200 protein-coding genes, 3 tRNA genes and 9 pseudogenes (1 of these 212 only partly in view) are annotated in these 224,692 nt (G+C 69.1%); 86 read left to right on the top strand and 126 right to left on the bottom strand.

Translation table 11 applies throughout. The annotated features are described in order from the left end of the window. The 13 genes and pseudogenes from ASF76_RS04075 to ASF76_RS04020 form a co-directional block, all read right to left on the bottom strand. Positions 1–627 (bottom strand): L-arabinose isomerase family protein (locus ASF76_RS04075; protein WP_442922754.1); only part of this gene is annotated, 627 nt, incomplete at its 3' end. 41 nt (positions 628–668) lie between these two features. After that, positions 669–2,267, bottom strand: a complete 1,599-nt coding sequence (locus ASF76_RS04070; protein ID WP_055953468.1) for a xylulokinase — start codon at positions 2,265–2,267, stop codon at positions 669–671. Between the two features lie 5 nt (positions 2,268–2,272). After that, positions 2,273–2,543: pseudogene (locus tag ASF76_RS17420) on the bottom strand (class II aldolase/adducin family protein); the annotation flags it as partial. Position 2,544: 1 nt separating this feature from the next. Continuing rightward, positions 2,545–3,134, bottom strand: a 590-nt coding sequence (locus ASF76_RS17415; RefSeq protein WP_268774192.1) for an L-ribulose-5-phosphate 4-epimerase, incomplete at its 3' end; no start/stop codon positions are given. Then, positions 3,131–4,183 (bottom strand): ABC transporter permease, encoded by a 1,053-nt coding sequence (locus ASF76_RS04060; protein WP_055953204.1) that lies wholly within the window; start codon positions 4,181–4,183, stop codon positions 3,131–3,133. The genes ASF76_RS04060 and ASF76_RS17415, both read right to left, overlap by 4 nt. Beyond that, positions 4,180–5,217 carry an ABC transporter permease gene (locus ASF76_RS04055; RefSeq protein ID WP_055953200.1) on the bottom strand — a complete coding sequence of 346 codons (1,038 nt, stop codon included), beginning with the start codon at positions 5,215–5,217 and terminating at the stop codon, positions 4,180–4,182. The genes ASF76_RS04060 and ASF76_RS04055 overlap by 4 nt, the downstream gene beginning before the upstream one ends. Beyond that, on the bottom strand, positions 5,217–6,788 hold the full coding sequence (locus ASF76_RS04050; protein ID WP_055953197.1) for a sugar ABC transporter ATP-binding protein: 1,572 nt from the start codon (positions 6,786–6,788) through the stop codon (positions 5,217–5,219). Before ASF76_RS04050 ends, ASF76_RS04055 begins: the two co-directional genes overlap by 1 nt. A 111-nt stretch (positions 6,789–6,899) precedes the next feature. Further along, complete coding sequence (locus ASF76_RS04045; RefSeq protein WP_055953194.1) at positions 6,900–7,907, bottom strand: substrate-binding domain-containing protein; 1,008 nt, start codon at positions 7,905–7,907, stop codon at positions 6,900–6,902. A gap of 200 nt (positions 7,908–8,107) precedes the next feature. After that, positions 8,108–9,130: a LacI family DNA-binding transcriptional regulator gene (locus ASF76_RS04040; protein ID WP_055953191.1), complete on the bottom strand. Its 1,023-nt coding sequence runs from the start codon at positions 9,128–9,130 to the stop codon at positions 8,108–8,110. 203 nt (positions 9,131–9,333) lie between these two features. After that, entirely contained in the window at positions 9,334–9,576 is a 243-nt protein-coding gene (locus ASF76_RS04035) for an LPXTG cell wall anchor domain-containing protein (protein WP_055953188.1), read from the bottom strand. After that, on the bottom strand, positions 9,573–10,664 hold the full coding sequence (locus ASF76_RS04030) for a hypothetical protein (RefSeq protein ID WP_156459121.1): 1,092 nt from the start codon (positions 10,662–10,664) through the stop codon (positions 9,573–9,575). The genes ASF76_RS04035 and ASF76_RS04030 overlap by 4 nt, the downstream gene beginning before the upstream one ends. Before the next feature lie 137 nt (positions 10,665–10,801). Continuing rightward, complete coding sequence (locus tag ASF76_RS04025; RefSeq protein WP_055953185.1) at positions 10,802–11,446, bottom strand: hypothetical protein; 645 nt, start codon at positions 11,444–11,446, stop codon at positions 10,802–10,804. A gap of 322 nt (positions 11,447–11,768) precedes the next feature. Further along, on the bottom strand, positions 11,769–14,750 hold the full coding sequence (locus tag ASF76_RS04020; protein ID WP_082484832.1) for an immunoglobulin-like domain-containing protein: 2,982 nt from the start codon (positions 14,748–14,750) through the stop codon (positions 11,769–11,771). Between the two features lie 373 nt (positions 14,751–15,123). Between ASF76_RS04020 and ASF76_RS04015 the strand changes: the two genes are divergently transcribed. Both ASF76_RS04015 and ASF76_RS04010 read left to right on the top strand, forming a co-directional pair. After that, positions 15,124–19,455 (top strand): family 43 glycosylhydrolase, encoded by a 4,332-nt coding sequence (locus tag ASF76_RS04015; RefSeq protein WP_055953182.1) that lies wholly within the window; start codon positions 15,124–15,126, stop codon positions 19,453–19,455. Between the two features lie 237 nt (positions 19,456–19,692). After that, complete coding sequence (locus ASF76_RS04010) at positions 19,693–19,872, top strand: hypothetical protein (protein ID WP_055953180.1); 180 nt, start codon at positions 19,693–19,695, stop codon at positions 19,870–19,872. Positions 19,873–20,030: 158 nt separating this feature from the next. On the opposite strand, the gene ASF76_RS04005 is transcribed toward ASF76_RS04010, so the two are convergent. Then, positions 20,031–20,774 carry a ferritin-like domain-containing protein gene (locus tag ASF76_RS04005; protein WP_055953177.1) on the bottom strand — a complete coding sequence of 248 codons (744 nt, stop codon included), beginning with the start codon at positions 20,772–20,774 and terminating at the stop codon, positions 20,031–20,033. 79 nt (positions 20,775–20,853) lie between these two features. Between ASF76_RS04005 and ASF76_RS04000 the strand changes: the two genes are divergently transcribed. Both ASF76_RS04000 and ASF76_RS03995 read left to right on the top strand, forming a co-directional pair. After that, a complete protein-coding gene (locus ASF76_RS04000) occupies positions 20,854–21,135 on the top strand; it encodes a hypothetical protein (RefSeq protein WP_055953174.1) in 282 nt (93 codons plus the stop codon). Positions 21,136–21,170: 35 nt separating this feature from the next. Then, positions 21,171–21,581: a hypothetical protein gene (locus tag ASF76_RS03995; protein WP_055953171.1), complete on the top strand. Its 411-nt coding sequence runs from the start codon at positions 21,171–21,173 to the stop codon at positions 21,579–21,581. 164 nt (positions 21,582–21,745) lie between these two features. Here ASF76_RS03995 and ASF76_RS03990 read toward each other — a convergent pair whose 3' ends face one another. The 14 genes from ASF76_RS03990 to ASF76_RS03925 all read right to left on the bottom strand — a co-directional run bounded on the left by ASF76_RS03990 (position 21,746) and on the right by ASF76_RS03925 (position 37,684). Beyond that, positions 21,746–22,243, bottom strand: coding sequence for a hypothetical protein (locus ASF76_RS03990; protein ID WP_055953167.1), 498 nt, complete (start codon positions 22,241–22,243; stop codon positions 21,746–21,748). A gap of 140 nt (positions 22,244–22,383) precedes the next feature. Beyond that, positions 22,384–23,556, bottom strand: a complete 1,173-nt coding sequence (gene nagA / locus ASF76_RS03985) for an N-acetylglucosamine-6-phosphate deacetylase (RefSeq protein ID WP_235561227.1) — start codon at positions 23,554–23,556, stop codon at positions 22,384–22,386. After that, complete coding sequence (locus ASF76_RS03980) at positions 23,553–24,179, bottom strand: hypothetical protein (RefSeq protein WP_055953165.1); 627 nt, start codon at positions 24,177–24,179, stop codon at positions 23,553–23,555. Before ASF76_RS03980 ends, nagA begins: the two co-directional genes overlap by 4 nt. 89 nt (positions 24,180–24,268) lie before the next feature. After that, on the bottom strand, positions 24,269–26,566 hold the full coding sequence (locus ASF76_RS03975; protein ID WP_055953162.1) for a beta-N-acetylhexosaminidase: 2,298 nt from the start codon (positions 26,564–26,566) through the stop codon (positions 24,269–24,271). Positions 26,567–26,712: 146 nt separating this feature from the next. After that, positions 26,713–27,468 carry a copper homeostasis protein CutC gene (locus ASF76_RS03970; RefSeq protein ID WP_055953159.1) on the bottom strand — a complete coding sequence of 252 codons (756 nt, stop codon included), beginning with the start codon at positions 27,466–27,468 and terminating at the stop codon, positions 26,713–26,715. Beyond that, positions 27,465–28,247, bottom strand: a complete 783-nt coding sequence (locus ASF76_RS03965; RefSeq protein ID WP_055953156.1) for a glucosamine-6-phosphate deaminase — start codon at positions 28,245–28,247, stop codon at positions 27,465–27,467. The genes ASF76_RS03970 and ASF76_RS03965 overlap by 4 nt, the downstream gene beginning before the upstream one ends. Continuing rightward, complete coding sequence (locus ASF76_RS03960; RefSeq protein ID WP_235561226.1) at positions 28,244–29,227, bottom strand: ROK family protein; 984 nt, start codon at positions 29,225–29,227, stop codon at positions 28,244–28,246. The genes ASF76_RS03965 and ASF76_RS03960 overlap by 4 nt, the downstream gene beginning before the upstream one ends. Before the next feature lie 5 nt (positions 29,228–29,232). Further along, positions 29,233–30,114 carry a carbohydrate ABC transporter permease gene (locus tag ASF76_RS03955; protein WP_235561225.1) on the bottom strand — a complete coding sequence of 294 codons (882 nt, stop codon included), beginning with the start codon at positions 30,112–30,114 and terminating at the stop codon, positions 29,233–29,235. Further along, positions 30,111–31,109 (bottom strand): carbohydrate ABC transporter permease, encoded by a 999-nt coding sequence (locus ASF76_RS03950; protein ID WP_082484830.1) that lies wholly within the window; start codon positions 31,107–31,109, stop codon positions 30,111–30,113. The genes ASF76_RS03955 and ASF76_RS03950 overlap by 4 nt, the downstream gene beginning before the upstream one ends. 48 nt (positions 31,110–31,157) lie before the next feature. Further along, on the bottom strand, positions 31,158–32,405 hold the full coding sequence (locus ASF76_RS03945) for an extracellular solute-binding protein (protein WP_055953153.1): 1,248 nt from the start codon (positions 32,403–32,405) through the stop codon (positions 31,158–31,160). Positions 32,406–32,901: 496 nt separating this feature from the next. Further along, positions 32,902–33,786, bottom strand: coding sequence for an ROK family protein (locus ASF76_RS03940; protein ID WP_235561224.1), 885 nt, complete (start codon positions 33,784–33,786; stop codon positions 32,902–32,904). A gap of 751 nt (positions 33,787–34,537) precedes the next feature. After that, a complete protein-coding gene (locus ASF76_RS03935; protein ID WP_082484829.1) occupies positions 34,538–35,437 on the bottom strand; it encodes a carbohydrate ABC transporter permease in 900 nt (299 codons plus the stop codon). Beyond that, positions 35,434–36,390, bottom strand: a complete 957-nt coding sequence (locus tag ASF76_RS03930; RefSeq protein WP_235561223.1) for a carbohydrate ABC transporter permease — start codon at positions 36,388–36,390, stop codon at positions 35,434–35,436. Before ASF76_RS03930 ends, ASF76_RS03935 begins: the two co-directional genes overlap by 4 nt. Continuing rightward, positions 36,383–37,684 (bottom strand): ABC transporter substrate-binding protein, encoded by a 1,302-nt coding sequence (locus ASF76_RS03925; RefSeq protein WP_055953149.1) that lies wholly within the window; start codon positions 37,682–37,684, stop codon positions 36,383–36,385. Before ASF76_RS03925 ends, ASF76_RS03930 begins: the two co-directional genes overlap by 8 nt. A 186-nt stretch (positions 37,685–37,870) precedes the next feature. Here ASF76_RS03925 and ypfJ point away from each other — a divergent pair, with 186 nt between their 5' ends. Continuing rightward, on the top strand, positions 37,871–38,743 hold the full coding sequence (gene ypfJ, locus ASF76_RS03920; RefSeq protein WP_055953444.1) for a KPN_02809 family neutral zinc metallopeptidase: 873 nt from the start codon (positions 37,871–37,873) through the stop codon (positions 38,741–38,743). A 261-nt stretch (positions 38,744–39,004) separates the two neighbouring features. Here the strand turns inward: ypfJ and ASF76_RS03915 are convergent, their stop codons facing one another. The 5 genes from ASF76_RS03915 to ASF76_RS03895 all read right to left on the bottom strand — a co-directional run bounded on the left by ASF76_RS03915 (position 39,005) and on the right by ASF76_RS03895 (position 43,611). Continuing rightward, positions 39,005–39,583 carry a copper resistance CopC family protein gene (locus ASF76_RS03915; protein ID WP_055953146.1) on the bottom strand — a complete coding sequence of 193 codons (579 nt, stop codon included), beginning with the start codon at positions 39,581–39,583 and terminating at the stop codon, positions 39,005–39,007. Between the two features lie 2 nt (positions 39,584–39,585). Next, the gene (locus ASF76_RS03910) at positions 39,586–40,332 is read right to left on the bottom strand and encodes a YcnI family copper-binding membrane protein (protein ID WP_055953143.1); all 747 of its coding nucleotides are present in this window, start codon (positions 40,330–40,332) and stop codon (positions 39,586–39,588) included. 64 nt (positions 40,333–40,396) lie between these two features. Beyond that, positions 40,397–40,999, bottom strand: coding sequence for a hypothetical protein (locus ASF76_RS03905; protein ID WP_055953140.1), 603 nt, complete (start codon positions 40,997–40,999; stop codon positions 40,397–40,399). A gap of 245 nt (positions 41,000–41,244) precedes the next feature. Beyond that, entirely contained in the window at positions 41,245–42,495 is a 1,251-nt protein-coding gene (locus ASF76_RS03900) for a wax ester/triacylglycerol synthase domain-containing protein (protein ID WP_055953137.1), read from the bottom strand. A gap of 24 nt (positions 42,496–42,519) precedes the next feature. After that, positions 42,520–43,611 (bottom strand): VanZ family protein, encoded by a 1,092-nt coding sequence (locus tag ASF76_RS03895; RefSeq protein ID WP_055953134.1) that lies wholly within the window; start codon positions 43,609–43,611, stop codon positions 42,520–42,522. Positions 43,612–43,659: 48 nt separating this feature from the next. Here ASF76_RS03895 and ASF76_RS03890 point away from each other — a divergent pair, with 48 nt between their 5' ends. Further along, entirely contained in the window at positions 43,660–44,511 is an 852-nt protein-coding gene (locus ASF76_RS03890) for a serine hydrolase domain-containing protein (RefSeq protein ID WP_055953441.1), read from the top strand. Between the two features lie 127 nt (positions 44,512–44,638). Beyond that, positions 44,639–46,732 (top strand): APC family permease, encoded by a 2,094-nt coding sequence (locus ASF76_RS03885; RefSeq protein ID WP_055953132.1) that lies wholly within the window; start codon positions 44,639–44,641, stop codon positions 46,730–46,732. A gap of 221 nt (positions 46,733–46,953) precedes the next feature. On the opposite strand, the gene arfB is transcribed toward ASF76_RS03885, so the two are convergent. Continuing rightward, the gene (arfB, locus tag ASF76_RS03880; protein ID WP_055953130.1) at positions 46,954–47,391 is read right to left on the bottom strand and encodes an alternative ribosome rescue aminoacyl-tRNA hydrolase ArfB; all 438 of its coding nucleotides are present in this window, start codon (positions 47,389–47,391) and stop codon (positions 46,954–46,956) included. Between the two features lie 478 nt (positions 47,392–47,869). Here arfB and ASF76_RS17000 point away from each other — a divergent pair, with 478 nt between their 5' ends. From ASF76_RS17000 to ASF76_RS03850, 8 genes are read left to right on the top strand one after another with little or no spacing between them, the layout of a single operon-like run. Then, positions 47,870–48,034, top strand: a complete 165-nt coding sequence (locus tag ASF76_RS17000; RefSeq protein WP_156459120.1) for a hypothetical protein — start codon at positions 47,870–47,872, stop codon at positions 48,032–48,034. Next, entirely contained in the window at positions 48,031–48,120 is a 90-nt protein-coding gene (gene kdpF, locus ASF76_RS16995; RefSeq protein ID WP_074696280.1) for a K(+)-transporting ATPase subunit F, read from the top strand. Before ASF76_RS17000 ends, kdpF begins: the two co-directional genes overlap by 4 nt. Position 48,121: 1 nt before the next feature. Further along, positions 48,122–49,807 (top strand): potassium-transporting ATPase subunit KdpA, encoded by a 1,686-nt coding sequence (kdpA, locus tag ASF76_RS03875; RefSeq protein ID WP_055953124.1) that lies wholly within the window; start codon positions 48,122–48,124, stop codon positions 49,805–49,807. After that, positions 49,807–51,975, top strand: coding sequence for a potassium-transporting ATPase subunit KdpB (gene kdpB, locus ASF76_RS03870; protein WP_055953121.1), 2,169 nt, complete (start codon positions 49,807–49,809; stop codon positions 51,973–51,975). Before kdpA ends, kdpB begins: the two co-directional genes overlap by 1 nt. Before the next feature lie 12 nt (positions 51,976–51,987). Further along, on the top strand, positions 51,988–52,578 hold the full coding sequence (gene kdpC, locus ASF76_RS03865; RefSeq protein ID WP_055953118.1) for a potassium-transporting ATPase subunit KdpC: 591 nt from the start codon (positions 51,988–51,990) through the stop codon (positions 52,576–52,578). Between the two features lie 18 nt (positions 52,579–52,596). Continuing rightward, positions 52,597–52,830: a hypothetical protein gene (locus tag ASF76_RS03860; RefSeq protein ID WP_055953114.1), complete on the top strand. Its 234-nt coding sequence runs from the start codon at positions 52,597–52,599 to the stop codon at positions 52,828–52,830. Beyond that, positions 52,827–55,463, top strand: coding sequence for an ATP-binding protein (locus tag ASF76_RS03855; protein ID WP_082484826.1), 2,637 nt, complete (start codon positions 52,827–52,829; stop codon positions 55,461–55,463). Before ASF76_RS03860 ends, ASF76_RS03855 begins: the two co-directional genes overlap by 4 nt. After that, positions 55,460–56,131 (top strand): response regulator, encoded by a 672-nt coding sequence (locus ASF76_RS03850; protein WP_055953112.1) that lies wholly within the window; start codon positions 55,460–55,462, stop codon positions 56,129–56,131. Before ASF76_RS03855 ends, ASF76_RS03850 begins: the two co-directional genes overlap by 4 nt. A 223-nt stretch (positions 56,132–56,354) precedes the next feature. Here the strand turns inward: ASF76_RS03850 and ASF76_RS17720 are convergent, their stop codons facing one another. The 4 genes from ASF76_RS17720 to ASF76_RS03835 all read right to left on the bottom strand — a co-directional run bounded on the left by ASF76_RS17720 (position 56,355) and on the right by ASF76_RS03835 (position 59,017). Continuing rightward, positions 56,355–56,633, bottom strand: a complete 279-nt coding sequence (locus tag ASF76_RS17720) for a helix-turn-helix domain-containing protein (protein ID WP_082484825.1) — start codon at positions 56,631–56,633, stop codon at positions 56,355–56,357. A gap of 338 nt (positions 56,634–56,971) precedes the next feature. Beyond that, a complete protein-coding gene (locus tag ASF76_RS03845) occupies positions 56,972–57,232 on the bottom strand; it encodes a hypothetical protein (protein ID WP_156459119.1) in 261 nt (86 codons plus the stop codon). Positions 57,233–57,633: 401 nt separating this feature from the next. Next, positions 57,634–58,110 carry a hypothetical protein gene (locus ASF76_RS03840; protein WP_055953106.1) on the bottom strand — a complete coding sequence of 159 codons (477 nt, stop codon included), beginning with the start codon at positions 58,108–58,110 and terminating at the stop codon, positions 57,634–57,636. A gap of 178 nt (positions 58,111–58,288) precedes the next feature. Further along, entirely contained in the window at positions 58,289–59,017 is a 729-nt protein-coding gene (locus tag ASF76_RS03835) for an Ig-like domain-containing protein (RefSeq protein ID WP_156459118.1), read from the bottom strand. 388 nt (positions 59,018–59,405) lie between these two features. Here ASF76_RS03835 and ASF76_RS03830 point away from each other — a divergent pair, with 388 nt between their 5' ends. From ASF76_RS03830 to fdhA, 4 genes are all read left to right on the top strand, one after another. Continuing rightward, positions 59,406–60,668, top strand: coding sequence for an aminotransferase class V-fold PLP-dependent enzyme (locus ASF76_RS03830; protein ID WP_055953100.1), 1,263 nt, complete (start codon positions 59,406–59,408; stop codon positions 60,666–60,668). Beyond that, the gene (sufU, locus tag ASF76_RS03825; protein WP_055953097.1) at positions 60,665–61,120 is read left to right on the top strand and encodes a Fe-S cluster assembly sulfur transfer protein SufU; all 456 of its coding nucleotides are present in this window, start codon (positions 60,665–60,667) and stop codon (positions 61,118–61,120) included. Before ASF76_RS03830 ends, sufU begins: the two co-directional genes overlap by 4 nt. A gap of 246 nt (positions 61,121–61,366) precedes the next feature. Continuing rightward, on the top strand, positions 61,367–61,765 hold the full coding sequence (locus ASF76_RS03820; RefSeq protein ID WP_442922753.1) for a hypothetical protein: 399 nt from the start codon (positions 61,367–61,369) through the stop codon (positions 61,763–61,765). Between the two features lie 189 nt (positions 61,766–61,954). Further along, positions 61,955–63,172 carry a formaldehyde dehydrogenase, glutathione-independent gene (fdhA, locus tag ASF76_RS03815; RefSeq protein ID WP_055832152.1) on the top strand — a complete coding sequence of 406 codons (1,218 nt, stop codon included), beginning with the start codon at positions 61,955–61,957 and terminating at the stop codon, positions 63,170–63,172. A gap of 154 nt (positions 63,173–63,326) precedes the next feature. Here fdhA and ASF76_RS03810 read toward each other — a convergent pair whose 3' ends face one another. The 3 genes from ASF76_RS03810 to ASF76_RS03800 all read right to left on the bottom strand — a co-directional run bounded on the left by ASF76_RS03810 (position 63,327) and on the right by ASF76_RS03800 (position 65,170). Further along, entirely contained in the window at positions 63,327–64,304 is a 978-nt protein-coding gene (locus ASF76_RS03810; RefSeq protein WP_055953089.1) for an SRPBCC family protein, read from the bottom strand. 18 nt (positions 64,305–64,322) lie between these two features. Next, positions 64,323–64,694, bottom strand: coding sequence for an ArsR/SmtB family transcription factor (locus tag ASF76_RS03805; protein WP_055953086.1), 372 nt, complete (start codon positions 64,692–64,694; stop codon positions 64,323–64,325). A 119-nt stretch (positions 64,695–64,813) separates the two neighbouring features. Next, entirely contained in the window at positions 64,814–65,170 is a 357-nt protein-coding gene (locus ASF76_RS03800; RefSeq protein ID WP_055953083.1) for an ArsR/SmtB family transcription factor, read from the bottom strand. 88 nt (positions 65,171–65,258) lie between these two features. On the opposite strand from ASF76_RS03800, the gene ASF76_RS03795 reads away from it, so the two are divergent. The 6 genes from ASF76_RS03795 to ASF76_RS03775 are packed head-to-tail and all read left to right on the top strand — an operon-like array spanning position 65,259 to position 68,659. Beyond that, positions 65,259–66,581 carry an NAD(P)-binding domain-containing protein gene (locus tag ASF76_RS03795; protein WP_055953081.1) on the top strand — a complete coding sequence of 441 codons (1,323 nt, stop codon included), beginning with the start codon at positions 65,259–65,261 and terminating at the stop codon, positions 66,579–66,581. 14 nt (positions 66,582–66,595) lie between these two features. Continuing rightward, positions 66,596–66,913, top strand: a complete 318-nt coding sequence (locus ASF76_RS17670) for a GNAT family N-acetyltransferase (RefSeq protein ID WP_327037554.1) — start codon at positions 66,596–66,598, stop codon at positions 66,911–66,913. Continuing rightward, positions 66,886–67,086, top strand: a complete 201-nt coding sequence (locus tag ASF76_RS17665; protein ID WP_327037553.1) for a GNAT family N-acetyltransferase — start codon at positions 66,886–66,888, stop codon at positions 67,084–67,086. The genes ASF76_RS17670 and ASF76_RS17665 overlap by 28 nt, the downstream gene beginning before the upstream one ends. 27 nt (positions 67,087–67,113) lie before the next feature. Beyond that, positions 67,114–68,001, top strand: coding sequence for a metalloregulator ArsR/SmtB family transcription factor (locus ASF76_RS03785; RefSeq protein ID WP_082484824.1), 888 nt, complete (start codon positions 67,114–67,116; stop codon positions 67,999–68,001). 50 nt (positions 68,002–68,051) lie between these two features. Then, positions 68,052–68,468 (top strand): arsenate reductase ArsC, encoded by a 417-nt coding sequence (locus ASF76_RS03780; protein ID WP_055953078.1) that lies wholly within the window; start codon positions 68,052–68,054, stop codon positions 68,466–68,468. Further along, complete coding sequence (locus ASF76_RS03775) at positions 68,465–68,659, top strand: hypothetical protein (RefSeq protein ID WP_055953076.1); 195 nt, start codon at positions 68,465–68,467, stop codon at positions 68,657–68,659. The genes ASF76_RS03780 and ASF76_RS03775 overlap by 4 nt, the downstream gene beginning before the upstream one ends. A 145-nt stretch (positions 68,660–68,804) precedes the next feature. Here the strand turns inward: ASF76_RS03775 and ASF76_RS03770 are convergent, their stop codons facing one another. The 4 genes from ASF76_RS03770 to ASF76_RS03755 all read right to left on the bottom strand — a co-directional run bounded on the left by ASF76_RS03770 (position 68,805) and on the right by ASF76_RS03755 (position 73,282). After that, positions 68,805–69,476, bottom strand: a complete 672-nt coding sequence (locus ASF76_RS03770) for a VOC family protein (RefSeq protein WP_055953073.1) — start codon at positions 69,474–69,476, stop codon at positions 68,805–68,807. 178 nt (positions 69,477–69,654) lie between these two features. Next, entirely contained in the window at positions 69,655–70,407 is a 753-nt protein-coding gene (locus tag ASF76_RS03765; protein ID WP_055953071.1) for a DUF429 domain-containing protein, read from the bottom strand. A gap of 83 nt (positions 70,408–70,490) precedes the next feature. Further along, a complete protein-coding gene (locus tag ASF76_RS03760; protein WP_055953067.1) occupies positions 70,491–71,840 on the bottom strand; it encodes an SLC13 family permease in 1,350 nt (449 codons plus the stop codon). Positions 71,841–71,920: 80 nt separating this feature from the next. Next, complete coding sequence (locus ASF76_RS03755; RefSeq protein ID WP_055953064.1) at positions 71,921–73,282, bottom strand: homoserine dehydrogenase; 1,362 nt, start codon at positions 73,280–73,282, stop codon at positions 71,921–71,923. Positions 73,283–73,448: 166 nt separating this feature from the next. Here ASF76_RS03755 and otnK point away from each other — a divergent pair, with 166 nt between their 5' ends. From otnK to ASF76_RS03730, 5 genes are all read left to right on the top strand, one after another. Then, a complete protein-coding gene (gene otnK, locus ASF76_RS03750) occupies positions 73,449–74,669 on the top strand; it encodes a 3-oxo-tetronate kinase (protein WP_055953061.1) in 1,221 nt (406 codons plus the stop codon). Then, complete coding sequence (locus ASF76_RS03745; RefSeq protein ID WP_055953060.1) at positions 74,666–75,316, top strand: class II aldolase/adducin family protein; 651 nt, start codon at positions 74,666–74,668, stop codon at positions 75,314–75,316. The genes otnK and ASF76_RS03745 overlap by 4 nt, the downstream gene beginning before the upstream one ends. Positions 75,317–75,335: 19 nt before the next feature. Continuing rightward, positions 75,336–76,115: a DeoR/GlpR family DNA-binding transcription regulator gene (locus ASF76_RS03740; RefSeq protein WP_055953057.1), complete on the top strand. Its 780-nt coding sequence runs from the start codon at positions 75,336–75,338 to the stop codon at positions 76,113–76,115. A 53-nt stretch (positions 76,116–76,168) separates the two neighbouring features. Beyond that, a complete protein-coding gene (locus ASF76_RS03735) occupies positions 76,169–76,540 on the top strand; it encodes a hypothetical protein (RefSeq protein WP_055953054.1) in 372 nt (123 codons plus the stop codon). Between the two features lie 64 nt (positions 76,541–76,604). Next, positions 76,605–77,492: a helix-turn-helix transcriptional regulator gene (locus tag ASF76_RS03730; protein WP_055953051.1), complete on the top strand. Its 888-nt coding sequence runs from the start codon at positions 76,605–76,607 to the stop codon at positions 77,490–77,492. A 34-nt stretch (positions 77,493–77,526) separates the two neighbouring features. Here the strand turns inward: ASF76_RS03730 and ASF76_RS03725 are convergent, their stop codons facing one another. Together ASF76_RS03725 and ASF76_RS03720 are read right to left on the bottom strand one after the other, a co-directional pair. After that, positions 77,527–78,723, bottom strand: coding sequence for an MFS transporter (locus ASF76_RS03725; RefSeq protein ID WP_055953435.1), 1,197 nt, complete (start codon positions 78,721–78,723; stop codon positions 77,527–77,529). Between the two features lie 120 nt (positions 78,724–78,843). Then, positions 78,844–79,983, bottom strand: coding sequence for a citrate synthase (locus tag ASF76_RS03720; RefSeq protein WP_055953047.1), 1,140 nt, complete (start codon positions 79,981–79,983; stop codon positions 78,844–78,846). A gap of 52 nt (positions 79,984–80,035) precedes the next feature. Here ASF76_RS03720 and ASF76_RS03715 point away from each other — a divergent pair, with 52 nt between their 5' ends. Both ASF76_RS03715 and ASF76_RS03710 read left to right on the top strand, forming a co-directional pair. Beyond that, complete coding sequence (locus ASF76_RS03715; protein ID WP_055953044.1) at positions 80,036–80,476, top strand: helix-turn-helix domain-containing protein; 441 nt, start codon at positions 80,036–80,038, stop codon at positions 80,474–80,476. Next, complete coding sequence (locus ASF76_RS03710) at positions 80,452–81,210, top strand: citrate/2-methylcitrate synthase (protein WP_162240800.1); 759 nt, start codon at positions 80,452–80,454, stop codon at positions 81,208–81,210. Before ASF76_RS03715 ends, ASF76_RS03710 begins: the two co-directional genes overlap by 25 nt. Before the next feature lie 232 nt (positions 81,211–81,442). Here ASF76_RS03710 and ASF76_RS03705 read toward each other — a convergent pair whose 3' ends face one another. Both ASF76_RS03705 and ASF76_RS03700 read right to left on the bottom strand, forming a co-directional pair. Beyond that, entirely contained in the window at positions 81,443–82,273 is an 831-nt protein-coding gene (locus ASF76_RS03705; RefSeq protein WP_082484823.1) for a DUF6457 domain-containing protein, read from the bottom strand. Next, positions 82,267–83,454: a molybdopterin molybdotransferase MoeA gene (locus ASF76_RS03700; protein WP_055953038.1), complete on the bottom strand. Its 1,188-nt coding sequence runs from the start codon at positions 83,452–83,454 to the stop codon at positions 82,267–82,269. The genes ASF76_RS03705 and ASF76_RS03700 overlap by 7 nt, the downstream gene beginning before the upstream one ends. 289 nt (positions 83,455–83,743) lie before the next feature. Between ASF76_RS03700 and ASF76_RS03695 the strand changes: the two genes are divergently transcribed. Then, positions 83,744–84,229 carry a DUF1990 family protein gene (locus ASF76_RS03695; protein ID WP_055953034.1) on the top strand — a complete coding sequence of 162 codons (486 nt, stop codon included), beginning with the start codon at positions 83,744–83,746 and terminating at the stop codon, positions 84,227–84,229. Between the two features lie 223 nt (positions 84,230–84,452). After that, entirely contained in the window at positions 84,453–85,076 is a 624-nt protein-coding gene (locus tag ASF76_RS03690) for a dihydrofolate reductase family protein (protein WP_055953031.1), read from the top strand. A 135-nt stretch (positions 85,077–85,211) separates the two neighbouring features. Here the strand turns inward: ASF76_RS03690 and ASF76_RS03685 are convergent, their stop codons facing one another. The 5 genes from ASF76_RS03685 to ASF76_RS03660 all read right to left on the bottom strand — a co-directional run bounded on the left by ASF76_RS03685 (position 85,212) and on the right by ASF76_RS03660 (position 88,721). After that, complete coding sequence (locus ASF76_RS03685; RefSeq protein WP_055953028.1) at positions 85,212–86,126, bottom strand: Asp23/Gls24 family envelope stress response protein; 915 nt, start codon at positions 86,124–86,126, stop codon at positions 85,212–85,214. A gap of 19 nt (positions 86,127–86,145) precedes the next feature. Further along, positions 86,146–86,733, bottom strand: a complete 588-nt coding sequence (locus ASF76_RS03680) for a hypothetical protein (protein WP_055953025.1) — start codon at positions 86,731–86,733, stop codon at positions 86,146–86,148. Next, complete coding sequence (locus tag ASF76_RS03675) at positions 86,733–87,311, bottom strand: DUF6286 domain-containing protein (RefSeq protein WP_055953022.1); 579 nt, start codon at positions 87,309–87,311, stop codon at positions 86,733–86,735. Before ASF76_RS03675 ends, ASF76_RS03680 begins: the two co-directional genes overlap by 1 nt. A gap of 748 nt (positions 87,312–88,059) precedes the next feature. Next, the gene (locus tag ASF76_RS03665; protein ID WP_055953019.1) at positions 88,060–88,248 is read right to left on the bottom strand and encodes a DUF2273 domain-containing protein; all 189 of its coding nucleotides are present in this window, start codon (positions 88,246–88,248) and stop codon (positions 88,060–88,062) included. Next, a complete protein-coding gene (locus ASF76_RS03660; RefSeq protein WP_055953016.1) occupies positions 88,245–88,721 on the bottom strand; it encodes an Asp23/Gls24 family envelope stress response protein in 477 nt (158 codons plus the stop codon). Before ASF76_RS03660 ends, ASF76_RS03665 begins: the two co-directional genes overlap by 4 nt. 300 nt (positions 88,722–89,021) lie before the next feature. Between ASF76_RS03660 and fdhD the strand changes: the two genes are divergently transcribed. From fdhD to ASF76_RS03645, 3 genes are all read left to right on the top strand, one after another. Continuing rightward, positions 89,022–89,900: a formate dehydrogenase accessory sulfurtransferase FdhD gene (gene fdhD, locus ASF76_RS03655; protein ID WP_055953014.1), complete on the top strand. Its 879-nt coding sequence runs from the start codon at positions 89,022–89,024 to the stop codon at positions 89,898–89,900. A gap of 61 nt (positions 89,901–89,961) precedes the next feature. Continuing rightward, complete coding sequence (locus tag ASF76_RS03650) at positions 89,962–92,283, top strand: FdhF/YdeP family oxidoreductase (RefSeq protein ID WP_055953010.1); 2,322 nt, start codon at positions 89,962–89,964, stop codon at positions 92,281–92,283. A 231-nt stretch (positions 92,284–92,514) separates the two neighbouring features. After that, on the top strand, positions 92,515–93,792 hold the full coding sequence (locus ASF76_RS03645) for an ATP-binding protein (protein ID WP_055953007.1): 1,278 nt from the start codon (positions 92,515–92,517) through the stop codon (positions 93,790–93,792). A 107-nt stretch (positions 93,793–93,899) separates the two neighbouring features. On the opposite strand, the gene ASF76_RS03640 is transcribed toward ASF76_RS03645, so the two are convergent. Together ASF76_RS03640 and ASF76_RS03635 are read right to left on the bottom strand one after the other, a co-directional pair. Next, on the bottom strand, positions 93,900–95,126 hold the full coding sequence (locus ASF76_RS03640) for an FAD-dependent oxidoreductase (protein ID WP_055953005.1): 1,227 nt from the start codon (positions 95,124–95,126) through the stop codon (positions 93,900–93,902). A 176-nt stretch (positions 95,127–95,302) separates the two neighbouring features. Beyond that, positions 95,303–96,304 carry a glycerate kinase family protein gene (locus tag ASF76_RS03635; RefSeq protein WP_055953002.1) on the bottom strand — a complete coding sequence of 334 codons (1,002 nt, stop codon included), beginning with the start codon at positions 96,302–96,304 and terminating at the stop codon, positions 95,303–95,305. Between the two features lie 298 nt (positions 96,305–96,602). On the opposite strand from ASF76_RS03635, the gene purL reads away from it, so the two are divergent. Together purL and ASF76_RS17290 are read left to right on the top strand one after the other, a co-directional pair. Further along, positions 96,603–98,975 (top strand): phosphoribosylformylglycinamidine synthase subunit PurL, encoded by a 2,373-nt coding sequence (purL, locus tag ASF76_RS03630; RefSeq protein ID WP_055952998.1) that lies wholly within the window; start codon positions 96,603–96,605, stop codon positions 98,973–98,975. 99 nt (positions 98,976–99,074) lie between these two features. After that, a complete protein-coding gene (locus ASF76_RS17290) occupies positions 99,075–99,212 on the top strand; it encodes a hypothetical protein (protein ID WP_164481587.1) in 138 nt (45 codons plus the stop codon). 114 nt (positions 99,213–99,326) lie between these two features. Here the strand turns inward: ASF76_RS17290 and ASF76_RS03625 are convergent, their stop codons facing one another. Next, entirely contained in the window at positions 99,327–99,647 is a 321-nt protein-coding gene (locus ASF76_RS03625; RefSeq protein WP_156459117.1) for a YciI family protein, read from the bottom strand. A gap of 180 nt (positions 99,648–99,827) precedes the next feature. On the opposite strand from ASF76_RS03625, the gene ASF76_RS03620 reads away from it, so the two are divergent. Continuing rightward, positions 99,828–100,874, top strand: a complete 1,047-nt coding sequence (locus tag ASF76_RS03620) for a hypothetical protein (protein ID WP_055952991.1) — start codon at positions 99,828–99,830, stop codon at positions 100,872–100,874. Positions 100,875–100,907: 33 nt separating this feature from the next. Further along, positions 100,908–101,642, top strand: a complete 735-nt coding sequence (locus tag ASF76_RS03615; RefSeq protein WP_055952988.1) for a hypothetical protein — start codon at positions 100,908–100,910, stop codon at positions 101,640–101,642. Positions 101,643–101,775: 133 nt separating this feature from the next. Here ASF76_RS03615 and ASF76_RS03610 read toward each other — a convergent pair whose 3' ends face one another. Beyond that, entirely contained in the window at positions 101,776–102,036 is a 261-nt protein-coding gene (locus ASF76_RS03610) for a DUF3253 domain-containing protein (protein WP_055952985.1), read from the bottom strand. Between the two features lie 47 nt (positions 102,037–102,083). Between ASF76_RS03610 and ASF76_RS03605 the strand changes: the two genes are divergently transcribed. Then, on the top strand, positions 102,084–102,854 hold the full coding sequence (locus ASF76_RS03605; RefSeq protein WP_055952983.1) for a YqjF family protein: 771 nt from the start codon (positions 102,084–102,086) through the stop codon (positions 102,852–102,854). Positions 102,855–102,948: 94 nt separating this feature from the next. Here ASF76_RS03605 and ASF76_RS03600 read toward each other — a convergent pair whose 3' ends face one another. The 20 genes and pseudogenes from ASF76_RS03600 to ASF76_RS03520 form a co-directional block, all read right to left on the bottom strand. After that, positions 102,949–103,854: a glycine betaine ABC transporter substrate-binding protein gene (locus ASF76_RS03600; protein ID WP_055952980.1), complete on the bottom strand. Its 906-nt coding sequence runs from the start codon at positions 103,852–103,854 to the stop codon at positions 102,949–102,951. A 156-nt stretch (positions 103,855–104,010) separates the two neighbouring features. Further along, positions 104,011–105,015, bottom strand: a complete 1,005-nt coding sequence (locus ASF76_RS03595) for an ABC transporter permease (protein WP_055952977.1) — start codon at positions 105,013–105,015, stop codon at positions 104,011–104,013. Next, positions 105,015–106,464, bottom strand: a pseudogene (locus ASF76_RS03590) (betaine/proline/choline family ABC transporter ATP-binding protein). Before ASF76_RS03590 ends, ASF76_RS03595 begins: the two are co-directional and overlap by 1 nt. Positions 106,465–106,998: 534 nt before the next feature. After that, a complete protein-coding gene (locus tag ASF76_RS16600) occupies positions 106,999–108,018 on the bottom strand; it encodes a LacI family DNA-binding transcriptional regulator (protein ID WP_082484821.1) in 1,020 nt (339 codons plus the stop codon). A gap of 23 nt (positions 108,019–108,041) precedes the next feature. Beyond that, positions 108,042–108,229: pseudogene (locus tag ASF76_RS17410) on the bottom strand (L-arabinose isomerase); the annotation flags it as partial. A gap of 1 nt (position 108,230) precedes the next feature. Further along, positions 108,231–108,755: pseudogene (locus ASF76_RS03580) on the bottom strand (L-arabinose isomerase family protein); the annotation flags it as partial. Between the two features lie 26 nt (positions 108,756–108,781). Beyond that, positions 108,782–109,297, bottom strand: a pseudogene (locus ASF76_RS03575) (L-arabinose isomerase family protein); the annotation flags it as partial. Next, positions 109,294–109,666, bottom strand: a pseudogene (locus tag ASF76_RS17405) (L-arabinose isomerase family protein); the annotation flags it as partial. The pseudogenes ASF76_RS03575 and ASF76_RS17405, both read right to left, overlap by 4 nt. 1 nt (position 109,667) lies before the next feature. Continuing rightward, positions 109,668–110,017 (bottom strand): annotated as a pseudogene (locus ASF76_RS16985) (L-arabinose isomerase family protein); the annotation flags it as partial. 15 nt (positions 110,018–110,032) lie between these two features. Next, positions 110,033–110,565 (bottom strand): annotated as a pseudogene (locus ASF76_RS03565) (L-arabinose isomerase); the annotation flags it as partial. Positions 110,566–110,585: 20 nt separating this feature from the next. After that, positions 110,586–112,178, bottom strand: coding sequence for a xylulokinase (locus tag ASF76_RS03560; RefSeq protein ID WP_055953432.1), 1,593 nt, complete (start codon positions 112,176–112,178; stop codon positions 110,586–110,588). Beyond that, positions 112,175–112,445, bottom strand: a pseudogene (locus ASF76_RS17400) (class II aldolase/adducin family protein); the annotation flags it as partial. The pseudogene ASF76_RS17400 and the gene ASF76_RS03560, both read right to left, overlap by 4 nt. Before the next feature lies 1 nt (position 112,446). Beyond that, the coding region (locus ASF76_RS17395; protein WP_442922757.1) for an L-ribulose-5-phosphate 4-epimerase at positions 112,447–113,009 on the bottom strand (563 nt) is incomplete at its 3' end. Between the two features lie 195 nt (positions 113,010–113,204). Continuing rightward, on the bottom strand, positions 113,205–114,236 hold the full coding sequence (locus tag ASF76_RS03550) for a LacI family DNA-binding transcriptional regulator (RefSeq protein ID WP_055952968.1): 1,032 nt from the start codon (positions 114,234–114,236) through the stop codon (positions 113,205–113,207). A gap of 26 nt (positions 114,237–114,262) precedes the next feature. Continuing rightward, complete coding sequence (locus ASF76_RS03545) at positions 114,263–115,126, bottom strand: carbohydrate ABC transporter permease (RefSeq protein WP_055953424.1); 864 nt, start codon at positions 115,124–115,126, stop codon at positions 114,263–114,265. A gap of 8 nt (positions 115,127–115,134) precedes the next feature. Next, positions 115,135–116,073, bottom strand: a complete 939-nt coding sequence (locus ASF76_RS03540; RefSeq protein ID WP_235561222.1) for a carbohydrate ABC transporter permease — start codon at positions 116,071–116,073, stop codon at positions 115,135–115,137. Between the two features lie 180 nt (positions 116,074–116,253). Further along, positions 116,254–117,576, bottom strand: a complete 1,323-nt coding sequence (locus ASF76_RS03535; protein WP_055952965.1) for an ABC transporter substrate-binding protein — start codon at positions 117,574–117,576, stop codon at positions 116,254–116,256. Positions 117,577–117,597: 21 nt separating this feature from the next. Continuing rightward, a complete protein-coding gene (locus ASF76_RS03530) occupies positions 117,598–119,763 on the bottom strand; it encodes a glycoside hydrolase family 36 protein (RefSeq protein WP_082484818.1) in 2,166 nt (721 codons plus the stop codon). 740 nt (positions 119,764–120,503) lie between these two features. Continuing rightward, entirely contained in the window at positions 120,504–121,127 is a 624-nt protein-coding gene (locus tag ASF76_RS03525) for a hypothetical protein (RefSeq protein ID WP_156459115.1), read from the bottom strand. A gap of 57 nt (positions 121,128–121,184) precedes the next feature. Further along, positions 121,185–125,186 (bottom strand): LamG-like jellyroll fold domain-containing protein, encoded by a 4,002-nt coding sequence (locus ASF76_RS03520; RefSeq protein WP_055952959.1) that lies wholly within the window; start codon positions 125,184–125,186, stop codon positions 121,185–121,187. 288 nt (positions 125,187–125,474) lie between these two features. On the opposite strand from ASF76_RS03520, the gene ASF76_RS16590 reads away from it, so the two are divergent. Beyond that, positions 125,475–126,212, top strand: a complete 738-nt coding sequence (locus tag ASF76_RS16590) for a PTS sugar transporter subunit IIA (RefSeq protein WP_162240799.1) — start codon at positions 125,475–125,477, stop codon at positions 126,210–126,212. A 423-nt stretch (positions 126,213–126,635) separates the two neighbouring features. Here the strand turns inward: ASF76_RS16590 and ASF76_RS03510 are convergent, their stop codons facing one another. Continuing rightward, on the bottom strand, positions 126,636–126,941 hold the full coding sequence (locus ASF76_RS03510) for a chorismate mutase (protein WP_055952953.1): 306 nt from the start codon (positions 126,939–126,941) through the stop codon (positions 126,636–126,638). Positions 126,942–127,021: 80 nt separating this feature from the next. Here ASF76_RS03510 and ASF76_RS03505 point away from each other — a divergent pair, with 80 nt between their 5' ends. After that, positions 127,022–128,146: an AI-2E family transporter gene (locus ASF76_RS03505; protein ID WP_082484853.1), complete on the top strand. Its 1,125-nt coding sequence runs from the start codon at positions 127,022–127,024 to the stop codon at positions 128,144–128,146. Here the strand turns inward: ASF76_RS03505 and ASF76_RS03500 are convergent. The 6 genes from ASF76_RS03500 to ASF76_RS03475 form a co-directional block, all read right to left on the bottom strand. Then, positions 128,106–129,209: a LacI family DNA-binding transcriptional regulator gene (locus ASF76_RS03500; protein WP_082484815.1), complete on the bottom strand. Its 1,104-nt coding sequence runs from the start codon at positions 129,207–129,209 to the stop codon at positions 128,106–128,108. The two genes, ASF76_RS03505 and ASF76_RS03500, sit on opposite strands and share 41 nt — an antisense overlap. 67 nt (positions 129,210–129,276) lie before the next feature. Then, positions 129,277–131,247, bottom strand: coding sequence for an Ig-like domain-containing protein (locus ASF76_RS03495; RefSeq protein WP_055952947.1), 1,971 nt, complete (start codon positions 131,245–131,247; stop codon positions 129,277–129,279). A gap of 17 nt (positions 131,248–131,264) precedes the next feature. Then, the gene (locus tag ASF76_RS03490) at positions 131,265–133,559 is read right to left on the bottom strand and encodes a beta-L-arabinofuranosidase domain-containing protein (protein WP_055952944.1); all 2,295 of its coding nucleotides are present in this window, start codon (positions 133,557–133,559) and stop codon (positions 131,265–131,267) included. 87 nt (positions 133,560–133,646) lie between these two features. Beyond that, complete coding sequence (locus ASF76_RS03485; protein ID WP_082484814.1) at positions 133,647–136,679, bottom strand: family 43 glycosylhydrolase; 3,033 nt, start codon at positions 136,677–136,679, stop codon at positions 133,647–133,649. A 173-nt stretch (positions 136,680–136,852) separates the two neighbouring features. Next, positions 136,853–142,339 (bottom strand): Ig-like domain-containing protein, encoded by a 5,487-nt coding sequence (locus tag ASF76_RS03480; protein WP_055952941.1) that lies wholly within the window; start codon positions 142,337–142,339, stop codon positions 136,853–136,855. A 136-nt stretch (positions 142,340–142,475) separates the two neighbouring features. Continuing rightward, entirely contained in the window at positions 142,476–143,510 is a 1,035-nt protein-coding gene (locus tag ASF76_RS03475; RefSeq protein WP_235561221.1) for a LacI family DNA-binding transcriptional regulator, read from the bottom strand. A 145-nt stretch (positions 143,511–143,655) separates the two neighbouring features. Between ASF76_RS03475 and ASF76_RS03470 the strand changes: the two genes are divergently transcribed. The 4 genes from ASF76_RS03470 to ASF76_RS03455 are packed head-to-tail and all read left to right on the top strand — an operon-like array spanning position 143,656 to position 148,775. Then, positions 143,656–144,951 (top strand): ABC transporter substrate-binding protein, encoded by a 1,296-nt coding sequence (locus tag ASF76_RS03470; RefSeq protein WP_055952935.1) that lies wholly within the window; start codon positions 143,656–143,658, stop codon positions 144,949–144,951. Positions 144,952–145,004: 53 nt separating this feature from the next. After that, the gene (locus ASF76_RS03465) at positions 145,005–145,910 is read left to right on the top strand and encodes a carbohydrate ABC transporter permease (protein ID WP_055952932.1); all 906 of its coding nucleotides are present in this window, start codon (positions 145,005–145,007) and stop codon (positions 145,908–145,910) included. Between the two features lies 1 nt (position 145,911). Then, on the top strand, positions 145,912–146,820 hold the full coding sequence (locus tag ASF76_RS03460) for a carbohydrate ABC transporter permease (protein WP_082484813.1): 909 nt from the start codon (positions 145,912–145,914) through the stop codon (positions 146,818–146,820). 2 nt (positions 146,821–146,822) lie between these two features. Next, positions 146,823–148,775 carry a glycoside hydrolase family 127 protein gene (locus tag ASF76_RS03455; protein WP_055952928.1) on the top strand — a complete coding sequence of 651 codons (1,953 nt, stop codon included), beginning with the start codon at positions 146,823–146,825 and terminating at the stop codon, positions 148,773–148,775. A gap of 53 nt (positions 148,776–148,828) precedes the next feature. Here the strand turns inward: ASF76_RS03455 and ASF76_RS03450 are convergent, their stop codons facing one another. Then, positions 148,829–150,034, bottom strand: a complete 1,206-nt coding sequence (locus ASF76_RS03450; protein ID WP_055952925.1) for a lactonase family protein — start codon at positions 150,032–150,034, stop codon at positions 148,829–148,831. Further along, positions 150,034–151,320 (bottom strand): adenylosuccinate synthase, encoded by a 1,287-nt coding sequence (locus ASF76_RS03445; RefSeq protein ID WP_055952922.1) that lies wholly within the window; start codon positions 151,318–151,320, stop codon positions 150,034–150,036. The genes ASF76_RS03450 and ASF76_RS03445 overlap by 1 nt, the downstream gene beginning before the upstream one ends. Positions 151,321–151,836: 516 nt before the next feature. Between ASF76_RS03445 and ASF76_RS03440 the strand changes: the two genes are divergently transcribed. From ASF76_RS03440 to ASF76_RS03395, 10 genes are all read left to right on the top strand, one after another. Further along, positions 151,837–152,529, top strand: a complete 693-nt coding sequence (locus ASF76_RS03440) for a Pr6Pr family membrane protein (RefSeq protein WP_055952919.1) — start codon at positions 151,837–151,839, stop codon at positions 152,527–152,529. Between the two features lie 156 nt (positions 152,530–152,685). Next, positions 152,686–153,363, top strand: coding sequence for a peptidylprolyl isomerase (locus ASF76_RS03435; protein WP_235561220.1), 678 nt, complete (start codon positions 152,686–152,688; stop codon positions 153,361–153,363). An 81-nt stretch (positions 153,364–153,444) separates the two neighbouring features. After that, complete coding sequence (gene argG, locus ASF76_RS03430; RefSeq protein WP_055952912.1) at positions 153,445–154,887, top strand: argininosuccinate synthase; 1,443 nt, start codon at positions 153,445–153,447, stop codon at positions 154,885–154,887. Between the two features lie 313 nt (positions 154,888–155,200). Then, on the top strand, positions 155,201–156,637 hold the full coding sequence (locus tag ASF76_RS03425) for a GntP family permease (protein WP_055952909.1): 1,437 nt from the start codon (positions 155,201–155,203) through the stop codon (positions 156,635–156,637). A 122-nt stretch (positions 156,638–156,759) separates the two neighbouring features. After that, the gene (locus ASF76_RS03420) at positions 156,760–157,239 is read left to right on the top strand and encodes a hypothetical protein (protein ID WP_055952906.1); all 480 of its coding nucleotides are present in this window, start codon (positions 156,760–156,762) and stop codon (positions 157,237–157,239) included. After that, positions 157,236–158,081, top strand: a complete 846-nt coding sequence (locus ASF76_RS03415) for a DMT family transporter (protein ID WP_055952903.1) — start codon at positions 157,236–157,238, stop codon at positions 158,079–158,081. The genes ASF76_RS03420 and ASF76_RS03415 overlap by 4 nt, the downstream gene beginning before the upstream one ends. 196 nt (positions 158,082–158,277) lie before the next feature. Further along, complete coding sequence (locus ASF76_RS03410) at positions 158,278–159,237, top strand: hypothetical protein (RefSeq protein ID WP_055952900.1); 960 nt, start codon at positions 158,278–158,280, stop codon at positions 159,235–159,237. 55 nt (positions 159,238–159,292) lie between these two features. After that, entirely contained in the window at positions 159,293–159,898 is a 606-nt protein-coding gene (locus ASF76_RS03405) for a TetR/AcrR family transcriptional regulator (protein ID WP_055953411.1), read from the top strand. After that, positions 159,895–160,554, top strand: a complete 660-nt coding sequence (locus tag ASF76_RS03400; RefSeq protein WP_200936072.1) for a hypothetical protein — start codon at positions 159,895–159,897, stop codon at positions 160,552–160,554. The genes ASF76_RS03405 and ASF76_RS03400 overlap by 4 nt, the downstream gene beginning before the upstream one ends. Next, the gene (locus tag ASF76_RS03395) at positions 160,551–162,488 is read left to right on the top strand and encodes a YhgE/Pip domain-containing protein (RefSeq protein ID WP_055952897.1); all 1,938 of its coding nucleotides are present in this window, start codon (positions 160,551–160,553) and stop codon (positions 162,486–162,488) included. The genes ASF76_RS03400 and ASF76_RS03395 overlap by 4 nt, the downstream gene beginning before the upstream one ends. A gap of 97 nt (positions 162,489–162,585) precedes the next feature. Here ASF76_RS03395 and ASF76_RS16980 read toward each other — a convergent pair whose 3' ends face one another. From ASF76_RS16980 to ASF76_RS03370, 5 genes are all read right to left on the bottom strand, one after another. Further along, positions 162,586–162,798, bottom strand: a complete 213-nt coding sequence (locus tag ASF76_RS16980) for a hypothetical protein (RefSeq protein WP_156459113.1) — start codon at positions 162,796–162,798, stop codon at positions 162,586–162,588. A gap of 256 nt (positions 162,799–163,054) precedes the next feature. Next, positions 163,055–163,345: a hypothetical protein gene (locus ASF76_RS03385; RefSeq protein WP_055952891.1), complete on the bottom strand. Its 291-nt coding sequence runs from the start codon at positions 163,343–163,345 to the stop codon at positions 163,055–163,057. A gap of 1 nt (position 163,346) precedes the next feature. After that, positions 163,347–163,496 carry a hypothetical protein gene (locus ASF76_RS16975; protein WP_156459112.1) on the bottom strand — a complete coding sequence of 50 codons (150 nt, stop codon included), beginning with the start codon at positions 163,494–163,496 and terminating at the stop codon, positions 163,347–163,349. A gap of 239 nt (positions 163,497–163,735) precedes the next feature. Further along, positions 163,736–165,133 (bottom strand): glycosyltransferase, encoded by a 1,398-nt coding sequence (locus tag ASF76_RS03380; protein ID WP_055952888.1) that lies wholly within the window; start codon positions 165,131–165,133, stop codon positions 163,736–163,738. An 875-nt stretch (positions 165,134–166,008) separates the two neighbouring features. Continuing rightward, on the bottom strand, positions 166,009–166,206 hold the full coding sequence (locus ASF76_RS03370) for a hypothetical protein (RefSeq protein ID WP_055952880.1): 198 nt from the start codon (positions 166,204–166,206) through the stop codon (positions 166,009–166,011). Between the two features lie 439 nt (positions 166,207–166,645). On the opposite strand from ASF76_RS03370, the gene ASF76_RS03365 reads away from it, so the two are divergent. Next, complete coding sequence (locus tag ASF76_RS03365) at positions 166,646–167,005, top strand: hypothetical protein (RefSeq protein WP_055952877.1); 360 nt, start codon at positions 166,646–166,648, stop codon at positions 167,003–167,005. Positions 167,006–167,140: 135 nt separating this feature from the next. Here the strand turns inward: ASF76_RS03365 and ASF76_RS03360 are convergent, their stop codons facing one another. After that, positions 167,141–167,521 carry a PLD nuclease N-terminal domain-containing protein gene (locus tag ASF76_RS03360; protein WP_055952875.1) on the bottom strand — a complete coding sequence of 127 codons (381 nt, stop codon included), beginning with the start codon at positions 167,519–167,521 and terminating at the stop codon, positions 167,141–167,143. Between the two features lie 470 nt (positions 167,522–167,991). On the opposite strand from ASF76_RS03360, the gene ASF76_RS03355 reads away from it, so the two are divergent. Together ASF76_RS03355 and ASF76_RS03350 are read left to right on the top strand one after the other, a co-directional pair. After that, on the top strand, positions 167,992–168,414 hold the full coding sequence (locus ASF76_RS03355; protein ID WP_156459111.1) for a hypothetical protein: 423 nt from the start codon (positions 167,992–167,994) through the stop codon (positions 168,412–168,414). 101 nt (positions 168,415–168,515) lie between these two features. Then, positions 168,516–169,256, top strand: a complete 741-nt coding sequence (locus ASF76_RS03350; RefSeq protein ID WP_156459110.1) for a hypothetical protein — start codon at positions 168,516–168,518, stop codon at positions 169,254–169,256. Between the two features lie 355 nt (positions 169,257–169,611). Here ASF76_RS03350 and ASF76_RS03345 read toward each other — a convergent pair whose 3' ends face one another. From ASF76_RS03345 to ASF76_RS03335, 3 genes are all read right to left on the bottom strand, one after another. After that, positions 169,612–169,953, bottom strand: a complete 342-nt coding sequence (locus ASF76_RS03345; RefSeq protein ID WP_156459109.1) for a hypothetical protein — start codon at positions 169,951–169,953, stop codon at positions 169,612–169,614. Positions 169,954–170,159: 206 nt separating this feature from the next. Further along, complete coding sequence (locus tag ASF76_RS03340) at positions 170,160–171,611, bottom strand: sensor histidine kinase (RefSeq protein WP_055952863.1); 1,452 nt, start codon at positions 171,609–171,611, stop codon at positions 170,160–170,162. Further along, entirely contained in the window at positions 171,608–172,342 is a 735-nt protein-coding gene (locus ASF76_RS03335; protein ID WP_055952860.1) for a response regulator transcription factor, read from the bottom strand. Before ASF76_RS03335 ends, ASF76_RS03340 begins: the two co-directional genes overlap by 4 nt. 122 nt (positions 172,343–172,464) lie before the next feature. Between ASF76_RS03335 and ASF76_RS03330 the strand changes: the two genes are divergently transcribed. The 3 genes from ASF76_RS03330 (at position 172,465) to ASF76_RS03320 (ending at position 175,659) form a co-directional block, all read left to right on the top strand. Beyond that, a complete protein-coding gene (locus ASF76_RS03330) occupies positions 172,465–173,931 on the top strand; it encodes an ABC transporter permease (protein WP_055952857.1) in 1,467 nt (488 codons plus the stop codon). A 31-nt stretch (positions 173,932–173,962) separates the two neighbouring features. Further along, entirely contained in the window at positions 173,963–174,670 is a 708-nt protein-coding gene (locus tag ASF76_RS03325) for an ABC transporter ATP-binding protein (RefSeq protein ID WP_055952854.1), read from the top strand. A 446-nt stretch (positions 174,671–175,116) separates the two neighbouring features. Next, positions 175,117–175,659 carry an SRPBCC family protein gene (locus ASF76_RS03320; protein WP_055952851.1) on the top strand — a complete coding sequence of 181 codons (543 nt, stop codon included), beginning with the start codon at positions 175,117–175,119 and terminating at the stop codon, positions 175,657–175,659. A gap of 1 nt (position 175,660) precedes the next feature. Here the strand turns inward: ASF76_RS03320 and mnhG are convergent, their stop codons facing one another. The 7 genes from mnhG to ASF76_RS03285 all read right to left on the bottom strand — a co-directional run bounded on the left by mnhG (position 175,661) and on the right by ASF76_RS03285 (position 183,107). Continuing rightward, a complete protein-coding gene (gene mnhG / locus ASF76_RS03315; protein WP_055952848.1) occupies positions 175,661–176,041 on the bottom strand; it encodes a monovalent cation/H(+) antiporter subunit G in 381 nt (126 codons plus the stop codon). Next, positions 176,038–176,307, bottom strand: a complete 270-nt coding sequence (locus tag ASF76_RS03310; RefSeq protein WP_055952845.1) for a monovalent cation/H+ antiporter complex subunit F — start codon at positions 176,305–176,307, stop codon at positions 176,038–176,040. Before ASF76_RS03310 ends, mnhG begins: the two co-directional genes overlap by 4 nt. Next, positions 176,304–176,912: a Na+/H+ antiporter subunit E gene (locus ASF76_RS03305; RefSeq protein ID WP_055952841.1), complete on the bottom strand. Its 609-nt coding sequence runs from the start codon at positions 176,910–176,912 to the stop codon at positions 176,304–176,306. The genes ASF76_RS03310 and ASF76_RS03305 overlap by 4 nt, the downstream gene beginning before the upstream one ends. Next, the gene (locus ASF76_RS03300; RefSeq protein ID WP_055952838.1) at positions 176,909–178,465 is read right to left on the bottom strand and encodes a Na+/H+ antiporter subunit D; all 1,557 of its coding nucleotides are present in this window, start codon (positions 178,463–178,465) and stop codon (positions 176,909–176,911) included. The genes ASF76_RS03305 and ASF76_RS03300 overlap by 4 nt, the downstream gene beginning before the upstream one ends. Continuing rightward, positions 178,462–179,043 (bottom strand): Na(+)/H(+) antiporter subunit C, encoded by a 582-nt coding sequence (locus ASF76_RS03295; protein ID WP_055952835.1) that lies wholly within the window; start codon positions 179,041–179,043, stop codon positions 178,462–178,464. The genes ASF76_RS03300 and ASF76_RS03295 overlap by 4 nt, the downstream gene beginning before the upstream one ends. Beyond that, positions 179,040–181,967: a Na+/H+ antiporter subunit A gene (locus ASF76_RS03290; protein ID WP_055952832.1), complete on the bottom strand. Its 2,928-nt coding sequence runs from the start codon at positions 181,965–181,967 to the stop codon at positions 179,040–179,042. The genes ASF76_RS03295 and ASF76_RS03290 overlap by 4 nt, the downstream gene beginning before the upstream one ends. Before the next feature lie 96 nt (positions 181,968–182,063). Beyond that, positions 182,064–183,107, bottom strand: coding sequence for a LacI family DNA-binding transcriptional regulator (locus ASF76_RS03285; protein WP_055952829.1), 1,044 nt, complete (start codon positions 183,105–183,107; stop codon positions 182,064–182,066). A 78-nt stretch (positions 183,108–183,185) separates the two neighbouring features. On the opposite strand from ASF76_RS03285, the gene ASF76_RS03280 reads away from it, so the two are divergent. The 7 genes from ASF76_RS03280 (at position 183,186) to ASF76_RS03250 (ending at position 190,841) form a co-directional block, all read left to right on the top strand. Beyond that, positions 183,186–184,436: an MFS transporter gene (locus ASF76_RS03280; RefSeq protein ID WP_055953408.1), complete on the top strand. Its 1,251-nt coding sequence runs from the start codon at positions 183,186–183,188 to the stop codon at positions 184,434–184,436. 9 nt (positions 184,437–184,445) lie between these two features. After that, positions 184,446–185,144, top strand: coding sequence for an endonuclease NucS (gene nucS / locus ASF76_RS03275; RefSeq protein WP_055952826.1), 699 nt, complete (start codon positions 184,446–184,448; stop codon positions 185,142–185,144). A 305-nt stretch (positions 185,145–185,449) separates the two neighbouring features. Then, a complete protein-coding gene (locus ASF76_RS03270; protein WP_156459108.1) occupies positions 185,450–186,271 on the top strand; it encodes a hypothetical protein in 822 nt (273 codons plus the stop codon). A 26-nt stretch (positions 186,272–186,297) separates the two neighbouring features. After that, positions 186,298–186,588, top strand: coding sequence for a hypothetical protein (locus ASF76_RS03265; protein ID WP_156459107.1), 291 nt, complete (start codon positions 186,298–186,300; stop codon positions 186,586–186,588). An 81-nt stretch (positions 186,589–186,669) separates the two neighbouring features. Next, positions 186,670–187,362: an HAD hydrolase-like protein gene (locus ASF76_RS03260; RefSeq protein WP_055952816.1), complete on the top strand. Its 693-nt coding sequence runs from the start codon at positions 186,670–186,672 to the stop codon at positions 187,360–187,362. Next, positions 187,355–188,623, top strand: a complete 1,269-nt coding sequence (locus ASF76_RS03255; RefSeq protein WP_156459106.1) for a hypothetical protein — start codon at positions 187,355–187,357, stop codon at positions 188,621–188,623. The genes ASF76_RS03260 and ASF76_RS03255 overlap by 8 nt, the downstream gene beginning before the upstream one ends. Before the next feature lie 154 nt (positions 188,624–188,777). Then, the gene (locus ASF76_RS03250; RefSeq protein WP_055953405.1) at positions 188,778–190,841 is read left to right on the top strand and encodes a bifunctional lysylphosphatidylglycerol flippase/synthetase MprF; all 2,064 of its coding nucleotides are present in this window, start codon (positions 188,778–188,780) and stop codon (positions 190,839–190,841) included. A 57-nt stretch (positions 190,842–190,898) separates the two neighbouring features. Here ASF76_RS03250 and ASF76_RS03245 read toward each other — a convergent pair whose 3' ends face one another. Then, the gene (locus ASF76_RS03245; RefSeq protein WP_055952808.1) at positions 190,899–191,105 is read right to left on the bottom strand and encodes a cold-shock protein; all 207 of its coding nucleotides are present in this window, start codon (positions 191,103–191,105) and stop codon (positions 190,899–190,901) included. A gap of 318 nt (positions 191,106–191,423) precedes the next feature. On the opposite strand from ASF76_RS03245, the gene ASF76_RS03240 reads away from it, so the two are divergent. Together ASF76_RS03240 and ASF76_RS03235 are read left to right on the top strand one after the other, a co-directional pair. Next, positions 191,424–192,032: a GntR family transcriptional regulator gene (locus ASF76_RS03240; protein ID WP_055952805.1), complete on the top strand. Its 609-nt coding sequence runs from the start codon at positions 191,424–191,426 to the stop codon at positions 192,030–192,032. 48 nt (positions 192,033–192,080) lie between these two features. Beyond that, positions 192,081–192,509: a hypothetical protein gene (locus ASF76_RS03235; protein WP_055952802.1), complete on the top strand. Its 429-nt coding sequence runs from the start codon at positions 192,081–192,083 to the stop codon at positions 192,507–192,509. A 9-nt stretch (positions 192,510–192,518) separates the two neighbouring features. Here the strand turns inward: ASF76_RS03235 and ASF76_RS03230 are convergent, their stop codons facing one another. The 3 genes from ASF76_RS03230 to ASF76_RS03220 form a co-directional block, all read right to left on the bottom strand. Next, a complete protein-coding gene (locus tag ASF76_RS03230) occupies positions 192,519–193,517 on the bottom strand; it encodes an endonuclease/exonuclease/phosphatase family protein (RefSeq protein ID WP_055952799.1) in 999 nt (332 codons plus the stop codon). Positions 193,518–193,533: 16 nt separating this feature from the next. Then, the gene (locus ASF76_RS03225) at positions 193,534–194,409 is read right to left on the bottom strand and encodes a CHAD domain-containing protein (RefSeq protein ID WP_055952796.1); all 876 of its coding nucleotides are present in this window, start codon (positions 194,407–194,409) and stop codon (positions 193,534–193,536) included. Positions 194,410–194,519: 110 nt separating this feature from the next. Further along, complete coding sequence (locus tag ASF76_RS03220; RefSeq protein ID WP_055952793.1) at positions 194,520–194,786, bottom strand: GlsB/YeaQ/YmgE family stress response membrane protein; 267 nt, start codon at positions 194,784–194,786, stop codon at positions 194,520–194,522. Positions 194,787–195,109: 323 nt separating this feature from the next. On the opposite strand from ASF76_RS03220, the gene ASF76_RS03215 reads away from it, so the two are divergent. Together ASF76_RS03215 and ASF76_RS03210 are read left to right on the top strand one after the other, a co-directional pair. Beyond that, positions 195,110–195,472, top strand: a complete 363-nt coding sequence (locus tag ASF76_RS03215) for a histone-like nucleoid-structuring protein Lsr2 (protein ID WP_082484811.1) — start codon at positions 195,110–195,112, stop codon at positions 195,470–195,472. Positions 195,473–195,588: 116 nt separating this feature from the next. After that, a complete protein-coding gene (locus ASF76_RS03210; RefSeq protein WP_156459104.1) occupies positions 195,589–195,765 on the top strand; it encodes a hypothetical protein in 177 nt (58 codons plus the stop codon). A 27-nt stretch (positions 195,766–195,792) separates the two neighbouring features. Here ASF76_RS03210 and ASF76_RS03205 read toward each other — a convergent pair whose 3' ends face one another. The 3 genes from ASF76_RS03205 to ASF76_RS03195 all read right to left on the bottom strand — a co-directional run bounded on the left by ASF76_RS03205 (position 195,793) and on the right by ASF76_RS03195 (position 197,603). Continuing rightward, positions 195,793–196,374 (bottom strand): hypothetical protein, encoded by a 582-nt coding sequence (locus tag ASF76_RS03205; RefSeq protein ID WP_156459103.1) that lies wholly within the window; start codon positions 196,372–196,374, stop codon positions 195,793–195,795. Continuing rightward, entirely contained in the window at positions 196,371–196,883 is a 513-nt protein-coding gene (locus ASF76_RS03200) for a DUF6790 family protein (protein ID WP_055952782.1), read from the bottom strand. Before ASF76_RS03200 ends, ASF76_RS03205 begins: the two co-directional genes overlap by 4 nt. A 144-nt stretch (positions 196,884–197,027) precedes the next feature. Beyond that, positions 197,028–197,603 (bottom strand): DUF6790 family protein, encoded by a 576-nt coding sequence (locus ASF76_RS03195; protein ID WP_055952779.1) that lies wholly within the window; start codon positions 197,601–197,603, stop codon positions 197,028–197,030. Positions 197,604–197,733: 130 nt separating this feature from the next. Here ASF76_RS03195 and ASF76_RS03190 point away from each other — a divergent pair, with 130 nt between their 5' ends. Further along, positions 197,734–200,316: a helix-turn-helix transcriptional regulator gene (locus ASF76_RS03190; RefSeq protein WP_082484810.1), complete on the top strand. Its 2,583-nt coding sequence runs from the start codon at positions 197,734–197,736 to the stop codon at positions 200,314–200,316. A gap of 94 nt (positions 200,317–200,410) precedes the next feature. Here ASF76_RS03190 and ASF76_RS03185 read toward each other — a convergent pair. Then, positions 200,411–200,494: transfer RNA gene (locus ASF76_RS03185), tRNA-Leu, on the bottom strand. A 154-nt stretch (positions 200,495–200,648) separates the two neighbouring features. Here ASF76_RS03185 and ASF76_RS03180 point away from each other — a divergent pair. The 7 genes from ASF76_RS03180 to pknB are packed head-to-tail and all read left to right on the top strand — an operon-like array spanning position 200,649 to position 209,560. Then, positions 200,649–201,386 (top strand): FhaA domain-containing protein, encoded by a 738-nt coding sequence (locus tag ASF76_RS03180; protein ID WP_055952773.1) that lies wholly within the window; start codon positions 200,649–200,651, stop codon positions 201,384–201,386. Further along, on the top strand, positions 201,383–201,922 hold the full coding sequence (locus tag ASF76_RS03175; RefSeq protein WP_055952770.1) for an FHA domain-containing protein FhaB/FipA: 540 nt from the start codon (positions 201,383–201,385) through the stop codon (positions 201,920–201,922). The genes ASF76_RS03180 and ASF76_RS03175 overlap by 4 nt, the downstream gene beginning before the upstream one ends. A 9-nt stretch (positions 201,923–201,931) precedes the next feature. Beyond that, positions 201,932–203,170, top strand: a complete 1,239-nt coding sequence (locus tag ASF76_RS03170; protein WP_055952767.1) for a PP2C family protein-serine/threonine phosphatase — start codon at positions 201,932–201,934, stop codon at positions 203,168–203,170. Next, entirely contained in the window at positions 203,167–204,570 is a 1,404-nt protein-coding gene (locus ASF76_RS03165) for an FtsW/RodA/SpoVE family cell cycle protein (RefSeq protein ID WP_055952765.1), read from the top strand. Before ASF76_RS03170 ends, ASF76_RS03165 begins: the two co-directional genes overlap by 4 nt. A gap of 49 nt (positions 204,571–204,619) precedes the next feature. Then, on the top strand, positions 204,620–206,074 hold the full coding sequence (locus tag ASF76_RS03160; RefSeq protein ID WP_055952762.1) for a peptidoglycan D,D-transpeptidase FtsI family protein: 1,455 nt from the start codon (positions 204,620–204,622) through the stop codon (positions 206,072–206,074). Then, positions 206,071–207,828, top strand: a complete 1,758-nt coding sequence (locus ASF76_RS03155) for a protein kinase domain-containing protein (RefSeq protein WP_055952759.1) — start codon at positions 206,071–206,073, stop codon at positions 207,826–207,828. The genes ASF76_RS03160 and ASF76_RS03155 overlap by 4 nt, the downstream gene beginning before the upstream one ends. Before the next feature lie 31 nt (positions 207,829–207,859). Beyond that, a complete protein-coding gene (gene pknB / locus ASF76_RS03150; RefSeq protein WP_055952756.1) occupies positions 207,860–209,560 on the top strand; it encodes a Stk1 family PASTA domain-containing Ser/Thr kinase in 1,701 nt (566 codons plus the stop codon). Here the strand turns inward: pknB and ASF76_RS03145 are convergent. Genes ASF76_RS03145 through ASF76_RS03140 form a run of 3 tightly spaced genes read right to left on the bottom strand, consistent with a single transcriptional unit; the run spans position 209,532 to position 211,158 of the window. Further along, the gene (locus ASF76_RS03145; protein WP_055952754.1) at positions 209,532–210,188 is read right to left on the bottom strand and encodes an anthranilate synthase component II; all 657 of its coding nucleotides are present in this window, start codon (positions 210,186–210,188) and stop codon (positions 209,532–209,534) included. The two genes, pknB and ASF76_RS03145, sit on opposite strands and share 29 nt — an antisense overlap. After that, the gene (locus ASF76_RS17285) at positions 210,185–210,340 is read right to left on the bottom strand and encodes a hypothetical protein (RefSeq protein ID WP_200936071.1); all 156 of its coding nucleotides are present in this window, start codon (positions 210,338–210,340) and stop codon (positions 210,185–210,187) included. The genes ASF76_RS03145 and ASF76_RS17285 overlap by 4 nt, the downstream gene beginning before the upstream one ends. Beyond that, a complete protein-coding gene (locus ASF76_RS03140; RefSeq protein ID WP_082484809.1) occupies positions 210,340–211,158 on the bottom strand; it encodes a class E sortase in 819 nt (272 codons plus the stop codon). Before ASF76_RS03140 ends, ASF76_RS17285 begins: the two co-directional genes overlap by 1 nt. A gap of 54 nt (positions 211,159–211,212) precedes the next feature. Here ASF76_RS03140 and ASF76_RS03135 point away from each other — a divergent pair, with 54 nt between their 5' ends. Then, entirely contained in the window at positions 211,213–211,452 is a 240-nt protein-coding gene (locus tag ASF76_RS03135; protein WP_055952750.1) for a cell division protein CrgA, read from the top strand. A gap of 54 nt (positions 211,453–211,506) precedes the next feature. On the opposite strand, the gene ASF76_RS03130 is transcribed toward ASF76_RS03135, so the two are convergent. Both ASF76_RS03130 and ASF76_RS03125 read right to left on the bottom strand, forming a co-directional pair. After that, positions 211,507–212,436 (bottom strand): rhomboid family intramembrane serine protease, encoded by a 930-nt coding sequence (locus ASF76_RS03130; RefSeq protein WP_055952747.1) that lies wholly within the window; start codon positions 212,434–212,436, stop codon positions 211,507–211,509. Between the two features lie 18 nt (positions 212,437–212,454). Next, positions 212,455–213,012, bottom strand: coding sequence for a peptidylprolyl isomerase (locus ASF76_RS03125; RefSeq protein ID WP_055952744.1), 558 nt, complete (start codon positions 213,010–213,012; stop codon positions 212,455–212,457). Positions 213,013–213,112: 100 nt separating this feature from the next. Between ASF76_RS03125 and ASF76_RS03120 the strand changes: the two genes are divergently transcribed. Together ASF76_RS03120 and ASF76_RS03115 are read left to right on the top strand one after the other, a co-directional pair. Next, a complete protein-coding gene (locus tag ASF76_RS03120) occupies positions 213,113–213,685 on the top strand; it encodes a hypothetical protein (RefSeq protein WP_055952740.1) in 573 nt (190 codons plus the stop codon). Beyond that, positions 213,682–214,155: an aminoacyl-tRNA deacylase gene (locus tag ASF76_RS03115; RefSeq protein ID WP_055952737.1), complete on the top strand. Its 474-nt coding sequence runs from the start codon at positions 213,682–213,684 to the stop codon at positions 214,153–214,155. The genes ASF76_RS03120 and ASF76_RS03115 overlap by 4 nt, the downstream gene beginning before the upstream one ends. A gap of 6 nt (positions 214,156–214,161) precedes the next feature. Here ASF76_RS03115 and ASF76_RS03110 read toward each other — a convergent pair whose 3' ends face one another. From ASF76_RS03110 to dnaA, 10 genes are all read right to left on the bottom strand, one after another. Next, a complete protein-coding gene (locus ASF76_RS03110) occupies positions 214,162–214,590 on the bottom strand; it encodes an NUDIX hydrolase (protein WP_055952734.1) in 429 nt (142 codons plus the stop codon). Between the two features lie 63 nt (positions 214,591–214,653). Then, a tRNA-Ala gene (locus ASF76_RS03105) sits at positions 214,654–214,726 on the bottom strand. Between the two features lie 13 nt (positions 214,727–214,739). Beyond that, a tRNA-Ile gene (locus ASF76_RS03100) sits at positions 214,740–214,813 on the bottom strand. Between the two features lie 68 nt (positions 214,814–214,881). Then, the gene (locus ASF76_RS03095) at positions 214,882–215,283 is read right to left on the bottom strand and encodes a DUF3566 domain-containing protein (protein ID WP_055952731.1); all 402 of its coding nucleotides are present in this window, start codon (positions 215,281–215,283) and stop codon (positions 214,882–214,884) included. After that, a complete protein-coding gene (gene gyrA / locus ASF76_RS03090; protein WP_055952728.1) occupies positions 215,280–217,910 on the bottom strand; it encodes a DNA gyrase subunit A in 2,631 nt (876 codons plus the stop codon). The genes ASF76_RS03095 and gyrA overlap by 4 nt, the downstream gene beginning before the upstream one ends. Before the next feature lie 62 nt (positions 217,911–217,972). Continuing rightward, on the bottom strand, positions 217,973–220,009 hold the full coding sequence (gene gyrB, locus ASF76_RS03085) for a DNA topoisomerase (ATP-hydrolyzing) subunit B (protein WP_055952725.1): 2,037 nt from the start codon (positions 220,007–220,009) through the stop codon (positions 217,973–217,975). 119 nt (positions 220,010–220,128) lie between these two features. Continuing rightward, positions 220,129–220,617 carry a DUF721 domain-containing protein gene (locus tag ASF76_RS03080; protein ID WP_055952722.1) on the bottom strand — a complete coding sequence of 163 codons (489 nt, stop codon included), beginning with the start codon at positions 220,615–220,617 and terminating at the stop codon, positions 220,129–220,131. Next, positions 220,610–221,764, bottom strand: a complete 1,155-nt coding sequence (gene recF, locus ASF76_RS03075; RefSeq protein ID WP_055952720.1) for a DNA replication/repair protein RecF — start codon at positions 221,762–221,764, stop codon at positions 220,610–220,612. The genes ASF76_RS03080 and recF overlap by 8 nt, the downstream gene beginning before the upstream one ends. A 46-nt stretch (positions 221,765–221,810) precedes the next feature. Then, positions 221,811–222,962: a DNA polymerase III subunit beta gene (gene dnaN / locus ASF76_RS03070; protein ID WP_055952717.1), complete on the bottom strand. Its 1,152-nt coding sequence runs from the start codon at positions 222,960–222,962 to the stop codon at positions 221,811–221,813. A 451-nt stretch (positions 222,963–223,413) separates the two neighbouring features. Next, on the bottom strand, positions 223,414–224,692 hold the 3' portion of the coding sequence (gene dnaA / locus ASF76_RS03065; protein WP_055952715.1) for a chromosomal replication initiator protein DnaA. The gene runs 149 nt beyond the window's last position; the window shows 1,279 of its 1,428 coding nt (coding positions 150–1,428); the start codon falls outside the window, past its right edge; its stop codon occupies positions 223,414–223,416.

Here is a 224,692-nt window from a genome sequence, read left to right as displayed (position 1 = left end):
GACCTGCACGCCGAAGCGCAGCTCGGCCTCGGTCTTGTCACCCTCGGTGACGGCGACGAAGCGCATGTTGTCACCGAAGCGGGCGAGCTTGAGGGTGCGGGCGGCGGTCCAGCCGGCGGCGGCGCGCTCCCAATCTTCGATCTGCTGGCGGACGGCCGGGTTCGACACGTGGCCGACGACCGTCTTGCGCGCGACTCCCAGACGCGTCTGGATGTACCCGAACTCGCGGTCGCCGTGAGCGGCCTGGTTCAGGTTCATGAAGTCGAAGTCGATGTCGTTCCACGGCAACTCGACGTTCGCCTGCGTGTGCAGGTGGAGCAGCGGCTTCTGCAGGGCGTCGAGCCCCGAGATCCACATCTTCGCGGGGCTGAACGTGTGCATCCACGCGATCACGCCGATGACGTCGTCGCGGCCGTTGATCTCCAGCGCCATGCGGCGGATGCTGTCGGAGTCCTTGAGCACGGGCTTCCAGACGACCTTGACGGGCAGGCCGGCGAGTCCCTCGACGACGGCCTGCGACTGCTCGGCGACCTGCTTGAGGGTCTCTTCTCCGTAGAGGTTCTGACTGCCGGTGACGAACCAGACCTCGTAGCCGTCGAGATCGTTCCGGAGAGTGGTGCGGGTCATGCGGGAATTCCTTTTTGTGGTGGGAGTGGCGACGGCCGAGGTCAGGACGTCGCCGCGATCGCGGCGTGCTCGATGGCGAGCCCCGCGCGGTATCGGGTGAGGTAAGCGGCGAACCCGGGGACGTCCTCGGGGTCGGGGTCGATCGAGACGAACCCCGCCTGCGCGAAGACGCGGTCGGTGAGGTAGGCGTCGATCGGGTCGCCCGCGGTGTCTGCGGCGAATGCTGCGAGGACCGCGATCCCCCACGCCCCACCCTCGGACGCGGTTGCCGCAACCGCGACCGGCGCGTCCAGCGCACCGGCGAGGAAGCGCTGCGCGATCCCGGCCGTGCGGAACACACCGCCGTGCGCGTACATGCGGTCGAGCTCCACACCCTCGGCGGCGAGCACGCGCATGCCCAGGGCGAGCGTGCCGAACACGCCGTACAGCTGCGCGCGCATGAAGTTCGCCAGCGTGAGGCGGCTGTCGGGCGTACGGACGAAGAGCGGCCGCCCCTCCGGCAGACCCGCGATGGGTTCTCCCGCCAGGTGGTTGTAGGCGAGCAGGCCGCCGGCGTCGGGCGCACCGTCCAGCGACTCCATGAACAGCGCCTCGAACACCTCGTCGGGGTCGAGGGTGCCGCCGGCAATGGCCGCGAACCGCTCGAACAGCCCCACCCAGGCGGCGAGCTCGCTCGCGCCGTTGTTGCAGTGCACCATGGCGACCAGGTCGCCGGCGGGGGTGGTGACGAGATCCAGCTCGTCGTGCGTGCGGCGAAGCGGCCCTTCGAGCACCACCATGGCGAAGATGCTCGTACCCGCGCTGACGTTACCGGTGCGGGGGGCGACGGAGTTCGTCGCGACCATACCGGTGCCGGCGTCGCCCTCGGGCGGGCAGAACAGCACGCCCGGACGCAGTGCGCCGGTCGGATCCAGGAGCGCCGCACCCTCGGTGGTCAGTTCCCCCGCGGCTTCGCCGGCGACGAGCACGTCGGGCAGCAGCGAGCGGAGGCGGAGGCCCGGGGCCCGCTCCGCCACGAGGCGGTCGAACTTGGCCGCCATGACGGCGTCGTAGTCGCGTGTGGCGACGTCGATGGGAAACATGCCGGAGGCGTCTCCGATGCCGAGCACCCGACGGCCGGTCAGCTTCTCGTGGACGTACCCGGCGAGAGTGGTGAAGGATGCCACGTCGGGGATGTGGTCTTCTTCGTCGAGCACCGCCTGGTAGAGGTGCGCGATCGACCAGCGCAGCGGGATGTTCGTGCCCAGCAGCTCCGACAGCACGCCGGCGGCCCGCTCGGTGGAGGTGTTCCGCCAGGTGCGGAACGGCACGAGCAGCTCCCCCTCGGCGTCGAACGCGAGGTAGCCGTGCATCATCGCCGACACGCCCGCCGCGGCGAGGGTCTCGATCGCGACGCCGTGGAGACGCTGCACGTCGGCAGCCAGCGCAGCGTAGGCGGTCTGCACACCCGTCCAGACGTCGTTCAACGAGTACGTCCAGTTGCCGTCGCGGTAGCGGTTCTCCCAGGCGTGCGAGCCGGTGGCCAGCACGCGGGTGGGCTCGTCGGCATCCACGAGGCAGGCCTTGATGCGGGTCGAACCGAGTTCGATGCCGAGCACGGCGCGGCCGGAGGCGATGACCTCGGCGGGCGAGGTGGTCACGGCGCTCACCGGCGTGCGTCCGTGTTCTGCCCGTACACGTTCTGGTAGCGGTTGTAGAGCGCGTCGATGTGTTCCTGCGGGATGGGGATGAGCGGTCCCGCCTCGCGGGCGATGTGCACGGTGCGCGCGACGTCCTCGAGCATGACGGCCGCCTTCACCGCATCCTTCGCGTTGGAGCCGATCGTGAACGGACCGTGGTTCTGCATGATGACGCCGCGCGAACGGTGACCGCGCAGGGTCTCGACGATGCCCCGGCCGATGGAGTCGTCGCCGATGNCCGATCGTGAACGGACCGTGGTTCTGCATGATGACGCCGCGCGAACGGTGACCGCGCAGGGTCTCGACGATGCCCCGGCCGATGGAGTCGTCGCCGATGATCGCGAACGGGCCGACCGGGATGGGTCCGCCGAACTCGTCGGCCATGGCCGTGATCACGCAGGGAATCTCTTCCCCGCGGGCCGCCCACGCGACGCCGTAGGTGGAGTGCGTGTGCACGACCCCGCCGACCTCGGGCATGTGGCGGTACACGTAGGCGTGGGCTGCCGTGTCGCTCGAGGGGCTGCGCTCACTGCCCGGCGTACCGGGGATCGCGTTGCCGTCGAGGTCGCACAGGATCATGTTCTCGGGCGACAGGTCGTCGTACGAGACGCCCGAGGGCTTGATGACGAACAGATCCGCGCCGGGCACGCGGCCCGAGACGTTTCCGCCGGTCCACACGATCAGGTTGTAGCGCACCAGTTCGGCGTGCAGCCGGGCGACGTCCTCGCGGACACGGTCGATGGATTCCTGGACGCCGGGGGGGAAGTCAGCAGGGGACGCTGCCACGGTGTTCTCCTTGCGGGTGTGCGGGTCGACGACGGTGCTCATTTTCGGCGTCGCGCGGTCAGCACGCGCTGCAGCAGGACGAACGCGAGCAGGATACCGCCGGTGATGATGGTCAGGTATTCGGGGCGGATGCCACCGTCTTTGGTGATGATCATGGCCAGGGCGGCGAGCACCAGCGAACCGACGACCGAACCGAGGACGTAGCCGGCACCGCCGGTCAGGAGCGTTCCGCCGATGACGACGGCGGCGATGGCATCCAGTTCCCATCCGATGCCGGTGACGTTCTGCGCCTTCCCGCCCACCTCGGCTGTGTAGACGACGGCCGCGAGGCCGGCAAGGGCACCGCTGAGCACGTAGATGAGCACGCGGGTGCGGGCGACGGGGAGTCCCATCAGCTGCGCCGAGTTCTCGGCCCCGCCGATGCCGTACACCGTGCGGCCGGTGCGGGTGCGGTGCAGGAGCATGAAGGCGGCTGCGACCACGAGCACGGCGATGAAGAAGCCGGGCGTGAGCACGAGGTCGTTCGTCTTCGGACCGTCGTACAGCTTCCAGTCGGTGGCGAGCACCAGGATCGGGGAGTTGTCCGGTGCCTGCACCGGCACGGTCGAGAGAATGGATGCCAGACCTCGGGCGAGGAACATCATGGCCAGCGTGGCGATGAACGGCTGCACGTTGAAGTACTGGATCAGGACGCCCGAGACGAGACCGAACAGAGCGCCGAACACGATCATCAGGATGACGGCGACCCAGCCGTTGACGCCGTTGTTCATCAGCATGACGCCCGACACCGAGGTGAAGGCGACGACGGCGCCGACCGAGAGGTCGATGCCTCCCGACAGGATGACGATGGTCATGCCGACGGCGAGGATGATCGTGGGCGCGAAGCTGACGAGCAGGCTCGACATGGTGCCGGCGTGGAACACGCGGCCGTATGCGAGCTCGGCGTACACGAGCATCGCGACGAGGAGCACGACGGCGGCCAGCGTCGGGACGGCGGACTGGCTGCGACCCCACATGCGGGAGATCGCCAGGCCCCGCACCGGGACCTCGGTGCCGTGCGAGGGCGACGGGGGTGAGACGGTCGTGCTCATGCGACGACCTCCTTACGGGTACGGCGGCGTCCGGCCTGGAGGACGAAGGTCCTCACCCGCTCGGACTGCAGCAGGACGAGCAGCACGATGACGATGGCCTTGAAGGCCGGGGTCGCCGCGGCGGAGACCCCGAGGAAGAGCACGGTCTTGTTCAGGGTTGCGATCAGCAGAGCCCCGATGGTCGACCCGAGGATGGAGAACTTGCCTCCGGCGAGGGAGGTGCCGCCGATGACGACGGCGAGGATCGCGTCGAGCTCCATCTGGTAGCCGGTGCCCGAGACGTCGACCGTCATGACCTCCGACACCGTGAACAGACCACCGCCGGCGGCGAGGATGCCCGAGAGCACGTAGACGGTGATGAGGATCGGACGAGGACGGATGCCGGCGAGGCGGCTCGCGTCGGGGTTCACACCGATCGACTCGATCATGAGACCCAGTGCGGTGCGGCGCATGATCACGGTGACGATCACGACGATGACGATCGCCGTGACGAAGCTGATCGGCAGTCCGAGCACCTGGCCGTTGGAGATCTGCTGGAACGGCTGGTTCTGCGAGTTGGTGTTCTGCCCGCCCGTGATCACGCGGGCGATACCGCGGGCGGCGAGCATCATCACCAGGGTGCTGATGAACGGCTGGAGCCCCACGACCGAGACGAGCAGGCCGTTGACGAGACCGAGGACCGCGCCGAGCAGCAGCGCGAGGCCGATCGCCATGAACATGGCGCCGAACGAACTCGCCTCGTTGATCGAGCGCAGGAGCTCCATGGCGGCGGCACCACCGACGGCCATGATCGAGCCGACCGAGAGGTCGATGCCCTTCGTGGCGATGACGAAGGTCATGCCGAGGGCGATCATGATGATCGGCGCCGACACCCGCAGGATGTCGAGCAGGTTGCCCGAGAGCTGTCCGGTCGTCGGGTTGATACCGACCGAGAGGTAGGTCGGGTCTTTGATGACGTTCAGCGACAGCAGCAGGACGATGCCGATGATGCCCCAGAACCAGGGGGTGCGCAGAAGCGACTTGAAGACGGTCATCAGCGGGTCTCTCCTTCGGCGAGGGCCTCGGTCTGGGCTTCTGCCTCTTCTTCGGTCTCGGCCGCGATGATCGACACGACGCGCTCGGCGGTGACGTCGGGGCCGTTGACGATCTCGCCGACCTTCTCGTGGTCCTTCATGATCACGATGCGCTCGGACAGGCGAACGACCTCTTCGAGCTCGGACGAGATGAACACGACGCTCATGCCCGCCTCGGCGAGCTCGGCGACGGTTTCCTGGATGTCGGCCTTGGCGCCGACATCGATGCCGCGGGTCGGCTCGTCGAGCAGCAGCAGTTCCGGGTCGGTCGCCAGCCACCGGCCCAGCAGGACCTTCTGCTGATTGCCGCCCGAGAGCAGGCGGATCGGGCGCTCGGGGTCGTTCGGTCGGACGCTGAAACGCTCCATGTAGGTCGAGACGAGCTGGTCGACCTCTTTGGCGGGAATGCGACGCAGCCACCCGCGCTTGGCCTGCAGCGCGAGCATGATGTTCTCGCGGATGCTGAGGTCTCCGATGATGCCGTCGTCGCGACGGTTCTCGGTCGAGTAGGCGATGTGGTTGCCCAGACCCGAGACCGGGGAGTTGACGTTGACCTTCTTGCCCTTGAGGCGCACGGTGCCCGCGTCGGGGCGATCGGCGCCGGCGATGAGGCGAGCGAGTTCGGTGCGACCGGAGCCGAGCAGGCCGGCGAAGCCGACCACCTCCCCCTTGTGGATCTCGATGTCGGTGGGGGCGAGGGCTCCCGCGCGGGCGATGCCCTCGGCGGCGTAGACGGGGGTCTCGTTGCGATCGCGAGCGTCGACCTGGCGATTGGAGCCGAGGGCGCGCAGCGCCTCGATGTCCTTGCCGATCATCTTCGAGATGAGCTGCGTGCGGTCGAGGTCGCGGGTCAGGTACTCGCCCACGAAACCGCCGTTGCGCAGCACCGTGATGCGGTCGCTGATCGCGTAGACCTGATCGAGGAAGTGCGAGACGAAAAGGATGGCCACACCCTGGTCGCGCAGGCGACGCATGACGGTGAAGAGAACCTCGACCTCGGCGGAGTCCAGGCTCGAGGTCGGCTCGTCGAGGATGAGCACCTTCGAGTTGGTGACCATCGCGCGGCTGATGGCGACGAGCTGCTGCAGGGCGATCGAGATCGATGACAGCGGAGCACGGGGGTCGAGGTGGCCGAGACCCATGCCGGTCAGCGCCTCCTTGGCGCGAGCGTGCGTGGCGCGCCAGTTGATGCCGAACGGTCCGCGGATCTCGTGGCCCAGCATGACGTTCTCACCGATGGTGAGGTTGGTGCAGAGGTTGACCTCTTGGTAGACGGTCGAGATGCCGGCCGCCTGCGCCGAGGCGGTGCCGGTCAGGCGCCGCTCCTCGCCGAAGATGAGGATCGATCCGGAGTCGATCTGGTAGACGCCGGTCAGCGCCTTGATGAGCGTGGACTTGCCCGCGCCGTTCTCGCCCATGAGGGTATGGACTTCTCCCGGCAGGAGTCGGAAGTTCACTTCGTCGAGGGCTTTGACGCCGGGGAATGTGATCGATGCGCCGCGGACTTCGACGATCGGTAGGGATTCTGTCATCGCTGACGAACTTCCTCGCTGGTACGGAGCGGGTGGGGAATGCGGAGTGGGGGCAGCCCGGGCGGGCCGCCCCCACTCCATGAGTGGTGCTGTCGAGCGGGTGGACCCGGCTTAGAAGCCGAGGCCCTCGGACAGTGCCGTCTCGGCCGCTTCGGGCGAGTCGAAGGTCGCGCTGTCGACGATGATCGTCTTCTCGACGGTGTCGCCGGCGATGGCCGACTTCACGGCGTCGACGGCGGTGTCGCCGAAGAAGGGGTTGTACTGGGCGACGAAGCTGAGCTGACCGGCGGCCAGTGCCTCGAGCGCACCCTTCGTGCCGTCGATGGTGGCGATCTTGACGTCGGTGCCGGGGGTCAGACCCGCGGCGGAAACAGCCTGAGCGGCGCCGATGCCCATCTCGTCGTTCTGGGCGAAGATGAACTGGATGTCGTTGTTGTTGGCCTTCAGGACGGTCTCGATGACGGACTTACCCTCGTCGGTCTTCCAGTTGGCGGTCTGCGCGCCGACCTTGGTGAAGCCCGATGCGTTGGCGACCTCGGCGTCGAAGCCCTCGTTGCGCTCGTTGACGACCGACAGGCCGGGTACGCCCTCGAGCACGAAGTACTTGGCGCCCGACGGGAAGGCCGAGACGGCCCACGAGCCGACCGACTCCGCGACCTGCTTGTTGTCGGGGGCGATGCGCGTGACGTAGAGGTCGTCGCTCGCGTCGACGCCGCGGTCGAGGAGCACGACCGGGATCTCGGCCTCCTTGGCGAGCTCGAGCGAGGACTCCCAGCCCGAGGCCTCGGTGGCCGTGAGCAGGATGACGTCGACCTCGTCGTTGACGAAGGTCGCGAAAGCGTCGAGCTGCGACTTCTGGTCGCTGGGGCTGGCCGCCGGGGCGTACTTGAGGTCGAAGCCGGCATCCGCGGTGAACGCGTCCTTGATCGCCTGCTCGTTGGCGTTACGCCATCCACCCTCGGGACCGACGGCGACGAAGCCGACCGTGGTGACGTCGCCCGCGGCGTCGCCCTCACCGCTACCTGCATCGGCGCCACCGGCACAGCCGGCGAGGCCAAGGGCGACGACGCCCACACCGATGAATCCGACGACGCCGCGCATGCGCTTCGAAATCGACATTTGTTCTCCTCCTTGAGATCTCTCCAGCATTCGGGTTGGAGAGGGGATGCTGTGCAGCTGTGAGCGGCACTCCTGGTCTTCCTTAGTGTGCGCGCTAACATTCAAGAGCGCAAGACTTTTTCACGAGAAATCCCCGGTTTCAGATCACAACTCGATCACGGCCCGATCGGAGGCCTCGACCGCGTCGATCCCGCGACGAATCAGCCGGGTACGACGGCCGTCGTCGACTCGCGAACGATCAGCTTCGGCCGGATCGTGTCGTGGCTGGGATCGGTGTCGCCCTCGATCGCGGCGATGAGCTGCTGCAGCGCCAGCTCGCCGAGTTCGGCGAAATTCTGGCGGACCGTGGTCAGCGGCGGAAGGAAGTGTCGTGCGTCGGACAGATCGTCGAACCCCACGACGTTCACGTCTTCGGGAACGCGGATGCCGCGACCGTGCAACCCGTGGATGACGCCCAACGCGATCTGGTCGTTCGCCGCGAACACGGCGGTGGTGTCGCCCAGGTCGAAGGACTTCCCGAACTCGAAGCCGAAGTCGCTCGTCCAGTCGCCGATGATGATCGGCCCCTCCGGCAGACCCGCCTCGGAGAGGCATTCGCGCCAGCCCTCCATGCGCTCACGGGCGTCAAACCAGTCCATGGGACCGGCGAGGTGGGCGATGCGCCGATGGCCGAGCCCGATGAGGTGCCGGACGGCCAGTCGCGCACCCTCGCGCTGATCGACGCCGACGGTGTGCCAGGCGGCATCCGCCTCGGCCTTGATGACGATGGTGGGAAGGCCGGTGGTCTGCTGCCGCAGCAGATCGAGCGATGACTCGCGCGGCGCGATGACGCACAACGCGTCGACCCCCTGGGTGACGAGCTCCATCACCCCGGAATCCATCTGCGACGCGTCGTCATCGCCGATCGAGAACGCGCTCACGGCGTACCCCACCTCGCGTGCCGCCTTCTCGAGGGCGCGGAGGGTGCTGTTCGGACCGTTCTGCACGGGCCCGTCGATGAGCACGCCGATCCGGCGGGCTCGCCGGGTGGCGAGGGCCCGGGCGATCGAACTCGGCGTGTAGTTCATCTCCTCGATCGCCTGCAAGACACGCGCGCGCGTCGTCTCGCGGATGTTCGGATGGCCGTTCAAGACCCGCGACACCGTCATGTGCGACACGCCGGCGCGACGCGCGACGTCGTAGATGCTGGGCCGCTGCCACCCGCGACTCGAGGACTGGGGCATTGAGGTCTTCCGATCCGAACATCATGGGCGAGGTGCGCACCGGACGATCCCAACGCACAGGCAGGCCACGGACCACGCCGAAAAAGGCCTGATCACAACATTCCATACTATTCGCCGACCCCGCACGCGTCACGGCCGGACGATAGGCATGCGCCCTCTCCCCTCGCCGCCGGATGACACGCGCGACGACGGGGGCCGCGCTCTCACGCGCGGCGACGGTGACGATGCAGCAGAGCCACACCGACGGCCACGACGACGACGGCCCCGGCGGCCATCAGCCAGGCCGGCTCGAACCCGGTGGCCGCGAGCCATCCGTGGTCGGGCACGCCGGACGGCGACGGCGTGACGCCCGCGGGGGCGGAGGGAAGGACCGTCGGCAGGGGGGTGATGTCGACGTCGACGTAGACGGCTTCGTCTCGCTGCAGCACCGTCGCCGCAAGGGTCATCGGCGTCCCTCTGTGGGCGCGGAGTCCGTGGCCTCGGTGCGGCCGGGGGCGGCTTCCGTCGACGTGGGCGAGACGACGTCGGCCGAGGCGGCGGCCGAGCCGTTCGCCGCGAGACGCCCTTCTTCGCGCGCACGATCGAGGGCGGCCGTGAAGCGGCGGCGGCGCCAGAAGAGGGCCGCGACGATCAGCAGGACGCCGAGCAGGACGAGGAGTTGCGGCACGGGGATCGCCCACAGCGACGCATCCGCCGACTGGGGTGCGACCTCGACGGCACCGCCGCCCAGATCGGTCGCCGTCGGCGCCAGGTCGATGGATCCCGGCACGAAGAACGTGGGCCACACATCGGCGACCGCGACGGTGAACGAGCGGGACTCCCCCGGCAGAAGCTCTTGGCGCGGTGCGCCGTCGGCGGGGAAGACCGCGGATCCGGTGCCGATGGTCGTAGCCCCGGTGACGAGCAGGCTGGCGTTGCCGGTGTTCTCGACCGTGAACGACGTGCTCGCGGAGCCCGGACGGAACGGGTTCCACGACATGTCGTATCCCGACTCGATCCCCGAAACGGCGTACGAGGGAACGATGTCGCCGGTGACGCGCGTCATCACGCGGAAGCCGACGCGGCTCTCGACCCCGACCTCGGAGCCGCTGGCGTCGGTACCGACGGAGGAGACGGACGCGGCGATGCCCGCCGCGTGGTCACCCGGGATGGCTCCCTCCGGCACCGTGGTGGTGAAGGGAACGACGACGGTACCGTTCGGTCCGACCGTGACCGAGTCGGGCAGGTCGATCCACAGACCCGCGTCGACGGACTCCTTATCGGAGGGCAGCATGTTGAACCGCCCGTTGTCGGTGTAGTAGCCGTCCGCCGCGGAGAGGGCGAACGTCACCTCCGTGCGGCTGAGGTTGCGGACGGCGAGGAAGTCCGCCCGCGAAGCCCCGGGGTCGAGTTCCTGCTGGATGACACCGCGATCGTCGGCGCCCGACTCGTCGGCCGGAGTGACCGACCAGGTGATGTCATCGGCGGATGCCGCGGATGCGGCGGGTACGCCGACGATGAACGGCGCGACGACAGCCGCGAGAGCGACTGTCATCCGCATGAGAAAGGGGCGTGTCCTGAACATACCGCTGCGTCACCATCCCAGATGTTCGTCGATCCCGTCGACATCGACCCGTATACGAAACTGCGGGCCGAGTCCTGTTCAGGACTCGGCCCGCTCGCGCTTCGAGCTTACGGGGTGTAAGCGTCCTCGAACAGCGACAGCGTCAGCGTCGACGAGTACGCGCCCGGCGTGACACCGGTGTCGGTCTTCAGCACCAGGGCGGCGTTCGCGGTCCACGAGGACTCTCCGCCCTCCTTGACGGCGGCCGAGTCGAGGGCGGTGTACAGCAGCTCCTGGTCGACGAGGCCGACCGCGTCGTCTCCGGTGTCCTCGGACGTCTGGACCTCTTCACCCTCGGCAACGAGACCGGTGTCGCCCTCGTTGAGGAGGTTGGGGGTCCAGCCGAGGTGGTCGGGGGAGATGGTGGCGCCGCCCGGGCCGGTGAAGGCCGAGGCCTGACCGACCACATACCAGTAGCGCTCCGCCGGGATGTCGGCGACATCGCGGGTGTCGGTGACGGTGACGGTGGGCAGGGCGCCGTCGAACTGGCGCACCTCGGCGTCACCTGACGGGGACTCCGTCAGCGTGGCCGACGTGCCGGCCACCGTGAGGCTCAGGCTGCCGGGACCGTCGACGGGCGCGATCTGCACGTTGACGTCGACGTTCTCGTCTCCGACCTCGGCGGCGAAAGCGGCACCAGCGGTGCCCACGAGCACCAGACCGCCGGCAGCAGCCACGGCGATACGCGCCACGGCACCCTTGGAAAACTTCATTGTGTACTCCATTTCTTCGCCCGACACCGACGTCGAACGACTAGCAAGCTCACCGGACGCTCCGGTCGTTGCGGGAAGGATCCGGGTCATCCCCCGCCCCGCGACATGATGAATGTTAGCGAGAACACCAACCGAAGACAAGTGTTTCGAATGGTGGACGAGGAATCGGGATCACGGGTCGCGCGGCGAGGAGCGCGCGCCTTCGGACCGCGGCACCGCCGCTCACGGGAGCGGCGGTGGCGCGACCCGCGGGGTTCAGCGGGAGGACCCGCGCGCCGGCGGATGACCCGATCGACTCGGGCCACCCACCGGCGACGCAGGGTCAGCCGCAGCTGCCCCGGGGGGTCGGTACGGTGAACGACGTCGCGTCATTCTTCGTACCGCTGGTCACCGCGTCGATCGACAGCGTCCCGGCGTCGACCGATGCCGCGCGCGTCGCGAACGTCGTCGAGGCGGACTTGCCCGCGGCGACGGTGATCTTCTTGCTGCCGAAGGAACCGGCGACCGTGACGTCGGCGGCGACGGAGTCGGCGTTGGTCACCGTCACGACCTGCGTCACCTTGCCGGCGATGCAGCGGTTCGCCGCGGTGGCGGACAGGTCGAGACCCAGCGACAGCGCCTCGGACGACGACGCGGTGACCCGGCCGTCGGCGTACCCGTCGTATCGCGCGGTCACCGAGCGCACCGTGGCCGGCACCTCGACGGAGGCGGAGCGCTGGCTGAGCTTCACCGTCTGCGTCCAGCCTTCGCCCGTGAAGGTCACGGTGCCCGCGACGTCACCCCGGTCGGCGGCGGCGACGACGGCGGTGGCCGTGCGCCCCTCACGCGTGAGGGCGGTGGTCGAAGCGACCGCCTTGACCGACGTCCAATCGCGCATGGCGGTGAGGACCGACTGGTTCACGCTCACGAACGAACCGTGGCGCGGGCTGGCGGGCAGGCCGCCGACCGGGCGGACGTTCCAATCGGCGCGACGCGACAGGCGGTCGCTCTGCGAGCTGCTCGCGATGGCACCGCCCGTGGTGACGAAGGCACGGTATCCGCCCGCACCGAAGTTGTCGACGAGGAAGGCGTATCCGTCGCCCCCGGCATTGTTCGGGTCACCCTCGTTGAGCTTGACGATCTGCGGACCCTCGCCGACCTCGTTCGTCTCGAGACGGGTCATGTAGGTGTCGGTGAGCTGCCACGTCTTCTCGGGATCGGCATTCCAGTCCGAGCGGGTCGTCGGCGCGGTCAGCACCTTCGACCGCTCGAGGAAGATGTCCTTGCCCGCCTCGAGGCCGTCGGCTGCGCCGCCCTCTTCGTTCTTGGAGAAGCGGTAGTAGTAGTCGCCGATCTTCTGCACGGTCGAGTCGATGCGGGCGAAGCCGGTGTTCTGCCACTCGGTGGGCGGGTAGGTGAACGTCTTGAAGTCGCGCGTGAGCACGTAGAACACCCGCGCCTGCAGGTTGTCGGTGTTGGTGTGCGACGCGTCCTTGTACAGACGCGACGAGAAGTGCACGACGTACGACTGCAGCGCGTCGTCCCAGTAGGCCTCGGGGGCCCAGGTCATGCCGGCCTCGGGCTGGTTGACCGTGATGCCCTCGTTGACGCCGTTCGTGCGGGTCCACTGCACGAGGTCGGTCGATTCCCAGACCTCGATCTTGAGCGAGCCGTTCGACTGCGCCGGGCCCCAGCCCGTGCCGCAGCTGATGCACAGGTCGGTGGCGACCATGTAGTACTTGTCGCCGTCCTTCGACCGCAGGATGTACGGGTCGCGCAGACCCTTCGTGTCGGTCGTCGACGTGATGACGGGCTGACCGCCGTTCACGGGCGAGAACGAGAAGAAGTCGTTGCCCGACGTCGCCGCCTGGTAGATCTTCTCGTCGCCGTCGGACTTGAAGTACGCCGCGGCGTATCCGGCATCCGGAGCCCAGCGTCCCTTCTCGGCGACCGTGACCTCGAACGTCTTCTGCGCGGACTGCCCGTTGAGGGTGGCCGTCGCCGTCAGCGTGACCTTCGCGTCTCCCGCGCCGTAGGCGGGACGTGCGACGAGACCGCCGCCGCGGTAGGGGTCGGCGGCACCGACGGCCGGCGCGACGTACGCGGCCGAGGTCGAGGAGACCAGGGCGGGGTTCGACGAGGTCCAGCTGATCGCGGCGCCGTTGACGGCGCCCTTCGTGGCCAGCGGCAGGTTTTCGGTCGTGCGGGATGCCAGGGAGATGGCATCCAGGTCGGTGGAGACGCTGGGAGCGATGACTGTGACGTCGAAGGTCAGGACGCCCAGCGAGCTCGTCGCCGTGAGGGTCACCGCGGTGTTCGCCGTGATCGAGCGCGAGACGACCCCGGTGGTCGACACGACGGCCGGGTTGGACGACGCCCAGGTCAGCGCGACGCCGTTCACGGACGAGGCGAGGTTGAGGTTGCTCGAGACGCTGTCGAGCGAGGTGTTGGAGCGCAGCATGGTCGCCGCGACGTCACCACGCAGGAGCGCGGAGGTGGTCGACGACTTCTGCGACGCCGTGGGCATGCTCGACCCGACCTGCGCGGAGGTGAGCGCCGCGTCCCAGAACTTGACGTCGGTGACGTCGGCGCGCAGCAGCGAGTCGCCCTGGTAGAGCGACCGGCCGAGGTAACCGAGCACGTTGCCCGAGGGGATGATCGAGCTGAGCGAGTTGGCGTGCGTGAGGGTCGAGATGACGCTCCCGTCGCGGTACAGCGTCAAGGTGTTGCCGCTGCCGACCATCGTCAGGGTCGTGAACCCCGGATTGAGTCCGCCGCCGGCGGGCATACGCGTCTCGCCGTTGCTGCTACCGCTCTTGACGCGGATGGCGGCGAGCACCTGGTCGGTGTAGCCGCCCTGCGCCGAACGCGGGCTGAGGAAGATGTGGTTGCCGAGCTGCGTGGTGTTCCACGGCCCGACGCCGTCGCCGATGACCCACCCGAAGTGGTTCGCCGCGGACTGTGCCGCGACCGTGTACTCGACGGTGAAGTCGTTGTCGGTTCCCGTGACCAGGCCCTTGGGAAGCGCGGCGTAGCCGTCGGCTTTGAACCGCAGCACGGCGTCACCGGCGGCGTCGGCGAACGACGCGTCGGTGAAACCGGTGAGCGAGGCGTTGCGACCGTTGCCCGAGACGTCGAGCAGCGACGTGCCGGAGTGCGACATGTCGTAGTGCGCCGTCGGTGCCGGCACGTCGGCGGCGTACGCGGCGGGCGCGACCATGCTCATCGTCGAGGCGACGAGCACGCCGGTGACAGACGCGGTCAGCGCCTTCGACACACGACGCGAACGCACGGCTCGGGGTGGGCGGGTGACCGGTGATCTCATCTTCGAGACCTTTCTCTCGGCGCTGTGCGCGCGGCTTCGACGGTGGGGGCCGAGGCGAAGCGGTGGGGTGGTGCGCCGAGGCGGCGGCGCGTCGGTCGCCCCCGGGAAGGACGACCTCGAGAGCGCTCGCGCGCTCCCGTGAGGCGACGGCGGATGCCGATCGTGCTGCACACGTTAGCGGTACCAGTCGCGCGGGGCAATCATTCGTTGACGTCAACATCCGCGTGCTCCCGTGCGACTGCGACGGGCACCCGCTGCCTCACTGCCCGCGCGGGCAGTGAGGCTACGAGGTCTTGTTTCGGCCCCCTGTGAGCGATAACATTCAGCATCCCTGCACGACGGCAGCCAACGACGGCTGTCCGAAAGGATCGCAATGGAGCACCCCCTGCCCCGCCGCGCGCTCGCGAGCGTCGCGACACTCGCCCTTGCGCTGACCGGCGCCCTCGTCGCCGCGCAGCCCGCTGCCGCCGCCGATGACCGGCTCGTCGCCCATTACCCCCTCACGGACGCGAGCGGCACCACCGCCGTCGATGCGTCCGGCAAGGGTCGAAACGCCACCTACGTCGGAGGCGCGGCCCTGACGGGCGGCGAGGGCGTGCGGCTGGACGGCACCGACGACTACGTCGACCTGCCCGACAACCTGCTGGCCGGCCTCGACTCGATCACCATCAGCACCGACGTCCTGGTGCGCGGCGATCAGGGCACGCCGTACTTCATCTACGGCCTCGGCAACACGGACGGCGGGGGTGTCGGCAACGGCTACCTCTACTCGACCGGCAACTCGTACAAGACGTCGATCGCGACGGGCAACTGGAGCACCGAGCAGACGGTGAACAGCAACGCCAACCTGCAGCGCGACGTGTGGAAGACCCTCACCTACACCCTCGACGACGCCACCGACACGGCGCGCATCTACCTCGACGGCGCGCAGGTCGGCCAGGCCACGGGCGTCACCACCAAGCCGAGCGCCATCGGCGGCGGATCCACCGCGGCGAACTACATCGGCCGCTCGGTCTACAACGCCGACCGCCGCCTCGCCGGCAGCGTGCGCGACTTCCGGGTCTACAACGCCGCCCTGTCGGCATCCGATGTCGCCGCCCTCGTCCCCACCGACGCCACCCGTCTGCAGCGCGACGCCGCGGCCCTTTCGCTCGGCGACCTGAGCGCCGTGACCGCCGACCTGCGTCTGCCCACGACGGGCGTCAACGGCGCCGCCATCAGCTGGGCCTCCAGCAACACCGCCGCGGTGAGCGCGACCGGCAAGGTCACGCGCCCGGCGGCCGGACAGCAGCCCGCCACCGCGACGCTGACGGCGACCCTAACCCGTGGCTCGGCCACCGAGACCCGCACCTTCGCCGTCACCGTGGCGGCGATGCCGGGCAACGCCGAGCTCGCGAAGGCCGACCTCGACAAGATCAGCATTCCTAACGCCACCGACGTGCGCGGCAACATCACCCTCCCGGCCACCGGGTCGGTCAACGGCACGGCCATCACGTGGTCGGCCTCGCCGTCGGGTGTGATCTCGACGTCGGCGACCGGCGGCAAAGCTGCCGGCGTCGTCACGCGCGGCGCGACCGACACGAAGGTGACGCTGACCGCCGCGGCATCCGGAACATCCGTCACCCGTCAGATCGAGGTCACGGTCAGGGCCGCTCCGGCGGGTCTCGACAAGGACTACACAGCCGGATACCTGTGGACCCACTTCGCCACCGAGGGCGGCTACGAGAAGATCTTCATGGGGCACAGCACCGACGGTCTGCACTGGGAGAAGCTGAACGACAACAAGTCGATCCTCGCGAACCTGGGCGGCGACCTCGGCGTGCGCGACCCGCACCTCGTGCGCTCCCCCGAGGGCGACAAGTACTGGATCATCGGCACCGACCTGCACGCCGAAGGCGGCGGAGCCGGCGGTTCGGGCTGGGACCAGCTCAACGCCAGCCAGAACCTCGTCGTGTGGGAGTCCACTGACTTGGTGAACTGGAGCGACCAGCGCATCGTCTTCGCCGGCTTCGACAAGGCCGGCTGCGTGTGGGCGCCCGAGGCGATCTACAACGAGGCGACCGGCGAGTACTACGTGTACTGGGCCGCGCGCGACCAGACCGACAACAACACGCCCGACTGGGCGCTGCGCATGTACCTCACCAAGACGCGTGACTTCACGACGTTCACGAAGCCCGAGATCTGGACGACGCTGAACCCGAAGGGCGACGGTCAGGGCGGTCGGAACATCATCGACTCGACCATCGCGAAGGAGGGCGACACCTACTACCGGTTCTCGACCTCCGACTGGGACACGGTCGTCGACACCGCCCCGTCGCTCGACGGTCCCTGGACGCAGAAGATCGCTCCCGGGCAAGCTGCCGCGGCGGGTCTGCGCGGCCGCATGGAGGGTCTCACCGTCTACCAGCTGCCCGATGGTCGATGGTCGGTCATGGGCGACGAGTTCAACTACTACGCTCACACCGCCGACACACTCGCCGGCAACAAATACACCCAGCTGAGCGCCGGTCCCGGAGCGAACCAATTCTCGTTCGACCAGAGCTTCCGTCACGGGTCCGTCCTGCGCCTCTCGAAGGCGGAAGAGGCGCGTCTGCTCGAGAAGTACGGCGACACCCCGGTCACACCGGAAGAGCCTCAGCAGGGCCCGATCGCGGAGTACACGTTCGAGAACGGCTCCCTCGCCGACTCGGTGGGCGACGCCGACCTCACCGCCTCCGGCACGGCATCCATCGCCACGGATGCCGAGAAGGGCTCGGCTCTGAAGCTGACCGGTGCGGCGAACGGCTTCGCCTCGTTCCCGACCGGGTTCTTCGACGGCCGCGACACGATGACGGTCTCGATGGACATCAAGTCCGAGCGCACGAGCGGGAACTTCTTCACCTTCGCCTTCGGGCAGAGCCAGGACAAGTACTCCTTCCTGCGGGTGCGGGGCGGTGAGGCGCGCACCGCGATCACGAAGGCGACGTGGCAGAACGAGTCCGACGTCACCGGCAGCATCTCGAGCGGCCAGTGGCACAAGTACGACCTCGTCTACGACGGCAAGACGCTGCGCATGTACATCGACGGGGTGAAGGTCGATGAGAACCTCGCCCTGAACGCCTCGGTGAGCGAGCTCGGCTCCAACCTCATGGGCTATCTCGGCAAGTCGCTGTACAGCGCGGACGGGTACTTCCAGGGCTGGTACGACAACGTCCGGGTATACAACCGGGCGCTGTCGAACACGGAGATCCTGCAGAACGCGGGCGTCGAGGACCAGCTGCTCGACGTGTCGCTCACGCAGCCCGAGAAGCTGAAGATGGCTCCGATCACCGACGGCAAGGCGCGCACCGTCATCCTGCCGGTGGTCAAGGGAACCGACGTGTCGAAGCTCGCCCCGACCTTCACCACGGTCCCCGGCTCCACGGTGTCGCCCGCCTCGGGCACGACCGTCGACCTGACCGCTCCGGTCACCTACACCGTGACGACGCCCTCGGGCGCCAAGGCGGAGTGGAAGATCGAGGCGCGCGTGGTCAACAGCCCCGTGCTGCCCGGCCTGTACGCCGACCCGAACATCGCGGTGTTCGGTGACACGTACTACATCTACGCGACGTCCGACGGCTTCCCCGGCTGGGGCGGCAAGGAGTTCTACGTCTGGAAGTCGAAGAACCTGACGGACTGGACGCGGTCGGCGACGCCCTTCCTCACGCTCGACGGGACCAACGGCAACGTGCCGTGGGCCACGGGCAACGCGTGGGCGCCCACCATCATCGAGCGCGACGGGAAGCACTACTTCTACTTCAGCGGCCACAACGCCGCCCTCGACCGCAAGACGATCGGTGTCGCCGTGGCCGACAACCCCGAGGGGCCCTTCACGGCGGAGCCCAACGCGATGATCCTCAACAACGAGGCCGTCACGTCGGGCCAGGCCATCGACCCCGCCGCCTTCCACGACCCGGTGACGGGCAAGTGGTACCTCGGCTGGGGCAACGGCTCCCCCGTTCTGGCAGAGCTGGCCGACGACATGAAGTCGATCAAGCCGGGCACCTACCAGCGGATCAACGGCCTGACCGACTTCCGCGAGGGCGTGTTCTTCAACTACCGGAAGGGCCTGTACCACCTGACCTACGCCATCGATGACACCGGATCGGAGAACTACCGCGTCGGGTACGCCACCGCGACGAGCATGAACGGGCCCTGGACGTACCGCGGCGTGATCCTCGAGAAGGACCTGTCTCTCGGCATCAAGGGGCCGGGCCACAGCTCGATCATCAACGTTCCCGGAACCGACGACTGGTACATCGCGTACCACCGCTTCGCGATGCCGAACGGCAACGGGAACAACCGCGAGACCACCATCGACAAGGTGACGTTCGGCGCCGACGGCCTCATGCAGAAGGTCATCCCGACCCTCGAGAGCGTGAAGCCGCAGACTGTTCCCTCGCCGGGTCCCGAGGTCACGGCCGCCGTGACCAGCCGGTGCGTGGCGGGCAAGGTGGTGCTGGCGGTGTCGGTCACCAACCGTGACGATGCCCCGGTTTCGCTGAACATGACGTCGGACCACGGGTCGAAGACGGTGGCATCCCTCGCCGCGGGCAAGACGACGACGCAGAGCTTCACGGTGCGCGCGTCGTCGCTGGCGGCCGGCACCGTGACGGTCACCGCGACCGACGCGGGTGGCGCAGCGACCGAGGTGAAGGCCGGATACGGCGCGCGCACCTGCGGCTGAGACGTGACGCGCCTCACCGGTGGGTGAGGAGGGTGGGCCCCGGCTTCGGCCGGGGCCCACTTCGCGTGGGGGCTGCGGCTCCCGCCGGGACTCCTTGTCGTTCTCTCAGGAAAACCTCTTGTTACCGAGAACGCGACCACGTTAGCGTGGAACAAGAGGTCACCCTCGCCCACCGACCAGGGTTCCCTGAACCCGCGTAGGGGTCGTCGACGTCGACGGCTCCGAGAAAGATTCCCGATGACTCGTCGTCAGATTCTCTCCGTCCTCGCCAGAGGGCTGCTCGTCACCTCGGCCGTCGCGCCGGTGGGACTGGTCGCCTGGGAGCAGGCCGATTTCGAGAGCAGCGCCGTCTTCCAGATGGACGCCTCCGAGCCCGACACCCTGTTCATCAACGGGCGCGCGTTCATTCTGGAGTGACACCGCCGCGGGCGATCCGGCCCGTCGCGCGATCGTCCTCCCCCTCAGTGGATCGGCATCCCGGTTCCCTCCGGAGGGACGCCGCGATCACCGCCTCGACTGCGGAGCGTTCGTCGACCCGCGCACGATCAGCTCCGGCGGGATCATGTCATCGCGCATCATTCTCGGCTCAACGTCGCTCCAGCCGCTCGACGAAGCGATCGCAGTGCCGCTCCCCAGAAGCTCCTCACCGGCAGACCGCACACCCGAAGAGCGGCGCGATGGTCGATGGCGACCACCGTTGCGGCGCCGACAGCGACGCACCACCACGCGAGGAACACGACCCCTCGAACGGGGGTCGGCATCCGGACGAAACCCGGCCGCAACTGGTCGATCTGAAAAGCGAGGTGGTGCTCCTCATCGAGGGCGATTCGTGTTCCGATGGCACTCATCACTTCATCCGGTCCAGACCGCGCGAGGACGACGAAGTAGGGCATGGCCACCGCCTCGGCGGCCAGAAACAGTGCCAGTTCGGTGCGCAAACCGAGCGAGCGGCGCAACCGGGTGAACACCTCGTCGGACCGGTGGGTGGTCACAGTGTCCGCACCCAGATACTGAAGTCCCCGCTTGAAGAGCGTCGAGTGCCGTTGCTCCTCCGCTGCGAGCATCCGCAGCGCCTCCCGCGGGGCCGCACTCTGCCCTCGGGCCGTGCGCAAGAGATGTAACCCCTCTCCCCCTTCACCCAGTTCGAATCTCTGAAACGACCGGATGACAGCCGTGCGCACGTTCTCCGGAAGGTCCGCCGCAGTGTCCCAGTCGACGCCCGCCTCGATGGCCTCCCCGCGCGCTCGGTTCGCAGCGAAGTGGCCCACCCACCCGTCGAAGACCTGGTCGGGCATGTCCGTCGGCGGGCGAAGCGTCATCGCGCAAGCCTCGCAGTCGGCACTCCCTCGACCCGACGCCGAATCCGCGAACGCGGTCCGCGCCTGAGAGACTGCACCCGTGAGCGGAAAGATCTGGGGATTCATCACCGCAGCTATCGGGTTGACGACCATCGTCTTGCTCGTCATCTACGGCACCGAGTACGGAACGTGGCTCGATGAGATCGGTCCGCTCATCGATCTGGAAGATGCCGCAGCCGCGCCGACCATCGCACTGCCCGCGGCGATCGGACTTCTCGCAATCGGGCAGCTCGTGGGCGGCCTCGCCGTAGGACTGACCGCCTCACACCCAGAGCGGGTCGCTGCCGCACCCGCGCACCCGTCGAAACCCGGCCCCGAATGAGCCACACAGATCACTCGCGCGGCCGGCCGCGAGCAGTGCGCATACTCGTTCTGATCGTCGTGGTCGCTGTCGTCGCGGCTTGCGGACTGTGGGTCGGGCGGCTGCTCTTCGACAGCCAGTGGACGCTGACGTTGCACGAACTCCTCGAGAACACCGGGGCCGAGAACCCTCCGGTGACCGAGCCGCGGGACATCACCGGTACCGCGTGCGGGGAGGCGGTGGAGTGCGTCGAGGCTTACGCCACACAGGAAGCGACGTACTACCGATTCGGCTCGCGAGGGGCGGCCGAGCGATTCGCGGCGACCGTCGAAGACGGATTCCGGTCGAACTACATCGTGATGGACTTCGCGGGCGCCACGGCAGCTTCCGCGTCCGAGCAGCTCTGGGCGATGCAGCATCTCGCCGGCACCTGGCAGGACTACGAGGGCACTTTCCCGGACCGGTGACCGCCGGGCCGGGTGGGCGGCCGGTCGGTTCGCGGTGCCACCTGCAGAGACCGCGGACGTCCATCAGCATGAGCTCTCGCCGTTGGCGTGATGGCCGGCTCCGGGCCGGGACTCGATCTCGAGACGACGAACCCCCGAAGCCCCCGGGCGAGCAATGCCGCGCCTCAACGCTGGGTGATCGGCCAACTCTCCACGTCGAACTGCGCGAACGGCTGCGGGGAGAAGATCGAGTAGGAACCCCAGTCGTCGATCTGGAGCGTCATGACAGCGATCCACCCAACCGCCAGAGCGACCAGCGTGACGATCACGATCGCCATCCGCGCGTTCCCCAGGATGCGAAACGCGTAGTCCTCATCGACAGCGCGTCGCAGGATGAGCGTGAGCGAGCCGATCACGATCGCCGCCAGCAAGAGGAAGACAAGTGGACTCGGGCTCAGCGTCGCCATACCGCAGGAGGGCTCGATATCGGTGGGGGCGCCGTCCGCGGTGAGGAAACCCTGCCCGTTCGAGCTGATGCCGCCCGTGCAGCTCTGATGCGTCCCGCGGAGGAACGTGCCCAACACCCCCGACGCGACGACTCCCCACACGAGAAGCGAACGGATGCCGACGATGATCGCCGCCCCGGGAAGCAGCGGCGTCGAGTTCTCGGCGGTGGCGGTCATGACGTCCTCCTCGGAAGAGAGCGGGGTTTTCACTCTCCCACGGTTCGTGGGTCGCGGCGATCCTGCTGGATGTCAGTTCGGAGCCGCGCCTTGGGTCGTCTCCCATTGAGCCGAGCGGTCCCTTCGCGAATGCCGAGCAGTCACGGGCCTACCACGTGTCCGTCTGCCCGAACCTGCGTCACACGCTGGGCTTCGTCGAGGAGGATGAAGTCGGCGCACCAGCCCGAGGCGAGCCGTCCGAAATCTCCGTCGATGCCAAGGACGCGGGCGGGGGCAGCCGTGAGAGCGTGCACGGCACGAACTTCGTCGATTCCCCCAGCGGTGACGGTGCGGAACGCCGAGTCGAGTGTCAGCGTGGACCCCGCCAAAGTGTCGCTTTCAGGAAGTGTGGCTCGACCCGACGCGACATCGACCGCCAGCGATCCGAGGAGGGAGCTGCCGTCGCCCGCACCGGCCGCTGCCATGGCGTCGGTGATCAGCGCGATACGGCCGGGGGCGCTGTCGAAAGCGAGCCGCACGACGTCGGGGTGAAGGTGGTGCCCGTCCGCGATGATCTCAAGTGTGACGCGCTCGTCAGCGAGCGCCACCGGCAGCGGCCCGGGTTGCCGGTGATGAATCCCGGGGACGGCATTGAAGGCATGGGTGACGAGCGTCGCTCCGTGATCGAAAGCCAGCCGAGCAGTTTCCGCATCCGCATCCGTGTGCCCGACGGCGACGACGACGCCCGCTGCGACGAGACGGTCGATGCTCGCAATGGCGCCGGGAAGCTCTGGGGCGATGGTGATCTGGCACAGGTATCCGCGCGAAGCCTCGAGCAGTCGATCGATGATCGCGGGATCGGGCAGCTGCAATGCCCGCGGATCGTGCGCGCCGCGTCGGTCGGGTGCAAGGAAGGGCCCCTCCAAGTGTGCTCCGAGAACAAGCGGGTCCGCGTCGGCCAAGTCCGCGATCTGCGAGAGGCTGCGCTCAAGTCGCTCCAACGGCGCGGAGACGAGGCTGATCAGCGACCTCGTCGTTCCGTGAGCGCGGTGAGTGGCGAGGCCCACGGCGATGGCGGCGGGACCGTCGTCGAACGAGACGCCCCCGCCGCCATGCACGTGCAGATCGATGAAGCCGGGGACGACGGTGACACCGGTGGCGGCGTACACGTCCGTCCCCGGCCGGAGCTCGTCGCGCCAGCCGTGCCCGGTTCCGGTCCGGACGATTCGATCACCGCGGGTCGCGAGCCAGAAATCTTCGACGATACCGTCGGTGTCGACCTTGCGCGCGCCGTGGATGATCGATTCGGGGGCGGGTCCTGTGGGGTGGCTCACTCGAAAAGCGACAGGGTGAGCACCGACGAGTAGTCGCCGGGGTCGACGTCGGAGGGGACGCGCAGCGTGAGGTCGGCGGTTGCCGTCCAACTGCCCTCGCTTACGACGTCACGCGAGCCACCGGTGCTGACGAAGAGTTCCTGGTCCTGCAGGCCGGTGTTGTTGGGAGCCTCCCCGTCGGCAGTGAGGACGGGGTCGCCTGCGGCGACCAGCCCGGAGTCGCCACCGTCGATCAGCCGTGGTGCCCATCCGAGGTTCTCGGCGCCGATCGCGGGCTGGCCGGAGTCGCCGACGAAGTCAGACGCGGAGCCGAGCACGTACCAGGCAGCGTCCGAGGGCACGTCTTGCGGCGCTCGGGTGTCCGAGACGGTAACGGTCGGCAGCGTACCGGTGAACTGGCGGACGAGTGCCGTCGAACCGTCCTCGGCGAGGGATGCCGAGGTGCCGGCGACGGTCAGAGTGAGCGCACCCGGGGTGGTCAGCGGTTCGATCGTGACCCCGACGTCGACTGGTGAATCACCGAACGAGATCTCCTCGGCGTGAGCGGTTCCGGCGATCGCGAGGAGCACGACGGCTCCGGCCGCAGCAGCGCCTGAGCGGGCGAAGAAGTTGCGGGTGGTCATGGTTTCTCCGTAAGGGGTCGGTCTGCATGTGGCGGTCGAGTAGCGGGGTTGCGGGGAGGCGACGGACGGACCCGCCGCCTCCCCCGGGGTCAGCAGGTGCGGGCGGTGTACGGAGTGGTCGTCGTTGTGGTCGCACCCCCAGCGCCGGTTGCAGTGACAACTACCTGTCCGGCCGGCATCGTCTTCTGGCGGGTGGTGAAGACATGGAAGGCGTTCTTCCCGGCCGCCGTCGTGGCGAACGTTTTCGTCCCGTAGGGCGAGACGATCCGCAAGGCCAAGGCGCCGGAGGTGGTGTTCGCGACCGTGGTGTTAAGAACCGCTTTACCCGCGATGCATCGGCTGGTCACCACGGGGTTGATGGTGATCGTGGAAGCACCGAGCTCGGTGACCGTGCCGCTGGCCACGAGGGGGCCTTCAACGCCGGGCGCGCGACCGATCACGGAACTGATGGACGTGAAGGACCGGAGGGCGAGAGCAGAGCCGTCGTTCCAGCTGCGCTCAGCCATGGCTCGTAGTGGTCCCCGGATGCCGTCTGCGACCTGTGTTTCCGTCTGAGCGGCAGGGGTGTCGCTCCAGATCGCGAACGATGCGCCGAGCAGCTGCGGAGTGTACGGGGCGGTCAGAACTTGGGTTCCACCCTGGTAGGTCGGGAAAACACCGGGCTTCCAGTCGCGGTTCCAGATCTTGGCGGCGGTCGGGTACGTGTATCCCGCGTTCTCGCCGAGCACGTAGTAGAACACCGAGTCGTTGAAGTTGACGACGTTATGGCCGGCGTCGAGAGCGGTGCGCAGAAGTGCCATCTGGGGGCTCCAGTTGGTCCACCATGTGATCTCGATGTCCTTCTCGAGCGTGACGTGGGTGCTGCGGAACATGCCGTCGTTCCACACCCGGGTCGTGAAACCCTTGGAGCGGATGTAGCTGTTCATATCGTTCGCGAACCCGGTGAGCAGGTCGAAGCCGGTGGCCCCGGCGCCGTATCTCGCCGCTGCAGCGTTCTGCAGCACGGGGTAGCGCTCCATGTGCTCGAAGTCGACGAACTCGTCGGCGCCGAGGTTCCAGTGCGTGCTGCCGGCGAAGAGGGCCGCATACTCGTCGATGAGCGTTTTGGCGAAGGCGACGGCCGCGGGGTTGGTGATGTCGAGGGCGCCGCGCACGGCGGTCCCGTTCGCGTCCTTGAGCTGGTACTGCGGGTACTTCGCGAGGACTGCCTGGAGGTGACCGGGCATGTCGAGCGAGGGGACGACGGCAATGTGCTGATCCGCGGCCAGGGAAAGGATCTCGCGGACCTGCGCCTTGGTGAGCGCATTGGGTGAGGCGATGGTGGGGTAGCTGTCGCTGACGATCCCGAAACCTTCGTTCTCGGAGAAGTGCAGTTGCAGGGTGTTCAGCCCGACGTACGACATGTCGCGCAGTTGCTGCTCGATCCAGGTCTTCGAGTACTGCTTTCGGCCGACGTCGATGTGGAGGCTGCGCTCGGGGACCGCCGGGGCGCTGATCACGCTGCCGGTGGGAACGGAAGACGTCGCCTTCAGGTTCTGCACGATCTGGCGGGTTCCGGCGAAAACGCCGGCCGCGCTCTCACCGGTGACCTCGACGGCACTGCCGACCGTGATGGAGTATGCCTCAGCGCTTGTTCGGGAGGGGACGTCGCCGGTGGTGAGGACGATGTCGTTCGCGCGGATCTGCGCACGGGTGCCGACGACGATGGGGAGAGCCGCAGCCGTGGAACCGCTGGTGGCGAGTTCGGAGCTCAAGCGCTTCGCCTCGGCTTCGAGGGCGGTCCGCTGCTCGCTGAGGAGGAGGATCCGTGAGTCCGCCGAGACCTTCCAGGAGCCGCCATCGAGGGTGAGGGATGAGGGTTGGGGAAGGGCTGACCAGATGGGTGCGACGGAAGAGTCTTCGGACGACACCGTCGCGAAGTCGACCTGGCCCGCGGTCCCGGTCGACGCGGGGTTCTTCGTTCCGGTGAGCCGCATCGTGAGGGTATGGGGTCCCGCGGCAAGTGCGCCGGTATCGGCGAGGAGCTGCTGGTGGGCGACCGTGGCTGCGTAACCGTCGAAGGTCGTCTCAGGTCCGCCGTCGACGCTGAAGGCGTAGATCCCGTGAGCGGGGTGCTTCGCTCCGTAGAGCTTCGCTCCCGTTCCGACGAAGCTGAGGGTCACGCTCTGACCGGCAGTGCCGTTCGCGTAGTGCTCGGTGCCATCGAACCAGCGGTCGGTCGGCAGTCCGGAGTCGTTCGCCCAGGAGCCCGAATAGGTGAAGCGGTTCTCGCCGCTGGTCTGTGACTCGTCGACATCGGTGTAGACCGTCGCGGCCGCGGCGGGCGCTGCCGTTGCACCGACGGCGATGAGGGAGGTGACGAGCACGGCGACGAGTGTTCTGAGCACGGGCACCCTCCGTACGCGTCGGGGGTGGGCGGGGGTGAGGGGAGACATCTTTTCCTACTTTCGTGAGGGGGTGACGGGGAGGAAGTCGGTGAGCGGTTCCGAGGTGTCGAGTGGGCGGCGCGCCTCCGCCATCGAGGGCAGTGCTGTCAGCGGGAGTCGAGGGCGTCGGCCATCGCCCGGACGAGGTGCGGGTCGGTGGAGGTCGGGGCTCGGTGTCCGTCGGAGGGTCCAAGCGGCACGGAGAGGCGTTGTGAGGGCGCGGGTGACGCGCGTCCTCGCGCAGAGAAGTGGACCGCGGCAACGCGACAGCGTACAAGCGCGGGTACGTCTTCGACGGTCGCCCCGCCCCCGGCCATGACTTCGACGGATCCCGCAGATCGAGTCATCTGCTCGATGATGCCGTCGCGTAATCCGGCTGCGACGCTGGCGCGGCCGCCCGAGGTCAAGACGCGATCAACCCCCAATCGCCCGAGTTCGGCAGCAGCGCGGACAGGATCCGCGGAGTGGTCGATGGCGCGGTGGAAGGTGATGTACGGCGTGATCGCGCGTGCGCCCTGGTGGGCAGCGGCTACCAGCCGCTGGGTGGCGGTCTCGTCGATGCCACCGTCGGAGCGCAGCGCACCGAGGACGACGCCGTCTGCACCCGCCGCCACGATTGCCGTGATGTCGCGCACCATGACATCCAGCTCGTCCTCGGTATAGAGGAAGTCGCCTGGCCGGCAACGGATCAGGACGTGGGCAGGCACGCCCGCTGCCACGAGGGCCTCGACGGCGCCGATCGACGGGGTGATACCGCCGACGTCGAGCGCGCTGCAGAGCTCGACACGATCGGCGCCGGCTTCGCGTGCCGTGAGAGCTTGGGAGGTCGACTCGACTGCAACCTCCAGTGCGGGCCGGATCATGCCGGGGCCTGGATGCTGTCGAGGGAGCGGTGCTCCCAGGCGAACCTGTAGTAGTCGCGGTATTCGAGCGACGCACCCGCCTCTTCGTCGACGATCACGATCACGTGCGGGTGGAGCTGGATGACCGACCCGGGGCATGAGGAGGAAAGGGGTCCCTCCACCGCTCGCGTCACGGCGTTGCTCTTCGCGCTCCCGAAGGCCAGTAGCACCAGGGTGCGGGCTTGGAGGATCGTTCCCAGGCCCTGGGTGAGGCAGTGTGTCGGCACCTGACCGGCATGGTCGAAGAACCGTGCGTTGTCGCTCCGAGTCTGCTCGGTGAGCGCCTTCACTCTCGTGCGGGAGGCGAGGGAGGAGCCGGGCTCGTTGAAGCCGATGTGGCCGGTTCGGCCGATCCCGAGGATCTGCAGATCGATGCCGCCCGCGCGAGTGATCGCCGCTTCGAAGCGAGCGCCTGCCGTAGCCAGTGGTCCTCCGTCGTCACCGGGCACGCGCAGGAGAGTCGGGTCGACGCCTAGCGGTGCGGCGTATTCGCGTTCGAGGACGGAGCGGTACGACTCGGGGTGACCAGTGCGTAGACCGACGTACTCGTCGAGGGCGAAGGCGGGCGTGGATGCGACGTCAACGCCTTGGTCGCGGAGCTGCGCCCACACACCCAGAGGTGTTGAGCCGGTGGCGACCCCGAGTACGGCGTCCGCGCGTTGGGCGAGGGTTTCCGCGATGAGTCCGGCCGCGAGGGCGGCTCCGGCCTCAGGTGAGGGGACGAGGGCGACTTCGGTCATCGGGGTTCTCCGAGCAGGGCGGCACCGAGGGCGGCGACGGGGAGTCCGGTCGGCGGCAGTACGACGCGTGAAGGAAGGTCGAGCATTTTCAGGAATGATGACCGAGCGCTCCACTCGGTGAGCACACCTCGGACTTCGTCAAGGAGTGAGGGGTGATGCGTGCTGAGCCCGCCGCCGATGATGACGGAATCGACATCGAGGGTGAGCACGAGGGCGCGGACAGCGGAGGCGATCCCCTCGATCCAGGTACGGTGCACGTCGATCGCGGCGCGATCGCCCGCGGCGACGGCCTTGTGCAGTTCGGCCAACGCCTGCCCGGGAGCGGCGGGCCACATGCGGGCGAGCCCGGAGCCCGAGGTGTACAACTCGAGACAACCGCGCTGACCGCAGGCGCAGAGCGGCCCGTCCTGCACGACGGGCATGTGACCGATCTCACCGGCCGTACCTCGGGATCCTCGCCACAGAGTGCCCTGGAGGACGAGGCCGGCAGCGAGTCCTGTACCGAGATTGAGATAGGCGATTGACGCGTTGCGCGCAAGCCCGAGGGCATGGAAGGCCCCGAGACCAGCGGCATTCACGTCGTTCTCGATGCGGACGGGAACTCCGAGGAGCGCGGAGAGCTCAGATCCGAGCGCTAAGTCGTCTATGCCGAGGTTCACGGCATGCCGCACACGACCCGTGCCGCTTTCGATCGCCCCGGGGATGCCGACACCGACAGCCCCGATATCCGCCAGGTCGAGGCCGACGTTCGCAGCCAGTGTCGAAGCGAGAGCCGCCGTGTTCGCGAGCACCTGCCGTGCACCGTATCCGGTCGGCAAGCGATCGAGGGCGATGACGCGTCCGTGCTCGACGAGGACCACCTCGATCTTGGACCCTCCGATGTCGATTCCCATCCGAAGAGCGCGCGCGCGGGCGACTGTGAGGGGATCGCGAGCGGCGCTGCCGCCGTCGTCGAGGCGGCGCGTCACGGCGGAGTGCACGGCACTCACTTGACAGCCCCGGCGGTCAAGCCCCCGACAAGTCGTTTCTCGATCAAGAAGAAGAGCAGGACGACGGGCAGGATGGCGACGATCGAGACGCCGAAGACGTACTGCCAGCTGGTCTCGTATTGGCCGACGAACTTCGTCAGGGCTACGGCGAGAGGCTGATTGCCGGCCGTGGAGAGGATCACGAGGCTCGCCGCGAACTCGTTCCAGCATGCGACGAACGTGTAGACGATCGCGGTGACGATGCCCGGCCAGACGAGCGGCAGGTTGATGCGGAAGAGAACCGTCATGCGGCCTGCCCCGTCGAGTTGAGCGGCCTCATCGATCTCCTTCGGCACACCAGCGAAGAAGCTGTGCATGATCCACACCGCGAACGACAGGTTGAAACCCGCGTTGACGAGGATCATCGCGAGCCACGTGTCGGTCAGCCCGAGCGAGACGAACTGCCGGAACAATCCGGAAGTGAGTACCGCCGGTTGCAGCATCTGCGTGACGATGACGAGCGCGAGAAACACGAGTCGGCCGGGGAAGCGGAAGCGAGCCGTGTAGTACGCCGCGGGCAAAGAGACCAGAAGTACGAGGATCGTCGCGAAAACCGAGATGACGACCGTCGAGATGAGGTTCTGCACCAGGGGCGTCTCGGGGGTGGACCACATCGAGATGTAGTTCTCCCAGTGCCATTCGGTGGGGAGGTACGTCGGCTCGACGGAGCGAATCTGCGCCCGGGTCTTCACCGAACCGAAAAGCATGATCGCATACGGGAGCAAGAACACCAGGAGGACGGTGGCCCCGGCGACCATGCGCAGGGCGACCGCGCCAGCCGAGACGTGATCGCTCGTGTAGCGGCGGGCGCGACGCCGAGCAGAAAGTGCAGCGCTCACGCGTCGACCTCCTTGAGGGGACGAACGACTCGGACGAAGACGGCGACGACCACGATGACGATCGCGAAGGCAATGACACTCAACGCACTAGCCGTATCGATCCGCTGCTGGTTCTGCATGTACTTGAAGATCATCGTCATCACGGTGTCCGCGTCGTACCCGGGTAGCGAATCGGTCATCACTCGCAGGATCGGGAGCGAGTTGAAGACGTTGATGATGTTGATGAGGACGGCGACCGAGAGCGTCGAGCGCAGCTGAGGAAGAACGATGGACACGTATGTCCGCCAGCGCCCCGCGCCATCGATTCTCGCCGCCTCGAGCACATCGGCGGGTACGGTCTGAAGCCCGGCGAGGATCGTGTACGTCGTGAAGGGAAGCGAGACGAAGACAGCGACGGCGATGGCCCAGGCGAACGCTGTCTCGGGGTTTCGGGTCCAGCCATACCCCTCTGGGGTGTCCACCAAGCCGACATCGACGAGCAACTTGTTGATGATCCCGAAGTACGGTTCAAGTCCGTAGTAGATGACGAGGGTGGTCATCACCACGCTCGCCGCCCACGGAACGATGACCGCCATCCTCACCAGTCGTCGACCGGGGAATGCCTTGTTCAGGAGCTGAGCGAGCAGCAGCGACAGGACAACGGTGAGAACGACGACCGAGACGACCCAGACGACAGTGCGTCCCATGATCGGCCAGAACTCGGGGAAGGTGACAACGTCGATGTAGTTCTGCAGTCCGGCGCTGCCTCGATCGACGCCACTCTGGCTGATGTCGCGAGTCGAGTTGTAGAACATCACGACCGCCGGGAATCCGACGACACCGATAACCAGCAACAGCGCAGGGCCGATCCAGGGAAGTGCTCGGAGGATCTCGCCCAGGGCGGCGGAACGGGCGGACGGAATGGCACCGCCCGCTCCGCCGTCAGAGGAGAGGCCCACGGCCGGACCAGGATCGGCCGGATGCGGCCGCCTCGGCGTCTCGGTCTGATTCGTCATGATGGGCTCTCTCAACTCTTCGCTGCAGGGTCAGTGGACGAACGGAGGTCAGCCCGCGTTGGCCTGGGTCTGGATCTCGGTGAGTACGCTCTGCGCGTCGCTGCCGGTGGCGAGCTTGCCGAAGAGCGCCTTGAAGGCCGCGTCGGCCGCCGACCACTTCGGGTTCCCGCTCGGGTAGAACTTCGCGTCGGGCAGCACTGCGAGGAACGGCGCGAGCGCCTCCTCACCGCTCAGCGCCTCAGAGCCGGAAACGGTGGTGGGGAGGAACCCCTCCGCCTTCACCCACGGCACGTAGACGTCCGAGGAGTAGAGGAAGTCGAGGAAGGAGGTGATGGCTTCCTTCTTCGAGCCGTCGTTCTTGAACGCCATCAGGTGGTCGGCCACGCCGAGCGTCAGCGGGGAACCGTCCTCCGTGGGGATCGGGGCGATGGAGTAATCGAGGTCGGGGTTGCCCTCGGCGATCTGGCCGACGGTGGGCGGGAGGCCGATCTGCATGCCGATCTTGCCCTGGATGAAGATGTCCATCAGCGGGCTGCGGTTCGTCGAGCCGGGGTCGGCCTGGGTGGCGCCGGCGTCGATCATCGTCTGGATGAACCTCGCTCCCGCGAGGTTGGCGGGGTCGTCGATCGTGAGCGTCTCCGCGTTGCCGAGTTCTCCACCACCGCCCCACAGCCAGACGGCCGCCTCAGCCTGAGCCTCTTCCGATCCGAGGGGCATGCCGTAGCCGGCAATACCGTCTCCGAGCGCGGACACCTTCGTCGCGGCGTCGAGCAGCTCGGCCCACGTCGTCGGCACCGTTGCGCCCGCCTGGTCGAGGAGCGCGTTGTTGACGAAGAGCGCGCGGGCGGATGCGATCCACGGCAGACCGTAGACGGTGTCGCCCACCTTCGCGTTGGCAAGGAAAGACGTCTGGAAATCGCCATAGGTGTTGCTGGAGACGACCTCCTCGACGGGGTAGAGCAGGTCGTCGTCGGCGAAGGACGCGAAAGGGCCTCCGTTATAGATATCGGGTGCTTGGTTGGCCTGAACCTTTGTCGCGATCACGCTCTCGAGGTTGTCCCACGACTGCACCTCGAGCTCGACGTTGATGCCCGGGTTCGCCTTCTCGAAGCCGTCGATGACGGTCTCCCACAGACCCTGCGTCGAGTCGGAGTAACTCGGGACGAGCAAACTGAGAGTGGTGCCGCTGCCATCTCCCTCGGTTGCGGTGCTGCCGCCGAAGCCGCAGCCGGTCAGCGCGAGAGCAGAAGTGAGGCCGATGGCGGCGAGAGGGAGAAAACGCTTACGGGCGGACATGGAACTCCTTGGACCAGGGTCGGGTGTGGATGCAGGAATGGACGACGACCAGCCCGCGGCCCCGCACTCTCAGCGGAATCCCGAAGGAGTTTGTAAGGACGCCTTACCAATCGTTGGCATGACTCTCCTCTAACGCTCAGGCAAATGCAAGGTGTGCTAACAAATTGTCTATAAGCCGAAACACGCCGAGTCCTCCCCCGAAATCTTCGGGCTCACACGTCTTCGCCCGACGGCGCGTCAAGACCCTCTCGCCTCATGCTCCGCTGATCATGACGGTGCTGCTGTGAAGCGCCGGGTCTCTGCCGCAGCCGAGGAGCGCCCGCCGATCGGCCGGTTCTTCGAGGACCGTGGGCATCGCCCGTGGGGTGGACGCGCGCACGGGCCTCGCCGTCGGCGGCATCGGCTCCACGCGCATCTACGCCTCATCAAGCATCGTGCGACGTGTCACAACTCATGCACCGCAGAAGACACCTCGATCCGGCCCGGTCAGCACGCCCTAGGTGAGTCCTAGTTCCACCTCGAGAACTCGCGCCGCGGCGCCGAGAAGTGTCGCATCCAGACCGAGGGTCGAACGGCGTACAGCGACGTGGCCGTGGAAGGCGTCCGTTGTGCGCGCGTGGATTGTGCGGTTCGTCGCCTCAACCAGTGAATCGCTCACCAGTTCGGGTGGCCCGTTCACAACGATCTCGTCAGGGTCGAGCGCGGCGATCACCGGTGAGAGCACCAGTCCAAGCCGCTCTCCCGCCGAGGAAAGGACGGCTTCGGCGGATCCCGCCCCCGCAGCAGCGATGGCGGCGGTGAGGCGCGGTGCGGCGAGCCAGGTCTCGAGGCAGCCGCGCTTGCCGCAGATGCAGAGCGGACCGTCGTCGGCGCCGGCTATGACGTGCCCGATCTCGCCTGCCGAGGACGCTGATCCGTGCCGGATTCGTCCGTCGAGCAGGATGCCGGCGCCGACGCCGCGGCCGATGCGCACCAACACGATGTCTGCCGCGGACTCGCCGATGGAGCGCTCGGCGAGGGCCGCGAGGTCGGCATCATTGGCGACGTGGCAGGGCACCCCTGTCGCGGCGCGAACACTCGAGCTGAGGTCGACCCCCGTCCAACCCAGGTTCGGCGCGCTGAGGACGAGCCCGCGGTCGTCCACGATGCCGGGCGTCGCCACTCCGATGCCAAGGACCGGCCGGGGAGACGAGTCGACGAGATCCGCCGCGAGCTCGACTACTCGGCGCAACGCCTCTGCTCCATTCGCCCCCTCCGCACTGCGTGTCGCGCGGACGAGGATCTCGCCGTCCAGGCTGAGGAGCGCTCCACGGAACACCACATGGTCGCTCACGTCGATACCGACGATGAGGGAGCTCCGGCGATCGATATCGACCTGCATGGAAGGCTTCCCCGGCCCCGGTCCCGTCCGCAAACCGAGTTCTCGCAACAGACCCTCGCCAAGGAGGTCGCCCACGAGATCAGACATTGTCACCCGGGTGATACCGGTCTCGCGTGCGAGATCGGCGCGGCTGCGCGGGCCCGCGTCGAGAAGTGTCTGCAGGACGAGGGTCCGGTTGTGTCGACGGACGTCCTCTGGCAGCAGCTTCGAGCCGGCCGTCGCGGACCTACCCATGTACACCTCCGAACACATCTTGTTTAGTTAACCAAGGCTACGAATAGCCTCGCACGGTATCGGCGGTCGGAGCGTCGGTGGAGATCTCGACCCGTCGCGCATGCAGCACCGGCGCTGCGTGTCCCGCCTAGCGTGGCCGGAAGAGGGCGGTGACCATCGTGGTCTGCTAGGGTTCGCTCCTGCTCGTCCTCATCGTTCCTCGGCGCGAAGTCGGTTTCCGCCTCGTCGACCGGGGGTGCTTTTCCACGACGCGCGACACGCGGAATGGCACGGAGGCGACTCGGCACGAGTGCCGAGGCCCTCGGTCCCCCCGAACTCCCCCAGCGGGAGACGGACGTCGCGACGCGCCGCTCATCGCGCGTCGGGCGCTCGCGGATTTTACGGCAGACATCGCCCGCCCCGCCCACCGACGCCGCGGTACGCCGCATCAGCTGACGCCTCCCCTCCCCCTGCCTGTTGAGTGTCCAGAACACGCCGCGTCCCGGACGGGGATGCGGCGTGTTCTGGACACTCACCGTCACTTGATGCCGCTGCGCGCGAAGCCCGCCACGAAATACCGCTGGAAGACCAGGAACACGATCGCGATCGGCACCACGTTCAGCAGGGCGTACGCCATGGTCGCGCCGTAGTCGCTGCCGAACTGGCCCTGCAGGTAGAGCAGGCCGATCGGCAGGGTGAACAGCCGGTTCTCGCGTAGGGCGATCAGGGGCCAGGCGAAGTCGTTCCACGACGACAGCAGGCTCATGAACACCAGCACGGCGATGAGCGGCTTCGACAGCGGCAGCACGACGCGCAGGAACGTCTGCACGTGGCCCGCTCCGTCGAGCCGCGCCGCCTCGATCAGTTCGCGCGGGATGCCGAGCATGAACTGCCGCGCGAGGAAGAGCCCGAACGCGGATGCCGAGACGGGAAGGATGACCGCCCAGTACGTGCCGTACAGGCCCGTGGCGGTGACGATGCGGAACAGCGACACCATGATCACCTGCACCGGCAGCACGAGGGTCGCGAGCGCCAGGAAGAAAAGCGCCGTCGATCCGCGGAAGCGCAGCTGCGCGAACGCGTATCCGGCGAGCAGGCTCGTCGTGACCGAGATGAGGGTCACCACGACGGCGATGGCGACGGAGTTGCCGAACCAGGTCGCCACCGGGAACGACGCGAACACGCGCTCGAAGTTCTCGAACGTCACCTCGCGCGGCCACAGGCGCAGCTCCCGGCCGCCCAACAGCTCGGCGCGGGACGAGAAGGCCACCGCGAGCATCCAATACAGCGGCGACACCGCCGCGAGCCCGACAACCGCGACGATGATCGTGCGCAGCGCCGTTCCCCGGCGTCGCGTGCGATCGGCGGCCTTCCGACCGGCAGTCACGGTCGGCGGTGACACGGGAGATGTGGATGCCACCCGCTCGTCGACGCTCATTCGACCACGTCCTTCGTGTTGCTGGCGCGGTACTGCGCGGCGGCGAAGACAAGCGCGAAGAGGAACAGCACCATGCCGATCGCCGCGGCATAGCCCTGGTCACGCGTCACGAAGCCCGTCTCGTAGGCGTATGTCACGAGCACGCTGGTCGCTCCTCCCGGTCCGCCCCCGGTGAGCACGAACACGATGTCGAACACCTGGAACGAGAAGATGACGTTGAGCACGACGAGGAAGAACGATGTCGGGCCCAGCAGCGGCACCGTCACATGGCGGAAGCGCTGCAGACGGCTCGCTCCGTCGAGCGTGGCGGCCTCGTACAGGTCGGGGCCGATGCCCTGCAGCCCCGCGAGGTAGATGAGCATGTTGAAGCCGGTGCGCCACCACACCGTCGCCAGCACGATCGTCGCGAACGCCGGCAGCGGATCCGACTGCCAGGTGACGGGTGAGAGCCCGACGGCCGACAGCAGACGGTTCAGGATGCCGGAGTTCTGATCGAACACGAGCACACCGATGAGAGCGGTGGCGACGCCCGACACCGCCATCGGCAGGATCAGCAGCGAGCGCCAGAGCGGACGCGCCGGCAGCGCCGAGTTCAGGAGCGTCGCGGCCACCAGCCCCAGGAGCATCGAGAGCGGCGTCACCAGCACGGTGAAGAGCACGGTGTTGCCGAGGGCCCGCCAGAACAGCGGGTCCCCCGCGAGCCGCGCGTAGTTGTCGAGCCCGGTGAATGTGCCCGCGCCGAAGCCGTCGGTGCGCTGCAGGCTGACCACGAACGCCCCCACCAGCGGCACGAGCACGAACACCAGCAGCAGCAGATAGTTCGGCGCGATGAATCCGTAGGCCGCGAGCGCCTCTCGACGCGCGCCGGGGCGGCGGGTGCGCATCCGCTCCCCCGACCCCGAACGACCCGACCGCGACACCGTGTCGGGCCGGGCGACCGCGGTGTCAGCCACCGGTGGCCGCGCCGATCCCCGACTGCAGGTTCGTCACCGTGGTCGCGGCATCCTGTGCCCCGGTGAAGGCGAGGTCGAGTTGCTCTTTCAGGACCGGAATGATCGCCGACATCGACGGGCTCGCGACCTGCGCGACGTCCTGCGGCTGCACGAGTGAGGCCTGCCCGGCGAACACCGGGGCGAGATCCGGGCGCACGTCGAACTCGAGGTCGTCATTGAGCAGATCGCCGCGGGTGGGGAGGAGGGATGCCGCGCGGCAGAAGTCGCGCATGGGGTCGGCGTTCGTGACGAACTCCAGGAACGCCGCGGCCAGCTCGGGCTGCTGCGTGTTCGCGGTGGCGACGAGCGCGTTGCCTCCGAAGTCGCTGCCCGCGCGGACGTTGCGCGGAGCATAGGTCGCGGTCCACTCGAAGTCTGCGGTGGTCTCGGCATCCGGGATCTGGAACGCGCCCGACCACACCATCGCCACCGACTGCGAGAACCAGGACTCCGCCGCGTAGCTCGACGAGGAGATCGTGTTGTTGGCCGGTACGTAGTTCTTGGTGAAGAACGAGCTCGAGAACTCCACGGCCTCACGGGCGGCGTCGGAGTCGATCGCCGGAGTCTTCTGGTCGCTTTCGAGGAAGGCGCCGTCGGACTGGAACAGCAGGCTCAGCCAGCGCGTGACACCGTTCCCCTGCCAGTTGTAGGCCCACGGCCAGCGGTCGGCGGGAAGGCCCGCGCGGAGCCGCTCGCCGAGGGCGTCGAGCTCGTCCCACGTCCACGCCTGATCGGCCGAGGTGGGGATCTCCGACGGGTCGATGCCCGCCTGGCGGAACATGTCGAGGTTGACGAGGATCGCCGAGGTGTCGGTGTGGTGCGGCAGTCCGAAGGTACCGTCACCGTTCTGCACGGCCGCCCACGCCTGCGGGGTGAACTGCCCCTGGCGATCGGCCGAGAGCAGGGGCTTCAGGTCGAGCAGCTGCCCGCGCCCGGCGTAGGCGCCGAACGTGTAATACGGCACGCGGAAGATGTCGGGCGGGTTGCCCGCCTGCAGCTGCGCATCGATGTTCGTGAACATCTGCTCGTACGGCACCGCGTTGAGCTCGACGGTCGAACCCTCGTTCGCCGCCTCGAACGCGGCAATGGCGGAGCGGAATCCGGCGAGCTCGGCATCCGTCCCCCACGTGGTGAAGGTGAGAGTGCCCTGGCGTCTCTCGGCAGGGGCGGTCTGGACGAATCCGCAGCTCGCGAGGAGGAAAGGCAGCGCGAGCGCGCCCGATCCGGCGAGGAAGGTACGGCGTGTCAAAGGCATGACGGACTCCGATGGTTGTCGTCGAGAAGCGGACGCCGGGGCTGCGATGCTTCTCGCGGCTGACGGTACCCCCGTCCATTTCTGGGATCAGGGGGTTGCGCCGGCGGCTTCCGCCTGCGCAGACACCGCTTCTGCGCGAAGTCCAGCCCCATTCCGCCCGGTGGACGCGCGCGTAACGTGTCGTCCGTGACGTTCAACGACAATGCGCGCGTCGGCGGCAATTCCGCCAAACGCCGGGGCGGAACTGTGGCGGCGATCGGCGGCGGAACGGTCGGCATCGGCGCGATCGTGGTGCTGCTGTTCTCCGCCCTCACCGGCACCGACTTGACCGGCCTCCTGGGCGGTCAGGAAGCCGCGGGCCCGGAAAGCGGCGGCGAGGAGATAGCCGCCTGCGAGACGGGCCGGGATGCCAACCGCGACGACGCCTGTCGCCTGGCCGCGACCTCGCTCAACATCGACCAGTTCTGGGCGGAGCGCCTCGAGGGCTATCGCGAGCCGCAGCTCGTCATCGTCGACCAGGCGACGGGGAGCTCGTGCGGCACGGCCTCGAACTCGACGGGTCCGTTCTACTGCCCGCCCGATGAGACGGTCTTCGTCGACCCGACGTTCTTCTCCATCCTGCGCGCGCAGTACGACACGACCGCCGGCCCCCTGGCGCAGCTGTACGTACTCGCACACGAGTACGGCCACCACGTGCAGAACCTCACCGGCGTCTTCGAGCAGTATCCGAACAACGGCACCGGTCCGGACAGCAACGGGGTGCGCACCGAACTTCAGGCCGACTGCTACGCGGGGGCGTGGGTCGCCGCCGCGGGCGAACAGGTCGACGAGAACGGCACGCCCTACCTGCAGCCGCCGACGCAACAGCAGATCGTCGATGCCCTCTCGGCGGCATCCGCCGTGGGCGATGACCACATCCAGGCCGAATCGGGCGGTGTCGTCAACCCCGAGAGCTTCACGCACGGCTCCAGCGAGCAGCGCACCCGCTGGTTCGACGTCGGGTACGACAGCGGGGTGAACGCCTGCGACACGTTCTCGGTGCCGGGCCAGAACCTTTAAGGGTCGCGGATTCCGAGTGTCGGGGACACCGTCGCTCGCCGGTCGCACCGAGAGTGCGTGACCGGCGGACGGCGTCGAGGGAACGCGCCCCGTCACCAGGACAGGGGATGCGGCGAGAACAGGTCGACCTGACGTCGGTGGGCCTGTTCTGGTTCTCTCCCCTGTTCTCATGCCGCCACCGCGTCGTCGGCGAACGAACGGATGCCACGACCCGGCGACCTGTCAGAGGCGCGCCGGGCCGCGGCATCCGGGCTCGGACCGTCAGTCCTTCCGCGTGCGGGGGCGCAGGATGACGACGAGCAGCACACCGACCAGTGCGACGACGCCGCCCCCGAGCAGCAGGCCGAGCGTGAGACCCGACATCCCGCCGGTACTCGCCGGTTCAGCCGCCGCCTCGGTCGCTCCTGCTGCGCTCGCGCAGGGAGAGGCCTCGGCGCCCGTCGAGACGCTCTGGCCCGTGTACGCGAACGGGATGACACCCGAGACGGGGTGCCCGTCGGACGAAACCGCCCGCCACTCCACGGAGTAGTCGCCGGGGGCTCCGAGGGCGACGGGCAGCGTGAGGGTCGGTCCCGCCAGCGCCGCGCACTCGCTTTCGTAATGGCGCCCGTCCGGGCCGACGACGATGACGATGTTGCCGCCGTCGGTGCCGAGGAGGTTGGCGCTGAAGTCCAGGCGCACCTCCGACAGGGACGACACCGTGTCACCCTCGGCGGGCGAGGACGATACGAGGGAGTCGTGCGCCGAGGCGGCGGTCGCCCCGCCGAGGGCGGCGGTCATCGCGGCCGCGACCACCGCCGCCCCGGCCAGAACCCGCCGCAGCACGTTCCGGGATGCCACGATCAGCTCCGCTTCGGGCGACGCGCGAAGGCGAGGGCGCCGAGCACGGCCCCGGCGACGGCGACGACGAGGGCGGCGATGCTCAGGCCGAGGGCGACGCCGGACGAGTCGTCGGACGGCACCGAGGTCGCCGTCATCGCGTCGGCCGCCGGGGCTGCCGACGCGGCACCGTGCCCGCTGTGGCTGTGCTCGCCGCTGGGCGGGGTGTCGTTGATGTAGAGCACCGGCGCGGGCTCGAGCGTGTCGTCCGCCGCCACCTCGTCGGGTGTCGCCGCCCAGTCCACGACCTCGCCATCGGAGTAGGTCTGGGTGGCCGGGAGAACGATGCTGCCGGTGTCGGGCACCGGCCCGAGCACGGCGGAGAAGATCTGGAACTGGTCCTGACCGATACCGACGCCGGGATCGGCCTGCCACACGATCTTCAGCGCGGCATCCGAGATGGTGTTGCCCTCGACCTCGACCGGTGCGGGCAGTGCGCCCTTCTCGACGGTGGCCGTCCAGCCGGGAACGGGCTGCACGAGAACGGCGCTCAACGGGGTGTCGGTGGGGAGGGACACCTCGAGTTTGACGGTGGACGCGGTCTCGCTCTCGGTGGGAACCCGGAAGTTGACGGTGGCGTAGCTGCCCGGGGTGGCGGTGTCCGGGTTGACGGTGACATGGGCGGATGCCGCGAGGGGCGCGGCGATCGCGAGGGCCACGCCGGCGGTGAGGCCGACGAGGGCACGACGAAGAGTGGTCTTGCGAGACATGGTGCTGCTTTCTGACGGTGCGCACGCCGAACGGGCGTCTTGCGCGGTTGATGAGGGTGAGGTGTCACGCCGCGCGCGGCGGACCCCGGTGCCTCATCGGCGACAACACCGTCATCGGCGTCGTCAGCAGCAGCGGCGCGGGCGCCGCGGGAACGGCATCCGTCCGCGGGCCGAGTCCGCGCAGGGGGCGCATCATCGACAGGGCCGCGATGACGAAGCGGACGACCGCCTGCACGGCCCGCTCACCGCGACCGAGCGCGAGGATCGTGACCACCGCGGCGAGGGCGTGCGCCGCCCACATCCACGGCGAGTGCGCCGCGTGCACCGCGGGCAGATGGGCGGTGGCGGCGGCGTCGAAGAGCGCGGTCACTCCCCCGTGATGCGCGCCGCCGACGGCTATGCCGTCACCGCGCAGGTCGAGGGTCAGGATGCCGTGGAACAACGCCTGGCTCAGCACCACCGCGGCCGACAGTCGCCACCACGACATCGCGCGTCCGGCCAGCAGCACGCACACGGGTGCGGCGAGGCTCAGCGCGAGCGCGACATTCGACGCCGGCGGCAACTGCGAACCGACCGAGGCGTGCGAGACGGTCGCGACGAAGGTCGCCACGGCGGCAGCGGCGACACCGCGACCCACGCGCTGCGCGCGCCCTGCTCTCGACGACATGCGACTCCCTCGCGACCAGCCTAGGCGCCCGAGAACCTGCGACGCCGGTGGTGCTCCGGCGTCGAGACACGGCAGCCCGGCGTCGACGCCGAGCCGCCCCGCGCACTACGGCGGACGCCACCATCGACACGCCGACACACGGCACCCGGTGCCGGCACCGGCACGGGCACCGGCACCGGCGTGTCGGCTAGAAGCCCCGCCTTGGTGCACCGACCCGCGCACGGGATGCCGGGCACGCCGCGTGGTCACAGGCTCGCGCGCAGCGCCTCCCACGCGTCGTGCGCCGCGTCAGCGAGCAGTTCGACATCGGGCACCGCGTCGGGATCGACGCAGAAGCCGACCCCGAGCCACCGGTCGTTGGAGATCGCCGCGACCCGCAGCGCGTGCCGCGGGCCGGGCTCCGACGACGTGTACACGTGCCCCACCCGGCGTCCCGCGACGGCCACCGGCACCTGCGGGCCGGGCACGTTCGAGATGGCGAGGGCGAACTCGCGTGGATCGTCGGCGAGCCCCCGCGCCAAGGCGCCGACGGGCCCGGCCGCGGCGAGCGCACGGAACAGCTCGTCGAGCGATCGGGCGTCGTGCGCGTGCTTGCGTGCGCGGATCTGCGCGCTCAGCAGGTCGAGTCGACGCAGGTCGTCCGGCTCGTCGAGATGCAGCCCCACATCGACGAAGGAGTCGCGATTGCCGGATGCCGCGGCATCTTCCCCCTTCTCGTGCAGGCTCACCGGAACCTGGGCATTCATGCGGGGCGCGTGACCGCGATGGAGGAGGCGCCGGCGCAGTGCCCCGGCGATCACGGCGAGGAGGACGTCGTTCACGGTGGCGTGGGCCGGGCGCGACGCGCCGACCGCCCGCGCCTCGGCGAGAGGGACGTCGACGAAGGCGAGTGCGCGACGCGCGGTGAGGGGGCGATCGAACGGCGAGCGCGAGCCGGGGTGCCCCAGCTCGCGGGCGAGGGTCATCGGCATCCGTTCCCATTCGCTCCAGCGCGTCGGGCGGGCGTCGGGGTCGCGGAGGCCGACCTCGTGGGCCGGGGCGTCGTGCGGCTCGAAGAGCACCGACTCGAGGAAGCGCACCGCCGTGAGACCGTCGGCGAGCGCGTGATGAAGGCGCACCGCGACCGCCTCGCGTCCGTCAGCGAGGGGGCCGACCAGGTCGACGCTCCACAGGGGCCGGGAGCGGTCGAGGGGCTCCGACATGAGTCGCCCCACGACGGCTCGGAGCTCTGCGGGGTCGGCGGCGGCGTGCCTGCGCACATGATGCTGCACCTCAATCTCGGCCGCCTCGACCCAGGCGGGGCCCTGGCCGTCGTCGACCACGACCTGACGTCCGCGCGGAAAGGCCGGGAGGCGATCGGCGACGCTCGTCCGCACCGCGTCGAGGTCGAGGGCCTCGCCCGGCTCGAGCACCAGCAGCTTCAGGGCGTGCCCGCGCACGACGTCGGACTCGAGCGCCAGGATGCGCGCATCGGCCGGAGACAAAGGCTCTCTCATGCGGTCACCGTAGGGCAGACCTGCTCATCGCGCGACCGTTCCCCGGTCGACCGTCGGGCTCACCACACCGGCCCGGTCGTCGACGAGCCTTCGGCGGCCCAGCCAGCCGGTGAGCCCGCGTCCGTCGCGCCAGACGAACACCAGCGCGACCGTGGCCAGCGCCAGCACGGTCGCCGCGGCCGACCACGGCGCAGGCAGCGCACTGAGCAGCACGAACGCGCCCGCGCCCGTGAGGAACCGCAGCGGGCGAGCCACCCAAGCGGGCAGCACGCCGTCGGTGAAGCGCACGCGCGTGGCGATATCGCCGACCGAGCGGCCCGTCGCCAGCACCACCAGGAGCCAGAGTCCTGTCGAAACGGCCGTACCCGCGAGGGAGGCGACCTCGTCGGTCGAGAAGGTAGCCGTCTCCCCCAGAGCGAGGGTGATCACCGCCTGAACGACGACGGACACCGCGAAGCTGACGAGCCAGACACCCACGACGTCGCACACGATGCCCAGGACGCGACGGCGACGGGTGACCGGGCGGGGCTTCTCGGCATCCGGAGCCCTCCGCGCCCCGCGGTGCTGGGCCGGGACGGCGAACGCGAGAAGCGAGCCCAGCAGAGCCCCCGAGGTGTTCACGATGAGGTCGTCGACGTCGAACACACGGTAGGCGCAGGGGAAGATGCCCCACACGCCGGTGAGCTGGGTGGTCTCGATGATCCCCGAGATCACGAACCCCGACAGCCCCGCGATGAGGATGCCGCGCCCGCCGAGTACGCGCAGGAAGAAGCCCAGGGGCAGGAACAGCAGCACGTTCAGCGCCACCTGCAACACCACGGGATCGGTGAGGTAGCGGCCCGAGACGGCGACGGCGGAGCGGATGTCGTCGACGAACTCGAACGGCCGCAGGTTCACCCCGCGACACCGGTAGTCGTCGGACTCGGGAACCGGCACGAGCGTGTAGGTCCAGATCGCCCAGAAGTACACCGCCGCGCTTGCCCAGAGAGCCGTGCGCCAGAGCGTCAACCCTCCGCGGCGGCGATAGCTGACCGCGACGAAGGGGATGAACGCCAGCACTGCGACGACCGCCCCCGCCACGACGGCGAGCAGGCCGGATCCCAGGATGTTGTCCACCCCGCGAGCTTAGGGAAGGATCCCCGCGCCGAAACGTAGCCTGTGCAGGTGACCCGCGCCGACGACCTCCGCGACGTCCTCGTGAACCACATCGCCGAAGTCGGCTTCGCCGCGCACGGCCTGCACGTCCGTGTCGGCGACGACGTCGCCACCCACCGGTGGGCGCCCGATGTGCGCGAAGAGATCCACTCGGTCGCCAAGGCGGTGGCGGTGCTGGCCGCGGGCATCGCCGTCGATGAGGGGCTCGTGTCGCTCGACGAGCCGGTCGCGCGCCTCCTCCCCGGCACCGCGGCCGACGACGTGACCCTGCGTCACCTGCTGTCGATGTCGAGCGGGATCGACCTGCCGTGGTCGGAGACGATGATGACCGACTGGCCCGACCTGGCCGCCGAGTTCGTCTCGCGCCCCTCCCGCGGCCGTACGTTCCAGTACTCCAACGCCAGCACGTACACGGCCATGCACGCCCTGTCTCAGCGCACCGGCGACATCGAGGGGTACCTGCGCCCGCGCCTGTTCGCCCCTCTCGGCCTCGCCGACGTCTCCTGGCGGAGATGCCCGAACGGGCGCGTGCTCGGCGGTGAGGGCCTCGCCCTCCGCACCGAGGAGATGGCGCGCCTCGGGCTCCTCATCCGCGACCGCGGCATGCTCGACGGCCGGCGCTTGGTCTCGGCCGGAGTGGTGGATGCCATGCACGCGGGGTGGGTCGACACGGGCGGCACCGCCGACGGGTACCGCCGTTACGGCCTCGCGGGATGGGAGGGCCCCGGCAGAGCCTGGCGCCTGCACGGGGCGCACGGTCAACTGATCGTGTTCACGGGCGACGCGGTCGTCACGATCTCGGCGCACGACCACGGCGGCGCCGACGGGATCGCCGCGTTCATCGCCGCTCAGGCCGCCTGAAACCGCCCCCGCACGCCGTCGGCGCCACCCCCGCCCGCCGGCATCCGCCATCAGCAGAGGTCACGGTCCGGCGACCATGACGTGAACGACGAGCGCGTCACATTGCGCAGAACCCCCGGTGGGCGTAATGTCGCGCGCCGTGACTGACGAAAGTCGCGGGGACGTCGAAGAGACTCCGATCGCGAAACGCATCCTGATCGGCGAGCCCCTCACCTCGGAGAAACTCGACGAACAGCTCCTTCCCAAGAAGATGGCTCTGCCCATCTTCGCCTCCGACGCGCTGTCTTCCGTGGCCTACGCGCCACAGGAGCTGCTGATGATCCTGCTCATCGGCGGAACGGCGCTGTTGACCCTCAGCCCGTGGGTCGCGGTGGCCGTCATCGTGCTGCTGACCGTCGTCGTGCTGAGCTATCGGCAGCTCATCAAGGCCTACCCCTCGGGCGGCGGCGACTACGAGGTCGCCAGCAAGAACCTGGGCGAGGTGCCCGGCGTCATCGTGGCCGCGGCCCTGCTCGTCGATTACGTGCTCACGGTGGCCGTGTCGGTGGCATCCGGGGTCGACAACATCATCTCGGCGCTTCCCGAGCTGAACCCGTTCCGCGTCGAGATCGCCGTCGGCTTCGTCATCCTGATCGTGATCGTGAACCTCCGGGGCGTCCGCGAGGCGTCGAGCGTCTTCGCGATCCCGACCTATCTCTTCATCGGCTCGGTCGCGGTGATGATCGTCGTGGGCCTGGCCCGGACGCTCGCCGGCGATGCCCCCGTCGCCTCCAGCCAGCAGTACGACGTGCAGGCCGAATCGCTCACGCAGGCAGCGCTGATCCTTCTCGTGCTGCGGGCGTTCTCCAGCGGATGTTCCGCCCTCACGGGTGTGGAGGCCGTGTCGAACGGCGTCCCCGCGTTCCGCAAGCCCAAGATCCGCAACGCCCAGACGACGCTGAGCCTCATGGGCGGCATCGCGATCCTGCTGTTCGCAGGCCTGACCGCCCTCGCGCTCATCGCCGGTGTGCACTACGCCGAGAACCCCTGCAACCTCATCGGCTTCGACTGCGCGAACAACCCGCAGCCGAGCCTCATGGCCCAGGTCGCGGCCGCCACGTTCGGGTCGGGCAGCGTCCTCTTCTTCGTCATCCAGGCCGCCACCGCGTGCGTCCTGCTGCTGGCCGCCAACACCGCGTTCAACGGCTTCCCGCTGCTGGGCGCCGTGCTCGCTCGCGACGGCTACGCCCCCAAGGCGCTCAACACCCGCGGCGACCGCCTGGTGTACTCGAACGGCATGATCATCCTCGGCATCGTCGCCATCGGCGTGCTGATCGTGTACCAGGCCAACCTCACAACACTGATCCAGCTGTACATCATCGGCGTCTTCGTATCGTTCTCGCTCGGGCAGATCGGCATGGTCCGGCACTGGCGGCGCGCGCTGCGCGAGTTCAAGCTGCTGCCCGCGGAAGCGGCGAAGCAGCAGTCCGCGGCGATCGAGCGGCGCTCCGCGATCTCGGGCCTGTGGATCAACTCCGTCGGCGCCGGCATGACCGTGCTGGTGCTGCTGATCGTCACGGTCACGAAGTTCACCCACGGAGCGTGGCTCGTGTTCATCGCGATCCCGATCCTCGCGGTACTGATGATCGGCGTGAACCGGTACTACCGCGACGTCGAGCACGAGATCCAGATGGATGACACGGTGCACTTCGGCTCGTCGGGCGACGTGGCGATCGTGCTCGTCAACCGTCTGCAGAAGCCCACGTCGAAGGCCATCGACTACGCCCTCGCCGCCAACCATGACAAGACCCTCGCCGTGCACGTCGCGATCACCGAGGAGGAGTCGGCCAAGCTGCAGAAGGACTGGGCAGAGCACGAAGTACCCATCCCCCTCGTGATCATCGACTCGCCCTACCGTGCCTACACCTCGCCCGTGTCGGCGTTCATCAAGAAGTACCGCGAGAAGAACGGCTCGGCGATCGTCACGGTCTACCTGCCGCAGTACATCGTGGGGCACTGGTGGGAGTCGATCCTGCACAACCGCCGCTCGCGCCGCCTCGCGCACCAGCTCATGCTCATCCACGGCGTCTCGATCAACCTGGTGCCGTGGCTGCTCGACTCGTCCGAGCTCATCTACGGTCGCCGTTCACGCCCCCTCCCCGGCCAGCAGCGCGGTGGGCAGCCCGTGGCGAACGCCCCGGCCCCGCGCCCGAAGAAGACGCCACCCGGCTCGGCATCCTGAGTTCCGCCCGACGCCCCCGTCCCTGTGGCGGGGGCGTCGGCGTTCGGGCGGCGAGACGTTCGAGGTGGCGAGGCGTTCGAGGTGGCGCCGGAGTCCGGGCCACGCCGGTGTTCGGGCGGCGCCTCACGGCGCCGTGCGAGCCCGTTGAGTGTCCACAACACGCCGACGGGTTCGGAAACCACCGGCGTGTTGTGGACGTTCAACCGGGAAGGCGGAGGCCGTCAGTCGGTCGGGCGCCGGCGCATGCGCTTGACGTCGGTGCGGCGCTGCTTCGCCTGCAGGCGTCGCTCCTTCGAGCCGCGGGTGGGCCTCGTGGCGCGGCGGGGCGGCGCGGGCGGACGCAGGGCGTCGCCGACGATCGTGGCGAGTCTCTCGCGGGCGGCGTCGCGGTTGCGCAGCTGCGCGCGGTGCTCCGATGCCGCGATCGTCAGCACGCCATCGATGAGGCGGGCGCCGAGCCGGTCGACGAGCCGCTCGCGCTGCGTGCGCGACAGCACCGCCGAGCCCGCGGCATCCCACATCAGTTCGACGCGCGAGTCCGCGGTGTTCACACCCTGCCCGCCCGGGCCCGAGGAGCGCGAGAACCGCCACGACAGCTCGGACTCCGGGATGACCAGGTGCGCGGTGACCCGCACGCCGGGGCCGTCGGAAGGGAGCATGCCTCCATGATGCGCCCGCGCGCGGTCGCGTGCGACGACTCGCGCCGCACGCCGACGCGGCGTGAGCCGTCGGCTCGCGCACGCCTCCTGCATGCCGACCCACCAGGACCGTAAGGGCCACGGCGTGCGCGTTACGCAGGAGTTGTGTGCCGTCGGCCGGCAAGCCCCGTCGGCCCCGCGCCAACCACAGACCCGGCGCCGCTCGCGCACAACTCCTGCGAATCCCGACCACCGGGACCGTAAGGGCCACGGCGAGGGCATCCTGCCGGAGCTGTGCTGCCCCGCCCTGCCGAGGCTCCGTGCCGCACCGCCCCGCCGGAGCTCCGCGGCGTGAGCACTCCGTATGCGTCCGCCAGCGACCCGTAGGGAAACCGTTAGGACGCCCGGATGCCGTGCCCGGGCGGAGTTGTATCGACACACGTGCCGCCCCGCGGCGCCCGCGGTCCTGCCGCGGTTCTGTTCCGATCCTGGAGTCGTCGTGCTCGATGCCGTCTTCCTCGCCGCGACCGTCGCGCTTTTCGCGCTGGTCGCGCTCGTCGCCAAGGGGGTCGAGAAGCTGGGTCCCGAAGCCCGCCCCTCGTCCGCCCGCACCACCGGCCCGTCCGCCCCCGCGGCACGCCGGAACGGGGGCGAGCGCTCATGATCTTCTTCTCGATCCTCGCCGCGGTCCTCGCGGTCGCCGCCGTCGTCTACCTCGTGGTCGCCCTCGTCCGCCCCGAGAAGTTCTGACATGGACGCCGGAACGATCTGGTCCATCATCCTGACCAGCCTCACCCTCATCGTCGCGCTGGGCCTGGCGTACCGCCCCCTCGGCGACTACATCGCCCGCATCTACACCGGCGAGCGCGACCTCGCCGTCGAGCGCGTCACTTACCGCCTGATCGGCGTCGACGCGCGCAGCGCTCAGACCTGGCAGGCGTACCTGCGCTCGGTGCTGCTGTTCTCCTTCGTCGGTGTCGTGTTCGTGTACGCGATCATGCGCCTGCAGGCGGTGCTGCCGTTCTCGCTCGGCCTCGAGGCCCCCGGCGAGGCGCTGTCGTTCAACACCGCCGTCTCGTTCGTCACGAACACCAACTGGCAGTCGTACTCGGGTGAGACCACCCTCGGGTACACGGTGCAGTTCGCCGCCCTCACGGTGCAGAACTTCGTCAGCGCCGCGGTCGGCATCGCCATCGCCATGGCCCTCGTCCGTGGGTTCGCGTACCGCCGCAGCGGCGTGATCGGCAACTTCTGGGTCGACCTCGTGCGCGGCACCTACCGCCTGCTCCTGCCGTTCGCGGTCGTCGCGGCGATCGTGCTGCTGGCGGGTGGCGTCATCCAGAACCTCACGGGGTTCACGGATGCCACGACCCTCGCGGGAGCCGCCCAGTCGATCCCGGGTGGGCCGGTCGCCTCGCAGGAGGCGATCAAGCTCCTCGGCACCAACGGCGGCGGGTTCTTCAACACCAACTCCGCCCACCCGTTCGAGAACCCCACCCCGTGGACGAGCCTCTTGTCGATCTTCCTGATGCTCGTCATCCCGTTCTCACTCCCCCGCGCCTTCGGGCGCATCGTCGGCGACAACCGCCAGGGCTACACGATCCTGGGCGTCATGGCCGCGATCTTCGCGGCATCCACTGCCCTCCTCACCTGGGCGGAGCTCGCCGGCAACGGGACCGCCCCGATGCTCGCGGGCGGGGCGATGGAGGGCAAGGAGGTGCGGTTCGGCATCTTCGGCTCGACGCTGTTCGGCTCGACCAGCACGCTCACCTCCACCGGCGCCGTCAACTCGATGCACGACAGCTACACGGCCCTCGGCGGCATGATGCCGATGATCAACATGATGCTGGGCGAGGTCGCCCCCGGCGGCGTCGGCTCGGGCCTGTACGGCATGCTGATCCTTGCCGTGATCGCGGTGTTCGTCGGCGGCCTGCTCATCGGTCGCACCCCCGAGTACCTCGGCAAGAAGATCGGGCCGCGCGAGATCAAGCTCGCGAGCCTCTACATCCTCGTGACGCCCACGCTCGTGCTCGCGGGCACCGCGATGAGCTTCGGTATCCCGGCCATCCGCGCCGACGTCGAGGGCACCTCGATCTGGAATCCCGGGGTGCACGGTCTGAGCGAAGTGCTCTACGCGTTCACCTCGGCGGCCAACAACAACGGCTCCGCCTTCGCCGGTCTGACGGCCAACACCCCGTGGTTCAACACCGCACTCGGCGTGGCGATGCTGCTCGGCCGGTTCCTGCCGATCGTGTTCGTGCTGGCGCTGGCCGGTGCCCTGGCGGCCCAGGATGCCGTGCCCTCCACCGCCGGAACCCTGCCGACGCACCGCCCGCAGTTCGCGGGCCTGCTCGCCGGTGTCGCCGTGATCGTCACGGCGCTCACCTACTTCCCCGTCCTCACCCTCGGACCCCTCGCTGAAGGACTTACCCGCTGATGTCCACGCTCACGCACGCTCCGGCTCCCGTCGACGAAGCCTCGACCCCTACCCCGCGCCGCGCGTTCAGCGCCGCGCAGATCGTCGCCGCTCTCCCGGGCGCCGCGAAGAAGCTCAACCCCGCCGCCCAGTGGCGCAACCCCGTGATGTTCCTGGTGTGGGTCGGCGCGGCCCTGACCACGCTCATCGCGATCGCCGAACCGTTCCTCGGGGACGCATCGACAGGCTCAGCGTCCCCTGGCGGCTCAGCGTCCGAGACCCTGCCGTTCGGCTTCACCTGGGCCATCGCGGTCTGGCTGTGGCTCACGGTGTTCTTCGCGAACATCGCAGAGGCCGTCGCCGAGGGCCGTGGCAAGGCGCAGGCGGCGACCCTGCGCAAGACCCGCACGACCACCTCGGCCCGCCGCGTCGTCTCGTACTCTCCCGAGGACCCCTCGGCATCCCGTGCCACGACCGAGGATGTGCCCTCGGGCGACCTGCGCGTCGGCGACGTCGTGCTGGTCGAGACGGGCGAGCTCATCCCCGGAGACGGCGACATCGTCAACGGCATCGCCACTGTCGACGAATCGGCCATCACGGGCGAGTCGGCGCCGGTCGTTCGTGAGTCCGGTGGCGACCGCAGCGCCGTCACCGGCGGAACCCGCGTGCTGAGCGACCGTATCGTGGTGAAGGTCACCTCCCAGCCGGGCGAGACCTTCGTCGACCGCATGATCGCGCTCGTCGAGGGCGCCTCGCGCCAGCGGACGCCGAACGAGATCGCGCTGAACATCCTGCTGGCGAGCCTGTCGATCGTGTTCGTGATCGTGGTGCTCGTGCTCAACCCGATCGCCTCGTACGCGGCCTCGCCCGTGTCGATCCCCGTGCTCGTCGCGCTGCTCGTGTGCCTCATCCCCACGACCATCGGCGCGCTGCTGAGCGCCATCGGCATCGCGGGCATGGACCGGCTCGTCCAGAGGAACGTGCTGGCGATGTCGGGCCGCGCGGTCGAGGCCGCGGGGGACGTCACCACCCTGCTGCTCGACAAGACCGGCACCATCACCTACGGCAACCGCCGCGCCTCGGCCTTCGTGCCGATGAAGGGCGTCGGCGCTCCGGAACTGGCCGAGTTCGCCTCACTGTCGTCGCAGGCCGACCCCACGCCCGAGGGCGTCTCGGTGGTCGAGCTCGCGGCATCGCAGGGCATCGTCGCCGAGATGCCCCGCGGCGCGGAATCGGTGCCCTTCACCGCGCAGACCCGCATGAGCGGCCTCGACCTCGTCGACGGCACCCAGGTGCGAAAGGGCGCGAGCTCCGCCGTACTCGCCTGGCTCGAGAGCACGGGAACCCCCGTCGGCGCGGCACTGCGCGCGCAGCTCACGACCGAGACGGATGCCATTGCGCAGTCCGGAGGCACCCCGCTCGTCGTCGCAACCCTGTCGGGGGCCACAGGCCGCATCCTCGGCGTCATCCATCTGAAGGACATCGTCAAAGACGGCCTCCGTGAGCGTTTCGGGGAGCTCCGGGCGATGGGTATCCGCACCGTGATGATCACGGGCGACAACCCCCTGACCGCGAAAGCCATCGCCGCAGAGGCGGGCGTCGACGACTTCCTCGCCGAGGCCACGCCCAAAGACAAGCTCGCCCTCATCCAGCGCGAGCAGGAGGGCGGCAACCTCGTCGCGATGACCGGGGACGGCACGAACGACGCCCCGGCGCTGGCGCAGGCCGACGTGGGCGTGGCGATGAACACGGGCACCTCGGCCGCGAAGGAGGCCGGCAACATGGTCGACCTCGACTCCGACCCGACCAAGCTCATCGACATCGTGCGCATCGGCAAGCAGCTGCTGATCACGCGCGGCGCGCTCACGACGTTCTCGCTCGCGAACGACATCGCGAAGTATTTCGCGATCATCCCGGCCATGTTCATGGGGGTGTTCCCGGGCTTGGCGGTGCTGAACGTCATGCAGCTGTCATCGCCCGCCTCGGCGGTGCTCAGTGCGATCGTCTTCAACGCGATCGTGATCATCGTGCTGATCCCACTGGCGCTGCGCGGCGTGAAGTACCGCGCAGCGAGCGCGTCGAGCATCCTCAGCCGCAACCTGCTCGTCTACGGGCTCGGCGGCGTCATCGTCCCCTTCATCGGTATCAAGCTCATCGACCTCGTCGTGGGCCTCTTCCCCGGCTTCTGAAAGGCCCCCGTCATGCGCACCACCCTGCGTACCGCCGGCGTCGCCGCCCGCGCGATGCTCCTCTTCACCGCCCTGCTCGGTGTCGGTTACATGCTGTTGATCACCGCGGTCGGACAGGTCGCCCTGCCCTTCCAGGCCAACGGATCGCTGGTCCGCTCGGCTGACGGTCAGGTCGTCGGCTCGCAGCTGCTCGGGCAGTCCTTCGCGGATGCCGACGGCAACGCCCTGCCGCAGTACTTCCAATCGCGTCCCTCGGCCGCCGGCGACGGCTACGACTCCGCCGCCTCGAGCGGGACGAATTGGGGTCCCGAGAACGACGACCTCATCGCTGAGATCGAGGAGCGCAAAGCCACCTTCGACGCCCTGAACGGCTCCGGCGCGATCCCGGCCGATGCCGTCACTGCCTCGGGCTCGGGCCTCGACCCCGACATCTCCGTCGCCACCGCCGAACGTCAGGTCGCGCGGGTCGCCGAGGCCCGTGGCATCCCGGTCTCCGACGTGTCGGCGCTCGTGGCGGAGCACACCCAGCCGCGCGATCTGGGTTATCTCGGCGACCCGCGGGTGAACGTGCTCGAGCTCAACCGCGCCCTCGACGCGCGCTGAGCGACGAGAATCGCTGACATGGCTCACGTCGCGTCCCTCGCCGCCGTCGCGCTCCTCGCGCGGCGGCGGGTTCGCGCGCAGGCGGCGGCGCCCCCGTCGAGGGTGCACGCGGGCTCGGCGTTCCAGCGGACCCTCGCACCGTCGAGCGTCCAGAACACGCCGCACGCCCAGATGCGAAGCGGCGTGTCTTGGACGCTCAACGGGGCGACGCGGGTCGGTGCGGGCTCAGGGGCCGAGCGGAGCGTCGCGTGAAGCGCGGGCGCCTGCGCGTGCTGCTGGGCATGGCGCCGGGGGTCGGCAAGACGTACGAGATGCTCGAAGAAGGGCGCCGTCTTCGCGACGAGGGCCGCGACGTCGTCGTCGCGATCGTCGAGACGCACGGGCGTGCCGCGACCGCAGCCCAGGCCGAGGGCCTCGAGGTCGTGCCGCGCCGCGATGTCGCCCACCGTGGGGTCGCGCTCGACGAGATGGACCTGGATGCCGTGCTCGAACGGCATCCGAGCATCGCCCTCGTCGACGAGCTCGCGCACACCAATGCCCCCGGCTCGCGCAACGACAAGCGCTGGCTGGATGTCGACGAGCTGCTCGCCGCGGGCATCGACGTCATCACGACCGTCAACGTGCAGCACATCGAGTCACTGGGCGGCGTCGTCGAGAAGATCACCGGTGTCGTGCAGCGCGAGACGGTCCCGGATGCCGTGGTGCGCGCCGCCGACCAGATCGAGGTCGTCGACCTGACGCCGCAGTCGCTGCGCGACCGGCTCGCGGCGGGTTCGGTCTACCCCGCCGAGCGCATCGATGCGGCGCTGTCGAACTACTTCCGCCTCGGCAACCTCACGGCGCTCCGCGAACTCGCGCTGCTGTGGCTGGCCGACGAGGTCGACTCCGCCCTGCAGCGGTATCGCTCCGAGCACGGGATCGAGGGCTCGTGGCAGGCGCGCGAGCGCGTGGTCGTGGCCCTCACCGGCGGCCCCGAGGGGGAGACGCTGCTGCGCCGCGGCGCCCGCATCGCCGCGCGGTCATCGGGCGGCGAGCTGCTCGCCGTGCACGTGTCGACGCAGGACGGCCTGCGCACGAGCACCCCCGGCGCCCTCGCCGAGCAGCGCGCCCTCGTCGAGACCCTCGGCGGCACCTACCACCAGGTGGTCGGCGAAGACCCCGCCACCGCTCTGGTCGAGTTCGCCCGATCGGTCAACGCCTCGCAGCTCGTGATCGGCGTGAGCCGCCGCGGCCGTGTCGCCGCGGCCCTCACCGGTCCCGGCATCGGCGCCACCGTCATCCGCGCCTCCGGCGACATCGACGTGCACATCGTCAACCACGCGCGCGCCGGCGGGCGGTTCGCCCTCCCCCGTCTGACCGGCCCGGCGCTCAGCGCGAAGCGTCGCATCCTGGGCTTCGTCACCGCCCTCGTCGGCGGCCCCCTCATCTCGCTGCTCCTCCTCTCGACCGGTTCCGACGACTCGATCACCACCGACGTCCTGGCGTATCAGCTGCTCGTCGTCGTCGTCGCGCTGATCGGCGGCATCTGGCCGGCGGTGTTCGCCGCGGTGCTGTCGGGCGTGACCCTCGACTTCCTCTTCATCGCGCCGCTCTACACCGTCACCATCAGCGATCCCGTGCACGCGATCGCCCTCGTTCTCTATGTGATCATCGCCATGCTGGTGAGCGTCGTGGTCGACCAGGCCGCCCGCCGCGCCCGCGCCGCCCGCCGCGCCTCGGCCGAGGCGGAGCTTCTGGCGACGGTCGCCGGCAGCGTGCTGCGCGGCGAGAGCGCGGTTCCCGCCCTGATCAGCCGCGCGCGCGAGGCGTTCGGTCTCGCGGGCGTGCGCCTGATCACCGCCGACGGTCACGTCATCGCCACCGACGGCGAGCCGGTGCGCGACGAACGGTCGACCACCGTGCCGGTGGGTGTCGACCGGGCGGTGCTCGAGCTGCACGGTCGCGACCTCGACGCGAGCGAGCGCCGCCTGCTCGACGTGGTCGTCGCGCAGCTGGCGGCCTCCCTCGAACGCACCGACCTGGCCGAGACCGCTGCCGAGGCGGGCGCCCTGGCCGAGACCGATCAGGTGCGAAGCGCCCTGCTCTCGGCCGTCAGCCACGATCTGCGCCGCCCGCTCGCCGCCGCCGTCGCCTCGCTCGGAGGACTCCGGGCCGCGGGCGACAACCTCTCGGACGACGACCGCCGCGAACTCCTCGAGACCGCCGACGAGAGTCTCGCGACCCTGTCGGTGCTCGTGACCGACCTGCTCGACGTGAGCCGCGTGCAGGCCGGAGTGCTCGCGGTGTCGCTGACGGAGGTGGATGCCGCCGGCGTCGTGCTCAGCGCGCTCGACGAACTCCACCTCGGACCGGATGCCGTCGAGCTCGCGCTCGATCCCGACCTGCCGGCGCTCCATGCCGACGCGGTGCTGCTGCAGCGCGTGCTGGTCAACGTGCTGACGAACGCGGAGCGGTACACACCCTCGGGGCGGCGCGTGCGCATCGCGACGAGCCGCCTGGGTGGCACCGCCGAGATCCGCGTGATCGATCACGGCCCCGGCATCGCCGCCGAGCGGCGCGAAGACATGTTCTCGCCGTTCCAGCGCCTCGGCGACACCGACAACACCGCCGGCCTGGGGCTGGGCCTCGCCCTGTCGCGCGGATTCGCCGAGGGCATGGGCGGAACGCTGACGCCCGAAGACACCCCCGGCGGTGGGCTCACGATGGTGATCGCCCTCCCCGTCTCGGACGACACTCCCGCCGATGATCCGTACACCGGCCTCGTCGAGTCCGCGCCCGCGGCGAGCGCCCGCCCCCTGGCATCCACGCCCGCGACCTCCGGACGACCCCCGTCCCTCCCCGCGGCGCGGCCCGCGGCATCCGAAACCCGAGAGGACGCCCCGTGAAGATCCTCATCGCCGACGACGATCCGCAGCTCGTGCGCGCCCTGCGCATCACCCTCGCCGCCCACGGGTACGACGTCGTCGCCGCGGCCGACGGTGCCGCGGCCATCACGCTCGCCGCTCAATCGCATCCCGACATCGTGCTGCTCGACCTCGGGATGCCGCACCTCGACGGCGTGCAGGTGATCGAGGCGCTTCGCGGCTGGACGACCGCGCCGATCATCGTCGTCTCGGGCCGCACGGGCTCGGCCGATAAGGTCGAGGCCCTCGACGCCGGCGCCGACGATTACGTGACCAAGCCCTTCCAGATCGATGAGCTGCTCGCCCGCCTGCGCGTACACGCCCGTCGCTCGGTGCCCTCGAGCGGCGAGTCGGTCGTGCGGTTCGGCGGCGTCGAGGTGGACCTCGCCGCCAAAGCCGTGCTGCGGGAGGGAATGCGTGTGCACCTGACACCGACGGAGTGGCGGATGCTGGAATTCCTGGCCCGCAACCCGGGCTCGCTCATCACCCGGCAGACGCTGCTGAAAGAGATCTGGGCCAGCGAGCAGGTCGCCGACTCCGGATACCTGCGCCTGTACATGTCGCAACTGCGCAAGAAGCTCGAAGCCGACCCGTCGAACCCGGTGCACCTGCTCACGGAGCAGGGGATGGGGTATCGGCTCGTCGTGTGACGGCGCACTCCGCGCCCGTCACGCTGCGCCGCGCTCCGCCTCACGTACGGAAGGATCGTCGGTCCGCCGGACCGCGAGATCGTCCACCAGTGATCGGCGACAGCGTCGCTCGTCTGCCTCTGCGAGCCACCGGTCGGAAAGAAGGCGTCACCTCGAGAAAGGGAGCTCCGAGCGCTGTGCGCGAACATGCGCGGCGCGCGCGGCGCGGCCGAGTAGACGAGATCTAGTCGTCGGAAAGGCTCCGAATCCAGCGGAGGGGATCGATCTGGAACGACGAGTGCAGGCGAACGAGCGTTTCCAACGTGGGATTCGCCCAGGGGTAGTGCGAGAAGCGTGCGCGCTCGATTCGACCGAGTGCCGGAGGCGCGATCCCCGCCCTCAGCGCAGCCTCTTCTTGGGAATACCCCAAACTGTTACGCGCATTATGTACTTCGATGGCGAGATTGCGCGAAAGACGTGCGCAAAGAATCTCATGCTCGGATCCGACGGAGGGTCTAGTCACGGCAGCCCCGGTTGCTGAACGAACGTTAACTCTTCATCTTCACTCACGTCCGAATCGGGACCCAGAACATATATGTGTTCGTCCCGCGGAGAAATTCCGCGTCCTCGCGCCTGCTCATGACCGGTGGGCGCCGAGCCCGGCTGCGAGTCGGCGCAATGTCGACGCGGCTGCCACGCGACCCCGGTGACAGAGAAGGCGCACCCCGCCCGGCGTCTCTCGTGCAGAGATTGCTCCCCCGCGTCACCTCGACTCGACGCGACCTCGCCCGACGAAGACCCTCCCGCGACGCCGCATCGTGCGCGACCGCGTCACCCCGACCGGCAGGCGCGTCGTCCCGTTCACTGCGGCGGCGAGCCCTCGAGTGCGCGGCTCAGCGCGACCTGCGAGAGGAAATCGATGACCGCGGGCTCATCGGGCAGGGCGAGGGCCTCACCGTCGACGACCAATTCGAATGCCCCCTTCGCCCCCGGTCGGACGCAGACGGGGCTGGCCCGCGGACCGATCTCCCATCCGTCGCCCTGCCGCCGGGCGCGCCACCCGTGGATGCGCATGAGAATTTCGAGCGAGGGCGTCTGATATTCACGGCTCATGTCGGTCATCCGGGCATATTAGTGCGCCCGAATTGCGGCGGAATTTCCTTTCTGCCACGATGTCAAGAAATGCCGAATTCCTGAATTCCGGCATGTTCACCGATGAAGTGCAAGCACAAACAAATACTGAGAATCACATCTTCACATGCCACTATTCCCATTCCGGCACCCGCGATGACGTTCGACGACCTCCCGGCCGACCGGCCCCACCGTCGATGGCAGACCTCTCGCGAACGACCGCGGCTCGCCTGATCACCTCCACACCGGCCGAGGGCGGCTCCGCGTCGGCGGCGACGTCCGCGCGACTCACGAGATGGGCGCGAGAGGTGCGGGGTCGTCATCGGCGCAGGTATCGAACTCCGCCTGCACGCGTGCGCAGCGGCAGGCGTAGACGATCGAGTGGAGCAGCATCAACGCACCTCCCCGAGGGTGTGGCACCCGGGGCAGGGGACGGCGATGCGATCACCCACTCGGACATCTCCGGGGAGCACGACCGTGGCGCGCGCCTCGCTGCCGTGCGCGTCGATGACCGCGAAGGGCTCGTCGTAGGCGTGCGACACCCGGCCGAGCAGTCGCGCTTCGCGCCACACCACGTCGAGTCCTGCGGCGCACGCGTCGAGTCTCAGTGTGTCGGGGGTGGCATCCACCACCGTCGCCACGATCACCGTCGTCGACAGCGTCGCGGACGCCACCCCACCCGACGCCGGGATGACGGCCGGGCCCGTGCACACGCAGGGCGTGCCGCAGATGTCGGCGTACCGGCCGACCGACATCGCCCGCACCGTGACGTCGTCGAGGGTGGGCAGGGATCCCGCGGGCCACGCCGCGGGATCGAAGGGCGCCGGGATGCTGGATCGGAGGGTGGGGATCAGGGCCGTGAGGGTCATGGCATCCGGTCTACGCGGCGACCTCCCCGGGATGCGTCACGCTGACGGTTCCCATGCGGCCGCCGACGCGATTCTCACGCGTCTCGCGCGCTCGGCGGCACCGAGACGGCGTCTCGCTGACGAGGTAGGGGGCACGTCCTGCCCGGAACCGGCCCGTGCACCGGGCTGACGTCATGTCTCAGTTCGAGGGGGTGAGCCACACGTAGCGGACCGTGACCGCCGTACCGTAGTCCAGGCTCCAGGCAAATATGTCGGCCGATCGCGGAGTGCCGCTGGGGAACGGCACGAAGGACGAGCTGAACGTCCCGGCGGCATCGGTCGTTCCGATGGAGGGGCTGAAGACGAGGCGCGGCTCTGACGATGAGATCGAGATCGTGCTGCCCTCCACCGCGACCGAGTGGATGGTCAGGGTTGCCATCACCGCCGATCGCGTCCCACCCTTACCCGGATCGGGACTGAAACGCACCTCGAGTACGGGGGCGCCGTAGGCCAGCGTGGCCGCGGCCGAGACCGTTCCACCCGCGCCGGGCGAGACGGCGGTGATGGTCGACGTGCCCTCGGCGGTTGACGGGGTGACCCTGGTCGTGAAGGTTCCCGAGCCGTCGGTGAGACCGCTCGACGGCCCGAGCGTCACACCGCTCGACGCCGAAAGAGACACCGCCTGACCGGCCAACGGCGCCCCCGCGGCATTCGTCACCCGGACGGTGACCGACGATGACTCGCTCACGCGCACCGCGGTCGGGGCCAACGTGATGGTGATCCTCCGGTCGGTCGACCCGGCGAAAGCCGGCGTGGCGGCCACCATGACGATGGCGGGCACCGAGAGGGCAGCTGCGCCGATGGCCGTCCGGCGGGAGAGGTCTCTCGCGCGACCGTCTGAGTCGGTTGTGGATTCTCGATCTCTCACGGATTCACCCTTCGCTTCGGGACGCGCGGGACGACTCGATGACGCCCCGCCCACGACACCGACCTCCATCCTGTGGGGATCCGCCTCCCCCTGCCCTCCCGCGCTCCGGTTCTCACCCGGGGCGGCCCCGACGTCACCCGGCCCGAGAGTCGCGGCGTCTCCGCGCGCCGGGCTTCCGCGCGTCGAGCTTCTCTTCGCGCGCCCACCGGCGGGGGATCGCGCGCTCGGCGGCACCGAGACGGCGTCTCGCTGACGAGGCAGCCGCGCGGTGCAACAGCGATGTCGGCGATACGCAGTCTCACGGGCGGAACATCTCCGCGCAGGCGAGGCGACCGGCAGCCTCGAGCACGACACCCCGCACCCACCCGACGCGCCGTAGCCTGGAGGGGTGACACTCCCCTTCGACGTCGCCGCCGTGCGTGCCGACTTCCCGATCCTCGAGACCGAGATCGACGGCCAGCCCCTCGTGTACCTCGACTCGGGAGCGACCAGCCAGAAGCCCCGTGCCGTGCTGGATGCCGAGCGCGAGTTCCTCGAGCGCGCGAACTCCGCCGTGCACCGCGGTGCGCACACGCTCGCGGCCGACGCGACCGAGCTGTTCGAAGACGCACGGATCACCGTCGCCGAGTTCGTGGGCGCCGAGCCCGAGCAGCTGGTGTGGACCTCGGGAGCGACCGGCGGCCTGAATCTGATCGCCGGTTCCCTCGGCTACGCGGGGCGCCTGGGCGAGGGCGACGAGATCGTCGTGACCGAGGCCGAGCACCACGCCAACCTCATCCCGTGGCAAGAGCTCGCCGCGCGCACGGGCGCGCGACTGCGCCACATCCCCGTCCTCGACGACGGCATGCTCGACATGCACGCCGCAGCCGACCTCATCGGCGAGCGCACCAAGGTCGTGGCGTTCCCGCACGTCTCGAACGTGCTCGGCATCGTGAACCCCGTCGCGAAGCTCGTCACCCTCGCCCGCGGCGTCGGCGCGCTGACGGTGCTCGACGCGTGCCAGTCGGCTCCGCACCTCGCGCTCGACCTGCCGGCATCCGGGGTCGACCTCGCCGTCTTCTCGGGACACAAGATCTACGGGCCCTACGGCATCGGAGCCCTGTGGGGCCGCGACGAGGTGCTCGAGGCGCTGCCGCCCTTCACCACCGGCGGGTCGATGATCACCACCGTCAGCCTCGACAAGGCTGAATACCTCCCGCCGCCGCAGCGCTTCGAGGCGGGCACGCAGCCGGTGTCGCAGGCCGTGGCTTTGGCCGCCGCGGTGCGGTGGCTCGGCGGACACGATCTCGACGCCGCACGAGCGCACGAGGCCCTGCTCGAAACGCGCATGCGCGAGGGGCTCCGTTCGATCGACGGCATCCGCCTGCTCGGAGACACGGATGCCGCCGAGCGCATCGCCCTGCAGGCCTTCGCGGTCGACGGCGTGCACGCGCACGACGTGGGCCAGTTCCTCGACTCCCGCGGCGTGGCCGTTCGTGTCGGGCACCACTGCGCACAGCCGCTGCACCGCCGGTTCGGCCTGACGGCGTCGGTGCGCGCGAGCGCGGCGATCCACACGACCGAAGAGGAGATCGACACGTTCCTCGACGCCGTCTCGGGCGTTCGCGGCTTCTTCGGCGTCGGCGCGAGCACGGCGGGAGCACGCGCGTGAGCGGGCTGGAGTCGCTGTACCAGGAGCTGATCCTCGACCACGCGAAGAACCGTCGCGGCTTCGGCCTCGCCGAACCGGGCGCGCACAGCGCCACGGTGCACCAGCGCAACCCCATCTGCGGCGATGAGATCACGCTCCGCGTCGACGTCGACGGCGACCGCGTGGCATCCGTCACCTGGGAGGGCGCGGGATGCTCGATCTCGCAGTCGTCGGCATCCATGCTCGTCGCCCTGCTGCAGGAAGACGGCGGTGACGAGGGGATGCCGACCGCCGACGCCTCGGCGTTGATCTCCGGCTTCCGCGAGGCGATGCGCTCGCGCGGCAAGATCGCGCTCGACGAAGAGACGTTCGCCGACGCCGCCGCACTGTCGGGGGTGTCGAAGTACACCGCGCGCGTGAAGTGCGCGATGCTCGCGTGGGTCGCGCTCGAGGAAGGGCTGCGCCAGGCCTGACCTGCGTTGTGGACGCGCACCCCCGCGGCGCCGGGGCCGCCCCGTCCAGCCCGGTTGAGTGTCCAAGACACTCCGGCGCGTGGAGAGATCGACGGCGTGTTCTGGACACTCAACGCGCGCTTGCCCCGCACCGGCGACCCACCGCGCGGGAACGCGGAGGATTACGCTTCCCTTATCGCGACGCACGTGAGGACGGATGCCATGGCAGCAGGCGGAGCAGGGTTCAGCGACGAAGAACGTACGGCGATGAAACAGCGCGCCGAGGAGCTCAAGGCCACGAAGGGGCTGAAGGGCGCGGCGAAGCTCGAGAAGGAGAACGAGGCCTGCCTCGAGGCGATCGACAAGCTCGAGGGCGTCGACCGGGCGATGGCCGAACGCCTCCACGTCATCGTGCTGGAGGAGGCGCCGCACCTGCACCCGAAGACCTTCTACGGCTTCCCGGCCTACGCGAAAGACGGCAAGGTCGTCGTCTTCTACCAGCCGGCGTCGAAGTTCAAGACGCGCTACGGCACCGTGAGCTTCGACGACACCGCGCACCTCGACGACGGTCCGATGTGGCCGGTGTCGTTCGCGGTGGTCGAGGTGACGGCCGAGGTCGAGAGGGCCGTTCGCGACGCCGTCCGCCGGGCCTCTCCCTCGGAGTAGACGGGTCGCGCGCATGACGCATCGAATGGCGTCTCGCGCCATCCCTTGACGTTCCGGTCATCGGCGTCTTGGCTGAGGGCACCCCCGCATCGCTCACGGCCGAATCCGGTCGCACGTCGCGTCGGGTGTCGCTGCGGGTCCGCCCACACGACGCGACCAGGTCGGGTCGACCGGCCGGAGAGGACGACGATGTCCGGCAACAAGGCAGTGGCGTACAAAGAACCCGGAGTGGTGGAGGTCATCGACACCCCCTATCCCGAGTTCGAGCTCAAGGACGGCCCGGGCGTGAATCCGGCGAACGTCGGCCGGAAGGTCCCCCACGGCGCGATCCTGCGCACCGTCTCCACGAACATCTGCGGCTCCGACCAGCACATGGTCCGCGGTCGCACCACCGCCCCCGCGGGGCTCGTGCTGGGCCACGAGATCACCGGCGAGGTGATCGAGGTCGGTCCCGATGTCGAGTTCGTCAAGGTCGGCGACATCGTCTCTGTGCCCTTCAACATCGCGTGCGGCCGCTGCCGCAACTGCAAAGAGGGCAAGACCGGGATCTGTCTGAACGTGAACCCCGACCGCCCCGGCAGTGCCTACGGATACGTCGACATGGGCGGGTGGGTCGGCGGGCAGGCCGAGTACGTGCTCGTCCCTTACGCCGACTGGAACCTGCTGGTCTTCCCCGACCGCGAGCAGGCGCTCGAGAAGATCCTCGACCTGACGATGCTGTCCGACATCTTCCCCACCGGCTTCCACGGCGCCTACACCGCCGGCGTCCGCCCGGGATCGACCGTGTACGTCGCGGGCGCGGGTCCGGTCGGCATCGCCGCGGCCGTCGGCGCACAGCTGCTGGGCGCGGCGGCAGTGCTCGTCGGCGATCTCAACGCCGAACGCCTCGCGCAGGTGCGGTCGCTGGGATTCGAGAGCGTCGACGTGTCGAAGGGTGACCCGCGCGACCAGATCGATCAGATCCTCGGCACCCCCGAAGTGGATGCCGCGGTCGACGCGGTCGGCTTCGAGGCGCGCGGACACGGCTCCGACTCATCGCACGAGGCACCGGCGGCGGTGCTCAACTCGCTGTTCGAGGTCACCGCGGCCGGTGGGGCCCTCGGCATCCCGGGCTTGTACGTGACGGGCGACCCGGGCGGCGTCGACGACGCGGCGAAGGTCGGTTCGCTCTCGCTTCGACTCGGCCTCGGCTGGGCCAAGTCGTTGACGTTCACGACCGGCCAGTGCCCGGTGATGAAGTACAACCGGCAGCTGATGATGGCGATCCTGCACGACAAGGTGCAGATCGCGAAGGCCGTCAACGCCACGCCCATCAGCCTCGACGACGCGCCCCAGGGCTACGCCGACTTCGACAAGGGCGCCCCGCGCAAGTACGTGCTGAACCCGAACGGGTACATCAAGAGCTGACGCGGAGCCGGAGCTCGCAGAACGGCGCCTTGCTCGCAGATCTCCCCGCAGATACTGCGGGATTCGCGCACTTCTGCGAGCCTCGGCGCGCGGTTCCGCGAGAGCCCGTCCGCGGGCGGGATGCCGCAGCCCCGAGGCCGCGGCATCCTCTCGGCTACGCCAGGACGACGCGCTCCATCCGCTCGAAGCTCTTCTCCATGCCGTCGACCATGCCGGTGGAGAGGACGGCGTCGCGGGTGGTGGCATCCGGGTACTCGATGAGCAACGTGACCAGGGTCGCGCCGTCCTCCTCGTAGAGCGACAGGTCGTTCGTGGTGGAGGGCCAGTCGGTGCCGGTCATGTGCTCGGTCTGCACGATGCGACGCGGCTCGTCGACGAGCAGGGTCGCGCCGTCGAAGCCGAATCCCTCGCCCTCGGTTCCCTCCTCGGGTTCCCAGGCGATGCGGTAGCGCCCGCCCTCCGACACGTCGACCTCGCTGACGGTCATGCGCCAGCCGTCGGGTCCGAGCATCCACTGCCGCATGAGTTCGGGTTCGACGTGCGCGCGCCACACAAGCTCGCGCGGGCCGTCGATGAGGCGCGTGATGCGCACGTGCTGGTCGTCGAGGATCTCGAGCTGCGTGCCCTTGCCCTGCGCGAACTCCCGCAGGCCGTGCAGGACGGCGTCGAGCTGGTTCATCGCCATGGTCGAGCCCTCGACCGCGCCCATCGCGACGACCTGCTCGAGGGCGTCGGCCGAGGCGAAGTGACTGACGTTCGAGAGCCGCGAGCCCTCGGGCGTGGCCTCGAAGGTGAAGACCATGCGCATCGACGGCATCCCCTCGATGGGGTCGCCGTTGTCGTCGGCGAAGGAGTCGATGACCTCGAATCCGCGGGGCTCATCGATCGCGGTGAACTCCCACGCCCCGCCGGCGCGCTCCCCCTGCGGGGAGGTCATGTGGTACTTCGCGTGCCCGCCGACGCGGAAGTCGAACGCATCGAAGGTCGCGGGCCAGCCCGGAGGACCCCAGAAGCGCTCGAGCTGACGCGGATCGGTGAACACCGCCCACAACCGCTCCGGGCCGACCGCGAAGTCGGCGACAAGGGTCATGGTGAGCGTTTCGGCGTCGCTTTCGACGGATGTGACGGGCATGACGACTCCTTCGTCGGGTCAGGGGTGGGTGGGTTCGGTCGGCGGGATGGATGCCGCGGCTTCCGGCTCGGCCAGCAGCGCGTCGAGCCGGTCGACGCGTCCGCGCCAGAGGTCTTCGTACGAACGCAGCAGGTGCTGCGCCCGAGCGAGCTCGGCAGGGTCGGCACGCACGAGTCGCACCCTCCCCTCCGGACGCTTGGTGATGAGCCGCGCCTCGGCGAGCACGGCGATGTGCTTCGACACCGCCGCGAACGACATCGCGTACGCCGCCGCCAGCTGGGTCACCGACTGCTCGGAGACCAGCGTGCGCCGCACGATGTCGCGTCGCGTGGCATCGGCCAGGGCATGGAAGACCCGGTCGATGTCGGCGTCGCTCTGTTGTTCAACCATTTGGTTGCACGTTAGCGCTCCGCCACGTCGTCCGCAAGGGTCGCCTGTCGGGAACCCTCTGCTGTCAACCGGGGTCTCACCGAGGACGACCGGGAATACACCTTCTGGATTGACGACCGCTATCGAGCGGACACCAGGAGCCGGGAGACCTGCTCGAGCGCCTCGGGGATGAGTCGGTAGTACGCCCACGTTCCGCGCTTGGAGCGGCTGAGGAACCCGGCCTCGGCGAGCACCCTGAGGTGGTGGGACACGGTCGGCTGGGACAGTCCGATCGGGTCGATCAGGTCGCACACGCATGCCTCCTGCCCCTCTGAGGAGGCGACGATCGACAGCAGCCGTAACCGGGCAGGATCGGCGAGGGCTTTGAGCGTCTTGGCCAGCTGCTCGGCGTCGGTCTGGCGGAGGGGTTCTTTCATCAGCGAGGCGCAGCACGCGACCGCCGGGGTGACGTCGGTGATCTCGACCGTCGTAAGCATGCATCGACAGTAGTCGATATTGACAGGTTTCGATACATGTCGAGATACTGAGCATCGACGTTCATCGATATTCTCCGGAGGCGCTCTCATGACCCTGCTCGACCTCACCCCGCGCACCGCGACGAGCGACCGGCTGGCGACGCTGCCCGTGGTGATCATTGGCGCCGGCCCGATCGGGCTCGCGGCAGCGGCGAACCTCGTCGAGCGGGGTATCGACTTCACGATCCTCGAGGCTGGCGATCGGGTCGCCTCTTCGATCCGGCTGTGGGGTCACACGAGACTGTTCTCCCCGTGGCGGCACGTGATCGACCCGGCCTCCCGTCGCCTGCTCGACGCCGCCGGCTGGACCGTGGCGGCGGACGAGGGCCGGGCGCCCACCGGGCGAGAGCTCGTCGACGCCTACCTCGAACCGCTCGCGGCGCTGCCGGAGATCGGGTCGCGGGTCCGGCTCGGCACCCGCGTGGTCGCGGTGACGCGGGAGGGCATGGATCGCACCCGCACCGCCGGCCGCGAGAAGACTCCGTTCCTGCTGCGCCTCCAGACGCCCGACGGGACCGTCGAGGAGCTCACCGGGCGGGCGGTGATCGATGCGTCCGGCACTTACACCACCCCGAACCCCCTGGCCTCGACCGGACTGGACCCGATCGGCGCCGTCGACGTCGGCGGCCTCGTCCTGCACGCTCTCCCGGACGTCCTGGGCGCCGACCGCGCGTCGTTCGCGGGCAAGCACACTGTCGTGGTCGGCGCCGGGCACTCGGCCGCGAACACCCTGATCGCCCTCAGCGAGCTCGCCAAGACGGAGCCGGGGACGCGCGTGACCTGGCTGATCCGCAACCCCTCCGCGATCCGCGTCTCCTCCTCACCGGACGACGAACTCGCCGACCGCGCCCGTCTCGGTTCCCGAGTCGACCAGCTGGTCCACACCGGCCAGATCACCCTGCTCGACTCGTTCGAGATCTCTCGACTTCAGCCTCACGAGGGTGGGGTTCGACTGCTCGGGCGGAGCCGCGGTGAGGACGGTTTCCTGTCTGCCGAGGTCGTGGTGAACGCGACCGGGTTCCGCCCCGACCTGAGCATGCTGCGCGAGATTCGCCTCGAGTTGGACGACATCGTCGAAGCGCCGCGCAGGCTGGCGCCGTTGATCGACCCGAACGTGCACTCCTGCGGCACCGTCTCCCCGCACGGCTTCGCCGAGCTGCGCCACCCGGAGCCCGGGTTCTTCCTGGCTGGAATGAAGTCCTACGGTCGCGCTCCGACGTTCCTGCTCGCCACCGGTTACGAGCAGGTCCGCTCGATCGCCGCGTGGCTGGACGGGGACATGCCCGCCGCCACCGACGTCCAGCTGACGTTGCCGACCACGGGGGTCTGCTCAACCGACCTCGGCTCCGGCGGGGGCTCGTGCTGCTCGTGACGACGATCCGGGCGATGACGGCGGCGGACTGGCCGCAGGTCGAGCAGATCTTCGCCGCCGGCATCCACGCCGGGGAAGCCACCTTCGAGACCACCACCCCATCCTGGGAGCACTTCGACGCCGGGAAGATCCCCGACGCCCGTCTGGTCGCCGCCGACGACACCGGCGCGGTGGTCGGCTGGGCGGCGGCCTCCCTGGTGTCGTCGCGGGAGGTCTACCGTGGCGTGATCGAGCACTCCGTCTACATCCACCCCGACCACCACGGCACGGCATCGGGCGACAGCTGCTCGACGCGTTCGTCGCCGTGGCCGAAGACGCCGGCTACTGGATGATCCAGTCCAGCATCTTCCCGGAGAACACCGCGAGCCTGCGCCTGCACGAGCAGGCCGGATTCCGCGTCGTCGGACGGCGGGAGCGGATCGCCCGCTCGCAGCTGGGTCCGCACGCCGGCGAATGGCGCGACACGGTCCTCATCGAGCGGCGCTCCACCCGCAACGGCACCTGATCAGCGGCCTCGTATAGACTGTGGTCTATGGATTCGGTGGATGCTCCCGCGCTGTCGGTGCTCGCCGACCCCACCCGCGCCCGCATCGTCCAGCTGATCCGCGATGCCGCGGGCGGTCGCGCGATGGTCAGCCGGCTCGCGGAGCAGCTGGGGCTGCGGCAGCCCACCGTCAGCCACCACATGGCCGCGCTGCGCGCCGAGGGCCTCGTGGTCCGCGAACCGGAGGGGCGGCGGGTCTGGTACTCGATCAACCCCGACGAAGCCGACCGCGTCACCGCCCTCCTCGGCGCGCCAGCCCTCGCGACGGATGAACCGGACTGGGAGCGCGTGGTCGACGATCTCGCGGCCCGCTACCAGGGGGTCTTCAGCCGGGAAACGGTCGCCCGCTACCTCATCGACTCCCGCGCACTGCTCGCCGCCCGCGGCACCGCTCCTCTGCTCGCCTCCCGCGCGGCGACGTTCACCGCATCCCGCCTCGACGACCTCCATCGCACAGAGGAATCCGTGGGGACGCCGTCGGTGTTGTTCGTCTGCGTCCAGAACGCCGGCCGCTCGCAGCTGGCAGCGGGGATTCTCCGCCAGCTCGCCGGCGACAAGGTGATCGTCCGCACGGCCGGGTCGGCTCCCGCAGCGGAGGTCCGGTCCGCGATCGTGACCGCGCTGGACGAGATCGGCGTCACGATCGGCGGGGAGTTCCCCAAGCCGCTCACCGACGAAGCCGTGAGGGCAGCGGACGTCGTGGTCACGATGGGTTGCGGGGACGCCTGCCCGGTCTATCCCGGTCGCCGTTACCTGGACTGGGACCTCGCTGACCCGGTCGGCCAGCCGCTGAGCGTGATCCGGTCGATCCGCGACGACATCGACCATCGCGTCCGCGCTCTCCTCCCCGAAGTGATCGGGATCACCGCCACCTGACTCATAGATGATGGTCTATGCTTTTCACCAAGAGGAAGCGAGACCCCGTCATGACCGACAAGCCCACTGTTCTGTTCGTCTGCGTCCACAATGCCGGCCGTTCCCAGATGGCCGCCGGCTACCTGCAAGCCCTCGCGGGCGACCGGGTCGAGGTGCTGTCCGCCGGGTCCGAGCCGAAGGATCAGATCAACCCGGTCGCCGTGACCGTGATGGCCGAAGAAGGCATCGACATCGCCGGCGGCGCCCCGAAGCTGCTGACCGTCGACGCCGTTCGCGAGTCGGACGTCGTGATCACGATGGGCTGCGGCGATGCCTGCCCGATCTTCCCGGGAAAACGCTACGAGGACTGGCAGCTCGACGACCCCGCCGGTCAAGGCATCGATGCCGTCCGCCCCATCCGCGACGAGATCCGCGGCCGTGTCGAGGGCCTGATGGCTGAGCTGCTGCCCGAAGGATCGGCGGCATGAGCGCGCAGCGCGGCCAGGACGGGCTGCTCTCTCCGGATTCGGTGCTGCACCGCGCCGCCGAGCGCCTCGCGCACCAGTTCGCCGGGATGGTCAGTGAAAAGACCGTCGAACGGGTGGTGTTCGAGTCCTACACCGCTCTCCCGCGCACCGCAGCGGTCTCCCCTCAGGTCGTGACAGGGCATCCGCTCTGACGGCGGAAAGTGTCACGGCGAAGATGACCTGCCGGTCCCGAATCAGCCCGATTCACGCGACACCTGGTGTCACCTCACCGCGTTCCCGACAGACGCGTCGGAGCCCGGGCCCGCCCGCTCGGAGCACCGGCGGTCACGCGTGCCGTCAGCCATCCGTATCGATCCAGGACGCGACGTCGACGCCGTGGTTGTCGGGGGAGGCGAGCGTCCAGTAGGCGGGCGCCCGCGAGTCGTCGACGAGTCGCCCGCCCGCGGCGAGCGCGGCATCCACTCTCGCCTGCGCCTCCGACGCGGGGACGAATACATCGAAATGAGTGCGTCCACGCTTCGGCTCATCGGGGGTGAGCGGGTTGAACGCGAGGTCGGGCGCGATGCGCAGGGCATCGATCGCGTCCGTCTCGCCGACCGGCGCGTACCCGAGAGCGGCGAGGAAGAAGGGGCGCACATCGGCCTTCGAGTGCTGCGCGATGTAGACGCTCACCGACTGGATCGCCGCGGGGTCGGCCCTCAGACCGAGGCGACCGGCCGCCTCGGACACCGCGGCGGCGAACCGGGGCGCCGCCGAAGGAATCCCGCCCGCGGCCCACGGGGGCACCCGCACGACGACGGCCTCGGGCCGCACGTCGATGTCGGGGAGGATGCCGTGCTCCTCGGCCGCCGCGGAGATGGGGTCGACGAGGCTGCCCGCATGCCGCAGGGAAGACGCGCGGAAGACCGCTTGCGCGCCGGAGCTGACCACGCGCCAATCGCCCACTCCGGCCTCACGGTGGAACTGCTTCGAGGTGATCGTGTGCGCGCTCTCGGTCATATCGACCATGACAGGCCATCGCCGCCGCCCGCACAAGAGGCCGACTCGTCGGCACGGTATCCGGCTTGCCGCCACAGCACGGCAAACGGAAGCGGGCGACCGCCGATACGTTGATCGACCCTCGTCTGACCGAAGCCTGGATACTCATCTTTCGGTCAGATGAGGATCTCCCGCGAGCCCCCACCCGTCAGACCCCCGCGATCACGTCCTCGAGCGGCCCGTCGGGCAGCACCACCCAGCCTTCGCGACGGGCGACCGGCAGGATCTCGGATGCCGGACGCTCGAACAGTCCGAGCGCCCCGGCGCGGGTCGCGAGAGCGGCGATCACGGCATCGAAGGCATCGGCCTTCGCGACGGCGAACGGCGCGAAGGGTCCGACGTCGAACCACGGCGCCCGCTCCCGCAGCGTGTCGAGCAGGACGGCGCGGCGGGCGGCATCCACTCGATACCCCGTCGTGTCGAAGCCCCACAGGCGCAGCGAGCCACCGGGGTAGACCTCGAACAGGCGCCCCTCCGCCGCGCGGTCGACCACGAACCCGGCGTCGGCGAGACGGCGCAGGAGGCCCGCGCCGCGGAGGGCCGTGACCCCGAGTCGGTCGGTCGACACGCTCAGCGGCCAGCGGCCGATGCGGTCTTTCACGACGTGGTCGGTGTGGCGGTACACGAGCGGCCGCCGCCAGTCGGCGCCGCCCTCGACGGGTCCGAGCGACGGCTCGACACCGGCGTGGTGCGCCTGGACGAAATCGGCGAACGCGTCGGGCCAGCCGAGCGGGCAGTCCACGCCGAGCCACGCCTCGCCGGAGGTGACGGATGCCACGATGTCGGCATCCACGATCCCGGTCTCGAGCCGCGTCAGGCGAGCCCGACCACCGGTCCAGACGACCTCGGCGAGAGCGGTGCCGGGCGCTGACGCGGCGAGATCGACTCCGATGGTTCTCATCCGTTCGAGCCTAGGCCGGACCGAACGGGAACGGCCCGGACCACCGTGAGGCGATCCGGGCCGTTCCGAGGGGATGCGAGGGGTCACCCACCCAGGAAGGGAACCACGAAGAGTGCGATCGTGATGACGGGTCCGATCACGACCATCGACAATCCCCAGATCGTGAGGTGCCTGTACAGCCGAGGGCGTTCGCTCTCGTGCGCCGACGCGACGATGGTGGCACCGGTGGTGCCGAACGGTGCGCAGTCGACGAGCGACGCGGAGATCGCCAGCGCGTAGATGAAGCCGGTCATCTCGAGACCGCCGCCAGGCAGGAGGAGCGGGACGGCGAGCGGCACCAGCGCGCCGATGATGCCGATCGTCGAGGCGAATGCCGACACGAGACCGGCGATGATGCACAACACCAACGCCGCGATGAGCGGCTCGTTCACCGACCGCGCGAACTCGCCCAGCTGGTCGATCGCGCCCAAGCGGGTCAGTACGCCGACATAGGTGATGATGCCGCCGAGGAGCAGGATCGTGTTCCAGTCGACCTTCGCCAGGCCCTCGCGACCCGCCTTCGGGTTGATGAAAGCGAGCAGCACGGCCAGGGTCAGAGCGACGGCGCCGAGGTTGAGGTCGACGTCGTTCAGCGTGAGTGTGAAGAAGGCGATCACGAGCACGGGGATCGAGATCAGCGTCATCAGCTGGTAGCCGGTGAGCTTCTGCGTCACGGTCTGCTCGAGCACCGCCGTGCCACCGCCGCGGGGGCGCGTGCTGAAGCCGGTGCCGGCGACGCCGCCGGAGCCTCCGGCGCTGAGCCCTTCGGATGCCACTTTCGCCGCGCGACCGCGGGCCATGAGCTCGCGTCCGCCGAACAGGAAGAAAGCGACCGCGACGATCACGGTGTTGATGCCGACCGAGAGGCCGAACATGAGTGCCGCGTTGTAGGGGATTCCGGCTGAGGTGGCGACGGTGAGCACCGTGATGCCCACGATGCTCGTCGGGGCGAGCGCGCCACCCACGATGGCCGAGCTCATCGCGATGCCCATCATCGTGGAGTGGATGCGGTGCTTGTGCGCGAGGCTCATCGCGATCGGCACGAGCGTGAAGGCCGCGTGCGAGGTGCCGAGGCAGGCCACGAGCGTTCCCACGGCGAACATCGCCCAGGGGATGAGTGCGACCCGGTCACCGATCAGGCGCACCGATTTGTCGACGAGCCAGTCGATCGTGCCGACGGCCCGTGCGATGCCGAAGAGGTAGGTGATGCCGAGCAGGATGAGCAGAGCGTCGACGGGGAAGCCGCCGAGCACGTCGTCGAGCGACTCGCCCACCAGCAGCACGCCGATGACGCAGGCCGCGACGAGCGCGAGCGCGCCCATGTGGACGTTGCGGATCGCCGAGACGGCGAACACCGCGACGAGCACGATGAGGGCGATGATCTCCACGCTCACGGGGTCGCCTCGCGCGCGGGCAGGGGGTGGTGGGGGCAACGGTGCATCGTCGTCGATCTCCTGGGTGGTCGAGGGTGAGGTCAGGCTCCGAGCGCGAGCCCGGAACGGTAAGCGGATGCCGCGGGCTCGTGCACGCCGTCGAGGTCGGCCAAGCGCACGAGCTCGCCCGCGGCGACGTCGTGGCGCAGGCGCGCACCCGACAGCAGGTAGTAGGGGGCGATGTCGCCCGCGTCGGGTGCGACGATGACCGGCGCGACGCCCGAGATCTCGTGGTGGTGACCCTCGACGCGGAACGGCGTGCCCGCGGCGAGGGCGGTGGACGCCCGGGCGGCGAGCACCGTGTGCTGTCGGGACTCGGCCGTGGTCGCGGTGCCGTCGAACGCGGCGGCGATCGTCAGAGGAGTCTCGACCCCCATGAAGTGGTAGGGCCAGTAGATGCACGCGTACCGGCCGTTGCGGCTGACGACGTGTCCTTTGCCGCGCAGGATCTCCCACGTGACGTCGTCGCCGGTACGCACGATCGCGAAGACGCCGCCGGCGAAGCTCGCCTCGCCCGGCAGTCGCAGCATCGAGAACACGTCGATCACGCCCGTCGTGTCGAGGATGCCCCCGTCCGAGCTTTCGGCGTAGACGTCGGCGAGTTCGTCGGGACGCACGACCGGGTAGTGCATCGTCTCGACGTCGGCGGTCGCCCCGGTGTATAGCGAGACGACGTTCATCTCGCACGAGTCGGCGGCCGCGGCGCGCTTCAGGCCAGACACCGCCTCACGGCGGGCGGCGAGCGTGGCATGCAGATCGTCACCGTGACCGAGCAGGTCCGCCAGCGCGGGCGCATGCTGCTCGACGCCGTTCTGGTCCACCACACCGGTCTCGGGATCGAAGACGAGGTCGTACTCGCCCGACTTGCCGAGCGCGACGATGTCGAAACCGGTCGCGAGCACCCAGTCGACCAGACGCAGCAGGTTGGCGGGCTGGTCGCCGTCGCCGGGCAGGTAGCGCAGGCCCCGTTCGCGCGCCTTGGCACCGAGCGCGACGCCGGCGATCGTCTCGACCTCTTTGCTCACCATCACGACGTGCACGTCATGGTCGAGGGCGGTGTCGGCGTAGGCGAACCCGGCGTCGATGCGACCGGTGGCCTCGACGAGCACGTCGACGTGCGACCAGGCGACGTGCGCGGCGTCGGCGATCACGGCCGTGCGCCCCGCCTCGACCGCGGCGGCCGCATCGGCGGCATCCGTGACCGCGACGACGTCGTCGCCCTCGACGCCGAGGTCTGCGAGCATGCGACGGACACCCTCCACGTCCGGGTCGACGAGCTGGGCGGCCGTCATGTCGGGAAGGCGACGGAGCTGGTCGAGCAGCGTGCGTCCGTAGCCCCCGTTCGCGCCGGTCACGGCGATGCGGATGGGGGCCTGACGGCGCTGTGCCGAGCTGTGGATCACCGTTGTTCCTCTTACGTCGTCGAAAGTCGTGGGATGCCGGGGGGAGCGCATCGGGTGCTCGGCAACTGTAACGCCGACTCACAAATTGTCAAACTATCTTCTCAAATCTTCACATACACTGGACGAGGGCCGCCTCCGCGGTCCGCACCCGACGAAAAGGTCTTCCATGCACTTCGGCGCCATCGCTGACGACTTCACCGGCGCGACCGACCTCGCCACCGCGTTGCGGGAGCGCGGCCTGCGCACCGCCGTCGTCATCGGCGAGCACGACATCCCCACCGACCACGACGCGGTGGTCGTCGCCCTGAAGTCGCGGACGGCGCCGGTCGACGAGGCGGTCTCGGCCTCGCTCGCCGCCACCGACCGCCTTCTCGCGGCGGGGGCGGATCGCCTGTACGTGAAGTACTGCTCGACATTCGACTCGACCGACGAGGGCAACATCGGCCCGGTGCTCGACGCGATCATCGGACGAGCGGACACCGACCGCACCATCGTCGTGCCCTCGTTCCCCGCGAACGGACGCACGGTGCGCGACGGTGTCCTGTTCGTGGACGGCGTGCCGCTCGAGGACTCCCCCATGCGCCACCACCCGCTGACGCCCATGACGATCTCGCGACTCAGCGGAATCCTGGCCCCGCAGACCAGCGCCGAGCTGACCGAGATCGGACTCGACACCGTGCGCGGCGGCGAGGAGGCCCTGCGCGCGGCGATCGACCGTGCCACTCCCGGATATCTCATCGTGGATGCCGAAACCGATGCCGACCTCGCAGTGATCGCCGACGCGTCTCGCCACCTGCGGGTGGTCTCCGGGGGAGCCGCGCTCGCGGCGCACCTCGACGCCCCCGCCGTCGACGCTCACGTACCCTTCCCCGCGGTCGGTCCCGGTCGGCTCGTGGTGTGCGGTTCCGCGTCGGCGGCGACCCGTGCGCAGATCGCCGACGCGACCGCCCGCGGCGCCATCGCGAGAGGGGTGGACCTGGATGCCGCTGTCTCCGACCCCGACGCCGAGATCGCCGCCCTCACCGCCTGGGTGCGGAGCGTGCCCGCGACCGCGTTGCCCCTCATCTCGTCGGTCACCGAACTGTCGGACATCCGCCGTGACGCCTCCGCGACGGCGGATGCCGTCGAGCACGTGCTCTCCGCCGTCGTCGCCGGCCTCGTCGCCGGCGGTGACGTCCACCGGGTCGTGGTCGCGGGAGGCGAGACGAGCGGAGCCGTGGTCCAGGCGCTCGGCATCTCGGCCCTCGAGATCGGCCCGCAGCTCGCGCCGGGGGTGTGCTGGAGCGCCGGGGAGACGGCATCCGGAGACACCGTCGCGCTCGTGCTGAAGAGCGGCAACTTCGGCGCCACCGACCTGTTCACTGCTGCGTGGGGAGCCCTCGCATGAGCGCCGTCGACGATCTCATCGCGGCCGGCCGGACCCTCGTCGAGGCGGGACTGAGCCCGGGCACCTCGGGCAACGTGAGCGTGCGCGAGGGCGATCACGTGCTGATGTCGGGCACCGGTACGCGCCTCGGCGCCCTCACGCCCGAGGACATCTCCGTCCTGACCCTCGCTGGCGACCTCGTCAACGGCATCCGCCCCTCCAAGGAGGTGCCGCTGCATCTCGCGATGTACGCCCGGAACCCGCAGCACAGCGCCGTCGTCCACGTGCACTCCCCGTCGACCGTCGCGGTGTCGTGTCTCGAACCGTGGGCCGCGCACACCGCCGTGCCGCCGTTGACGCCCTACTCCCTCATGCGCGTGGGGCAGGTACCGCTGCTGGACTTCGTTCCGCCGGGAGACCCCGCCATGGGCGACCTCATCACCGACTGCCCGTTCCCGTTCCACGGGGCACTGCTGGCGAACCACGGCGCGGTCGTGAGCGGACCGGATGCCGCGTCGACCGTCGACAGCACGGTGGAGCTCGAAGAGGCGTGCCGCATCACCCTGCTCACGGACGGTCACCGGCGACGGCTCATCGCCCCCGAGCGGGTGGCCGAGATCACCGCCCACTGGGGCACCCCGTGGACCGCGACCGTTTCAGTAAGCTGAGCGGGACCGAAGGACGACGATGAGCGAAGCCGCCCCGATGATCCCCGATCAGCGCCGGGAAAGCATCGTCCAGGCGTTGCACCGCGAGCGCGTCCTGAGCTTTCGTCAGCTGAGCGACCTCGTCGGAGTCAGCCAGATGACGGTGCGCCGAGACGTCGCCGTCCTCGAGGAGCAGGGCCTCGTGCAGGCCACGACCGGCGGCGCCAAGCTCGCCACCCGTCTCGTGCTCGAGCCCTCGCGCGCCGAGAAGGCGACCAGCGAGATCGCGGAGAAGACGGCGATCGCGCGCGCCGCGTCGCGCCTCGTGCGCGACACGATGACCATCTACCTCGACGCGGGCACCACCGCCCAGGCGATGCGGCCGTTCCTCGAGCACATCCACGACCTGACCGTCGTCACGAACGACATCGCGACGGTGCAGGCCTTCCTCGACCACCCGAGTGCCGACCTCATCTCGGTCGGCGGTCGGGTGGACCGAACGAATCTCTCCACCATCGGGCGTCTCACCCGACTCACCCTCGCCGAGCTGTCACTCGATCTGGCCTTCATCTCGTCGAGCTCCTGGGACCTCGGCCACGGCGTCACCACACCGGTCGAGGCGAAGGTCGAGGCCAAGCGGGCCGCCGTCGATGCCGCGGAGCGCGCGGTACTCGTCGCCGGCAGCTCGAAGTACGGCCGCTTCGCCAAGTACCGCGCCCTGCGTCTCGCGGAGCTCGCCGAGGTCATCACCGACGGAGCCCTGCCCGAGATGGCCGCGCAGGCGATCACGGCGGCCGGTATCCGGGTCGTCCGCGCCTGAGCCGCAGCGTCAAGGCAACCCCGGATCGCCGGAGGACCTGCGAGGATCGGGCCATGGCAGACGACGACCTCCCCGATTCGCTCGAACCGGCCACCGACGTCCCGCCGCGCGACGAGCCGCCCCCGCCGCCCACGCCCAAGGGCGACATGCGTGTGCCGTCGGTCGTCGCGATCATCTCGGGCGTCGTGGTGATCGCGTGGTACATCTTCGTCGTCACCGCCAGCGCGATCTCGGAGATCGACAACCTGCCGTGGATCCAGATCGGCATGTGGGTGCTCGCGGGCGTGTCATTCGTGTGCGGCATCGTGAGCCTCAACGCCCGCATGGCACGCGAACTCGCCGCGGCGGGGTTCATCGCGGGAGTCGCCGCGGGTCTGCTGTCGATCTCGATCGGGTTCTTCAGCGGGGTGGAGCTGCTGACCTGACGAGCGGATCCGCCCGCCGCACCGGCGACGGAATACGGAGCCCGCCCGACCGGTTGCCGCAGGCATGACGCCGGAGCCCACCCTCGAACGTGCCCTGTCGAGCATCGACGTGCGGCCCGGCCGCGCCTGGCAGCGCACCCTGTCCGAGAGGGAGCGACTGCCGCTGCCCCACGGCGCCGCGGCGCTCGTCTACGTCCGGCGCGGTGAGCTGACCGGTCGGGCACCCGAGCGACCCGCGTGCACGGTCGACGCGCCGTCGGGCGCTGCCGCGGCGATCGAGGGCGAGCGCACACTGCTCGCGGGCGATGCCTTCGTCTCCCTCGGATGCCACGCCCTCACGCTGACGTCGCAGTCCGGTGCCGAGGTGACCGTCGTGCCGCTGGAGGTCACGCCGACCGCCGACACCCGCGCCCTCCCACCCGTCGTGTTCGTCAGCGGCTTCGCCCACGCGGAACCCGCCGCCGCCTCGTTGGCCGCGCACCTCGGCATCCCCGCTCCGGGAGCGCCCTCCGATCGGGAGGGTGACGAGACCATCTGCAAACTCATGGTGATGACGGTGCTGCTGTCGGCGCTGCGGGCGTGGGCGTCGACCGAACGCGCGTCGGCATGGCCGCCGCGGAGCGACGATCCGTTCCTCTCGCGCGTGGTCGCGGCGGTCTCCGCCGACCCCGGGCACGAGTGGACCATCGACCAGCTCGCCGCCCTCGGGGCGATGTCGCGGTCGGTCTTCGCGGCCCGGTTCCGCCGGGTGTTCGGCAGCTCGCCCGCGTCGTACGTGACCGAGGTGCGCATGCGGCGGGCCAAGGAACTGCTGGAGGCCGGTACCCCGGTGTCGCAGACCTCGCGGGCGCTCGGCTATGCCTCAGACGAGGGCTTCCGGCGGGCGTTCCGCCGTCACGCGGGCGTCGCGCCGTCGGAATGGCGAGCCGGGCGGCGCGAACTCGCGGTCTGACCGACGGGCGGCATCTGCGCCGCTCGCGCGCCCGTCAGGCGGAGCCGCGCCGCTCGCGCACCGACAGCCCGAAGAGCACGGCGCCGATGATCAGGAGGGCGATGCCGATGGCATCCACCGTCAAGACGCTCGTCGCGTCGACGAGGATGCCGCCCACGCCCGCCGCGATCATGATGGCGAGCTGGAATCCCGTGACCACGAGGCTGCCGCCGGCCTCGAGGCGGTCGGGCATGCGGTGGCCGACCCAGGTGTTCACGATGATCAGCCACGACGAGAAGAAGAAGCCCCACACGATCACCGCGATCGCGACCACCACGATCGCTCCGGGCAGTAGCATGACCGCCGCGATCGCCAGCGCGATCACCAGGGGCCCGACCACGGCGAGGCGGGCGAAGGCGCGGTCGACCACGACACCGACCGCGAGATTGCCCACGACTCCACCGACGCCGAACAGGGCGAGCAGCAGCACGATCGTGCCCGCGTCGACATCGGGGATGCGCTCCAGCGACAGACGCACGTAGGTGTAGGCGACGAAGTGCCCGAGCACGACGAGGACGTGTCCGATCATGCCTCCGCCCACTCCAGGACGGCGAAGCGTGTCGAACAGGATGCCGAGGCTCGACGTCGCAGCCGGCGGCACGGGCGGCAGGGCGAACCGCACGGCGACACCCACCGCGGCGGTGACCACGGCGATGGACAGGAACGCCAGGCGCCAGTCGAGCACCTCGCTGAGCGCCACACCGATCGGCACGCCCGCGACGGTCGCGAGAGACACGCCCGCCGAGCCGAACATCATGGCGCGTCCGATGCGGTCGGGGCTCGACAGGCGCGCCGCCACCGTGATCGACATCGACCAGAACCCGCTGATCGCCGCCCCGAGCAGGAAGCGGGCGACGAGGATCGCGGGAAGGCTGGGGGCGATGGCCACCACGAGGCTCGACACCGTCGCCGCGGCGGCCGCGGCCACCAGCAGCGTGCGGCGGTCGAGGCGCGGGAGCAGCAGGCCCACCGTGGGGGCGAAGAGGAGCCCCGCCAGGGCGGTGACGGTGACCGTCTGCCCCGCCTGACCGGGGGTCACGCCGAGCGAGGCGGCCATCTCGGTGAGGACACCGTTGGGGAGGAACTCCGCGGTGACGAGCAGGAAGCTCAGCAGCATCACGACGACGAGTCCGCCGTAGCGCATCGTCGACAGGCCGGCGACGGACGTGGGAACGGGGGCGGTGGTGGTCATGCTTCGATGCTGGCCGTTCGAGCCGCGCTGCGCCGGGCCGTTCGTCCGCGGCATCCGACCGTTCGTCCGCGGTGCTCGCGACCCGGCGCATCCCCGCTCGATCTCGCGAGCGAGTCCCGCTCACCCCTCGAAGGGCGGCCCGACGTAACGTGCCGAGGGCCGGATGATCTTGGGATCGCGCGCCTGCTCGAGCACGTGCGCCGTCCAGCCGATCGTGCGGGCGAGCGCGAAAGTGGGCGTGAACATCGCGGACGGGATGCCGCACTGCTCCATCACCACCGCCGCGTAGAACTCGACGTTGGCGTGCAGGGGCCGCTCAGGTCGACGCTGCGCGAGCTGACGCTCGGCCTCGCGCTGGAACGCCAGCGCCTGCGCCACCCGTGCTCCCCCGAGGCGCTGCGCGACCTCGCGCAGCAGCTCGGATCGCGGGTCGGCGGTGCGGTACACCGCGTGACCGAATCCCATCAGTCGCCGCCCCGCCGAGAGCTCGTTTGCGATCCAGGCGCCGGGGTCGTCACCGGCGGCGTCGAGGCTGTCGAGCGCGCGGGCGGGGGCGCCTCCGTGCAGCGGTCCCGACAGGGCTCCGAGAGCGCCGGAGAGACAGGATGCCATGTCGGCCCCCGTCGAGGCGATGACCCGTGCCGTGAACGTCGAGGCGTTGAAACCGTGGTCCATCGCCGCGATCAGGTAGGCCGACAGCGCGCGAACGTGGACGTCGTCGGGCACGTGGCCCGTGACACGGCGGAGGTAGTCGGCGACGAGGCCGGAAGGCGCGCTCGTGGCGGACGGGAAGCTCCCTCGGCCGTCGGCCGCGGCGGCGCCGACGACCGGACCGCCCACCGGCGCGAGCGAAAGCGACGCCATCGCCGCGAACGCGATCGCCTCGTCGAGCCGGCCGGCTTCGTCGAGGTCGTACAGCGCGCGCGAACGGCGGACGGATGCCGCGAGCGTCCACACCGCGCGGAGGCCGGCGAGCGGCTGGTCGGTGCGGGCCGTGACCGCGGCGATGAGCTCCGGCATCCGGGGATCGGATCGCGCGGCGGCGATGCGCTCGTCGAAGGCGGCCGCGCGGTCGACGTCGGGGAGGTCGCCGACGACGAGCAGGTGCCACACGTCTTCGAAGGTCCGCGTGCGGGCCAGGGCGGTGGCCGAGTGGCCGCGGTAGTGGTAGAAACCGGCGTCGCCGTCGACGTCGCTGATGGTGGTCTCGGCCACCACGACGTCGTTCAGGCCGCGGGGCACATCAATCAGGTCGTTCATTCGCTCAGTGTGCGAACATGACCGCAACAGCGTCAACGTTGATCGGATCAAGATGGCATCTCGTCTCCCCCGCCTCACGGCCGCCCAAGCCGCCGCCCGGCTCGGGGTCAAGCCCGAGACGCTCTACGCCTACGTCTCGCGCGGACTCCTGCACCGAGAGCGCGACGCCCGCGGCTCGACGTTCGATGCGCTCGACGTCGAGACGTTCGCGGCGGGGCGTCGTCGTGCCCCGGTGCGGTCGTCGGCGCATCCCACCACCGGTTCGCCGCTCGGCGTCGTGCAGACCGACATCGCCGACATCGAAGACGGCGAGCTCCTGTTCCGCGGCCGCCGGGCCCGCGACCTCATCGACCGGCCGTTCTCCGACGTCGTCGCGTGGCTGTGGGATGCCCAGCGACTCGACGCCCCGACCCCGCCATCGGCAGCGCGCGCGAGATGGTGGCGGCCCTTCCGCCGCACGCCGGCGCCATGGATCGCCTCCGCGCCGCCCTGACCGGCTTCGCCGCCGACGATCCGCTGCGGCATGACACGTCCGCGGCGACACTGCACCGCATCGGCTGGACGCTGCTCACGGGCCTGCCCATCGCCCTCGGCGGCGATCCGCACGCCGACATCGCCCGCTCACTCGCGAGCGCCTGGCGTGCACCGGCCTCCGTCGACGCCGCTGTCAACGCCGCCCTCGTGCTGCTCATCGACCACGACCTCGCCGTGTCGACCTTCGCCGCACGGGTGGCCGCGTCGGCGCGGGCCGACGGATACGCCGCCGTGAGCGCAGCTCTCGGCGCAGCCGATTCTCCGCTGCACATCTCCGCGGCGACGCGGACGGCCCGCCTGCTCACACGCGTTCGCCGAGGACTCGAGCCGGAACGGGCGCTGGCCGAGGTGCTGCAGGACGGCAACGGCATCCCGGGCTTCGGTCACCCTCTCTACGCCGGCGTCGACGACCGCGCCGACGCCCTGTTCCCCCTGCTTCCGGCGCTCCCGGACGGAGAAGCGACGATGGATGCCGTGCGCCGGCTCAAGGAAACCGTCGCCGCCCGAACAGGTCTGCAGCCCAACGTCGATCTCGCTCTGGCCGCCCTGGTGTCGGGCGCCCGGCTGCCCGATGACGCGGCCAGCACGATCTTCGTCGTTGGGCGCATCGCGGGCTGGATCGCGCACATCGACGCGGAGTACGGCGAACAGGCGATGCGGCTGCGGCCGCGAGGTGAATACGTCGGGCGGTAGCACCCAGCTAGCCAGCTTCATGGAGCGCTTTCGACTCCTTCGAGCTGCTGCCGGAGCCTGACGCCTCCGTCGACGCCTTACTGCTCCGCGCGCGGTCCCGAGGCCTTCAGACGACGGACGCCCCGCACCTCGCGGTCGCCCGGCAGGCCGGGTGCACCCCGCCTCTCGGCCGCATCGGGCGGGCGGGCCGTCGACGTCGTCGCGGAGCCGGCCCAGCCGACCTCGACGAGCGTCAGCGGTTCTCCCACCCCTTCGCCATCTCGACCACCGCCGCGACCGCGGCCCCGGTCTCGGCGGGCGTCCCCCCGGCGCGACCGGCGACGAGCCCGGCGACGAATGCGCTCAGAGGCGCGGCGGGGCGCGCGACGCCGTTCGCCACGTCGCGCGCGAGGTCGAGGATCAGCGAGATGGGGATGTCGCCCTCGGCCAGATTGAAACGCTCAGCGAGCGCCGCGCTCCAGTCGTTGAGCGCCTCGGGCGGCAGGGTGCGTGATTCCGTCATGACTCCTCCTCGGGCCTTCGAGAGATCGTCCCACGTGTCGACGTCGCGCGTGAGGTCTGGATCGGCGGGGACCGTCATCACGTTCAGCCCGCCCAGCAGCGCCCGCATCGACGCATCGCGCCCCGCGTCGGACAGCGCGGATGCCGCAGCCCGCAGCGCCGCGGTGCGATACCGGCCGATCAGCCACTGGCGCCGCCCATCGTCGAGGCACGCGCCGTCGACCCCCACCGGCAGCCCGTCGGGCAGGAGAGCCACCGCCGGCCCCGCGGTCGCCAGATCGCTCGCGACGACGAAGACCTCCTCGGCATCCACTGCGGGGAGGGCGGCGACGATCCCCGCGACCGGGCCTCCGAAGGGCGGATCCTCGCGCACCCAGGTCGCGTCGAGACCCTCGTCGAGCACGGGCGCCGCGACGACGACGCGCCCCGCACCTCGCGCGCGCAAGGCGTCGACGGCCGCACCGAGCAGCGTCGAGCCGTCCACGTCGAAGAGGGGCTTGATCGCGCCGCCCACGCGCGAACCGCGGCCGCCCGCGAGCACGATCGCGTCGACACTCACCACAGCGCGACCGTCACGCTGTCGCCGGCGGCGAGCGCCACGTCGCTCGGCGGGATGACGGCGAGAGCGTCGGCCGCGCCGAACCCCCGGGTTCCCCGCGGCGTGGGCGTGGCGCGCCAGCGCGCCGGATCGCGACGATCGAGCGTGACCGGCACGTATTGCACGCGCTCGGGGCGAGCACGCCACCCCTCGGTCAGCCCGACGCGCACGTGGGCGCGGCCGAGCTCGGCGTCGCCCTCGAGAGCGCGCAGGGCCGGTCGCACGAACAGCTCGAACGACACCGCGGCACTGACCGGATTGCCCGGCAGGCCGAACAGCAGAGTGCCCGCGTCGGTTCGCCCGAAGCCCTGCGGCTTCCCGGGCTGCATGCGCACACGGTCGAAGCGCATGAGATCGCCGAGCGTGTTCTTCACGACCTCGTACGCGCCCGCGCTCACCCCGCCCGAGAACACCACGACGTCGGCTCCGGCGGCTTCGGCAGCGGCGATCGCGCGGCGCGGTCCGTCGCCCTCGTCGCCCACGCTCGTGCGGAGCACCACGTTCGCGCCGGCCTCCTCGGCGAGTCCGGCGAGAAGGACGCTGTTCGACTCGGGGATCTGTCCACGGGTGAGGGGAGCACCGGGGGCGACGAGCTCGGATCCGGTCGACACGACGGCGACCCTCGGCGCGCGCGAGACCGTGACGGCGCCGACACCGGATGCCGCGATCGCACCAATCCAGGCGGCGTTCAGCCGCACGCCCGCGTCGGCGACGAGTCGACCGGCCCGCACGTCGGAACCGCGGCGGCGGATGTGGACCCCGGGCGCGCGCGGCGCCGTCACGATGGTCACCGGTTCGAGGCCCCCGTCGAGGCCGTGCAGCGTGTCTTCGAAGGGCACGACCGCCGTCGCGTCGGTCGGCACGGGCGCACCGGTCATGATGCGCGCGGCGTCGCCGGCACGCAGCGCCGGGTCGAGATCGGTGCCCGCGGGCAGGTCGGCGACCACGCGGAGGACGCCGGGCATCGCGAGGTCGCGCACCGCGAAGCCGTCCATGGCCGATGCGTCGAAGCCGGGCACGTCGACGGCGGCGCGCACGGGCCGGCGAAGCACGCGTCCGCGCGCCGCCGCGATGTCACGCGGTTCCGGGGCGAGCGGCTCGACCGCCGAGAGCACCGCGGCGAGATGGTCGGCGACGCCGATCACGCGTCCGCCCGGGAAGGAGAGAGGGGCATGTGCTCAGCGTAGGCGCGCGTTCAGAGGTCGAAGCGGTGCGGGACCACGTCGCTGCCCTCGCGAGGGGCGGAACCCCATTGCCGCGGGCCTGCCGGACGGCGGTGCGCGGGAGATGAGGGGAGGAGATGTGGGGAGGGGAGGACACGAGAGCGATCCCGCGTCCTCCCCTCCCCGCATCCCCTCCGCTCCGCACCACCACCGCTCAGACGGGCACTGCAACCCGGGGTCCGCGCGGGCCGCCGCGGCTAGCGTGGACGACATGGACGGCCTGACCTACGACGAGGTCGGCGCGACCGCCGGCGAGATGCCGCCGGGCTTTCACCACGTGCGGGCGCAACGCGTCATCGGGCACGGACCCGCCGACTTCGTCCGTGCGGCCGACGCGCTGCTCGCGGGCGAGGCGCAGCGCCGGGCGGGCGCGCGGGTCGAGCTGTCCGAGACGCCGATGCGCGAGGGCACCCGCGTGACGATGCGGCTGGGGCTCGGCATCCTGAGTTTCCGCATCCCGTGCCTGGTCGTGTGGGCCGAGCGCACCGACACCTCGGTCGGTTTCGCCTACGGCACGCTGCGCGGACATCCCGAGCGGGGTGAGGAGCGCTTCACGCTGACGCTGCATCCCTCGGGCGAGGTCGTCTTCGCGATCGCCGCTTTCTCTGCGCCGGGTCGCTGGTTCACCCGCGTCGGCGCGCCGGTCGGCCGCCTGGTGCAGGCGTGGATGACACGGCGCTACCTGCGCGCACTCTGACCCCGGATGCCGAGTGCGTCGGCCGGGAGGCCCCGAGATCACGCGAACTTCGCGAGATCACGCGATTTTCGCGGGAATCCGATGCGATCTCGCGAGGAACGAGTCCTTTCGACGCTCAGGACGCCCGCATCGCCGGCGGGAGGACCACCCGCGCACCGAGGACGGCGCGGCGCCGCCCGGGAGGGGGGCTGTGCGCGAGCGCGCGGCTCGGCAGGATGGGCGCATGGCCAAGATCGTGGTGAGCAGCATGGTGAGTCTGGACGGATACACCGAGGGCGCGGGCGGCGACGTGTCGCAGATGCCGATGGACCTCGCCTTCGCCGAGCACAATGCCGATCGCGTCCGCTCAGCCGGCAGGCTGCTGTTCGGCGCCACGTCGTATCTCGGGATGATGCAGTACTGGCCCGAGCGCGTCGATGATCCCGATGCGATTCCCGAGGATCGCTACATCGCGTCCCGCTACGCGACCGACCTGATGCTCACCGTCATATCCGACCACCTCACCGACGACGACGTCGCCGTGTGGGCGGAGCGCACGGAGATCGTTGGTCGTGCGGATGCCCACGACCACCTCCGGCGTCTCCGCGAGAGCGAGTCGGACGACATCCTGATCTTCGGCAGCCGGACGCTCTGGACCGACCTGCTCGCCCACGGGCTCGTCGATGAGCTCCACCTTCTCGTCGGACCGAAGGTGGTCGTCGGCGATGAGCGGGCTTTCGAGGGCATTCCGTCGATGGACTTCGAGCTTCTGAACGTGCGCACGTGGCGCGATTCGAGTGTGGTCGTCCTCACCTATCGCCCGGGCAACGCCGCCGCACCGAGCGGCCGCGGCCTCGCCTACAACTGAGCCGGGCGGGCGTGCCGCCGACCCGGCGCGCAGCGCACTTTCGACGCGGGCGCACCGCACATCGGGGCTGGACGCGACGAAGGGCGCCCCCGCCGAAGCAGCGGAGGCGCCCTTTCGTGTGTCGCAGATCAGGTATCAGGGGCGGAAACGGTCGTCCTCCACGACCGACTGCACGCTGTCGACCGCCGGCGTCTTCTCGTCGGTGCGCACCTCGTCGGCGGCGATCGCGATGTCGACCGCGGCGTCTTCGAGAGCCTCGGCCACCACGTCGCGCACGTCGCCGCGGTCGTCCACGAGCGCGTCCGGCTCGGGTCGTGCGGGCTCGAGGCCCTCCGTCACGCGGTCCGCCGCGTCGATGTCCGCCCGGGAGTCCGCGGTGGCGACGCGTTCGCGGGCCGCCTTGACCGTCTCGTCGACGGCGGCCGCCGCACCCGCGGCGACGTCCTTCGTCTTGGACATCGCGACGTCGACGGTCTCGGACGCGCTGGCCGCGAGATCCTTCGACCTCGCCACCGCGTCGTCGACCGCAGCCGAGGCGCCGGCCGCGACGTCTTTCGACTTCGCCTTCATGTCGTCGACCGCCACCGAAGCGCGAGCCACTGCGGCATCCGCCTTCTCCTTCGCGGCTCCCGCGGCGTCACGAGCGCGAGCCGCCACGGCGTCCGCCCGTTCTTCCGCCTCGTCGACGACGTCGCGGTCGAACGGCCCGAAGACGCCGGTCACGACGACGTTGACGTCGATCGTCCCGCGTCCCAAAGGCTCGAGCGCGCTGCGGACCGCGGCGCGCACGGCGTCGGAGACCTCGTGCAGCTTGTGCGGGTAGTCGACGACGAGCGAGACGGTCGCGGTGACCGAGTCTGCGCGGTCAGTGTCGATCTTCACGCCGGGGGCGGTGCTGGCCAGGCCCACCCGCTCGCGAACGGCGTCGGAGGCACGGCCGAGGAGGCTCCCCAGCGCGTGCACGCCCGGCACCGCGGCGGCGGCGTTCGCCGCGAGGTCCGCGGCGGCATCGAGATCAGGCGGATCGATGGTCGAGTCGATGGTGGTCATGACGTCTCCTCGTGGGGTGTCATTGCACGCGGGTGTTGTCGCGCGCGAGTTTGGCGCGCAGACCCGTGTGGATGGAGATGTAGGCGCGGAGGTTCTGTCCGGTGAGCGACGCCAGGTTGGTGACGAGGGTGTCGACGTGCTCGGCGACCTGGCGGGGCGAGGTGTTCTGGCGCGGGGTGACCGCGACGTGCAGCACCGACTCCCGGTTAATCTCCCCCGCGGTGACGCGGGAGGAGAGGATCTCGTCGCGCTCGGCGAGGGCGTTCTTCAGCGCCTCCGAGGCGAAACCGTCGGAGACCGTGATGCGGCCCTCGGCGCTGGCGCTGCCGGTGGACTGCAGGGCCGCGTGACGGCGACCGCGGACGGCGGAGGACGCGATGACGATGAGGATGATCGCCAGCACCACGAACGCGGCGACGGCACCCCACCCGGCGGAGTCACGTCCGAGGGATTCGACCCAGCCCTGGAAACCGCCCATGACGGTGGTCCAGGTGTCGGTCCCGCCGGGCACCAGACCCACGGCGAGGGCGAGGGCGCCCGCGGCCAGCAGCACCACGGCGACGAGGAAGAGGACGAAGCGGTTCAGACCGCGACGCGTCGCATTCATCAGGACTCCTTGGTGTCGGGACGCTCCACGCGCACGTGGGAACGCACGGCGGGCGTCAGCTTGTAAGCCGAAACTTCTTCGTCGACGATGCGGCGCAGCTGCGCCTCATCGACCGGGATGCCGACCGGCGGGCGCACGGTCACATCGACCGAGCGGTGGGCGACGCCCACCACGATGTCGTCACGGGCGATGCCGGACTCGTTGCTGAGGTGCTGGGCGATGGCGGAGGCCACGACGCCGTTGTCGACGACGACGGCACGCTCACCCCACTCCATCTCGTGACGCGAGAGGCGGCCGGGCTTGAGGGCCAGGACGAGCACGATCAAACCCAGGACGGCCAGCACGACACCGCCGACGATGAACGCCACCGGCATCAGCGCCGTGGGAGCGGCGACGACGGCGTTCAAAGCCTCGCCGGGGGCAACCAGCAGCGGCTGCGCGCCGACGAGGTTCAGGATGATCTCGACCGCAGCGTACGCCAGGACGAGCAGCAGCAGCACGACCACCACGAGCATGGCCACAGTGCGGGGCGAGTGGGTCTCGCGGCGCACGACGGTGCGCAGCACGGTGTCAGTCATCACAGCACTCGCTTTCGCTGGGGGGCGGTAGCGCCCGAGATGGNCCTGCGGGGCGCGTCGATCCTCGCCGACCGTCTCACCCAGGACGACGTCAAGAATGCCGGCATGGCCACAGTGCGGGGCGAGTGGGTCTCGCGGCGCACGACGGTGCGCAGCACGGTGTCAGTCATCACAGCACTCGCTTTCGCTGGGGGGCGGTAGCGCCCGAGATGGTCAGGTCCACACGCGAGATCTCACGGCCGAACAGCCGGGTCAGGCGCGAACGCAGCTCGCTCTGGGCCGTACGAGCGGCTTCGAGGACGGGAGTCGCGCGGCGCACGGCCTCGGTGTCGTCGAGGCGCGGAACCGGGAACGGCGAAGTCACGCGCACCGCAGCGGTGTCGCGGGCCGAGACGATCTCGACGTGGACGTTCTTGGCATCCACCCCGATCCCCTCCGCCGCCACCCGCTGCGCGGTCTTCTCGAGGACGCGGTCGGCGACCTCGACCCGGCCCGGGGGCAGCCCGGGCCCGGCAACCNGTGTCGTCGAGGCGCGGAACCGGGAACGGCGAAGTCACGCGCACCGCAGCGGTGTCGCGGGCCGAGACGATCTCGACGTGGACGTTCTTGGCATCCACACCGATCACATCGGCAGCAGCCCGTTCGGCTGTCTTCTGCAGCACGCGGTCCGCGATGTGCACGCGACCGGCGGGGAGGCCGGGGCCGGCAACCGTGCGGTTGCCGACCCCGGGAGAAGCGGTGACGGTGGTCACGATGTGCTCCGACCCTTGAAGGCATTGACGATGTTGCCGAAGTCGAGCTCACCCGCCGTGATGCGGGCGACGACCACGCCGATCGCCATGAAGAGGGCGACGAGGACGAATCCCCAGAAACCGAAGATCAGGGCGCTGAGGGCCAGGACCAGACCGGCGAGGGCACCCTTGGTGGAGGCGCTCACTGGACGCGCTTTTCATTGCTGTCGTCGTCGTTGTTGTCGTCGCCCGGGATGTGGACGTCGTTGACGTCGACGTTGACCTCGACGACCTCGAGGCCCACGAGACGGTTGATGGCTCCGGCGACGCGGCCGCGCACCTGGTCGGCGACTTCCTGGATGGGCGCGCCGTACTCCACCACGATGGTGATGTCGGCGGCGGCCTGGGTCTCGCCGACCTCGACCTTGACGCCCTGCGTCAGGTCGGTGGCGTTGATCGCGTCGCGGATCGCACCGAGGGCACGGGCCCCACCGCCACCCAGCGCGTACACACCGGCGACCTCGCGGGCCGCGATACCGGCGACCTTCGCGACGACGCCCTCGGCGATCGTGGTCTTGCCCTCGGCGTGGGCGTCCTGACCGCGGCCGTTCAGCGGGCGGTTCACACGCGACACCGCCTGGGGGACGTTCTGGGCGGCGGGGGTGGTGTTCTCAGCCATGTCGATGCCTTTCAGAGTTCGTGACCCGGATGCTCCGGGGTAGGTGTTTCGACCTACATGACTAAGACGTACCGCGTGAGGTGAACGTCACGTCGGACTTGAAAAAACTTCCGAGATCTGTATTCGGGCGAATAGGGATGCGATATCGCACCCGCGACCGGAGGTGATCCCGGGAGCGGAGGATGCCGCAGGGCCGGGCTGTCCTCCCGTCGCCGGATCACCTCCGGCCGCGTCCCGGTGTCGGAGGCCCGGCGTACGCTTCCCCCATGTCCCTCTTCCCTCCCTGCGGGCGCGACTGACATGGGACGACTCACCACGTCTCGTCGCGTCACGCGCATCACCCTCGACGGTGTGAACCGTCAGCGACCGGATGCCATCGCGGTCGAAGAACCGCTCGAGATCCGCGTCGCGGGCTCCCCCCTGGCCGTGACCATGCGCACGCCGGGCCACGACGTCGAGCTCGCCGCGGGCTTCCTCGTGTCCGAGGGCGTCCTCAGCCGGGGCGACCAATTCGCCCGCGCGATCCACTGCGGGGGACCCGGCACCGGCGGCGCCGACGGCAACACCTACAACGTGCTCGACCTCACGCTGGCGCCGGGTGTCGCACTTCCCTCGCCCGACATCGCACGCTCCTTCTACACGACGAGCTCGTGCGGGGTGTGCGGCACGGCATCCATCGAGGCGGTCGAGAAGGTGTCGACCTACGACGTGTCGACCGACCCGGTCACGGTGTCGGCGCACGACGTGGCGGCCTTCCCCGACCGCCTACGGGAGCAGCAGAAGACGTTCGACAAGACCGGTGGACTGCACGGCGCGGCCCTCTTCGACGTGGCGACCGGGGAGCTGCTCGTCGCCCGCGAGGACGTGGGGCGGCACAACGCCGTCGACAAGGTGGTCGGCTGGGCGCTGCTGAACGACCGACTCCCCCTGCGGGGAACGGTGCTGCAGGTCTCGGGCCGCGTGAGCTTCGAACTCGTGCAGAAGGCCGTGATGGCCGGCATCCCGATGCTGTCAGCCGTCTCGGCCCCCTCGTCCCTTGCGATCGAGCTCGCGGAACGCGCGGGTCTCACCCTCGCGGCGTTCGTGCGCGGGTCGAGCATGAACCTGTACACGCGGGCGGATCGCATCCAGGCGCCCTCCACAACCCCCGCGGCGAAAGATGTCGCGAGCGTACGCTGACCAACGCGCGCGCGGTCTGAGGGATGCCATCGATGCGGCGCACGATCCACGGAGGGTGAACATGGGTGAAGCGTTCGGGCTGACGACCGAGGAACCGCGCCAGGGAGGCCTCGGCCCGCGGGTCACGGGCGAGTGGTCGAGCACCGGCGCCTACGAGCACCCCGCCGCCGGGTGGGGCGCCGCGATGACGGTCGGCAAGGTGCTGCTCGAACAGCGCCAACCCGTCGCCGGCACCAAGGCGATGTTCACGATGAACCACCCGAAGAGCGGGTTCGACTGCCCCGGATGCGCGTGGCCCGACGACAAGGGCGTCACCCTCGACATCTGCGAGAACGGCATCAAGCACGTCACGTGGGAGATGACGCACAAGCGGGTCGGCAAGGAGTTCTTCGCCGAGCACTCGGTGACGGAGCTGTCGCAGTGGAGCGACTTCGAGCTCGAGGACGCCGGGCGCCTCGTCGGTCCGATGGCGTACGACGCCGAGACCGACCACTACGTGCCGATCTCGTGGAACGACGCCTTCCACATGATCGCGCGCCATCTGACGGCGCTCGATTCGCCCGATCAGGCGGCGTTCTACACCTCCGGTCGCCTCAGCAACGAGGCGTCGTTCCTGTACCAGCTGTTCGCCCGCGAGCTCGGGACGAACAACCTCCCCGACTGCTCGAACATGTGCCACGAGGGCTCGGGCCGTGGGCTCACGGCATCCCTCGCCACGGGCAAGGGCACCGCCGACCTCGAGGACTGGGAGTCGTGCGACGCGCTGTTCGTGCTCGGCGTGAACGCGGCCTCGAACGCCCCGCGCATGCTCACCAGCCTCGCCGAGGCCATCGATCGCGGCGCGCAGGTCGTGCACGTCAATCCGCTGAGGGAGGTCGCGGGCACGCGCACGATCGTGCCGCACGAGATCCTCGACATGGCGACGTTCCACAGCACCCCGACCAGCACGATGAACCTGCAGGTGCGCCCGGGCGGCGACCTCGCACTCGTGCGCGGCATGGCGAAGGTCGTCTTCGAGGCGTCGGACACCGATCCGACCGCCCTCGACCGGGCCTTCCTCGACGAGTACACGACGGGGCTCGACGAGTACCGCACCCTGGTCGAGGCCACCCCGTGGCCGAAGCTGGTCGAGCAGGCCGGTCTGACCGAGGCCGAGATCCGCGGAGCCGCCGCCGTGTACCTCGCATCCGAGCGGTGCGTCATCAGTTGGTGCCTCGGTGTCAGCCAGCACCAGCACGGTGTCGACACCGTGCGCGAGATCGTCAATCTGCTGTTGCTGCGCGGCAACGTGGGGCGCAAGGGCACCGGTCCCTCGCCCGTCCGCGGCCACAGCAACGTGCAGGGCAACCGCACGTGCGGCATCAACCACAAGCCCACCGAGAAGTGGCTCGCGAAGCTCGACGAGGTCTGCGGCATCACCTCTCCCCGCGAGCCCGGGCTCGATACCGTGCACACGGTGGCGGCGCTGCACCGCGGCGACCTCAAGGTCTTCCTCGGCATGGGCGGCAACTTCGTGCGCGCCGCTCCCGACACCACGCTGACCGCCGAGGGCATGGGCCGCTGCGAGCTCACCGCGCACGTCAGCACCAAGCTGAACCGCAGCCACCTCACCCACGGAAAAGACGCGCTGATCCTCCCGTGCCTGGGGCGCACCGAACGCGATGTGCAAGAAGCGGGGCCGCAGTCGATCTCGACCGAGGACGCGATGAGTTCGGTCATGCTCTCGCTCGGCTCGCGACGCCCGGCATCGCCCCACCTGCTCAGCGAACCCGAGATCATCGCCCGCCTCGCCCGCGCGACGATGCCCGAGTCCGCGACGCCGTGGGAGTGGTACGTCGGCGACTACGACCGCATCCGCGACACCATGTCGAAGGTCCTGCCCGGTTTCGAGGGCTTCAACGAGCTCGTGCGCCAGCACTACGGCTTCCGCGTCCCCCAGCCCGCCCGCGATCGCGACTTCCAGACGCCGTCGGGCAGAGCGGAGTTCTCGGATGCCGAGCTGCCGAACGTCATCCCCGAAGAGGCCGACGTGCTGGTGCTGCAGACCATGCGCTCGCACGACCAGTGGAACACCACGATCTACTCGGCCGACGACCGCTACCGGGGTGTGCGCAACATCCGCGAGCTGGTGTTCATGAACCGGGGCGACATGAAGGAGCGCGGGATCGCCGAGGGCGATCTGGTCGACATCGTCGCCACCTCGCGCGACGGCTCCGTCCGCAGCGTCACTGCGTTCCGCGCCCTGCAGTACGACACTCCGCGCGGCAGTGCCGCCGGCTACTTCCCCGAGATGAACGTGCTGCTCGGCCCCGACGACTACAGCCGCCAGAGCGACCAGCCGCTGATGAAGGACATCCGGGTGCGCATCGCGAAGACCGCCTGACCCGCCGCGGTCGAGTCGGCACTCGACGCCGCCGCGTCGCCGTACTGGCCCGGGACGGCGGGGGGACGCTACGGTGATCCCGAGCAGAGGTCCGCGATGCGCGCACCCCGCCATCGCGGCCTCGGCGTCCGTTGTCGACGAGCACCCCGATCGATGCCGGCGCGCTCGGCACCCGGACCGTCACGGCCGATCCCGGAGAGTCGAGCACCGACCGATCGAAGGGACACGAACATGGCCGCTTGGCGTATCCGCGACTACCACGACGACGACGTCGATGACATCCTCCGCCTCTGGGAGGCGGTCACCGCCGATGGCACCGAGCCGGTGTACAGCCTCTCCGAGGTCCTCGCCTCCTGCGCGAAAGACGTCGCCGTCGTCGCGGTGTCGGGCGAGCGGGTGGTGGGGGCGGCCGTCGGCCGCGCCGCGCACGCCCAGGGCTGGGTGGTGTTCCTCGCCACGGCCGACCACCTGCGTGCGAGCGAGCTGGGCGCGGCCCTGCTCGGTGCCCTCGAGGTGCGCATGGCGCCGCACGGCATCAGCAAGCTCTCGGCCCTCGTTCCCACGGGAGACACCCCCGTCGACGCTCTTCTCTCGCAGGGCTTCACCCCCCAGCACGATCTGCGCTACTTCGAACGTCACATCCCGGTGCAGCGCGAGGAGTTGAAACTTCTCGCCGAGCTCGGTGGCCGTGTGCTCCCGCGGGGCCTGTGGGATGCCGTGGGAGGGATGACCGCCGAGAAAGACCTGCTCGAGCGCCGCGTCGTCATGCCCCTGGCCCACACCGAGCTCGCGGACCGCTTCGGGGTGGTGCCACCACGCGCCATCGTGCTGTTCGGCCCGCCCGGAACCGGCAAGACGACGTTCGCGAAGGCGATCGCGTCACGTCTGGAATGGTCGTTCGTCGAGGTGTTCCCCTCGCGTCTCGCGGGTGCGCCCGAGGGCTTGGCCGGGGCCTTGCGGTCCACCTTCGCCTCGATCGCCGAGCTCGAGCACGCCGTCGTCTTCATCGACGAGGTGGAGGAGATCGCCTCGCATCGACAGGGCGAGCCTCCGTCGCCGACGCAGGGCGTCACCAACGAGCTGCTGAAGATCATCCCGGCCTTCCGGGAACAGCCCGGCCGCATCCTCATCTGCGCGACCAACTTCATCCGCTCTCTGGATGCCGCGTTCCTGCGTCACGGCCGGTTCGACTACGTCATCCCCATCGGTCTGCCCGACGAGCAGGCGCGGACGGCGATCTGGCAGCGCTACGTGCCCGAGAGCGCGGTCGACATCGACATCGCCGACCTCGTGGCGATGAGCGAGGGCTTCTCCCCCGCTGACGTCGAGTTCGCGGCCCGGCAGGCCTCGCAGTCGGCCCTGGAGTCGGCGGTGGATGCCGGTGCGCCCGACCCCGCGGGGCCGTTCATGTCCGACTACACCGCTGCGATCGCGCGGACTCGCGCGACGGTGTCGCCGGAGGCGGTGGCGGAGTTCCTGGAAGACATCACCACCGTGGGGAGGGTGTGAGCCCGCCTCGCCCCTGACGCGCGCGATTCTCGGATCCCTCGACGGGGGATCTCCGAGGATCGTGCGCATCCCGAGGATCCGATCCGACCCGGCCCGATGAGCCTCGCTCAGCGTCGCGCCCACGTCGGCGCACGCTCGGGCCGCGGACCGATCCCGATGAGGTACGCGGGGACGACGCTCAGCGCCGGGACGACGCGGAACAGGATGCCGACGGCCCGCGGCACCACGACGGCCTTCCGGCCCGAGATGACCGGTGCGATCACACGGGCGTGCATCACGCGCTGCAGGGTCTGGATCACGATCGTGGGCATCATTCGGCGCCGTTGCACCCACCCGAGCCGGCGACCCGACAGCGTTCCGCGCGACAGGGGCCCCGCGAGTACGCGCGCCGCGGCCACGGCATCCTGAACCGCGAGGTTGATGCCCACCCCTCCGACGGGCGACATCGCGTGGGCGGCATCGCCGATGCAGAGCACGCCGTTCGCGTGCCAGCGTCGCAGGCGGTCGACGCGCACGTCGAGGTGCCTCACGTCGTCGAGCGAGGCGATCGAGCCGACGTCGTCGGCGAGGTCGGGCAGCAACTCGGCCACCGCCGCCCGGAACGCATCGATCCCCCGAGCCCGGAGTGCGGCATCCGTTCCCTTCCGGCCGATCCACGCGACCTGCACGTATCCCCTGCGGGGGATGGCGATTCCGATGCGGCCGCGGCGGATGCGGGGGAGGAGAGCTTCGGCGAGGCGTCGGCCGGTGGTCACGCGGAACCACCACACGTCGAAGGGCACGGCGAACGGCGTGGAGGGGAGTTCGAGCGCACGTCGCACGACCGACCAGCGTCCGTCGCACGCGACCGTCAGGTCGGCGCGCAGTTCTCCGTCGCCGTCGGGCCCGCGGAAGGTCACCCCGCGCACCGCCCCATCGCCCCGAAGCACACCGGTCACCTCGTGCTCGTGCAACAGCGTGAACGACGGCTCGGCCGCGGCGGACTGGGCGAGCAGGTCGAGGAGGTCCCACTGCGGCACCATCGCGATGTACGGATGCGGGGTGCGCAGGCGCCCCAGATCGGCCACCGCCACCTCGCCGCCGCCCGCCTGCGGCAGACGGAACTGCCGCACCTTCGACTGCGGCAGCGCCTCGAACCGGTCGAACAGGCCCAGGTCGTCGAGAAGGCGCAGCGTCGAGGGATGCACCGTGTCTCCGCGGAAATCCCGCAGGAAGTCGCGGTGCTTCTCGAGGACGGTGACCCGGATGCCACCGCGCGCGAGCAGCAGACCGAGGACGAGACCGGCGGGACCCCCGCCGACGATCACGCAGGTGGTGCGGGACTGAGCGGTCATGTCCGTCCTTCCGACGCGGGCCATTCTGCTCCCCCGTCGTGACGCTCACCAGAGCGCGTATCCGCCGTGCACGACCGCGGGCCGTTGGCGCGCCGTGCTGCGAGGGTCGCCGCGCGGCGGTGTCTCGCCGCCGGCACCGACCGTCGTGCTGCTCGGATCCTGGTGTGCGGTCGGCGTCAGGTCGGGAAGTCGGCGAGAGCCGCCTCCGTGGCGATCCGGAGAGCATCCGCCGGGTGACCGAGGGCGCGATGGATGCCGACGACGTCGGCGACCGCTATGACGCCCGGGCCGCGCGCCTCGTCGGAGACGACCCCCGCGGCGACCAGCGCCGGCACACCGTGGGATGCGGCGAGCGCGAGCACATGCCCCGGTCCCTTCCCCGCCCGACTCGTGACGTCGAACGCCCCCTCCCCGGTGAGCACGAGATCGGCCGCGGCGACGGCGGCGTCAAGGCCCAGGACGGCAGCGACATGCGCTGCTCCGTCCACGAGCTCCGCCCCCGCTGCGAACAACGCCCCGGACAGGCCCCCCGCCGCTCCGGTGCGCGAAACCCCTCGCACGTCCGCGCCGAAGCGCGCGAGCCAGTCCGCGGCATCCGCGTGGAGTCGGGCGGTGAGCCGGTCGACCAGCGCCGCATCGGCCCCTTTCTGCGGGGCGAACACCCGGGCCGCGTCTTCGAACGCCACAATCGTGTCCGTCAGCGCGACGACCCGCCCCGACGCGAACGGCACGCCGTCGCCCAACGCCTCGATCGCGCCGCGGCCGCCGTCGGTCATGGCCGAGCCGCCCATGCCGACCACGATCCGCGCGGCTCCGGCGTCGACAGCGAGCGCGACGAGTTCGCCGACGCCGCGGCTCGTGGCGCCCCACGGATCGTTGCCCTCCGCTCCTCCGGCGAGCACGAGACCGGATGCCGCGGCCGACTCGATCACGGCGAGCCCGCCGTCGAGGCGCCATCGGGCGTCGACCGGACGACCGAGCGGACCGGTCACGGTGTCGCAGCGATTCGCTCCCCCGAGCGCGTCGAGCGTCCCGTCGCCGCCATCGGCCATGGGGATCACCACGACCACCGCATCGGGCCACCTCTCGCGGACGGCCCGGGCCATGGCATCCGCCGCTTCGCGCGCCGTCAATGTGCCCTTGAACTTGTCGGGGGCGATGACGACGCGAGGGGGCATCCCCGCACACTGCCCGCATACCAGCGTGACGGCAAGCCGTTCTTCGCGAGGGAGGCCGCCTCAGCCCGGATGCCGCCCCCGAAACGGAGTCGGACCCGCGCGACGGAGCCAGCCGTCGCCGTAACGGCATCCGATTCCCACGGCCGAGTCCGCTCCCCGTGACGGCAGCACCCGGGCGCACCGCCGCTCGCGTTCCTCGCCGGGCAGGTGGGCGGCGCCCCCGTCATCTCCGGCGACGCCCGCCCACCCAACTAGACTGACTCCCGTCCGGCCCCTGCGATTCTTGGAGCTCAGCCGCGTGACCACCCCGAACCCCTCCGACGCCCGTACGGCCCTCGCCGACACCGTCGAAAACGCCATCGCGACGCCCGAGAAGGAGCAGCCGTACGGCGCCCTCGGCCTCAAGTCCGACGAGTACGCCAAGATCCGCGAGATCCTCGGCCGACGCCCCACCAGCGGCGAGCTCGCGATGTACTCGGTCATGTGGAGCGAGCACTGCTCCTACAAGTCGAGCAAGATCTACCTGCGCCAGTTCGGCCAGAAGGTCAGCGACGAGATGAAGACCCGCCTCATGGTGGGCATGGGTCAGAACGCCGGCGTCGTCGATGTGGGCGACGGCTGGGCCGTCACCTTCAAGGTCGAGTCGCACAACCACCCCAGCTACATCGAGCCCTTCCAGGGTGCCGCCACCGGCGTCGGCGGCATCGTCCGCGACATCATCTCGATGGGCGCGCGCCCGGTCGCGGTCATGGACCAGCTGCGCTTCGGCGCGATCGACCATCCCGACACTCCACGGGTGGTCCACGGGGTCACCAGCGGTATCTCGTTCTACGGCAACTGCCTGGGCCTTCCGAACATCGGTGGCGAGACGGTGTTCGACGCCGTCTACCAGGGCAACCCGCTGGTCAACGCCCTCGCAGTCGGCGTCATGCGGCACGAAGACATCAAGCTCGCCAACGCCACCGGCGTGGGCAACAAGGTCGTGCTGTTCGGCGCCCGCACGGGTGGCGACGGCATCGGCGGTGCCTCGATCCTCGCCTCCGACACCTTCGCCGACGGCGGACCCACCAAGCGTCCCGCGGTGCAGGTGGGCGACCCCTTCGCCGAGAAGGTGCTCATCGAGTGCTGCCTCGAGCTCTACCGCGACGACCTGGTCGAGGCCATCCAAGACCTCGGAGCCGCGGGCATCTCGTGCGCCACGAGCGAGCTCGCCGCCAACGGCGACAGCGGCATGAAGGTCGAACTCTCGAAGGTGCTGCTGCGCGACCCCTCGCTCACGCCCGAAGAGATCCTCATGTCGGAGTCGCAGGAGCGCATGATGGCGATCGTCGCGCCCGAGAAGCTCGACGCGTTCCTCGCGGTCGTCGGCAAGTGGGACGTCGAGACGAGCGTGCTCGGCGAGGTCACCGGCGACGGTCGCCTCGTCATCGACTGGTACGGCGAGCGCATCGTCGACGTCGACCCCTCGACCGTCGCGGTCGACGGGCCCGTGTACGAGCGCCCGGTCGCCTACCCGACCTGGATCGACGCGCTGAACGCCGACTCCGCCGCGAAGCTGCCCCGCGCCACCGACAACGACGTGCTGCGCGAGCAGTTCACGACCCTTGTCGCGAGCCCCAACCTCGCCGACACCTCGTGGATCACCAACCAGTACGACTACTACGTGCTCGGCAACACGGCCCTGAGCTTCCCCGACGACGCCGGCATGATCCGCGTCGATGAAGAGACCGGTCTCGGCTTCGCGATCGCGACCGACTGCAACGGCCGCTACAACCAGCTCGACCCCTACAACGGCGCGAAGCTCGCTCTGGCCGAGGCCTACCGCAACGTCGCCGTCACGGGAGCCGTGCCCACGGCGGTCACCGACTGCCTCAACTTCGGCAGCCCCGAGAACCCCGAGGTCATGTGGCAGTTCAGCCAGGCCGTCGAGGGTCTGAGCGATGGATGCCTCGAACTCGGCATCCCGGTCACGGGCGGCAACGTCTCGTTCTACAACCAGACCGGTGACCAGCCGATCCACCCGACCCCCGTCGTGGGCGTCCTGGGCATCATCGACGACGTCGCCTCGCGCATCCCCAGCGGCTGGCAGGATGCCGGCGAGAACCTCTACCTGCTCGGCACCACCGCCGACGAGCTCGACGGTTCGCAGTGGGCCGGCACCATCCACGACCACCTCGGCGGTCGTCCCCCGAAGGTCGACCTCGCTCAGGAGCGCAAGCTCGCCGAGCTGCTGCAGGCCGCCGGGTCCCAGTCGCTCGTCTCGAGCGCGCACGACCTGTCGTCGGGCGGTCTCGCGCAGACCCTCGCCGAGGGCGTCATGCGCTTCGCCGTGGGCGCACGCGTGTGGCTGACCGAGCTCATGGAGCGCGACGGCGTGGATGCCACGGCCGCCCTGTTCAGCGAGTCGACCGGCCGTGTGCTGGTCAGCGTGCCCCGCGAAGAAGACGTGAAGTTCCGGGGCCTCTGCGACGGCCGCGGCTACCCGGTGCTGCGCATCGGCGTCACCGACATCGAGCCGGGTACCGAGGCGTCGCTCGAGATCCAGGACGTGTTCACGGTGAGCGTTTCGGAGCTGCACCGCCTCTCGAACGACACGCTTCCCGCGGTGTTCGGCCCGACGATCGCAGAGCCCCGCATCTCCGGCTCCGCCGCCACGGAGTCGGTGGCCTGACGCCCCTCTGCGCGGCCCTTTCCGAACCGAACGACGAGGGCCGCGCCGGGCACCGCACCGCCCTACACCCCGCCCCGCCCCGCCGAGAGGAGACGCGCGATGACCGACGAAGACGACGACATGACCGTGTTCAGCGACAAGCGTCAGAAGCGCGTCAAGATCACCGCGTGGGTTGTGATCGGCGCACTGGTGCTCACGGGCGGCGGCGCGACGGTCATCTCCCTGATCCTCGGCTGACGCTCCGCACCCCCGCGTGAGGGGTCACCTTGTGTCGCCCGACGAGCGCCTCGGCGACAGAAGATGACCCCTTCACGCGTTCTCGAGCGGGGCCCGCAGGTCGTCGACCGGAGGTCAGTACTCCACGATCGGGCGCACCTCGACGGTGCCGTACAGCGGCGCGCGGCGGGCGTAGTCGGCGGCCGCGTCGAGATCGGCGACATCGAGCAGGTAGTAGCCCGACAGGGCGGGTGACGGCTGGGGCTCGGCATCCGGATGCCGCGAGATCGAGGTCACCACCGCGCGGGCGTGCTCCACCTCGGCGAACTGCCCCGTGTCGCTCAGGACGCCGTCGGTGCGCAACGACTCCTCGTACCGCATCCAGGCGGCGTAATCCTCTTCGGCGTCACCACCCTCGTAGCTCCCGTCGGACCACATCACGAGCATGACCTTCATGTCGACCTCCTTCATCGCGTCGCGCCCACTCAAGCAGTCGGTCGCGACATCGGGAAGAGCCCCGTGAATCGAGCTCCGAGACGTCGGCGCGGTGTCAACGGTGTCGCGTGCCACGCCGTCGCCTGCGGGTTCCGGCCTGACGCCCAGCGTCGTGTCGGTGGGCAGACGTAGCATGGGGGCGTGGAACCGCTTCTGGCCCTGTTGGCCGACTGGTGGTGGATCGGCCCCGCCGCGGCCGGTGCGGGCACCGTCGGCTGGGTCGGCGTGCGCCGCTCGCGGCAGCGCGCCCTCCCCGCGGGCACCACGACCACCACGGATCGCGCCGCGCGGGGGTGGGCCTCGCGGCCGCTCAGCAAGGGCGCCGCACGTCGCCTCGAGCTCGACGCCGCCCAGCTCGATCTTCAGATGGCGCGCAACGCCGTCACCCGCGGCCGCGCCGACGTCAAGGTCGCCGACGCCGAGGTGGTGCGCGCGCAGGCGGAGCGGGCGGCATCCCGTGTGTCGAACGACGTGGTCACGGCCGCCCGTGCACGACTGGTCGATGCGCAGCGCGACCTCCGTGCCGCGTCCGCCGAGGTGCGGGCGCGACGAGCCGGCGTCAAAGCGGCCAAGGCGATGCTCCCCGCGATCCGTTCCGGCAGCGCGCCGTTGCCCGTCGTGCGGGTGCTCGCCGAGCACGACGCGATCCTGACGCGGTGGATGGCGTACGAGACCGACACCGCTCTCGCGATCGACTACCCCGTCATGACCGACCCGCGCTCCCCCCTGCTGGCCGAGTTTCTGCGCGCGCACGAGCGCGCCCAGTGGCTGCGTCCGGCGACGCCCCAGACGCGCCTCGAGCCCGCCGATTTCCTCGCCTATCGCGACGCCGTCCGTCGCGCCGGCCACGCGTTCGACCGGGCAGAGCAATCGGCGCGCCGCGGTGGCGAGCAGCCCCGCGTCGAGGGCACCGATGCGTGGAGCAGGGTGGCATCCGACCTCGCCGAGACGGCCCAGCGCGCCCTGGCGCACTCGATGGAGTCGATGGGCCGCGCGGCGGCGCGCACCTGGAACGAGCGCGGCGCGAAGCGTCCGCAGAAGAGGGTCCCCGACGCCGACGGCCCCGACTCCCGCAGAGGTGCCGGCGCCGCACAGCCCGACGCCGGCAGCGGCGAAGGCACTCCGCCCCGCGGCGGCCCTTTCTGGCCTCCTCCCGCGCGGGATCGTCCGAGACCGCCCGCTTCCTGAGAGAGCGAGAGCCCGGCGGCGTAGCATGGCGCCGTGAACGAGTTCTGGACCTTCGCCGGGCACTACTGGTGGCTCGCGTTCCCGATCTTCGGGATGACGATGGGAGCCATCAACGCGCGCGTGAAGCATCGTGAGGTCACCGCACGACGTCGCCACCGCGAGCAGCTGGAGTTGTTGAAGGCCCAGGGAGCGGTCTCCGCGACCACACCGGCGGCGGTGGCCCCGTCGGCTGGCGAACTCGGCGGCGTGCAAGGGCGCGTGGTCGCCGCGCAGGACGAGGTCACGCACCGCTGGCTCGAGTACGAGCTCGATGCGACGAAGCTCATCACCTACCCCGCGATGAGCGACGGGCGCCAGCCGCTGACGGCCGCGTTCCTGCGCGCGAAGAAAGCGGCCGACAAGCTGCGCCCCGACGAGGGCGAGACCCTCTCGCCGGAGCGCCTGAAAGAGTATCGCGACGCCGTCACCGACTACGAGGTCGCCTTCGACGTGGCCGAGCGCGACGCCCGACGCGTGAAAGACGCCGCCTTCACGGCCGACGAACGCAAGCGTCTCGACACCGCGAAGCAGCTGCTCATCGTCGCGACCGATCAGGCCGCGACCCCGAACGAGCGCCAGCTGGCCTACCGCCGCGTCCGCGAGGAGCTCGACGGGCTCATCCTGCTTTCGGACGAGGCGGTCGACGTGCTCGAGAAGAAAGTCGCCCTGGAGCTCCCCCGCGAACGCACCGCACCACCGTCCGAGACCGCGCCGGGCTCCGCCGCCTGAGCGCACCCGCGGCACGCGCCGCAGAATCGGACGAGCGCGACAGAACCGGATGCCGCGGCCTCCGGCATCCGAATCCGCTGCCGTCGACCGATTCCCCTGCGCTCGACCGCCCCGTCAGCGCCGCGCCGGCACCTCAGCGCGCCCGCCGGATACGCACCGGCCCGCGCGCCGTCGCCACGTCGACCACCTCGCCCTTCTGGGTCACCTCGACCTCGCCGAGGCCCACCAGTTCATGTGCGGCGTCGCGCGCCGGCTGCATCAGGTCGCGCCAGTCGTCGCCGCCGACCGCACGGGCGGCCTCGGAGGGACAGATCGTCCTGTCGGCGTCGCGGGCGGCGAGCAGTTCTCGGATGGATGCCACGAGCCGCGGGTCTGCACCAGATGACGGGGCCATCTGTCCAGTGTCCCTCCGTGACGCGGCGCCGGGGCCAGAATGACCCGGTGATCACCGAGCGCCATGCACCCGACCTGCCCGGCCGCGCCGTCATCGCGCAGCGCTGGAACCGCGCCGTGTTCGTGCACTGGCGCGTCGATCCGGCCGAGGTCGCGCCGCTCCTACCCCCGGGAACGCGTCCCGACGTGCACGACGGCTCGGCGTGGGTCGGGCTCGTGCCGTTCGTGCTGAGCGAGTTCCGCTTCCTGCCGTTCCCGCCGGTACCGCTGCTGGGCACGTTCACCGAGATCAACGTCCGCACCTACGCGGTCGACGACGCGGGTCGCCGCGGGGTGGTCTTCCAGACGCTCGAGGCCGAGCATCTCGCCCCGGTGCTCGCCGCCCGCGCGCTGTTCAGCCTCCCCTACCGTTGGGCGCGGGCGGGCGTGCGCACCGATGGCCGCCGCATCGAGTACCGGTCCCGGCGCCACGGGGGTCGGCATCCGGGTACCCGTCTCCGGGCGACGCTCGGCACCGAGACGGTCGACACCGACCTGTCGCGCTTCCTCACCGCGCGCTGGGGGTTCCACGAGCGTCACCTCGGGCGCACGATCTGGGCGGCGAACGCGCACGAGCCGTGGCCGCTCGTCACGGCCGAGCTCGACGACCTCGACGACGACCTAGTCGCCGACTCGGGCTTCCCGCAGCTCACCGGCCGCGCCCCCGACTCGGTGCTGGCGATGCCGGCGGATCACCCCGGCTTCGTGACGCGGTTCACCGCGGCGCGCGCGGTCGGGGAGATCCGCGACGGTCCGGTCGATGCGATGACCGCAGGATGACGGTTTCCTCGCAGACCTCTGGCAGCAGGCTGCGTGGAAGCGGAACGACGACGGCCCCCTCCGAACCGGAGAGGGCCGCCTCATTCGACGAACGTCAGTCGAGCTGCGTCGAGAACGCCGCGGGGTGCTGTTCGAGCCAGGCGTCCACCGCCTCGGCTTCGCGGCCCGCGCCGTACTCGTTGACCACGAGGTCTTCGAGCGCGCCGTACTGCTCGTCATCGAGCTGGATGCCGGCGATGAGCTCGGCGGCATCCGGGTACTGCTCGGCGAAGCCGGAGGTGCCGAGGAAGTGCAGGGCCTCGGGGTCGCCCATCAAGCCCTGGGGGTCCTCGAGGTCCTTCACGTCGTACGCGTCGTTGGCCCAGAACGGACGCCACAGGGTGACCGCGATGTCCTTCTGCGCCGCGATGGCGTTGTCGAGCTCGGTCAGCATCGCCGCGGTCGACGAGGTGACGAGCTCGAGATCGCCGTCGAGGTCGTAGCCCGGGAGCATCGTCTCCTGCGTCTGCTTCGTCAGGCCCGCACCCGGCTCGATGCCGTAGATGCGGCCGTCGAAGCGCGCGGCGTTCGCCTTCAGCTCCTCGATCGAGTCGATGTCGACGTAGCTGGGCACCGCGATCGTGAGCTTGGCATTGTCGTAGTACGCGCCGAGGTCGTCGATCTTGTCGCCGTAGCGGTCCATGTACGACTTGTGCGTCAGCTCGGGCCACGCCGAGGGGTAGATGTCGACGTCGCCCTGGGCCAGGCCCGTGTACAACGGGCCCGCCTCGGTGAGGGTCTGCATCTCGACGGTGTAGCCGAGCTTTTCGAGCTGGTCTTCGAGCAGGTAGGCGGTGCTGAGACCGTCGGTCCACGAGGGGAGGAACCCGAGGGTGATCGTGCCCCGGTCGCCGCCTCCGCCCGAGCCGCCTTCGGCCTGGTTGCCGCTGGCGCAGCCCGCGAGGGCGAGGGCGCCGACGGCGCCGAGCGCCAGAGCCGAGGTGAGGTGTCGCTTGTTCATCGCTGTGTTCTCTTCCTTTTCGTATGTCGTTCCGTGGTCGCCCCCTCGTCCTGGCGCGTGAGGGGTCATGTTCTGTCGCCCGGGCGTCCCCGCGGCGACACTTTCCGACCCCTCACGCGTGCGGGCGAGGGGAGGGGGATTTCCGGATGCCGGGGCTCAGCGCCCCGACGCCACCGGTGCGCGACGCGGTGAGGCCTGCTCGCGCTCGGCCTGGCTCGCGGCATCCGCTGACCCGGTGTCGGCGTGCGGTGCCGATGTCGCCCCCGCGGAGGCGACCTCGGCCCGACGTGCGGCGCGGCGCCGGGCGATGACGCCCAGCAGCGAGCCCGTGTTGTCGGCGCGATCGCCGAGGGCGGCGGTGAGACGGTCGAGGTACACCGCGAGCACGACGACGCTCAGGCCCGCCTCGACGCCCTTGGGCAGGTTGACGGTGGAGATCGACTCCACGACCTCCTTGCCGAGGCCGTCGGCGCCGACGATGCCGGCCACCACGGCCATCGACAGCGCGAGCATGATCACCTGGTTGACGCCCGCCATGATCGTGGGCATCGCGAGGGGCAGCTGGATGCCACGGAGGATCTGCCCGGGCGTCGCGCCGAACGCGTGGCCGGCCTCGACCGTTTCGGAGTCGACGCCGCGGATGCCGAGCTCGGTCAGCCGCACTCCCGGGGGCAGCGCGAAGATGACGGTCGAGACGACACCGGGCACGACGCCGATGCTGAAGAACGTGATCGCGGGGATCAGGTAGACGAAGGCGGGCATCGTCTGCATGAAGTCGAGGATCGGCTTCAGCACCGCGCGCACGGTGGGGTTTCGCGCCGACCAGATGCCGAGCGGAACCGAGATCGCCACGGCGACGACGGTGGCGACGAGCACGAGCGCGAGCGTCTGCATCGCCGTGACCCACTGGCCCATCGCGAGGATGAGCGCGAAGCCGATCACGGTGCCGAGCGCGAGCTTCCACGAGCGCAGGAGCCACGCCAGGGCGGCCGCGACGACGATGACCACGATGATGGGCGCCGCGAGCAGCACGTCGCTGAGCCCGCCGACGAGGAAACGCACGACGACGGCGACGAGGTCGAGCAGGCCCGAGAGATTGTCGCGGACCCAGTCCACACCGGCATCCACCCAGGATCCGACGGGGATGCGGAAACCATCCATCAGCGCACCCCCTCGATCTCGGATGCCGCGGCTCCGACCGCGGTGCTCCTCGAGCCGACGGCTGACGCGGGCACGGTGTCACCGGCATCCGGGTCGATACCCGGGGCGTCGAGCACCGCGTCGATCTCGGCGGAGGGAAGGGGCTCGGGCAGCACGGTGAGCTCCTCGGTCGAGGTGGGGCCGGGACCGAGAGCCGCGAGAAGCGTCACGCGCGGGATGACGCCCGCGAGACGGCCGTCGGCGTCGAGGACGGCGAGGGGAAGCGGCGACTCGACCGACGGCACGAAGAGGTTCATCAGAACGTCGTCGTCGCGCACGCTCTGCGGCAGGGGCTTCAGCGTGCCGAGCAGCGAACTCTCTCCCGCGCGCACCAGCTTCATGGCATCCCGGTCGGTGATGATGCCGAGGGGCTTGCGGTCGCGATCGGTGACGTAGACCGCCGACATGTAGGCGTCGCGCATCTGCCGGAGCGCCGTGCGCGGGCCCGCCGAGGCGTCGACGCGTGGACGCGGACGCTCCATGACATTGCCGGCGGTGAGCACACGGGCGCGGTCGACGTCCTGCACGAACTGCTCGACGTAGTCGTTCGCGGGGTCGGTGAGGATGTCTTCGGGGGTGCCGATCTGCACGATACGTCCGTCGCGCATGACGGCGATCCGGTCGCCGAGGAACATGGCCTCGTTGAGGTCGTGGGTGATGAAGACGATGGTCTTCTTCAGCGTCCGCTGGAGCTCGAGAAGCTGCTCCTGCATCTCGCGACGGATCAGGGGATCGAGGGCGCTGAACGCCTCGTCCATGAGCAGGATGTCGGTGTCGGCGGCGAGCGCGCGGGCGATGCCGACGCGCTGCTGCATGCCGCCCGAGAGCGCCGAGGGGAGCTTGTCGCCCCAGCCCTCGAGGCCGACGAGCGCCAGGATCTCGTTCGCCTTGACGAGGCGTTCGGTCTTGCCGACCCCGCGGAGCTCGAGGGGGTAGGCGACGTTCGCGGCCACCGTGCGGTGGGGCAGCAGCGCGAAGTGCTGGAAGACCATCGCGAGGCGGTCTCGGCGGAGCGAGCGCAGGCGCGCGGAGCCGACGCCGGTGAGGGCGTCGCCCTGCACCTCGACGGTTCCCGCGGTGGCCTCGTGGAGGCCGTTCAGCATGCGGATGATCGTCGACTTGCCGGAGCCGGAGAGGCCCATGATGACGAAGATCTCGCCGGGCTCGACCTCGAAGCTCGCGTCGACGACGGCGGCGGTCCCGTCGTCGGCGATGTCTTCGCGGCGGGCGCCGGAGCGCAGCTTGTCGACGGCGGCCTGGGGGTGCGCGACCGAAGACCTTGAACAGGTTCTTCGCCGCGAGGGCGGGTGTGGTGGACACCGGCGACGCCGGGTCGGGCGTCGCGGAGGCGGGAGTGGGGGACGCTGACCTCGGAGAGGCGGGCGTCTGCAGGGCAGGCGGAGGGGTCATCGTGTGCACCTCGGCGGCCTTCGGGTGGCCGCAGCGGTCACGCCCGGGTGGCAGCCGTCTGCGCTCCCCGGGGGGTGGAGCGCACCCGCGCCGGACATCGGATCCGGCGCTCAGGCCGCCGACCGTACGCTCGCCGTGTCGACTCCTCGAGTCGTCACCGGCGACCGCGGACTGGTCGGGTGGGCGGCCCGGAAACGGGCCTGCACAAACGTTTCATGCTGATGGAATGGCTGGCAAATCGCCGCTCATCTTGCGATCCCGGATGCCGTGTGGCACGCGCGCGCATGTCGGACTACGCCTCGGCGGCGGCGTCCCGGGCGTCGTTCGCGTGGCAGCCCGGGCGTGTCGCGGGACGCTCCTCGAGGGCGCACGCGGCCCGCAGTACTCCAGCCCGATCTCCCTCCTCGAGCGCCACCGTCGGCGCGGCCGACCCGGTCCGCAGATAATCCGAGTTGGATCGCGCCGCTCTGATTGTCACATCGTCTGATGGCGGTCAAACTGCAACGACGACTGACGTGAGACCCGCATCTCATTTCAAGTGAAACGCCCAGTTGATCCTCGCTCGATCAACGTGGCCGGGATGGCGTCCGCCCACCGTTCATCCCCGTAGCTTTCGATAACGCCGATAATATTGGCCACAATGTTTTCTCCGAGCGAGGCGAGATCCTGACGCACTGTGGTGAGCGACGGTAAATAGTGCGCAGCGCCGGGCATGTCGTCGAAGCCAACGACGCTCACGTCGACCGGTACTCGTTGGCCACGGGACGCCAAGCCGTGTATGAGGCCGAGCGCCATCTGATCATTGGCGGCGAAGACCGCCGTACAGTCACCCATCAGGCGGCTATCGGAACCGAGCCTGTAGCCACTGTCCGAGGACCAATCTCCCTCGACCTGTCTCGCGTCCCCGCCCGCTTCTTCCATGACGTGGCGCCAAGCTTCTTGTCGTGCTGCACCGACTGAACTGTCCAGGGGGCCGGAGAGATGGAGGATTTTGCGGTGTCCGAGGGCCAATAGGTGGCGTGTAGCGTCCGCGGCACCTTGCGCCTGATCGATGTCGATGCTGATCACCCCCGGCAAGGGGGTACCCCCCACGACGACGATCGGAATCCCTAGGTCGAGTCCAGCCATTGCGGTTGCCGTCGACTTTCGCGGTCCGATCACGCAGATGCCATCCACCCCTTGACGCATGAGCTCGGCCGTTCCCGCTTTAACGATCTGGTCCGTGCCGTCATCGTGGGAGAACGAAATGACCGCGTAGCCTTGCGCTCGAGATGCTCTCTCAAGAGCGATGAGAGTGCCGTTCGGCCCCCACTGAGAGGTGGTGTTGATGACCGCTCCCAAACGCATGGTGCGGTTAGTTGCTAGAGACCGGGCAGCCGAGCTGGGGTGATACTCGAGAGCGGTGATAGCAGCGAGAACGCGAGCGCGCGTCGTATCGCGAATATGTGGCGCATCGTTTATGACCCGGGATACCGTCATCTGCGACACCCCCGCCGCGGCGGCTACGTCGTAAATACTTGGTCGGCTGCGCGGCATTGCTGACTTGGCCGCCATGAGATGCTTCCCCTCCCAGATGCTTACAGGCCCTGGGCCAGGCGGTAGTACGCCTGGTTCCAGCGCAGCTCGCTCTGGAAACCGCGGACCGTGGTGTCGTCGTCGATGACGAYGAGCTCGGTCTTGGCGATCTCGGCGAAGTCGCGGAACACCTCGATGCCCACGGCCGTCGTCATGACGGTGTGGTGAGCGGCTCCGGCGGCGAGCCAGCNGAGCTCGGTCTTGGCGATCTCGGCGAAGTCGCGGAACACCTCGATGCCCACGGCCGTCGTCATGACGGTGTGGTGAGCGGCTCCGGCGGCGAGCCAGCAGGCGGCCGAGGTCGCGAAGTCGGGGGCGGGCTTCCACACGGCGCGGCCCACGGGCAGCTTCGGCAGGTCGGGCGCATCGACGTTCTCGACGACGTTCGCGGTGAGGCGGAAACGGTCGCGCATGTCGCTCATCGCGACGACCAGCGCGGGGCCGGGGTCGGCGGTGAAGACCAGGCGCACCGGGTCGTCCTTGCCGCCGATACCCAGCGCGTGGATCTCCAGGCGCGGCTTCTGCGAGCTCAACGAGGGCGAGACCTCGAGCATGTGCGCGCCGAGGATGCGCTCGGCACCGGGGACGAGGTCGTACGTGTAGTCCTCCATCAGCGAGGCGCCGCCGGGCAGGCCCGCGCCCATCACATTGGCGACGCGCACGAGGATCGCGGTCTTCCAGTCGCCCTCGGCGCCGAAGCCGTAGCCCTCGGCCATGTCGTGATCCGATCCGACTTCGGTAGGTCGTCCTTGCCGCCGATACCCAGCGCGTGGATCTCCAGGCGCGGCTTCTGCGAGCTCAACGAGGGCGAGACCTCGAGCATGTGCGCGCCGAGGATGCGCTCGGCACCGGGCACGAGGTCGTACGTGTAGTCCTCCATCAGCGAGGCGCCGCCGGGCAGGCCCGCGCCCATCACATTGGCGACGCGCACGAGGATCGCGGTCTTCCAGTCGCCCTCGGCGCCGAAGCCGTAGCCCTCGGCCATSAGGCGCTGCACGGCGAGGCCGGGGAGCTGCTTGAGCGCACCGAGGTCTTCGAACGAGGTGGTGAAGGCGCCGAAGCCGCCCTCTTCCAAGAAGGAGCGCAGACCCAGCTCGATCGCCGCGCCATCGCGCAGCGACTGGTGGCGGGCGCCGCCCGGGAGCAGCTCGGATGCCACGTCGTAGCTGTCGACGTACTCCTGCACGAGCGCGTCGATCTCGGCATCCGACGCGCTTTCGACGGCCTCGACGAGTTCGTTGACGCCCCAGGTGTTGAGGCGCCGCCGGGCAGGCCCGCGCCCATCACATTGGCGACGCGCACGAGGATCGCGGTCTTCCAGTCGCCCTCGGCGCCGAAGCCGTAGCCCTCGGCCATGAGGCGCTGCACGGCGAGGCCGGGGAGCTGCTTGAGCGCACCGAGGTCTTCGAACGAGGTGGTGAAGGCGCCGAAGCCGCCCTCCTCGAGGAACGAACGCAGGCCCACCTCGATCGCGGCGCCATCACGCAGCGACTGGTGACGCGCGGCGCCGGGGAGAAGCTCTTCGGCGACGTCGTAGCTGTCGACGTACTCCTGCACGAGCGCGTCGATCTCGGCATCCGACGCGCTTTCGACGGCCTCGACGAGTTCGTTGACGCCCCAGGTGTTGNACGTCGTAGCTGTCGACGTACTCCTGCACGAGCGCGTCGATCTCGGCATCCGACGCGCTTTCGACGGCCTCGACGAGTTCGTTGACGCCCCAGGTGTTGACCTGCACGCCGAAGCGCAGCTCGGCCTCGGTCTTGTCACCCTCGGTGACGGCGACGAAGCGCATGTTGTCACCGAAGCGGGCGAGCTTGAGGGTGCGCGACGCGGTCCAGCCGGCGGCGGCGCGCTCCCAATCTTCGATCTGCTGGCGGACGGCCGGGTTCGACACGTGGCCGACGACCGTCTTGCGCGCGACTCCCAGACGCGTCTGGATGTACCCGAACTCGCGGTCGCCGTGAGCGGCCTGGTTCAGCGGGCGAGCTTGAGGGTGCGGGCGGCGGTCCAGCCGGCGGCGGCGCGCTCCCAATCTTCGATCTGCTGGCGGACGGCCGGGTTCGACACGTGGCCGACGACCGTCTTGCGCGCGACTCCCAGACGCGTCTGGATGTACCCGAACTCGCGGTCGCCGTGAGCGGCCTGGTTGAGGTTCATGAAGTCGAAGTCGATGTCGTTCCACGGCAGCTCGACGTTCGCCTGCGTGTGCAGGTGGAGCAGGGGCTTCTGCAGGGCGTCGAGACCCGAGATCCACATCTTCGCGGGGCTGAAGGTGTGCATCCACGCGATCACGCCGATGACGTCGTCACGGCCGTTGATCTCCAGCGCCATGCGGCGGATGCTGTCGGAGTCTTTCAGCACGGGCTTCCAGACGACCTTCACCGGGAGCCCGTTCAGGCCCTCGACGACGGCCTGCGACTGCTCGGCGACCTGCGCGAGGGTCTCTTCTCCGTAGAGGTTCTGACTGCCGGTGACGAACCAGACCTCGTAGCCGTCGAGATCGTTCCGGAGAGTGGTATGGGTCATGACTGTTCCTTTTCGCGTGATCAGAGGGAAGCCACGGCCGCGGCCTCGACGGAGAGACCTGCGCGGTAGCGGTCGAGATAGACCGAGAATCCAGCGACGTCTGCTGGATCGGGGGCAACTGTGGCGATCCCCGCGTGGGCGAAGACCGCCTCGCGCAGATAGGCATCGAGGTTGCGTCCGGAGTCATCAGCGGCGTAGGAAGCCAGCACGGCCATGCCCCATGCGCCGCCCTCTGAGGCGGTTGCGGCGACGGAGACGGGTGCGTCGAGCGCCGCCGCAAGAAAGCGTTGAGCTACCCCGGCGGTGCGGAAAATCCCGCCGTGGGCGTACATCCTGTCGAGGGCGACGCCCTCGTCGTGCAGGACGCCCATCCCGAGCGCAAGCGTGCCGAACACGCCGTAGAGCTGCGCACGCATGAAGTTCGCCAGCGTGAGGCGGCTGTCGGGCGTGCGCACCACGAGCGGGCGACCCTCGTCGAGACCCGTGATCGGCTCTCCAGCGAGGTGGTTGTACGCCAGCAGGCCGCCGGCGTCGGTGTCACCCTGCAGGGCGGTGGAGAAGAGCGCCGAATAGGTGGCATCTGGCGACACTGGTGAGCCCGCCGCGGTGGCGAACGCGGTAAACATGCTTGCCCAGGCTGCCAGTTCGCTCGCGCCGTTGTTGCAGTGCACCATGGCGACCGGGTCACCCGAGGGCGTGGTCACGAGGTCGAGCTCATGGTGCACCTGGGTGAGAGGGCGCTCGATCACCACCATCGCGAAGATGCTCGTGCCTGCGCTGACATTGCCTGTGCGAGGCGCAACGGCGCCGGTGGCGACCATTCCGGTGCCCGCGTCACCCTCAGGTGGGGCGAAGGGGATGCCGGGACGCAGGGTTCCGCTCGTGTCGAGCAGAGCGGCCCCTTCGGCGGTGAGATGGCCGGCGACGGCGCCCGCGGTGAGCACCTGCGGCAGCAGCTCGCGTAGCGCCCGGACGCGACCAGCGGCGAGGACGTCGTAGCGAGCCACGAGCTCGGCATCGTAATCGCGGGTGGCGGAGTCGATCGGGAACATGCCCGAGGCGTCGCCGACTCCCAGCACCTTCTCGCCGGTGAGGCTCCAGTGCACGTACCCGGCGAGGGTGGTGAGAAATCGAATGTCGGGCACGTGCGACTCGGCGTCGACGACCGCCTGGTGCAGGTGCGCGATGGACCAGCGCAGCGGGATGTTCGCGCTCAGCAGTTCAGTGAGCTCGGCTGCGGCCACGCCGGTATTGGTGTTCCGCCATGTGCGGAAGGGGGCGAGGAGCTCTCCGCCGGCGTCGAACGCAAGGTAGCCGTGCATCATCGCCGAGACGCCCATTGCGGCGTAGCTCTCAGGCGTGACGCCGTACCGCTGCTGTACGACGCTGACGATCTCGGCGTAAGCGGCCTGCAAGCCTGACCAAACGGCATCCAGCGAGTAAGTCCAGAGCTTGTCGGCGTAGACGTTCTCCCACTCGTGGGACCCGGTCGCGAGCACGTCCGCGTCAGGGCCGATCAGACAGGCTTTAATGCGGGTCGAACCGAGCTCGATGCCCAGTACGGCGCGGCCGGAGGCGATGACCTCGGCGGGCGAGGTGGCGACGGCGCTCACCGGCGCGCGTCCGTGTTCTGGCCGTACACGTTCTGGTAGCGGTCGTAGAGCGCGTCGATGTGCTCCTGCGGGATCGGGATGAGGGGGCCTGCCTCTCGGGCGATGTGCACGGTTCGGGCGACGTCCTCGAGCATGACGGCGGCCTTCACGGCATCCTTCGCGTCTTTTCCGATCGTGAACGGACCGTGGTTCTGCATGATGACGCCGCGCGAACGGTGACCGCGCAGGGTCTCGACGATGCCCCGGCCGATGGAGTCGTCGCCGATGNCCGATCGTGAACGGACCGTGGTTCTGCATGATGACGCCGCGCGAACGGTGACCGCGCAGGGTCTCGACGATGCCCCGGCCGATGGAGTCGTCGCCGATGATCGCGAACGGGCCCACCGGGATGGGTCCGCCGAACTCGTCGGCCATGGCGGTGATCACACAGGGGATCTCTTCTCCGCGGGCCGCCCACGCGACGCCGTAGGTGGAGTGCGTGTGCACGACGCCGCCGACCTCGGGCATGTTCCGGTAGACGTAGGCGTGGGCCGCGGTGTCGCTGGAGGGGCTGCGCTCACTGCCCGGCGTACCGGGGATCGCGTTGCCGTCGAGGTCGCACAGGATCATGTTCTCGGGCGCCAGGTCGTCGTACGAGACACCGGAGGGCTTGATGACGAATAGATCGGCGCCGGGCACGCGGCCCGAGACGTTCCCGCCGGTCCACACGATCAGGTTGTAGCGCACCAGTTCGGCGTGCAGCCGGGCGACGTCCTCGCGGACACGATCGATGGATTCCTGGACGCCGGGGGTGATGTCAGCAGGGGACGCTGCCACGGTGTTCTCCTTCAGATGAGGACTGATCGCTGGTGTTCGCTTGGGGATGATGACTAGAGAAGCGTTATTGGGGCCTACAACTCATCGCGCGCGCAGGTCGAGGCCAATGGGCCTGAGCCCATTGCCCGAGAGATTGGCGCGACATAACAGGTGCGCTGTCGGTCAAGCGCCAGCCGTGGACGGTCCACTCAAGTGCGAGTGAACGGCGTATCAATTAATGCGGCGCACTTCGGCGGTTGGCGGCGGCGGCGCGGTGCTGTCGCGCACGATCAACTGCGGACGTTCCGACGAGAAGCGTCGGCCGGTCTCGCCAGCGATTTCATTCAGGAGCAGTTGCAGCCCGCGACGGCCGAGGCCCGCGAAATCTTGATCGACGGTGGTTAGTGGGGGAGTCCATAGTGCGGCGAGGGGATGGTCGTCGAAGCCGGCGACGGAGATGTCGTCCGGGACGCTGCGGCCCGCCGTGACGATGCCGCGGATGACTCCCATGGCGATCTCGTCGTTGCCGCAGAAGATGGCGGTGACGGCGGGGTCCTCTGCGAGGCGGCGGCCGATCTCGATGCCCGAGCGCGGATCCCACGTCGCATCGGCGAGGGGAGGGACCGCCGCCCCGCGGCGCTTCAGCGCCCGCCTCCACCCGGTCGTCCGACCGTCCTCGCGGCGAGAGGGCGGTATGCGTACGTGATGGACGGTGGCATGGCCGAGGTCGAGCAGGTGGTCGGTGAGCTCCTCGGCGGCGTGCGACTCGTCGAGAACGGCCTGGCGCAGCCCCGCCTCCCGAACCCCCGAGAGGGCGACGAGCGGGAGAGACGGTGGGATTCGATGCAAAGCCGCGACCCCCGGCGGGTCGAACTTGAGAACGCATACGCCAGCCAGTGGCTGCGCGAGAGTGGCGGCTATGGCACGGTCGATCTCGTCATCTTCTGTGCTTTCAACGACGGTGATCATGACCGTGTAGTTCTCTGCTCGTGCGGATTCTTCGATGCCTCGGATGGTTTCGGCGTACCCATAGGTCGAGGTGTCGCCAGCAATTACCGCAATCACCTCAGCTTTGCGTGATGCCAGCACGCGCGCCGCTGAGCTCGGTCTGAAATCTAAAGCGGCGATTGCTGCGCGGACGGCGTCGCGCTTGGCGTCGCTCACTTTGGCCGCCCCGGTGAGGACACGCGAGACGGTGGGGACCGACACCCCGGCGTACGCAGCGACATCGACGATTGTCGACGCCTTCCTCTGGCTACGCATAGGGACTCGAACTTCCGCGGCAAGGGTCATTTCACTGCTCCGCTGGTGATGCCCGAGATGATCTTGCGCTGGGCCACCATGAAGGTGATCAGCAGGGGCAGGCTCATCAGGATGATGTAGGCGAAGATCAGGTGCCAGTTCTGAAGATACAGACCCGCGCTGGCCACTTGATACAGGTTCAGGGGCAGCGTGTCGAGGCGACCGCCCACGACGAACAGGGCGTAGAACACGTCGTTCCAGATGTAGAGGCAGATCAAGATGGTGGCCGTCGCGAGCACCGGCATGAGCAGCGGCAGGATGATCTTCACGAAGACCTTCACCGGCGAGGCGCCGTCGACGCGCGCTGCTTCTTCGAGCTCGATCGGGATCGTGCGGACGAAGCCGGTGACGAAGAAGATCACCGTCGACATGTACATGCCCATGTACACCCCGATCATCCCGACGGGAGTGCCGGCGAGACCGAGTTGGCGCAGCAGGAGCACGATCGTCACGACGGCGGGCGGGAGCACGATGCCGCTGATGGCGACCGCGTACACGAAGGCGAGCGCCTTGGACTTGCGGCGGCCCAGCACCCAGGCGGCCATCGAGCCGAGGACCAGCACGCCGAGCACCGCGGGGACCATCACGAGGACGCTCCCCCCGAAGGCGGCGATCATGCGTCCGTCGCCGATCACGGTCGCGAAGTTGTCGAACAGACGCCATTCGGAGGGGAGCGCCAGGGTCGGGACGAACGCCTCGGCCTGCGTCTTCGACGCCGTCAGCACGGTGAGCAGGAACGGGATGCCGAGGAGCGCGACGGCCACGAGGATCGCGGCGACGGGCTGGGCGACCCGGGCGAGGGGGCGGCGCCGTCGCGGCGGGCGTCGGGTGCGTCCCGTGGTGAGGGTCATGGTCGCGGTCACAGTACGTCCTCCCGCTTGCGCAGAGTGCGGATGACGGGGAAGGCGAGCACGGCGACGACGAGGAAGAGCACGAGGCTCATCGTCGTGGCCTGTGCGAACAGCCCCTGTCCGAAGGTTCGGAAGATGAAGATGTTGAGCAGCTCGGTGGTGCCGCCGGGGCCGCCGGCGGTGGTGGCCTGCACGATGTCGAAGCCGTTCATCGAGCCGAGCAGCGCCGTCGCGACGTTGAAGGTGACGGCCGGGGCGAGAAGGGGGAAGCGGATGGAGCGGAACGTGGTCCACCATCCCGCGCCGTCGAGGCGGGCGGCTTCCATGACGTCGTCGCTGATCGTCTTGAGTCCCGCGAGGTAGATCAGCATCGACAGGCCCATCCACTTCCAGGCGTGGATGAGGGCGACGACGACGATCGTCCACGTGGTGCTGCCGAGCCAGGCGATCTCGACGTTCTGCCCCGAGACGATGCTCAGGATGCCGTTGAGCGCCCCGTCGGGCTTCAGCATGGCCTGGAAGATGTAGCCGACGGCGAGGGCCGACATGATCACCGGCACGAAGAAGGCCACGCGCAGGGCGCGGTTGGTGCGGGTGTCGCGCTCGAGCAGCAGTGCCAGGGCGAGACCGAACAGGTTCTGGAAGATCGCGACGAGCACGGCGTAGACCAGGGTCACCGTCAGCGCGTTGACGAGCGAGCCGTTGGAGAACAGCGAGACGAAGTTGCCGGGGCCGATGAAGTCGATGGAGCTCTTGAAGCTCGACCAGTTCGTGAAGGCGTAGACGAAGTTGAAGGCGGTGGGGATGGCGAAGAACACCACCAGCACCGCGAGCGCGGGGATGAGGAACCACAGGGGGTGGTCTTTCGCGTGTCGTCCGCGCGACGCGACGCGGGCCGACCGTGGTGGCGGCGTCACCGTGCGGGGCCGCTGGAGGGTCGAAGTCATGGGGTGTGCCTTACGAGGTCTTGGGGCCTTGAGGGTGGGGCGCCGGACGGGGTCGGGTGATCCGACGCCCCAGGAAAGAGCGATTCCTCAAGGTCGAGGATGCTCGTGGACGGCGGCTCAGGGGGGAGCGCCGACCGGCAACGCGGAGAGGCTGGGGTGAGGAACCTCTCCGCGTTGGTCTCAGAAGCCGGGCGTCCCGATGGCCTTGGCCAGCTCTTCGAACTGCGCCTGGGTGGCTTCGGCGACCTGAGTGGGCGTCTGGGTCCCCTGGATCATGTCGCCGAGGTTGAGGTACAGGTCGGGGTTGGCGACGGCGAGGGCCTGCATCGATCCGACCGAGTCTCCGAGCGAGTCGCTTACGGCCAGCAGCGCGTCGGGCACCTCGGGCGAGGACTCGACCCCGCTCTGCAGCGAGACGGTCTTCTGGGCATTCACGAAGTCGGCGTATCCGTCGCCCAGCCAGTACGACAGCAGCTGCCGGGCAGCCGCCTCACGCGCGGCATCCCCCGTCTTGAAGGCGACGAGGGCGTTCGCCTGGTCGGGGATGAAGGTGCCGACGTTGCCGCTCGGGGAGATGGGGAAGAAACCGATCTTCTCGTTCAGCTCGGCGGTGTCGGCGAGCGACTGGAGCTGGCCGAAGTACGAGTTCACCTGCACCGCCATGGCCGCCTCCCCCGCGAGGAGGGCGGGACCCTGGTCTTCGAAGGTCGCGGTCTTGAGATCGGCGTTGAACAGACCCTCCTGGATCAGACCCTGGTAGGTGTCGATCGCGCCCTGGATGGTGGGATCGGTGAATTTCTCCTCGTTCGCGTTCACGCGATCCCAGAGGCCGTCCTTCGCCGCGTCGGCCAGCTGCACCTGCACCCACCACTGCGTGGCCCACGGGGTTCCGCCGCCGAAGTCGTAGAACGGGGTGACACCGGCCGCCTTCAACTGCCGCGCGGTGGCGAGGAACGAGTCCCAGTCGGTGGGCGTCGAGGTGATGCCCGCCTTCGCGAACACCTCCTTGTTGTAATAGACGCCCTCCACGGCCGGCGTCGAGATGAGCGCGGCGTAGCGCGTGCCATCCAGGATGCCGGTGATGTCCTTCAGCTCCGGCGTGTACGCGTCGATGAACGGGGCGCCGTCAAGCGACTGCAGGTTCGTCGAGGCGTTCAGCGCCGTCAGCTGCGACGCGGTGGGCTGCCAGAACGCGAGGTCGGGCCTGTCGCCCGTGGCGACCTTCGTCTGCACGCTCTGCTCGTACGGGTCGGGGATGGTGACGACGTCGACCGTGGCGCCGGTGGCCGCCTCGAACGCCGAGACGACGCTGTCGGGGACGGTGTTTGAGTTCTGCGCGGCCCAGATGGTCAGGGTCGTGCCGCTCAGGTCAGCGTCCTGCGCGGGCCAGTCCGCGGGACCGGCAGCGGCGCCGCCGCCCCCGGTACCGGGGTCAGAACAGCCCGCGAGGGCGAGGGCCGCGACGGTGGTGAGCGCCGCTGTGGCGATGAACCGCTTCTTCATTGAAATGCTCCATTTCGGTGATCAGTGTGATCTGGTGCTGACGCCTGTGTCGACCTCGGGTGGACGGACACTTAGGCGGAAAGTGCGCGCGGCGATACTCATACCGGTCGCGCGCACGTGCAGGGTCCCCGTCTCGGCACTCCACTCGGTGTGCCAGGCGGGGAGGTCCAGGGGGAAGACCGGGGTCACCTCGACGTCGTTGCCGACGAGGTGGGGGAAGCTCAACGAGACCGAATCTTGACCACCACGGCGCCAGACCGAAACCAGTTCACCGGCGGGAACGTGGAGTCCTAGAGATAGCCAGGTGTCGTCCCAGCTGGGTAGGCCAAGCGGCCACGATGGGTATGACGAAGCGATGTCTTTTCGGAGGTCCTTCGCGACGGAGATCGCTGCAGCGACCTGACCCCGTTGTAGTGGGGTCATCCGGTTGAGGTGACCGGAAACGTAGAAGCGGCCAAGCAACCCCGTGACCAGGCAAAACGCCGAGGCCTCAGCGTCCATCTCGGGCTGGGGATAGGCCCAGCTCGCCGCCTGCTCAGGGACCATAGATAGCGGCGCGCTTGCGGCGATGGCCGGGTAAAGCCGGAAGTCCTGCTGATCGGAGGTCGACTGCATAGCGAGGCGGGACAGCATCGCGTAGTCCATGCGCATTGCACCTGAACTGCAGTTCTCGATGATGAGCTCGGGGTAACGGTCAAGCACACCATCGAGCCATGCGAGTACCGCACGGTTGTGCCCTAGGAGCCCGTCGCCCACGCTGTCTGCAGCGTGGTCGGTGCCTGGGCCGGGGTTGATGTTGTAATCCATCTTGATGAAGCCAAGACGGTACTCGGCCATCAGCCTGTCGATGACATCGTCCAGGTGTGCTCGAGCAGCCGGGTGGCGCATATCTAGGTGGTAGCGATCGTGCTCGGCTATTCGTTGACCGTTCCGCTGCAGGAAAGCCTCCGCGGGCAGTTTCTCGGCGAGAGGACTGCGGACGCCAATGACTTCTGGTTCAAGCCAGAGTCCGGGCACCATCCCCGCCCGGTGGATGGCGTCGATGACTTCCGACAGGCCGCCGGGGAAGCGTGTTGTTGAAGGCGTCCACTCGCCCACGGTGTCCCACCAGTGACCTGAGTTGTCATACCAGCCGGCATCGATGCAGAACACTTCCGCGCCCACCTGGGCTGCAGCCTCGATCAGCGGAAGAAGCTTCTCCGTCGTGGGGTCTCCATCGAGAGTGTTCATGTAGTCGTTGAACACCACCGACATCGCCGCATTGTCAATGTGGGCGCGTCGGGAGGCGCGACGGTGGTCTGTCAGGGCATGAACGACTCGCTCTTCGTCGGCAGCGAAGGCGACGGCCACGGGTACGCTTGTGAAGCTCTCCGCGGGGGACAAAACCCGCGTCCAGCCCGAGTCGGCGTCCGTTGGCCCTGAGAGCGCAAGGTAGCCACCGTCCGTGTCTTCACCGATCTCCCAACGCCACGCACCGTTGTGCTCGATCTGCCACGCCACGGCGAGACCCGCAGAAGATGAGCTGATGATTCCGGTAGGGAGATGATGCCCGGTCGACCACGTGCCGGTCGACACCGCCGAATAGCTACCGCGGGGGTTGTGCCCGGTGAGGTGTTCCGCAAGGGAAACGAAGTCGGGTCCGCGAAGAGGGGTGCGCGTCCATCGGCCTTCGCCGAGCCAGTCGCTGACACCCGTCACCCGATTCCACCCCGCCAGTGCGTCACCTTGGTGATGGGGATCAGTGAACCCGGCGACCCACGAGGCCACCGAACGGAGAACGAGAGCATTGATGCCGACGTTCGTGACCGCGATTCGACTTGTTACCGCAGCCACTCCCGGTCGAGCAGTGAGGATGATCTGCGTCTCAACGTCGCCTGATCGCTGACGGATGACGAGGGTGTGCGCTCCGTCGATCTCATCGACGCGGTGGTCGAAATATCGCATGCGCGCGCCGTGCTCGGTGTGCGCTAGGCGCCCGGAAGCGGGACGGTGGCCCGAATCGACGGTGAGAACTTCGGCGAAAGGAAGTTCATACAGACGGGTTGTCTCTTGCCCCAGGACATCGACGGCGACGCAGGAGACGGGCGAGTCGTCGCCCCATGCGAAAGTCAGCGTGACCTGGTCGTTGCCCCATGTCAACGAGGGGACGAAGACCGCTCCCTCAAGTCCGGACTGCATCGTCGTCATTCATCTCTCCATCGTGTAGAAGTACGTCCAATGTATTCAATCTTGAAAGCGTTATCAACAACTATCTGAAACCGTTACCGCACCGCGATCGGCACCGCGCGCTTCCGCTCCGAGGGGGACTCGCAGTCCGTTGGCGGCGGTGTTGACCGTCGCGGGGCTGAGGCGATCTATGTCCAAGTGGTGAGGCTGCCCAGGGCCACGCTGCCGTGGCCGAAGCGTGCCGGCTTTCGCCTCAACTCAGGCCGCACGCCGCGAGCGTTGAAGCTCAGGGTCGTCTGCGGCCGGGGGATCGCGTCACCACTACAACAAACTCATCGTGATGCCGACAGCCAAAAGGGCTTCCGTCAACCCAGCCAGTAGCCCCTCACCGAAAGGCCCGGCTCCGGCGAACGAGACACCCACGAGGCTGCTGGAAGGGACGGGGGGTGACTGGAAGTGGCCAGTGGCCGGATGCGTTGGCGACACAGACGGAGTCGTGGAGGGAGGAGTGAGGCCTGCGTCAACGCGGATTATCCCTGAGCCGCTTTCCGCCCAGCTCGCGGGCGCGGGGGCATCACGAATGCGCCCGCTGCGGCGGCGACGGTGGCCAGAAGCCGACCGACTGCGGTCATTCCCCGCCTTCTGTTGCCCCTCTTCGCGGGCGTCGCGGGGGGTGTTGCTTGGGGCAGGTAACCTCGGGCCGAAGTCGTCCGGCCTGCCTGGCTATCGGGTGCAGTCAGGCAGGCCGGACGAGGTCGAGGTCACTCGAAGAGCGACAGGGTGATCGTCGAGGTGTACTGGCCGTAAGCCACCGTGGCCGGCACACGGAGCGTGAGGTCAGCTGTCGCAGTGGAGGTTGCGCCGCCGTCAGGCAGTGCTTCGGCGTCGCTGAGGTACAGCAGCTCCTGGTCCGTCAGTCCACGGCTCTGGTCGCTTCCGATCTCACCCTGCAGTACGCCGTCGACATCGCCACCGACGGAGATGGCGTCGTCGTCACCCGCGACCAGGCGGGGGCTCCATCCGAGGTACTTCGCCTCGATGGTGTCCCCGTCTGCGTTGGTGAAGTCCCCGGCAGAGCCCAGCACAGCCCAGGCGGCTCCATCGGCGATCTGATCACCGCTGCGTGTGTCTGTGACGGTGACCTGGGGCATAGTGCCGACGAACTGACGGGCTCCACCCGTCGAGCCCTGCTCAGCGAGAGTCGCACGGCCAGGTGCCACGGTCATGGTGAGGGCGCCGGGTCCTTCCTGTGGGGTGATGGCGACATCGACGCCGATCTGGCCGTCGTCCACAGGATCAGCGGCAATTGCGGCGACAGCGGCGCCGCCGGTGGTCATCAGCGCTGCGGCCAGAACCGCGACACCGAAACGAATAGATGTTCTCATATGCATCTCCTACGGGTCATGGGTGGGGAGCAGGCGAACCTGCCCCCCACCCACTCGTCAGTTCTGTGCGTTGTACGGCGCTTCAGAGGTCGCGGTGACCTTCTTGCCGTCGATGGTGGCGGTAGCGGTAACGGTGGCCTTGCCCGCAGGGATAGACGACTTCCCCGAGTTCATGGCGACGCTGACCCTCTTGCCCGGTTGCACCGACGTGAAGGTCTTCTTGCCGAACTCCGTAACGATCTCGAACGTCACGGGTACGGTCGATTTGTTCACCGCTTCCACCGCCACGTACGCCTTGGACGCGATCTTGCGAGTCGAGGCCGACGTTTCCATCTGCAAGGCCGGAGCCGAAGCGGAGTCGAGCACGAATGGTGCGAACTCGATCCAGTCGACGTTCGGCCCTACGGCGTAGCCGTCGACAGCGACGTCGTCGGAGGCATTGCCGTTACCCTTCTCGTCGATCCAGAGGGTCTGACGTGTGTTGCCGAACCGGATCGCGTCACCGTTGGACTTCAGTGTCAGCTTCATGGCTGTCTCGAAGAAGTTGGTCTTGGCGTAGGTGTAGCGGAACGTGGAGCGCCCCGCGTTCTGCGCGCTGCTGCCCTCCTTCGCCTCCAGGCCGGTGTCGACGACCTGCGGGTTGTATTCGTGCGTCCCTTCGATGTTGTCGTTGGAGTAGTGAACGACCACGTCGTACTCGCCCGCCTGGGAGAACCCTTCGCCGCGGCGAACGGTCATGGTGCCTTCGTTGTCGGCGTTGGCGTCGGTGATTCCCAGGCCGGTGACGTACCCGGTGCCTGACCCGTTGGTGGCCAACCCGTCGGTGGGCTGGTTGCCCCAGGTCTGCACCTTGGCGGTTCCGCCCAGAGTCACCTTCGAGGCGTCTTCCGCCTCGACGCGGACGATTGCTTTGTCGCCCTCCACGGCTCGAGTGGTGGTGACCTGAGACACTGTGACGCCGTTGCTCCCGAACAGCTCGAACTCGGACACGCCCTGCGGCAGGTGCACGCGGACGGTGGACGTCCCGGAGCCGAGCGTCGTTGCTGTACGGCCGTTGACCTTCAGCTCCACCGTGCCGTTGCTCGGACCAGCCCACGCGACGTTGACGTCGTAGTAACCGGACTCCATCACGGCGGGATAGACGTCTGCGCGCTGGCCGGCACCGATTGCCGCAGACCCGCGCTGAGCGCCGTCCCAGGTGAGGGCTGCCCCGCCCGCGAAACGGAACGTTGAGGCGGGGTACGTCGTCGACTCCGTGTTAGACGTGTCGCCCACGCGTGTCAGCGTGTAGCGATCGAGGGAGACGCCCTTGCCGTTGCCCCATTCGTTGGCGGCGTTGGGCAGAATGGTGGATCCGTCTTCACTCGTGCGAACGCTCAGGGTGTGCTCGCCAGCGGTGAGCTGGACGTAGACCTCGGCGCTGGAGCGAGCGGTGGACTGCACCTTGCCGGGCTTCCATCCCGTGGCGCCGTACTGCACACGCTGGGACAGCTTGTCGTCCACGAACAGCGCGTGCTGTGCGGGAACGCCCGTGGACGCGCCGATCACCTGCAAGCGGTACCGCCCGTCGGCGGCGACGTTGACCTTCCAGTCCGAGCGGGAGTTCGCCTGGGTGAACTCCACGACGTCGAGGTTGTTCGACGCGTGATAGCTGTCACCAGGAGAGGTACGCACGCGGGCATTGGTGAGAGCGGTGTTCTCCGCCTCGATCGAGTAAGACGCCGGCTGTTTGGCCGCTTCGGCGGTGACGTCTCGGTTGGCGGCCGGGGTGACGATCACCTGGTACACGCTGTGGATGTCGGAGGACGGGACGCGGATGGAGACCGATCCGTTCGCCACCTTCAGGCTGTCAGCGGTCGCCACGACGGGCGGGGTGGTCTGCTGGCCATCGACACCGCTGACGCGCGCCTCACGGACTTCGATGTCGACGGTGTCGCCGAAGCCGCTGAGGTTGTCCAGGCGTACCTGGGCGTCCTTGCCGGCATCCACGTTTCCGATGAGGAACTGCGCCCGCTGGTTGGCTTTGTCGATGCTGGCGATGCCGTTCTCCTGGTTCTGGGTGACCTTGACGGTTTCGGTGCCGTGCATGTCGCCGTACCACTTGAAGGTCCACCATCCGCCGTTGGCGGAGTTGGCCAGGGCCTGGTTGTCGGACATGGTGCCCGACGCCGTCCAGTAGGCGGTTTGCGCGTCGACCTTGGCGGCCTCGAAGCTGGAGAACCAGTGCAGCAGGCTCGAGGGGCCGCTCATGTCGGTGATCGAGCCGTATTCCGTGATGTTCACCGGGGGGATGTCGGCTTCAGCGATGCCGGCGGCGGCCGCGGCGCGCTTGTATCCGACCATGCGATCCGGGAGCCAGGAGTATCCGCCGAGCTCGTGCCAGACGTAGATGTCGGGGACGGAGTTGCTCGCCTTGGCGGCTGTCATGAATTCGGTCATGCGGGCTTCGCCCATGTAGATCGAGTCGCCGGGCCCCGCGATCATCGGACGCTCCAGCCCGTGCCGTGCGTATGCGGCGGTGATCGTGTCCCACGCGGCTTTCCAGTCGCTCACGCCGTTGGGGGTGAAGCTGTCGGGCTGCCCGCCCTTGACGAGGTAGTTGGTGTAGCGCGGGCTGTTCAGTCCGTACCAGATCCAGTCGGGCTCGTTGAAGGGGATGAACACGAACTTTTCGGGGTGGTCCGAGCCGGTCGCGATCTTCTCGGCGACGCTGTCGAGAACCTCGAGGTAATCCCATACCCCGTTTCCACCGGCCACCTTCTCGCCGGTGGGGTTGCCGCTCGCGTCCTTATTGAACGTCCAGTCATCCCCGGGGCGGGTGTTGAAGTGGTAGGGCCAGTCAGGGTAGTAGTCCTGGGTGTACACCCCGAGCTCACGGCCCCACTTGGCGAAGAACGAGTCTTCGACGTTGAGTGCGTCGCCGCCCGGGTGCTGGGTGCCCAGAGGCGGCTTCTGCGAGATCGTGGTCATCGCGGCACCGTTGACCAGCGCCTGTGTGGGGGAGGTTTCATCGCCCAGACCGTAGAGGGTGCCGGTTGCGCCGCCCTTGAACGTACCGGTGTTCTGGCCGAAGTCGGCGACGAAGTTCTCGGTCTGACGCTGCTCGACCGAGACGTTCGCGGTCAGCGGATTGGCCCAGCCTGGGACCTTGCCTTGCACCGTGAACCTGGTTCCCGGGGTGGCGTACTTGTCTGCGGGCACGGCGTCCCACGTGATGGGGAGATCGACCGAGGATCCGCCGGAGTAGGTGACTTTCGTGGTCGAGGGAAGCTGCGGAGCCCGCCCAACGGGGGTTGTGACCGCGAATTCCTGGGGGGTTACCGAGGTGATCTCGCCGGTGTAGCCCTTGAAGAGCTCTGCAACCTGCTCAGCGCTCAGGGCGGAGTCGTAGACGGTGAAGTCGTCGAACTCGCCGGGGAAGTACGCTGCGTAGTCGCCCGTCCATTGCGTGCGCCCGATCAGTCCGGAGAAGGTGCTGGCCGAGGATGCGAGCCTGGTCAGATCGAACTGGCCGGCTTCCTTCTTGACGAGGATGCCGTTGACGTAGAACGAGATGCTCTGAGCGTCGACGCTCGTGGTGATGTACGTCCACTTGTTCGCCGGCAGAACCTCGTTGAAGGCTTTCACCTCGGTGCCGGTGTTTGCCACCGCGGCGGACGTGCCACCTTCCGAGGGCTGGTAATACAGGCCCCAGTTGTTTCCGGGGAGGCCATCGCTACCCACGATGTAAGCCCACGGATTCTGGTTCCCGTATTGCCCATCCCACTTGATCCACGTCGACACCGTAAGAGCCCGATCCTGGTCGAACAGACCCTTCGGGATCTGCAGGTACGGCGCATCCTTCGTACCGATCTGGGCACCCGGGAGCTTCACGGATGTGCCGGTACTCGAGGTCGGGCCCTGCCCTCGATCGAGAGTTGTGGCGTTCTTGATGACTCCGTTGAGCGCGGACCCGCCCGAACCGGAGTTGGTGACGACGCCGTTGGACGCGTCATTGAAGTTGTACGACAGAACGGGGGCGGGCAACGGATCGACGGCCGAGGCCGGGGAAGCGGTCACGAGGGCCGTTCCCAGAACGAGCGGCGCGACTGTCGTACAGGCCAGAAGCCGTGTAGCGAACGCGCGCCGAGTGTGCGATTTGTGCGGCATGTTTCCTCTTCATCGAGTGGACGTGACAGCCCGACGGATCCCGTTACGGGTGGATCATTCGCAGGCGTGAAAACGCTATCATCAAGTTGGAGGGCTGCCAAGGTATGGTTCTGCAAGCGTTATCAGAAGGAGCGCAAGACCATGTCGCAGCTAAGCGGGCCCGAGGCCCACGCACGTCCGTTGTTATCCCGTGGGGGGATGGCAACGGGACGCCGTGCCCCGGGTGCTCAAGAGCACCCGGGGTCGTGGAGGTTCCCAGCGGCGAGATGGGCCCGTAGCTCCCCCTGCGCGGCGCTTCCCCTGCGCGGCTTCCGAACAACGTCGCAACTACTTCTTCTCACCGGCGCGCGACTTTTCGCCCTTACCGCCGCGTTCGTCAGAAAACTCGCCGAGCGCGCAACAGCCGTACAGGCGAAAGGTGCGAGCAACAACCTGCCCATCTTCAGCCCGCAGACGGGTATCGCCGTTCCGCTCAGCCAAGCGCCAGTCGTCGCTTATGCAGACGGCAGCGTGGGGCAAGGCCTTGCCATCCGCTCTCTCAGCGGATCAGTCGTCGCACCGTTCGACGCCACCGTTGTCGCCGTCTACCCGGTGAACCACGCCATTGTGCTTCGCCATGTGGGGGGCGTGGAGGTGCTGATCCATATCGCAGTCGGCGCGGAGACGTTGGACGGCGAGCATTTCACCCCCAAGGTGGGCTGCGATCAAAAGGTGGCAGCAGGAAGTCTCCTCGTCGAGTTCGACCACGCAGCGATCAAAGATGCCGGGTACGACGCCGTCACATCCGTGATCGTTCTGAACGGCGATCAGTACCCCCGCGTCGTGCCGCTGGCGTCCGGCTCAATCTCGCAGGGCGAGGCCTTATTCATGGCCATTGCGGTCGAGAACTCCGCCGGCGCGCGCCGTCTGCTCAAACATCGTGGCCCCGGCCGGTAGCGACATCGCCTCAATCGTGGTGACGGGGCACCCGAGGATTACCGCCGACAGTCACCGTTATGCCAGCCACCCAAGGCCCTGGCTGCGCGAAGCCACAGCGCCATCCCTGACGTCGGTCACCATCCCCTTCGCGCAGGCAATCGAATGGGCGATCACCGACGTCGTCAGCGGCATTAACGGTGTGACTCGCCACAAAACGCGTGAACTCCCATCAACCCCATTGTTCGGGACTCAACGACCGCGACTTCTGACCCGCACTAGGCGATTGAGTATGCAGAAGCTCGCGCAGGCTCGCCGCCGCCAGAACTTTCGCGTCTCGCAAGGGACTCTTCCCCGGGACCCATCGGCCATTGACCTGGGAGACGCCGCCGTTCGGGGAGCTGACGGATCCCGGTCGGGTTCAGACGGCTGCAGACCGCGGGGTCAGTCCTCCGCGGGCTGCGCGGCGGCGGAGCGGTGGTGGCGGATGACCTCGGCGACGACGAAGTTGAACCACTTCTCGGCGAAGGCCGGATCGAGGTCGGCGTCTTCGGCCAGGCGCGTGAGTCGCGCGATCTGCTGCTCCTCGCGCGCGGGATCGGAGGCCGGCATCCCGTGGTGGGCCTTGAGCACGCCGACCTGCTTCGTGCAGCGGAAGCGTTCGGCGAGGAGGAAGATCAACGCGGCGTCGATGTTGTCGATGCTGCCGCGAAGCCCCTGAAGGATCGTCGAGGGGTCGGCGTCGGTCATGTGTCCTCCCAGATCGCCTCGACCCTACCGCGCCGAGCGAGGCTGCGTACGCCGCGACCCGGGAGTCCTACAGTGTGACCATGAGCCGATCGACGCGCCCCGACCCCACCGCCGTAGGCGCCGAAGCCGGGGCCGCCACGTCACGCGACAGGCCGATGTGGACCGCGGTGTCGCGACCCTACGCCGCCGGGTTCTTCCTCACCCTGGGCGGGCTGACGGCCATCCTGCTGGCCCTGGCCCTGTCGAACCTCTCGACCGTCCTCATCTACATCGCGATCGCGCTGTTCGTCGCCCTCGCGCTCGACCCGCTCGTGCGGATGCTGATGCGCCGCGGCCTTTCTCGCGCGTGGTCGATCGTGATCGTCTTCGGCGGTCTCGCCATCGTCCTCGCCGGGTCGCTGTGGTTGCTCATACCGCCGGTGGTGCGCCAAGTGGAGCAGTTCATCGGCGACATCCCCGCCTTCACCAACGACCTCATCGACAGCGACGCCGTGCGGTGGGTCGAGGCGAACTTCGGCGACAGCCTCGGCGATGTCCTCCAAGAGGTTCAGAGCTTCGTCACCAACCCCACCAACATCGCGGCCATCGGCGGCGGTCTGCTGCAGGTGGGCATCTCCATCGGCACGTTCATCTCGGGCGCGATCATCGTGCTCGTGCTGAGCCTGTACTTCCTGGCATCCCTGCCCCGCATGAAGAACAGCCTCGTGCGCCTGACCCCCGCGCGCAGCCGCGCCACGGTCTCCGACATGACGGGCCAGATCACCGACTCGGTCGGCGGGTACCTGGCGGGCATGGTCGTACTCGCTCTGTGCAACGCGGTCTTCGCGTTCATCGTGCTGACGATCCTGCAGCAGCCGTTCGCCGCCCTCCTCGCCGCCCTCGCGTTCGGGATCACCCTGATCCCCCTCGTCGGTTCCGTGCTCTTCTGGGCGACGGCGACGGTGTTCACCCTCATCGTCAGCCCGACCGCCGGCTTGATCTTCGCGATCGTCTACCTGGTGTACATGCAGATCGAGGCATATCTGCTGACGCCGCGCGTGATGAACCGCACGATCTCGGTCCCCGGAGCTCTGGTCGTGATCGGCGCGCTCGTCGGCGGCACGCTGCTCGGCCTGCTGGGAGCCCTCGTGGCCATCCCCGTGACGGCGTCGGTGCTGCTGATCATCAAGCAGATCGTGATCCCGCGACAGGATGCCAAGAAGTAGGCACGCGCCACCGGCGGTGCGACGCCCCCGAAGCGGCGAGCACTTCCCCCGCTAGCGTGGTGCTGGATTCGCGGACGACCAGCTCCGGCTGGATGGTGGCGTGGCGGGGTTCGACGTCGCCCTCGATGGCGGCGATGATCCGCCGCAACGCCAGTTCGCCGAGCTCGGCGAAGTTCTGGCGCACGGTGGTCAGCGGGGGCAGGAAGTGCCGCGAATTGGGGACGTCGTCGAAGCCGATGACGGTGACGTCCTCGGGGACGCGGATGCCGCGATCGTGGAGCCCGTGGATGACACCGAGAGCGATCTGATCGTTCGCCGCGAACACCGCGGTGGTGTTCCCCAGCTCGAACGACCGACCGACCTCGAACCCGAAGTCCGACGTCCAGTCACCGAGCACGTAGGGCCCCTCCGGCAACCCCGCCTCTGCCAGACACTCCCGCCAGCCCTGCGCACGCTCGCGCGCATCGAACCAGTCGATCGGGCCCGCCAGGTGGGCGATCGTGCGGTGCCCCAGATCTATGAGGTGCTGGACCGCGAGCCGCGCCCCTCGTCGCTGGTCGACTCCAACCGTGTGCCAGGACGGGTCGGCCTCGGCCTTGACCACGATCGTCGGCAGACCCGTCGTCTGTTGACGCAGAAGGTCCAACGACGACTCCCGGGGCGCGATCACGCACAGCGCATCGACACCCTGGGTGACCAGCTCCATGACCCCGGAGTCCATCTGCGACGCCTCGTCGTCACCGATCGAGAACGCACTCACTGCGTACCCGACCTCTCGCGCGGCCCTCTCCAACGCGCGCAGGGTGCTGTTCGGACCGTTCTGCACCGGACCGTCGATCAACACCCCGATCCGCCGCGCACGCTGTGTCGCGAGCGCACGCGCGGCCATGTTGGGCGTGTAGTGGATCTGCTCGATCACCTGGAGGACCCGCAGGCGCGTCGACGCGCGAACGTTCGGGTGGTCGTTCAGGACGCGAGACACCGTCTGGTGCGAGACACCGGCGAGACGCGCGACGTCGTAGATGCTGGGCCGTTGCCAGGCTGGGCTCGACGGTCGGGGCATGGGTGATCCTCCGGATCGAAAGAAGGGCGGCGGGCCGACGCCGAAGACATCGACCCGCCGCGTCTGCTCAGAGGGGTCTGTAGTCGGCCGTTCGCTCCACCGACACCTCCCGCCCACCCACGACGGCGGTAGCCCTGATGAGCACCTGTCCGGCGGGGACGGTCGTCGCCCGCGATGAGAAGGATGCGCTCACCGTCTTCCCCGGCTGCACGCTCTTGATCGTTTTGGAGCCGTATGCGCTCGTGAAGACGAGGTCGACCGCGACATCGTCGGTGTTCTTCACCGTCGCGATGACATAGGCCCTGCCGGCGATCATCCGCGTCACCGCCGACGACTCGATCTCGAGGGCGGGCGTCGGGGTCTCCGTGCGCGGCGGAAGCGTGATCGTCCGCGTCGACTCCTCGTTGCCGGCGGCATCCTGAGAACGCACGTGCACGAAGCGCGGGGCGTCGGTCAGCTCCACCGAGAACGGCTTCTCGTAGGTGGCGAACATGTTGTTCGACGCACCCGCAGGGTCGGCATCCGGACCATCCGACCAGACCGTGCGCGACAGACCGGAACCGGGCTGGGCGTCGGTCGGCGAGAGCGTCACGAGGGCGGAGACCCCGTCGACCACCTCGATCCGGTCCCCGGTGACCGGCGCGACGGTGTCGACCTTCGCGCTCGCCCGCGCCTCGCCGACGGCGCCGTCGGTCGCCGTGGCGCGCGCGCGGACGGTGATCTCTCCTTCGACGTCGACCGCCACCGGCTCGGTGTAGGGACGCCACGTCGTGCCCCCGTCGAGGCTGACCTCGATCGAGGCGATGTCGGCGGCCGTCTTCTGGGCCGTCACGACCGCCTTCGGGGCTGTGATGTACCAGCCGGAACCCTCGGGAGCGGCGTCGAAGGCGATGGAGACCAGGGGTGTCGTCTGATCGACCGGCGCGACGACGAACACGGTCGCGAGCGCCCCCGCCGAGAAGCCCGCGACGGTTCCCGGCACGTCGAACATCGCCTCGGCGTCGGCATAGGCCTCCGGCGCGACGGGGTCCCAGGTGACGGGGACGCCGCTGGCGGCCGTGCCGTCGTCGAACGCGGCACGCACGGTGGCGGGCAGCACGGGAGCCACCCCCGGAGCGGTGATCACCGAGGTGTAGTCGATGGAGGTCATCGCCTGCGAAAGCTCGTCGGCGACGAACACCGTGGCCGCGACCGTCTGGCCCTCGTATCCGCTCACCCGTCCGGTGACCGCGAGGGTGCCGGGCCGGGCCACGTCGGCCGGCGTCACGGCATCCCAGGTGACGGAGGCCTCCCGCAGGGGCGCGTCGGCGCCCACCACCCAGATGCGGGAGGGCAGCGCGGGCAGCGCACCGGTGAGGGTGCGCACGGCGACGTCCTCCGCCGCCACGAACCCGTCGCTCGGCTCGGGGTCGGGGTCGTCGGGCGCGGCGATGCCCGACACCTCCCACTCGATCACGCTGGTCGCGTGGGGCTGGCCGTCGACGACCTGTCGCTCGAGGGTGAGCCGCAGCGCCCGTGTGGTCACGGCGTCGAAGACGACGTCCACCGGCGCGAGCGACGTCTTCGGCTGCGCCGGGTCGAAGGCGGGCAGCGGGTAGGCGATGTCGTCGCCGCGCACGGGCGCCCACTCGCCGGCGGCATCCTGATACTCCAGCGACCATCCCGCGGGGACGCGCACGCCGCCGTCACCGACCCCGGCGTTCTGCCAGAGGAAGAGAGTGGATGCCGACACCGTCACCGGGGTGTCCCAGGTGTAGGTCGCGACGTCGGTGTCGGGAACAGGACTGGCGCCCCATGTGCCCCACATCGCGTTCAGGCTGTCGGTGGGCCTCGATGCGCCGTCGTTGAGGGCAGCGGCGGAGTTCCACGGCGGGACGTAGCTGACGGCGACGTCGGGGGCGTGCTCGCCGGAGGCGACGGCGATGTTGCCCGGCGTCTCGGCGGCGACGGGCGATGGGATCGCCGCGGATGTCCCGAGGGCGAGGGCGAGCGTGACGAGGGCGACGAACGCCCGGGAGACGAAACGAGGTGCGTGCATGATGGGGCCTCTCGTTCTCACGCGTCGATCGGGGCACGGCCGGCAGCGAGCAGCACCTTCTGGCGGTCGCGGGCGGTGAGCAGGTTCGCGTCGGTGAACGATTGCGACACCGAGCGCACGGCATCCAGGAAGGCCGTCCGATCGGCGAACGGCGCCTTCGCCCAGACCTCTTCGAGAAGGCTCGGCCCGCCCTGACCGCGTGTCGGATTGCGCACCTTCGAGTCGACGCCGGCGAAGGCGACGGTGGGCTCGGATCGCTGGAAGTACATGTGGTACGCCACGTCTCTCCCCGAATAGGCGGGCTCGAACGTGCGCCCGTCGATCTCGAAGACGTTGCCGCTGCGCCGGGTGACGCCCCGGCTGATCGAGCCGTCGAGGCCGGCCTTCGACGAGAGCGCCAGGCTCGCGTACCGCGTGGACGAGTCGATGGCCGTCAGCACGACCGGGCCGTAGACGAGCGCCTGGATGTCGCGGCGGTCGGGGGTGGGCTCGGCGCGCAGGCTGAGCGGAATGGTGACGGCGACCTTGTCGCCCGTCGCCCACGAGCGGGTAAGGGCGACGTACGTGCCGGGCGCCGTGTCGGCATCCGTCCGCTCGCCGTTGATGCTGACGGTCGCTCCGCGCGCCCACGCGGGAATGCGCACGTGCAGCGTGAACGAACCCGCCGGGGCGCTGGTGAACTCGAGCGTCGAGGTGTCGGCCTCGGGGTACGACGACGTCTGCACGAGCGTGAGCCCCTTCTCCGCCCAGTCGACGGTCGACGCGATGTAGAGGTTGACGTAGAGCGCGTCCCCCGCTTTCGAGCGGAAGTAGATCGTGTCCTGGTACTTCACGTGGCTCTCGAGGGCGGTGCCGCCGCAGCACGTGCCGATGTTGCCGTCGCCGTACTCCTTACGGGTACCGGGATTGACCGGGAACATGTAGCAGTTCTCCGGACTGATGGTCGACTCGGCGTCGCGGCGTCCGCCGAGGATGTGGTTGAGCACCGTGCGCTCGTAGTAGTCCATGTAGGCCGGGTCCTGGTCGTGCAGGAAGAGCGAGCGCGCGATCTTGAGCATGTTGTACGCGGCGCACGACTCCGCGTTCCGCTTGCCGATGTCGCCGGCGACCGCGTCGGCCGGGCCCCACAGCTCGCCCTCGCCCGTGCCGCCGTGGGCGTAGGCACGGCCCGGGACGACCATGCCGAAGAGGTTCGTCACGGCCGTGCGGTAGCGCTCCTCACCCGTCTGGTCGTAGAGCTTCAGGTATCCCGAGAAGGTGGGGATGTACTGGTTGGCGTGCCGGCCGTCGAGCGTGTCGCGATCGGCGGCGCACGCGTCGACCAGGGCGTCGTAGGTGAACAGCTTCGCCGCCTGAAGGAACTCCTCGCGGGCGGGGTCCGTGGACCGCCAGTAGAGCTCGACGAGCACGTCGTTCATGCCGCCGCACTCGCCCGCGATGTAGAGCGACCACATTCTCTGCAGCTGCGCCGGGGCGCACTTCGACAGCCGGGAGTACACCCAGTGGCCGATCCCCTCGGCCAGGGTCAGCGCGAGGGTGTTCCCCGTGTAGGCGTGCGCGTCGAGCAGTCCCGCCACGATCTTGTGCAGCGTGTAGTACGGCGCCCAGATCTCGCCGTAGGGTGCGTAATTCTCGAGTGCCGAGAACTGCCATTCTCCGTATGCGGAGAGGAAGCCCGGATGCGAGTACCTCGACGCCGTACCGACCTTCTGTGCGGCCAGAGCGACCCGGCACTCCTCGAGACCCGCGACGAAGGCTCCGACCTTCTGCGCGAGCGCGCCCTCGCCCGTCGACGCGTACGCCATCGAGAGGCCGCTGAGGAAATGCCCGGCGAAGTGCCCCCGCAGCAGCCCGCCCGCGCCGCGCACGTTCTGTCCTGCGCGGTACTCCGACGGTCCCCAGCGCTGATCGTCGGGAGCCGGACCGAACTCCTCCCATCCGCCCGGCGGTGTCGCGCCGCGGGTGTCGAGCCCCGCATTGCGGCGGAACACCGCCAGCAGGGCGTCGACGGAGTAGGCGCGGTTGAGGATCAGAGCCTGCTTCTGCGCACGGGTGAAGACGCTCTGCCCGAGGGTGACCGCGCTCAGCGGGAACGGCTGCAGTGTCCAGGCGTCGGGCGCGACCTCGCGGGCCGCGGCCCGGACGACCGCGGCCGAGTGCTGGAGTCCCGGCAGGCGGAAGGCGGATGCCGCGGGTGCGGCGGCTGTCGCGGGCGACGCCGAGAGAGCGCCCGAGGCGGCGAGGAGGCCACCCACGGCGCTCGATCCGAGCAGGGCGCGCCGGGTGAGGACGAGGGGATCGATGGGGGTCATGGGAGGTCTCTTCTCTTCATCGAGCGGATCGGGGGATTCGTGTCGGGGAGGGAAGGGGGCGGGCGGACCCGCCCCCTTCCCGAGACGTCAGTTCTGGGCGCCGTACGATGCCTCGAAGGTCTCGGTGACCTGCGCGCCGTCGACGGTGGCAATGGCCGCCACCGTGACCGCTCCCGCGGGTATCGACGACTTCCTCGAGGTGAACGACGCACTCACCGTCTTCCCCGGCTGCACGCCCGTGACCGTCTTGGTCCCGTACGCACTGGTGAAGACCAGATCGACGGCCACGTCATCGCTGTTCTTCGCCGTCGCGATCACGTACGCCTTGCCCGCGATCATCCGCGTCGAGGCCGACGACTCGATCACCAGCGTCGGAGCGGGCGCCTCGGCGGCCCACGCCTCGAACTCCTGGATCGCGGCGGAGCCCTGACCCTCCTGGGCGCCCCACGACTGCATGAGCGCGCGCAGAGCGGTCGTCTCGACCGCGGCGAAGGCGACCTCGTTCACCGCGTCCGATGACCGGGCGTACGTGTCGTCGGTGTCGACGTCATGCCAGGCGCCGGCGGCGTCGCGGTACTGCAGCACCCACGACCGGGGCGGGATGAGTCCGGCGTTCGCGCTGTCGGCGGCGTCCCGGCCGAACTGGACACCCGCGCGATCGAGCCGTACCGGGCGATCCCAGCTGAGCTGCACCCACTGCTCCCCGACCCGGGGCCAGGTGCCCCAGCCGGTCGTGGTCGACCCGTCGATGACGTTGTCGACGGGCGCCCACCCCGAGGCCGACGACGCGGTCGGGGTCGCGAAGCGCGCCACGTTGCCGGTCAACGGCGCGTCGGGCGAACGCGGGATGGTGGTCGCCGTCGGCGTCGAGACGTTGCCCGCCGCATCCGTCGCCCGCACGAAGACGACGTGGCGCTCCACGCTGGGCGCCGACACGGCCCCCGTGAGCGGCTTCCAGGCGGCGGACTCGTCGATCGCGTACTCGAGCCCGGCGAGACCGGAGCCTCCGTCGGTCGCCGTCGCCGACACGGTGCGCGCGGTGGCGTCGAGCTGCGCGGTCACCCGAGGGGCCGTCGCATCGATACGGAACGCGGCCGTGGCGTCGGCCGAGGAGTTGCCGGCGGCATCCGTCGCCCGCGCGATCACCGTGTGTGAGCCGTCGACGGCCACGACGGTGTCGACGCGGCGCACGTCGGCGGTGTCCGTCAGGGCCCCGCCGTCGATCCCCACCGAGATGCGCGAGCGCACATCGCGGTCGTCGGTGGCGGTGACCCGCGCGGTCACGGGCCCGACGTACCAATCGCCGGCACCCTTCGGTCCGCGCAGTTCGATGCCGACCTCCGGGGCGACGGTGTCCGGCGAGGTGTCGGCTCCGACGACCGTCACGGTCGCCTCGACGCGCCCGGCGGCGTAGCCCTGCGCGGTACCGGCGACCGTGAAGGTGCCGGTCGTCGCGTACGACGCGGGGTCGACGGCATCCCACTTCACGGGCGCGGCCACGCGGTCGGCGCCGTAGACGAGCGCGACGGTCTCGGGCAGTTCGGGCGCCTCACCCACCAGCGTGCGGGTGGTGGCCGGCTCGAAGCCGTCGGCGGCGACGGTCCCGACCGACCACTCCTCGACAGCGAGGGCCGAGTACTTCACGGGCGTGGCTTTGCCGGGGGCGGCGTTCATCACGGCCCGCAGGCGTGTCGTCGTCACCGGGGTGAAGGTCACCTCGTGCATCTGCCGCACCGTCGTGGGGTAGCCACTGGGGTTCCGCACGTCGTTCCAGCGACCCTGGTCCCAGTACTGCAGCGACCAGGATGCAGGGGCCGAGACGCCGTCTCCGGTCCCGGGCTCGCGGTCGCTCCAGAACTGGATCGACGAGCGATCGACGCGTACCGGTTCGGCCCAGTCGTACTGCACCCACTGGCTCGCGGGGCGGTCCGCCCCGTAGGAGCCCCACATGTCCGGCGGCAGCGGGTTCGGACGGACGATGCCGTCGTTGAGCGCCGCGATCCAGTACTGCACCGGGATCGGCTCGTTGGAGGCGGATGCCGTCGCCCACGGCGCCACGTTCTGCGACGGGGTCGCGTCGTCGTCGCGGACCGGCGTGGTGACGACCGGCTTCATCCGCGCGGGTGTGACCGAGTCGTCCCACTCGACCTTGTCGACGGCGACCGAGCGGCGGAAGTGGTTCCCGCCGACCGCATCGGCGGTGTGGTACGCCATGTACCACTCGCCCTTGAACTCGGTGATGGCGGGGTGGCTCGTTGTCGACGACACCGGCGCGAGCACGCGGCCTTGCGAGGTCCACGGACCCATCGGCGTCGGCGCCGTGGAGTAGGCGATGCACGCGTGGTACACCGCGGGGGTGCACCAGCTGTCGGGGCCCGCGGTGTTCGCCGCGTAGGCCAGGTAGTACGTGTCGTTGCGCTCGAACAGCCAGGCGGCCTCGAAGAACCCGTCGACACCGCTGCGGATCTCGGTCGGCGTGCCGACGAGGGTCTTCATGTCGGATGCCAGTTCGACACCGAACAGGCGGCTGAAGCTGCCCCAGTACATCCACACGCGACCGTCGTCGGCGACGTACACGGTGGGGTCGATGTTGTGGGCGTCGTTGCCCAGGATCTTCTGCGACACGATCGGACCACCGGCGTAGTCGGTCCACGGGCCCGAGGGAGTGTCGGACACCGCGATACCGATGCCGAACGGATCGACCGAGGTGCTCCCGGCCTCGTGCACGGGCACGTACCAGTAGAAACGGTCGTCGCCGCCCTGCACGACCTGGCCCGCGTAGGCGCGCCCGGGGGTCGCCCACGAGAACACCTGCTCCGGCCGCATCAGCGCCGGGTGGTTCTCCCACTGCCCGCCCTCGACATCGGTGGTCGAGAACGATTGCCACTCGTTCATGATGAAGTCGTTCGTCGTGGGGCCCGCTTCGTCGCGGCCGGCGTAGACGTACAGCGTGTCGTCGACGACGAGGGTGGCCGGGTCGGCGGAGTACACCGATCCGTCGCCGAGCAGGGGGTTGGGAAGGGCGGCCGCGGGACTGACGGGTGCCAGCGCCAGGAGGCCTGCCACGAGGCTCGCGGCGGCGGATGCCGACAGGAGCCGACGAGCGGTGTGTCTGGTCATGAGGTTCCTTCGAGGGGAAGTCGCGTCGGGGTCTGGAGTGGTGCTCCTCTCCAGGGCGCTCCGCGCGAGTCGGGCGCGGGCATCCGGGAGGGAGAGGGAAAGGAGGGGCTGTGGCTCGCGATCGGAACGAGGGGGAACGGGGATGGGACGAACCCACCCCCGTTCCCCTCCCGTCAGTTCAGTGCGCCGTACGGTGCGTCGAACGTCTCGGTGACCGGCGCGTCGCCGACCGTGGCACTCGCCGTCACCGTGGCGACTCCCGCAGGGATGCTCGCCGCCCGCGAGTTGAACGACGCGCTCACCGTCTTTCCGGGCTGGACGTCCTTCACCGTCTTCGTCCCGTAGGCGCTGGTGAAGACGAGATCGACGGGGACGTCGTCGGTGTTCTTCGCGGTCACGATCACGTACGCCTTCCCCGCGATGGCTCGACTGGCCGCGCTCACGGCGACGTCGAGAGCGGGTGCCGACGCCTCGGGAGCCTCCCACACCTGCCATTCCTTGATGCCGACGCTGCCCTTGCCCTGCTCGGTACCGACCGGGTCGAGCGCGAGACGGAGCTTCGTCGTGGTCACCGGCTCGAACGAGACCGCGTTGTAGGTGTCCTTCGCGGTGCCGTACGCCCCCGCGTTCTTCACCGGGACCCACGCGTTGGTCGCGGCATCCCAGTACTCGGCCTTCCAGGCGGCGGGGACGTCGATGCCGAGGCCCTGCGCGTCGATGTTCGACACGAAGTACACGCCCAGCTCGCCGATGCGCACCGGCTCCTTCCAGTCGTACTGCACCCACTGGTCGGTGACGGCCGGCCACACTCCCCACACGTTGGGGTTGTCGTTCGGCGTGACGTCGCCCGATGCGGTGGGCTGCACGTCGTCGTTCAGGCCGGTCACCCTGTTCCATCCGGCGGTTCCGGATGCCGTGGGCGTCGCGAGCAGGGCGACGTTGCGCTTCTGCGTGCCGTCGGCCTTCGGCACCGTCTTCTCGACGACCGCGGAGACCTTGCCCGCCTTGTCGGTGGCCCGCACCTCGACCTTCGTCTCGTCGAGCCCGACGAGCACGGTGCCGGACAGGGTCGACCAGACGCCGCCGTTCAGCCGGTACTCGATCGAGGCGACTCCCGAACCGGCGTCCGTCGCGGTCGCCTTGACCGTGCGCGAGACCGCGTCGGCCGTGACCTCGAGGGCCGGAGCCGTGGTGTCGATGCGCACGGTCTGCGCCGCCACCGGCGACGTGTTGCCCGCCGCGTCGGTCGCCCGTGCCTGCACGACGTGCGACCCGTCATCGCTCACCGACACCGCGGCGGTGTAGGCCGTCCATTCGCCCTGACCGACGCGCACCTCGACGCGGGGAGCGGGATCCCGGTCGTCGGTGGCGGTGACGTTCACCGTGACCGCCTGGGTGTACCAGCCCGACCCGGGGGCGGCCGGCGACACCTGCAGCGCCACGGTCGGCGCCTTCGTGTCGGTGCTTCCGCCGTCGACGGTCACCGCGGCCGAGGCGGCCTTGGTGCCGGGCAGATCGCTCTGCACCGTTCCTTCCACGGTGAACGTGCCCGGCGATGCGTAGGACGCGGCGTCCACCGCGTTCCACGTGACCGGGAGGTCCTGGCGCGAGCCGTCGTTGAACAGCACGCCCACGGTCTCGGGCAGCACCGGCGCGACACCCGGCAGGGTGCGCGTGGTCACGGCATCCACCTGGTTGATCTGGCCGGGAGGCGTCGCCCGCACCCACACCGTGGCCTTGGCGGCGACCGGCGAGCCCGGGACGATGCCCGAGAGGGGGAAGCTCCCCTCGCCGGCGACCTGCGCGTCGGTGACCTCGGCCCACGTGACCGCGAGGTCGGCGTGGCTGCCGTCCGAGAACGTGGCATCCACCGTCGCCGGGAGCTCCGGCTTCGTGCCCACGGCGGTGCGCACGTCGATGGGTTCGATCGAGACGGGGGCGTCGGCGAAGACCTTCCATTCGCTGACGGCCACGCCGGCGAACGTCGACCCCGAGCCGGTGGCCGAGAGCGTGGCGCGCACGCGCGTCGTCGTCACGGCACCGAAAGTAACGGTGTTGGGCGCGCTCCGCTCGAGGGTGTACTCCGACGCGGCCGGCACGTCCGCCCACGCGGCTCCGTCCCAGTACTGCACCTTCCATGCGCTCGGGACGTTCACGCCCTGGTTCGACGCGGGGTCGCCCTGGTCGGACCAGAAGTTCATCTCGACACCCGACACGCGCTGCGGTTCGTTCCAGTCGTACTGCACCCATCGGGTGGCGGGGTTGTCTCCGCCGGCCCAGGTGCCCCAGACGTCGGTGCTGGCGCCGCCGTTGTAGAGGATCTTGCCGTCGTTGACCGCACCGACCTTGTTCCATCCCGCGGTGAACGAGGCGGTCGCAGTCGCGGCGGGTGCGACGTTGGCGCCCTGGGTCGCCACGTCTCCCTGCACCGTCACATCGGTCTCAGAGGTCTGCTCGCCGTCGGTCGCCGACAGCCGCAGCACGTACTCGCCCTTCGCGGAGAAGCGAGCGGTGGTGGAGGCCGCCGCGGCATCGTCGAAGAGAACCGTCGCATCCTCGGGGGCGCTCACCACGCTCCAGCGCGCGCTGAGCTCGCCGCCGGGCAGACCGTCGTCCTTGACCGTGCCGACGAGGGCCGCCGACCCGCCGGCCGAGGCCTGCCTGTCCTGCCACGCCGTGACCAGTGGTGCCTGGTTCGTGGATGCCGGAGCGGCGATGCCCGTGGAGAACACCTGCAGTTCCTTCACCCCCGTCTTGGCGCCCGCGGCGTGCGTCGCCGTGAGGCGCACGGCGTCGCCGGTGACCTCCGGGAACTGCACGTGGTTGTAGTTGGCCCGCGGGTAGGCGGGGGTGCGAGCCTGCTGCGGGATCGTCGACCACTGGCCGTTCCGGCGCACCTCGAGGGTGTACACCGAGGGCTCGGCGTAGCCGGCCGCCGTGGCCGTGGAAGAGCTGTCGTAGAAATACGTGCGGACGTCGTCGAACGTCTTCTCACCGCCGAGCTCGACGGTCAGGGAGTCCTTGGCGTTCGGCGAACCCGCGGTGCCCCAGAAGGGCTCGTTGATCGTCGTGCCGTTGACGGCGCCGGCGGGCTCGCGGCCCGCGGCCGAGAACGACGCGGTCGCGGAGGTGGCGAGGTTGGCGCTGCCGGTGCTCTCGGTGCGCACGTCGGCGCCCGCCTTGGCGAACAGGTCCACGACGCGGGCGTCATCCGCGAAGCGCACGTCCTGCGGGGCCTTCACCGCGGATGCCGCGGCGGTGGTGACCTTCGCGTCACCCTCGACGACCTCGACGGTGCCGCTGGCGGGGTCGTAGACCACGTGCGACAGCTTGTCGACGGTGAAGGCGAGCGTGCCGTCGAGGAAGACGGAGTATCCCTCGGGCACGTCGTCGCCGTAGTGCCGCTCGCCACCGGGGGCGTCCCAGGTGACCGTCAGGTCGCGGTCGCGGTAGCGGATGTTGTTCGCGGTGAAGTGATCCCAGCCGATGTCGATCGGGTCGAGCTCGATCTTGGCGTCGCTGCGGGTGCGCACACCCATGGCGTCCTCGATCATGGTGAAGTTCGTCGCACCGAGGATCGTGTGGTGGATCCAAGAGCGGTAGTCGATCTTCTGGGGGTCGGCGGAACCGTTCGCCCAGAACTCGTTCTGGTCGGGCAGACGGTTGTCGCCGCCGTTCTGGTAGTGCGACCACGCGTTCCAATACAGCAGCTTCTTGTACCACTCGGCGTCGATCGCGTCGGTGGGGTAGTCGCGCAGCACCTTCGACAGCATCCGGAAGGTCACCGTGGAGTTGATGACCGAAAAGTTGTTGCTGCCCTGGCCGCCGGTGGCGTTGTACGCCGCCTGGTCGGCCTGGTTCGCGGTGTAGAAGGGGAAGATCGGGTACTGCTTGTCGTCGGCGAACAGGCGCAGCGCCTCGACGTAATCGTCGTTGTAGTCCGCGTCGCCGGGCTTGGGCACCAGGCCCACCGAGAACGGGTAGTAGTTGTTGATCTCCTTCCACGGCACGTGCTCGCCGTTGTTCGCCATCGCGTGCTCGAGGAGCTTGCGGTCCGGGTTCCACAGGACCTTCATGACCTGGGTCTTGATGTTCTCCGCGAACGCCTGCATCTCGTCGGCCTTGGCGGTGTCGCCGGCCGTGCGGTACGCCTCGGCCGCGGCGAGGGCGTTGGAGTAGAGGTACGCGTTCTCGGTGCGGTCCTGGTAGCCGCCCTTCCAGTGGAACGACACGGCATCCGCGTCGTTGCCCGTCATCGCGCCCCAGTTGTATTCGATCAGGCCGTTCTTGTTGAAGTCGTAGGCGTCGACGAGACCCTTCACGTCGTCCTCGGCGTACTCGGCGAGGTTCTTCGCGATCGCGGTCGGCCCGCCGTGCAGCTGGTAGGAGCGCAACGCGGCTTCGGAGATGTACTGGGTGTAGCTGTTCGACCAGTTGGCGGGGTCGCCGGGATTGTCGACGAACTTGTAGCTCTTGCTCGTCTCGCCCGTCGAGACCCACGGACCGTACGAGTAGATGGGGTCGCGGAAGTACTTCAGGTCGTCGATGAACATGCCCGTGGTGAGCACGATCGAGTTGTTGTACCCGAGCACACCCTCCATTGCGACCGGGAACTGGTAGGTGTTGCCCGGCATGTCGGCGTCGAGGAAGTTGTATCGCATCAGCCACCAGCGGTAGTAGAGCGTCTTGTCGATGTTGTCTTCGGGGGTGTCGAGGTAGGGCACGTTGTCGGCCCACCACTTGTTGTACGCGGTGACGTGCGCGGTGTACGCCTCACCCGCGGACTGGGCCCGGGTCGCGTCATAGTCGGTACGGGAGGCGGCGATCTCGTCGGTGACGAGGCCGAGCTGCACCTTCGCGGTGGCCGAGCCCCCGGCGGGCACCGACAGCGTGCGAGTGAGTGTCTCGCCCGCGGGGGCGAACCCGTCACCCGAGAAACGGGGCGACAGCTTCGTGAGGTCGTTCAGCGCCTGAACGTGGCCGACCAGTTCGTCGCCCTCGGCGGTCAGCGCATAGGGGGAGGATGCCACGAGCTCGACGTCGACCGCCCCGCCCGTGGAGCGCACGTCGAGGTTGGTCACCAGCACGTTGGCATCGGTGATGAACTTCGTCTGCACGACCTCGATGCCGCCGCCACGGTGGACGCTGCGCCAGTAGCTGGGCGTCTGCTTGCGCTGCGAGACGTCCTCGGTCAGCCCGACGTCGTTCCCGCCGACCCGTGCGGTGATCGTGTAGCCGGAACGCCCGTCGATGGACTCCCAGTACGCGAGCTGACCGCCGAAGCCGAGGACTCCGGGGTTGTGCTCCTTCATGAATGCGGCGCGTCCGCGCGTGAACAACCACTGGTTGTTGTCGCCGAAGCTTCCCGCGTCGCCGGTGCGCGCGAGCATCTCGTCCATCCAGAAGTCGCTCGACGCACTCGAGCCCGCGCCGGCGGCGAGATCGGCGTCGAAGATCCTCTGCAGCTGGTTACCGGGGGTGTAGGTCACTCCCGTGTCGGGGACGGGGGTCGGGCTTCCCGAGAACGTCGGGTAGCCGATGTCGGTGTTGGCGGCGTTCGCCGGCGCGACCACGAAGGTCGTTGCCAGCACCGTCGCGATCGCCGCTGCGGCGATCGCGGAACGCCCGACGCGACGGGGGGTCGTCGGATTGCAGTCCACTGTGTCTGTTCCTCTCGGCGCTGCTCGTCGATGAGCAGCGGGTGCGTGGGAGGCACGCTACCGAGGGCGGAGAATGTTTCGCAATCCTTTTCGGTAATTTCGAAACATCACCGAAAACGGGGGGGAATTCCGAAAATCATCGCCGCGCGATGGTGGATGCACGGATGACGAGCTTGACCGGCATGGGGTGCGTCCCGGCGCCGACGTCGACGCCGTCGATCGCATCGAAGACCCGCTGCGCGGCCTGTCGGCCGAGCTGCTGGAGGTTGGCGTTGATGCTCGTGAGGGGAGGTCGGGCGTTCTCGGTGAGCAATTCCCAGTCGTCGTATCCGATGACCGCGAGATCGCCCGGAACGTCGCGGCCGAAGTCGCGCGCGGTGTCGAGGACACCGCGCGCGATCTGGTCGGAACCGCAGAACACGGCATCCACCTCGGGATGCCGCTCCAGCAGGATCGCGGCCGCGTCGCGGCCCCAGTGCTCGTTCCACGCGGCGAACATCGGCTCGCCGACGAAGTCCAGCCCCGCCGCCGCGAGTGCCGCACGGGCCCCGGCCAGGCGGTCCTGGGCGGCGGCGTATGACGGGTCGCCCGAGATATGGGCGATGCGGCGCCGACCGCAGGCCAGCAGGTGCTCGATCGCCAGGCGCCCGCCCGAGTAATTGTCCGGGGTGAGCGAGAGATCCCGGGGGTCGTCGGACGGGGAGTAGGCGTAGACGACGGGCACCGGCAGCTCCTGCCCCAGCGAGGGACGGGGGTCGGTCTGGCGCCCCACGACGATGATGCCGTCGACCCGGCGACTCAACAGCGCGCGCAGGTGGTGCTGTTCGCGTATCGCGTCTCCGCGTGCATCGCACAGGAAGACGTTGATCTGCCCCGCCCCGAACGCGTCCTCGGCACCCATCAGGATGGGGATCACGAAACGACCGTCGAGGTCGTTGGTCAGCAGGCCCACCGTGCCGGTGCGTCCGGCCAGCAGACCGCGCGCCATGGCGTTGGGGGTGAAGGCGAGCTCTGCCGCGGCCTCCATGACGCGCTGCCGCGTCCCCGCGGCGACGTCACCGCGACCGTTGAGCGCCTTCGACGCCGTGGCGATCGAGACGCCGGCGCGGCGGGCGACATCGCTCAGCGTGGCTGCGCGCACGGGATCGGTCGTCATCGGCTTCCGTTTCATGTTCGTTACCTTCCGCCGTCTTGACGGATCGGCAACACACACGTTACCGTCCCGAAAGGGATTTCGGTTATTTCGATGACCACCCCGCCAGCGGTGTCGACCCCGAATGTCGCATCCGCTCAATGAAGAGCTAGAGGAGACTGCAATGACCCCATCCCGGCGCCGCTTCGCCCTTCGGGCCGCGACGGCCATCCTGGCCGCGAGCGCTCTCGTCGGCGGACTTGCCGCGTGCTCGGGCGGCTCGACCGCCACCGCACCGGCCGACATCCCCGCCGAGGGCACCGACGACGGTTCGACCCTCACCCTGTGGACGCGCGCACCCCTCGAGAAGCAGGCGAAGCTCCTCGTCGAGGCCTACAACGCCAGCCACCAGAACCAGGTCGAGCTGACCGTGGTCCCCAACGACGACTACGTCGCCAAGGTGGGCGCCGCAGCGGGTTCGGGTGGACTCCCCGACCTGTTCGCGGCCGACATCGTCTACGTGCCGAACTGGGTCGAGCAGGGGCTGTTCCAAGACATCACGGCGCAGATCGACGGGTTGTCGTACAAAGACACCATCAACCAGGGTCACCTCGACGCGGGCACCCTCGATGGAGCCGAGCACGTGCTGCCCTTCGTCCTCGACCTGTCGGTGATGATGTGGAACAAGGAGCTCGTGGCCGAGGCGGGCCTGGATCCCGAGAAGGCTCCCGCGACCCTCGCCGACTTCGCCGAGACCGCCAAGGCCGTGCAGGCGCTGAACAAGCCTGGCGTCTCGGGCACCTCGACGGGACTGAACTGCGGCGGATGCCTGCTCTTCACCTGGTTCCCCTCCATCTGGGCCTCGGGTGAAGACGTCCTGGGTGCCGACGGCACCGAGTCGCTGCTGAACAACGACGCAGCCCAGGAGGTCTACTCGACCTGGAAGGACCTCGACGCCGCGGGCGCCGTCGCTCCCGGCTCCGCCGATGAGACCGGCGCCACGTGGGTGGCCGGCTTCCAGGAGGGCAACGTCGGCATCATGCCCTTCCCCGCCACACTCCTTTCGGGCCTGTCGTTCGACGCGGGTGTCTCCGGTATCCCGGGCGTCGACGGCGGCGAGTCGACCTTCGTCGGCGGTGACGGCGTCGGCATCTCGAAGGACTCGAAGCAGTCCGCCCAGGCGTGGAACTTCCTGTCCTGGCTCACGTCCGAAGACGCGCAGGTGGGTGTCCTCGCCAAGGACGGCAGCACGGTCGCCCGCTCCGACCTCGCCGAGAACGAGTACTCGTCGAAGGACCCCCGTCAGGTGGCCGTCAACGAGGTAGCCGGCAAGGGCAGGACCCCGGTCGCGCTGAACTTCCAGCAGGCGTTCAACGCTCCCGGCAGCCCCTGGCTGACGCTCGTGCGCAACGCCGTCCTGAACGGCACCGACACCGTCGACGCCGACAACGACGAGATCACCGCCGTCCTGTCCCAGTAATCCCTGTGGGGGTGCCGCTCCGGCGGCACCCCCACACCCCCGGAAGGAACACCGTGGCTCTCACCACTTCGCCCCGCCGTTCACGGTACAGTCGCACGGCGCTGGGCGGTCCCGTCCAGGGCTGGCTGTACGCCGCCCCCACAGCCCTGTTCGTCGTCGCACTCTTCGTCATCCCCCTCCTGCTCGTGCTGCAGATGTCGGGCTCCGACTGGCCTCTGCTGCGCGGCAACAGCGGTCCGAACTTCCCCGAGAACTTCGTGGACGCCCTGAACCACCGTCTCTTCTGGGACTCGGTGCGGTTCACGCTGCTCTACACCGCCATCACGACCGTCCTGCTCATCGGCCTGGGTCTCGGTCTCGCGCTCCTGGTCCAGGAGTCCACGGCCTGGAAGGGGTTCCTGCGGACGGCTTTCCTGCTGCCGAGCGCGCTGGGCCTGGCATCCGCATCCCTGCTCTTCTACGTGCTCTACTCCCCCATCGCCGGCCCCTTCGCCGGACTCATGGAGTCGTGGGGCATTACTTTCCTCGGCTCTCCCGAGGGCGCCCTGTGGTCGACGGTGTTCCTCATCGTCTGGCGGTTCGCCGGGTTCTACATGCTGCTGCTGCTCGTCGGGCTGCAGGGCATCCCGGAAGACATCTATGAGGCGGCGCGCATCGACGGCGGGTCGCGCTGGCAGATCTTCCGCGACATCACGGTGCCGCTCCTGCGCCCCACCTTCGCGCTCACCACGGTGATGTGCGTGACGGGGTCGCTGCTGGCGTTCGACCAGTTCTACATCCTGACCAAGGGCGGCCCCGACAACAGCACCATGACCGTGGTGCAGCTGATCTACAACATCGCTTTCCAGGGGCAGAACAGCCTCGGCATCGCCGCCGCGCTGTCGGTCATCATCCTGCTCGCCCTCGTCATCATCAACGCCGTGCAGCTGCGCGCGTTCCGTCGTCCCGAGGAGGCCTGACATGGCCACGACCGACATCCGTCCGCGCGCAGCCGTCACCGGCAGCACCCGCGCGATCGTCGCCCCCGGCTACCGGGGTCGTCCCCGGCCCCGCGGCGCCCTCCTGTGGGGGCTGCCGAGCAAGGTCTTCACGGGCGCCGTGGCCATCATCTTCCTGTACCCGCTGGTGTGGACCGGTGTCGCCTCGGTCAGCCCGCAGGCCGGGACGAACCAGGCCGAGGGGTGGGGCTTCGGCAACTACGAGAAGCTCGCCAACTTCCAATCCGGCATCTGGGTCTACCTCGGCAACTCGCTGTTCGTCTCGGTCCTCACGGTCGTACTGACCCTGCTCATCTCGTTCCTCGGCGGCTACGCCTTCGCGCGGTTCTCATTTCCCGGCAAGAACCTGCTGTTCCTGTCGGTGCTGGCGATCCTGATGGTGCCGTACGCCACGCTGCTCATCCCGCTGTACGTCATCCTCAACGCCGTCGGCCTGCAGAACTCCCTCGTCGGCGTCGCCCTCGTGCTGACGATGTTCCAGCTGCCCTTCTCGATGTTCATGATGCGCATCTCGTTCGAGTCCGTCCCGCGCGAGCTCGACGAGGCCGCCCTCGTCGACGGCTGCACGAGCTTCAGCGCGCTCTGGCGAGTGCTCCTGCCCGCCGTGAAACCCGGACTCATCACCGTGGGCCTGTTCGCCTTCCTCACCGCCTGGAACGACTTCATCGCCCCGCTGATCCTCATCAACGACCAGTCGCGCATCACCCTGCCGCTGGCCGTGGCGAACCTCCGCGGCCAGACGATGGGCGTCATCGACTACGGCGTGACCGAAGCCGGTGTCGTCGTCCTCGCTCTGCCGTGCATCGTCCTGTTCCTGATCCTCCAACGTCACTACGTGCGCGGCTTCATGTCGGGCGCCTTCAAGGGATGACCATGTCGACCACACTCCCCACCCGTCCCCTCGACCCCGCCCCGGCCCGCACCGTCGTCGCCCCCGTCGTCCCCTCCCGTTCGCGCCTGCGGCCGCTCGGCCTCGACGAAGTCCGCATCACCGGCGGGTTCTGGGGTGAGCGCCAAACCGTCAACGCCGCACACACGTTGTCCCACATCCTGGGCCGTCTCGAGTCCGAGGGCTGGCTGCCGAACTTCGATCGCGCCGCGGCCGGCACACTGCCCGCCGGACGCCGCGGGCGGGAGTTCAGCGACTCGGAGGTGTACAAATATCTCGAAGCCGCGGCGTGGGAGATCGGCCGTCACGCCGACGCCGATCTCGAGCGCACCTTCCGCGCCGTCGTCGACCGGGTCGGCGCGGCCCAGGAGGCCGACGGTTACCTCAACACCGAGTTCGGCCGGATCGGCCAGCAGCCGCGGTGGTCCGATCTGGAGTGGGGCCACGAGCTGTACTGCCTCGGCCACCTCTTCCAGGCGGCCGTGGCACGCGAGCGCACGCGTCCCGGAGCCGACGACCGTCTCCTCGTCATCGCCCGGCGCGCCGCCGACCTCGTCTGCGATGTCTTCGGCGCCGAGGGGATCCCCTCCTTCTGCGGTCACCCCGAAATCGAAGCCGCCCTCGCCGAACTGGCGCGCGTCACCGGTGACGAGCGGTACGCCGCGCAGGCAGCGCTGTTCGTCGCGCGCCGCGGACACGCGACGCTCGCCGACATCGAGTGGGGCCGTCGCTATTTCCAAGACGACGTCCCCGTCCGCGACGCCACCGCTCTGAGCGGCCACGCGGTGCGGGCGAACTACCTCGCTGCCGGCGCCGTCGACGTCGCCGTCGAGAGCGGTGACGACGACCTCCTGGCCTCGCTGCGCGCACAATGGACCCGTACGCGTGGACGCCGCACCTACATCACGGGGGGCCAGGGCTCGCACCACCAGGACGAAGCCTTCGGCGATGACTGGGAGCTGCCGTCGGACCGCGCGTACTCCGAGACGTGCGCCGGCATCGCGTCGGTGATGTTCGCGTGGCGTCTGCTGCTGTCCGGGGGCGACGCCGCCTACGCCGACCTCATCGAGCGCACGCTCTTCAACGTGGTCGCCACCTCGCCCTCCGCCGACGGCCGCAGCTTCTTCTACGCCAACACGCTGCATCAGCGCGTCCCCGGTGTGGTGCCCGACCCCGACGCGACCTCGCCGCGCGCCTCCTCGTCGCTGCGCGCACCGTGGTTCGAGGTGTCGTGCTGTCCGCCGAACGTGGCCCGGACCCTCGCCAGTCTCGACGCCTACGTCGCCACGGCCGACGATCGCGGCATCCAGATCCACCAGTACGCACCGGCTGAGATCCGCACGACCCTCGACGACGGTCGTGACGTGTCGCTGCACGTCGACACCGCCTATCCGAGCGACGGCACCGTCCGCATCACCGTCGACCACGCTTCGGATGAGGCGTGGACCCTGTCACTGCGCGTCCCGGAGTGGGCCCGGGGTGCGGGAGTGCGCGTGTGGAGCGACGGCTCCGTCACGGAGGACACGGCCGTCGACGCGGGGTGGGCCCACGTGACGCGCGCGTTCCGTGCCGGTGACGTCGTCGAGTTGGACCTGCCGATGGCGCCGCGCGTCGTGGTCCCCGATCCGCGTATCGACGCCATCCGCGGGTGCGTCGCGATCGAGCGGGGTCCGGAGGTCCTCGCTCTCGAGTCGGTGGATCTGAACTCGGGAGACGACGTCGGAGAGGTCGTCCTCGACGCAGCCGCGCTCCCCGTCGAGGGCGACGGTCGCGTCTGGGTGCAGATCGCCGACCGCACCCCCACCGCCGGCGGGTGGCCGTTCGGCGACGGTCCCGCTGCACCGGATGCTGAACCGAGCCGGGTCGCGCTCGTCCCGTATCACGACTGGGGCAACCGCGGTCCGTCCACGATGAGGGTCTGGATGCCGACCGCCTGAACGACCCCGCGGATCGGGTCCTGAGCCGGCGTCCCGCGTACGCGGGCGCTGGCTCAGCGCATCGGCAGCAGCCGCGTCGGCGACGCCGACGGCGTGCGGTGACGCACGCGCCCCGGAACGCCGGTGCGGGCATCCAGCGGCAGCGAGACGATCTCGTGTGCCAACTGGCCGGCGACGAGCAGGGTGTCGGCCACGACGACGTGGTGGCGCGGCCAGTGCGTGCCGGTCTCGGCCAGCGCCGTGAGCTGCAGCGCCTCACCGGCGCCGCGCACCGACAGCACGCCGACGGTGTCGCTGCCGCGCACCCCGGCGTACAGCGTCGAGCCGTCGCGGCTCGCGCACAGTTCTGCGGCGGTGTCGGTGTCGAGCGTGCCGAGGAGTTGCTCGCCGGAGCGCACCTGCCACCGACCGGCGCGGTCGGCGGCCAGCACGAAGACCTCGCAGCTGAGCTCGGTCACGACGTAGAGGTGCCCGGAGGGATGCCACATCCCGTGACGCGGACCGCTCCCCTGCGGCAGCACGACCTCTTGCACCAACCGCAGGCCGGCCGCGGTCGATCGCCAGAACCGCACGAGGTCGTAGCCCATGTCGGTGGTCGCCACGAGACCGCCCGGCAGGAAGATCGCCTGGTGCGCCCGGGAGACGCGGTCGCCGGCGACAGCCTCCTCCGATTCGGCGTCGGTCTCGGGGATGTCGTCGTAGGCGGGGATCAGATGGGAGAACTCCTCGCCCGCCGCCGCTCGGAGGGCGCGCGTCGCGGCCGCGAGGTCGGGTACGACCGCCCCCGACACGCGCGCACCGGTCGAGACGGTGCCTTCCGGCGACTCGCCCGACCCGTACGGGTCGGCGGCCTCGTCGGCGATGATCGGGCGGGAGGGGCGGCCCTCGGCATCCAGGTCGATCCGCACCACCCGTCCGTCGCCCCAGCAGCTCGCGACGAGGAACGACGCGTCGGGTGCGACGGCGACATGGCAGACGGCCGCACCCGCATCGACCGGACGGCCGAGAGGAGTCAGGCGCGTCTCGCCGATGCGGCGGTAGGCCTGCACCGTGCCGTCGAACTCGACGGCGGCGTAGACGATGTCGGGCGCCGTCGGGTGGGCGGCGATCCACGACGGCGAGCCGGGCGCGGCGACGGCCGTGCCCACCATGCCGAGCGGGCCGCCGGCGTCGGGCGCGTCGACCGCCCCCGCCTGGAGGATGCCGACACCCTCCGCCGAACCTGCGTCGGGGGTGTACGCGCCGACCCAGAACCGCATCAGTCGATGAGGTCGTGGCGCACGATGACCTGGTCGCGTGCGGGGCCGACGCCGATCACCGAGATGCGCGTGCCGCTCATCTTCTCGAGCGCGAGGACGTACTCCTGTGCCGTCTGGGGAAGATCGTCGAACGTGCGCGCCGACGAGATGTCTTCGCTCCAGCCCGGGTAGTTCTCGTAGATCGGCTTCGCGTGGTGGAAGTCGGTCTGATTCACCGGCAGGTCGTCGTACCGCACGCCGTCGACGTCGTAGGCCACGCACACGGGGATCTGCTCGAGTCCGCCCAGGATGTCGAGCTTGGTGAGCACCAGGTCGGTGATGCCGTTGATGCGCGTGGCGTAGCGCGTGATGGGCGCGTCGTACCAGCCGACGCGACGCGGACGACCCGTGGTGGTGCCGAATTCGAAGCCCCGCGAGCGCAGCCAGTCGCCGCTTTCGTCGAACAGCTCGGTCGGGAACGGACCCGAGCCCACGCGCGTCGTGTAGGCCTTGACGATGCCCACGATGCGGTCGAGGCGGTTCGGGCCGACTCCGGAACCCGTCGACGCGCCGCCGGCCGTCGCCGACGACGACGTGACGAACGGGTAGGTGCCGTGATCGACGTCGAGCATGGTGGCCTGGCCACCCTCGAAGACGACGACGTCGCCGGCCTCGAGGGCGTCGTTCAGCAGCAGCGACGTGTCGGCCACCATCGGGCGCACGCGCTCGGCGTACGAGAGCAGGTCGTCGACGATCTCGTCGGCGGTGATCGACCGGCGATTGAAGATCTTCACCAAGAGGTGGTTCTTCTGATCGAGCGCGCCCTCGACCTTCTGCCGCAGGATGTTCTCGTCGAAGAGGTCTTGCACGCGGATACCGACGCGGTTGATCTTGTCGGCGTAGGCCGGGCCGATACCGCGACCGGTGGTGCCGATCATGCGCTTGCCGAGGAAGCGCTCGGTGACCTTGTCGAGCGTGCGGTGGTACTGCGTGATGATGTGCGCGTTGGCGCTGATCTTCAGCCGACTGGTGTCGAGGCCACGGGCGTTGAGCGCCTCGAGCTCGTTGAAGAGCACCTCGAGGTCGACCACGACGCCGTTGCCGATCACGGGGGTCACCCCCGGAGACAGGATGCCGCTGGGCAGCAGGTGCAGGGCGTACTTCTCGTCGCCGATGACGACGGTGTGCCCGGCGTTGTTGCCGCCGTTGAACTTCACCACCCAGTCGGTGCGCTCACCGAGCAGATCGGTGGCCTTGCCCTTGCCCTCGTCGCCCCACTGGACGCCGACGATCACGATTCCGGGCATGAGTGCTCCTCGCATGTTGTCCGGCGGTACACCCCATCCTATCGAGCGGGTCCGACACAGCCCCCCGATAGGGCGAGGCGACCAGCCGGGATAACGCGCAGCGACCAGCGGGGCGGGCGGCGAGGGGAGGGGATGCCGGGAGCGGAGGAGTTATGAGCGCTCCCGCGTCCTCCCCTCACCGGATCTCCTCCCCCCGCCCCGAGGATGCGGGCGGTGGCCCCGCGGGGTGAGCGGGACACGGGGCGGGCGCCGAAGGGTGCGTGACGGTGGCGAGGGGAGGGGATGCCGCGAGCGGAGGATCAATGAGCACTCCCGCGTCCTCCCCTCACCGAATCTCCTCCCCCCGCCCCCGCCCTGCCCCGTCACCGTCCCCGCCCTGCCCCGTCACCGTCCCCGCCCTGCCCCGTCACCGTCCCCGCCCCGCCCCGCCCCGCCCCGCGCGAGAGCGCCACCGCATCCTCACGGCGAACGGTGCGAATCGGAGACGCCGGGACGCGCCAGCGCTAGCCTGGGTCGATGCTGCGAACGCGCGAGTGGGCCGTCGGATGGAACGCCGCGCGCATCGCGGCGGCGGCGATGATCGCGGTCGCGGTGATCGCGCAGTTCGTCTCGTCGGTGTCCGGAGCGCTCGAGGCCGGTCGACACGTCGCCACCATCGTGGCGAACTTCTTCAGCTTCTTCACGATCCTCTCCAACGTCTCGGCGGCGATCGTGCTGCTGATCGTGGGCGTGCGGTTCTTCGTGCGCGGCCGCCGCACCGGCCCCGAGCCGATCGCCCTGGCAACCGTCCTCGCCTGGGTCACCACCTACATGCTCGTCACCGGCGTCGTCTACAACCTGCTGCTGCGCGGCCTCCCCCTGCAGCCCGAGACGGTGCCCTGGTCGAACGAGATCCTGCACGTCTGGGGCCCGCTCTTCCTCCTGCTCGATCTGTTCCTCGGCCCCGGGCGTCGGCGCCTCCCCTGGCGCGCCGCCCTGACGGCGGCGATCTTCCCCATCGCCTGGGTGATCTATACGCTGCTGCGAGCGCCGCAGATCACGAACCCCACCACCGGAGCGCCGTATTGGTACCCGTATCCGTTCCTCGACCCGAACGCCGCCGGGTGGGGCAGCGTGATCTTCTACATCGTCGCGATCGCCGTGGCCATCGTCGGGTTCGCGGTCGGGACGGTCGCCGTCGGCCGCCGCCGCGGCATCGGTCCCGCCTGACGCGCAGCGGTGACTTACGCTCGCCGCCGCGGCATCCGTCCCGCTTGACGACGCAGTGGTGCCGTGCGGCCGCCGATGCGGCATCCGGGACGCCGTGAGGCCCCGACGGCCCGCGACTCACGGCTCGATCGCGGATGCACGGCCTACCCTGGGGACGTGCGTACGAGACTGATGTCCGCGGCCCTGGCCGCCTCCGCCCTGCTCCTGCTCGCCGGATGCGCCGGAGGGACGACGGCCGATCCCGCCCCTGCAGCGAGCGCGCCGAGTGACGGCGCCGTCTCGGGCGAGTGCGCCTACCCCGCGTCGGGTCAGCCCGCCGTCGACGTCACTCCGCCGGCGGAGGGCACCGACCAGCCCACCGGCGAGGTGCAGACGGTCCTGCAGACCTCGGCCGGCGACATCCCCCTGACCCTGGACGGCGAGCGCACCCCCTGCACCGTCGAGAGCTTCGTCTCGCTCGCGCAGCAGCAGTACTTCTCGGACACCGAATGCCACCGGCTGACCACGTCGGGCATCTTCGTGCTGCAGTGCGGCGACCCCACCGGCACCGGCCGCGGCGGCCCGGGCTACCGCTTCGACGACGAGCTCGACGGCACCGAGACGTATCCCGCGGGCACCGTGGCCATGGCCAACGCCGGGCCCGGCACGAACGGCTCGCAATTCTTCCTCGTCTACGAGGACACGAAGCTCGACCCGAACTACACCGTGTTCGGCACCATGTCGCCCGAGGGGCTGGCCGTCGTGCAGTCGATCGCTTCGGCGGGTACCGCCGGCGGCGCCCCCGACGGTGCCCCCGCGAACCCGGTGACCATCACGGGTGTGACGGTCGGCTGACCCCTCCTCCCCCGGCGGATCACCGGCCCGCGCGGGGTCCGCGCGTCGGGCGCCGCACCGCGCCGCAATAGAATCGTCGGCATGTCCAAGGTCCTTCAGTCCCTTCCCGTCGGCGAGCGCGTCGGCATCGCCTTCTCGGGTGGTCTCGACACCTCGGTGGCCGTCGCGTGGATGCGCGACAAGGGCGCCGTCCCCTGCACGTACACCGGCGACCTCGGCCAGTACGACGAAGACGACATCGCCTCGATCCCGGGTCGCGCCACGCAGTACGGCGCCGAGGTCTCGCGCCTGGTCGACTGCAAGACGGCCCTCGTCGAAGAGGGCTTCGTCGCCCTCGCGTGCGGCGCGTTCCACATCCGCTCCGGCGGGCGCACCTACTTCAACACCACGCCGCTCGGCCGCGCCGTCACCGGCACGCTGCTCGTGCGCGCGATGAAAGAAGACGGCGTCGACATCTGGGGCGACGGCTCCACCTACAAGGGCAACGACATCGAGCGGTTCTACCGCTACGGGCTGCTCGCCAACCCGTCGCTGCGCATCTACAAGCCGTGGCTCGACGCCGACTTCGTCACCGAGCTCGGCGGGCGCAAAGAGATGAGCGAGTGGCTCGTCGCCCACGACTTCCCCTACCGCGACAGCGTCGAGAAGGCGTACTCGACGGATGCCAACATCTGGGGCGCCACGCACGAGGCCAAGACCCTCGAGCACCTCGACGTCTCGCTCGAGATCGTCGAGCCCATCATGGGCGTGCGCTTCTGGGACCCCGAGGTCGAGATCGAGACCGAAGACGTCACCGTCGAGTTCGAGGCGGGCCGCCCGGTCGCCATCAACGGCACCCGCTTCGACGACCCGGTCGCGCTGGTTCGCGAGGCCAACACCATCGGCGGTCGCCACGGTCTCGGCATGAGCGACCAGATCGAGAACCGCATCATCGAGGCCAAGTCGCGCGGCGTCTACGAAGCCCCCGGCATGGCGTTGCTGTTCCTGACGTACGAACGCCTGGTCAACAGCATCCTGAACGAGGACACTCTCGCGACCTACCACGAGCAGGGCCGCCGCCTCGGACGCCTCATGTACGAGGGTCGTTGGCTCGAACCGCAGTCGCTGATGCTGCGCGAGTCGATCCAGAAGTGGGTCGGATCGACCATCACCGGCTCTGTCACCGTGCGCCTGCGCCGCGGCGAGGACTACACGATCCTCGACACCGTGGCATCCGGCATGTCGTACTCGCCCGAGAAGCTCTCGATGGAGCGCGTCGGCGACGCCGCGTTCGGACCGGTCGACCGCATCGGCCAGCTCACGATGCGCAACCTCGACATCGCCGACTCGCGCGCGCGTCTCGAGCAGTACGCCGCGCTGGGCCTGCTGGGCGGTCCGACGGGCGAGCTCGTGGGCGATGTCGCCGCGGGCGGAGCGCGCGACATCATCGAGTCGGCCGCTCCCCTCGACGCCGCCGGCGAGCGCCTCGCCGACGCCACCGACGCCGCGGGCGAGGGCGCCGCGTTCGACGCCGGCACCGACTGACACGCACGCTCGTCGCGACGCCGTCCGCCGGGTGCGGGAGGCGTCGCGCGTTCGTGTGCGCGAGCGTATCGGGCGGCCGGAGCACCCCCTCGATCAGCGCCCCGGCCGCATCCTGAATCCGTGAGGGGCGACGGTCGTGTCCGCTAGCGGACATGACCGCTTCGGGACCTTGCCGCGTGGTGGCCGGATCCGCCATCCTGAGCTGCCGGATGCGCACGTGCCGGCATCCACAGGTCGAGGTGAGAGCCCGCGTTTCGCGAGGACACCGCCGCACGGGATCGATGCACCCGCCCGAACGCATCGAGGAGAGCCCATGCCCGGGTGGTACACCCTGACCGTCGTCGCCGCCGTCATCCTCGCGGTCGTCGTCGCCATCGTCCGCTTGCGGATCAACCCCGTCATCGCCCTCGCCGTGGGGGCGGCGGCGATCGGCATCCTCACCGGGCTCGGTCCGCTCGACACCGTCTCGACCATGACGCAGGGCTTCGGCGAGGTGATGATGGATGCCGGACTCCTCATCGCGTGGGGGGTGCTGATCGGCGCGATGCTCAACGAGATGGGTGCCGTCACCCGTCTCGTGGAAGCCCTGATGCGGGTGTTCGGTCGCCGCGGCATCCCGTTCGCCCTGGGCCTGTCGTTGGCGACCTACCTGCAGACGATCTTCGTCGACGTGATGATCGTGATCGCCGCTCCCCTCGCCCGACGGATCGCCGCCCGCCTCGGACCTGCCGGGACGGGGATCATCGGCGTGACCTTCGCGGTGTCGCTCGAGGTGGGGATCGTGATGATGGTGCCCGGCTTCGCCGCGGTGGCCCTCGCGGGCGTCGTCGGTGTTCCGCTGGGCGAGATGCTGCTCGGCGGGTTCTCGGTCGTCGTGCCGACGGTGGCGCTGTCGATCCTGCTGATGAGCATGTTCTTCCGCCTCGGCTTCTGGAACCCCGAGCGCGATCAACAGACGGCGACCACCGAAGACGTGCGCGAAGGCGGGGCCGTCCTCACCAGCGTGGGCGGTCTGCCCCGCGACACCGATGCCCCCGCGCCCGCGCCCCTCGTCACGCTCGCGCCGACGGCGTCCACCGCCCTCGCCCCCTCCACCACCCGGGAGCGGCCCCTGCTGCTGCTGTTCGCGCCGCTGCTGGTGGCGCTGCTGCTCATCGCCGCGCAGGCAGTGCTCGCGGTACTCAAGATCGAGATCGCTCCGCTGCAGTTCCTCGGCAGCCCCGTCATCGCGCTGCTCCTCGCCGTGATCCTGACCGGGGCGGTCGCCCGTGCGGCCGTCGGGCGGGAGCGCGTCGAGAAGGCCGTGGTCAAGGGTTTCCACGACGGCGGGCAGATCTTCGTGCTCACCGGCGTCGGCGGCTCGCTCGCCGCGGTGATCGCGCAGGGCGACCTCGGCGAGATACTCCAGGGCTCCCTCCAGGCCACCCCCTTCGCACCGCTCCTGGTCGTGTGGGCCATGGCCGCCGTCCTGCACGTCGCGGTCGGCTCGGTCACCCTGTCGGCGATCACCGCGGCCGGCATCATCGCGCCCATCGCCTCCACCATGGGACTCAACCCCCTGCTGGTCGCGCTGGCCGCCGGCGCGGGAGCGCTCTTCTGCGTGCACGTGACATCGAACACGTTCTGGCTGCTGCAGTCGTTCCTCGGTCAGACGGTGCGGGGCGCATTGAAGACGGTGACGGTGGGCGTCTCGCTCGCGTCGGTCATCGCGCTCGGGATGACGCTGGTGCTGTCGTTCGTGCTCGGCTGACCCCCTCTCCCCCGCGGCGTGCGGACGCCGAGATGTCCTCTTGCGGCCATGACCGCTAGCGGCTCTTGTGGGGCGGGGCATTCACGGTATGCACTTCATACGACCCGACCGGAAAGTCCCGCATGAGTTCAGAGCCCGCCGTCCGCACGGCATCCATCGATCGACCGGCGGCGAATCGCTTCCGCCGCGGGCATCCGCTGTTTCCCGTGCTGGCGGTCGTCGTCGCCGGCGCCGTCGCCATCCCCACGGTCACCTGGATCTACGAGAACGCGCACGAGGACCGCAACACGACCGTCGGCATTCTCGCGGTCATCGTGCTGGGGATCGCCGGATTCGGGTGCGTGCTGCGCGCCGTCGCACACAATCGCGACGAGATCACCTGGGTGGACCACCTCGGCAAGCTGCTCGCGGTCGCCGCCTTCGCGTACGCCTTCTGGGATGACCTGATCCTGGTCGGCCACGACCTGTGGGGACACGACGTCGACGTCTACATGATCGGGGCGATGCTCGTCTTCGTCGTCATCGCGGCGCTCTGTCTCGCCGGCCTCCTCGCCACCCGGCGACGACCCGCGACGCCGCCGGTCGTCCACGAACGCGGATGATCTCGATCGCCCTGGCGCTCGTCTCCGCGGTCGCCTACGGCACGAGCGACTTCTTCGGCGCCATCGCCTCGCGACGCATCAATGCCCTTCGCGTCATCCTCCTCACCTATCCCGTCTCGACCTTCCTCATCGCTGCGGCCGCACCGTTCGTCGGCGGACGCCTCTCCCCGGAGGCGCTGCTGTGGGGCGGGGCGTCGGGCGTCGCGACAGCGGTGGCGATCTGGTGGTACTACCTCGCCCTCGCCGACGGTCCGATCAGCGTCGTGTCGCCGGTCGCCGCCATCCTCGTCACGGCGATTCCCGTCATCGCGGGCGTGGCGCTCGGCGAACGCCCGTCGACGCTGGCAGTGGTGGGGATCGTCTTGGCCGTGATCGCCATCCCCCTGGTCAGCCGCAGCGGCGCCGGCGGAACTGACGAACGCCGATTCACACCGCGCGTCGCCTGGTTCACGGTGGGATCCGGCGTGCTGTTCGGACTGAGCTTCGTGTTCACAGGTCAGATGCCCGCCGACGGCGGCCTCTGGCCGCTGGCCTTCGCCCGCGCCGTCGCCGCGGCGGTCATCATCGTGGCGGCGCTCCGCCTCGGCCGCGCGAAACCCGTGGGGGGCGGACTGTTCTGGCTCACCGTCATGATCGGCGTCTTCGACGCCGTCGCCAACGTCGCCATGCTCTACGCGTTCCGCACCGGGCTGCTGTCGCTGGCGAGCGTGGTCATCTCGCTCTACCCCGCCGTGACGGTGGCGTTCGCGGTCGGGGTCGTGCGCGAACGTATCGGCCGGGTGCAGATGGCCGGTCTCGGCCTCGCCGGGGCGGCGATCCTGACCATTGCCGTCGGGGGATGACGCGAGGCCGACGCCGTCCTCGCGCGGAGGTGTCGACATCAGACTTCGCGCACACCATCTCGCCTTCGTCTCGAGCCCCGAACGGGCCGACGCAGGTGGCGCACAGACGCAATTCTTCGGCGAGGGCAAGCCATCACCGCGAGAAAGCGCTCCGGCCATGATGGGGAGTCCGACCGGTCACACTTCGGAGAAGCACATGGATGACGACACCCTGCTGGAGATCCTCCTCCGTGGGCGCCCGGCGACGGTCGCCGACGCCGTCCTCACCACCCACCTCGACACCGCGCGGGTCGTCTCCGCCATCGAGCGGTTGCGCAAACGCGGCCTCATCGGCGGTGTCGACGACCTCTTGGCCTACCCGCCCCCCGCCGACTGGGCCAACGAGGCCGTGACGGTGCACACCCGTCGGGTTCGAGCGGCCGCCGAAGACGCGATGTCGGGCATCGAGCGGATCCTCGAGAACCTCCCGTCGATCCTGCGTGCCTGGTCGGTCGGAGAGGCGTCCGCCGACCTGGTCCCCACAGTGCTGCGGCATGGCCCGTACGCCGCCGAGGACCTCATGTGGGAGCTCTCCGGTACCCCGTCGAGCTCGCTGGTCGCCGTTTTCACCAGCGTCGACCGGCTGATGGCGGCGTCCCCCGACCGGGCGCTGCGATTCGGCGCCGCGCTCAACGCCCGCGACAATGTGCGCATCATCGTCCCGGCGTCGGTGACCACCGATCCGGTGGTCCTCGAACGAATGGCGCTGTACGGTCCCACCGGACTCGAGTACCGCTCCCTCGAGAAGGCCCCGGCGTGGTTCTGGGTCGACGGCGACTATCTCGCCCTGCCCTACACCTGGGGAGAGATCACTCCCACGAGCGTCCTGGGAGTGCGTCACGAGGGCCTCGCGAACATGGTGCGCGCCTACTTCGACGAGCTGTGGCGCCGAGCGTCCCCCGTCGGTCTCGACGCGCAGCCGTGGACGTCGATCCTGCGCCTCATGCAGCAGGGCTACACGCTCGCGGGCGCGTCGAGCCAACTGGGGATCAACGCGCGCACAGGTCGACGTCGCATCGCTGCCGCGATGGAGTACTACCGCGCACCGACGTTGTTCGCCCTCGGTGCGGCGTGGACCGCTGCCGGTGCCGACGGAGCCTACCCGCAGCAGGCGTGAGCACGCTCTCATAACTTGCACACCTGTGTGCACTTTAGGCGTACACTTGCTCGTCGTGAGCACATCCACCCGCCGCGACGCCGTCGAGAACCGCGCCGGCATCCTGAGAGCGGCCACCGCCGCCATCGGCCACGACCCTCGCGCATCGATCGACACGATCGCCCGCCGCGCCGGCCTGTCGCGTCGCGCCCTCTACGGGCACTTCGACGACCGCACCGCCATCGTCCGCGAGGTCATCGCCGCGGGCGCAATGCGCTTCAACGCCATCGCCGCCGGGATCGACGACGCCGACTCCCGCGTCGCGCTCGCCCGCCTGGCATCCGAGCTCTGGCGCGAGGCCGCCCACGTGCAGGCCGCCGCCGCCCTCGCCCTCGACGACGCCCACCTGACCGAGACCTCCGCCGCCCTCGCACCGCTGCGCCGCCGCATCGACAAGATCGTGCGCCGCGGCCAAGAAGCGGGAGAGCTGCGCACCGACCTTCCCGCCCCCACGCTGTCGCGCCTGCTGGAGGAGACCGGCCGCACGGTCGTCTCCCGGGTGGATGCCGAGAGCTCCACGGCACGCGAGATCGCCGTCTGCGCCGTGCTCGGCATCGCCGGGCTTTCCTGGACCGAGGCGCGCCACCTGCTGGCCCAGCACCCCGAGCTGGCGACATCGTGAGGGTCGTCGTCGACGCCGTCGCGAAGGGCCGCAGCGCCCTGCCCGCGACCACGACCGCGTTCGAGACCGGGCGGGCGAGTCTCGTCGTCGCCGAGACCGAGCAGCGCCCCACGGTGCTGGGTCTCATGGCATCCGGTCGCATGAAGATCGATTCCGGCTCCGTCACCGTCGATGGACGGGTGGATGCCAGAACCCTCCGCCGTCGCGTCGCCCTCGTCGACGCCCCGATCGTGTCGGAACCGGAGCCGAACGTGTCGGTCATCGGCGTCGTCGCCGAAGAGCTCATGTTCGCCGGGCACGCCCCCACCCCGTTCGCCGCCGCGCGGTGGCTGGAGGGCATCGGCCTCGACGCGTCCGCCGGCCTTCCCATCGGCAATGTCGAACCGACCGTGCGCATCCGGCTGCTGCTCGAACTGGCCGCGCTGAGAAAGGACGTCGAGGCGCTCGTGCTGGTCGCGCCCGATCGCCACGGTGGGGAACCCCTCGCCTGGTGGGGGATCGCCCAGGAGTTCGCGGAGCGTGGATACGCCGTGCTGGTCATCGCCGGTCAGGCCTCGCACACCGCGATCGAGGCCGCGGCGGTCGGCGCTGAGATCGTCGCCGAGGTCGACGCTGAGGTCGGCGAGGCCGACGACGCCGCGGAGGTCACACGATGAAGATCCCGCAGATGATCACGGCGGAGCTCCGCCGCCTCACCTCGACGCGCATGTCGGTGATCGCCCTCGTCGCCCTGCTCGCCGTGCCCATCCTCTACGGCGGTCTATATCTGTGGGCAAACCAGGACCCGTACGGCAACCTGTCCAGCGTCCCCGTCGCGCTCGTCGTCGACGACACCGGCGCCGAGGTGAACGGCCAGCAGCGCAACCTCGGCGACGAGGCGGCGGAGCAGCTGCTCGACAGCGACACGTTCGAGTGGCACCGGGTCACCTCCGACCAGGCCGATGAGGGGCTGGAGGCGGGCGACTTCGACTTCATCGTGACCCTGCCCGCCGATTTCACGGATGCCGTGGCCTCGCTCTCGAGCGCCAGCCCGCGCCAGGCCGGCATCGAGCTGCGCACGAACGACGCGAACAACTACCTCGCCTCCACCATCGGCACGCAGGCCGTCGCCCGCATCCGCACATCGGTGGCGCAGAAGGTCACCGACGGGGCGGGGCTCACCCTGCTCGACGCCCTGCACACCATCCGCGTGCAGCTCGTCGACGCCACCACCGGGGCGACGCAGCTCGTCGACGGTCTGTCGACGGCGAAAGACGGCTCGTCGCAACTCGCGAGCGGTTCTTCGACCCTTGCCGACGGCTCGTCGCAGCTCGCCGACGGCACCGCGCAGCTCTCGACCGGCGCGAACCAATTGCGCGACGGTACGGCCCAGGTTCGTGACGGCGCGGCACAGGTCGCCGACGGCGCGCAGCAGGTCGCCGGCGGGGTGGACCGCATAGACGAGGCCGCCCGGCGGGTGGGGACGGCGGCCGGGGATGCCGCGGCCCAGCTGCCCCAGGCCCGAGCCGACATCGCACGGGCCCTGACCGACGCAGGACTCGACCCTGCCCGCGTCGACGAGATCCTCTCGCGCCTCGACCCCGTCGGCGAACGCCTCGCCGCGGCGAACACGCGCGTGCAGGACACCGTGAACCAGATCGACCGGCTCGACGACGGCGCCCGCCAGGTCGCGGCCGGGAGCGCCTCCCTCGCCACCGGCGCGGCGAGCGCAGCCGACGGGGCCGCAGCCCTCGCCGACGGCGCCGGCACCGCGGCATCCGGTGCCGCCCAGCTCCGCGACGGCTCGGCGCAGCTGCGCGACGGAGCGTCGCAACTCGACGGCGGGATCGCTCAGCTCTCCACCGGTGCGACGCAACTGCGCGACGGTCTCGCGGCCGGGGTCGCCCAGATCCCCGACGCCGACGACGCGACGCGCCAGGCGCAGGCCCAGGCCATCTCCGATCCCGTCGCCGTCGGCACGAGCGCGGTGACCACGGCCCAGAACTACGGCGCCGGCCTCGCCCCGTTCTTCGCGGCCCTGGCCGGGTGGATCGGCATCTACGCGCTGTTCCTCATCGTCAAGCCGGTGTCGAAGCGCGCGATCACGGCGCTGCGCTCCCCCGTGCGCGTGACGCTGGCGGGCTGGCTCGCCCCGGCCGGTCTCGGCGCGCTGCAGATGGTGAGGCTGTTCACCGTGCTCGCCATCGCCCTGCAGTTCTCGTTCGCCAACCCGGCCGCCGCCCTCGGCATCCTGATCTTCGCGTCGGCGACCTACGCCGCGATCGTGCTCGCCCTGAACGTGTGGCTGGGCTCGGTGGGACAGTTCCTCGGACTCGTGCTGATGGTGCTGCAACTCGTCACCGCCGGTGGCACGTTCCCGTGGCAGACGCTGCCCGCCCCGCTCGCGGCGCTGCACCACATTCTGCCGATGGGATACGTCGTGGATGCCATGCGCCAGGTCATGTACGGCGGCGACGTCGCGCGGGTCGGTTCGGATCTGCTGGTGCTGGGAGCGTGGATGGTCGGCGGCGTGCTGGTGGCGGCGATCGGCGTGACCCGCATGACGCACCACCGCACGCTGCGCGACCTGCAGCCGAGCCTGATCGGCTGAGTCGGGACCGGGACGAAGTACTACTTTCCGCTACCGGCGAGTCACGCTACGAGCCCTGGCAGCAAGTCACCTGCGCCTGCGCGGTACCAAATCACGTTCAAAGTGCGTCGGTCGCGGGGGATTTGCCGTCCTCATCGACGTCATCCTCGGAATGGCCCACATGTCCCGTCAGCTTCGCGATCGCCTCGGCGCCGCCGCCAAGCTTGGCCCGCAGATCTGCGACTTCCTTAGCTCGTCGCTCCGCCGCCATCCCTGGGTAGCGTTCGCCGCTCTGATACTCCGCGAGCTCGCGCGTGGTTTGCCCGTGCATCGCCTGTCGTTCGAGCAGCTCGAAGCGGGCCTTTTCGCGTTCCGGGTCATGCCGACCTCCTTCTGCGCAATCGGCTACCGAACGCCCGTCGTGGGTGCTCCGCACTAGCTGGTGGGCGCGATTGGATGAGGCCGACAAACTTCCCTTCGCGTCGGGAGGACTCGATGTGGGGCCGGTTCACCCACGGGCGACAGGTAGACCTACGAACCAAAGAGTGGCCCCACCCGGAGACGGGTGAGGCCACTCTTTGGTTGAGTCAGCCGATCTGGACGCTGTCGTCGGTGAAAGAGTTCTCGAGGGACGACGCCACCAACCCACCCACTACTTGCGCGATGAGGACCAGGCCCACAACCACGACGGCGGTGGCGATGACGGCACGTGCTCGCCCGCCGGTGACGCGAAAGAACGCGACGACACCGAAGACCAGCGCCGCGACCTGCAAAACGAACGCCCAGTCGGTCGCCAAAGGCGCGGCCAGCGAAACCGCGGCTGCGGTGACCACCCACCAGTGAAGGGTGTTCGTGTTGGTCTTCTGCAGGTCGGTCATGCTAAATGTTCAGGGTGGACACGATTTCGTGGAAAGCGTGCTCCGTACCCGTGTCGGTGGTGGCCGCGGAGGCCGCCTGTGCGGGAAGAGTAAGTGCCAGTTCGACGGCCGCGACTCCGGCGGCGAGAAATGAACGGCGAAGAATTCTCATCGGTTGTCCCTTCGACACAGCGACACGCTGTCTCTGCGTGCGTGCCCCCCCCCTTAGAAGCACAGGGCCGAAACTAGACGTCTGTTCGGTAGAGCAGCACCAACCAACAGGGTTCTTTCATCACAGAGGCCGTCACAGACCTTCTACTCCTTCACCCCGTACTACGGCACGCTCCCACGCGGGTCCTCAGTTCGCCCAGCGGCCCGCGGTTGCGTATACGGGGTAACCTGGATGCCAGCTCACGCGGCCGGGCGCACCGCCCGATCCGCCCGGGTCGTCCGTCGCCTCGCCGGGCGGGCGACGACGTCGTGCAAGAGGCGCATGAAGGTCTCGCCCACCGCCTCGGGGCTCAGCCGCCTCGACTGCTCGAGGGCTCGCGCCGACATCTCGGCCCGCGCGGTGTCATCGAGCAGGAGTGCGGACAGAGCGCTCGCGACACCCTCCACGTCACCCGGGGAGACGAGGATCCCACCCGCGCCCACGTAGTCGCGGGGCCCGTAACAGACGTCGAACGCCACGACCGGCAGACCGCTGGACAGCGCTTCACCGATTGCCAGGTTCTGTCCCTCGAACGCACTGGTGCTGAGGAAGGCGGTGGAGACGGCCATCGCCTCGCGTACCCGATCGGAATATCCGTGGAGGTGCACGCTCTGCGCCAGGCCGCGGTCCTCGATCATGTCCTGCAGCAGCGTCCGCAGGGGACCGTCCCCGTAGATGTGGAGGTGCGCATCGGGAACGCGCTGCAGCACGCGCGGCCACGAGGTGATCGCGATGTCGACCCGCTTCTGGTCGGCGAGCCTGTTCACCATGAGGACCTCGCGGACCCTCCGCCGGCGAAGACGGGGACGGGGGTCGGGGGTGATGGGTGTGGGGATGACGACGGAGCCCTCCCGGGCTCCGAAGCGTTCGGTCACGTCATCCTCTTGCGAGGCGGTGGGCCAGACGACGGCATCGAAGCGGTCGAGAAGGGCGAACCATCGGCGCCACCCGTCGTCGCGTAGCGCAGACGAGGGCTCGCAGGGGGCGTCGAGGTGCGAGTTGTGAACGGTGTGCACGATGCGCACGTTCGGGTCGGCCCAGTCCGCGATCAACTCGCCGAGCTGCTTGGACTCGCAGATGACCACGATGCACCGATCCTCGTCGTCGGCGCGCGAACGCAGCTGCGCGGCCACGCGCGTCAGCCACGCCATGTACAGCTCCTTGAAACCGGCCAGGGTCCTCGAGCCGCCGTCCGTGCGCACGACGACCGGTGCCTCGGTCAGGTACCAGGCGGGGTCGCCGATGACGGGGAGGGAGACGACCTCTCGTCCCTCACCGTCGTGGATCGCGCGATACGAGGCGTCGGGATCGGCCGGCCCCTCTCGAGCCATGTCCCAGAGCCAGGACGGATCGTGCAGGATCTCCTCGAAGAGGTTACGGATCTCGACGTTCGGGTGCGGGTCGGGGAAGGCTTGCCGATTGTTCCTCGCGTGCTCGTCCGCACCGCCGACGTCAAAGGTCAGCAGGAGCGGGTGCGCGACGCCGGTCGACTCGAGCAGGCGAAGGCGCGAAGCGACCGCGACGGCGTACCCGCCGTCGCGGTGAGGCGCTAAACGGCTGGTGAGTACAACGAAATCGGCGTCGGGGGGCGCAGTCATCTTCAGATCCTCATAGCGAGCACATAACGCGACCCTAAGCGTTCCTATGAGTGAGGTACGGGGAGTTGCCAGTGCTGGGGATCCATGCAGACCGCCGCGCACCCGCGATGGGGCGGCTCGACCGTGAGATCCGCGAGCCCGCCGAGCTCCGGACGCGTGTCCTCGGACTCGCGCGCCTCACTCGTGACCAGGGCGCGGGCCTGGTCACGAAGCCGCAGAAGCGCCCTGAGTTCACGGGCGTGCATGCGGGGCACCTTCAGAGGCGTCAGGGCATCGTCCACGACCGTGGCGAACACCCCCCGCCCTGGTCGACGACCGTGCCATCCCACAGGGCGGGATCGGCCTCAACACGCGTCTCACGTTCGGTGAGGACGTCGGCGGTCGGCGCCGCCATGGTGAGTTCCCGCTCGATGCCGCTCGTGGTGCCAGTTGAGAAGAGGGGCCGAAAACGAGAGCGGCGCCCTGGATGCCTAGACGCGGCTGGCCGGCCGATTTGTGGGGGGCGTTCCCCTCACATTCCCTGACGTCCCGCCGGCGGCGGGGCGCGTGCTCCGCTCGCGCAGCGTCGACGAAGCGACGCCCAAAGGTCGACCGGCTGCGCCGGCCGTCGTTGATCGCCCTACGGGCTCACGCTTTTTGCCGTGAAGCCTGCGGCAGCTCGTCCGCTTCGCTCCCTCGTAGCTAACTGCGGGCTTTCGTTCACGTGGCTGCGCCACCGAATCCTCCGAAATTTTCGGCAGGCGGTCCCAGGTAACGATTCACGTCCAAGAGGAACCCCAAGCGTACGAACCGGCGCGCCCATAGCCCACCCGGCGCAGCAGGCGCGGATCAGAGCCGGTGCGAAACCGTTCGGTTTCACACCACACCGCCAGGTTTCACCGTGCGTCGTGGCGAGGCAGGATGCCGCGTCGTTTCATCTCTTTCTCTACCGCTCGTCGGGCATGGTCGAGGGGCGGGTTCACGAGGTGCGCGGCGGTACCGATGAAGGACAGGGGGCTTAGATTCTCGTGGAACTGCACGCGCTCTATCCGCGCGAGCTCCGCGCGCCGTTCGATCAGATCGCTATCGCTCATGCTCTCGATCTGAGAAAGGTCTTAGAGCGGTATGGGGCTGTCGGCATCGCTAGTCACGATCAGGTTCGGCGCCGTCTGACAGTCAGGACAACAATCGTGATCACAACGGCCACGACAAACAGCGCAAGTACGCCACCACCGATGCTCAGCAACACATCGACGGACGGGAGCAGTGGGTTTTTCACCATGTCGCTGAGCATGACAGGTACTCGTGAACCGCCCGCCAATCTTGACTCCGACTGATACCAGCGGGCGCCTGCCAGACGGTGCGAAACCTATCGGTTTCGCACCACATCGGAGAGTCATGTGAGTGTAGGGCGCCTGCGTCCGACGCGCCCGTCTGCTGGCGCATGGCCAGCCCGAGGCGCGGGCCGGCGTGGTGCATATTGGTGTCGGGCTGGGCTGTGCAAGGCGTGGGCGGCGCGATAGCGTGCCCCACATGCAGGTTGCAGAGCAGACGGATTTTTCCAGGGTGACGCCGCGGTCGTCACTGAAGGTAAGCCGAGGACTCGTCCTGATTATTGGGGTCCTTGCGGTGCCGTTCGCTTTGATGCTCGTATTCACGAGCTATACCACCGTGACTGTGGATTCCGCGCTGCGACAGGCTTTCGCTGGGGTGGCTGGTCAAACCGTGGCGATGCTATCGGCCGTCACCACCGTTGCGATGACGGCATTCTCTCGCCGCTGGCGGGAACTTCCGCTCTTCGTGGTGATTGCGGCGCTCGTCTGCACCGCCGCTGTCAATTCCATGGTCGGCACCGCGGAGCAGCTGTGGTGGCTTCTGCGCGGACTCACCTAAAGATTCGTGGCACCGCCCAGGCAACGCCCTCAGCCGCGGTACGACCGGACTGACAGCCGATCGGAGCTATAGCCCCCTAGCCGTTCCGCAAATGCGGAACGGCCGTCGACGCCCCCTTCGGGGCGAGGCAGCCCCTTAGCGCCCGGGGTTTTCGTCCAAGGGGCGGTTCTCTGTCCGGCGCTGGCGGGCTTGCTCCTCAAGGTCGGCGAGGTGCATTTCGCGTTCGAGGTCGGCGATCTGCTGCTCGGTGGTGCGCTCATCACGCGGCGGCACCGTGGGAGCCGACCGTGTGTCTTTGTGCCACCGGCGCGGGTCGCCGAAGGTCATGGGTTGGGTGCGTTGGTCGTACTCCCGTCCAAGGGTGAACCACAGGATCGACCCGATGAGGGGTAGCAGCACGATGAAGAACACCCACACGAACTTCGGCATGTGCTTGACCTGATCCTCGCGTCTGATGATCGCGTCAATGAGCGCGATGATCATGACGATGAGGGTCAGCAGGGCGAGTACTGGCATGACATCCACCCTGCACGACCACTCCCCGGCTCGTCCACACAACCGTTACGTCACCACGGCGAGGATGCCGGGGTGGGGTGTGTGAGACGATCACCGTGATGGACTCCACACTGCGCGCCGAGCTGGACTCGCTGCGGTTGCGTGCCTACGGACGCGTGGCACACGGGGCCCTCGATGCCGACACGGTGCAACGTTTACAGGAGCTGGAAGCACGGGCCCGCGCAGACGGAAGCACGCAAGGCGACGAACCCGTCGCGGCACTGGATCCCCTCGTCACCTCCGGCAACGCATCGGACTCGTCACCAGCGCCCTCCGAAAGGCCAGCTCTCGACGCAGCCTCGCCCGTCGGGGCATCCGCTGACGGGCGTATAGGCCGGTCGTGGCGGAGGCCGGGTCGCATCATGTTGATGCTGTGGGCAGCGTCGGTTGCCACGTCGGCTGCGGTAGCTGCTGTGGCGACGTTTGCAGTGGTGGGAATCCTGCCCGTCGCCGTCGTCAACGACGCACCACAGATCGCCACCCTCGAACCCGACCCCGCCGTGAACGTGCCTGTCGGGTTCAACGGCGCGGGAGCCAGTTCCGCTACCTACGAGTTCTACGGTCTCACGCTGTTCGAGACCTCTTGGAACATGTTCGGCGGTGGCGGTGGCGACTGCTTCGCCGCCGTGCTGACCTCTGACATTCCGGAGGAGGACAACGTCCAGGGTGGGTACTCGATGTCAGGACCGTCATACGGCGGATGCCGCGTAGGGAACTTCCCCGCCACCCTGACAATCACGGTAGACAGTTCAGCCCCACCCGAGCTGCGCACGCGGTACCCCGACGGTGCGTTGCAGTTCGTCAAGGACGGTGATCGCATCGGCGTCTTCCTCGGCGAGAACCCGAGGACCTGACCTCTCCCCCGCGCCCGCATCGCGCCGTGCAGGGATGCCCAGCCTCCTTTGAGCTGTTGCATCTGGTCGCATAAGTTCGGAGGGTGAAGGCTGCGGGGAAAATGGCTATCGGGGTGTCCGTTCTCGTTGTGGGCGGGCTGGTCGCACTGGCCGCACCGACTGTGGCGGCAGTGCACGGCGAGGTGTCGTCTTGGGCGGTGTTCGCGTCGACCACGAACCCCACCAACCCGCCGGCCTCTGAGGATGATCCGGTCGCCGAGAACATGATGGACGAGCTGGGCGAGGGTTACACGTACGTCGGGAACGGCACGGTGATTCCGAAGAACACTCCGGCCGGGTGCGAGAACCCTGTCTGGGTTCACACCGGCCGAATGAGTGCGAGCCTCGGCGGGCAGCTCATCGACCAGGGTGAACGCGACCTCGCCGCAGGCTCCCCCGGACTGGATGCCGACGGCAAGATCGTCACCTACACCGTCGCCCCCGGCGACGCTCTCTCCGCGATCGGTGATCGATTCTGCATCGCAAACACGCTGGCAATCGCGACGGTCAATCACACCCGGACGATTCAGCCCGGCGAGGTGCTGCTGCTGCGCCCCGACGAGTCCATCCCTTGGGTTCCGTACTACAACCCTGATGACGCTCCCGCCGGCTACCAGCAGATTCCCTACCAGCTAGCGGTCGAGGCGATGAGCACAGCCGCCCACGCCGGCGACCTCGACGCAATGCGCTCAATCTTCCAAAACAATCTCATCGGATTGTTCCCCAACCCGGCCGACGCTGACATTATCGCCGACGCGCTCGAAGTGGGAGAGCTCGGCGTACTCCGCCAAATGTTCGCCTAGCCGAGGGTCGTGAGCGCGAATGAATGCGGCCCCGCCGTGTAGGGCTACCCCGGTCGCGCACACCCACGTGAGCAGGGAGAGGAAGGCGGCGGTCCAGCCGAGCGCACGCCGAGATGGACTGAGCGGTTCGCAACCCGCGACGAGCGAGGCGGCCGCCCAATGCACCCCCCGCGTGCACGGCAGGTTTCAGAACAGCACGATCGCGTCGACGGACATGACGGAGGGGATTGCTACACCGGCGAGCAGGGTCGCCCAGCCGAGGGCATTGCGCTGCATCCGTCTGCTCGTCATGTGATCAGCTCCTGCTGTGGTCGGTGGAGTTGGCGGTCATGGATGACGCTCGATAGTGAACCGCTCAGCTGGCGGCCGACATGGTCCGGTCCAAGGCCTGAGCGAATTCTGCGTGGCGGTGGGGGTGTTGTTGCAGCTGTCGAAGGACGGTGAGGAGCGGGGTGCCGCTCAGACTTCCGGGCCCGATCATCGGCTCCTCCATCACCGACCACTCCGCGGACGGGTAGCGCGTGGCGATGCTGTTGCCCAGGAAGATCGCTGCTGAATATGTCAACTCGGCGGTGAGCCCGGTGTCCTCCGCCAGCACTCGGATGAGTGCGGGAAGGTCACCTGCTAGCGATGCGGCCGACAGGCCCCGAGCATGCAGTGAATGTGCGTAGGCGTCGTAGCCCTCAGCAAATCGCACGGGTGCTTCTGCTTCGGAGGCGGGTTCATACGTTGCCTTGCGTCGCGGAATCGGTCGCGGGAGGGGTGCGGAGTGGGGGAAAAGGCGGGCGGTCTCGTCGTGAGGCTCCATCGACCAATCCTCGCGGTCCATAGGTGGTGCGCACAGATCACTCGTCCTGGGTCTCGCTTCGGCGTATAGCTTCGTCGAGATCCAGCCACCCGCGCTCACTCGGGCAGCCGCACCTCGAACACCGTCCGCCCGGGCGCGCTCTCGACCGAGATGCTCCCGCCGTGCGCCTCGGTGATCGCCTGCGCGATCGAGAGCCCGAGACCCGTGCTCCCGGCATCCCGATTGCGCGAGTCATCTCCCCGGGCGAAACGGTCGAAGAGGCGCTCCGCGACGCTCTGATCGATTCCCGGCCCGGTGTCGGCCACGCGCAGCACGGCCTCCGCGGCCTCGCGGGCGAGCGACAGCGTCACCGTCGTCCCCGGCGGCGTGTGCGTCTGCGCATTTCGCAGCAGGTTCGCCACGACCTGCCGCAGGCGGTTCTCATCTCCGGTCACCGAGATGAGGTCGTCGGTCACGTCGAGCCGCCACTCGTGCGTCGCATCCGCGGCCTGGGCATCGCTCACGGCGTCGACGGCGAGCAGCGTCAGCTCGACCTCGTCGCGGCGCAGCGGCTGTCCGGCATCCAGTCTCGCCAGAAGCAGAAGATCGTCGACGAGGGATGCCATGCGCTGGGCCTCCGACTCGATCCGGTCGAAGGAACGGGCCTGGGTGGGCGTCATCGGCGCGTCTTCGCCGAGGGAGAGCTGCGCGTAGCCGCGGATGCTGGCCAGGGGCGTGCGGAGTTCGTGGCTGGCATCCGCGATGAAGCGCCGCAACTGCTCCTCGCTGTGCTGCCGTGCGGCGAGCGAGGACTGCACGTGCCCGAGCAGCCCGTTCAGCGACGCCCCCACCCGGCCCACCTCGGTCGTGGGATCGGTGTCGGAGGGGGCGACCCGGTCGGGGATGTCGACGCTCCCCGCGCTGAGCGACAGCGTCGACACGCGCTCTGCGACACCCGCCACCCGATCGAGCGGCCGCAGACTCCGCCGCACGAAGAGCGAGAGCCCCAGCACCGCGACGAGCAGTGTCACCGCCGAGACGGCGACGAGGATCACGATCAACGCCGAGGTGGTCGCGGTCACGTCGGCCTGCGAGTTCCCGGCGAAGACGGTGACGCCATCGTCAACGGCCGCCGCTACGCGGAACGCCCCGAAGTCTGCGCCGAGGTCCACGGTCGTGGGCGTGCCGTCGGTCGCCACCGACGAACGCAGCAGCGCGACCTGCTCGTCGCTCAACGCCACCTCGGTGCCGTCCGCTCGCGTGTAGCCCGAACGCTCGACCGTCCCGTCGGCGTCGACGACCGCCTGCAGGGCGCCGATGCGGGGCGCGGGGTTCGTGGCATCCATCTCCGGGGGCCGGTCGTCGCCGCCGTCGCCGCCGCGCCCCCCGAACGCGTCGCGACCCACCGCGAACGACAGCCCCTCGCGCACCTGCTGGTCGAGGCGGTCGAGGGCGAAGGAACGCAGCGCCAGGATCGTCGCCACGCTCATCGCGATGAACGCGAGCGCGACCAGCACGCTCGTCCCCACGACGAGGGTGCGGCGCAGCGTCCAGCGACCGCGGGTCATGGCGCCTTGATGGTGTAACCGACACCGCGCACGGTGTGGATGAGCGGTTCGCCGAGGGTGTCGATCTTCTTGCGCAGATACGAGATGTAGATCTCGACGACGCTGCCGTTGCCACCGAAGTCGTAGCTCCACACCTGATCGAGGATCTGCGCCTTGCTCAGCACCCGGCGCGGGTTCTGCATCAGGTAGCGCAGCAGCTCGAACTCCTTCGCGGTGAGTTTGATCGGGATGCCACCGCGCTCGACCTCGTACGACTCCTCGTCGAGCGACAGATCGCCGACACGCAACCGAGGGTCGGCGTCGACGACCGCCGCGACGTGACGGCGGGCCATTCCCCGCAGGCGCACGATGACCTCCTCCAGGTTGAAGGGCTTCGTGACATAGTCGTCGGCGCCGGCCGAGATCCCCGCGATGCGGTCTTCCACGGCATCCTTCGCCGTCAGGAACAGCACGGGCGCGTCGTTGCCCGCCGCCCGGACGCGGGTCAGCAATTCCATTCCGTCGAGCCCCGGCATCATGATGTCGAGCACCAGCAGGTCGGGAGCGAACTCGCGGATGACGCCGAGCGCCTCCTGCCCGTTCGCCGCGGTGCGGGCGTCCCACCCCTCGTTCTGCAACGCCATGCGCAGGAGATCGCTGAGGTTGGCCTCGTCGTCCACGACGAGCACACGGATGGGCGAGCCGTCGGGACGGGCGAGGGGCGCGGGGCGGGAGGTCACGAGAGCCAGCATGCACGCTTCCCGGCCTCGGAGTCACGCGACATACGCGGTTCATAGCAACGGTGAGGGAGCGGTGAGGGTGCCGTTCCTACCTTCGCCTCAGACGGCCGCACCCCGCGTCCGGAAGGAGAACCATGTACGGCACGTACCTTCGGCGCGAACTCGCCGGCCGCACCAAGCAGACCGTGATCGTCGCGGTGGGACTCGCGATCGCCATCGCGCTCGTCATCGTCGTCAATGCGCTGTCGGCGGGCGTCCGCGACGCCCAGTCGCAGGCTCTGTCGTCGGTATACGGCGTCGGCACCGACCTCACCGTGACCGGTGCGCAGACCGAACCCGGTCAGGGCGGCGGCGGCCCGCGCTTCGACTTCGGCGCCGACGCGGGCACGACCACCGACGGGACCACGACGCTCAGCCAGTCGCGGCTCATGACCGACATGCGACGCGGCACCCTCGACGCCTCCACCGTCACCACCGTCGAAGGCCTCGACGGCGTCTCCGCCGTCACCGGCGCACTGTCGCTGACGAACACGACGTTCTCGGGGCAGATGCCCGACCGCGGCGCCGAAACCGGAACCACGCAGGGCGAGGGGATGCCGCAGCAGCCCCCGTCCGGCGGCGGTCCCGGCGGTGACGGGGGCAGCGCCTTCGGTGTCGACTCGTTCAGCGTGCTCGGCGTCGACCCCGCGGCATCCGTCGGTCCGCTCTCGGCCGTGACCGTCTCCGACGGGCGCGCCCTCGCCGCCTCCGACGCCGGGACCGACGTCGCCGTGATCGACGCGACGTACGCGGCGAGCGCCGGACTCGCCGTGGGCGGCACGGTCGACGTCGCCGGTAGGACGATGCAGATCGTCGGGATCGTGGCGTCCGCCTCGGCCGACGCCGACACCGCCGCGAACGTCTACCTCCCGCTCGACGTCGCCCAGACGCTCGCCGGGGTCGGCGACGTCGTGTCGACCGTCTACGTGCAGGCCTCGTCGGCGGACGCCATCGACGCAGTGCAGAGCGAGATCACGGCCGCACTCCCCGACGCCACCGTCAGCTCGCAGTCCGAGCTCGCCTCGACCGTCTCGGGCTCGCTGTCGAGCGCGTCGTCGATGATCTCGAACCTCGGCACGTGGCTGTCGGTCGTCGTGCTGCTGGTCGCCCTCGCCCTCGCCGTCCTGTTCACGATGTCGGGCGTCGCCCGCCGAACGCGGGAGTTCGGAACGCTCAAGGCCATCGGGTGGTCCAACGGCCGCATCGTGCGCCAGGTCGCCGGCGAGTCGCTCGTCCAGGGCCTGCTCGGCGGCGTCGCGGGTCTCATCCTCGGGCTCGGCGGCATCCTGCTCGTGAACGTCGTCTCGCCGACCATCTCGGTGAGCGGCCAGGCCACGGGCCCCGGTCAGGGCGGCGGAGAGGGCTTCGGTCCCGGCGGCCCCGGCGGCTTCGGCCAGGCGGCGGCGCAGGCCACCGACATCGTCCTCAACGCACCCGTGACGCCGGTCGTCGTCTTGGCCGCCGTCGGCATCGCCGTGCTCGGCGGTGTGCTCGCGGGTGCTTTCGGCGGCTGGCGCGCCGCGCGTCTCAGTCCCGCCGCCGCCCTCCGCTCGGTCGCGTGAGCGGCATCCCCCATCCTTCGAAGGAGACATCATGACCCTCACCGCCCCCGCCCTCACCACGACCGCCTACAGCCTGCGCGGCGTGACCCGCACCTACCGCCAGCGCGACCGCACCGTCCAGGCCCTGGCCGGCGTCGACCTCGACATCGCCGCGGGCGACTTCGTCACCGTCCAGGGCCCGACCGGCGGCGGCAAGTCCACGCTGCTGCAGATGCTCGGCGCCCTCGACCGCCCCACGAGCGGATCCGTGACGCTCGGCGACGTCGACATCGCGGCCGCCTCGAACGCTGAGCTCGGGCGGGTGAGGGCGCAGGACATCGGCTTCGTCTTCCAGGGCTTCAACCTCATCCCGACCCTCACCGCCGCCGAGAACGTCGACATGGGGCTGGAGCCCCTCGGCCTCGATCGCGCGGAGCGGCGACGGCGGGTGGCCGAGGCACTCGAACGCGTCGGGTTGCAGGACCGGGCCGACCATCGCCCGGGTGAGCTCTCGGGTGGCCAGCAGCAGCGCGTCGCGATCGCCCGCGCGGTGGCGAAGCAGCCCCGGGTGCTGCTCGCCGACGAACCGACCGGCAACCTCGACGAGAGCATGCGCGACGAGATCCTCGACGTGCTGCAGGCGCTGAACGCCGAGGGTCTGACGCTCATCGTCGTGACGCACGACTCCGCCGTCGCCCAGCGGGCCCGCCGTCGCCTCCGCCTCGCGAAGGGCGTCGTCACCGACATCACCCGCGGGTGACCGTCGTGCCCGCGTGACGGGCGGAGGGCCAGGGATGAGCGGAGGACCGCTCTCGCGGCATCCCCGCTCGGTCTCGCTCGACGCAGCCAGCAGCCGTGACGGGCGGAGGGCCAGGGACCTGCGCAGGACCGCTCTCGCGGCATCCCCCTCCCCTCCTCCCTCCCCCTCCGTTCGTCACGGCCCGTGTCGCCTGGTCGTCGAGCCCGTCGAGAACCCGCGCCCGCGCGACTCGGCGGCAGCGCACACTCAGCGATTCGCGCAAGATCAGTCGCCTGGTCCCGGATGCCACTGAGCTTGCGCAGACCACGGAGCCTGCGTCGCAGGATCCGGCGCACGCTCGCGCTCCGTCGACACGACCCCACCCCACGCCCACCCGAGCCCACGTCAAGTCCTGCCGACCCCGCGGCATCCGCCCTACAGTCGAAGCACGCCGACCGGAGGATGCCATGGCCGCCCGCAACACGCGACTGATGCACTGCACCCCCGACGACCTGTTCGCGGTGCTCTCGGACGGGTGGCTCTACCCCGTGTGGGTCGTGGGGGCCGCGCGCATGCGCGACGTCGACGAACACTGGCCGCGGGAGGGCTCCCGCATCCACCACTCGCTCGGCGTCTGGCCGGTCATGATCCATGATGAGACCGAGATCGTCGAATGGGATCCTCCCCGCCGGCTACGGCTGCGCCCGGAGGCCGGCATCGTGGGCCGGGGTGTCATCCGTATCGACGCGCGTCCGCATCCGTCGGGCACCGCGGTCACGATCATCGAGGAGCCCGTGTCGGGCGCGGCATCGATTCTCCCGTCGCTGCTGTGGAAGCCGATGCTGACGATGCGCAACCACGAATGCCTGAACCGCTTGGCGTTCCTCGCCGAGGGCCGCCGTGCGGAGCGCGAAGCGCGCGAACTCGATCACCGCACCGAGACACCCGATCCACCGGAGGGCACGCCGTCACCGCAGGCCCGCCGAGACGTGCGCGAATCGGCGACCTGACCTAGTTCTCCGGGCGCGTCTCGGCGCCGGTCGACCCCGGCTGCTCGGTGCGGTGCTGCAGCTCGTCGACGTAGAGGTTCGCCTCGTCGGTCGTCCGGTTGCGGTACGCCGCGCGTCCCACCATGTGCGCGGCCAGCGGCGCGGTCGCGAACTGGATGAGCACGATCGGGATGCCGAAGGCCAGCGCCTCCCACGACCGCAGCGCGAGCTCGACGGCGATGACGATGAGCAGCACGCCGAGCACCTGCGGCTTCGTCGCGGCGTGCAGGCGCGTGGGCACGTCGCGCCAGCGCAGCAGGCCGATGGTCGCGGTCAGGCACAGCACGGCACCCAGCAGCACGAGGACGAGCGCCACGGTGTCGAGAACAGCCTCGATGGTCATCGGGGATTCTCCTTCCGTGCGACGAATCTGGCCACGGCGATCGAGCCGAACACGCCGATCGCGGCGATGACGAGCATCGCGGGCAGGGACCGCGTGTGGTGATTGATCACCATGTCGGCTCCGAGGATGCAGACCACCTCGGTCAGCAGCACGTCGGCGGCGACCGCGCGGTCGAGGATCGAGGGCCCGATGACGAGGCGGATCAGCGCGAGCAGGGCCGCGGCGGCGAACACGACGAGGATGACGGCGACGAGCACGGTGTTCACGGGGCGGTCCTCCGCTTCTCGGGAGAGCCGGCGGTCCGGTGGACCGAGCTGTCGGCGATGCGCGCGCGCAGGTCGCGCAGCTCCTCTTTCGACCCCACCGCCCTCGTGATGCGCGCCTCCCACCGCAGCACGACGCGGCGCTGGTGCTCGGCATCCTCGTCGCTTCGCACGCCGATCGTGTGCAGGTACAGGGTGCGGTTCTCGCGGTCGACGTCGACGATGAGCGACCCCGGGATGAGCGATGCCGTGACCGCGGTGTGGGCCATGATCACGTCGTCGGCGACCCGGAGCGGCACGGCGATGATGGCCGCACCCGGCTGCCGGCGCACATCGAGCACCTGCCACGCCACGATGAGCGAGCCCTTGATGACGGCACCGAGGAAGGTGATGACGAACAGCAGGCCGTACCAGAGGTTGATGCGGCCCGACAGCTCCACCGGCGGCAGACGGAACACGCGCGTGACGAAGATCGCCATGACGATGCCGGTGATCAGGCCCAACCACGTCAGCTGGCCCCACAGCAGCATCCAGAGCGCGATCAGCCACAGCAGCAGCGGCAGCTGGTGCAGGAAGAGCGATCTCTGCGACCGCGCGGACGGGCTCATCGCTGCCCCACCTGTTCTTCGAGCTGCACCAGGGTCACGCCCTCGGCGACACGCTCCCCCGCGCGCAGGCACACGTCGAGCAACGGGCCCGCGAAGACGGTGAGGGAGATCGTGACCGCCACCATTCCGGCCGTGGCGAACGTCATGATCCGGGGGATCGTGCGTCGCTCGGTCGACACGGACGCCGCCGGAGCGTTGCCGAGATACGCGATGCGCTCGCTCGTCTCGGACGAGTCGTCGTCTTCGCGCCAGAACGACAGGTTCCATGCCCGCATGAGGGCGTACAGGGTGAGGATCGAGGTGACGATACCGCCGACGATGAGGACCATCATGACGGGCGTGCCCACCTGGGCCGCGGCGTCGAACAGCGCGTACTTTCCGATGAAGCCCGAGAACGGCGGGAGACCACCCAGGTTGATGGCCGGGATGAAGTAGAGCACGGCCATCAGGGGTGCCCCGCGCATGAGCCCCTTGACCTTCAGGATGGAGGTGCTTCCCGCCTTGCGCTCGATCAGCCCCACGGCGAGGAACAGCGTCGTCTGCACGATGATGTGGTGGACGATGTAGTAGATCGTCGCGCCGATCGCCAACGGCGTGTTGATCGCCAGGCCGAAGATCATGTATCCGATGTGGCTGATCAGGGTGAACGACAGGATGCGTTTGAGCTCGGCCTGCGCCACCGCCCCGAGCACGCCCACGATCATCGTCGCGAGCGCGACCATCAACAGCAGGAAGTTGAGGTCGTTCGCGACGAACAGTTGCGTCTCGGTGCGGATGATCGCGTAGACGCCGACCTTGGTGAGCAGGCCCGCGAACACCGCCGTGACCGGGGCTGGCGCGGTGGGATACGAGTCGGGCAGCCAGAACGACAGCGGGAACACCGCCGCCTTGATCGCGAAGGCCAGCAGAAGCATCAGGTGCAAGATCGTCTGCGTGTCCTGGGGCAGTAGCGCCATGCGCTCGCTGATCTGCACCATGTTGACGGTGCCGAGAGCTCCGTAGACCATCGCGATCGCCGCGAGGAAGAGGATCGACGACACCAGCGACACGACGATGTAGACGACACCGGTGCGGATACGCGATTCGGTCCCGCCCAGCGTGATGAGCACGTACGAGGCGACCAGGAGGATCTCGAACCCCACGTAGAGGTTGAACAGGTCGCCCGCGATGAAGGCGTTGAAGATTCCCGCGCCCAGGATGAGGTAAGCCGGGTAGAAGATCGACACCGGGGTGTCGGCGTCGTTGTCGGCGGCTCCCTGGCCGATGGAGAAGAGCAGGACCGCGAGCAGCACGATGCTCGTGACGACCACCAGCAGCGCGGCGAGCACGTCGACGTAAAGCACGATGCCCAGCGGAACCGGCCAGGCGGCGATGGCCACGGCGATCGGGCCGCTCGTGTCGACGGTGACCAGCAGCACCGCCCCCAGTACGAGCACGGTCGTCAGGGCCGCGACCGACACCACGATCTGCGTCTTCTTGCGCCGGCCGAAGATGAGGTTGATCGCGGCGCCGATGAGGGGGATGCCGACGAGCAGGGGTACGAGCGCGCTCACGGGCGGTCACCGTCCTGTGGGTCGCGGGTGTCGTCCTGCGCGCGCTCCCCGTCGCGCCGCACGGCCACGCGGTCGACTGGGGCGTCGTCGACGAGCGATGACAGGTCGCCCTGGTGCAGCACGCGGATGGGCGAGGCCACGTCGCCGACGAAGTCCGTCGTGACGTCGTCATCGTCGGAGCGGGACTCCTCGTCCATCGCGTCCTCGGCCTCGGCCGAGGTACGCGTGCGCAGGGCGACGTCGTCGGCGTCGTCGACGACGGTGTCGGCCTGGCCGAGTTGCCAGGACCGGTAGATGAGGGCGAGCAGGAAGGCGGAGATGGCGAAGGTGATGACGATCGCGGTCAGCATGAGCGCCTGCGGGAGTGCATCGGACATCTCGGACACATCCGTCGCGCCATCGTCGTAGAACGGAGCGCGACCGGGCGCTCCCATCATGATCAGCAGCAGCAGGTTGGCCGCGTTGCCCAGCAGCAGGAAGCCGATCAGCACGCGGGTGAGGCTGCGTTCGAGCATCGCGTAGACGCCGCACGCGAAGAGCGCGGCCATGACGATGACGAGGACGAGGGAGATGGTCATGAGGGGGCCATCTCCGCATCTTCGGGATGCTGCGACTGTCGATCGACCTCGGCTCCGAGGCTCCGGAGCACGTCGAGGACGAGACCGATCACCACGAGATACACACCCACGTCGAAGATCGTGCTGGTGACGAACTCCCAGTGCCCGATGAGGGGGAGATCGCCTTCGAACGTGAAGCTCTGCAGCGGCGCGAATCCGAACACCATCGGCAGCAGGGCGCAGAGCACGGCGATCGCCATGCCGGCCCCCAGCAGACGACCGGCGTCGGTGGGAGCAGCGGCGCCGAGCTCCCAGCGCCCTCCGGCGATGTACCGCATGACGAGCCCCATCCCGGCGACCAGGCCGCCGGCGAAGCCTCCACCCGGAAGGTTGTGACCGGCGAACAGGAGGTACAGCGACACGATCATGATCGAGTGGAACAGCACCCGCACGATGATCTCGAGCAGGATCGAGCGGTTCTCGGGTTGCACCTTCGACCCCGAGATCAGCCAGGCGCGCGGGGCGTCGGCTTCACCCCGACGCCGCGCCCGCACACCGCTGTCGGTCTCGATGAGGGGACGACGGCGCCCGATGCCGGTTCGACTGCGGGCGGTACCGGACCGGCGGGCGAGGTTGTCGCTGCGGTCGGTGATGAAGACGAGGGATGCCACGCCCGTGGCCGCGAGCACGAGAACCGACAGCTCCCCCATCGTGTCCCAGCCGCGCAGGTCGACCAGCGCGACGTTGACGACGTTGCGGCCGTGCCCGATCTCGTACGACAGCGGGGGCCACTCCATCGACACCGGGACGTCCTGACGGGCGCCCGTCGCGACGATCGCGACGAGCGCCATCGTGAGTCCGACGCCGACGCCGAGCACGGCACGGGCGATGGGGGCGACGGAGGCGTTCTGCTCGCCCATGCGCGCGGGCAGGCGCCGCAGCACGAGGGCGAACACGACGAGGGTGACGGTCTCGATCAGCACCTGGGTGAGGGCGAGATCGGGCGCGCCGCTCGTGGCGAACAGCACGACGAGCCCCAGGCCCGTGACCGACACGAGGGCGACGCCCGTGAAGCGCTTGCGGGCGAGCACCGCGAGGATTCCCGCCGCGATCATCAGGGGGGCGGCGAGCAGCTGCGCGGGAGACTGCCACGCGTCGAGCTGCGCACGCCAATCGCGCGAGGCCAGGAGCGCCGTGCCCTCGGCGACGACCAGCACGATGAAGATCGTGCCGACGTAGAACGGCAGCGAACCTCGCTGGAATCGCGCCGTGACCCACTCGGAGGAGTGGTCGATGGAGCGCAGCGCGAGGTTGTAGACGTCGTTCGCGGTGAAGGGCAGCACGCGCGGACGCGTGTGCAGCTGCGTCTTGCGCACCACCCGGAACACGCCCGCGCCGAGAGCCAGCGTCCCGAGCGAGATGAAGAGCGCGGGCTCCAGGCCGTGCCAGAGCGCCAGATGGTACGGGTACTCGGGTGCCGGAACACCCGGGGTGGCCTCAGGCAGTCCGTCGGCGTAGGGCGCGAGCCAGTGGTCGACGACCGGGGCGAGAAAGCCCAGAGCGAGCGATGCGGCCGCGAGCAGGACCGGCGCTGAGAGGAAGCCGATCGGGGGATCCGGCCAGTCGGTCGCCTTCACGTCGCGCTTCGTCCAGTAGGCGCCCCAGAGGAATCGGATGCCGTACGCCGCCGTGAGGGCGGAGCCCAGCACGACGCCCACCAGGGCGACCACGCCCCACCCGGCGCCGGCCTCCGCCTCGTGGAGCAGGGCCGTGAGCGCCGTCTCTTTCGCGACGAACCCGAGAGTGGGGATGACGCCGGCCATCGAGGCGATCGCGATGAACGAGGCCGTGGCCATGACCGGCGCCTGGCGACCGAGGCCCGAGAGCTGTCCGATGTCACGCGTGTTCAGCTGGCGGTCGATGACGCCGACGATGAGGAACAGGCACGACTTGAACAACGCGTGGCTGAGCAGCAGCGCGACACCGGCGAGGGCGGCATCCCGCGTTCCGTAGCCGAGCATGACCGTCAGGAAACCGAGCTGGCTGACGGTGCCGAAGGCGAGGATGCGTTTGAGGTCGCGCTCGCGCAGAGCCTGGAATCCGCCCAGCAGCATGGTGAACACGCCGAGCGCAATGAGCGTGGGACGCCAGAAGGGCGTCTCGGCGAAGCCGGGGGCGAGGCGCGCCACGAGGTAGATGCCGGCCTTCACCATTGCCGCGGCGTGGAGGTACGCGCTGACCGGGGTGGGGGCCGCCATGGCGCCGGGGAGCCAGAAGTGGAAGGGGAAGATGGCCGACTTGCTCAGGGCGCCCACGAGAAGCAGTAGCACGGCGACGTCGACGACGGTGCCGGTGGGCGGATCGGCGAGGATCGCCGACAGACTCGATGTGCCCGCCTGCACGACCACCAGCACGACGCCGATCAGCATGACCAACCCGCCGAGCGTCGTCACCAGCAACGCCTGGAGCGCGGCACGCCGGCTGGCGGATCGGGCGTGGTAGTAGCCGATCAGCAGGTACGACAACACGCTCGTGACTTCCCAGAGCATGATGAGCACGACGAGGTCGTCGGTCAGGACGAGCCCGTACATGGCCCCGGCGAAGGCCAGCAGCACGGCTGAGAACTGCCCCACGCCTTGGGTCTTGCCACGGAAATACCAGCGGCAATAGAGCATGACGAGGGCGCCGACGCCGGTGACGACGAGCGTGAGCAGCCAGCCCAGCACGTCCATCCGCATCGAGAGGGAGACGTCGATCGCCGGGATCCAGCGGTATTCCTCGAACGGAATGTCCCCGGAGAACACCGCCGGGGCGAGCACGACGGTGTACACGAAGGCGAGGGCCGGAAGGACCGCGGCCACGTAGAACGCGCGGGGACCGATGCGCGAGACCAACCACGGCAGCAGCAGCGGGAGCGCCGCGAACGCGCCAAGGAAGATCAACAAGCGCGGGCCTCCTCGGGGTCGACGGGCGGGTGCCCGGGCTCTCGGGGTGTCGGACCTATTCTATGCGGCGCATGAGAGTTCACGAACCCACGGATGTCATGTGGTACGCGGCGGTCCCGTCGTCGTCCCGGCACGGAACGTGCACTCGAGGTCGAGGCCCGACGGTGTGGCGTCTTCCAGCATCGCCGCCACCGCCTCGCCCGCGGCGCGGCCCTTCGCGGTGGCGGGCTGCACGAGGGTCGTGAGGACGTGCGGGGCCAGCCCGTCGACGACCACGCCGTCGAAACCGGTGACGCTGACGTCCTGCGGAACCCTGAGTCCTGCTTCTTCCGCAGCCCGGATGACGCCGGCCGCGAGCAGGTCGCTCTGTGCGATGACGGCGGTGGGACGGCGCTCGGCGAAGATCGTGCGACCGGCGATCGCCCCCTCGTCGATGGAGCTCGTCGCCGCGGCGAGCGCGGGGGCGTCGGGGAAGATTTCTCTCGCGCCCCGCAGACGGTCGGCGGTCACGTCGACCCCGACGACGGCATCGTCGGCGAGCCACCCGCGCCGTCGGCCCGCATCGACGGGGAGGGTGACGATCACGACGTCGCTGTGCCCGAGGGAGGCGAGGTGCGAGGCTGCAGCGCGCTGCGCGTCGGCGTTATCCAGCAGCACGCGGGGAATCCCCTCGCCCGCATCCCCCTCGACCACGACGACCGGGATGCCGCGTCCACGGACGATCTCGAGCGAGTCACGCATGCGCGGACTGCATCCGATGAGGACGGCGGCGTCGATGGGCGCCGTGTGCAGCGAGGGCTCGCTGACCGTCACGCCGTCGTCGCGAAGCAGGAGTAGCGCGGCTCCCAACCGCGAGACCCCGTCGGCGAGGCCGTCCATCATGTGGGTGGTGACCGGGTCGAGGAAGGCCGTGCCGAGGTGCTGGTCGAAGACGACCCCGACGATGCCGGAGCGCCCGCGCCGCAGCGATGCCGCACGCGGGTCGGGGCCGGTGTAGCCCAGGCTCTCGGCGGCCGCGAGCACGCGGGCGCGGGTCGCCTCGGAGGTGGGCGTCTTGCCGCTGAAGACGACGGAGGCGGTCGAGGGCGAGACGCCGGCCTCTCGGGCGACGTCGTTGATGGTCGCGCGACGGGAGCTCACGGGGCGATGCTACCCGGGGAGGTGGGCTAACCCCGAATCGATTCGATCGTGGCCGAATCGATTCGGTACAGTGTCGGCATGCACTCCACGTTGACCCGCTCCCAGCTCGTGCGCTGGCACGTCGCGATCTGCGCGATCTTTCTCGCGAGCGGTCTGAGCATCTCGACCTGGGCGTCTCGCGTGCCCGCCATCCGCGAGTCCCTGGGCATCGAGAACTCCGGCGTCGGACTGCTTCTGCTCGGCATGGGCGTGGCATCCATCATCGGGCTCTCCATCGCCCCCGCCGTCATGGCACGCATCGGCGCCCGCTCCGGCATGCTCGTCGCGCTCGTGCTCGTCGGGATCGGCCTGGCGATCATCGGGTTCGGTGCCGACACGCTTCAACTCTTCGGTGTCGCCCTGGTCGGCCTCGCTCTCTTCGGGTTCGGCAACGGCGCCGTCGACGTGATGATGAACGTCGAGGGTGCGGCGCTCGAGAAGGCGACCGGCCGCACGATCATGCCGTTGCTGCACGCCTTCTTCAGCTTCGGCACGGTGATCGGCGCCGGGCTCGGCTTCCTCGCCGTGACCCTCGACATCCCGGTCATGGCGCACTGCGTCGCGATGGGCGTGGTGATCCTCGTCGTCGCGTTCGTGTCGGTGGCCAACGTCCCCCGCGCCGAGGTCGCGATGGACGCCCCCGCCGCCGAGGAGCGCGCACACTGGCGCGAACGCCTCTCCACCTCGCTTCAGGCGTGGCGCGAGCCGCGCACGTACACGCTCGGCGTCATCATGCTCGGCATGGCCTTCGCCGAAGGCAGCGCGAACGACTGGCTCCCCTCGGCCGTGGTCTACGGCCACGGTGCCCCCGAAGAGGCCGGCCCGGCCGTTCTCGCCGTGTTCTCGGTCGCCATGACCGTGGGACGCATCGCCGGCGGTCCGGTCGTCGACCGACTCGGCCGCGTGCTCGTGCTGCGGGTCCTCGCCGGCACGGCGGCGGCCGGGCTGCTGCTGTTCATCCTCGCGCCGTTCGGCCCGCTCGTCTTCGTCGGTGCGGCTCTCTGGGGTCTCGGCGCTTCGCTCGGCTTCCCCATCGGCATGTCGGCCGCCGCCGACGATCCCGCCAAGGCCGCCTCGCGCGTGGCCGCTGCCGCCACGATCGGCTACGTCGCGTTCCTCTGCGGCCCGCCCATCCTCGGGTGGATCGGCGACCACATCGGTCTGCTCAACACGCTGCTCATCGTGGTGGGGCTGATCGTGGCATCCGGTCTGTTCTCGGGAGCCGCCAAGCCCCTCGTCGTCGACGAGGCCTCGACCCCCGAGCCCTCCGAGCCCGCACGGCGCGATTAGGCTCGTCGGGTGCGTCTCGTCATCGCCCGTTGCTCCGTCGACTACACCGGCCGCCTCAACGCGCATCTCCCCCTCGCCACCCGACTGCTCGTCCACAAGGGCGACGGCAGTCTGCTGGTGCACTCCGACGGCGGCTCGTACAAGCCGCTCAACTGGATGAGCCCGCCCTGCTCCCTCACTCTCGAGCAGCCCGACGAGGTCGACGTCGAAGACGGGGTGATCGAGCGCTGGCGCGTGACGCACGCCAAGACCGGCGATGCCCTTCTGGTGCGCATCCACGAGATCGTCCACGACACCGCCCATGACCTGGGAGTCGATCCCGGCCTGATCAAAGACGGCGTCGAGGCCGATCTACAGCGCCTGCTCGCCGAGCAGGTGTCGGTCGTCGGTGAGAATCTCACGCTCGTACGCCGCGAGTACCCCACCGCCATCGGCCCCGTCGATCTGCTGCTGCGCAACGACGACGGTCGCGGCACCGTCGCGATCGAGGTCAAACGCCGGGGAGACATCGACGGCGTCGAACAGCTGACCCGCTATCTCGAGCTGCTCAACCGCGACCCCCTGCTCGCCCCCGTCACGGGCGTCTACGCCGCGCAGGAGATCAAGCCGCAGGCGCGGGTCCTCGCCACCGACCGCGGCATCCGGTGCCTCACCCTCGACTACGACGAGATGAAAGGCGTGCAGTCGGGCGCACCCCGCCTCTTCTGAACGCGAGACGCGGGATGCCGCGGCGCCGATCGCCCGCAGCTGCCGTGTGCGGATGCAGCGGCCCACCGTCAGAATCGGGCACGCCGCCAGGTGAGCGCGCGGAGCGCGTTCCGGGCAGCGGCGAGAGCCGGGAGCGCTCGACTGCTACTGTCCGGGCAGCGGGGAGTGCACGCGCGGCGATCCCCTCCCGCCCACCCATTCGCCGGTCGGGCTTTCAGCCCTGATTCTCGAAGGACGACATGCTCGCCAGAAGCGCCCGACGGCTGCTCTCCGCCCGATTCCGAATCGTGACAACGGTCGCTGCGATGACCACGGCGCTCGCGCTCGTCGTCGCGTCCCCGGCTCTCGCCGCCGACCAGCCTGCCGCTCCGCCTACGATCCCGGCTCTCTCCGCGGTGTGGGGCGAGCCTTTCTGCACGTCCGGGGGCGGCGCGGCGGTCCGCGTCGGAATCGCGCACGAACCCACGGACGTCGCCGGCGGTGTCGATGTGAAGGTCACGGAACAGATCGTCGGCGGAACCGACGCGGCGGTCGAGACGCACGGCCACACCGACGCGAGGGGGAAGTTCTCTACCTCCGTGACGTTGTCGCGAGCTCAGCAGATCAAGGTCACGGTGGCGGGCGACGTCGGAGATCGAGGCGCCGACGGATCAGTCACGTGGCGGGTCGTCGGCGAGCGCGTCTACCCCTTCCCCGACGGGTGCCTCCCCGGCTATCCGCGCATGACGCTCGACGCCCCCGTCGTCAGTCGAGACTGGGTCGTCGACGACCCCGCCGTGAAGGGTGATGCCCACTGGGATGCCGACAAGGTGGAGGGTGCCCCGGCGAGCACCCTCATGAGCTGGTCGATCAACGCCCAGGGCGAGCTCGTGGCGACGGCGTCGGCGAACTACAAGTTCTCCAACGGCACCAACCAGTGGAACGGGGGCAGGCCCGCCGACATGTACACCGAGCCGCCTACTCCGCCCGCTCCCACGATCTGCGTCCTCGAATCGCGACCCGGCTTCGTGAAGATCACGTACGGCGGGAAGACGCGCTCATTCAGCGTCGACGCGATGCGGGTGTTGCCGAAAGGCTGCCTCACTGCCAAGCAGACGGCGGAACTGAAGAGGCTGCTCGGGCTGTAGACCCTCACTCGTCTTCTCCTGAGGCCGTGGCCGCCATGACCCGATGTGCGCTCCCGCTCATCCGTCGACTCGTGAGGTGCGGGACGATCGGCTTCGCGTACGGCGCGGTGCTCGGCGCTCTCTTCGTGCTGATCGGGTGGTTCCCGTCCGCTCTCGCGATGCATGCGGACGATCCGACGTTCCTCCTGCACTCCATGCTCGCGTGGTGTGCCGGCTGGGCCGTCGTGTGCGGAGCGGTGGGCCTCGTGGTGGGCCTGATCGTGAGCGTGCTCATCGACGTCGGCGACCGGCTCCCCGATCACCCCCGCCTCGACTAGTCCTCGATGATCGTCCACGTGTCGACTCCGCGCCACGGCATCCGACGGCCTACCGGCACACCGCGCCGGTAGCGTGGACGCATGCCCGAACGCTCTCCCTTCTCGTGCGTCCTGTGGGACGTCGACGGAACCCTCGTCGACGCGTCCGAGGGGATCCTCCGCCGCCTGACGACCACGCTCGACCACTTCGGGCGCACGCCGCCGACGCGGGGCGAGCTGTCGCGCTGGATCGGCCCGCCCATGTTCGAGTCGTTCCAGGTGAACGTCGGCATGACTCCCGAGCAGGCCGTCGAGGCCGTCGCGTTCTACCGTGGCTTGAACAAGAGCGAGGGCTACACGGTCAGTGCACGGCTGTACCCGGGGGTCGGCGAGCTGGTGCATGACCTGCACGCGGCAGGGGTACCCCAGTCGACGGCGAGCTCGAAGCCCGAGGTGCAGGTCGTGGCGCTGATGGACCACTTCGGTCTGGCCCCCGATCTGGAGGCCATGGTCGGCGCGACCCTCGACGAGCGCACGCTGAGCGCCAAGTCCGACATCGTGCGCGAAGCGCTCCGTCGACTCGAGGCCGCCGGAGTGGATACGTCCCGCCCCGTGCTGATCGGCGATCGGCACCACGATGTCGAGGGCGGTCAGGATGCCGGCGTGCCGGTGATCTTCGTGCGGTGGGGCTTCAGCTGGCCGCACGAGGCCGAGGGCGCCCAGGCGGCCGTCGACGACATCGATCAGCTTCGTGCCCTGCTCCTCGTCGGTGACGCGCTCGATGCCGATGCCTGATCTCGCGTGGGCGGCGCCGACGGCGATCGCCCTCGTCGCCGCCGCTCTCGTGGTGGCGGTCGTCGTCATCGCCGTCCGCATGCAGCGCCGGTCTCCCCACAGCCGTGCGGCCGCGGGTCAGGCGGTGTCGGGTGCGGCGGCCGCCCTGCTCGCACTCGATGACGATGTCGACGATCTCGACCTCGCGTTCGAGGCCGCCGACGCAGTCGATGCCGACGACGTCCCCACCGAGTTGCGTCGCGCCCGCACCACGGCGCACCGCGCCCGTGATCGGGGCTTCGGCGACCTGTTGGTCCTCGAGGCCGACACCGGCGTGGCAGCTCGCCGACGCGATCAGGCGCGACGGTTTCACGAGGCGCTCGATGCGCAGCGGAAGCAGGTTTCCGCGGTACGCACCCGCCTCGCGGAGTGGGAGCGCGAGAACCGCTCACACGCCGGTCTGCTCGCGGCCGCGCGTCGCCGTCGCGACGATCTGGTCGCGACATCGGGTGACCCCGAGCCGCTTGTCGACGCTCTGCGCGCGCGCTTCGACGACGATGACTGGTCCGGGGCCGCCGTGGCGACGGATCGAGCGAGAAGCGCTCTGGCCGACGCCGACGACGCCCTCCGACGCGCGGAAGGGGATGTCGAGGGCGGCCACATCGTCCGCGCCACCGTGGCTCTACGCCTCGCCGCACGCTACCTTCGCGAAGTCGAAGACGGCCACCGCATCGCCCTCCAGGCCGCCGGAAACGCCGACGCCGAGGTGGCCGCCGCACGCGCCGAGATCCGCGAGGCGATCGATGTGGCCACCGCCCGTCCCGAAGCCTGCCGGCCGGGAGCAGCCGAGCGCCTTCGTGCGGCGGCTGTCGAACTCGAAGACGCTGCCGCCGCGGCGTCTCGACGCCCACGCGAAGCCGTCGCCACCGTTGCACGCGTGCGCGAAGAGCGCGACGAGCTCCTCGACGCTGCCGTCAGCATGCGCCGACGTGTCGAGGCCGCTCGCACGGCGCTCCCGGGAACGCTTGCCTGTGCCCGCGCGGCCCTCGCCGCCGCCGAGACAGTCGCAGAAGCCGCTCCGCGGGCGACCGCCGAGACAGCCGACGGAACGGCCATCCACGCGGCCGACGAGAAGCGCGAGGAGGCGCCAAGCGACGCCGACCGCATCGCCCAGCGCCTGCGGGTGGAACGCGCGCGGCGCCACCTCGCCGAGGCCCGCGCCGCCACCGACGCCACGCAGGCGCTCACCGCCGCCCGCGCCGCCTGGTCCGCCCTGCGCTGACCCGCCGCCTGGTCCGCCCTGCGCTGTCCCCACCCACCTGGTCGACCCCGCGCTGACCCCACCCACCTGGTCCACCCCGCGCTCACACCCGTCTGAGGCGAAGCCCCCTTCGCCGCCTCACGTCACGACGCACGCGTGCCCTATGGTGGGCGGCATGGCGCAGAAGACCCTCGTCGCTCGCTCCCTCGCGGTGGCGAGGCGCGTCCCGGTCACGCTGACGCTCGCCGGCATCCTGCTGCTGGTGGGACTGTTCTCCGGCGGCCTGTGGCGGCCCTTCGCCGACTCCGACCTGTTCTCCTCGGTCGCCTACGGGCTTCCCGCCCTCTCGGCCGGTCGGTGGTGGACGCCGATCACCGGCACCTTCTTCGTCGATTCCCCCTGGGTCTATGCGGCCGGCATCCCGGTCCTCGCGGCGATGGCGTTCCTCGAGGCGCGCCGGGGCTCCCGCGTCGCGGCGGTCACCTTCGCCGGAGGCCAGCTGTTCTCCGTCCTCGCGGCCTCCGCGTTCCTCTGGGGCGCTGCGCTCCTGCCGTGGTCGTGGGCACAGCAGCAGGCGACCGCCCTCGACGTCGGTCCGTCGGGCGGCCTGTTCGCGTGCCTTGCCGTCGCGCTCGCGCTGCTCCCCTCCCCGTGGCGTCTGCGCGCGTGGACGGTCTTCCTCGCCGTGCTGCTCGTGTCGTTCTTCTATTACGGCTCGCTGCCCGACCTCGAGCACGTCCTCGCGGTGCTGCTGGTCCTGGCCGTCGACCGATCGCTGCGCCCGCAGCGCGTGAGCGTGCGCGAACAGCGTCTGGTCGCCTTCGTCGTGCTGTGCGCGCTCGGCGCCATCGAGATCCTCGGCTACGTCGCGCCCATGACCGGCCCGTTCGGCACCTCCGCGGCGGTCTCGGGGTCGTGGATCGACGTCGCGGTGAACACGGCGATCGTCCTCCTCGTGGCCACCGCCCTGCGACGCGGCCGCCGGTGGGCGTGGCTCGTCGTCATGGTCTACTGCGCCCTGAACCTCGTTCTCGTGGTGCTCGTCGTCGGCATCCTGTCGCTCTCCGGAGTCGAGGGCATCGAGGCCGACCTGGATGCCGATGTCACCAGCGTCCTGGCCTCGTCGGCGTTGTGGATCGTGGCGTCGGTCTACTTCGTGCTGGTGCGAGCGGCGTTCCGCGCCCGTCCGCGCGCTGCCCTCGGTGATACCCCGACACCGACGCCCGACGACGTCAAGAAGGAGTTGAGCGCCACCGGTGGCGGGACCCTGTCGTGGATGACGACGTGGGACGGCATGTCGTACGCCCGTTTCGGTCGCGGCATCGTGGCGTATCAACGGCGCTCCGGCGTGGCGTTGGCTCTCGGCGACCCGCTCGGTCCCGCGGACGCGCGAGCCGACACGGTGCGCGCCTTCATCCATCGCGCCGAAGCGGCGGGGCTGGCCCCGTGCTTCTTCAGCGCCGGTGCAGCGACCCTCGCCGCCGTGCCGAGCGGATGGCGCAGCATCGTCGTGGCCGACGACACGGTGGTCGACCTCCCGGGCCTGCAGTTCACCGGCAAGGCGTGGGGGGCCGTGCGCACCTCACTGAATCGGGCTGAGCGCGAGGGCATGACGTTCCGCCTCTCCCGACTGAGCGACGAGAGCTGGGGTGTCCGCCAACAGCTGCGTGCGATCTCCGAGAGCTGGGTGGGCGACAAGGGCCTGCCCGAGATGGGCTTCACGCTCGGCACGTTGCACGAGGCATCCGACCCCGAGGTGCGGATCGCCCTCGCGGTGTCGCCCGCCGGAGACGTCGACGGGTTCCTGTCGTGGCTGCCCATCTACGGCGATGGTGCGATCCGCGGATGGACCCTCGACCTCATGCGGCGCCGCGACGGTGGCTTCGGCCCTGTGATGGAGTTTCTCATCGGCGCATCGGCCCGGCAGTTCTCCGCCGAGGGTGCTGACGTGATGTCGCTGTCGGGGGCGCCGCTGGCGCACGAGTACCCCGCGGATGCCGGTGTCATCGCCGACCTGCAGAAGCGCATGGCCGACGCGCTCGAACCCGTGTACGGCTTCGCCTCGCTGCACCGCTTCAAGCAGAAGTTCCACCCGCGCTACGAGACCTTGTACCTGCTCTACCGCGATGAGGCGGATCTCACCCGCATCGGCGCGGCTCTCACACGGGCGTTCCTCCCGCACGCGACGATCCGCCAGTTCGCGGCCGCCGGGGTGGATCTCGTCCGGTCCGACAACTGAAACGCCCCGGACGACGCAGTTGTCGGCCGGGGCGCATCCGCTTCGGAGTGCGAGGTGTCAGAGCGGGCGGATGTCTTCCGCCTGCAGGCCCTTCGGGCCCTGGGCGACCTCGAACTCGACGCGCTGGTTCTCCTCGAGCGAGCGATAGCCGCCCGACTGGATGGCGCTGTAGTGGGCGAACACATCCTGCCCGCCGTCATCCGGGGCGATGAAACCGAAGCCCTTCTCCGAGTTGAACCACTTGACCGTGCCCTGCGTGCTCATCCTGATGCCGTTTCCCGCTCGAGCCGACACCGAGCGCGCCGGACTGTGCCCCCACGGTAACGGGCGGATTCCCCGTGCGCACGGCACTGTGACACAAACGTTGCGAGAGACGAAACGGGGCCTCACGCACCCGGAGCCCATACGACGCCCGGGCTGAGCAGGGCTCAAAGCCCGGGCGTCGACGGATCCCCCCGGATATGCCACGCAAGCGTGACGTGATGACAATACCGGCGTCGAGGCGTGCGCGCGACACGAAATCGAAGAAACAGTAACTTATGTCGATGTTCTGTGATATCTGGAAGCCGTAAACTCCGCCTGATGGATGATCGCCGCCGCGCTTCGGCCCTCGTCGACGAGGCGTATCGTGCCCTCGGCGGGGCGATCGTCGACGGTCGTCTGCGGCCGGGAGACCGATTGCGCGACGTCGAGCTGGCTCAACTGATGGGCATCTCCCGCACACCGGTGCGCGAGGCCCTGCAGAAGCTGGAGCGTATCGGCCTCGTCGAGATCGCGGCCAATCGGTACACGCGGGTGTCCGAAGTCACCGACCGAGCCCGTGTCGACATGCGCGAATACGCCGCCCACACCATCGCAGGTGCCATCCGCGTGGCTTTGGCGCGGTGCACCGACGACGAGATCGATGTCGCCGTCGACCTCGTCGATGGCATGCGCGACGCCGAGACGTCGCGGTCGTACGTCACCGCCGTGCTGACCTTCTACGCCCACATGGCATCCGGATCACGCAACATCGTCTTCTCGCGGGCGTTGGAGCAGACCGACCTCGTCCTGCGACGCAATCTCGACGGCTGGGAGAGCATCTCCGACGAGACGCGCGAGACGCTCTTCCGTCACCTGAGTACGCAGGTCGCCGCGCGCGATGCGAACGGCGCCACCTGGACGTTCCTCGCTCTGCACGGTTTCTCCTGACCGCACAAGTGCGGCGGTGGCGACGTCCGACGCCAGTAGCGTGACGGCATGCCGAACATCGAGCTACGCGATCTTCACGACGACGACCGGGATGCCGTGTTCTCGGCCGTTCACGCCAGCGGATCCGCGTGGCCGCGTGCCACGTTCGACGATCGCCCCTCGTTCGACGCGTGGACGGATCGCACCGATGTCGTCGCTCTCGCCATCGTCCAGGATGCCTCGGTGGTCGGCATCGCCGCGGCGCTGGACGTCGACGGCGACCGGGAGGTCCTTCTCGCCGTCGCACCCGACACCGAGGGCGACGCGTCCACCGAGGCACTGCGCCTGCTGACCACGCGCGAAGCCGACCGGCCGCTGTACGCGTGCGTCGCCGCGAGCGACGATCCGTCCCACGACGTCCTCGCCCGCATCGGCTTCGTCGAGCACCGACGCGACGGTGACGACGTCGTCTACGTCCTGCCCCCGACCCTCGAGTGACGCCGGCGCTCACCGGCGCGTGAGCGTCGCGACGATCGGCCGGTGATCGCTGCCGGCCCCGTCGAAGTCGGTGCGCACGGAGAACGACTCCGCGCGCCAGCCCGCGCCGACCAGCACGTGGTCGATGGGGGCCGCGAAGGCGACGGGGAGCCGCACGGGCCACGTTCCCTGGGCGCCCGCGCCGGCCTCGGCCGCGGCGTCGCGGCATCCACCGATCATCCCGCCTCGGGTTCCGAGGCCGGCGAAGTGGTCGACGGTGGCATTGAGATCGCCCGCGACGATCACGTCGGCATCCAGGCACTGCTCGGCGATCCACCGCAGGCCCGCGTCCCATTCGTCCATCACCCGGGGCAGGGGCGGCATGGGGTGAGCGGCCACGAGTGTGGGCCCGCGGCCGTCGACGGGCCGCCAGACGCCGCTGGGCAGGCCGGGTGTCGACGCGATCGACGCATCTCGCGTATAGGCCCCCAGCGCGGTCGAGATGAGGATCGACGTCGGGATCGTCTCTCCGCCCGGGGCCGCGGCGACGGTGTGGTGTCGCATGGACACTCCGTCTCGGGCCAGGATGCCGACGATCTCGGCCGCGTCGAAAGCATCGGTCTCGGGCAGACTGACGACGTCGGCGCCGGTGTCGCGCACGAGACGCGCAACGCTCTCGGGTGAGGCCCCGCCCCCGTACGCGTTCCACGCCACGACGGTGAGGTCACCCTCGACCGCAGGCGCGCCCCACCCGCGGACCATCAGTACGCCGGCATTCCCCACGGAGGCGATGGCGAGCGCAAGCGCGAGGGCGGCGCTGACACCCCACGTCTTCCGCCGCACGGCCACCCCGCCGACGAGCAGTGCCAGCACACCGAGAGCACTCGCGAGTACCCCGCGTAGCGAGAGGACGTTTGCGACGAACGGCAGCCGGTGGATGCCGATGACCTGGGGCCACACCACGATCGACGCGACCGCCCCGCCGACGATCAGGACGACGAGGAACGAGAGACGGGGGCGACGGAGCATCGGCGTCCGCGGTGGGTCAGCCCAGGCGCCTGGCCGCCTTCTTCACCGTCTTGAGGGCTTTCGGCACATCCTTCAGGTGGGCCTCGGCCCGCTCGGCCGCGAGCGCGGCGACCGCGTCATAGGGACGAGTGTCCTCCTGCGCGGTGAAGGCACGGCGGTGGAGGTCGTTCGCACGTTCGGCCAGCAGCAGGTCGTCGCGGTGATGCCCCAACAGTTTGTGCACGCGCTTCGCGGAGCGTCCCACGCGTCGAGCGTCGCCGCCGAGCAGCTCAGGATCAGCGCGGTCGACGGCTTCAGCGAGGTAGCGCAGCCGACGCGCGGCCTTGCGCACGTCGTGAAGGCGCTCGATCGAGCCGTCGCTGCGTCGCGCCGCTCGTGCGACACGGTCGGCCTCCCCGTGAAGGAGACGACGGAAGACCTTCTTCGACTTGGCGTCGGCGTCGTCGAGTTCGAGGCGCAGTCCTGCTTCGCGAACGAGCTGGGTGCGGGCGCGGGACTCCTCTGTCTCGTGCGCCGCGACGACTCGCGCATGGAGGTGGCAGTATGCCGCACGTTCGTCGCCCACGAGCCGGCGACGCGCGTCGGCATCGTCCACTCCGGTTTCCATCAGGGCGTCTTCGGCGCGTTCCGCGCGCACCTCGGCGTCGCGCGCGTGGCCGAGCAACTGACCCCACGTCTTCAGGGCCTCGTTCAACTCACGGGTCTCCCCTGCCGGCAAGATCCGTCGAAACGCCGTGACGACGCTTCGCAGCCTCCGTACGACGGTGCGGTGCTGGTGCAATCCATCGGGCACGTCGGCGAGGGCTGCGGCTTCGGTGGATTCGACATCGGCCGACGCCGTCTGAACGATGCGGCGGACGATCGTCTGCGCAGAGGGGGTGTCACGGGGCATGAGCCCACGGTATTCCGGGGGGATGCCGAGACGGGGCCGGGTTGACGAGCAGTCTGGAACGACGAAAGGCCCGGGGCGCGGTCCCACCGCCCCGGGCCTTTCTCAGGTCGTCAGCGCGCGGCGCGACGTCCGACGATGAGGCCGTAGATGAGCAGAACGACGATCGAACCGCCGATGGCGAGAAGCCACGTCTGGATCGAGAAGAAGTCCTGCAGGGGGGCGTTGAAGAGCAGGCTGCCCAGGAAGCCGCCGAGCAGCGCGCCGACGACGCCGAGCACGAGCGTGATGATCCAGCCGCCTCCCTGCTTGCCGGGGAGGATCAGCTTGGCGATGGCGCCGGCGATGAGTCCGAGGAGGAGAAATCCGAAGAATCCCATTGTTGTTCCTTTCGCGAGTGTGAACCGATGCCCGCTCGAGGGCGGGGTTCTCGTTATGTCCAGGTTCCTCCCAGGAAGCAACTTTCGGGGGTGGGTTGCGCGGCGCCGCGAATTCTGTGTGGCGCGCGTGCACGCGGGGGTGCAGGCGCAGAAAGTCGCTAGTTTTCCCGCATCCCGGGCTCGTCGCCGTTCCCCCTCCGGCTCGGCGGCGCGCCCGAGGTCGATTCACATACATGATCTCGACTCGATCAACGACCCCTGGAAATCGAGAGATCGGCCGCTATGATTGGTTATGTGTGGGGGCACAATGGGAGGGGAGTGCTGTGGCACTCGAGCAGATTTTTCGTCGACTCGACGACTTGGACGGATCCGAGTTGGACTTGGATTCCACCCCGGTGTCATTTGCTCTCGAGGGAGTTCAATACTCCATCGATTTGACGCGAGGCAACACCGAGAAGCTCCGTGAGGCTCTGGCACCGTTCATCGCTGCCGCCAGGACCGAGGGCTTCGAGAACGCCCGTCATCTGACGAGGTCGCAGCGCACGATGAAGCGACGTGCGATCAGGGAATGGGCACGGGCCAACAACCTCGAGGTGTCCGATCGCGGTCGCATCAGTGACGCCGTGCTCGATGCGTACGCATCGCAGGGAACGAGCTCGCGGCAGCAGCACTACGGCGCCGCCTGACCGCTCCGTGCGCGGTGCACCGCTGTCCTTGTGTCCTCCCACCGCGGAGAGGCACGAGGACAGCGGTGTACTCACGGTCCGGTGAAGACCTCCCGCGCCCAGGGCAGGTCGCCGTGGTGGGGGCGGATGTCCCGCACGACGGGATCGCGACCTACGATCGTCACTTCGTCGCGCGCCATCTTTCGCGCACCGACGCCGACGCCAACGGGCGGACCGCGGTGGACATCGGCCTTGCCCAGGTGGTGCAGAACCTCGCGACTTCACCCGTCGGTTCCGAGCCGAGACGGGAATGACTCCCTGCGGCTACGACACCTCGCAGGTCATCTCGACGCGCATTCCACGTCGCCCAGGGCGCATTGCTCGACAGACGATGTCGGTCCCGGAATGGCGAGCGGCTCGATATCGCCGATCGTGTAGGTGGTGCCGTGGTACCCGGGCTCGTACGGGAGATCGGGCCGATCGTCGGGGTAGACCTGCAGCTGGCAGGAGATGGACTCGACGGGATACGCATCCGACAACTGAGAGCACAGTCGCTCGGCCAGGACTTCCCAGTACGGGTTCTCGGCGGCGTCGACCGCGTCCATGAATTCCAGTGCGTCGGTTCGGATGTCGACGTAGTTGGGGATGGCGCTGACGGCGATGCCGGCGTCGTATCGATAGTGGAAGAACATGTTGAGGCGCTGACCGCCTTGATTGGCCGTCTGGTAGCCCACGACTTGGAAGAAGAAATCCTGTTCCGGAACCGCCGACGGCGATGCCCCCGCCGGCGTCATCTCGGGGGCAGCTGCTCGGGCGAGTGCCCAGCCGGACGCGCCCCCCAGCAGGACGAGGGCAAGGCCGACCACGCCGACGACGAGTGCCTTCCTGACGGGCGAATGCGAGTCCGCAGGCGTGGTGGTCATCGGTACTGCGCCCAGGTGAAGAAAGCGAAGAGCAGGAATGCCGGTACGACGAAGTTGACGAACAGGATGGCCGTGTTGTTGATGGCGAAGTTCTTGTCGCGGATCATCGAGCGGATGTGGCCGATACCGCAACCCACACGGAAGATCGAGCTCGAGAGGATGACAGCGAGCCAGTAATCCGGGGAGAAGTTGGCTGCGATGAGCCCGGCGATACCGAAGGCGAGGTCGGCGAATCCCACCTCGAGTTCGTAAGGGCTCTTCTCGAAGCCGATCGTCTTCGAGATGCGGTTGCCGAAGAAGATGTGCGAGATCCCGGCGCCGATGCCGGCCCATCCGATCATGTAGACGACGGCATTCGTCACCAGGGTGGGTCCCCAGTTCTCGCCGGCCCCACCGGCGAACTGAGCGACGGTGGCGATGACGAACAGGATGACGCCGATGAAGGGCAGGAGACCACCCAGGATGCGTCGACGGTGCGGAGTGGTTCGGGTCGGTGTGGGTGTACTCATCGGCTTTCCTTGAACGGGGAGGGTCACCCCTCCGGGACTTCTACGTCGGCGCACCCGTTTCCGACCGTGCCGAGTCGACTGCCGGCGAATTCGGGGGGCGACTGCGCGGGGTGCACTCCAGCGCTCCCCGTCTGCGGGACGAGATCAGCGCACGGGCACGGCGTGGTCGACGGTTGCGTCGGTGGGAACGACGCCCTCGCGACCGATGGCCACTGCGTGCCAGACGACGAAGGCGATTCCGATCAGGTTGAGCACGACGTCCCCCGCGAGAAGCAGACCGCCGTTGTCGACCGCGGTATCGCCATTGACCGCGGCCTGGAAGACATGCCCGGCGGCGGCTCCGAAACCGAAGATGGCGACGCCTATGGTGACGGCAGCCTTGGACAGCACCGGGCTGCGTCTGCCGTGAACCATGATCGCGATCACCGCGATCCCCGCACTGGCGAGCGCCAGTTCGAGTTGGAAGGGGGACTGAGCCCATCCGATCTGTTCGGCGGCGAAGTCGCCGAAGACGGAATGCATCACGGCGTTGATGGCCAGACCCACGCCGATGCCATAAAGGAGATAGGCGTTCAAGAACAGCCCGCTGATGACCGCGGCGGTGCGCTGGCCCTTCCATCGCGCCGTCTGGACCGACGCCACAATGAGCCCCAGAACGAAGCAGCTGATCATGTAATTTCCGATGACCGTGGTGAGGACGGCGGAGATGATGTCGGACACGGGGACTCCTTGGACGATGTGAGCGGGATCGGCCCGCAATCGCATCCGACCATGCGGCGGAGAGATTGATCCACCGGGCCGCAGAGAAACACCCAGGACTAGGGTGAAACCCCAGCAGGAAGGACGATGGATGTCAGTCCGCACGACTTTGGGGAGTCGGGACGCAGAGCTCGCCGCTGGCGCGCGCGCCGCCTATGCGGCGTCGAGGGGCCGGCCGGTCCTGGTGCTCGTAGAGGGTGAGCCCGGGGCGGGAAAGACGGCGTTGCTCGAGGAGATCGCGCGGGACGCCGTTCGCCGCGTGGCGAGCGTCGTGCGCTGGGCGCGACCCGACTACGCATCCTTCATGGTGGCGCGCGACGCCATTCGGGCTCTCCCCTCGGAGCAGTTCGTCTGTCTGCTCCTCGACGATGCCGACGAGGTCGGCGGTGACTGCGCAGCACTTCTCACCCGCCTCCTGGATGATGAATCCGCCCGGCCCCTCCTCGTCTTGATCAGCGCCCGTCCGCCGAGGCGGCACTTCGCCCGCACGGCTGTGGACCTCCTCGCCGGCGGGGTGCCCGGCATCCGGCTCTGGCTGCGCGGCGTCTCGGCCGATGCTGCGTCCGGTGCTCAGCCCGCTCCGTCGAGTGCAACCTCATCCGACGCGCGTGTCGCAGCGACAGCCGGCAACCCCGCGTGGCTGGGCGCGATTCAGCGTGGTGAGGCAAGCAGCGACGACCCGGGGCCGGCGCTCACGCGCGCGGCGACGGAGCTGCTGGCGTCGCTGGACGCCGGCGAGCGAGCGGTCGTGGATCTGCTCGCCCACGCCGACGGCGCGCTCCCCACCGCCGTTGTGGGAAGGGCGCTCGGCGGACGGTTCTCCGTTCGGTCGATACGTCGCAGCCTCGGTCCGTTGCTCGAGGACGGCGGTCTCGGCCTGCGTCTGGATTCGCAACTCCTCCGGATCGTCACCCGGGAGGCGGTCAGTACGGAGGATCGCCGAGAGATACACAGGACGCTGGCGGCGGCCACGGAAGGCCCGCAGCGCTCCCACCACCTCCTGGCAGCGCTCGGCCCAGAGGGCGACGCTTCCCTCGCCGACGAGTTCGAACAAGACGGGCTCGCGGCTCTGAAGACAGGGGACTGGCATGCCGCCGCCCTCGCTCTCGCCCGCGCGAGCAGAGCGCACCCGCAATCAGACCAACGCGAACGTCTCTTGCTCGAGGCAGGCTGCATCATCGGGTTGGCCGAGGACCTCGACCTCGCGCGCCAATTCGGCGCCGACGTCGCCGCGCTCACGAGGAGCCCGCTACGAGACGTGCTCCTGTCCGGACTGACGTACTTCGCCGGGCAGTTCGAGCAGGCCATCGACACGCTCAGCGCCCTGTTGCGCGCCACCGGTGACGACGAGCTCCGGGGACGCGGGCGTGCGCTGGCGCTCGTGATCATCTCCTCCGCGCGCGCCATCATCGGGCAGACGGCAGCGGCCCTCGACGCGGGGCGCGCCGCAGCAGCCACACCCGTGCCCCGCAGCGATCCCATTCGCCCACTGCTCCGCCGTGTGATGTGGATGCAGATCGCGTCCGCGGAGTGGGCGAACGGGCACATCGTCGATGCGTTGAGCATCACCGACCGCCTCCTGGATGCCGACTCCGGCCGACTCGAACACACCGACACGCTCCTGCTGCGCGGCGCGATCCACTTCTACGGCGGGCGTACTCTCGCTGCCCACGATGACCTGAAGCGGGGGGATGCCCTCGCCGACGCCACGATGGCGGTGCTGCGTCGGCGCATGTCGGAACACACCGTGATCGACTTCCACCTCGGCAACTGGACGCAAGCTCAACAACGCGGCCTGCGTACCATCGCGGCCGGCCGTCGGAACGGCGACCTCCGGGGTATTGCGGCGACCGAAGCCGTCATCGCGATGATCGCGGCCGCCCGAGGTGACGATGCGCGTGCCGACGCGACACTCGCCTCCGCGAAAGCGTTCGCGCACCGCCCCTCGCCGTTCGTCGCGCTTCACGTGGCCACGGCGGATGCCTGGATCGCCCGAGAGCGGATGAATCCCGCGGCAGTATTGGAAGCCCTCGCTCCGATACGGGAGAGCTCCGTCGCCGACTGGTCGGAGCGCATCGGACTCTTCGCGTGGCGGGCGCTGCATATCGGGGCACTGATCGGTGTGGGACGCCTCAACGAGGCCGACGACGAGTGCCGGCATCTCACCACGCTGGTCAGTCGTCGACCGGCTGTGCCGCTGGTGCACGGCCACCCCGAGTGGCTGGCAGGGCGGATCTCGGCGGCTCGCGGCGATGTCGGACGAGCCCGGGCCCAGTTCGCGTCCGCACGCCTGCTCAGCCTGGGAACCCCCTATCCGTCAGCTCTCGTCGCCCTCTCCGCGGCGTCGCTGGAGCGCGAAGCCGGACGGGACGACGAAGCCAATCTGCATCTCGATGAGGCCCTGCGCATCTTCCACGGGTTGGAAGCGTCCGCCGCCGCTGTCCGCACGAGACAGGCATTGGAAAGGGAGAAGTCCTTCCACCTGCTGTCGGTCAGGGAACGCCACGTTGCGCGACTGGCCGCTCGCGGACACACCAACGAGACCATCGCGAGCGAACTCGTCATCTCCGTGAAGACGGTGGAGTTCCACGTCGCGCGTATTCTCCGCAAGCTCGGTCACGCGTCGCGGCGCGATCTCTGGTCTGCGAGAGACACCGAGCCCGCCGGCGAGTGACCGGCGGCGGCCCGACCCGCACGGGTGGCGAACCCCCCGCTCTCCCAGACGAAGAAGAAGGCCCCGGGATGAACCCGGGGCCTTCTTCGTTGTGTGCGCGAGGGGGGACTTGAACCCCCACGCCCGTGAAGGCACTGGCACCTGAAGCCAGCGCGTCTACCTATTCCGCCACTCGCGCATACGCGGCATCGAGGATGCCACGCGACCAACTTCCCGAGAATATCACGGCGGCGACCGCCTCACGAAACGCGGGCCCCGCACGCGACGTCCATGACCTGCCCAGCCGCGCTGACTACGATGTGCCTACTGGTCTGCCTGCCCGAAGGAGTCTCGTGGGACTACTCGACAGTTTCGAGAAAGGTCTTGAACGCGCCGTCAATGGTGCGTTCGCGAAGACCTTCCGCAGCGGCATCCAGCCGGTGGAGATCGCCGCCGCGTTGCGCAGCGAGCTCGACAAGAAGGCCGTTGTCGTCACGCGTGATCGCATCCTGGCCCCCAACACCTTCGCGGTGCGCCTCTCGACCGCTGACGACGAGAAGATGAGTGCACTCGGCTCGACCCTCGTCTCCGAACTCGACACCCTGGTCAAGAAGCACGCGCGCACTCAGGGCTACTCGTTCGCCGGCCCCGTCGCCATATCGATCGAGCGCGACGCCTCCCTGTCGACCGGAACGCTGCGCGTCGACTCGCAGACCACCGAGGGCCGCATCGCCTGGCGGGGGGTCGTCGACATCGACGGCACGCGGCATCCGCTCACGGGATCGCGCACGGTGATCGGCCGGGGCAGCGATGCCGACATCACCATCCCCGACGCCGGCACCAGCCGCAGACACGTCGAGATCCTCTGGGACGGCGAGCGCGCAATGGTCCGAGACCTCGGTTCGACCAACGGCACGACCCTCAACGGCCACAAGGTGTCCGAGGCGGCCCTGCCGCCCGATTCGACGATCTCGATCGGCCGCACGAATATCGTGTTCCGTGTGGTCGCGCAGGCGCAGCCGCCGCGGCGCCCGCAGGCGCCCGACGCCACGAGCATCTTCGACGTCCGGGAACGGGGACCCCAGTCATGAGTCAGCTGACTCTTCTTCTTCTGCAGGGCGGCTTCCTCGTCCTGCTGTGGTTCTTCGTGTTCGGTGTGGTCTACTCGCTGCGCGCCGACCTCTTCGGCGTCAAGGTGCGCAAGCTCCCCGAGCCGGTGGCATCCCCCGCTCCGGCGGCCGCGGCCCCCGTGGCCTCGCCCGATGCCGTGACCACCCAGGTCAAGCGTCCCTCCGCACCGGCCCCCGCCCCGGCGGGCGGGCTCGCCACCACCGCGACCGTCTCGCGCATCGTCATCACGAGCGGCCCGAAGGCAGGGCTCGAGCTGCCGCTCGGCACCGAGCCGCTCACGATCGGACGCTCGAGCGAGTCCGGCCTCGTCATCCGCGACGACTACACCTCCAGCCACCACGCTCGCCTCGTGCTCTGGGGCGAACAGTGGATGCTGCAAGACCTCGACTCCACGAACGGCACCTCTCACGACGGTACGCGCGTGGCGGCTCCCGTGCAGGTGAAGGTGGGTGCTCCGATCAAGGTCGGCGCGACGACGTTCGAGTTGAGGACGTAAGCCACCTCCATGGTCTTCCAGGGCTCGAGCGCCGCCATCTCCCACACGGGCAAGGTGCGCTCCAACAACCAGGACTCCGGTTACGCCGGGTCCAATCTCTTCGTGGTCGCCGACGGTATGGGCGGGCACGCGGGCGGCGACGTGGCCTCGAGCCTGGCCATCGGTCGCCTCACCGAGCTGGACCAGCCGTTCCGCTCGCCGACCGATGCCGAGCACGCCATTCGCGACGCCCTGGCCGACACCGCGACCGAGCTGATCGACACGGTGGGACGCCGCCCCGAACTCGCGGGCATGGGGACTACCGTGAGCGCGCTGGTCATGGTCGACGATTACGCCGTCATCGGCCACATCGGCGACTCGCGCATCTATCTGTACCGCGACGACACGCTCACCCAGATCACCGCCGACCACACCTTCGTGCAGCGCCTGGTCGACTCGGGCCGCATCACCCCGGAGGAGGCGCGCTACCACCCGCGGCGCTCCGTGCTCATGCGCGTGCTCGGCGACATGGACCCCGACCCCGAGGTCGACAGCTTCATCATGCCGACGCAGGACGGCGACCGTTGGCTGCTGTGCTCCGACGGACTGTCGGGGGTCGTCGACGACGACCACACCGCCAAGACCCTCGCGCTGGGCATGCCACCGGCGCGCACGGCTGACGCTCTGCTGAAGCAGGCGCTCGACGGCGGCGCTCCCGACAACGTCACCGTCGTCCTGGTCGACGTGGGAGGTCAGCACCCCGTATTCATCGGCACCCCGACGGTCGTCGGCTCGGCGTCCAACCCGAGTGGCGTCGTCGTCCCCGCCGCGCGCACCGGACGCGGCGGCTGGTTGCACCACGCCCGTCAGGTCGCGAACGAGCCCACGCACTTCGAGCCCGCGGCCGAGTTCCTCGAGGAGCTCATCGAAGAGGACCGTCGCCGCGCGCGTCGCCGGCGGTTCGGCTGGCTCGCGGCGCTGCTCATCGTGCTGGCCGGCATCGGGCTCGGCCTGTTCGCCGGCTACAACTGGACCCAGACGCGTTATTACGTGGGTGCCGACGAGAACTCGGTCGTCATCTACCGCGGCATCCAGCAGTCCATCGGCCCCCTCACGCTCTCGACGGTCTACGAAGACACCGACGTCGCACTGGACGACCTGTCGGAATTCGATCGGCAGACGGTGGAGACCACCATCTCGGCCGGTTCGCTCGCCGACGCCCAGAGCATCGTCGATCGCCTGCGCCCCGCCCCGGAGGTAAGCGGATGACAGATCAGAAGCTCACCCGGTCGACGGATGCCGTGTCCACCGACACCGCCGTCATGCGCGCCCTCAAGAAGATCCGTGTGCCCGCCACGCAGCGCAACCGCGAGCTCGGACTGCTCGTCTTCGCCATCGCCGTCTACGGTGCGGCGGTCACCCTCGTCCAGCTCGGGGCGACCGGTGCCGTCGAAACCGGGTTCCTCATCCTCGCGGGCATCCCCGCGGTCCTGGCGCTCGTCACGCACATCGTGCTGCGCTTGCGCGCCCGCGACGCCGACCCGTTCGTGCTGCCCATCGCCACCGTCCTCACCGGTCTCGGTATCGCGATGATCTATCGCATCGACCTGGCCGATCAGGCCAGCGGATGGGATGCCACGGGCCACCGCCAGATCGCCTGGGCTGTGATCGCGATGGTCGCCGCCCTCGCCGTGCTGATCTTCGTGCGCAACTACCGCGTGCTCTTCCGCTACACCTACCTGTCGGGCCTCATCGGCATCCTGCTGCTGCTCCTGCCGTTCGTTCCGGGCCTCGGCACAGACCAGAACGCCGACGTGTGGGTTTCACTCGGCTTCGTCTCGTTCCAGCCGGGCGAGCTCGCGAAGATCTGCCTGGCGATCTTCTTCGCCGGCTACCTCGTACGCACGCGCGAGAGCCTCACCTCCACCGGTACGCGCTTCCTGTTCATGACGTGGCCGCGCGCGCGCGAGCTCGGCCCCGTGCTGATCATCTGGCTCGTCTCGCTCGGCATCATCGTGCTCCAGCGCGACCTCGGTACGGGCCTGCTCATCTTCGGCATGTTCGTGGCGATGCTGTACGTCGCCACCGGCAAGACGAGCTGGGTGGTCATCGGTCTCGTGCTGGTCGCGAGCGGTGCGTTCCTGGCATCCCGTGTCCTTCCCTACGTCAACGGACGCTTCGCCAACTGGCTGAGCGCCTTCGACCCCGAAGTCATCGAGCGCGACGGCGGCAGCTACCAGCTCGTGCAGGGCATCTTCGGCCTCTCCCACGGCGGCCTGTTCGGCACCGGCCTCGGGCAGGGGCGTCCGTACATCACGCCGCTCTCGCAGAGCGACTACATCGTGCCCAGCCTCGGCGAAGAACTCGGGCTCGTGGGATTGTTCGCGATCCTGGCGCTGTACATGGTGTTCACCAGTCGCGGCATCCGGATCGGACTCGCCGGCCAAGACGACTTCGGAAAGCTCCTCGCGACGGGCTTCTCGTTCACCATCGCGCTGCAGGTGTTCATCATGGTCGGCGGTGTCACTCGCGTGATCCCCCTGACCGGGCTGACCACGCCGTTCCTCGCCGCCGGTGGATCCTCGCTCATCGCGAACTGGATCATCGTGGCGTTCCTGTTGCGCATCTCCGACGCGGTCCGCAGCCGCCCCCGGGTGGTGATCGGCTGATGACACGCCCTGTCCCGCCCGTACCCGCCCCGTCGACGAAGGAGGCACCGTGACCAAGGAGCTCCGCCGCCTCAGCATCGTCATGCTCGCGATGTTCCTTGCCCTATTCACCTCGACGAGCATCATCCAGGTCGTCCAGGCCGGCGCCCTGACGAACACGGCGGGCAACACGCGTGCCCTTTACGACTCGTACGAGGTGCAGCGCGGTTCGATCATCGCCAGCGGCACGGCCATCGCGTCGTCGGTACCCTCCGACGATGTGTTCAGTTGGCAGCGCCAGTACACGGATGCCGCGATGTGGGCGCCCGTGACCGGTTATATGAACCCGGTGCTCGACTCGAAGACGCGTATCGAGGCGACCGAGAACGGCGTGCTCAGCGGCTCCGACAATGCGGACTACTTCTCGCGCATCGAGCGCGCGGCCACCGGCCAGCTGCCGCGCGGCGCCAACGTCGAACTCTCGGTCGACGCGAGCGTGCAGAAGGCGGCCTGGGATGCACTCGGTGACCAGCAGGGCGCGGTCGTGGCGATCGAACCCTCGACGGGCCGCATCCTCGCGATGGTCTCCAAGCCCAGCTTCGACACGAACACCCTCGCGTCGCACGACACGGATGCCGTGAACGCGGCCTACGACCAGCTCGTCGCCGACGCGTCCAAGCCGCTCGACAACCGGGCCATCGAGGGCGATCTGAACCCTCCCGGCTCGACGTTCAAGCTCGTCGTGGCCTCGGCCGCACTCGCATCCGGTCGGTACACCCCCGACTCGGCCTTCCCGAACCTCGCGGCGTACACGCTCCCCCAGTCGACGAACGTCGTGAGCAACGCCGGGGGCGGCACGTGCGGCGAAGGCGACACCGTCACCATCGCCACGGCGCTGCGGCTCAGCTGCAACATCCCGTTCGCCGAACTGGCGGTCGATCTCGGCGACGACGCCATCCGTGCCGAAGCCGAGAAGTACGGCTTCAACACGCAGTTCTCGATGCCGCTGCAGTCCACGGCATCCACTTATCCCGACGCGCCCAACGCTCCTCAGACCGCCCTGAGCGGCTTCGGTCAGGGCGACGTGCGCGCGACGCCGCTGCAGATGGCCATGGTGTCTGCGGGCATCGCGAACGGCGGCGTGGTCATGAATCCGCGCATGATCGACCGGGTGATCAGACCCGACCTGTCGGTCGCGAGCGAGGGAAGCAGCAGCGAATTCGGGCGGGCGCTCGAAACCGACATCGCGGCGCAGATGGTGTCGATGATGACGGCGAACGTCCAGGACGGCGCGGCATCGAATGCAAGAATAGACGGGGTCCCGGTCGCGGGTAAGACCGGCACCGCGGAGAACGATTCCCGTCCCTACACTCTCTGGTTCACCGGCTTCGCGCCGGCGGATGACCCCCGGGTCGCCGTCGCCGTGGTCGTCGAGAACGGCGGAGGCCAGGGGCAGAGCGGGAGCGGCAACGAGATTGCCGCCCCGATAGCGAAGAAGGTCATGGAGGCGGTGCTGGGTACATGAGACCGACACAGGGTGTGACCTTCGGCGGGCGGTACGAGCTCGAGTCGCGGATTGCGATCGGCGGCATGGGCGAGGTCTGGGAAGCGACCGACCACGTCATCGGACGTACGGTCGCGATCAAGATCCTCAAAGACGAGTACATGGGCGACCCCGGGTTCCTCGAGCGCTTCCGCGCCGAGGCCCGGCACGCAGCCCTCGTCAATCACGAGGGCATCGCGAGCGTGTTCGACTACGGCGAGGAAGACGGCAGCGCCTTCCTGGTCATGGAGCTCGTGCCCGGTGAGGCGCTCTCCACGATCCTCGAGCGCGAGGGGTCGCTGTCGACCGACAAGACTCTCGACATCGTCGCCCAGACCGCAGCAGCCCTCCAGGCCGCGCACGCCGCCGGTCTCGTGCATCGCGACATCAAGCCGGGAAACCTGCTCATCACGCCCGACGGCCGGGTAAAGATCACCGACTTCGGCATCGCTCGCATCGCCGACCAGGTGCCGCTGACGGCGACCGGTCAGGTCATGGGCACCGTGCAGTACCTTTCGCCCGAGCAGGCGTCGGGTCACCCCGCGTCACCCGCGACCGACACGTACTCGCTGGGCATCGTCGCGTACGAGAGCCTGGCCGGCAAGCGCCCCTTCACGGGCGAGTCGCAGGTTGCCATCGCGATGGCCCAGATCAACGAGCAGCCCGCGCCGCTGCCCCCCACCGTGCCGGTGCCGGTGCAGAACCTCGTCATGGCGATGATCGCCAAGAAGCCGGAAGACCGTCCCGCGTCCTCGGCCGCCGTGTCGCGCGCAGCGACGGCGCTCCGCCGCGGAGACCTCACGGCCGCCGCCGCCGCCGTACCGGCCGTCGCCGCGGGTGCCGCAGTCGCCGACGAGGCCACGCAGCTGTTGACCGCCGGTCAGACGTCCGCCGCCACGCGGCTGATGCCGACGCCGGCTGCGGCGACCTCGCTGCTGACCCAGGAGCACATCGAAGAAGACCCCGCCCCGCAGAAGAAGCGCTCGCGGTGGACGTGGCCGCTGATCGCCCTGATCGCGCTGCTGGCCCTCGTCCTGGGCGTCACGCTCTTCAACGTCATCTCCAACCAGAGCGAGCCCGAGCCCGCTCCCACGAGCGCGGCCCCCTCGCCAACACCCACGCCGTCGCCGACCTCGACGACGCCGACACCCACGCCCAGCTCGCAGCGCATCGAGGTGTCGTCCCTCGGGCTCGAGGGCAAGACGTGCGATGACGCCCGAGCCATCCTGGAGGAGAACGAGCTCGTCGCCGACTGCCAGGTGGGCAACGCGGCGACCCAAGCGAGCGACGTCGGACTCATCTACAACGTGAACCCGACGGGTGGAGTCGAAGCGGGCACCACCATCACGGTGCGCTTCTACGCGGAGCAGACGCCGCTCGAGACGCCCGGCACGCCGACCCTCCCGAGCGCGTCGGTCTCGGCCGGTAGCGACATCCAGGTGGCCTGGCAGCAGTACACCTGCCCGTCGGGTACCGGTTCGGTGACCTCGTACAACTTCACGGCGACCAACGGCACGTTCGATGCGAACGGTCAGTCGACGTCGTCCTTCCCGCCCGACGCGCGCAACGCCGCGCTGAAGGTCAGCAACTCCGCCGGCCAGACGCTGCGGGTCACCTACACCGTCAGCTGCTCGGGTAGCCCCGACCGTCAGGCCGGTCCCTCGGGCGAAGCATCGGCGTCGATCACGGGCGGTAACAGCACGCCCACGCCGTCACCCACCGCGACGACCAACTGACCGACCCGTTTTCACGCCAGGAGCTCCATTCGTGACCACTGAGACGCGCGTCCTCTCCGGGCGCTATCGTGTCGACGACCTCATCGGTCGCGGCGGGATGGCGAGCGTCTACCGCGGGTACGACCAGACGCTCGGCCGCACGGTCGCCATCAAGATCCTGAAGTCCGACCTGGCCGGCGACGCGGCCTTCCGCACGCGGTTCCGGCTCGAGGCGCAGGCGGCATCGCGCATGGCCCACCCCACCATCGTGCGCGTGTTCGATGCGGGCGAAGACGCCGAGACCGGTGTCGACGGTGTCGAACGGCCCGTCCCGTACATCGTGATGGAGCTCGTGCACGGGCGCCTGTTGAAAGACGTCATCGGGCAGGGGAAGGTGCCGACCGACGACGCGCTGCGCTACATCGACGGCATCCTGGAAGCGCTGGAGTACTCGCATCGCGCCGGCGTGGTCCACCGCGACATCAAGCCGGGCAACGTCATGATCACCGAGTCCGGCCGTGTGAAGGTCATGGACTTCGGCATCGCCCGCGCGGTCTCCGACTCGTCCTCGACCGTCGCCGAGACCACGGCGATCGTCGGCACCGCCGCGTACTTCTCGCCCGAGCAGGCCAAGGGCGAATCGGTCGACGCCCGTGCCGACCTGTACTCCACGGGTGTGGTGCTCTACGAATTGCTCACGGGGCGAACGCCGTTCCGGGGCGACACGCCGGTCGCCGTCGCGTACCAGCACGTCAGCGAGGCTCCCCTCCCTCCCAGCGAGATCGACGAGTCCATCCCGCGGGCACTGGATGCCATCGTGCTCCGCGCCCTCGCGAAAGACCCGTTCCAGCGTCCGCAGGATGCCGCGAGCTTCCGCGAGGCGCTGGATGAGACCGCCGACGGCAAGGCGCCTACCAAGCGCCAGATGTCGGCGCTCTCGAACGAGTTGTACGGGCCGAATCCGCGGCAGGCGGCAGAAACCGCTCGATCTCTGCGACAGCTCAGCACCGACACGACGATGCGGCGCACGCAGGCGGGTCCTCCTGTGGCGTGGATCTGGGCAGGCGTCAGCGTGCTCGCGGTGCTCCTGGTCGCCGTGCTGATCTGGGTGATGCAGATCCAGCCGAACGACGAGGTGCCCACGACCTCGCTCACGGTGCCGAACGTCGTCGACATGTCGTACGAACGCGCCGCCGAGACCCTGACCGGGCAGCAGCTGACAACGGCCCGCGTGAACGAATCCGACGAAGAGATCGCTGCGGGCAACGTGGTGAGCACCGTGCCCGAAGCGGGCACGAGTGTGGCCGCGGGCCAGAAGATCACCGTGTACGTGTCCAGCGGTCCCGACACCGCCACCGTGCCCACGCTCGAGGGCATCAACGAGAACGAAGCGCGCTCCTCCCTCGAGGCGGCGGGTCTGGCGGTCGGATCCATCCGTCGTCAGAACGATCCCGCCCTCGCCGAGGGAACGGTCATCTCATCCACCCTCGAGTCCGGCGCTGCCGTGGCGAAGGGCACGACGGTCAACCTCGTCATCGCGAGTGGTCAGGTCGTGATCGTCGACTACACCGGGTACACCCTCGAGGCGGCGCAGCGCGAGCTGGAGTCGGAAGAGAAGCAGCTCGCGGTCCAGCGACAGGACGACCCCGGATGCCGGGCCGCGAACCCGCCGACGGTCGCCACGCAGTCGCTGGCGCCGGGTGAGGTGCCGGTCCACAGCGAGATCACGCTGACGGTGTGCTCAGGCTCCTGACCCCGCGGGGGTGAAGACCCCGGCCGCGCGCCGCTGCACCGCGCAGACCGGCGTCCTCGAGCCAGCGACCGAGCAAGAGGTGGCCGCCCTCGGTGAGCACGCTTTCCGGATGGAACTGCACTCCCTCGATCGGTGCACGACGATGCCGGATGCCCATGATCACGCCCTCCTCCGTGCGCGCGGTCACCTCGAGCTCGGCGGGAAGCGTTCCGGGGTCGACGGCGAGGGAGTGATACCGAGTCGCCACGAACCCGTCGGGTAGATCCTGGAAGACCCCCGCCCCCTCGTGGCGGATGACACTGGTGATCCCGTGCAACAGCTCGGGAGCGTGTCCCACGCGTGCGCCGAAAGCCGTGGCGATCGCCTGATGACCGAGGCAGACGCCGAGGACCGGCACGCCCTCCGAATAGGCCGCTCGCACCACCTCGACCGAGGAGCCGGCGTCATCCGGGTGACCCGGGCCGGGTGAGATGAGGATCGCGTCGGCGTCGCGCACGATCCGACCGGGAAGTGCCGGGTCATCCGCTGCACGCAGGAAGGTCACCGCACCCAGGTCGCGCACGTAACCGGCGAGGGTGTGGACGAAGCTGTCGCGGTTGTCGACGACCGCGACGCGCCACGCGGTCACTCGACCGTGACCTCCTGGGGATAGACGATGTCGCTCACCCAGGGGAAGACGTAGAAGAAGAGTCCATACAGGACGGCCGCGAGCAGCACGAGGACGATCAGGAGACGGATCCACCAGGGACCCGGCAAGACTCGCCAGAGGGCTCCGTACATCAGGCTGCTCCAGTGGTGAGGGAAAGCGGGGGACCCGCGTCGGTGCGGGGCGTGAACGACTCGAAGACGCCGTACGCGATCGCGCGCTCCGAGAAGCCGTAGCGCGGGCTGCAAGTGGTCATGGTGATGACGCGGTCGGTTGCCTGCACCTGTGGCTGCTGCGGCAGCGGGAGAAGAACGTCGACACCGTCGGGCCGCACGTACTCGAGGTTGCGGTAGCGGTAGGTGAACCACCCCTCTTCGGTCTCGATCACGACCGCGTCTCCCACGCGAAGCGAGGGCAGATCGGCGAAGGGTGCACCGTGGCTGCCCCGGTGCCCGGCGATGGCGAAGTTGCCGACGGCACCGGGCATCGCGGTGTCGGGGTAGTGTCCAAGCCCGATCGGGTCGAGGGTGCGCGACGCGCTGACACCGCCCGCGACGGTGAAGAGGTAGTCGGGACCGAATCTCGGAATGTGGACCACGCCGAATCGCTCGGCGTCGCCCGGCTGCTCCAGCGCGGGCGGCTCCGCCGTCGGGGGGCCGGCGGGCTGGTCGGGGGCGTCGGGCGCGGCCGAGGCGCTGGGCGCCGGGATCTGGGGATCGGCTGCCCATTGCTCACTCAGCTGTTTGCCTTCGTCCTTGAACTGGGCGCCGATGATGGCATCGCCGATCCACAGCTGCCAGACCACGAACAGCAGCACGAGGACCCCCGCCGTGACGAGCAGATCGCCGATCACACCGATGACCGACACCCGTCGACGGGGGGCGGGTGCGGGCGGAGGCGTCGACGCTGCACGCCGATCACGGCGGGTCAGCGGCTGCGTGTCGGTCTGCACGGGGCGATTCTAGTTCCGTGGGTTCGGTGACCGCTGAGCATTAGACTGTGGCCCATGGCTCGAACTGGCAAAGGCGACGACCCGATCGCAGAACGCACCGATGGCAACTCGGCTCCGAACCCGGTGTGGTTCCTCCCCATCATGATCGGTCTCATGCTGGTCGGTCTCGTGTGGGTGCTGGTCTTCTATCTCAGCAATTCCACGTTCCCGATCCCCGGCATCGGCGCCTGGAACCTCGTAATCGGCTTCGGAATCGCCTTCGTGGGTTTCCTCATGACCACCCGGTGGCGCTGACTTACACCGGTGTAATTCATCCCCATCTGTGGATGAACCTGTGGATAACTCACATCAGAACAGCACGGCGGATATCGCCAGAAGCGCGAGCAGCGCGACGCCGAGCCCCACGAGCGACCCGATCTGCACACCGCGTCGCGACGCGGTGCGCGTACGGGCGTAGATCAGTCCGACCAGTGCGCCGGTGATCAGCCCGCCGAGGTGGGCCTGCCACGAAATGCCCACGGCGGTCAGTGACCCGATGAAGTCGCCCGAACCGATGGCGTTGATGGCCGCGAGAACGAACGGCCAGGCGAAGTTGATGGCGATCAGGATGCCGATCACGCGGATGTCGGCGCCGATGTGCCGCCCGATGACGAGCAATGCCCCGAAGAGCGCGAAGATCGCCCCCGACGCTCCGACCGTCCAGACGCCGGGAGCCAGCAGCGTCACGGCCACCGACCCGCCCAGCGCCCCCAACAGATAAAGCACCAGGAAGCGCGCGCGGCCGAGCATCGGCTCGAGACTGCGCCCGATGAACCACAGCGCCAGCATGTTCAGGCCGACGTGGAAGAACCCGCTGTGGACGAGCGCGACGGTGAAGAGCCGCCACGGTTGGAAGACCCCCGCCTGAGGCAGCACGAAGATGCTGTTGAAAGCGAGGAGGTTCGCGACCAGCCCGCCGACACCCGGGATCAGACCGATGATGTACACGAGCCCGGTCACGGCGACGATGGTGAGCGTCACACGAGGCCGACCGGAGGCGACCACGGTCATCGGCCGCGAGCGCGAAGCCCAGCGCCGCTCGGCCTTCTTCTGGGCGGGCGTCTGAGCGGCCTGCTGCTGCGCCATGCACTCCGGGCAGATGACGCCGACGGCGGCGGGTGTGCGGCACTCCGAACAGACGGTGCGCATGCACCGCTGGCACAGCACGAAGCTCTGCCGGTGAGGATGCCGGTAACAGAAGTTGTCGCTGTTGCGACGGAACTCCTCGGTGGTGGACACCCGCCGCCGCCCGTGAGGTCAGACCGAGACGACGTCGACCGAGGTGAGCACCACGGGCTCGATCGGGCGGTCGCCAGCGGCGGTGGGAACGGCGGCGATCGCGTCGACGACGGCCTTCGAGGCGTCGTCTGCGACCTCACCGAAGATGGTGTGCTTGCCCTGGAGCCACGGAGTCGGGTCGGTGGTGATGAAGAACTGCGAGCCGTTCGTGCCCTCGGGCTGACCGGTGATGGCGTTGCGGCCGAGACCCGCGTTCGCCATGGCCAGCTTGTAGGGCTGGGTGAAGTCGAGCTCGGGGCTGATCTCGTCGTTGAAGTTGTAGCCGGGTCCGCCGACGCCCTGACCGAGCGGGTCGCCGCCCTGGATCATGAAGTTGGGGATGATGCGGTGGAAGATGACGTCCTTGTACAGGGGACCGTCGCCCTTGGCACCCGTCGCCGGGTTGGTCCACTCCTGCGAGCCATCGGAAAGACCGATGAAGTTGCGGACGGTCCGGGGAGCGTGGTCTCCGAACAGGTTGACGACGATGTCGCCGTGGTTGGTGTGCAAGGTCGCGACGGCGGTGTGGTTGGCCATGGGTACATTCTCTCAGAGTTATCTGCAAGGGTCGGCGGGCCGAGCGGCCCGGTCTGGCAAGATGATCGGACGTACATCCCATCGACAGGGAGGATGAGCCGTGGGCCTCAGCCGCAAGAGCAAGAAGGAACTGCGCAAGCTCCAGAAGCACGCCGCCAAGGTGTGGGAGTCGCAGCAGGTGCTGCTGGGCGAGAGCGGGAAGGTCGCTCGTGAAGCCGGCCACCAGCTCGGTCGCTTCAGCCGCGAAGATCTCGTCCCCGCCGTACAGGACGGCTACAGCAAGTACGCCGCACCGTACGTCGACAAGAGCGTGAAGTACAGCAACCGCTTCCTGAGCAACAAGGTCGTTCCTGCTGCCGGAGCCGTGGTCGGGGGAGCGATGTCGGTGTGGGATGCCGCAGGCGACACCCGCGACCGCATCGCGAAGGGGCGTGGGTTCGAACTCGACACCCACAAGTACGCCAAGCGTGCCGAGAAGTACGGCAAGCAGGCGTCGAAGCGTCTCGCCAAGAAGCTGCCGTCGCAGCACGACGGCATCGGTGCCGGTGGCGTCATCGCCATCATCCTCGGTGTCGTGGCGGCCGCCGGCGTGGCATACGCGGCCTGGCAGACGCTGCGGGCCGACGACGAGCTGTGGGTGGCCGACGACCCCCTGCGCGCCCCGGACGCGTGAGCGATCCCACCATCAGAGTCAGAGAGGCCGCGCGAGAGCGCGGCCTTTCTGTCGAGGTTCGCGAGCGTCCCGCGGCGTCGAGCCTCGATGAGGCGGCCGAACTCCTCGGGATCTCTTCGGCATCCATCGTCAAGACGCTCGTCGTCAAGCGGTCCGACGATACCTACCTCTTCGCCCTCGTTCCCGGCGATCGCGCGATCTCGTGGCCCAAGCTCCGAGCTGTGGTGGGCGTGAACAAGCTCCGTCTTCCCGAGCCCGAGTTGGCACTCTCGGCGACGGGCTACGAACGTGGCACCATCGTGCCGATCGGCAGTACAACCGCTTGGCCCGTTTTCGCCGACGAACGCATCGTGGGCTCCCGCATCGCCATGGGCGCCGGCGCGCACGGCTTCAGCCTGTTCGTCGACGCCGATGACCTGATCGCCGCCTACGACGCGGTCGTCGCCGACATCACGTCCGACCGCGCCTGAGTAACGTCACGCCCGCAGGCCCGCCATTCGCAGCGCGACGTCGACCAACTGCACCCGGCGCAGTCTTCTGGCCGCGCCCAGGGTGAACCACTCTGCTCGGTCCGTCGAGCCGTCCGTCTCGTTGCGGAGCCGGCCCCCCACGATCCCCGCGCGATACACGATGCGCAGGGTGTGCAGCGGGCCGGACGAGTCGTCGGCCAAGCGCGCTTCGGCGGGGATGACCCGCGAATGGATGCCGAGCAGCTCACCCACCGAGACTCGGAACCCGGTTTCTTCTCTCACCTCACGGCGGACGGCGTGCACAGGGTCCTCCCCGGGCTCGAGTCCGCCACCGGGCAGCGTCCACGCGGCCCGTCGTCCGTCGATCCAGTGGGCGAGCAGCACGCGATCGTCGGCGTCGGTGATGACGGCGTACGCGGCGACCCGCATGTCCATGACCAGACTCTAGCGAAGAGAAAAGCGAAGAGCCGGTCCTCATGGACCGGCTCTTCGATGTTGTGGAGCCTAGGAGATTCGAACTCCTGACATCCTGCTTGCAAAGCAGGCGCTCTACCAGCTGAGCTAAGGCCCCGCGAGGGAAGGGGTGGGGCTACCAGGACTTGAACCTGGGACCTCTTCATTATCAGTGAAGCGCTCTAACCGCCTGAGCTATAGCCCCGTCTCGCTGACGTGATCATGTCAACCTCGAAGACTTTACCGGAATCCCGAGGTTTTCACGAATCGACGTCAGTTCGAAGTGAACCCGACGAGCAGGCCACCCGTCACCTTCACGGCGAGGTTGTAGATCCCCGCCATGACGGCACCGAGCACCGTGACGACGACGAGATTCAGGATGGCGATGATCGCCGCGAAAGCCATCACCTGGGGCAGCCCGACATACTGCGACAGGCTGGCTCCGCCGTCGGTGAAGCTCACGAAGAACTCATCGAGTCGCGGCAGAAGCGTTGCCGAGACGACCAGGTAGAGCAGGAAGTACGAGACCACGGTGACGATGGCCAGGGCCACCGCCGCGAGGAACGACAGCTTCACGGCCGACCAGAAGTCGATGTAGACCAGGCGCAGTCGCACCTGCTTGGCCTGGGTCTTGTGAGTCGACTTCTTCGCAAGCTTGTCAGCTACCGTGCTCATGCGTCAGTACTTTCCTCAGGGGTCTCGGGAGCGGAGGCGTCGGCCTCATCCGCAGGGGATGCGGGAGGCTCTGTGGTCGTCTCCGTCGTCTCGGCCAGGTTCCGCTCGGCGTTGCGGGCGATCGCGATGATGCGATCGTCGCCACCGGCCCGGGCGAAAACGACACCCATCGTGTCGCGTCCCTTAGCGGGCACCTCGGCCACGGAGGAGCGTACCACCTTGCCACTGGCAAGAACCACGAGGACCTCGTCACCCTCGGACACCATCATCCCGCCCGCGAGGACGCCGCGATCGTCGGTCAGACGGGCCACCTTGATGCCCAGTCCGCCGCGGTTCTGCATGCGGTATTCGGTGACGGCTGTGCGCTTGGCGTAGCCGCCTTCTGTCACCACGAAGACGAATTCGTCATCCTTGGCGACGGATGCCGAGAGCAGACTGTCTCCGTCGCGGAAGTCCATGCCCTTCACGCCCGAGGTGGACCGACCCATGGGGCGCAACGCGCTGTCGGTGGCGGAGAAGCGCAGTGACATGCCGAGTCGGCTGATGAGGAGGATGTCGTCGCCCTCGTCGACCAGCATCGCGCTGACCAGCTCATCGGCGCTGCCCTGCTCGGTGTCGTCCCCGTCTTCCGAGACCTGACCGCGCAGCTTGATGGCGATCACGCCGCCCTGGCGGTTGGTGTCGTACTCGGACAGACGGGTCTTCTTCACCAGGCCGGCGCGCGTGGCGAGGACCAGGTAGGTCGAGACCTCGTAGTCGCGGATGTCGAGGATCTGGGCGATCTCCTCGTCGGGCTGCAGCGCCAGCAGGTTCGCGACGTGCTGGCCCTTGGCATCCCGACCGGCTTCAGGAACCTCGTAGGCCTTGGAGCGGTAGACCCGGCCCTTGTTGGTGAAGAACAGCAACCAATGGTGGGTCGTGGTGACGAAGAAGTGCTCGACGACGTCGTCGGCACGCAGCTGCGCACCCTTTACGCCCTTGCCCCCGCGATGCTGCGACCGGTAGTTGTCGCTACGCGTGCGCTTGATGTAGCCGTCACGGGTGACGGTGACGACCATCTCTTCTTCGGCGATGAGGTCTTCGATCGAGACGTCGCCGTCGAAGCCGTGCAGGATCTCGGTACGACGGTCGTCGCCGAACCTGTCGGTGATCGCCGTGAGCTCGTCGCGGATGATGGTGCGCTGGCGCCCGGGGGTGGCGAGGATGTCGTTGTAGTCGGCGATGCGCGCTTCGAGCTCGGTCGCCTCGTCGACGATCTTCTGGCGCTCGAGTGCCGCCAGACGCCGCAGCTGCATGTCGAGGATGGCCTGCGCCTGGATGTCATCGATGTCGAGGAGCTTCTGCAGGCCCTCGTTGGCATCCTGCGCCGTGGGAGAGCGGCGGATGAGCGCGATGACGTCGTCGAGAGCGTCGAGTGCCTTCAGGTAGCCGCGCAGGATGTGCATGCGCTCTTCGGCCTTGCGCAGGCGATACCGCGTGCGCCGGACGATGACCTCGACCTGGTGGTCGATCCACAGGCTGATGAAGCCGTCGAGTGACAGCGTGCGCGGCACACCGTCGACGATCGCCAGCATGTTGGCCCCGAAGTTCTCCTGCAGCTGGGTGTGCTTGTAGAGGTTGTTCAGGACCACCTTCGCGACGGCGTCGCGCTTCAGCACGACGACGAGGCGCTGACCGGTACGACCGGAGCTTTCGTCGCGGATGTCGGCGACGCCGGTGATCTTGCCCTCGCGGGCGAGATCGCCGATCTTGACCGCGACGTTGTCGGGGTTGACCTGATAGGGCAGTTCGGTGATCACCAGGCACGTGCGGCCCTGGATCTCTTCGATGTTGACCACCGCGCGCATCGTGATCGAGCCGCGACCCGTGCGATACGCATCTTTGATGCCGCGCGTTCCGAGGATCTGCGCGCGCGTCGGGAAGTCGGGGCCGGGAATGCGCTGCATGAGCGCCTCGAGCAGTTCTTCGCGCGTGGCATCCGGGTTCTCCAGAGCCCACAGCGCGCCGGCTGAGACCTCGCGGAGGTTGTGCGGCGGGATGTTCGTCGCCATACCGACGGCGATGCCGACCGAACCGTTGACGAGCAGGTTGGGGAAGCGGGCCGGCAGAACCGTCGGCTCCTGGGTCTGGCCGTCGTAGTTGTCCTCGAAGTCGACCGTCTCTTCTTCGATGTCGCGCACCATCTCGAGCGCGAGAGGAGACATTTTCGTCTCGGTGTACCGCGGGGCGGCCGCGCCCTGATTACCGGGGGAGCCGAAGTTGCCCTGGCCCAGGGCGAGCGGGTAGCGCAGCGACCACGGCTGCACCAGACGCACGAGAGCGTCGTAGATGGGGGCGTCACCGTGCGGGTGGTAGTGCCCCATGACCTCGCCGACGACGCGCGCGCACTTCGAGAACGACTTGTCGGGGCGGAAGCCGCCGTCGTACATGCCGTAGATCACACGGCGGTGCACGGGCTTGAGGCCGTCGCGCACGTCGGGCAGAGCGCGCCCGACGATGACGCTCATCGCGTAGTCGAGGTAGCTCCGCTGCATCTCGAGCTGCAGGTCGACCTGGTCGATCTTGCCGTGGTTGTGAGCCGCTTCCTCGGGCGCTTGGGTGGGCTCGGGAGTGGTGTCGTCAGCCATGTCTTCTCAGTTCCGTAGTGCGTGCGTCGTCTGTCGGTGCCGTCGGTGTCGCGCCGACGCGATCAGATGTCGAGGAAGCGGACGTCTTTGGCGTTGCGCTGGATGAACGTACGACGCGACTCGACGTCTTCACCCATGAGCACCGAGAAGATCTCGTCGGCCGATGCGGCGTCGTCGATCGTGACCTGCTTGAGCGTGCGGGTCTCGGGGTCCATCGTGGTCTCCCACAGCTCGTGGTCGTTCATCTCGCCCAGACCCTTGTAGCGCTGGATGCCGTTGTCTTTCGGGATACGGCGTCCGGAGGCCTGTCCATCGACGAGCATCGCGTCGCGCTCGCGGTCGCTGTAGGCGTATTCGTGCGGGTGATTCGACCACTTGAGGCGGTAGAGCGGCGGCTGGGCGAGGTAGACGTAGCCCGCCTCGATGAGCCCGCGCATGTAGCGGAAGAGCAGCGTCAGCAGCAGCGTGGTGATGTGCTGGCCGTCGACATCGGCATCGGCCATGAGGACGATCTTGTGGTACCGAGCCTTGGCCATGTCGAAGTCTTCGCCGATACCCGTGCCGAAGGCCTGGATCATCGCCTGCACCTCTTTGTTGCCGAGGGCGCGGTCGAGGCGGGCACGCTCGACATTGAGGATCTTGCCGCGCAGCGCCAGGATGGCCTGCGTGTGCGGGTCGCGTCCCTGCACGGCCGAGCCACCGGCCGAGTCACCCTCGACGAGGAAGATCTCGCTGATCGACGGATCCTTCGAGGTGCAGTCCTTGAGTTTGTCGGGCATCGCGGCCGACTCGAACACGCTCTTGCGGCGCGCGGTCTCGCGCGCCTTGCGGGCGGCGAGGCGCGCGGTCGCGGCGTCGATCGCCTTGCGGATGATGTTCTTCGCCTGGCCCGGGTTGCGGTCGAACCAGTCGCCGAGCTTGTCACCGACGACCTTCTGCACGTACGCGCGAGCCTCGGTGTTGCCGAGCTTGGTCTTGGTCTGGCCCTCGAACTGCGGCTCGGACAGCTTCACGGAGATGACGGCGGTCAGACCCTCGCGGATGTCGTCGCCGGTGAGGTTGTCGTCTTTCTCCTTGAGGAGGTTGTTCGCGCGCGCATAGCGGTTGACGAGCGTCGTCAGCGCGGCGCGGAAGCCCTCTTCGTGCGTGCCGCCCTCGTGGGTGTTGATGGTGTTGGCGTAGGTGAAGACGTTCTCGGTGTACGCCGTGGTCCACTGCATCGCCAGCTCGAGGGCGATCTTGCGGTCGGTGTCCTCGGACTCGACCTCGATGATCTCGTCGTTGACGACGTCGGCCTTGCGCACGCGGTTGAGGTGCTCGACGTAGTCGACCAAGCCGCGCTCGTACAGGAACGAGTCGTGCCGGGGCGCGGTCACCTCTTCGCCGGGTTCCCCCTCGGTGACGATCGACTGGGGGCGCTCGTCGCGCAGGCTGATGCGGAGTCCCTTGTTGAGGAACGCCATCTGCTGGAAGCGCGTGCGCAGCGTGTCGTAGTCGAAGTCGACGGTGTCGAAGATCGTTGCGTCCGGCCAGAACGTGATCGTCGTGCCCGTCTTGTCGCTCTCCTCTTCTTTGGCGAGGGGGGCGAGCGGCACTCCTCCGTCGCGGAACGACTGGCGCCACACGTGACCCTGACGCTGGACCTCGACTTCGAGGCGCGTCGACAGGGCGTTCACGACGGAGGAGCCGACGCCGTGCAGGCCGCCCGACACGGCGTAGCCGCCGCCGCCGAACTTGCCGCCGGCGTGCAGCACGGTGAGCACGACCTCGACGGTCGATTTGCCCTCTGTACGGTGCATGTCGACAGGGATGCCGCGGCCGTTGTCGATCACGCGGACGGCGCCGTCGCTGAGGATCGTGACGTCGATGGTGTCGCAATAGCCGGCGAGGGCCTCGTCGACGGAATTGTCGACGATCTCTTGCACGAGGTGATGGAGTCCGCGCTCACCCGTGGATCCGATGTACATACCGGGACGCTTGCGAACGGCTTCGAGCCCTTCGAGCACCTGGATGGCGTCTGCCCCGTACTCGTTGGGAACCTTCGCGGGGGTGGTCGCTTTGGGTTCCTCGGAAACGCTGTCGGGGTTTTCGGACGTCATGAGTGAACGCGCTCCAGATCGATTCGTCGGAACCCCCATCTTACCGCGCGCCGGTCCTCGAAATGGCCTGTACGCCCCTACGCGGGGACAAATCGCGTCAAGTCGGGATCGACCATGGCCTAGCCGTAGGTATCGCGCGGACCACGGCCTGGAACGGCTCTGGGCCCCCATTTCCAGGAGGGGACGTCCGGCCCTACGAAGCGGATCGCTTCGACCCCCGCCTCGGGGAAACGTCTGAGGATCTCCGACAGGATGTGTGCGCGCATCAGCTGCAGCTGTTTCGCCCATGCGGTGGAGTCCGCCTGCACGGTGAGGGTTCCGGCATCCAGCGCCACCGGGCGCGTATGCGCGGCGGTGTCGGCTCCCGCTACCTCGTCCCACGTGCGCACGAGATCCTCGCGCGACAGCTGGGCCTCCCACCCGGCCGAACGGGTGAGCGCAGAGAGGACGTCGCCCAAGCCGCGCGGATCGCGCCCGGGCGTGAAGGGGGCGTTCTCTCCATCATCCGTACGTCGCCGGCGCTTCTTCTTGCGGTAAGGCGTCGGCTCGAGACCCCGCAGCCGCAGGTACGTCGACATCGTCTCGGGCAGTTCGGGTTCGTCACTCATCGTCGGCCTCTGTGATGCGGCCCGCATCGACCCGCACAACGTGCGCCCGGAGGGCGTCCGGAACGTCTTCTTCGACGGCTGCGGTGACGATGACCTGCTCGTAGCCGCGGGCGAGCTCGGCCAGGCGCGTTCGGCGCCCGACGTCCAGCTCGGCGAACACGTCGTCGAGGATCAGCACCGGGTCACCCAGCCGCGACTCAGCGCGCAGGAGTTCTGCGGATGCCAGCCGCAACGCGAGGGCAACCGACCACGACTCTCCGTGCGAGGCGTATCCCTTCACGGGGAGGCCGCGCACCTGGAGCACGAGATCGTCGCGGTGGGGACCGACCAGGGTGAGCCCACGCTCGAGCTCCGCCGAGCGACGGGCGGTCAGTGCCGCGCGGAATTGGTCGGCGAGCGGCTCCGAGGAGCGATCCGGGGCCGCGGGGTCACCCTCTTCCGGATCCCCCCCGCCTACCGACAAAGCCCAGGACAACCGCGGTTCGTGATCGGCGCCCGCAATGGCCGCGTACGCGTGCGCAACGGGGTCGGAGAGATCGGATGCCAAAGCCACACGCGCCTCGATCACCTCCGTTCCGAGAGTGATCAGCTTGTCATCCCATACGTCGAGCGTGCTGAGCGCGTCGCCGCGGACTCCGCGGGCCCTGGCGGACTTGAGTAGTGCACTGCGCTGACGGAGCACGCGATCGTAATCCGCGAGCACTGCCGCCATGCGTGGCGTGCGCTGGACGATCAGCTGGTCGGCGAAGCGGCGCCTGGCAGACGGATCGCCGCGGACGATCTGGAGGTCTTCGGGCGCGAACAGCACGACCTGCGCGTAGCGCGGGAGCTCGGAGGTGCGCACATTCACGCCGTTGACCCGGGCCTTGTTCGCACCCTGCCGGTTGAGCTGCAGTTCGAGCAGCACCGTGCGCTCACCGTGGGCGAGTCGTGCCCGGACGATCGCGGCATCCGTCCCGTCGCGCACGAGAGGAGCGTCGTTGGACACCCGGTGCGAACCGAGGGTGGCAAGGTAGGCGACGGCTTCGACGAGGTTGGTCTTGCCCTGACCGTTCCGGCCGACGAAGACGTTCGCACCGGAAGAGAGCGAGACATCGGCTTCCGCGTAATTGCGGAAGTCCTTCAGTCCGAGCTGCTCCACGATCACCGGGTCAGACTACCCGCCCCCTCCGACACGGCCGGGGTGCGCCGGCTCAGCGCAGCAGAAGGTTGGGCTGCAGAAGGTACTTGAACGACCCCTCGCCACCCTTGTCGATCGACGTTTGGGGGGTGACCAGAACAGGGCTGAGCTTGTTGGCGTTGTCGCTCGAGGTGAACGTGATGCGGGCGAACTCGCTACGCACCGCACCGAGCGACTCGAGGAGGTACTGCGGGTTGAGTCCCAGGGTGACCTCGTCGCCTACGAGCGTCGCGTCGACGGACTCGGTCGCCCGGGCCTGCTCGGTGCCGGATGCGTCCATGGAGACACCGTCGGGGCCGAACGTGAAACGCAGCGGCGCGGACCGATCGAGCACGAGTGCGACACGGCGCACCGCTTCGGCGAGATCGGCGGTGTTCACGACGCTGTGGTGCTCCGTCTGAGCCGGGAACAGCCGACGAACCGGCGGGAAGTTCCCCTTGATGAGCAGCGACGTCACCGTCTTGTTACCCGACGAGAAGGCGATGATTTCACGGTCGCCCGAGCCCGAGAAGGCGATCGAGATGTCGCCGCCGTGCGCGAAGGTCTTGCCGACTTCCTGCAGGGTGCGCGCGGGCACCAAAGCCGACGTCGGTTCATCGGATGCCGCAGCACCGCCGTCCCAGGGGATCTCGCGAAGCGCAACGCGGTAGCGGTCGGTGGCGACCAGGCTGAGCTGCGTCCCGGTGACCTCGAGCTGCACGCCGGTCAGCACCGGTGTGACGTCGTCGCGCGACGCCGCGAAGGCGACCTGGGCGATGGCCGTGGCGAACTCGTCGGCGGGGACCAGGCCGGACTCGCCGGAGACCTCGGGAATCGCGGGGTATTCCTGGACGGGCATGGAGGCGAGGGTGAATCGCGCTGAACCGCACGTGAGCAGGATTCCTCCGTCGTCGTCGACGGTGATCTGGATCGGCGCGTTCGGGAGACGGCTCGCGATGTCGCTGAGCAGGCGGCCGTGGACGAGGATCGTGCCCGGTTCGTCGACGGTGGCTTCGATCGTCGTGCGCGCGGAGGCTTCGTAGTCGAACGCGGCGAGGGTGAGTCCCTGCTCGCCGGCTTCGATGAGCACACCGGCCAGGATCGGCTGGGGATTGCGCTGAGGCAGGAGCTTGACCACGAACGAGACGGCTTCGCTGAACACATCGCGATTGACGTGGAACTTCACGGGTGCTCCCTTGACGGCGGGTATGGCTTTCCCATGCTAGTGCCCCCTCTGCGACGGGCACGCCGAGTGCTGTCGGCACGGCAAGGTCATCGAATCTGCCTTAACGAAGAGATGGAGTCTTCATCTTGTTAACCGCTGTGGATTCTGTGGATAACTCCCGACACGCGTGTTAACAGCAGGGAAGGACGGGGTTGGTCGCTGTGGACGGTGCGCGGAGAGCCTGTGCTGTTAAGAGTGGTGGGCGCCTCCCACCGGTGGCGCCCGTCCACAGGGTTAAGGCATTCGTGCACACGTCATCCGCAGGAAAGCCAAGTTATCCACAGGTTTTCCACACTGTGCAGAACCTCGAGTGAAACACCATGCCGGCGGGCTTGCATGCCTGATCAGAGGGCGAAAAACACGAAAGGGCCCGATCCACGAACGTGGACGGACCCCTCCGGGAGAACGGCGCTCAGCGCATGCGGCCGAGCTGGCTCGTGATCTCCGAGACCTGGTTGAAGATCGATCGGCGTTCCTTCATCAGGTCGCTGATCTTCTTGTAGGCGTACATGACCGTCGTGTGGTCGCGGTTGCCGAAGAGCTGCCCGATCTTGGGCAGCGACAGGCTCGTGCGCTCACGGCACAGGTACATCGCGATCTGGCGCGCTGTCGCGACGGCCTGTGAACGGCTGGAACCGTAGAGGTCGTCGACCGACAGCTTGAAGTACTGTGCCGTCGCCGTGATGATGTCGGTCGGTGAGATGACGTTGGCGTCGTCTTGGTCGATGATGTCGCGCAACACCGTCTGCGCGAGTGACATGTCGAGCGTCGACCGATTCAGGCTGGCGAATGCCGACACCCGGATGAGAGCGCCCTCGAGCTCGCGGATGTTCGACGACACGACCGTCGCGATGTACTCGAGCACATCGTCGGGAATGAGCAGTCGCTCGCTCTGTGCCTTCTTACGAAGGATCGCGATGCGGGTCTCGAGGTCGGGCGCCTGGACGTCGGTGATCAGGCCCCATTCGAAGCGGCTGCGCATACGGTCCTCGAAGCCCGTCAGCTGCTTCGGCGGCAGGTCACTGGTGATCACGACCTGCTTGTCGTGGTCATGCAGTGTGTTGAAGGTGTGGAAGAAGGCTTCCTGGGTCTCGGCACGCCCCTGCAGGAACTGGATGTCGTCGATGAGGAGGATGTCGACGTCGCGATAGCGGGCTTGGAACGCCGAGCCGCGGTTGTTGGCGATCGAGTTGATGAAGTCGTTCGTGAACTCCTCGCTCGAGACGTACCGCACGCGGATGCCGGCGTACATGCTCGCGGCGTAGTCGCCGATGGCGTGGAGGAGGTGTGTCTTGCCGAGGCCGGAATCGCCGTAGATGAACAACGGGTTGTACGCCTTGGCGGGTGCTTCGGCCACAGCGACAGCCGCCGCATGGGCGAAGCGGTTGGACTGGCCGATGACGAAGTTGTCGAAGGTGTACTTGGGGTTCAGGCGCGTGTCGTTACGCGATGCGGGAACGATCGGCTCCGGGGCCTGGTCGATGACGTTCGAGTGCACGGCGATCGTCGGCGATGACGCGTTGCGCTCGCCGCCCGCCGTGCTGCCGGCGCGGTGGGACTCGACGATGTCGGGGTTCACGACGACACGGAACGTGCCGACATCGGGGTCGCTGCCCTGCACCTGGGCGAGGGCTTCGAGGATGGGCGCGCGCATGCGCTTGTTGAACTGCGCCGCGGTGAGGTCGTTGGGC

This window comes from Microbacterium sp. Leaf151 (assembly GCF_001424225.1).
In the GTDB taxonomy this organism is placed as follows: domain Bacteria; phylum Actinomycetota; class Actinomycetes; order Actinomycetales; family Microbacteriaceae; genus Microbacterium.
This window is presented reverse-complemented; position numbering and strand designations above follow the sequence as displayed.

Bases quoted from the DNA above. Each gene is read 5' to 3' on its own strand.
- ASF76_RS04060 (WP_055953204.1), bottom strand. From the start codon at position 4,183: ATGAGCACGACCGTCTCACCCCCGTCGCCCTCGCACGGCACCGAGGTC.
- ASF76_RS04055 (WP_055953200.1), bottom strand. From the start codon at position 5,217: ATGACCGTCTTCAAGTCGCTTCTGCGCACCCCCTGGTTCTGGGGCATC.
- ASF76_RS04050 (WP_055953197.1), bottom strand. From the start codon at position 6,788: ATGACAGAATCCCTACCGATCGTCGAAGTCCGCGGCGCATCGATCACA.
- ASF76_RS04045 (WP_055953194.1), bottom strand. From the start codon at position 7,907: ATGTCGATTTCGAAGCGCATGCGCGGCGTCGTCGGATTCATCGGTGTG.
- ASF76_RS04040 (WP_055953191.1), bottom strand. From the start codon at position 9,130: ATGCCCCAGTCCTCGAGTCGCGGGTGGCAGCGGCCCAGCATCTACGAC.
- ASF76_RS04035 (WP_055953188.1), bottom strand. From the start codon at position 9,576: ATGACCCTTGCGGCGACGGTGCTGCAGCGAGACGAAGCCGTCTACGTC.
- ASF76_RS04030 (WP_156459121.1), bottom strand. From the start codon at position 10,664: ATGACAGTCGCTCTCGCGGCTGTCGTCGCGCCGTTCATCGTCGGCGTA.
- ASF76_RS04025 (WP_055953185.1), bottom strand. From the start codon at position 11,446: ATGAAGTTTTCCAAGGGTGCCGTGGCGCGTATCGCCGTGGCTGCTGCC.
- ASF76_RS04020 (WP_082484832.1), bottom strand. From the start codon at position 14,750: ATGAGATCACCGGTCACCCGCCCACCCCGAGCCGTGCGTTCGCGTCGT.
- ASF76_RS04015 (WP_055953182.1), top strand. From the start codon at position 15,124: ATGGAGCACCCCCTGCCCCGCCGCGCGCTCGCGAGCGTCGCGACACTC.
- ASF76_RS04010 (WP_055953180.1), top strand. From the start codon at position 19,693: ATGACTCGTCGTCAGATTCTCTCCGTCCTCGCCAGAGGGCTGCTCGTC.
- ASF76_RS04005 (WP_055953177.1), bottom strand. From the start codon at position 20,774: ATGACGCTTCGCCCGCCGACGGACATGCCCGACCAGGTCTTCGACGGG.
- ASF76_RS03990 (WP_055953167.1), bottom strand. From the start codon at position 22,243: ATGACCGCCACCGCCGAGAACTCGACGCCGCTGCTTCCCGGGGCGGCG.
- ASF76_RS03980 (WP_055953165.1), bottom strand. From the start codon at position 24,179: ATGACCACCCGCAACTTCTTCGCCCGCTCAGGCGCTGCTGCGGCCGGA.
- ASF76_RS03970 (WP_055953159.1), bottom strand. From the start codon at position 27,468: ATGATCCGGCCCGCACTGGAGGTTGCAGTCGAGTCGACCTCCCAAGCT.
- ASF76_RS03965 (WP_055953156.1), bottom strand. From the start codon at position 28,247: ATGACCGAAGTCGCCCTCGTCCCCTCACCTGAGGCCGGAGCCGCCCTC.
- ASF76_RS03950 (WP_082484830.1), bottom strand. From the start codon at position 31,109: ATGACGAATCAGACCGAGACGCCGAGGCGGCCGCATCCGGCCGATCCT.
- ASF76_RS03945 (WP_055953153.1), bottom strand. From the start codon at position 32,405: ATGTCCGCCCGTAAGCGTTTTCTCCCTCTCGCCGCCATCGGCCTCACT.
- ASF76_RS03940 (WP_235561224.1), bottom strand. From the start codon at position 33,786: ATGCAGGTCGATATCGATCGCCGGAGCTCCCTCATCGTCGGTATCGAC.
- ASF76_RS03935 (WP_082484829.1), bottom strand. From the start codon at position 35,437: ATGAGCGTCGACGAGCGGGTGGCATCCACATCTCCCGTGTCACCGCCG.
- ASF76_RS03925 (WP_055953149.1), bottom strand. From the start codon at position 37,684: ATGCCTTTGACACGCCGTACCTTCCTCGCCGGATCGGGCGCGCTCGCG.
- ASF76_RS03910 (WP_055953143.1), bottom strand. From the start codon at position 40,332: ATGTCTCGCAAGACCACTCTTCGTCGTGCCCTCGTCGGCCTCACCGCC.
- ASF76_RS03905 (WP_055953140.1), bottom strand. From the start codon at position 40,999: ATGTCGTCGAGAGCAGGGCGCGCGCAGCGCGTGGGTCGCGGTGTCGCC.
- ASF76_RS03900 (WP_055953137.1), bottom strand. From the start codon at position 42,495: ATGAGAGAGCCTTTGTCTCCGGCCGATGCGCGCATCCTGGCGCTCGAG.
- ASF76_RS03885 (WP_055953132.1), top strand. From the start codon at position 44,639: ATGTCGCGCGCCGTGACTGACGAAAGTCGCGGGGACGTCGAAGAGACT.
- arfB (WP_055953130.1), bottom strand. From the start codon at position 47,391: ATGCTCCCTTCCGACGGCCCCGGCGTGCGGGTCACCGCGCACCTGGTC.
- kdpF (WP_074696280.1), top strand. From the start codon at position 48,031: ATGATCTTCTTCTCGATCCTCGCCGCGGTCCTCGCGGTCGCCGCCGTC.
- kdpA (WP_055953124.1), top strand. From the start codon at position 48,122: ATGGACGCCGGAACGATCTGGTCCATCATCCTGACCAGCCTCACCCTC.
- kdpB (WP_055953121.1), top strand. From the start codon at position 49,807: ATGTCCACGCTCACGCACGCTCCGGCTCCCGTCGACGAAGCCTCGACC.
- kdpC (WP_055953118.1), top strand. From the start codon at position 51,988: ATGCGCACCACCCTGCGTACCGCCGGCGTCGCCGCCCGCGCGATGCTC.
- ASF76_RS03860 (WP_055953114.1), top strand. From the start codon at position 52,597: ATGGCTCACGTCGCGTCCCTCGCCGCCGTCGCGCTCCTCGCGCGGCGG.
- ASF76_RS03845 (WP_156459119.1), bottom strand. From the start codon at position 57,232: ATGACCGACATGAGCCGTGAATATCAGACGCCCTCGCTCGAAATTCTC.
- ASF76_RS03840 (WP_055953106.1), bottom strand. From the start codon at position 58,110: ATGACCCTCACGGCCCTGATCCCCACCCTCCGATCCAGCATCCCGGCG.
- ASF76_RS03820 (WP_442922753.1), top strand. From the start codon at position 61,367: ATGAAACAGCGCGCCGAGGAGCTCAAGGCCACGAAGGGGCTGAAGGGC.
- fdhA (WP_055832152.1), top strand. From the start codon at position 61,955: ATGTCCGGCAACAAGGCAGTGGCGTACAAAGAACCCGGAGTGGTGGAG.
- ASF76_RS03810 (WP_055953089.1), bottom strand. From the start codon at position 64,304: ATGCCCGTCACATCCGTCGAAAGCGACGCCGAAACGCTCACCATGACC.
- ASF76_RS03805 (WP_055953086.1), bottom strand. From the start codon at position 64,694: ATGGTTGAACAACAGAGCGACGCCGACATCGACCGGGTCTTCCATGCC.
- ASF76_RS03800 (WP_055953083.1), bottom strand. From the start codon at position 65,170: ATGCTTACGACGGTCGAGATCACCGACGTCACCCCGGCGGTCGCGTGC.
- ASF76_RS03795 (WP_055953081.1), top strand. From the start codon at position 65,259: ATGACCCTGCTCGACCTCACCCCGCGCACCGCGACGAGCGACCGGCTG.
- ASF76_RS17670 (WP_327037554.1), top strand. From the start codon at position 66,596: ATGACGGCGGCGGACTGGCCGCAGGTCGAGCAGATCTTCGCCGCCGGC.
- ASF76_RS03785 (WP_082484824.1), top strand. From the start codon at position 67,114: ATGGATTCGGTGGATGCTCCCGCGCTGTCGGTGCTCGCCGACCCCACC.
- ASF76_RS03780 (WP_055953078.1), top strand. From the start codon at position 68,052: ATGACCGACAAGCCCACTGTTCTGTTCGTCTGCGTCCACAATGCCGGC.
- ASF76_RS03775 (WP_055953076.1), top strand. From the start codon at position 68,465: ATGAGCGCGCAGCGCGGCCAGGACGGGCTGCTCTCTCCGGATTCGGTG.
- ASF76_RS03770 (WP_055953073.1), bottom strand. From the start codon at position 69,476: ATGGTCGATATGACCGAGAGCGCGCACACGATCACCTCGAAGCAGTTC.
- ASF76_RS03765 (WP_055953071.1), bottom strand. From the start codon at position 70,407: ATGAGAACCATCGGAGTCGATCTCGCCGCGTCAGCGCCCGGCACCGCT.
- otnK (WP_055953061.1), top strand. From the start codon at position 73,449: ATGCACTTCGGCGCCATCGCTGACGACTTCACCGGCGCGACCGACCTC.
- ASF76_RS03745 (WP_055953060.1), top strand. From the start codon at position 74,666: ATGAGCGCCGTCGACGATCTCATCGCGGCCGGCCGGACCCTCGTCGAG.
- ASF76_RS03740 (WP_055953057.1), top strand. From the start codon at position 75,336: ATGAGCGAAGCCGCCCCGATGATCCCCGATCAGCGCCGGGAAAGCATC.
- ASF76_RS03735 (WP_055953054.1), top strand. From the start codon at position 76,169: ATGGCAGACGACGACCTCCCCGATTCGCTCGAACCGGCCACCGACGTC.
- ASF76_RS03730 (WP_055953051.1), top strand. From the start codon at position 76,605: ATGACGCCGGAGCCCACCCTCGAACGTGCCCTGTCGAGCATCGACGTG.
- ASF76_RS03725 (WP_055953435.1), bottom strand. From the start codon at position 78,723: ATGACCACCACCGCCCCCGTTCCCACGTCCGTCGCCGGCCTGTCGACG.
- ASF76_RS03720 (WP_055953047.1), bottom strand. From the start codon at position 79,983: ATGAACGACCTGATTGATGTGCCCCGCGGCCTGAACGACGTCGTGGTG.
- ASF76_RS03715 (WP_055953044.1), top strand. From the start codon at position 80,036: ATGGCATCTCGTCTCCCCCGCCTCACGGCCGCCCAAGCCGCCGCCCGG.
- ASF76_RS03710 (WP_162240800.1), top strand. From the start codon at position 80,452: ATGGATCGCCTCCGCGCCGCCCTGACCGGCTTCGCCGCCGACGATCCG.
- ASF76_RS03695 (WP_055953034.1), top strand. From the start codon at position 83,744: ATGGACGGCCTGACCTACGACGAGGTCGGCGCGACCGCCGGCGAGATG.
- ASF76_RS03690 (WP_055953031.1), top strand. From the start codon at position 84,453: ATGGCCAAGATCGTGGTGAGCAGCATGGTGAGTCTGGACGGATACACC.
- ASF76_RS03685 (WP_055953028.1), bottom strand. From the start codon at position 86,126: ATGACCACCATCGACTCGACCATCGATCCGCCTGATCTCGATGCCGCC.
- ASF76_RS03680 (WP_055953025.1), bottom strand. From the start codon at position 86,733: ATGAATGCGACGCGTCGCGGTCTGAACCGCTTCGTCCTCTTCCTCGTC.
- ASF76_RS03675 (WP_055953022.1), bottom strand. From the start codon at position 87,311: ATGACTGACACCGTGCTGCGCACCGTCGTGCGCCGCGAGACCCACTCG.
- ASF76_RS03660 (WP_055953016.1), bottom strand. From the start codon at position 88,721: ATGGCTGAGAACACCACCCCCGCCGCCCAGAACGTCCCCCAGGCGGTG.
- fdhD (WP_055953014.1), top strand. From the start codon at position 89,022: ATGGGACGACTCACCACGTCTCGTCGCGTCACGCGCATCACCCTCGAC.
- ASF76_RS03650 (WP_055953010.1), top strand. From the start codon at position 89,962: ATGGGTGAAGCGTTCGGGCTGACGACCGAGGAACCGCGCCAGGGAGGC.
- ASF76_RS03645 (WP_055953007.1), top strand. From the start codon at position 92,515: ATGGCCGCTTGGCGTATCCGCGACTACCACGACGACGACGTCGATGAC.
- ASF76_RS03640 (WP_055953005.1), bottom strand. From the start codon at position 95,126: ATGACCGCTCAGTCCCGCACCACCTGCGTGATCGTCGGCGGGGGTCCC.
- ASF76_RS03635 (WP_055953002.1), bottom strand. From the start codon at position 96,304: ATGCCCCCTCGCGTCGTCATCGCCCCCGACAAGTTCAAGGGCACATTG.
- ASF76_RS17290 (WP_164481587.1), top strand. From the start codon at position 99,075: ATGACCGACGAAGACGACGACATGACCGTGTTCAGCGACAAGCGTCAG.
- ASF76_RS03625 (WP_156459117.1), bottom strand. From the start codon at position 99,647: ATGAAGGTCATGCTCGTGATGTGGTCCGACGGGAGCTACGAGGGTGGT.
- ASF76_RS03610 (WP_055952985.1), bottom strand. From the start codon at position 102,036: ATGGCCCCGTCATCTGGTGCAGACCCGCGGCTCGTGGCATCCATCCGA.
- ASF76_RS03600 (WP_055952980.1), bottom strand. From the start codon at position 103,854: ATGAACAAGCGACACCTCACCTCGGCTCTGGCGCTCGGCGCCGTCGGC.
- ASF76_RS03595 (WP_055952977.1), bottom strand. From the start codon at position 105,015: ATGGATGGTTTCCGCATCCCCGTCGGATCCTGGGTGGATGCCGGTGTG.
- ASF76_RS16600 (WP_082484821.1), bottom strand. From the start codon at position 108,018: ATGGCGGCCAAGTCAGCAATGCCGCGCAGCCGACCAAGTATTTACGAC.
- ASF76_RS03550 (WP_055952968.1), bottom strand. From the start codon at position 114,236: ATGCGTAGCCAGAGGAAGGCGTCGACAATCGTCGATGTCGCTGCGTAC.
- ASF76_RS03545 (WP_055953424.1), bottom strand. From the start codon at position 115,126: ATGACCCTCACCACGGGACGCACCCGACGCCCGCCGCGACGGCGCCGC.
- ASF76_RS03540 (WP_235561222.1), bottom strand. From the start codon at position 116,073: ATGACTTCGACCCTCCAGCGGCCCCGCACGGTGACGCCGCCACCACGG.
- ASF76_RS03535 (WP_055952965.1), bottom strand. From the start codon at position 117,576: ATGAAGAAGCGGTTCATCGCCACAGCGGCGCTCACCACCGTCGCGGCC.
- ASF76_RS03530 (WP_082484818.1), bottom strand. From the start codon at position 119,763: ATGACGACGATGCAGTCCGGACTTGAGGGAGCGGTCTTCGTCCCCTCG.
- ASF76_RS03525 (WP_156459115.1), bottom strand. From the start codon at position 121,127: ATGAGAACATCTATTCGTTTCGGTGTCGCGGTTCTGGCCGCAGCGCTG.
- ASF76_RS16590 (WP_162240799.1), top strand. From the start codon at position 125,475: ATGGCAACGGGACGCCGTGCCCCGGGTGCTCAAGAGCACCCGGGGTCG.
- ASF76_RS03510 (WP_055952953.1), bottom strand. From the start codon at position 126,941: ATGACCGACGCCGACCCCTCGACGATCCTTCAGGGGCTTCGCGGCAGC.
- ASF76_RS03505 (WP_082484853.1), top strand. From the start codon at position 127,022: ATGAGCCGATCGACGCGCCCCGACCCCACCGCCGTAGGCGCCGAAGCC.
- ASF76_RS03500 (WP_082484815.1), bottom strand. From the start codon at position 129,209: ATGCCCCGACCGTCGAGCCCAGCCTGGCAACGGCCCAGCATCTACGAC.
- ASF76_RS03495 (WP_055952947.1), bottom strand. From the start codon at position 131,247: ATGCACGCACCTCGTTTCGTCTCCCGGGCGTTCGTCGCCCTCGTCACG.
- ASF76_RS03490 (WP_055952944.1), bottom strand. From the start codon at position 133,559: ATGACCCCCATCGATCCCCTCGTCCTCACCCGGCGCGCCCTGCTCGGA.
- ASF76_RS03485 (WP_082484814.1), bottom strand. From the start codon at position 136,679: ATGACCAGACACACCGCTCGTCGGCTCCTGTCGGCATCCGCCGCCGCG.
- ASF76_RS03475 (WP_235561221.1), bottom strand. From the start codon at position 143,510: ATGAAACGGAAGCCGATGACGACCGATCCCGTGCGCGCAGCCACGCTG.
- ASF76_RS03470 (WP_055952935.1), top strand. From the start codon at position 143,656: ATGACCCCATCCCGGCGCCGCTTCGCCCTTCGGGCCGCGACGGCCATC.
- ASF76_RS03460 (WP_082484813.1), top strand. From the start codon at position 145,912: ATGGCCACGACCGACATCCGTCCGCGCGCAGCCGTCACCGGCAGCACC.
- ASF76_RS03455 (WP_055952928.1), top strand. From the start codon at position 146,823: ATGTCGACCACACTCCCCACCCGTCCCCTCGACCCCGCCCCGGCCCGC.
- ASF76_RS03450 (WP_055952925.1), bottom strand. From the start codon at position 150,034: ATGCGGTTCTGGGTCGGCGCGTACACCCCCGACGCAGGTTCGGCGGAG.
- ASF76_RS03445 (WP_055952922.1), bottom strand. From the start codon at position 151,320: ATGCCCGGAATCGTGATCGTCGGCGTCCAGTGGGGCGACGAGGGCAAG.
- ASF76_RS03440 (WP_055952919.1), top strand. From the start codon at position 151,837: ATGCTGCGAACGCGCGAGTGGGCCGTCGGATGGAACGCCGCGCGCATC.
- argG (WP_055952912.1), top strand. From the start codon at position 153,445: ATGTCCAAGGTCCTTCAGTCCCTTCCCGTCGGCGAGCGCGTCGGCATC.
- ASF76_RS03425 (WP_055952909.1), top strand. From the start codon at position 155,201: ATGCCCGGGTGGTACACCCTGACCGTCGTCGCCGCCGTCATCCTCGCG.
- ASF76_RS03420 (WP_055952906.1), top strand. From the start codon at position 156,760: ATGAGTTCAGAGCCCGCCGTCCGCACGGCATCCATCGATCGACCGGCG.
- ASF76_RS03415 (WP_055952903.1), top strand. From the start codon at position 157,236: ATGATCTCGATCGCCCTGGCGCTCGTCTCCGCGGTCGCCTACGGCACG.
- ASF76_RS03410 (WP_055952900.1), top strand. From the start codon at position 158,278: ATGGATGACGACACCCTGCTGGAGATCCTCCTCCGTGGGCGCCCGGCG.
- ASF76_RS03395 (WP_055952897.1), top strand. From the start codon at position 160,551: ATGAAGATCCCGCAGATGATCACGGCGGAGCTCCGCCGCCTCACCTCG.
- ASF76_RS16980 (WP_156459113.1), bottom strand. From the start codon at position 162,798: ATGCACGGGCAAACCACGCGCGAGCTCGCGGAGTATCAGAGCGGCGAA.
- ASF76_RS03385 (WP_055952891.1), bottom strand. From the start codon at position 163,345: ATGACCGACCTGCAGAAGACCAACACGAACACCCTTCACTGGTGGGTG.
- ASF76_RS16975 (WP_156459112.1), bottom strand. From the start codon at position 163,496: ATGAGAATTCTTCGCCGTTCATTTCTCGCCGCCGGAGTCGCGGCCGTC.
- ASF76_RS03380 (WP_055952888.1), bottom strand. From the start codon at position 165,133: ATGACTGCGCCCCCCGACGCCGATTTCGTTGTACTCACCAGCCGTTTA.
- ASF76_RS03370 (WP_055952880.1), bottom strand. From the start codon at position 166,206: ATGAGCGATAGCGATCTGATCGAACGGCGCGCGGAGCTCGCGCGGATA.
- ASF76_RS03365 (WP_055952877.1), top strand. From the start codon at position 166,646: ATGCAGGTTGCAGAGCAGACGGATTTTTCCAGGGTGACGCCGCGGTCG.
- ASF76_RS03360 (WP_055952875.1), bottom strand. From the start codon at position 167,521: ATGCCAGTACTCGCCCTGCTGACCCTCATCGTCATGATCATCGCGCTC.
- ASF76_RS03350 (WP_156459110.1), top strand. From the start codon at position 168,516: ATGGCTATCGGGGTGTCCGTTCTCGTTGTGGGCGGGCTGGTCGCACTG.
- ASF76_RS03340 (WP_055952863.1), bottom strand. From the start codon at position 171,611: ATGACCCGCGGTCGCTGGACGCTGCGCCGCACCCTCGTCGTGGGGACG.
- ASF76_RS03335 (WP_055952860.1), bottom strand. From the start codon at position 172,342: ATGCTGGCTCTCGTGACCTCCCGCCCCGCGCCCCTCGCCCGTCCCGAC.
- ASF76_RS03330 (WP_055952857.1), top strand. From the start codon at position 172,465: ATGTACGGCACGTACCTTCGGCGCGAACTCGCCGGCCGCACCAAGCAG.
- ASF76_RS03325 (WP_055952854.1), top strand. From the start codon at position 173,963: ATGACCCTCACCGCCCCCGCCCTCACCACGACCGCCTACAGCCTGCGC.
- ASF76_RS03320 (WP_055952851.1), top strand. From the start codon at position 175,117: ATGGCCGCCCGCAACACGCGACTGATGCACTGCACCCCCGACGACCTG.
- mnhG (WP_055952848.1), bottom strand. From the start codon at position 176,041: ATGACCATCGAGGCTGTTCTCGACACCGTGGCGCTCGTCCTCGTGCTG.
- ASF76_RS03305 (WP_055952841.1), bottom strand. From the start codon at position 176,912: ATGAGCCCGTCCGCGCGGTCGCAGAGATCGCTCTTCCTGCACCAGCTG.
- ASF76_RS03295 (WP_055952835.1), bottom strand. From the start codon at position 179,043: ATGACCATCTCCCTCGTCCTCGTCATCGTCATGGCCGCGCTCTTCGCG.
- ASF76_RS03280 (WP_055953408.1), top strand. From the start codon at position 183,186: ATGCACTCCACGTTGACCCGCTCCCAGCTCGTGCGCTGGCACGTCGCG.
- ASF76_RS03270 (WP_156459108.1), top strand. From the start codon at position 185,450: ATGACCACGGCGCTCGCGCTCGTCGTCGCGTCCCCGGCTCTCGCCGCC.
- ASF76_RS03260 (WP_055952816.1), top strand. From the start codon at position 186,670: ATGCCCGAACGCTCTCCCTTCTCGTGCGTCCTGTGGGACGTCGACGGA.
- ASF76_RS03255 (WP_156459106.1), top strand. From the start codon at position 187,355: ATGCCTGATCTCGCGTGGGCGGCGCCGACGGCGATCGCCCTCGTCGCC.
- ASF76_RS03250 (WP_055953405.1), top strand. From the start codon at position 188,778: ATGGCGCAGAAGACCCTCGTCGCTCGCTCCCTCGCGGTGGCGAGGCGC.
- ASF76_RS03245 (WP_055952808.1), bottom strand. From the start codon at position 191,105: ATGAGCACGCAGGGCACGGTCAAGTGGTTCAACTCGGAGAAGGGCTTC.
- ASF76_RS03240 (WP_055952805.1), top strand. From the start codon at position 191,424: ATGGATGATCGCCGCCGCGCTTCGGCCCTCGTCGACGAGGCGTATCGT.
- ASF76_RS03235 (WP_055952802.1), top strand. From the start codon at position 192,081: ATGCCGAACATCGAGCTACGCGATCTTCACGACGACGACCGGGATGCC.
- ASF76_RS03230 (WP_055952799.1), bottom strand. From the start codon at position 193,517: ATGCTCCGTCGCCCCCGTCTCTCGTTCCTCGTCGTCCTGATCGTCGGC.
- ASF76_RS03225 (WP_055952796.1), bottom strand. From the start codon at position 194,409: ATGCCCCGTGACACCCCCTCTGCGCAGACGATCGTCCGCCGCATCGTT.
- ASF76_RS03220 (WP_055952793.1), bottom strand. From the start codon at position 194,786: ATGGGATTCTTCGGATTTCTCCTCCTCGGACTCATCGCCGGCGCCATC.
- ASF76_RS03205 (WP_156459103.1), bottom strand. From the start codon at position 196,374: ATGACCACCACGCCTGCGGACTCGCATTCGCCCGTCAGGAAGGCACTC.
- ASF76_RS03200 (WP_055952782.1), bottom strand. From the start codon at position 196,883: ATGAGTACACCCACACCGACCCGAACCACTCCGCACCGTCGACGCATC.
- ASF76_RS03190 (WP_082484810.1), top strand. From the start codon at position 197,734: ATGTCAGTCCGCACGACTTTGGGGAGTCGGGACGCAGAGCTCGCCGCT.
- ASF76_RS03175 (WP_055952770.1), top strand. From the start codon at position 201,383: ATGAGTCAGCTGACTCTTCTTCTTCTGCAGGGCGGCTTCCTCGTCCTG.
- ASF76_RS03170 (WP_055952767.1), top strand. From the start codon at position 201,932: ATGGTCTTCCAGGGCTCGAGCGCCGCCATCTCCCACACGGGCAAGGTG.
- ASF76_RS03165 (WP_055952765.1), top strand. From the start codon at position 203,167: ATGACAGATCAGAAGCTCACCCGGTCGACGGATGCCGTGTCCACCGAC.
- ASF76_RS03155 (WP_055952759.1), top strand. From the start codon at position 206,071: ATGAGACCGACACAGGGTGTGACCTTCGGCGGGCGGTACGAGCTCGAG.
- ASF76_RS17285 (WP_200936071.1), bottom strand. From the start codon at position 210,340: ATGTACGGAGCCCTCTGGCGAGTCTTGCCGGGTCCCTGGTGGATCCGT.
- ASF76_RS03135 (WP_055952750.1), top strand. From the start codon at position 211,213: ATGGCTCGAACTGGCAAAGGCGACGACCCGATCGCAGAACGCACCGAT.
- ASF76_RS03125 (WP_055952744.1), bottom strand. From the start codon at position 213,012: ATGGCCAACCACACCGCCGTCGCGACCTTGCACACCAACCACGGCGAC.
- ASF76_RS03110 (WP_055952734.1), bottom strand. From the start codon at position 214,590: ATGGACATGCGGGTCGCCGCGTACGCCGTCATCACCGACGCCGACGAT.
- ASF76_RS03095 (WP_055952731.1), bottom strand. From the start codon at position 215,283: ATGAGCACGGTAGCTGACAAGCTTGCGAAGAAGTCGACTCACAAGACC.
- gyrA (WP_055952728.1), bottom strand. From the start codon at position 217,910: ATGGCTGACGACACCACTCCCGAGCCCACCCAAGCGCCCGAGGAAGCG.
- gyrB (WP_055952725.1), bottom strand. From the start codon at position 220,009: ATGACGTCCGAAAACCCCGACAGCGTTTCCGAGGAACCCAAAGCGACC.
- ASF76_RS03080 (WP_055952722.1), bottom strand. From the start codon at position 220,617: ATGAGTGACGAACCCGAACTGCCCGAGACGATGTCGACGTACCTGCGG.